The sequence below is a fragment of the Bradyrhizobium sp. BRP20 genome, from assembly GCF_020194215.1.
Lineage (GTDB): Bacteria > Pseudomonadota > Alphaproteobacteria > Rhizobiales > Xanthobacteraceae > Bradyrhizobium > Bradyrhizobium yuanmingense.
This window is the reverse complement of sequence record NZ_JADYVY010000008.1, coordinates 169300-348252: the sequence shown is the minus strand read 5'-3', so window position 1 is coordinate 348252 and position 178953 is coordinate 169300. Positions and strand designations below refer to the sequence as shown.

Here is a 178953-nt window from a genome sequence, read left to right as displayed (position 1 = left end):
TGGACACGCTCATCTGGTCGAGCGGAATCCCTGCAAACAGCGTGCGCATGTCGTAGATGGAATCGATGGCAACGCCGGCCATGCCGACATCGCCGCCGACGCGCGGATGATCCGAGTCATAGCCGCGATGGGTGGCAAGATCGAACGCGACCGAGAGGCCCTTTTGCCCCGCCGCGAGATTGCGGCGATAGAACGCGTTGGAATCCTCCGCCGTGGAGAAGCCGGCATATTGCCTGACCGTCCAGGGCTGGTTGACATACATGGTCGGGTAGGGGCCGCGCAGATACGGCGCGATGCCCGGATAGGTCTCGAGGAAATCGAGCCCGGTCAGATCAGCCTCGCCATAAGCGGGCTTCACCAGGATGCCCTCCGGTGTCAGCCACGGCTCGGCGCTGCCAGTGGGCGCGGCGGTTGCGGTCCGCTCGAAGGCGACGTCGGCGAAATTCGGAATGCGGCTCATGGCTTCAACCATTTCATAAGCGCTCAATCATGATCCGGATGCTGATGGCTGACGATGGTCGCCATCTTCTCCGGTCCGTAATTCTGCTGTGTGGTCTGGCTCGGCAAATTGGCGATGCCGACGACCCAGCCGAGGCGGGATTCGATGCCGAACTGACGCGTCGGCACGACCCGGTCAGGGCGATCGAAGGTACCGGTCATGATCTCGATGCGATCGCCGTCGATGCGGCCGAAGCTCAGCGGCGTGCCGCAGGCGGCGCAATAGCCGCGATCGGCGATCGAGGAGGAGCGGAAGAACGACGGCTTGCCCTTGGTCCAGGCGAAATCGGTCTTGTTGATGTCGGCCAAAGAGGCGAACGGCGCGCCGCTCGCCTTCTGGCACATCCGGCAGTGGCAGATCGAAATCCTGGTCGGCGCCGTCATGACCGCAAATCGCACGGCGCCGCATTGGCAGCCGCCGGTGAGAACGGGTTTGCTGGTGTCAGTCATCGCTGTTCCATCCGTCGGTAGGCGTCCTGCAGTGCCGCAAGCGCATCGCCTCCGGCGAAGACAAAGCCCGTGACGCCGGCGGCTCGCAGCGCCGCCTCGGCCTCGGCCGGCCGGCCCGCTAGGTAGATATGTCGCCCGCCGGCCAATTGCAGGGCCTTTGCCGCGGCTTCGGCGTGTTCCGCATAGACCTTGTCGCTGGAACACAGACAGGCCAGCTCGGCGCCGGAGGCCTTGAAGGCCGCAGCCAGCTTGGCCGGATCGGCAAAGCCCTCGCTGCCTGTGGCCTCAATGCCGCCCGCCTCGAAGAAGCTCTTCGCGAACGTCGCGCGCGCGGTGAAATCGGCGGGCGTGCCGAGATTGGCCAGGAACACCTTTGGCCGTGCGCCCCGAGCCTTCAAACTCGCGTCGGATTTGTCGCGCAGAGCCTCGAACGGTTCCGCGAGACGGATCGGAGGCAGCGCCTCGAACTTGTAGGTCTCTCCGCCGTAGGGCGGAAGCGCGATCGGCGCTGCCTTCAGGACAGTGGCTTCGCTCTCGTGCAGGTTCGGAAACTCGCTGGCGCCGGTCAGTATGTCCCGGCGCTTCGCGATATTGGCCTCGCGCGCCTTGCGCGTGGCCGCGACCTTGCTTTGGAACACACCCTGCTGAAGCGCCGCGAACGCGCCACCGGCGCTCTCGCTCTCCTGGAACAGGGCCCACGCGGCATCGCACAGCTGCGCCGTCAGCGTCTCGATGCCGCCAGCCCCCGCCGCGGGATCGCTGACCTTGGCGAGGTTGCATTCTTCCAGCAGCAGAAGCTGCGTGTTGCGCGCCACGCGCCGCGCGAACGGATCGGGCAGGCCGAGCGCCAGCGTATGCGGCAGCACGTTGATGGCGTTGGCACCGGCCAGTCCCGCGGCGAACGCCGCCATGGTCGCGCGCAGCATGTTCACATAGGGATCGCGTTGCGTCAGCATGCGCCAGGCGGTATCGGCCGCGATGAACAGCGGTTTCGGCGTCAGTCCGCAAGCGGTCTCGATGCGCGCCCATAGCAGCCGCAGGGCGCGGAACTTGGCCATGGTCAGGAATTGGTCGGCATCGGCGGCGAGCCGCGCATAGACCATGTCCTGCGCGGCTTCCAGCGGAATGCCCGCGCCTTCGATCGCGCGCAGGTAAGCGACACCGCAGGCGAGCACGAAAGCGAGCTCCTGCACCTCCGAGCCGCCGGCATCATGGACCACGCGGCCGTCGGCGGAGGCGAACGGCCCCTTGAAGCCGAGCCCGGCGAGGCCCTTGATGGCGCCCGTAATCGCGGGAGCAATTTCGTCCCAGGTATAGGGGCTGTGGCCCCACACCGCGCCCGCCGCGAGCGGATCGAGCCCGAAGCGGATTTTGCAGGCGCCGGGATCGAGGCCGTTGCTCTTCACATATTCCGCGACATGGATCGCGGCCATCCGCGATTGCGGTCCGATCTCGAGCTCGATGCCGATGCCGGCGTCGAGGTGAATGTCTTTCAGGATCTTTGCCACCGCCTCGGCCGACGGTTCCAGGCCGAAACCGCGCGCGCCATTGGCGCCGGCGAACACCAGCGCGAGCCCGGTCGCACCGTTCTCCAGATCCTGCAGTGCCTGCGCATTCGCGAGCGCCGCATCGGGATGGTCGATCCGCTGCACGACCTGCCACGGTGCGGCCGGCGGCCGGCCCATCACCGGCGCAACGCCCTTCGCGCGCCGATAGAGCGGTTCGATCTTGATGCCGTCATAGGTCTTGCCGACCAGCTTCTCGAACGGCGCGCCCTTCAGCACGCCGTCGACCAGCTTGCGCCAGTCCTCAGGCGTGGCCTTGGGAAAATCCGCCGCCAGCGGCAGGTCGTCAGTCACGGAGGTCATGCGGCGCGGGGCTCCCGAAACGTCTTGTTATTCGCAGGCGAAATTGCCACGGCGGACCGTTCCTGCAAACGGTTGTTTTTGGTTAACCGGTATCCGGAAGCCGCTCAATGCCTTGCGCCGAGACGCTGGCGAGCCCGTCACGCACACGAATGCCCGAGATCACGCGGTCAGATGCGATTTCGGCCAGCGGCACCAGCACGAAGGCGCGCTCGAACAGGCGCGGATGCGGCAGCGTCAGGTCGGGCTTCTGCAAGGAGACATCGTCATAGGCGATCATGTCGAGATCGAGCGTGCGTGGACCCCAGCGCCGCGCCTTGGTTCGCATGCGGCCGAACTTCTGCTCGACTTTCTGCAGCACGAACAATAGCGCATGCGGATCGAGGCTGGTCTCGATCTCGATGCAGGCATTGATGAAGGGATCCTGGTCCTCGTCGCCCCAGGGCGGGGTCGTATAGTCGGACGAGCGCGCGATCAGCGCCGCCTGTGCCATGCCGCAGATATGAGCGATCGCCTTCTTGAACGTCGCGCGGACATCGCCGACATTGCCGCCGAGTGCGATCAGCACGCTCGCCATGCTAGGGATGCCGCGAGCGCGTCAGCACGATGCCGACATCGTCGAAGATCGCGGCGATCGGCGCGTGCGGCTTGTGCACGGTGACCTTCACGGCGCGGATGCGCGGAAAGTGCGACAGGATGGCATCGGCCACCGCGCCGGCCGCGCGCTCCAGGAGTTTGTAATTGGTGTTCTTGAACGCCGCCGTCGTCGTCGCCACGACATCGGCGTAGGACACCGTGTCCGCGAGCCGGTCGCTGCGCGCAGGCTCGGACAGGTCGGTATAGAGCTCGAGATCGATGACGAAACGCTGGCCGACCTCGGTTTCGTGATCCATCACGCCGTGGCGGGCATGGATCGACAGGCCGGTGACGAAGATCGTGTCGGTCATTGCTTGCTCTCGATGGCCTGCGCCACCCGCAGGGCCTGCAGGGTTTCGGCGACGTCGTGGGTCCGGATGATCTTGGCGCCGCGCTGCGCGGCGATCAGATGCGCGGCGATCGAGCCGGCGAGCCGCTCCGATGGTTCCGACGGCGACACCGAGGCGATGAAGCGTTTGCGCGAGGCGCCGACCAGGATCGGCAGGCCGAACATGTCGAGCTCGCGCAAGCGCGCGAGCGCGGTCATGCTCTGCTCGGCGGTCTTGCCGAAGCCGATCCCGGGATCGAGCACGATCTTGTCGCGCGCGATGCCTGCCTTCGCGGCAATATCGAGCGAGCGCAGGAAGAATGTCTTGATATCAGCGACGATGTCGATGGCGGGATCGACGCTGTCGCGGTTGTGCATGACGATGACGGGCACGCCCCTGGCGGCGATCAGCGGCGCCATGCCGGCTTCGCGTTGCAGGCCCCAGACGTCGTTGGCGATCGCCGCGCCCTGGTCGAGTGCGAAGGCCACCACCTCCGCCTTCATGCTGTCGATCGAGACGGGTACACCGAGCGCCACGACGTCCGATAACACCGGCTTCAGCCGCGCGAGCTCTTCCGACGCCGTGACCGGCCGGGCGCCCTTGTAGGGCCGGGTGGATTCGGCGCCGATATCGATGATGTCGACGCCGGCGGCGACCATCGCCCGCGCCCGCTCCAGCGCCCGCGCCGGCGCGATGAACTCGCCGCCATCGGAGAAGGAATCCGGGGTGATGTTGAGCACGCCCATCACCGCAGGAAGCCGCCGGCCCACGAGCGTCCGCAGTGCGCCGATCCCGGCCGAGCCGGCCGGCGGGACGGAAGGGGAGGGCGAGGCATTCATGCGCGTGGCATTGCGCTGTCGGGCAGGGGGAGTCAAGACGGGATTGGGGCCAGTCGCGGCCATTCCGATGCGTGCAGACGGCCGAGAGGATGCGATGTTCTTGCTCACCCTCCGTCATTGCGAGCGCAGCGAAGCAATCCAGACTGTCACCGCGGCAAGATTCTGGATTGCTTCGCTGCGCTCGCAATGACGATCTGGGAGCAGTGGTACCCCAACCTCTCCAGCTTGGTCCGCAGCGCTAATACGTAATCTTCGGCGGCAGCTTCTTGGCCTTGGCGATGATGTCGCCGACCGACTTCTCGGAAGGCAGGACGCGGACCAGCTTCTTCTTCTCGTTGGCCTCGCGCATGCTCTGCGCCAACCTTGCCGGATTTCGATAGGCGAGCTCCCGCACCGTCGTGACGCCGGCGGCGCGGACGAGCCCGACCTTGGCCCTGCCCATGCCGGGGATGCGCATGTAGTCGGAGACGTTGGCCCATTCCAGCAATTGCTGCTCGCTGATGCCAGTCTTGGCCGAAAGCGCCTTGCGGCCCTTCACGGTGGACGCCGCCTCGAGCAGCGCGTCGGTGGTGCGGATTCCTTGCGCCTTCAACTTGTTGGCGGCAAAGGCCGGCAGGCCCTCAATCTCGGAAATCGGATATGTCATGATGCTCGATATGAAAAGCGTCGCTCAGGCGAACTGGCTGAGGCCCGGCGTCCCCGCGATGATCTTGCCCATCTGATCCGCTCCGATTTTGTCTCGCCCGTAGCGGAAAAGTTCACGGGCGACGTTTTGAATCTCGGACATGCCGAGCCCCAGGCCCATCAGGCGGGTGCCGACGGCCATCAAGCCGCCGCCCATCAGCCGCGACAGACCGCCACCGCTCTTGGAGGCTTCGATCGCAGCTTCCGCTCCGGGGATCTGGTCGATCAGGGCCTGCACACTGTCGGAAGGGCCCTCGTTGCGAAGGAAGGCCAGGATAATGCCGACGGTCTTTTCAGCGACAGCACCATCTATGCTGGCGTTTGTCGCCAGCCGTCCGATCAGCTCGTCCATAAGACCCCGCCCCTCAGCCGGTTTGCATGCCGGAATATTGCTTTCGAAAATGATCTTGAGCCGGTGTGACGTGAAATACAAGCGATGAACGCAGGCGCCGTCGCGAACGCGCGAAAAGTGTTGCCGCCGTGCAAGAGCCTAGAACGAATCGGCAAAAAATTGCCGCTATGCGAACGCCCCATTCCGACTTTCGGCCGATGTTGTCCGTCTGTTTCCGACAATGTCGCATGCGCAGGAGCCGCTGAACCGATTTAATCGGCGCACGAGATGCGTTAAACTACGGAATTGGTGCATTCGGGTTTCGCGACGCGAAACTCGGCAGAAAGATCAGAGAGAATAATGACCGCACAGGACAGCAAGCTCGGCGATACCGACGACAAGATCTTCGTCGGCAAGGGAGACGAGCAGGCTTGGCTGACGCTTGCGCTGGCCAATCGCCACGGCCTCGTCACGGGTGCAACCGGAACCGGCAAGACCGTGTCGCTGCAAGTGATGGCGGAAGGATTTGCGCGCGCCGGTGTTCCGGTCTTCGCGGCCGACATCAAGGGCGACCTCTCCGGCATCTCGGAAGTCGGCGAGGCCAAAGACTTCATCCTCAAGCGCGCCGGCGAAATGGGTCTCAAGTTTCAGCCGGACCAGTTCTCGACCGTGTTCTGGGACGTGTTCGGCGAGCAGGGACATCCGGTCCGCGCGACCGTCACCGAAATGGGGCCGCTATTGCTGGCGCGGATGCTCGACCTGAACGAGGTGCAGGAAGGGGTTCTCAACGTCGCATTCCGCGTCGCGGACGAGAACGGCCTGCCATTGTTGGATATGAAGGATCTGCGATCGCTGTTGGATGCGATCGTGCCCGCCAGCGGCAAGAAGGGACCGGATGCTGAGGAAGATCCGTTAGCCGAGATCCGGAAGGCCGCGCAGAGCTTCGGCAATGTGAGCAAGGCGACGGTTGGAACCATTCAACGCCAGCTGCTGGTGCTGGAAAACCAGGGCGGAACGAAATTCTTCGGTGAGCCTGCACTGGAGCTGAAGGATTTCATGAAGACCGATAGCGACGGTCGCGGCATCGTCAACATCCTGGTTGCCGACAAGCTGATGGAGAGCCCTAGGCTCTACGCTACCTTTCTGTTGTGGTTGCTGTCGGAGTTGTTTGAGGAATTGCCGGAAGCCGGCGACCTGCCGAAGCCAAAACTGGTGTTCTTTTTCGACGAGGCGCATCTGCTGTTCAACGATGCGCCGAAGGCGTTGATGGACAAGATCGAGCAGGTGGTTCGTCTGATCCGCTCCAAGGGCGTCGGTGTCTATTTCGTCACCCAGAATCCGATCGACGTGCCGGACAAGGTGTTGGCCCAATTGGGCGGTCGCGTGCAGCATGCGCTGCGCGCCTTCACGCCGCGCGACCAGAAGGCGGTCGCCGCTGCGGCGCAGACCTTCCGGCCCAACCCGAAGCTCGACACCGCCAAGGTGATCACGGAGCTCGGCAAGGGCGAGGCGCTGGTGTCCTTCCTCGAGGGCAACGGCACGCCTTCGATGGTGGAGCGGGTGATGATCCGGCCGCCGACGGCGCGGATCGGGCCGATCACGCCCGAGGAGCGCAAGGCGATCATGAGCAGGAGCCCGGTGAAGGGCAAATACGATACCGCGGTGGATCGTGAGTCCGCCAATGAGATGCTGCAGAAGCGCGTAGCCGGCACGGCTGCGCCTGCCGACGCACAAGATGGTGGAGCCGGCGCAGGCGGCGGCGTTCTCGGCCAGATCGGCTCGATCGTCGGCACCATCTTCGGCACCAACGTCAAGCGAGGTCGTCTGTCGACCGGCCAGGTCATTGCCCGCGACGTGACGCGATCGGTCACCAACCAGGTGATCGGCGGGATGGCCGCCAATATCGGCAAGTCGCTCGGCGGCCAGCTCGGCGGCTCGATCGGCCGTACGCTGGTCCGCGGCGCGCTCGGCGGATTGCTACGGCGTTAGGCAGAGCGCCCGGTTTGAGGCAGTCGTCGTATCCGGTGAAGCTCTAGAACGTTGACCGTCGCCTGATATCTGCTCGTCCGAGCTACCACGGCGCACAAATTCAGGTGAAGGGCTCTGCAAGCCTTCGCCGGTCTGCTAGGTCCTGTGTCGTCGCCGCTCAGGACTACATCGTGACCCCGCCCGCCCCGTTGGCCAAGCCTGACGCACCCAGACGCCCGTCGCTGGGTGCGCCGCTGGATCTGCTTTTTCTGCTCTGCTGCGTCCTCCTGATCGCCGACGTGCTCGTCCCCGAGATTTTCGGCCGCGGCAAGACCAAGGACTACTCGCTCTGGTACTGGGCCGGACAGCAGGTCCTGGAGGGTGGGCCGCTGTATCCTGCCACGGCCGTCGAGCATTTCGATTTCATCTATCCACCGCTGCCGGCAATCCTGCTGGCGATCCCGAGCTGGTTCGGCAAGATCCCGCTCTATGTCGTCCTGTCGATCTTGAACGCCGTGGCGTGGTGGTACACCGCGGCGTTCTCCCAGGTCATGACCGGCTCGGACCGCGCGCCGGGTCGTTGGCTCGAGGCGCTGCCGGTCGTCGCCACCGTGACCTTCGTGTTCGACATGTTCGACCTCGGCCAGCCGAACCTCCTCCTTCTGGCGATGATGCTCTACGGCTTCTGGAGCTTGCGGCATCAGCGATCGTGGCTGGCCGGCTTCATGTTCGCGCTCGCCGCCGCCATCAAGGTGTTCCCGATCGCCGTGCTGCCCTATCTGGCCTGGCGGCGCAAATGGGCGGCCCTGGTCAGCGCGATCGTCTTCACCGGCATTCTTCTCTATGTCGTGCCGGCACCGATCCGCGGCTTCGAGCGCAACGCGGCCGAGCTGGCGACCTGGTACCAGGGCATGGTCGGGACCAGCTCGGAAAAGGGCTTTGGCCAGCGTGACGAGCAGAACTGGTCGTGGGTCAACCAGTCCCTCATTGCCGTCACGCATCGGCTGGTCCGGCCGATCAACTACAATCAGGACGATCCCAGCAAGCCGCCGCGCACCATGAATCTGATCGAGGTCGACTACAGGACGGCGAACTGGATCGTGCTCGCGCTGTCGGCGCTGCTCGGGCTCGGCTTCGTTGCGGTCATGCCGCGGCAAGCGCGGCGGACGGCGCGCTCGGATGCCGAAGAGCTCGGCATCTTGTTCTGTCTCATGACGGTCGCCTCGCCTCTGGCCCGGCAATACTATTTCATGTGGCTGTACTTCCCGGTGACGGTGTTGATGCATCGGGCCGCCTTCGACGAGCGAGCGCATGTGCGCCTGGGAACCTGGCTTGCCCTCAGTGCGGCCGGCATCCTCATGCTGTTGTCGCTGCCGTGGTTTCCGCTCGCCTTCCAGGCTTGGGGCAACAACCTCGCTGCGACCGCCATCCTCGCAGGGTGTCTCGCCTGGCACATCCGGCATCCGCCGCTTGCGGCTAGCCCTAAGGCCGCACCGGCGCTAAAACCCGGACCTCTTGAGACTCAACAATCAGGATAGCAATCATGGCCAACGCGCAGCTCCAATCCGTGCTCGACCACATCGACAAGGATTTCGATAACAGCCTGCAGCGCCTGTTCTCGTTGTTGCGGATCAAGTCGATCTCGGCCGATCCCGCCTTCGCCGATGATTGCAAGGCCGCCGCCGAGCATCTCGCCAGGGACATCGCCAGCCTCGGTGTTGCCACCGAGGTGAGGCCGACCGCGGGTCATCCCGCCGTCGTCGGCAAGACCGGCGCGGGCGGCCGGCCGCACGTGCTGTTCTACGGCCATTACGATGTGCAGCCGGTCGACCCGCTCGATCTCTGGCACCGTCCGCCGTTCGAGCCCGTCGTCACCGATCATGCCGACGGCCGCAAGATCATCGTCGCGCGCGGCGCCGAGGACGACAAAGGGCAGGTGATGACGTTCGTCGAGGCCTGCCGCGCCTGGAAGAAGGTGACGGGCTCGCTGCCGGTCGACGTCACCTTCCTGATCGAGGGCGAGGAGGAGGTCGGCTCGAAGAACTTCGTGCCCTTCATCGAGGCCAACAAGGACGAGTTCAAGGCCGATTACGTGCTGGTGTGCGACACCAGCATGTGGGACCGCAACACGCCGGCGATCACGACCTCGCTGCGCGGCCTGCTCTATGAAGAGCTCAAGATCACCGCCGCCAATCGCGATCTGCATTCCGGCGTGTTCGGCGGCACCGCGATGAACCCGATCCGCCTGCTCACGAAGATCCTGGGTGGCCTGTTCGACGACGACAACCGCATCACCATCCCCGGCTTCTATGACGGCGTGAAGGACACGCCGCCCGATATCCTGGAGCAGTGGAAGAAGCTCGATTTCACGCCCGAGACCTTTCTCAAGCCGGTCGGGCTGTCGCTCCCGGCTGGCGAGAAGGGCAGGCTGCTGGTCGAGCAGGCCTCGACGCGCCCGACCTGCGACGTCAACGGCATCTGGGGCGGCTATATCGGCGAGGGCTCAAAGACCGTGATCCCCTCGCATGCCTCGGCCAAGGTCTCGTTCCGCCTGGTTCAGGGCCAGGACCCGCAAAAGATCCGCAAGGCCTTCCGTGATTACGTGACGGCGCGCATTCCCGGCGACTGCAAGGTCGAGTTCGGCGACCATTCCGCCGCGCCCGCAGTCGCGCTCGACTGGACCATGAAGCCGCTCGCCGCCGCCAGCAAGGCGCTCGCGGAGGAATGGGGCAAGGAGACCGTGCTGATGGGCTCGGGCGCCTCGATCCCGATCGTCGCCGACTTCAAGCGCACGCTCGGCCTCGACTCGCTGCTGGTGGGGTTTGGCCTCGACGACGACAACATCCACTCGCCGAACGAGAAATACGACCTGCAGAGCTTCCAGAAGGGCATCCGCTCCTGGGCAAGGATCCTCGCCGCGCTGGCGGAGGTGAAATAGGCGCGGTGCGGTAGGGTGGATTAGCCGAAGGCGTAATCCACCAACTCTTGCGGGCTGCACCAAGAGAAGAGGTGGATTACGCTTCGCTAATCCACCCTACGAAGTTCACGAAACAAAAACGCCGCCCGGAATTGGGCGGCGTTTCATTCCAATACGTGCAGAGGTAGTTCGACGGAAACACTACCTCAATTTCGTGAATATCTCAAGACCGGTAGCCGGGATTGACGCGGTCGAGCTTGCGCAGCAAGGGCGGCCACACGAGGTTGTTTGCGCGCAGCTCGGCGCGGTCGCGGTTGGCGAGCAGCTCGGTGTTCTTCTCGATCGCGATCTCCTCGACCGGATAGACCGGCGTGCCGAGCGCGCGCGTGCGCACCTGCATCGAGCAGGCGCGCTCGAGATGGTACATGCGCTCGAACGCGGAGGCGACCGAGCGGCCGACCGTCAGCGTGCCGTGATTGCGCAGGAGCATGTGGTTGTGGTCGCCGAGATCCTTCTGCAGCCGTGGCCGCTCCTCGTGGTCGAGCGCGATGCCTTCATAGTCGTGATAGGCGAGGTCGTGGGTGACGAGCTGGGCGGTCTGGTTCAGGGGCAAGAGCCCTTCCGCGCTGCTCGACACCGCGGTTCCGTCGAGGGTGTGGAGATGCAGCACGCAGATCGCGTCCTCGCGCACCTCGTGGATCGCCGAATGGATGGTGAAGCCGGCAGGATTGATGCTGTACTCGCTCTCGGAGAGCTGATTGCCGTGCAGGTCGACCTTGACGAGGCTGGAAGCCGTGATTTCATCGAACATCAGCCCGTAGGGATTGATCAGGAAGTGATGGTCGGGACCGGGCACGCGCGCGGAGATGTGGGTGTCGACCAGATCGTCCCAGCCGTACAGCGCGACCAGGCGATAGCATGCGGCGAGATTGACCCGTTGCTGCCACTCGGCCTCCGTCATGTTGGAGGGGACTTCCCTCAGGCGGGCTTCTGCTGGCGACATGGCTGATCTCTCCGAACCTCGTTGTTGCGGAGGAGGAGCGTAGTCGCGGGAGAGGCTTGCGGCAAGGCGCGAGGAGCGTGGCTGTCAAGCGTGGCCCGCATGGAGCGCGTAGCCCGCATGGAGCGAAGCGGAATGCGGGGCAGCTCGCACGATGCCACAGGTCCCGGATTACGCTTCGCTCCATCCGGGCTACGGATACGGAGAAATCCTACGGTGCCGGGATCGACAGCAGGCTGGAAATGCCGCGCCCCCGGATGTCGTAGACGCGGGCGAACACCACGTCGTCGCGCTTGATCTCGACCATGACCGGGGCGGTGAGGCCCTTGCAGTAGAACTCGCCGAGCGTCATGGCGAAATCGGCCGCGTTGGAATCCCAGCCGATGGTGAAGTCGGGCCCGAGCGCCACCTGGGCCGGGCGCTGCGGACCGCACACCGCCACCTTCCATTTGCGGTTGCCGGGCGGCACTTCCTGGCGCTCGACGAGCTGCTCGCGCAATCCGTCGGAGGCCTGCTTCAAGGCGAGGCCCCAATAGTCCAGCATGAAGCGGTCGTCGGCGCCGCGCACGGTGCCGGCAATGTGGTTGAAGTGCGTGTATTGATAGGGGTGCAGCCGGATCATCTCGGCGAGCGACAGCGCAAGGCCGAAGCAGAAGGTGGCGAGCACGACCGGCTGCCAGGTGCGGTGATTGGCCCGCAGGCGCTCCATGGTCCAGGCGAAGGCGACGCCGCCGAGCACCGCCATCGGCGGGATCACGAAGACGAAATGGCGGATGCCGTTGTAGAGCGCCGGGCGCTTCACCATCGCGATCGCGAGCGGCAGGGTAGCAGCCAGCGTCAGCATCAGGAGGATGGTCTTGCGGCGTGCCGGAACCTCGCGCCGCGGCAGCATGGCGAAGGTGCTGACGATCGCACCGCCCATCAGAACCAGCATCACCTCGGGCAGCTGCAGGGCGAACAGCGTCGGCAGATACGACCAGGGCATGTCGGGCACCGACACGATCGCACCGTCGAACATCTCCTTCCATGGCTTCTCGAAGAAATGCGAGAAGTAGGTCAGCGCCGCCAAGGGATTGCCGGGCTCCATGATCGACCACGGCCAGATCAGGCCCATCACGAGGTAGCCGAGCGCGAGGCCTGGCAGCAACACATAGACGACATGGGCGAAGCGGCGAACGGATTCGCGCGGACCTTCGGTGCGCAATTCCTCCAGGAACAGCGGCACGAAGCCGACCACGGCGTAGACCAGCGCGAGTCCGCCGAGAACACGGCAGCCGAGCGAAAGGCCGGCCCCCAAGCCGACGATCAGGATCGTGCGCGGCGATGGCTGCGGATATTCCTCGGCGAGCCGGACGAGGCCGAGCATCAGGACGACCATGGCGACCGCGAAGGGTGCATCCTTCGGGTTCATGAACATGTGGCCGTAAAAGGTCGGGCAGAGCGCAAGCAGGAGGAGGGAAGCCAGACCGGCAAGCGGTCCGCCGATGCGGCGGCCGAGCCGCCATGTCACGGCAAGCCCGATTACGCCGACGATGGCGCCGACCAGACGGCGGGTCTCGAACAGCTCGAGCGGAATGACCTTGTGCAGCAGGGCCGCGACCATGTCGAAGCCGCCGCCATACATGTAGAGATTGGCGAAGGAGAGCGCCGCGGTGTCCTTGAAGCCGGAACCGAACATGCGCAGCAGCAGGTCGGCATATTCGGCGTGGGTGTAGTCGTCCCAGCCGAGCCCGTAGTCGCGGAAGGTCAAGCCTGCAATGACGGCGACCGCGGCCAGCACCAGCATGGCGAGATCGTCGCAAGTCCGTTCGATCGAGCGCCGCTGAGGCGTGTCGATCGCCGAAGTCGTGATGGATGTCATGGCTATCGGTGCCCCGGAATCCCCTTTTGGCCCTGCTGGCGCGCGCGGGCCTCAACCCCGGACTCCCTATAGCGCAGTTCCATTACCAAGTAATTGGGCATTATGGCTAAATTCCTGATGCGACGCAGCAATTCCGGTTGGCACCCATTCAGATGACTTTGCGAGCAGCTTTAGCAGTAGCGAGCCCCGGCTGAAGGGAATGTGAATAAGTCCCTGATTTCCTTCCCTTTAGGAACACTGCCCAGAATTGGCCGTTGGCGTGGAACAGCGTATGACGGTATCGTGGCGTAGCGGTTCTCGCGCGTGATGCGCGGCCGGGGGTGAGTTCGATGAATTTGGCATTGCTGATCGTGGGGATTTGCGCCGTGCTGGCGGGTCTCCTCGCGGTGATTTTCGGCATGACGATCAGGGAATTCAGCCTCGGTGGGACTCTCATAGTCTCCGGCACCATTGGCGTCTGCTCCGGAATGTTACTGGTCGGCCTGCATCTGGTGCTGCTCGAGCTCAGGGGCATCGCACGCCGGCTGGCCGGTGCGGTCGCGCCATCGGAGGTTCGGGTCAGGCCCGCGCTGCCGGGCCTCGCTGTGCCTGGGGTAGTTGCGCCCGGCCCGGTGCCCGCTGCGGCGGTGAGAGCCGAGCCGGCGCCGCCGCCACCGCCCGCAAGTCCGCCGCCGTGGCAGAGCGAAGCTGCAGCGCGCGAGCGGCCGCGTGCCGAGGCACCGCAGCAGGAGCCGGAAGCCCCGACACCGCCTCCCGCTCCGGAAGCGTCGCGCCGGCGCAACCTGCTGTTCGCCTCGACCTCGCGCAAGGAGCGCGAGCGCGCGGAAGCAAAATCCACTGAAACTGCCCCTCCGTCTAAGGAGCCCAGCGAGGCCCCGAACCTTTCGCCCCCTGCGAGCTTCGACGTTGCTTGGCCGAAGCCGGACCGTGCGCGCCCGCCGGAGCCGCCGGCCGACCAACGCCGTCCGCCGCCGCCGCCGCGCTCGCCGTCGACCTTCGCGGAGACCGCTCCTGCGCCGGCGCCCGAGCTGCCGCCGCCCGTGGAGCCCCCGCCGGTGACGGTGCTCAAGTCCGGCGTCGTCGATGGCATGGCCTATTCGCTCTATTCCGATGGCTCCATCGAGGCGCAGATGCCGGAGGGCATGATGCGCTTTGCCTCGATCGACGAGCTCCGTGCCCATCTCGACCAGCGCGGTTGAAGCGGCCGCGCGCTCAAGTAGACGGGCGCTTTTCACCAGTAATCAGTGCCTCGCCGTCAGTCATCGTGTTTCAGCCGAATGTATTCTTGACAGGGAATACTTCGGTGTCGTCAATCCTGTAAGCCACAAGCGGACAAGGGAGGGCGCATGTCGGATGCGGGGGCGAAGAATTTCATCGAGCTGACCGCGAGCATCGTGTCGGCCTATCTGAGCAACAATCCGACGCCGGCGGCCGAGATTCCGAACCTGATCAGTCAGGTGCATGGCGCCTTGGTGCGGGTTTCGTCAGGCCGCACCGAGACCGCGCCGCTGGAGCCGGCCAAGCCCGCCGTCTCGCTCAAGAAGTCGATCGCGCCCGATTATCTCGTGTGCCTCGAAGACGGCAAGCGCTTCAAGTCGCTGAAGCGCCATCTGCGCACGCAGTACAACATGACGCCGGAGCAGTACCGCGAGAAGTGGGGCTTGCCGGCCGACTATCCCATGGTCGCCCCGAACTATGCGGTGGCGCGCTCGCAACTGGCCAAGCAGATGGGCCTCGGGCAGCAGCAGCGGAAGCGGAAGTAGTCGGGGTCTTGTAGGGTGGGCAAAGGCGCAAAGCGCCGTGCCCACGAGTTTTCATTATACACGGGAGGTGGGCACGCTCCGCTTGGCCCACCCTACGAGAGCATCTTACGACGCTTCCGCGAGCGCCTCTCTCGCATCGGTCTTGATGCGCTCGACCATCGAGCGCAGGCCATTGGAGCGCTGCGGCGTCAGATGATCGCGAAAGCCGAACTCGTTGAACACGGCGATCGCGTCGGTATTGAGGATCTCCCGCGGCGTGCGGCCCGAATACAGCGCGAGCACGATCGCGACCAGCCCGCGCACGATATGGGCGTCACTGTCGCCGCGATATTTCAGGACCGGCTCGCCATTGCTGCGATCGACCGTCTTCTGCAGCCAGACCTGGCTGACGCAGCCCTGCACCTTGTTCTCGGCCGAGTGTTCCGCCTCCGGCAGCGGTTCCAGAGTGCGGCCGAGCTCGATGACGTACCGGTAGCGGTCGTCCCACTCGTCCAGAAGCTCGAAATTGTCCCTGATTTCGTCAATCGTCGTCATATCGGCCCGCAGTTCCCGCCTACCGCCAATATAGAGACGCGAAGCCCTGAAATCGATAGGGCTTGGACGCTAATTCGCCGGCCCTGGTCCGCGCCATTCGAGCGCAAGGTCGTCCTGGGTCAGGGTATCGCGCGGCGCCTCGCTCGCTGCAAAATCGCCTTCGCCGGCCAGCGCGATCGAGCCGGTATGGTCGGGCGCCTTCTTGCTGTCGGTCTTGCTGCCGTCGTTCCTGCCGCCGTCGTTCTTGTCGTTGGTGATCTGCTCTTTCTTGTCGTTGATGATCTGATAGAGCTTCTTCGCGCCGTCCTGGGCGCGCTGGCCGATGATGGTCGCGGCCTGGCCGCCGACCTCGCAGGCCGCCGGCTGGCGCTTGCAGAACTGGGTCACGTCGGAAACGGCCGCGGTCGCGGCCTGCACCGCATCGGCGGCGCCGATCTGCGGCAGCTTGTCCGATTCGGGCGTCTTGTCCCGCGGCAGGAGCACCAGCACCAGCCCGAGCCAGAATGTGATGCGGAGCAGAAAGCGCATCTTATCGACCTGTCCGTTAGACTCCGCCCGCGGCGATCTCCCGCGGATGTCGGACCTAGCAATCCTCGATAAATCGCAAGTGATTGCCTTGAGCTTAATTCGCGGAAAATTGACGCAAAATTCTTCCGGAGCGACGTTCCGGTAAATTTTCGATTGACGCCACCGCCCGTGTTTCTGCCGGCCACCCCGCCTCCACCAATTCGAAACCATGCGGAGCGCGGTGAAACCCTGCGTTCACCATTCGCAGCGAAGACGTCGCCAAATCGTCTAAAAAGCTCCGCGATAACGCGGTGTCCGGCCACACGCTGTGCCGCCTTAGCACTCGTTTAAGGTCGCTCTGACACGGTGGCTCAACGACAAGGAGGCGTTCCGGCGCGTCTTCCAAGAGACGATTGAGCCGAAGCGCGAGACCCGTGACAGTTTTGAGTATCATCCGCGATTGTCTCGATGCACTGCTGCATCCCTCCGCGCGCTACGATGCGTTGATGCGCGCGCGCCATCGCGCCTTCATGGCACCGCGGCTGCTCGGCAGCCTCGCCGCCTTCGCCGCATTCCCGGTCTATCTCGCCATGCGCGGCGCGCCGAGCGCGATCGAGGTCGCGGCCTTTGCCTGGCTGATCGCGCCGATCATGTTGTCCTGGTTCCTGTCGCGCACCGGCCGTTACGAGGGCGCGCATGTGCTGTCGTCGCTGGCGCTCGCCGGGCTGATCATGGCCGTCGCGATCACGACGGGCGGCATCGAATCCTTCGCCGCGGTCTGGCTGATCGTGGTTCCGCTCGAAGCTGCGCTGTCGGCCTCGCGCCGCGTCGCGGCGTTCGCCTCGCTGCTCGCGCTGTCCTGCGCCGGAATGCTGATCCTGGTCAGCCAGCTCGGCTGGCTGCCGGTGGTTGAGCCGAGTGCCGCCGAGCGCGGCGTGCTGATGGCTTTCGGGGTCACGTCTGCCACTCTTTATGCCGCCGGCCTCGCCTTCGGCGCGGAATCGCTCGCGCGCACCAGCGTCGCGCTGTTGTCGCGCGAGGAGGAGCGTTACCGCCTGCTGGCGCGCAACATGAGCGATGTCATCTCGCGGCATCAGCGCAACGGTGCGGTGCAATTCATCTCGCCGGCGGTGGAGGCCATGCTCGGAGCGCAGGTGGCGCAACTGCTCGGCCACGGCCTGTTCGACCGTGTCCATGTCGCCGATCGGCCGGCCTATCTCACGGCACTGTCCGACGCGGCGCGCGGCGAGGTGCGCAGCGTCGAGTTCAGGCTGCGGCGCGAGCCCGCCGCCGAGCGCGGCCAGGTCGATTTCATCTGGGTCGAGATGCGCTGCCGTCCGCTCGATCAGGACAGCGCGCGTGACGTCACGTGCGAAGCCGAAGTCGTCGCGGTGATGCGCGACGTCACCGACCGCAAGCTTTTCGAGCAGGCGCTAGACCAGGCGCGCAGCGCCGCCGAGGCGGCCGATGCCGCCAAGACGCGCTTCCTTGCCACCATGAGCCACGAGCTGCGCACGCCGCTCAACGCCATCATCGGCTTCTCCGAGATGATCGCGCAGGAGCAGGCCTTGATGCTGGGTGCTGCGCAGCGCAAGGAATACGCCCAGCTGATCAACGATTCCGGCCAGCACCTGCTGTCGGTCGTCAACGGCATCCTGGACATGTCGAAGATGGAATCGGGCAATTTCGAGATCGCGTCCGAGCCGTTCGCGCCGCGCGCTTCGCTATTGCATTGCTGCAATCTGCTGGCGCTGAAGGCGCGGGAGAACGGCATCGACCTGATCACCGACGCGCCGCAGGACCTGCCCGTCATGACCGGCGATCCCAGGGCCTTCAAGCAGATCGTGCTCAACCTCGTCGCCAACGCCATCAAGTTCACAGAGCGCGGCGGTCAGGTCTGCGTATCGGCCGCGGTGTCCGGCTCGCAGCTGACGCTGCGCATCAGCGACACCGGCGTCGGCATCGCGCCCGACGATCTCAAGCGCATCGGCGCGCCGTTCTTCCAGGCCGGCACGACCTATCAGCGCCGGCACGAGGGCACCGGCCTTGGACTTTCGATCGTGAAGAGTCTCGTGGCGTTGCATCTCGGCGAATTGACGGTACAAAGCAGGTTGGGCGAGGGCACGGCGGTCACCGTCAAGCTGCCGCTCGTCTACACGCCGCCGCAAGCCAAGCCGGCCGAGCGCAAGATTGCGACGCTGACGCCTGTGCTGCGCCAAGAACTTCAAGGTCAGGATCTTCAAGACCAAGCTCACGACCAGTCTCAGGACCAACCCGCTCTGGTGAAGAAAAGTGCCTAAGAAGTCTGCCAAGGACGAAGCCGCTCCGCGCCGCCGTGGTGCCAAAGCTGCGGTTGTCGACGTCGAGACCGAGCGCAACCTCGTGATGCGCGTGCTGCTGCACAGCCCCAAGGACACGCTGGCCGGCCTCGTCGCCGTCGCCGCGATCGCCGCGATCGTTGCCAATGCGCTGTTCCTCCAGACCGGCCGGCATCCCGCGCCGATGTTCGGCACGGTGATCAATCTTCCCGCGCCGTCGTCCGTGCCGCTGTCGAATCCCATGCCGCGTCCGCGCCCCGTCGGCGCCGATACCTCGCCGCTCGAGCCGCGCGCGACCGAGTTCCGTGTCGAGCCTAAGCCTGCCGAGCCCAAGCCCGCCGAGCGTGCTGCCGAAAAGCCGGTCGAGGCGACCGCCTCGACGCGCTCGAATGATCCGATGACCAATCTGGTCAAGGCGACCACCTCGACGCCGCCCGCGGCCCTGCGTCCGCCGGCGCCGATCCCGGCGCAAAGCCCGGCCGCACGCCGCATCGCCGGCGTGCAGCGCGCGCTGTCCGAATACGGCTACGGCAATCTGAAAATCACGGGCACCATGAGCGGCGAGACCCAGGCCGCGATCCAGAAGTTCGAGCGCGAGCACAAGATGCAGGTCACCGGCCAGGTCTCGGACCGGCTGCTGCGCGAGCTCGCCGCTGCGATCGGCCGCCCGGTCGAATAGCCGCACGTCGAGTGTCGTTGACGCAGGTCAATTGCCGGCGCCGGCACGATGGACCGGATCCGATACGATTGCGATTTGAGTGGGATCAATGACGGCCGGCGGCCGCAGGAACAAGATGGCTCATCTCATCAAGGAAGAGAGGTCGTCATGTTCAAGGTCTCGATTCTCGTCTGGATCATGCTCGGCACGACGCTGGCGGGCATCAGCCTCATCGTGGTGCTGATGGTCCCGAGTTTTGCCGCCGACGCCATCAGGAACATCCCCTATGCCGTGGCGGTAGGATTTGCACTCGCTATGCCGCTGTCATACTTCATCGCAACGCAGATTCGCGGTGGTCAGGACGGCACGCGCAAGGCGTGAGACGTAAAGCTGGCGTGAGGCCTCGCACTGGCCTATCGTCGAATTCATGCGTTTGAAATCCAATATTTGGGTGGCGGCTTACTTGCGCCGGTGCCAGACCGAGGGCGTGTTCGGCGCCGTGCGGCGTCGCGGTGCCGAGGAGGCGGGCGCGGTGTTCGTGAAGGTGTCGCTGCTCGACGGCCATGCGATGCTGTATGCGCCGGCGCCGCAGACCGTCTATGACGATGGCCGGCCGGTCGATCGCTTCTTCGTCCCTGTCGCGCCGCAGCCTCTGCCGGATCACACGATCGAGGAGCGGCTGATCAAGGAAATCCGCTTCGATCCGGATGCCTGGATCGTCGAGACCGAGGATCGCGCGGGCCGGCATTTTCTGGAATTGGCCAAGGCGTAGCCTCAACCGTCATTGCTCGCAATGACGGGGTTGGAGTTCGTTGCGTGCCTCACCGCTGCCGCTCGCTGAGGCGGCGTAAGCAAATCAGCGATCCGACGGATTAGTCCCCGTCCGCACCGCCGGGCTCGAGCCGGGCTGCACGCCCGGCCGCGTCTGGCTCGCGCCGGCGCGTGCGCGCTGGCGCTCCCCGTCATGCAGCGAGGACTGATACTTCGCGCGGGTGACCGCGAGCGTCGAGCCGCGCCAGGCCGCCAGCATCACCAGCGCCGATCGCTCGGCGAGACGGTCATAGAGCCGCGACAGGCGGTACACGGCGTTCACGGACGTTCCGATCTCCGGCTTGAAGAACAAGAGAATGCGCTGGAACACCGGGCTCGGCATGTCGAGCGCGCGTGCGGCAACGGCAAGCGCCTCGCCGCCGGCATCGTCGACGATCTGGGCTGCGACGCGCGAGGGCAGGATCAGGCTGTCGCCGAGCTCGAAGGTGAAGCTTTCGATATCGCCCGCGATCGCCGCCATCTCCAGGATCTGGATCGCGCGCTTGGCGCGCACGGTCGGAATACGGGGGGCGGCTTTCAGCGGGGTCTGCGCCAGATTGTGCAGGATCAGCGCGCGCTCGGAGGCGCCGGCGCGGAAGAACATGTCGTGGATCTCGGCCGCCTCTTTCGGCTGCATCGCCAAGTTGGCGGCCATGCGTTGCTCGGCCTCGGTCGGCACGCGCGCCGGAGCAGACGCGCGCGGCGGGGCGGGGATCTCCCGGGCCAGTGGAACCCTGCGGCCTTCCTGGGTGGCGACCAGGCCGAGCTTCTGCAGGATGGGGACGGGCGTCTGCGGATAGACCGCGAGGCGGGCCTTGACGGCCGCGCGCGTCGCATCGTCGACCTGGTCGATCAGCCGCGTGGCGAGCTCGACGAATTGCCGCTGCTCGTCGTCGCTGTGGGTGCTCGTCTGGACATAGAGGTCGGTCAGCACGCGCAGCAGCGTCGGACGGACATCGACACCTTCGCGACGGGACAGGGTCATCAGCCCGTCGAATCCGGGAAACAGCGACTTGGTCATGGAGGCGTACGCAACTCGGGAAAGATACTTGGGGGCGAGCTTAGCGCAGCTTCGTTTAAAGCCTCGTTAAGGAAAACGAGGCGTGAAGCCGGCCCTGCAATTTGAGGCGTTGTCGTGCCGCAACGGGACGGCGCGGCGCGGTCCGTGCGGCTACGGTTGAAGCGGCCCGTTTACACCCCGTTAACCATGAGCTGATCTTAATGAATGCATGTTGCTGGGGCGCGTTCGGTCGCGCGGCAATTGAAGAGAGCTGACATGGGGACCATCATCGAATTTCCGGCCGGTCGCCGGGTGGGCTCGTCCGGGGATGTCGCTCCGCGCGCGGACATGGGAACGGTTCTGATCCTTCCCGTGATTCGAATCGAGCGCGAGGCGGACGAAACCAGCGGCGATCGCGGACCGGAGCAGGGCACAGCGCCGGGGCGCCGTCGTCGCCGCCGCTGACATCCGGCTTCATGCAATGCCGGACGTCATCCACCAGATCCGGCCTGTCCTATCGGCCGTCCTGCTCACGCTGCTAGGCGCGTTGCTCGCGGCGTGTAGCGGCGGCGACTTCGGCCGCACCCGCGAGAGCATGCGCAGCGACGACATGCATCGCTGGCTCGGTGCGGAGGTCACCTCCAGCGTCGGCCTGAGACCATCGCAATTCCAGCTCACCGACGAAGAGCGCCAGCTTCGCGATCTCGCCTATCCCATGATCGAGCCGCCGCTGTCGCGCCCCGCATGGAAGAGCGTGTTCGGCGACTACAAGGCGCTGCCCTCGCCGTGGCGGCAGAAGGTCGTGTTCGACCGCACCATGTACGGGCGCACGCTGATCGACGAGCCGCACCGCTCGCATTCCTCGCGCTATGCGCAGCTGATCGAGGACGTGCGCAACGACATCACCCGCTTCGAGCCGTTCTTCGCATCCGCGATCCGCGTCATCGATCTCGACAGGAAGCGCGATGCCAGCATGGCGCGTGTCTCCGCGCTGTCGCCGAGGGAGAGGGACGACGCGGTCGCGCGCATGCAGGAGAACTCGCTGATCATCCAGTGGGTGCAGCAATGCCTGGAACAGCGCATCTCGTCCTATCGCTGGGCGCTGGAGCGCCTGGTGATCCAGGCCCCCGACGGCATGGCCGCCGATGCCGATCGCCTGATCGGCGAGCTCGCCGCCCAGACCGCCAATCCGCCGGTCCAGGGGCACCCGCCCTATGGTCGCGCGGTGGTCTCGAAGGGCTAAGCACGGGTCCTCAGCCCTTTGAGCGCGGCCGCCCCGCGGCCGATCGGCCCGATTCCCCGGGCCGCCTGACCGGTTCCACCGGAGTGCGCCGCCTGCCGCCGCCCACCTGGTTGAGGTTCTCCGGGAACCGCATTGATGGCCCTTGTCCTTCCGCGCCGGCCGGATAGGATCGCATCGTTTCTTCGAATTCATTTTATCCAAAGGTCCTTCGAGATGAGCTTAAACGCCGCGCATCCGCGCAAGAGCCGTCTGGACATTTCCTCGCGCCGCCTGTTGGCAGTTGCCATTCTGCTCGGATCGACTGGCTCCGCAGCCGCGCTGACCAAGGAAGCAGCGCTCGAGAATTGCCGGATGAAAGTCGGCAAGCCGATCGTGCAGGCCTGCATGCGCGCCGGCGGCGGACCTGCCGGAGGCGCAAATCTCGAAGCCTGCCGGGCAAAAGCAACGCCGCAGGTCAGGGCCTGTGTCATGGCGGCGCTCAATGCCGCCAATGGCCGCGCCAATGTCGCCGTCGAGCTTCCCAAGGAAACGGCGCCCAAGCTCGAGGCAGGCACGGCACTGCCGAAGGATTTCGTCGCCCCGCCGCGCAGCATCTCCGACATCACGGCGATCCTCGACGGCGACAAGCCCAACGAGAAGATGATCGCGGAATTGAAGTCGGAGGCCGACGCCGTGCCCACGGGCAAGGAGTCCCGCCAGGACCTCGCGCAGCTCTATTTCGATCGCGCCAATGCACGCGCGCAGCTCGGCCGGCTCGCCGAAGCGATGGCTGACGCCGACAAGGCCGTGGAGGTCGGGCGCGGCGCAGTCGGCCCGAATTTGCTGGGGCGCATGTTGCAGCTCCAGTCCCTGCAACACTCGCTCGCGGGCGATCCGAAGCGCGCGCTCGAGATCATGCAGAGACTTTTGCGCGAATCGGCCAGCATGCCGGGCGCCAAGGGATTTCAGTTCGTGACAAACCGCGGGATCGCGGTCGTTCTCATCCAGATGGGCGACCTCGCACAGGCCGAAGCCTATCTCCGCCGCACCCAGACCGCGATCCAGGAGGCCCGCACCAGCGGCCATCCCAATTGGCGTGCGGCCTATGCGAAGTTCGGCCAGAGCTGGGAAGGCGAGCTGGAGCTCACTCGCGCCGCGATCTTCGAGGCACGCGGACAGTTCGCCGATGCCGAGGCCGCCTATCGCACCGCCGAGCTGCGCAAGCGCGCAAGCACGAAGGCCATCATGGCGTCGGACAGTGCGCCGGCCGAGACCCTTCTGCTGCAGGCGATCGATGGCACCGTGTTGAGCCAGGCGCGCATGAAGGCGAAGCAGGGCAAGCTGGCCGAGGCCGAGGTGGATGCGCGCCGCGCGCTGCTGTCGCGCCTGAAGGATACCGGCAAGTACAATCCGGTCACGCCGCGCTTCGTCATGGGGATGGCGGGCATTTTGGTCGACCAGGGCCGCTACGAAGAGGCCGAGAAGCTCGGCCGTGTCGCCCTCGACATCAACAAGACGGTGGGTGTGCCCGAGGATTCGCAGGCGACGGTGCAGTTGCTGTCGCAGCTTGCGGGCATCCTGACGCTTCGCCGCCAGAACGCCGAAGCGGGCGAAATGTTTGCGAGGATAGAAAAGGCCGTCGCCGGCTGGGACCCGCAGCGCCGCCAGGTGTTCGAGCTCAATCCCTCTCGCATCCTGTCCCTCTATGATTCCGGGCAGCTGGACGCCGGCATTGCCGCCGCGGAGCAGCTCGTGAAGAGGCAGATCGCGCGGGTGGGGGAGAATCATTTCGACGCCGCCTCGGCACGCGGCACGCTGGCGGTCGGATTGATGCGCGCCCGCCGCGATGCCGACGCGATCAGGGAGTTCAAGGCCGCCATTCCGGTGATGATGGCGAGCGCCAACGATAACGCCGACGACGAGAACACGACCGTGGTGGCCGCGCGCAGCCAGCGGCTGCAGACCATCGTCGAGAGCTATCTGCTGCTGCTCGGCAGGGTGGAAGGAGGCGGCACCAATGTCGGCGAAGAGACATTCAGCCTGGCCGATGCCGTCCGCGGCCGCTCGGTGCAGCAGGCGCTGGCTGCCTCGAGTGCGCGTGCGGCGGCAAAGGATCCCGCGCTCGCCGAGCTCGTGCGCAAGGAGCAGGATCTGAGCAAGCAGGTCAACGCCCAGCTCGGTACGCTTAACAACGTGCTCGCGCTTCCCGCAGCGGAACGCGACGAGAAAGGCGTGCAGCAGATACAGGCCTCGATCGCGGCGTTGCGCGGCCAGCGCGACAAGGCGCGCCAGGAGATCAAGCAGAAATTCCCGATCTATGCCGATCTCGTCTCGCCCAGGCCGCCGAGCGTCGCCGAGATCCGCGCGACGCTGACCGACGGCGAGGCCATGCTGTCGTTCTATTTCGGCCAGAACGGCAGCTTCGTCTGGGCCGTGCCGAAGTCGGGGCCGGTGGCATTCGCCGCCGTCCAGGCCAGGATCGGCGACATCGAGAGCAAGATCCGCAAGCTGCGCGAGGCGCTCGAGCCGCAGGCGGCGATGATCTCGGACATTCCACCGTTCGATCTCAAGCTCGGCCATGAGTTGTACGAGCTGCTGCTCAAGCCGGTCGAGAGCGGCTGGAAGCCGGCCAAGAACCTGATCGTTGTCACCAACGGTGCGCTGGGCCTGCTGCCGCTCGCCTTGTTGCCGACGGCACCGGCGGAGGTGGCCGCCGACGAAGACCCGCTCTTCGTCGGTTATCGCAACGTGCCGTGGCTGGCGCGAACCCATGCCGTGTCGACGGTGCCGTCGGCGGCGGCGCTGCGCACGCTGCGGCAGTTGCCGCCCGGCAAGCCCGGCCGCGGCGACCTCGTAGCGTTCGGCGATCCCTATTTCAACAGCGATCAGCACGCCGAGGCGGAAGGCACGGGTGAGAAGATTCAGCTGGCCGATGCCGGCGGCAACATCACGCGCGGCGGGCCGCTGAAGCGGCGCAACAGTCCCAAGCTCGACGGCGTCGATAGCGCCGAACTCGGTCTGTTGCCCCGTTTGCCCGACACCGCGGACGAGTTGAAGTCGATCGCGCTGGCCTTGCAGGCGGATCCCTCGAAGGTGCTGTTCCTCGGCAAGAGCGCGACCGAGAGCGCGGTGAAGACGATGAATCTCTCCGGCTTCAGGATCCTGGCCTTTGCGACCCACGGTCTAGTCCCGGGCGAACTCAACGGGCTGACGCAGCCGGCGCTCGCTCTGTCGTCGCCGGTGGTGACGGGCGAGGGCGGCGACGGACTGCTGACGATGGAAGAGATTCTCGGTCTCAAGCTCGATGCGGACTGGGTCGTCCTGTCGGCCTGCAATACCGGCGCCGGCGCAGGCGCAGGGGCCGAGGCGGCCTCCGGGTTGGGCCGCGCGTTCTTCTACGCCGGCACGCGCGCCCTGCTGGTGACGAACTGGTCGGTGCACTCCCAGTCGGCGCGGCAATTGGTGACGGACCTGTTCAAGCGGCAGGCCGACGATCCCAAGCTGTCGCGCAGCGAAGCGCTGCGCCAGGCGACGATGGCTCTTGTCGATGGTCCCGGCTATCTCAACAGCGAGGGCAAGACCGAGTTTGCCTATGCGCATCCGCTGTTCTGGGCGCCTTACACGATCATCGGCGATGGCGGCTTTCGTTGACGAATGGGAAAGGGGGCAAGGAAAATGAAGCGGAATGCTCTACTGGCTCTGGTGGTTGCGGGTCTGTTGGCCGCGGGATCCTCGCTCGCCGCGCCATTGATCACGGAAGAGGAGGCCAAGCTGCCGCCTCCCAAAGGCGCGGTCGCCGTCGATCAGCGCGGCATCATGCGCGGCCCGAAAATCGAGTTCGTCTCGCCGGGCGCTCCCGCGAATTCTCCTCTGCGGCTGGTGTTGAAATTCCAGTCCTATGGCGGGGCCAAGATCGATCCGGAATCGGTCAAGGTGATCTTCCTCCGAACGCCGAACGTCGACCTGACGCCTCGGGTCAAGCCCTTCGTGCAGCCAGATGGCATCAACATGCAAGATGCGGAGTTGCCGCCGGGCGAGTACACGATGCGTGTCGACATCAAGGACAGCGATGGCCGGCCGGGCACGACCGTCTTCACCCTGAAGGTTGCGCCCAAGTGAGCTCGCAGGTGAACTCGCAAGTGACGTGCCCCTACTGTCGGTCCGAAGGTGCCGAGGGTGCGCTGGTCTGCGCCTCGTGCGGGCGCGACATCGCCGTTCCCGCCACGTTGCTTGCCGAGCGCGACGATCTCTTGCGCAAGCGCGAGGATCTGCGCGATGAACTGAAGCGGGCCAGAGGCGAGATCGAAGCCATTATGAGGCGAGGGAAGTCGCGCTAGCGATGGAATGTCCGTTCTGCGCCGAGACGATCAAGGACGAAGCCATCGCGTGCAAGCATTGTTCGCGCGACTTGCGCGTCGTGCGACCGACGCTCCTCGAGATCGACGAGATCGTTGCCGAGCTGCACAAGCTCAGGCGGGATCTCGATCGCGTCAACGTCCGTCTCGAGCGCTACAACAATCCGCTGCGCTATTACGGAACGCATGCGGTGCTCTATGTGGTCATTCCAGCCCTGCTGCTGGTGATCGCGCACGTGCTCGTGACCATCACCTTCAACGTGTCCCCGATCCCGCTCCGGATTGCATCGATCGCCATACCGCTGCTGTTCGGCTTCGTGGCTTATCCGTTGCACCGGGTATCCGCCCTGACGGCGTTCCTGCTGGCGTTCCTGGCAGCGGCCGTCAGCGTCCTGTCAATGCTGACGGTTACGGGGATCCATGACCATGTTCCGATCCTTCCGACGATCTGGATCGAATGGCGTGAAGTGTTCGAATATGGCGCGAGCATCCTGCTCGCCTTCGTCTCCGGCAACATTCTCAGCGTCGTGATCTTCCAGATCCTGCCGCGTGTGCTGACGCAGGGAGGCAAGCCGAACGCTTTCGCATTCAGGGTGGCGCGGCTGCTCGGGCAGCATGTCGGCGAGGAACAGCTGCGCCGTCGTGCCCGCTTGATACAGGACCTCATGCAGACCGCGGGGCCGCTCGCCGGCGTTGCCGCGACCGGCGTCGGCTCGATCTATGCGGGATTGAAGGGCTTGCTGGGCTAGCTCGACTGCATCTGTCTCACGGCGCGCCTTCAGGCCTAGCGCGCTTCCACCACCTCGCCGTCCTCTTTCACGAACCGGCCAACCGGATTGTCCAGGAGATCGACCACGGCTTCCGACGGCCGGCACAAGCGCGTGCCCTTTGGCGTCACCACGATCGGCCGGTTGATGAGGATAGGGTGGGCGATCATGACATCGAGGAGCTGCTCATCGCTCCATTTGGGGTCGTCCAGGCCGAGCTCCTTGTAAGGCGTTCCCTTCTCGCGCAGCAGCGCGCGGACCGGAATGCCCATGCTCGCGATCAGTTCCTTGAGCTTGTCCCGCGAGGGTGGAGTCTTCAGATATTCGATGACATCAGGCTCGACGCCGCTCTGCCGGATCATCGCCAGCGTGTTGCGCGAGGTGCCACAGGCGGGATTGTGATAGATCGTGACGGTCATCGAACTGTCTCCGTGATTGCGACCGAGGCGGACGCGCGTGAGCGGCCGAGCAACCAGTTCATCAGCAGCATGCCCGCGAAGGCGCCGCAGAGTTCCGCGAGGATGAATCCGGGCAGGTCAGCGGGGCGAATGCCGGCGAACGTGTTCGTCAGCGACCTTGCGATGGCCACCGCAGGGTTGGCAAACGACGTGGAAGCCGTGAACCAATAGGCGGCCGTGATGTAAAGGCCGACCAGCCAGGGGATGGCCGTCCGCTGAAACCGGATGCCGGCCAGGATCGTCGCGACCAGCCCGAACGCAGCGACCGCTTCGGCGAACCATTGCGGCCCTCCGGTTCGGACCTTCGTCGAGAGGTCGAGCAGCGGCAGGCCGAACATCAGATGCGCCGCCAGCGTTCCCGCGATGCCGCCAGCGATCTGCGCGATCACGTAAAGCGCGGCCTCGTTGACCGGCAGCTCGCGCTTGCCTGTGAAGACGAGCGTCACTGCGGGATTGAAATGTGCGCCGGAGATCGGACCGAGCACCGTGATCAGGACAACCAGGATGGCCCCGGTCGGCAAGGTGTTGCAGAGCAGCGCAAGGGCGACGTCCTTGGTCAGCGTTTCCGCCATGATGCCGGAGCCGACCACGGTGGCGACGAGAATACCCGTGCCGAGCGCTTCAGCCGCGAGGCGCCGCGGGAGATCGAAACTGTCCATCAGCCGGCCTTCGGCGCCAAACCGGTTGCACCTTCGGAGCGGCCGATTTCGCGCAGCTTGATGCCGAGCGAAAGCTTGTCGATGCTCCTCAGCGGGAGGTTCACGAATGTAGCGATGCGGTTTCTCAGATAGCGAAACGCGGTGACGAATGCCGCCTGTTTCTCCAGTTCTGAACCCTCTGCCGCGGCAGGATCCTCGATGCCCCAATGTGCCGTCATCGGCTGGCCCGGCCAGATCGGACAGGACTCGCCCGCTGCGTTGTCGCAGACGGTGAAGACGAAATCCATCACCGGTGCATCCGGAGCGGCAAACTCCAGCCAGCTTTTCGAGCGCATTCCGTCGGTGGGATAGCCCGTCTGTTCCAGCGTGCGCAACGCCAGCGGATGAACTGCGCCTTTCGGGGCGCTGCCGGCGGAGAAGGACTGAAAGCGGCCGCCGCCGTCCTTGCGCAGGATCGACTCAGCCAAGATCGATCGCGCCGAGTTGCCGGTGCATAGGAACAAGACGTTAAACCTGTGATCAGACACGGCTTCGCTCCTTTCGTTTTGGCGAGCAGCACGATTGCAAGGTCTCGACGACGGGCTCGCAAACCTCCGGCCGTCCGCCGCAGCAATCGCGCAGCAGGAAGAGCGCGACGTCGCGGAATTCGTCGAGATTGGCGCGGTAGACGATCGAGCGACTGTGCCGCTCGGAGGACACGAGGCGGGCGCGGCTCAGAATCGACAGATGCGCCGACAGCGTGTTTTGCGGGACTTCCAACAGGCGGGCGAGATCGCCGGCCGCAAGACCCTCAGGCTCGTGCCTGACCAGCGTCCGGAACGCCTCCAGACGGGTCGGTTGAGACAGCGCGGCGAGCGCCAGGACGGCTTGCTCTGTTTCCATATATCCAGATTTATGGAATTATAGGGGGCAAGTCAATCTGGAAACCTCCGGTCCATGGAGTGAGCGGTAATTTCCAATATTCTAGAAATATGGTTTGACGATTGATGCGCACGGGCGCATCATGTCGCGCATGAAGATCGACGACGCAGCAGCACGCCTGGAAGCCTTGGGGAATCGGACCCGCCTGCAGATTTATCGCGCGCTGGTCCGGGCCGGGCACGCGGGCATGCCGGTCGGCCGCTTGCAGGACAAGCTGAAGATCCCGGCCTCGACGTTGTCGCACCACATCAAGACGCTGGTCTCGGTCGGATTAGTCAGTCAGATCAGGGAATCGACCACCCTGATCTGCCGCGCCAATTTCGACGCCATGCGCGGGCTGGTCGATTTCCTGGCCGCGGAGTGCTGTGCGGAAGAAGCGGGATGCAAGGCTGCGCAGACCGCAGCCTGACTCATTTGATCAGTTATTCCATAATTCTAGAAGGATGGAGAGTTCGGAATGGACAAGACGGTAGCCATCATCGGGGCGGGGCCGGTCGGCCTCGCGGCCGCCGCTCATGTGCTCGAACGCGGCATGTCCCCTGTCGTGCTCGAAGCCGGACCCGAGGCCGGGCATGCGGTACGGCAATGGCAGCACGTCCAGCTCTTCTCGCCGTGGGAATACAACGTCGACAAGGCCGCGGCGCGCCTGCTTGCGCCGACGGGATGGAATTCGCCGGATCCAAGCTCCTATCCGACCGGCGGCGAACTGATCGAGCGCTATCTCGCGCCGCTGGCAACGCGAACGCCGCTGCGCGAGACGATCCGGACCTCGAGCCGCGTCACGGCGATCAGCCGCGCCGGCTTCGACAAGGCGAAGACGAAGGGGCGGGACCAGGCGCCGTTCGAAATCCGCTACCAGAACGGCAAAGGCGACGAAGTGCTGCGCGCCGATACCGTCATCGACGTCTCCGGCACGTGGTTCTCGCCCAATCCCGCCGGCAGCAACGGTCTGCCGGCGCTCGGCGAACGCGAATGCGCCGGCCGCATCGCCTATGGCATGCCGGCCGTGCGCGGCTCCGCTCGCGACAGATATGCGGGCAAGACCGTAGCCGTGCTCGGTGCCGGCCATTCCGCGCTGGGCACGCTGATCGATCTCGCGCGGCTCGCCGAGGAGGCGCCCGGCACCAGGCCCGTTTGGCTGCTGCGCGGCGACGATCCGGCAAAGGCCTTTGGCGGCGGCCGCAACGACAAGCTTGCCGCGCGCGGCGAGCTGGGCGCAGCCTTCGCCGCGCTCGTGACTGCCGGAAAGATCGCGGTCGAGACCGGCTTCGCTGTCACTCGCATTTCGGAGCTCGAGGGCCGCCTCAGGATTTCGACAGGCGCCGGCGCGGCTGCGCGGAGTGTCGTTGCCGATGAGCTGGTGGTGTCGACCGGCTTCCGGCCCGATCTCTCGTTTCTGTCCGAGCTGCGGCTGCGGCTCGATCCGGCGATCGAGGCGCCCCTCGCGCTCGCGCCGCTCATCGACCCCAACGAGCATAGCTGCGGAACGGTGCGGCCTCACGGCGCGCGCGAGCTGGCGCATGATGAGCCGGGCTTTTATCTCGCCGGCATGAAATCCTACGGACGTGCGCCGACCTTCCTGATGATGACGGGATACGAGCAGGTCCGATCGATCGCCGCCGACATCGCCGGCGACAAGAAGGCCGCGGCACGGGTCGAGCTCGTGCTGCCGGAGACCGGCGTCTGCACCCGCGGCAGCGTGGCGTCCGCCGCCGCGGCGGGATGCTGCGGCGGTCCGGCCAAGGCCGAACCTTCGGCCTGCTGTGCCGCCGATGAATCCGTCAAGAAGGCGGGCGGTGCGGGGTGCGGCTGCTCATGAGTCGAGGCACTGCAGGCCCGCTCACCGTCGTCATCGCCCTCGGCACCGCGCAGACCATCGCGTGGGCGTCGAGCTACTATCTTCCTGCCATCCTGGCCGCGCCGATCGCGGGCGATCTCGGTCTTGCGCCGACTTACGTGTTCGGCGCGCTATCGGGAGCGCTCGTCATCTCCGGCCTGATTGGTCCGAGGGTTGGGCATGCCATCGATACGTTCGGTGGGCGCAGCATGCTTGCCGTCTCGAACCTCGTTTTCGCGGCTGGCTTGCTGCTGCTGTCCGCGGCCTATGGCATAGCGGTGCTGATCGCAGCCTGGATCCTGCTCGGCATCGGCATGGGCATGGGCCTCTATGAAGCCGCGTTCGCGACGCTTGCGCGCATTTACGGCGCCAATGCGCGACGAACGATCACCGGCATCACCCTGATCGCCGGTTTCGCCAGCACGCTCGGCTGGCCGCTCACGACTTGGCTCGCCACGGAGTACGGCTGGCGCGCGGCCTGCCAGCTTTGGGCGGTGATCCACATCAGCCTTGCCTTGCCGCTCAACCTTGCGCTGCCCCGTGCCGCTCCGTTGCATCAGGAGGCTGGACCGAGCACGGGCGCAAGCCAGCAATCCGGCGGACAGAGCGAAACCTTCGCAATGATATTGCTGGCGTACATGTTTGCGGCCGCAAGTTTTGTCAGCTCCGGAGTCTCGGCCATCCTGCCAACCATGCTGGTTGCGTTCGGCGCCACGCCGGCACAGGCGTTGCTGGCGGGAGCACTGGTCGGACCGGCGCAGGTCGGCGCCCGCCTTCTGGAAGCAGGATGGCTTGGCCGGTTTCATCCGCTGCTGTCGGCGCGGCTCGCCATGCTCATGAATCCGATCGGGGTGCTTGCGCTGGTCGCGGGCGGCCCTTTGCTCGCACCGCTCTTCACGGTGCTGTATGGCGCGGGCAACGGCATCATCACCATTGCCCGTGGTACGCTGCCGTTGGCGCTGTTTGGGCCGGTCGGGTTCGGTAGACGGGTCGGGATGATTTCGCTGCCTTCGAGGGCAACGGGCGCCTTCGCGCCGCTTGCGCTGGGACTGATGGTGGAGCATCTCGGCAGCAGCGCGCTCTGGATCGGCGCGCTGGCCTCGGTCTCTGCATTCTTCGCGCTTCTGCTGCTTCGTGGGGATCAGACGACATGAGTCGCTGTCCGATGGGAGGAGAACATTCGTAGCTTGCGCGGCTGGCCGCTGATTGCGGTGATGTGTATCGGCCAGCTCGGCAATCTGCTGCCGCACGTGACGTTGTCCGCGAATTTGGCCCAGCATCTGATGCCGGTGTGGGGATTGTCCGCCGCCGAAGGCGGGATGATGGCGAGCGGCTACGCGTTTGGCTACATGCTGGCGGTGCCCGTGCTGACGACACTGACCGATCGCATCGACGCACGGCTCGTGCTCCTCGGCGGCTCTGTCGTCAGCGGACTTGCGACCGTCGCGTTTGGCATCTTCGCGCAAGGCTTCTGGTCGGGGACCATCATCTGGTCGCTCGCCGGCCTTGGTTTTGCCGGTGCCTACATGCCGGGGCTCAAGGCACTGACGGACCGGCTGCCCGCCGGCGACACCTCGCGGGCGGTCACGCTCTACACGTCGAGCTTCTCGGTGGGCGTCGGCCTGTCGTTCCTGATCGCCCAAGTCCTCGCCGACGGCTGGGGATGGCGGACCGCGTTCTACGTGACCGGCATCGGTCCCATCGCGATGGTGGTCGCGTGTCTCTTGATCGAGAGCCGCAGTCCCGCTCCAAGATCAGGACGCCTTTTGAACTTTGCGCCCGTCTTGGCCAACCGCAAGGCGCTCGGTTACATCTTCGGCTACGGCGCGCACTGCTTCGAGCTCTACGGCATTCGCACCTGGCTGGTCGGGTTCTGGACCTACGTCGTCGCGCATCAGGGTGCGCCCTCATGGCTGAGCCCGGTCCTGATGAGCTTCTGCTTTGCAGTGATCTCCATGCCGGCCAGCATCCTCGGCAACGAGGCCGCACTGAAATTCGGGCGACATCGGGCGATCACGGTGGTGATGATCGCCTCGGCTTGCGTTGCCCTCGTCATCGGCCTGAATGCGACGGCTCCAGCATGGGTGCTGGCGCTGCTGCTGATGATCTATGGCCTGACAGTGACAGCGGATTCCGGTGCATTGACAGCCGGGATGTCGGCCGCGGCTGTCTCGGAGCATCGCGGGGCGACTCTCGCCCTGCATTCGACCGTCGGGTTCGGCCTATCGGCGATCGGAGCCTGGGGAACCGGGGTTGCTCTCGATGCCGCTGGCGGCCCCCAGAGTGCAGAGGGCTGGTTGCTGGCCTTCATCGTGCTCGCGGCCGGGATCGCGCTCGGCCCGCTCGCCTTGCTATGGTCGCGGACGGCTCGGTCCGACGAGCTGGTATCGAAGTCGCGATAGGCGAGGCAGGATGCGGGCGGTCGGCCTGACAGGCCTCGGAGCCTGTCACGAATGCTTGACTTTGATCAAAGAATGCATTCGGCCGCAGACTATGCTACTGAGGCTGCGTTGCGGTTCCAAAAGGTATCCAAAAGGTTAAAAGCACGTTTCATGCGGATCGTTCGGACCATCCTGGCATTCGCCATCGCCATCTCCCTGGCGATGCTGCCGGCTGGCGCGTCCGCTTCCGGCGTCGCGATGTCGTCGGGTGACATGAAGGCGGCCATGCAGGTCGGCGGCGACGACGATATGTCGGTGCACGATTGTTGTCCCGACATGAAGGGAACGGGCTCCGACACCGGCTACCAATGCGGGATGGGCTTCTGCTGTGTCGGCGGCACCGTCGCACTGGCAGACATTCGTCCCCTGGCGTTCGAATTCCTTGCCGTCGCGGCAGCGGAAACCGCTATTCCTGCCGATCAGGTCGTCGACTCGCGCGGCGGCAGTCCTCCCTTCCGGCCTCCTCGAATCTGATCTCTCAAGACGCGCGCGGGCACGCCCCGCGCGGCGATGACTGATGTGCGCATTCATGCGTCGCGGTCGAGATCAATTCATGAGGACAGGACAATGCTTTCCAAGTTCAGCACCGCGGCTGTTGCCGCCACCCTTTCGCTCGCCGCTTCAGTCGCCTTGGCGGGTGCCGGCGATTACGCTTTCGAGCCGGTCAATCCCGAGATGAAGAAGGGCGACGACGTCACGCTCGCCGTTCGCCTGACCAACAAGCAGACCGGCAAGCCGGTGCCCGACGCCGTCATCTTCAAGACGCGCGTCGACATGGCTCCGGACGGCATGGCCGAGATGGAATCGGCGGTCGCGCCACTGCCCTCCAAGGAGCCGGGCGTCTACGCCTTCAGGACGGACCTGCCGATGGCCGGCCGCTATCAGGTCACGCTCTCGGCGAAGGTGCAGGGCGAGCCTGAGACGGTCACCGGCAAGGTCATCGTCAAGGCGACCAAGTGAGCTTTCGGGCGTCGTCGGACGGCGCCCGAACTTCTCTTTCCCATTCACATGGACGCGCGCTCCGAGCGCGCGAAACAACCATGAAGACGTTGCGTCTCTTGACGACTCTCGCTCTCGGCAGTGGTCTCGCCCTTGGCGCGTACTGGTTCTCGAACGAGGGGCGCTGGTCGGTCCATGCCGAGGTGACCCCGGCTGCGGCGCCAGCGGACCGGACTCCGCTCTACTATCGCGATCCGACCGGCGCGCCGCTTTGGTCCGCCGGGCCAAAGAAGGACGACCGCGGGCGGGACTATCTGCCGGTCTACGATGACGACAAGGCCGCCCAGGCAGAGCCGAAGCCACCGCAGGCGGCTTCATCGCGAAAAATCCTCTACTACCGCAATCCGATGGGGTTGCCCGACACCTCGCCGGTGCCGAAGAAGGACCCGATGGGGATGAACTATATCCCCGTCTACGAAGGCGACGACGCCGATGACGGCACGGTGAAACTGTCGCCCGGCAAGATCCAGCGCAGCGGCGTGAAGTCCGAGCCGGTGGCGCGGCGATCGGTCCAGGTCCTGGTCAAGGCGCCCGGTACGATCCAACTAGACGAGCGCCGCGTCTCGGTGATCGCGATGCGGGCCGAGAGCTTCGTGCAGAAGATCGCGGACGTCACCACCGGCTCCCGCGTCAAGGCGGGCCAGCCGCTGATGGAGATCTACAGCTCGGCGGTCGCCTCCGCGGCGGCCGACTATCTTGCGACCATCACCTCCAAGACCGTCGGCGGGGTCGAGATCTACGGCCGCGGCTCGCGGCAACGGCTGATCAATCTCGACGTCCCCGAGCGGGTGATCGCCGAGATGGAGAGAACGCGTGTCGCGCCCGTCACCATCCATTGGTCGGCGCCGCGCGACGGGATCGTGCTCGAGCGCAACGCGATCGAAGGCATGCGCGCCAATCCCGGCGACGTGCTGTTCCGCATCGCCGACACCTCGCTGGTCTGGGCGCTGGTCGACGTCGCCGAGCGCGATCTCGGCAACATCGCGGTCGGGCAGTCCGTCGCGGTGCGCGCGCGCAGCTTCCCCGGCCGAAGCTTCACCGGCAAGATCGCGGTGATCTATCCGCAGGTGAACCGCGAAACCCGGACGGTTCGCGTCCGCATCGAGCTCGCCAATCCCGAAGCGTTGCTGCTGCCGGACATGTATGTCGATGCCGACGTCGACACGGCCGATAGCGCGCTTGTCCTGACGATCCAGGACAGCGCGGTGCTCGACACCGGCACGCGGCAGGCCGTCCTCGTCGACAAGGGGGACGGGCGCTTCGAGCCGCGGGAAGTGAAGCTCGGCCGGCGCGGCGGCGGCTTTATCGAGGTGCGCGACGGCCTTGCCGAAGGCGAAGCGGTGGTCACATCCGCCAACTTCCTGATCGATGCGGAAAGCAATCTGAAGGCCGCGCTCAAAGGCTTTGCCGAGGCTGCGCCTCAAGCCTCCGACGCCGGCCATGCGACGGGAGAGCACAAATGATCGCCCGCATCATCGCCTGGTCGGCGCGCAACCTGCTGCTGGTGCTGTTCGGCACCGGCTTTGCGGCGGCCGCCGGCTTCTACGCGCTGCTTCATCTCCCGCTGGATGCGATCCCCGACCTCTCGGACACCCAGGTCATCGTCTACACCGAATATCCCGGCCAGGCGCCGCAGGTGATCGAGGACCAGGTCACCTATCCCTTGACGACGGCGATGCTGACCGTGCCGAAATCGAAGGTGGTGCGCGGCTTCTCCTTCTTCGGCGTGTCGTTCGTCTACGTGATCTTCGAGGACGGCACCGACATCTATTGGGCGCGCTCGCGCGTGATGGAGTTCCTGAACGGCGCCACGTCTCGGCTTCCCGTCGGCGTCACCCCGACCATCGGGCCCGATGCGACCGGCGTCGGCTGGGTCTATCAATACGCCGTGATGTCGAAAGAATTGAACCTCGCCGACACGCGCACGATCCAGGACTGGAATCTGAAATTCGCGCTCGCCAAGGCCGAAGGCGTGGCCGAGGTCGCCAGCATCGGCGGCTTCGTCAAGCAGTACAACGTGGTGCTCGACCCGCAGCGCATGCGCGACCGCGGCATCAGCATGCAGAAGATCCGGGAGGCGATCCGTGCCAGCAATGCCGACGTCGGCGGCCGCACGGTCGAGCTGTCGGAGTTCGAATACGTCATTCGCGGCAAGGGCTACATCAAGAGCATCAACGATCTCGGCAACATCGTCCTGAAGACCAGCAACGGCACGCCGGTGCTGCTGCGGGACGTCGCCAATGTCGAGCTCGGACCCGACGAGCGGCGCGGCATTGCGGAGCTGAACGGCGAGGGCGAGGTCGCAAGCGGCATCGTGCTGCAGCGCTTCGGCGTCAACGCGCTCGACGTCATCGAAAACGTCAGGAAGCGTTTCAAGGAGATTGCGAGCAGCCTGCCGAAATCGGTCGAGATCGTCCCGGTCTACGACCGCTCGGGCCTGATCTATTCGGCGATCGACACGCTCAAGCACACGCTGTTCGAGGAGAGTATCGTCGTCGCGCTCGTCTGCATCGTGTTCCTGCTCCATGTCCGCAGCGCGCTGGTCGCGATCTTGATGCTGCCGGTCGGCGTGCTGATGGCGTTCGGCGCCATGAAGCTGCTGGGCCTGGGATCCAACATCATGAGCCTCGGCGGCATCGCGATCGCGATCGGCGCCATGGTGGATGCCGCGATCGTCATGATCGAGAACGCGCACAAGCACCTTGAGCGCGCCGAGCCCGGTCAGTCGCGCGTCCAGATCCTGATCGACGCGGCATCCGAGGTCGGGCCGGCACTGTTCTTCAGCCTGCTCATCATCACTGTCTCGTTCATGCCGATCTTCACGCTGGAATCGCAGGAGGGGCGGCTGTTCAGCCCGCTGGCGTTCACGAAGACCTTCGCGATGGCGGCCGCGGCCCTGTTGTCCGTCACGCTGGTGCCGGCGCTGATGGTGATCTTCGTCCGCGGCAGGATCGTGCCGGAGAGGAAAAACGTCATCAACCGCTTCCTGATCTTTATCTACCGCCCGGTCATCAAGGGCGTGCTGCGCGCCAAGACGCCGGTGATCCTGGCTTCGCTGGTCGTGCTCGCCGTTACGATCTGGCCGGCGCGGCAGCTCGGCACCGAGTTCATGCCGACGCTGAACGAGGGCACGCTGCTCTACATGCCGACGACGCTGCCCGGCATCTCCGTCACCAAGGCGGCCGAGCTGATGCAGACGCAGGACCGCATCATCAAGTCTTTTCCGGAGGTCGAATCGGTCTACGGCAAGGCGGGACGGGCGGCGACCGCGACCGATCCGGCCCCGACCGAGATGTTCGAGACGGTGGTCAGCCTGAAGCCAAAGGAGCTTTGGCGGGAAGGCGTCACCATCGACGGCCTGATCGCGGAAATGGACAAGGCGCTGCAGTTTCCGGGCGTCTCCAACGCCTGGACTATGCCGATCAAGGCGCGCATCGACATGCTGTCCACCGGCATCCGCACCCCCGTTGGCGTCAAGGTGATGGGCACCGACCTCGTCGAGATCGACCGGCTGGCGAAGCAGGTCGAACGGGTGATCAAGACGGTGCCGGGCACCTCATCGGCCTATGCCGAGCGCGGCATCGGCGGCTACTATCTCGAGATCGTCCCGGATCGCGAGGCGCTCGCCCGCTATGGCATCCTGATCCAGGATGTTCAGGACACCATCGCGGCGGCGCTCGGCGGCCAGACCGTCACGACGACGGTGGAGGGGCGGCAGCGGTTCACGGTGAACATGCGCTATCCGCGCGACCTGCGCGACAATCCCAAGGCGATCGCCAGCGATATCCTGGTGCCGATGCCCGCAGGCGGCGCGGTGCCGCTCGGCGAGGTCGCGAAGGTCGAGCCGGCGCGGGGGCCGACCTCGATCCGGACCGAGAACGGCCAGCTCGCGACCTACGTCTACGTCGACATCCGCGATCGCGACATCGGCAGCTACGTCGCCGATGCGCAACGCGCCGTGACTGACAGCATCCAGTTCCCATCAGGATATTACGTGGTCTGGAGCGGTCAGTACGAATATCTCCAGCGCGCCGCGGCGCGCCTGAAGATCGTGGTGCCGGTGACGCTGACGATCATTTTCCTGCTGCTGTACCTGAATTTCAGGGCCATGACCGAAACCCTGATCGTGATGCTGTCGCTGCCCTTCGCGCTGGTCGGCGGCATCTGGATGATGTGGTGGCTCGGCTTCAACATGTCGGTCGCCGTCGCCGTCGGCTTCATCGCGCTTGCCGGCGTCGCCGCCGAGACCGGCGTCGTGATGCTGATCTATCTCGAGCATGCCCTGGCCGAGATCAAGGCGACGTGCAGCGCCGAGGGCAGGGGCCTCACCCGGCAGGATCTCCACGAGGCGATCATGGTGGGCGCGGTCGAGCGCGTCCGTCCCAAGATGATGACGGTCGTCGCCATCATGGCGGGCCTGCTGCCGATCATGTGGAGCACCGGAACCGGGTCGGAGATCATGCAACGAATCGCGGTGCCGATGATTGGCGGCATGATATCGTCGACGCTGCTGACGCTGATCGTGATCCCGGCGATCTTCGGGTTGGTGAAGGGTGTCCGCCTGCCGCCCAAGCGCGAGGACAGAGGACAACCGGCTGAGATGCCCAAGCCGATCGGCGCCAGATTGCGCGTCGTGGAGCCGGCCGGATGAGGCGAGCCGTGACGCACGATCATATGTCAGGGCGACGGAGTGACAGAAGAGGAAGCCGAAGATGAAGCTGAAGATGAAGCAACGCGCATACCTGATGACCCGCCGGTCCCTTGTCGGGCTGATGGCCGCGGCAGCTTTTGCAAGGCCCGCCGCGGCGGCGCCCGACGCAGCCACGCTCACGGTGCACCGGGATCCGAGCTGCGGCTGCTGCGCCGGCTGGGTGCAGCATCTGCGGGACGCAGGATTTACCGCCCAGGTGGAGGAGACTCCCGACCTCGAGCCGATCCGGGCGCGTCTCGGCGTCCCCTCGAACCTGGTCGCGTGTCACACGGCAGAGGTCGCCGGTTATGTCGTCGAGGGGCACGTGCCGGCCGCGGCCGTGCGACGCCTCCTCGCGGAGCGTCCGAGCGCGAAGGGACTAGCCGTGCCGGGCATGCCGGTCGGATCGCCGGGCATGGAAGGCGGCAAGCCGCAGCGTTACGAGGTCGTGCTGTTCGGTGCCGACGGTCAGAAGCCGTTCATGCGCTTCATCGGCGCGCAGGAAATTGATTGAGAGTGCTGCGCGAGGCTAGAGTGCGATGACATGAGCCCTGATCGCGCAACGACGGAGGTGCGCTCCCTCTCCCGCTCGCGGGAGAGGGTTGGGGAGAGGGTGCTTCCGCAATGGGACAATCCCCAAGAGGAGAAAGCCCTCACCCGGCGCTTCGCGCCGACCTCTCCCGCAAGCGGGAGAGGTTGCACCGAGCCCGTGGCAATCGATTCAACCTAAGGTCATTCCGCCTAGCCACCACTACGGCTGCGGCGGATAGCGCTCGAAGGCCGGCAGTTCGTGCGCATGCTCCATCCAGCGCAGGCGCTCGGCGACCTGGATCTGCATCGTGGCAGGCACGGCCTCGGGATCGTCGTAGGTCGCGCTCTGGATGTCGATGACCCCCGGCAGCATGTTGGCATTGACGTAGAACAGCCCGGTTCCGCACGCGCTGCAAAAGTGCCGCCGCCCGTGTTCCGAGGAGCGGTAAACCTTCGGCTCGCCCTTGGTCACCTTGACCGCGCCCTCGGGGTACATCGTCCAGCCGACGAGCGGAGCCCCGGCGTGAAGCCGGCAATCGCGGCAGTGGCAAAGCGCGTGCACGATCGCCTCGCCCTCGACCTCGTAGCGGATTGCACCGCAGTGACAGCCGCCCGTGATTTTGCTCATGCGTTCCTCCGATCGAAGATGACTTCAGATCGATAGCTCTCGAGCCTTTTGGCTTCAACAACGCAACCAATTCGAGATTGCGTCCTACTGTCGCCTGACAGCTGCTGCCATTTCCGACGAGCGCGACCAGGCTAAGTTCGCGCCCGTGTGCGCTCGATCCTCATCAGCCGTTGCTTCACCGTCCACGCGATCGCAGCCGGCGCCTCCTCGGGGATCGCAAAGCACGAGCTCGCGTTGATCTCGCAGAGCACGTAGGTGTCTGCGCCGGCCGCATCTTTCGGCCCGTACAGGAAGTCCGCATCCCAGATCACCGGCAATGACGACTCATCGATGCCGAGCGTTGCCATCATCTGCGGCGTCCATTCGTCCTCCATCGCTCCTCGCAGCGCCTGGAATGGCGGAGCATCAGGCCCGTGCATGATCCGCGGCCCGGGCTGCGCCTCAGGCGCCTCCGGTCCCTCCGGCGGCGGCGGGATCAGCGCCTTGATCTTCTGGTGTCCGAAGCCTGCGACTTTGGCGCCGCTCATGTAGCAGCGGATCATGCCGTCGGGCAGGCGCGGTTGAAACGCCTGGTCGATGATGCAGCCGCCCCAACCGAAATAGGGCTCGCACCGTGCGAGCAGCGCATCGATCGGCATGTCCTCCGGCGTGCTGCCGCGCTGCGCATGCAGCACGCGAACCATGCCTTCGGTATCGGGCAGGGCCTCAACCTTCCAGACCCCCTGGCCGCCATTGCCGCGGTTCTGCTTCAGCACGCGCGGGCCGCTGGCACGAAGGCGCGCCGGAAACTGGCTGCGGAAGCTTATGGCGGTGTCATAGCGGTGCGTGTCGGCGCCCCAGCCCAGATGCCGTGTCCGGTAGAGCACCTCCTTGACGCCCATCTTCAGAATGATGTCCGGATGCGCGCTCACCCATGGCCCTCGCGCTGCGACGTCACGCAGCAGGGCGTCGAGCTCGGCGCGGGTCTTGCCCTGGTGGATCGGATCGACCCAGACCAGCACGCCGTCGGCTGCAAGCAATTGGTCGCGGATCGCGCCGGCAAAGCTCTCGTCGTAGATCACTGGGAAGGCGTCGATGCCCGCGGCGGCGAGCGCCTCGAAGACGCGGACGAAGCGGCTGTTCTGCGCCGTCGCCTCGCGCCGCGCGACAATGTCGCCGCGCGAGAGGATGGCGATGGTTCGGAGGGGAGAGGGGTGACGGTCGGTGTCCATGCGCAAGCTCCACGGAATTGCGTGCTGCGCAGAGCTTGGACCTGGGTCTCACGGGGAGTCTGCATCGTCCCCACGCGGACCATTTTACGTGAGATGGCCTTCAAGTTTCAAGAGTGGTCCCGCATAGTCACCCTGAGGCAGCCTACTCATGCCGCCAGATTCTCACCGCCGAAATGACCAGGATCACGGCCAATCCCGGCAGAAGAATCGAATTCGGGACGACGCCGAGAAGCAGGCCGCCTATGAATGTCCCGACGACCGACCCGATGGCCATTGCAAGCATGAACTGCCAATTCGCGCGGAGCACCGAAAAGCTCTGGTCGCGACTATAGCGCGCAAATCCCACCAGCATGGTCGGCAGGCTCACCGCGAGTGAGAGACTGCCTGCCAGCTTCACGTCCGCGCCGAACAACAGGATGAGGGTGGGGATCAGGAATTCCCCTCCGGCAACGCCGAGCAACGATGCCACGATCCCGATCGCAAAGCCCGCTGCTATGCCCGCGACGATCAGGCTCACGCCTGTCAGCGCCGGTGGGGTTGCCGCCTCGTTGCCATGTGCGAACAGAAGCATGCCGGCGATCAGGAGCAGCAGGACGGCAATGATCCTGTAGAGCGTCCCGGACTCCAGACGCGTCGCCCAGGATGCCCCCGCATAGGCGCCGACGAGGCTGCCCGCCAGCAGGTTCAGGATGACCGGCCAATGGGCATGTATCTCCGCGAACGGAACGGCGCGTGCGCGAAACGGCAGTGCGCTCGCCACCACGATCAGGCTCGTCGCCTTGTTCAGAATCACGGCCTCGAGGCCGCGAAATCCGAACAGGCTGATGAGCAGGGGCAGCCGAAATTCTGCACCGCCGAGACCGATCAAGCCGCCCAGAGTGCCGATGATTGTGCCCGAGCCGAACGCGGCAGGATTGTTTCGCATGGACACGGAAAGATGCGCCAAAGACAACACCCGCGACGGACGGCTCCGTGCGGGTGTGATCAACTCTCGATGATGCCAGTATGCCCCTGTTTTGCCCGACGAGTCAAAGGTACGCACGCGTCCCCGGCGGTATCGTTGCGGTCGGCGGAAGAGCGTAATGATTTCAACGCCCCGCTACTGTGCATGGGGTTGTTTTCGCACTTTTTGTTGGCGGCCGCGCTCACCGCCGGCTGCGCGGTGCCTCGGCCTTGGCCGGCGGCTCGGTCTGCGGGGCGCAGGTCGCAGCCTGGAGCGAGCCTTGCGCCTGCTGCATCAAGCCGGGCTCGGGCGCGAGCGCCTTCATCAGGATCAGGCCGGTCGTGGTCGGGGAATCGATGATCAGGCGGTCGGCCGCGGTGACCTCTTCGTCCTCCGGCAGCTCGCTATGCTGCGCTTCCGTCATCAGGTCGAGCTCGATCACCTTGCGGCCCGCGGAGCGGTCGTTGATGGCGTAATAGGCGATCTCGTTGCGGGTGTAGAACGACACCGAGGTGTAGGCCTGGCTCACCGGCACGGTGAGCTTGATCGGCCCGCCAGACAGATCATAACGACAGATCGCCAGCGCGAAGGCCGGATCCATGAACGGCATCGGCGAATTGTTGGGATCGGCGAGGGGAAGCTGGGTGACGGCGTTCACCCTGGTCATCGGCGTCAGCCGCGAATAGGCATCCTGTGTGGCAATCCGCGGCAGCGCCAGCACGCTGACGAGATGGACCACGAGGCCCAGCACCACGCCGGCGACGACGGTGAAGACGAGCCGGATCATGAGCAGCCCACCGTGGTGATGCTCGGCATCGGCGCATCGCGCTGGGTGCGCGTTCCAACGCCGACCGGCGTGTCGTAGAGACGCAGCATCAAGGCGTAGCGCTCGATGCCGCCGGTCGGCAGCCAATTGCCGGCGCGCGAGCGCGAGGCGATCCGGATCTCGAACGAGCCGTCGGAGGAGCGCACGATCTCCTGGCTGGTGAAGCCGTAGCGCTGCAGCGAATTGGCGACGAGATGGCCCTTGCGGTCGTAGAGCGTCAGCGTCCAGAACCGCGCCGGCGGCATCACGCCGGAGACGACCACGTCGCAGCGGCCGTCGAGCGCCTTCTTCCTGTCGTCGGTGGTGGCGGTGAAGGCGACACCGTCGCCGGTGCCGATCGGCAGCTCGCCGTTGCGGACGATGGTGGCGCGCGAATAGGGATCGACGTCGGCGGTGCCGGTGCGCGGCCGTGCCGTCCAGGGGCCGATGGTCAGCGCGCCGATCTCGGTGCCGCGCGTCGTGGTCATCCACGTCGCGCCGACGCCGACGACCGTCGCGAGAAGAAGCGCCGTCAATGTGGTCAGGATCAGCCGCACTTGCTTTCGATCAGTTCTTGCGCGGGGCAGAGGTGTTGGCGTTGTCTTCCGCATAGTTCTGCGGGAAGGCGAGCGCGCTCGTCGACGAGGACGGCCTGGCCGGCTTGCTGTCATTCGCCGTCGATTTGTTCGCGGCCTTGGCCGCATCATCCAGCAGCTTCTCGACCCGCACCAGGATGTCCGCGCCGCGCTTGGTCAGCACCGGCGGCGGACCGGGCTTGGTCTCCAGCACCTTCGGCGCCGCGTTGGCCTGCGCGTTGCTCACATGCTGCGGCGGCAGCTTCTGGCCCATGCCGATGCCGGGAATCTCCCGGACCTCCACGCCCTGATGCGCCACGAGCATGATGTCGTGCCAGGTCTGCGCCGGCAGCGAGCCGCCGGTCATGCGGTTGGTCGGCGAGTAATCGTCGTTGCCGTACCACACCGCGCAGGTGAAATTGCCGGTGAAGCCGACGAACCAGGCGTCGCGATAGGCATTGGTCGTGCCGGTCTTGCCCGCGGTCGGAATGCCGTCCAGCGCGGCGCGCCGTGCGGTGCCTTCGCTGACGACGTGGCTCATCATGCCGGACATGTCGGCGGCGACGGAAGCCGGGATCGCCTGCCGCGGCTTCGGGCCGTCGCGGTCCCAGCGCCAGACCAGGTCGCCCGCGCCGGTGCGCACTTCCAGCACCGCATGCGGCGTCACCGCCTTGCCGCGATTGGGGAAGGTCGCGTATGCGACAGCGTGCTCGAGCACGTTGACCTCGTCCGAGCCGATCGGCAGCGACGGCGTGTCGGGCAGCGGCGCCTTGATGCCGAAGCGGCGCGCGACCTCGACGATCTTGGCGCGGCCGACCTTGGCGGGGTTCTGCGTCTTGGGCTCGTTCTTCCGGCCGATCTCGATCGACAGCTTCACCGGCACGACGTTGATCGAACGCGTGATCGCCTGCGTCAGCGTCACCGAGCCGGAATAGGAATGGCCATAATTCTGCGGGCACCAATTGCCGATGCAGACCGGGCCGTCGACCACGATCGAGTTGGGCGTGTAGCCGTTCAGCAGCGCGGTGGTGTAGACGTAGGGCTTGAACGAGGAGCCGGGCTGGCGATAGGCGTCGGTGGCGCGGTTGAACTGGCTGGCGCCGTAGTCGCGGCCGCCGACCATCGCGCGGATGCCGCCGTCGAGATCGGCGACGACGGTCGCGGCCTGCGTCGCGTGATAGTCGCGGCCGAACTGGCGCAGCTGGTTCTCGACAGCGTCTTCGGCCGCCTTCTGCACGTTGGCATCGATCGCGGTGCGCACCACGAAGACGCGCTCGGTGTAGGACTTCGGGAAGGTATCGACCAGCTTGCGCATCTCGTCGAAGGCGTAGTCGAGATAATAGTTCGGCGAGGCCTCGTCGCGGCGGTCGACCGCGAAGGCGGGGTTGCGGCGGGCGCCGAACACCTGGCCCTCGGTCATGAAGCCGGCATCGACGAGGTTGTCCAGCACGACGTTGGCGCGCGCGCGGGCGGCGGGCAGGTTGATGTGCGGGGCGTACTTGGTCGGCGCCTTGAACAGGCCGGCGAGCATCGCCGCTTCCGCCAGCGTCACGTCGCGCGCGGACTTGTTGAAGTAGAAATGCGCCGCGCCGTCGACGCCGAAGGTGCCGCCGCCCATATAGGCGCGGTCGAGATAGAGCTTGAGGATCTCGTTCTTGGTCAGGCGCCATTCCAGCCAGATCGCGAGGAAGGCCTCGTTGACCTTGCGCTCGATGGTGCGCTCGTTGCTCAGGAACAGGTTCTTGGCGAGCTGCTGGGTGATCGAGGAGCCGCCCTGGCGCACGCCGCCGGCTTGCGCGTTGGTGACGAGCGCGCGCGCAGTGCCGGCGATGTCGATGCCGAAATGCTCGTAGAAGCGGCGGTCCTCGGTCGCCAGCGTCGCCTTGATCAGCACGTCCGGAAAGTCTTCCAGCGGAATGGAGTCGTTGTGCTTGATGCCGCGGCTGCCGATCGGGTTGCCGTAGCGGTCGAGGAAGCTCACCGCGAGATCGGACTTCTTCAGCCAATCCTCGTCCGCGGTCTCGCGGAAGGCCGGGATGGCGAGGGCGAGCATCACGACGAGGCCGCCGAGCCCGAGGGTTGCGGCCTCCGAGAACGGCTCGATGAACACCCAGCGCTTCCACCGCCCGACATAGAAGCGGTCCATGAAGGTCGAGTAGCGCTCGTAGAGCTCGCGGATGCCCTTGGCCGAGGAGAACAGCGAGGAGTCGATGCGCGCATCGAGATCCAGGAAGAAATTCCGGATCCTCTGCTTCCAATGCGGTGGTATGATCTGGCGCACCTAGAACCCTTGCGGCTTGCTTCGAAAGCGTTCAAGCACCCGGCCGGGGCGGCATCGAGACGTCTTGCGGGTATGTTGCGGCAAACCCAAGGCGCCCGGCCAGCATCCGAGGGACTTGCTGTTCCTTCTAGCCGAGCGGGGCTCATAAACCAATGGCCACGCTCGCTATTTTGAACAACAGGCCTAATTGACCCCCGGTTCATTACGGGCCTCAAAGGGGCCTCGCTTGCACCATTGCCGCCGCGCGCCCTAGATGGCGTTGCCGTAGCTCTTTCGAACTGTTGTTGAGGCGCATGACCGCAGCTCCCAAACGATCTCAAGGCCAGGAAGGATTCTTCTGGAAAACCAAGACGTTGGAACAGATGTCGGGGCGCGAGTGGGAAAGCCTGTGCGACGGCTGCGGCCGCTGCTGTCTGAACAAGCTCGAAGACGAGGATACCGGGCAGATCTACTTCACCCATATCGGCTGCAAGCTGCTCGACGGGACGAGCTGCGCCTGCAAGGACTATCCGAATCGTTCCGACAAGGTTCCGGACTGCGTCCGCCTGACCCCGGCCAATGTCCGCACCCTGAACTGGCTGCCGCCGAGCTGCGGCTACAAGCTCGTCGCCGAAGGGCGCGACCTCTATTGGTGGCATCCGCTGGTTTCGGGTGACCCCAACACCGTGCACGAAGCCGGCGTCTCCGTGCGCGGCCGCGTGGAGGGCAACGAGGAGGAGGTCCCGGACGAGGAGCTCGAGGACCACATCGTGCAATGGCCGGCGACCTTGCCGAAGCGGGCGCGCCTGAAGAAGCGACCTTGAACAGCTGTGCGCAGCGGTCGCATGCAGATGCGCTTCACATTCAGGGGTTGAGGTGCTAAGCTGGTTGTAGATTCTGCTATGGCTATATTCAGGTTGTTTTGAATTGCTGAAGGTACCCTAGGATTTTTGGGGGCCCCATGATTTCCGATCCGGTTCACCCGATACCGACCGACGACGAGAACAAGCCGCTGGAACCAGCCACTGCGCTCTGCCTTTCCGGCGGAGGATATCGCGCGATGGTGTTTCATGTCGGCGTCCTGTGGCGCCTATATGAAACAGGACTGCTGAAGAACGTCAGGCGCATATCGAGCGTTTCCGGCGGGTCGATCACTGCCGGCATGTTGGCGCTGGCGTGGCCGGGCCTCAGCTTCACACCCGACAGCGTCGACAGCGATTTCATTCCGAAATTCGTCGCGCCGTTGCGCGCCTTCGCCGGCATCACAATCGATGCCGAGTCGGTCATCCTGGGCGCGCTGTTACCAGGCAGCATCGGCGACCGGATTGCCGAGGCGTATGACGATCACCTGTTTCGCGGCAAGACTCTGCAGGATATGCCTGACGAGCCGCGCTTCGTGATCAATGCGACGAACGTGCAGTCAGGCGCGCTCTGGCGCTTCATGAAGCCCTATATGCGCGACTACCGCGTCGGCGAGGTGAAGAATCCAGAAATTCTGCTGGCGCAAGCCGTGGCGGCGTCCTCCGCTTTTCCTCCGGTCCTCTCTCCCTTCGAATTGCGCCTCAAGGACAGCGATTTCGTGCCCGGTACCGGGCTCGACCTGCAGCGGCCTCCATTTACAACGCGCGTCGTTCTCAGCGATGGCGGCGCCTACGACAATCTCGGCCTTGAGACCGCATGGAAGCGCCACCAGACCGTTCTGGTCAGCGACGCCGGCGGCAAGATCGAGGCTGAGGAGGAGCCGGAGACGGACTGGCCGCGGCATTCCTACCGGATCCTCAATCTGATCGACAATCAGGTGCGTTCGCTGCGCAAGCGCCAGGTCATCGACTCCTTCAAATCGGGAACGCGCAAGGGCGCCTATTGGGGCATCCGCACCGACATCGCGAATTACGGGCTGGCCGATGCTCTGCCGTGTCCTTTCGAGCGTACATTGCAACTTGCGGAAGTGCCGACACGTCTGAAGCGGTTGGACGCGACGACGCAGGAAAGACTGATCAACTGGGGCTACGCCGTGTGTGATGCAGCCCTGCGCAAGCATCTCGCGGCGGTCGGGCCGCCGCCCGCCTTTCCCTATCCGCAGTCTGGTGTCTGAGGAAGACGACAATGGCGGACGACAAGGGGCGTAAGCGGCGTGCAAAACCGCAAAGCGGCACACCCAAGAGCCGCGGGCCGACTTGGCCGGTCTCGGCCGACGGAAGACCCAAGCAGTTCTCCGTTCCGCCCGAAGTGGTCGAACATATCCTCCTGGGTCCCCGCGACGACAGGCGCGTGCTGCAGGACTCGCCGCTGCTCGGCGATGTCTGGGCGGCTTACGCTCTCGATCCGGGCATCGCCCAGGACGTTCTGATCACGCCGCACAAGAATGCGACCGCGGTGAGCGTGGCCCGTACCATCGCAGGCGCGCTGAAAGTGCCGGTCGAATCTGCGCCGCCTGGCCGGCCTCCAACAAAGGCCAAGGTCGCCTATTTGCAGGGGCTCGTCGGTGCGCGGCTCTATTTCGACCAAGTGCTGCGCATCCTGGTGCCGCGGACACAATGGTGGCGCGAGCCGAAGGTGGCCGAAAGGATCGAAGGCGTGGATGCCGGCGATAATCAGGGGACGATCAAAAAGTTGCTCCAGCAAGGGCCGAAGAGATCCAACGCGCTGCGCGAACGCACATTGGACAATGCCACGTCGCTCCAAAGGTATATCGCGCTCGCCGGATTGATTTACTGGATTTGCAAGCTGGAACGTCCCGTCGGTTGGGACGAACCACTGGAGCCACTGACCTTTGAGCAGGCATTGGAACGATACCGGGACTATGCTGACGAGATTCTCTCCGGCATGTTCGCACTTTATGAAGTAGTCAAAGCGGGCGAGAATGCTCGGCAGCAGAACGACGGCGTCGATACCAGGAGCGAGCCGGCGGAAGAGAGACCAACTTGTATTTTCCAGGTATCGCTCAACCGATCGGCCGTTCCCGCGCTCGATCGGTCGGTACCAGCGGTCAAGGCCGACGCTGCGAGGTCGCTGTTCAACGTCCAGTGCAAGAACATCGTTTGGGCAGTTCTTGATTCCGGTATTCAGAACAATCACGACGCGTTCATGACGTCCGGCGAGAAGCCGACGTCGCGTGTCAGGAAAATCTTCGACTTCACGAATATTCGCGAGATCGTTAGCAGTGAGACGGGTGACGTCGATGCTCAAACCCGCGAAAAGCTGATCCGAACGTCCGGGCTCGCTGAAGCCGAGGTGGACGTCAATCTAGAGAAGATTGCCGAAGACTTCGAGAAGGAGCGCCCCATCAACTGGGCGACCGTCGAAAGGCTAATCACGGTCAAGAGGCCGGATCCAAACGACAAGTCTGAAAAGCTGCCCAGTTCGCACGGGACCCACGTTGCCGGAATCATCGGAGCGGACCAGAAGGACGGCAAATACGCTGGCGGCATGTGCCCGGACATCGGACTCTACGATTTCCGCGTGCTGGGTGCGAGCCTGGAGGAGACCGAGTTCGCCGTTATCGCTGCCATGCAGTACATCCGTTACGTCAACGAGCGGCACAACTACATCATGATTCACGGCGCGAATCTCAGCCTCTCAATTCCCCATAACGTGCGCAATTTTGCATGTGGGCGGACGCCGATTTGCAACGAATGCGAGCGTTTGGTCGAAAGCGGAGTGGTGGTCGTGGCCGCAGCGGGCAATCGCGGCTTTCAGAAATTCGAAACGAAGGACGGTCCGTTCGAAAATTACGCCGCCTTCAGTATCACCGATCCAGGAAACGCCGAGGGCGTCATCACGGTTGGATCGACCCACGGGAATTGGCCGCATACATACGGAATCAGCTTCTTCTCGAGCCGCGGTCCAACCGGCGACGGCCGCGCGAAGCCGGATCTCGTCGCGCCCGGTGAGCGAATTCTATCGACCGTTCCGAATGATGATTGGGCTCCGGAATCGGGCACCAGCATGGCGGCTCCCATGGTCAGTGGAGCCGCGGCGATGCTGCTCGCCCGATACGAAGAGCTGATCGGGCAGCCGCGTCGGGTCAAACGCATCCTGTGCGAGAGCGCGACGGATCTTGGCCGCGAGCGCAGCTTTCAGGGGCACGGCATGCTCGACGTGTTGCGGGCTCTTCAATCGATCTGAGGAGGAATGCGATGCATTTTAGCCTTGACGTCTTGCGTGCCCGCAAGGGCGATTGCCTGATCCTTCATTTCGGAACAGCTGACGATCCGCATCTGATGCTGATCGATGGAGGACCTGCCAAGGTCTATAAGCCACATCTGGCGCCGAGAATCGCGCAGATTCACCGTTCGCGCGAATTGGAGCCGAATGATCCCTTGCCGATAGACGTTGTGATGATCAGTCATATCGACGACGATCACATCAGGGGCATTCTCGAACTAACGGCGGATCAGCTGGGCAACAGTCCCGATCTCCGTCTGAAGGTCGCCAGCCTGTGGCACAACAGCTTTGACGATCTGCTTACGACTGCGCCTGAAGAACTGTTGTCCGGATTTGGGCCGGCGTCATTCGAGGCAGGCACTGCGCGCAGGCCGGATTTTGACGCAATCGAGCCCGACGAAGAATCCGACGAGGAAGAGGTGCATCAGACGGTGGATGTTCTCGCCGGCATTTCGCAAGGCCGTCAATTGCGTGATGATCGGGAAGTCTTGCAACGTCGGTCGCCGGCACGTCGGCAATGGAAACTGAACCACAAATTCGACGGCGAGCTGATCGTCGCAACCGAGGATACGGAAGCGGTGACGTTGGATGGCGGCCTCAAGATGACCGTGGCCGGACCGATGCAGCCGGAATTGATGGCCCTTCAGGAGGCCCACGATAAATGGCTGCGGGAGCAAAAGCAGGGGAAGAAAAGCCCGGAAGCAATGCTGGCGGCATTCGTCGACAAGTCGGTGCCCAATCTCTCCAGCATCGTCGTTTTGGCTGAAATGGGCGGCAAGAGCATGCTGCTGACCGGCGACGCGCGTGGCGACAAGGTCTTGGAGGGACTTGAGCTAGCCAGGTTGCTCGCCCCCGGAAAGACGCGCCACGTCAATCTTCTCAAGGTGCCGCACCACGGCAGCGACAACAATATGGAGACGATCTTCTTCGAACGTCTGCCTGCCGATCACTACGTCTTCTCAGGCGATGGCGAGCACGGTAACCCCGAACGAGCGACCCTGGAAATGCTGCTGAAAGCACGGGGCGTCGACGCCGAATACACAATCCACCTGACCTATCCGATTGACGAGATCGATATCGAGCGCCAAGCCGACTGGGAAAAGGAGCAGGCGAAGGAAAAGGCGCGCAAGAAGAAGAATCCGGCAACCAAGAAGCCGGTTCGAGAAAATTGGTCGCCGGAAAAGCACAGCCTCGGCGCTCTGTTCCGGAGCAATCCCAAGTTCGGCAAGAAAGTGGTCATCGTTGATCCCGGCAAACCGCATCTGATCAACTTGCTGGACCCGATCGAGCTTTAGTGGGCTGGGGGCACTCAGGCTCCAAGTAGTACCTCAATACGGCGTCGCTCCGCCTGTCGATCACGGAGCCGCGAGGATGCGTCGGTGGGATGCACCCATGCGCCGCGGTGCCTGCCCGGGAAGAAATTTCCCCTCTATGTTGGGCTGCATAGAACGAATCCTTGGCGGTGTTGCACCGCGTCACGACGTCCGATCGAGATGAACAAGTTCGACCGGCAGAGCAATTCTGCCGATACCCAGACATTGCCTGACGATATTGCCGAAGAGCTGTCCCGCCTGCCGAGCGAGGTCATCAGCGTCGACGATGCGCCCTCGATCGCCCCGCCGGCACCGCTGAGCTCGGATGAGGTCCGCACCATCGTCATCAGCCTGATGGTGACGATGTTCCTGGCCGCGCTCGACCAGACCATCGTGGCGACGGCGCTGCCGACCATCGGACGCCAGTTCCAGGACGTCTCCAATCTGTCCTGGGTGATCACCGCCTATCTGCTCGCCTCGACTGCGGTTGCGCCGGTGTTCGGCACGCTCAGCGACATCTACGGCCGCCGCGTCATGATCATCATCTCGCTCAGCCTGTTCGTCGCGGGCTCGGTGCTGTGCGCGATCGCGCCGAACATGCCGATGCTGATCCTGGCACGCGGGCTTCAGGGCCTCGGCGGCGGCGGCATCATGCCGGTGGTGCAGACCGTGATCTCCGACGTGGTGAGCCCGCGCGAGCGCGGGCAGTACCAGGCCTATTTCTCGAGCGTCTGGATGGTCGGCGGCATCCTCGGCCCGGTCATCGGCGGCGTGTTCGCGGAGCATCTGCACTGGTCGATGATCTTCTGGATCAACCTGCCGCTTGCGGCCGCAGCACTCGCATTGCTGCTGCCGAAGATGAAGAAGATCCCGGTGTTCCACCGCAAGCGCAAGGTCGACTGGCTCGGCGGCCTCTTGCTGATGGCGTCCGCCGTGGTCTTCATGCTGGTGCTGACCTGGGGCGGGACGCGCTATGCTTGGCTTTCGCCGACGGTGCTGGCGATGGTGGGCGGTGCCGTCGCGCTCGCGGTGACCTTCGTGTGGCACGCCCGGCGGGCCGACGAGCCGTTCTTGCCGCTGCCCTTGTTGACGGGATCGGTGGCGCCGTTCGCGCTGACCGCGGGCGGCTGCGGCCTCGGGGCGATCACCGGCCTGACCGTGCAGCTGCCGCTCTATTACGAGCAGGTCTATCATCTCACCGCCAGCGAGGCGGGGCTTGCGCTGATCCCGCTCGCGGCGGTCTCGACCGTCGGCGCGGCCGTCGCCGGCCGCACCATGGCTCGGGCCAAGCACTACAAGCGCGTCGCCATCGTCGGCACGTCATGGGCCGCGCTGTGCGGTCTCGTTCTCACGGTCACCACCTTGCCGCTCTGGGGCCTGCTGCTGCTGATGGCCGCATTCGCGCTGGGACTCGGCACGACTTTTCCGGTGTGCGTGGTCTCGCTGCAGAATTCGGTGGCGCGTCCGCAAGTCGGCACCATCACCGGCGCGATGAACTTCTTCCGCTCGCTGATGTCCTCGTTCACGGTGGCGGCCTTCGCCGCGATCCTGCTCATCGCGCTCGGCACCGACGTCCCGCTCGCCGGCGAGCATCACGCCGCGGGCGCCGTCGCGATACCCGCCGACGACATGCGGCACGCCTTCCGCTACGTGTTCGGCGCCGCCACCGCGCTGATGACGATCGCTGCGCTGTGCCTGATCGCGATGGAGGAGCGGCCGCTGGCCGGACCGTCGGCCAAGCAGCCCGTGGAGATGGCCGAGTAGGCTAGCCGCCTCGATCGGCGTAAGGCTCGTTTGCGACATTGCCCTCGGCGGCCTTTCGCGCCGCCGCTGCAAGATGGGTCTTGAGCTGCGCCAGCGCGTCGGGGGACCAATCATGGACATCGGTGACGGCGACCCAGGCATCGACGTAATGTTCGGGCGCATAGACATGGCCAAAGCCCATCGGCGTATTGGTCGCGACCGCCATGTCGAGGGCGAGCTGCAGCATCGTCACGACTGGATACCATCGCAGCTCCGGTGACACATCCGGCCCGCGCGGCGCCGTCATCCAGTCAGGGGCCCGATAGGCGTCGTGATAGGCGAAGAAGGTGATCGCGTCGCTCGCATATTGCAGATAGACGACGCGCATCGGACCCCAGGGCGCATCTGCCGGCACCGTCGGTCCATTCTGGTTCATGAAGCGCACGAAGCGGCCGTCGCGGAATTCCGGCAGCCAGGCCGGCGTGCCCGGATTGCGGTTTGCCGTGATCGAGCGCCAGATGCGACTTTCGAACGGCGCGCCGCTCAAAAGTGCGCCCGCAATCGGATCGCCGATCATCTCAAACAGCTCTGCGGATTTTTCCGAGTTCATCGCGCCGAGGCTCAGTCCGTGCAGGTACAGCTTCGGCCGCCGGTTCTTCGGCAGCGTCGCCCAGTAGCCGTAGATTTCCGAAAACAGGGCGCGCGCCGCCTCTGCACCGGATTCGGGCTGAAACAGCAGCGTCAGCGGACTGTTGAGATAGGAATACTGCATCGCGACACTGGCGACGTCGCCATGGTGGAGATATTCGACGGTGTCCATCGCGGCAGGGTCGATCCAGCCGGTTCCGGTCGGCGTAACGACGATGAGTGTGTCGCGTTCAAACCCGTGCTGCCGCTTGAGCTCGTCGAGCGCAAGCCGGGCGCGCGCTTGCGCCGTCTCGGCGCCGCCAAGGCCGACATAGACCCGCACGGGCTCCAGCGCGGGCCTTCCTGTAATGGCGCTGATCTCCGTTGCGGTCGGCCCCGAGGCAATAAATCTGCGCCCCATGCGTCCAAGCTGCGTCCACTTCACCAGCGAGGCGGCACTTCCCGTTCGTTCGGGCGCGGTCGGCTGCGGCCGCTCGGGCTCGAGCAAGGCGTCGACTTCGCGAAAGGACACATCGAGCGCGTTGAACGCCGTGCGGATCAGGACATTGCTGGCGATTGACCAAAACAACAGGCCCGCGGCGAGCACGCCGATGACGTTCGCGATCCTCCGCGGAATGACGCGCCTCGCACGCGCGGCGATGAGGCGCACGGCAAGCGCGAACAGCCGCGCCAGCACCAGCAGCACGACGAACGTCATCACGGCGATGGCGCAGACCTTGAGCGGATGGGCGGTCTCGACTGGCGCCATCTTCATCACGGTGCGGATCGAGTTCTGCCATCCGGCCGCCCGCCACAGAAAAACAATGACGACGAGCAGGCAGGCGGCCGCCACCAGCGCGTTTGCGGTCGATCTCAGGCGCGCCGGCGGCTCGGGCAATTCCAGATAGTGCCACAGCCAGCGCCAGACGTTGCCGGCGAGATAGCCGATCCCGAAGCAGGCGCCGGCGATGGCGCCCTGCGTGAGATAGCTCCGCGGGATCAGCGTCGGCGTCAGCGCGGCTGCGAAGAACAGGGCACCGAGCATGAGGCCGACGCCGGAGAACGACAGCAATTGCCGCTGAATGAGCCACGCCAGTTTGCCGAAAGCACCCACCGCGCGATTCAACCTCAGCTATTGCCTGACAGACCACTCTTGCGCGGCAGCACGATCGTGAATTCAGTAAACTTGCCCGGCTCGGTCGCGACGTCGATCGTGCCGCCGTGCTGCTTCACGACGATGTCGTGGGTCATCGACAGCCCGAGGCCGGTGCCTTCGCCGGCTGGCTTGGTGGTGAAGAACGGATTGAACATTTTCTCCTTCACATCGTCGGCAATGCCGGTGCCGTTGTCGCGGATCGTGATCTCGACGTCATCGCCGCGATCGCGCGTCGCGGCGGTCACAATCGGCTCGTAACCGGCGGCACCGTCGGCCTTGCGCCTGATGACCGCGTGGAAGCCGTTCGAGATCAGGTTCAGGAGCACGCGGGTGATTTCCTGCGGAAACACTTCGGCCTGTCCGGCCGCTGGATCGAGCGCGCGCTTCAGCGTCACGTGGAATCCGGGCTTCTCGGCGCGTGCGCCGTGATAGGCGAGATTCAGGCTCTCCTCGACCAATGCATTGATGTCGCTCAGCCCATGCTCGCCGCCGCCTTCGCGCGAATGCAGCAGCATGTTCTTGACGATGGAATCGGCGCGGCGGCCGTGCTGCACGATCTTGCCGAGGTTGTCCTGCAGAAGCCCCGTCAGCTCGTCGACCTCGCCGCGGACGTTCTCGGGGAGCGGGACTGGCGCGAGCACCCCGTTCAGCTCCTCGGTCAGCTCGGCAGACAGCGAGGCGAAATTGTTGACGAAGTTGAGCGGGTTCTTGATCTCGTGCGCGATGCCGGCCGTGAGCTGGCCCAGTGACGCCAGCTTCTCGGTCTGGATCAGGCGGTCCTGCGCGGCGCGGAGATCATCGAGCGATCTGGCGAGCTCGCTGGTGCGGTCCTGAACCTCGTTGAACAGGCGCGTGTTCTCGACCGCGATCACGGCCTGGTCGGCAAAGGTCTTGAGCAGGTTGATGGCTTTGTCCGGAAAATAACCGGGCTCCCGCCGCGTGACGGCGATGGTGCCGATCGCAAGGCCATCGCGCAGCATCGGCACCACGAGGATGCTGCGATAACCGCGTGTTCGCGCCAGCTCCTTCATGGCCTCGGTAAGATCAGGCTCGTTCTGCATGTCGCTGCGGAAGGCATACTCGCCGCTGCTCGCCACCCGGCTGTGAATGCCCGATGAGGACAGCGGCGTCGGAAATGAGTTCAGCAGATCCGCATTGCCGGCCTCATTGTCGGTCGTGAAGGCGGCCAGATGCAGCATGCCGTCGACGACGCGGGTGACGGTGGAGGAGTGCGCTCCGATCAGCGCCTTGGCGCTGTCGGAAATGGCCTGGAACACCGGCGTGACATCGGACGGTGAAGCCGCGATCACCTTGAGAATGTCGGCAGTCGCAGTCTGACGTTCCAGTGCTTCCTTGGTCGCGTTGAACAGGCTGACATTCTTGATCGCGATCACGGCCTGGTCGGCGAAGGTCTGCAGCAGGCGCACATGATGCTCGGCGAAGTTGCCGGTCGCGCGTCGCGTCGCGGTGATGATGCCGATGGCTTCGCCTTCGCTCATCAGAGGCGCGAACAGCATGCTGCGATAGCCGCGGGCCCGCGCGATGTCGCGCGCGGCCGGCTCGACCTCGGTGTCGGGCAATTGCGCCGCGGTACCATTGGCCACGAGCTGATAGGGCGGGAATTGTGCGAACGGCACCGGGAACGAGGCCTGGAGCACGCGGTCGCCCGCGGGATCCGTCGGGGTGAATGCCGCAAGGTGCACGGCGCCGTCGACATAACGCAGCACCGCGGTGGAGAAGCCGCCGATCAGCCGGTTGGCGTTGGTGGCGATGGCCTCGAATACCGGCTGCACGTCGGACGGGGAGGCCGCCATCACCTTCAGGATATCGGCCGTCGCGGTCTGGCGTTCCAGCGCCTCCTTCGTCTCGTTGAACAGGCGCGCGTTCTCAATCGCGATCACGGCCTGGTCGGCGAAGGTCTGCAGCAGCTGGACGAGGTCGGGCGCGAATGATCCTGGCTCGGCGCGGGTGACGCTGATCATGCCGACCGGCGCGCCCCGGTTCATCAGCGGCATGAATAGCACACTGCGGAAGCCGCGCAGCCGCGCCAGCTCCCGGTTCAGTTCAGGGACGTCGGCCGCCTCGCTGTCGGGAAACTGGATCGTCTGGCCCTCCCGCACGAGGCCAAAAGTCGGGAAGTCCGCGATCTTGCGCGGGAACGACGCCTTGAGCCCCGCGTCCGCCTCCGGATTGGTCGGCGTGAACGCCACGAGGTGAAGCTCGTCGCCGATGAACTGAAGCACGGTGGCGGAGAAGCCGCCGAGCAGGCGCTTTGCGCTGGCGGCGACCGCCGTAAAGACCGGCCGCGCATCGGACGGCGAGGCCGCGATGGTACGCAGGATCTCGGCGCTGGCGCTCTGGCGATCCCGAGCCGTCGCAAGCTCGGCCCGCAGCTGCGCAATCTCGGCGGTGGCCGACCGCAATCGGCGCTCGAGTTCCTCGATTTCCTGCAAAACGGTCGTCATTCCCGGTCCAGCTTGATGCCGCGGCGTGCGCGGCACCGGGCCGGATTATCACAACTTCTGCGGCCGGAGCCAGCGGCTCGCAGCCGTGCCCGCACCGGCTCCGCTCACGTGCCGGGCCGCGACACCTCGGTCTCCTTGGCTGTGATGAACTCCAGCAGCACCGGCACGCCTTCCCTCGTCTTCGCGATGCCGCGCTTGATCGCGGGCACGATGTCCTCCGGCCGCGTCACCCGCTCTCCGTAGCCGCCGAAGGCGCGGGCCATCGCGGCGTAGTCGCCGGAAATGTCGGTCGAGCGATATTTTTCGGTCGAGATCGGCATCACCTTCAGCTCGATCGCCATCGAGAAATTGTTGAGCAGGATCGACATGATCGGGATGCGCTCGCGCACCGCGGTCTCGAAATCCATGCCGGTGAAGCCGATCGCAGCATCGCCCCAGACGTTGATGCAGAGCTTGTCGGGCTTTGCCAGCTTGGCGCCCATCGCAAGACCGAGGCCGTAACCAAGCTGCGTGGTTTTGCCCCAGCCGAGATAGGTGAGGGGCTCGACCGATCGCCAGAACGGCGAGAGCTGGTCGCGCGGGCTGCCGGCATCGTGGGTGATGATCGTATTCGCGATGTCCACGGTGTGCTGGAGATCCCACAGCACGCGATAGGGGCTGAGCGGCGCGTCATTGCTGGTCAGCTTCGGCATCCATTTCGCCAGCCATTCCTTGTGCGAGGCTGCGATCTCGGCCGCGGCGGCGGATGCATCGCGATCCGCGGTGACGGTCTTGCCGATCTCCTCCAGCAGCGCGTCGAGCACGAGGCCGGCATCGCCGACCAGGCCGATCTTCGCTTCGACGTCCTTGTTGAGATGATTGGGATCGAGCGTCGAATGAATGATGGTCTTTCCCTTCGGCATCGCGATGCCGAAATTGGTCTCGGTGAAGGAGCAGCCGATGCCGAAAATGACGTCGGCCTCGGCCAGAAATTTCGGCACCGCGCGCGGCACTGCAAGGCCGCCGGAGCCGAGCGACAGCGGATGCGTCTCCGGAAACGATGATTTGCCACCCAAGCTGGTGGTGACGGGGATCGCCAATCGCTCGGCGAGCCGTTTCAGCTGCGGCCAGGCCTGCGCGTAATGCACGCCCTGGCCGGCATAGATCACCGGCCGTTTTGCGTTCACCAGCAGGCTGGCGGCTTCCTTGACGTGAACGGGGTCGGCGCCGTAGCGGGTGCGCAACACCGGCGTATAGTTCAGTGGCTCCGACACCTCCTCGTTCCACATGTCCGAGGGGATCTCGACGATGACGGGCCCGCCGCGGCCGTTCTTCAGCTTGGTGAAGGCGCGGCGGAAGATGTTGACGACTTCGCTCGCGAGGATAATCGGCTCGGACGATTTCGCGAACGGCTTCATCGTCTCGCTGGAATTGAAGTTCGGCTCGATATGCGCCAGCCTGCGCTGATAGCCCATCGGCAGCACCAGCACGGGAACGGATTCGCCGAAGCACTGCGCCACGCCGCCCATCGCATTCTCCGCGCCCGGCCCGTGCTGCATGCAGAAGGCGCCGATGCTGCGCCCCGACGTCACCCGCGAGATGGCGTCCGCCATGTGGATGCCGACGCGCTCCTGCCGCACCATCACGGGGCGGATCTCGGCCTTGGCTGCGTGCTCGATGAGATGGTTGACCGGATAGCCGCAAAGGATCTCGATCCCCTCGCGCCTCATGATTTCCGCAATGGCGGTGCCGAGCTTCATGGCGTCTCTCTCCCTGGCAAGGCCGGTTGATCCGGCTTGTTGGCAAGAGAGGATCAGGAATTTCCGGAAGCGTAAAGCGCGTGCGGCAGGCGCGGCGGTAGGCCAGCTATGCGTCGCGAGCGTGCACCGGCTCCATCCCGTGATGGTCGCTGCAGCCGCTCGCGGTCGGCTGCAGCAGGCGCTGGGCCGCAAGCAGATCCGGTGTCCCGAACCCCTCGGTGAACTCGTGATAGATCGGCGAGAGCAGCCGGACAGCCTTGGATCTGCGGTCGGTGGCGATCCAATGTGCCGCGAGATCGGTCGCGATCCGCAATTGGAACGTCAGCGCGCCTATCCTGCGCGCTTCCGCGAGCGCTTGCTGAAACCGCTTTTCGGCGCGCAGCGGCTCGCCGGTGTGGAGAAGGATCGCGGCGTCAACTCTCTGGAGCTCCGGACGGCACCAGCGCTCGCCTTGGCGTTCCTGATGCTCGATCGCCCGCGTGATGGCTTCTTGCGCCTCCGCGATCCGCCCTTGCTTCAGATAGGCGCGGGCGAGGACCGCGAGATAGCTGCCGATCCGCATCAAGAACCGGCATTCTGTCAGTTCGTCGATCGCGGCTCGAATATCCTCCACCGCGCGTGGATCGCCCCGCAGGTCGCGAAGGCATGCGGAGAAATAGCGCTCGACCGGAACCCAGCGTGAGATGCGCTCGCGTTCAAGGTTGCGACGCAATCGCTCAGTGTAGCTCGCGAGCGCGTCAAGATTGCCGGTTTCGAGCGCAACGGGAAGGGCGGCGAGCCCAAATGCGTTCGACTGTGACACCCAATGGCCGCTGCGGTCCGCGGCATCGATGGCGTCCTTGGCGAGCCTCGCCGCGTAGTCCGCTTGCCCTTGCATCCACGCGACGAAGGGCAGATTGAAGCGGACGGTGATGAACCGATAGACTTCGTTCGCGTCCTTGCGCGAACGCCCTTCGGCCAGCGAGTAGGTCGCTGCAAGACGGTCGAGAACAGGGCGGCTCCTGCTCAATTCGCCGGCAAAAGCGCGAGCCCAGGCCAGCGCGCGATCGGCTTCGGACGTCGCCGTCAGATCGCGATCGCGGTCGGCGAGCTCAGTGGCCTCTTCAAGATAAGATATGGCGCGCTCGACCTGGCCGATCTGCAGCAGGTAGAAGCCGAACCCGACCAGCGCCCGCTGCTGATATTCGATGTTGCCGGCCCGCTTTGCAAAGAGGATGGCATCGAGCCAGGCAATCTCGTTCTCATTCGACATCTTGCGGGCGTAGAAGAGGCTCCACCCAAGGGCGCAGGCGAGTTTTGTCTTCGACAGATCGTCGCACGGGACGGTCTTGGCCAATGCGAGCGCGTCCGCATACCGCGCCTGCGCTTCCGACAGGATCGACGTCTCCGACCACAAGGTGATCGCCGCAACCGTGAGCCTGATCCCGAGTACGGCATCGCCGTGCTCGCCGAACGCCCATGAAAGAGCGGCGCGCAAGTCGGCGATGCGGCCAAGGTAACGCTGGGTCCAATCGGCCGGCTCGCGCCAGTTCCACTCCTCCTCGGACTGCTCGAACAGCGTGAGGACACGTTGCGCATGACGGCGCAGCGCCTGGTCGCAGGCAGGATCGGCCCGGCGCCGCTCGCTCGCATAGCGGCATGTGCTGTCGAGCAGGCGATAGCGCAGGCTCGCGCCATGTGCCTGCGCGCTCAGGAGCGATTTGGCAACGAGACTGCCGAGGCCGGTGACGACGTCGACCGGCGTGAGCCCTGCCGCTTCGGCGACGAAGACCGCGTCCTCGACCTCGAATGCGTCGCTGAACACCGAGAGCAGGCCGAACAGTCTGGCTTCCCGCTGCGACAGCAGTCTGAAGCTCCAGTCGATCGTCGCCATCAGCGTTTCATGACGCGGCGGCGCGCCATCGGCGGCGGGGGCACGAAAACCCAAATTCTGGTCGAGCAACTCCACCAATTGGTGAGGATTGAACCTGCCGATCTGGGCTGCCGCCAATTCGATCGCCAGCGGGAGGCCGTCGAGCGAGTGGCAGATTGCGGCAACGGCCTCGCAATCATCATCGACGAATTGGTAGTCCGCCCATTCGGCGGCGCGGCTGACGAACAATTGCACTGCCGGAAACCTGACGGCTTGATCTGGGGTCAGGGCGTGGCCGGGTTTGGGTGAGACCAGGGAGCCGAGCCGGACGACGTGCTCGGTGGCGGTGCCGAGCGGTTCGCGGCTCGTCGCAAGCAGCTTGGACGGCGATGCCTCCGCCATGAACCTGCCGGCGAAGATCGTTGCGGCTGGCAGGACGTGCTCGCAATTGTCCAGAATGACCAGCATCTGCCGCGGTTTCAGATAGTCGATGGCCGCAGCCAGGCTGTTGTCCGGATTGCCCCGGATGCCCAATGCCGTCACCAGTGCGGCGCCGAACAGCGTCGGGTCGGAGATCGTTGCGAGATCGACGAAGCACACGCTGTCGCGGCACTGTGACGCAAACGCCTGGGCGACGGCCAAGGCAACCGTCGTCTTGCCGATTCCTCCCGCGCCAGCCAGCGTCACGTGCCTGTTGCCGGTCAACAGACCGGTGATATCGTCGATTTCCGCTTCACGACCAACGATGCCGCGCAGCAATGGCGGACTGGACGAGGGGAGCGGTTCGGCGAGCGCAAGATCGTCCTCGACCTCGCCGGTGCTGATCTGCACGTGCGCGATGAACTTGTATCCGCGGCGCGCCACGGTCGCGATGTATACGGGCTCGATCTGGGTATCTCCCAGCGAACGCCGCAAGCTCCACATGTTGACCTTGAGATTGCTGTCGTGGACGAACGTGCCCGGCCACGCGGCCGCCATCAGCTCAGTCTTGCTGACCAGCTCGCCGCAGCGCTGCACCAGCAGCTGCAAAAGCTCGAATGCACGTCCACCCAGCTTGACGGGGCGCCCTTTGAGAAGGAGCAACTGGCGGCTGGGGATCAGTCGAAATGGGCCGAAGCAGTAGGTGAGCTCCCGCCGGCCGGTGCCCCGTTGTCGTGTCTCCGTGGCAGCCCGCATTGATCATTGCCAATCGATCGAATAGATCGACTGGTATTATCATGCACTGCAATATTTTTGAAGGGAACCCTTCCGGGTCGTACGATTTGCCGCAGGACAATTGACACACGCGCGCGCCGGACGGCTCGGCTATTTTTTGGGCTTGCCAAGAACGGCCATGCGCATGACTTCGACGCCGCCGTCGGCAAGTTCCGGAAGCTTGGCGAACCAATCCTTCACATAAGGCATCGCGTTGTGTGCGTCGAAATCGGCCTGGCTGGCGAACACTTCGTAGAAGATGAAGTGGCCCGGCTTGGCGCGGTCTTCCTGAAGGAAATAGATCAGGTTCTTGGGATCGCCGCGGACCAAGTCGATCAGCGGCAAGGTGACGGCACGCAGCATGTCTTCCTTTCCAGGCTTGGCGCGCACCTGGGCCACCACGGAATATGCCCCCTCCGGGATCTCCCCATAGTGCATGCGCGGCGCCTCCTGAGCCATGGCCGGAAGCGTCGCCGGCGCCACGGAGGCGATCAGCAGGGCGGCAAGCGAGTTGCGGACGAGAGTTTGCATGGTGAAGTCCTCGACATGTGATTGGATCGCAGAGTGACCAGCCAGGACACCTGACAGCCGCCCCGCACGAGAATCTAGCGCAGGATCTTCTGTTGCCGTTTTGCCAAGGCCTCGCTGAAGCGCTTCTTGACCGGACCGAGCGCCTTGACGAATTCGAGCTGCTCGCCTTCGGGTCCTTTGCAATAGATCAACTCCCAGCCGTTCGAGGGTTCGGCGGTCACCCGGTTCGTGTTGGTGCTGCGGGGCGCGGCCTTGCGATCCGCTTCCGTCATGACGCGGATGGTGCGGTTCGCCCTCACCTGCGTCATGCCGCGGCGCGCCGATTCCGCTTCGAGATCCGCAATGAACTTGTTGAAGTCGACATCGTCGCGAACATAGAAACAGATGTGCATCATGCGCGGAAAGGCCGGGCTCATGTGCTCCAGCGGTTCGGCGAAACTCTTGGCGCTGCCCATGGGCTGATCAGCCTCGCGATATTGCAGCAGCTCCAGCACCATGTTGTCGAACTGGATGAACCGGACATCGAGCCGCTGTGCCCCGCTTCGCAAGTCGGGCACGCCAATTGTTCGCGGATTGATCCCGCGTGCGTTCGCCTCGATCTCCTGGTCGGCCAGCAGCGTATTCTGCACCCCGTCCCCCTGGAAGTCGCCGTGCCGGAACACCTCGGTGCCGCCAAGCACCTCCGTGTAGAACTGGTACGCCCGCTCCATGTTCTGGACCGTCAGCCCGAAATGCTGGACGCCCTGGAGCCGCGCGCCGAGCGGTGCCTCGTCGCGCTCCGCATCCTGTGTCGCGGCCCGTGCGTCGATTGCCGTGCCGGCTATGATGCCGGTGACGACGGCGGCGCCGGCGGTTTGAAGCAGGGCGCGGCGACCCATCTCGGTGGTGTTGTCGGTTTCATCTGTCATGTTGCTCTCCTTGGTCGTTCGGTGGATTGGTTAATCAGCGGCGGGAAGCGGAGCTGCGGGGCTGACCAGCCCCTCGGAGCGCAGCTCGCGCCAGAACTCCGCCGGGATGGCTTCCTCGAGCGCCGCGCGATCCTCGGCGATGCGGCTTGGGCGGCTCGCACCGGGAATGACGGCGGCAACCACGGGATTGGCGAGCGCGAACTGCAGGCCGGCCGCCTTCATGCTGATCCGATAGCGGTCTGCGATCGCCTTGATCCGCGCCACCTTCTTGAGGATTTCGGGAGGCGCCGGCGCATACTCGAAGTTCGGGCCGCCGACGAGCGCGCCGGAACTGTAGGGGCCGCCGATCACGATCGCGAGCTCGTGCTCGGCGGCCATCGGCATCACCCGCTGCAGCGCCCTTGCATGGTCGAGCAGCGTGTATCGGCCCGCGAGCAGGAAGCCGTCGGGGCGCGGCTCTTCGAGCGCGAGCAGCAGCTCGATCGGCTCGACCCGGTTGACACCTAGTCCCCACGCCTTGACCACGCCTTCGTCGCGCAGCCGGTCGAGCGCCCTGAAGGCGCCCTTGCGGGCGCTTTCGAACACCGAGAGCCACTCGTCGCCGTAGAAATCCTGCGCAACGTCGTGCACGAAAGCGACGTCGATGTGGGAAGTCGCGAGCCGCTTCAGGCTGTCCTCGATCGAGCGCAACGTTCCGTCCCGGGAATAATCGTTCACGATCCGGTTCGGGCGGCCGTACCTGAATACGCCGCCCTTCTCACCGAGGTCGCGGGCATCGACGTCCTCGATCTCGTCCAGGATCAGGCGGCCCACCTTGGTGCTGAGCACGTAGTCGCTCCGCGGCCGGCCGGCGAGTGCGGCGCCGATGCGGATCTCCGCAAGCCCCGCGCCGTAGAACGGCGCGGTGTCGAAATAGCGAATGCCGTCGTCCCAGGCTGCGTTCACCGTCGCGAGCGCTTCCCGCTCCGGGATGTCGCGGAACATGTTGCCGAGCGGCGCCGCGCCGAACCCTAGTCGTCCCGGCAGAATATCCTTGAGGGCCATGTTGCTAGTCCTTGTCTGCGAGGGCCAAGTCCGCCCGTGTGCGGCACAGCCGATCTCAGTCGGTCGCTGACGTGTCTGCGCTTCTGATGAACGCCGCGACCTCGCGCGGATGCGACAGCATGACGGCGTGGCTGCTCTTCATCTCCGTCACCTTCGCGCCGGAACGCTTGGCCATGGTGCGCTGTGCCGTCGGCGGGATCATGTGATCCTCGCTCGTCACCATGTAATAGGTCGGCTTCGTCTTCCACGCCACGCGATCGACCTTGGTCTGCACCGCCTGCAATCCCCAGGGCAGCTGCGCGGCGCCCATGAAGCGGGTCGTAGCCGGGTCGACATCGGCCGCGAAAGAGGTGGGGAATTTTGCGCGGTCGACGAGCAGATAATTGCCCTCGGTGACCAGCGGAGCTTTGTGCTCGCCGGCGGGCACCGGTGCTTCCGCCAGCGTGCTGACGGACTCTCCGGCGTCAGGAGCAAAGGCGGCGAGATAGACCAGGCTGCGAACCTTGGGATTGTCGCCGGCTTCCGTGATGACCATCCCACCATAGGAATGCCCGACCAGAATGACGGGATGCCGCGCCTTGGCGATCACGCGCTCGGTCTCGGCGACATCGTCGCGAAGCGTGATCGTCGGCTGCTGAACGACGAGCACCTCATAGCCCGCCTCCGAGAGGATGCCGTAGGTGTCCTTCCAGCCCGAGCCATCGACGAAGGCGCCGTGCACGAGAACAATCGAAACATTCCTGTCGGCCGCGGCCGCGGGGGCGGCGGTTGCGATCGACAACGCGGCAAGCGCGGAGGTAAGCGGCTTCATGTCAGGCTCCTGTCATCTATACGGCGACATTGCCGTTGGTGCGCCATCTATAGGGCGCGCCCGCTTTGCGGTATTTCCGATTCCTGCGCGATGACGCACGCATCTTGCTGAGGTGCGAGGAGATTGGCCTTGAAAGCCGAACGCGCGCCGCTCCAAGCCTTTGCGCTGCCTGGCTTTTACCTCTTTTAACCGTGCCGCCTCTGGACTTCGCTGGCGCAGCTTGTGAGTAATTCGCGATCGGCGTGGCAGTGACCGGGCTGCAACTCACCACCGGATGGAATGATCGCTCGCGCGATACGGGGCCGGGAATCGCCGCAACGAAGCGGAGGTCGTAATGGCGCTCGTGACGCATGGAGATCACAAGTACAAGAACAGCGAGAAGCTCGCGGCGGTCAATGATTGGCCGGGGCTGAGCATCGAGCATCGCAAGTTCGAGGCGGGCTGTCAGGCAACGCCCGTTCCCATCTGCACCGAGCTCGTCATGCTGCTGTCGGGCGGAGGGATGGTGTCCCGCGCCGGCAACGGCGAAATCCAGAAAAGCCTCGCGCGTCCGGGCATGAGTTATCTCGTGCCTGTGGGCACGCAGGAGAGCCACCTCGAGCTTTCCGACCGGATGGAATGTCTTCATCTCTATCTGCCGCCCGCGCTGCTCGACCACAGTGCACTTGCGGATTTCGACATCGATCCGGCCAAAATCGAGATCGCCTATGCGCACGGTCTGGCGGACCAGGTGCTCTTCCACATCTGTTCGCCGCTTCGCGATCTGCTCCATCGCCCGCGCCAGCCGACCGACGCGCTGTTCGTGGAGGGGATCCAGGTCGCGCTTGCTGCGCATCTTTTGGGCAATTACACCATCGACCGTTGGCGCGCACCCGACAAATCGCCGGCGCTCGACCCAAGGCGCCTCCAGCGCGTGCTGGACTATATCGAGGCGTCTCTCGGCAGCGATGTCAGGCTCGAGGATCTGGCGGCCCAGGCCTGCCTCAGCCCCTATCATTTTTCCCGGCTGTTTCGCGAAGCGACCGGATTGTCACCGCACCGTTACGTCACCGATCGCCGCGTCCACGCCGCGCGACAGGAGCTCGCGCGCGACCACCTGTCGCTGGTCGAGATTGCCCTGGAGTTCGGCTTCGGCTCGCAGGCCAATTTCACGCGCGTATTCCGCAAGGCCGCAAATCTCACCCCGGGGCAGTATCGCGAATTGTGCTGTGGCCAGGCCGAGGTGAAAGCCGATTGGCTCGAAAGCCATTCCGCAGGGATTGCGCATGATCCAGCAGGATTCGGAAATACGGCGCAATGGGCGTCGAGCATTGCTGTTGCAGCGACCAGGTAGGCGAGAGGACATATCGGCATGATCGAGCTCAAGGTGAACGGGATCAAGCGCCAGGTCGACGTCGTGCCCGAGATGCCCCTGTTGTGGGTGCTGCGTGACGAACTGGGCATCACCAGCGCCAAATACGGCTGCGGGGTCGCGCAATGCGGGGCCTGCACCGTTCACATCGACGGCAAGGCGGTGCGGTCCTGCCAGGCCCATATCGGCGAGGTCGCGGGCAAATCGGTCGTCACGCTCGAAGGCCTGCACAACAAGGACCAAAATCCGGTCTTGCAGGCCTGGATCGCGCATCAGGTGCCGCAATGCGGCTACTGCCAGACCGGTCAGATCATGCAGGCCATCTCGCTTCTTGCATCGATCCCAAAACCGACTGACGAGCAGATCAACCAGGTGATGTCCGGCAATCTCTGCCGCTGCGGCACCTATCCGCGCATTCGTGCGGCGATCCATGCGGCCGCCGCAAACAAGATGGCGGAGAAGTGAGATGGGCGACATGCAAACCCTTTCGCGTCGGGCTTTCGTGTTCGGCTCTGCCGCGGTCGCCGGTGGCATCGTTTTCGGTGCCTATGGTCCGGCCGAAGCGGCCGCGCCGAGTGCCGATGGCAATCCGCTGGCCGCCGGCCTCGGCCCGAATTCCGTCACCTTCAATCCATGGGTCGAGATCAGCCCCGACAAGATCACGCTGATCGCGCAACACGCCGACATCGGTCAGGGTGTCGGCTCGGTGCAGCCGATCATGATCGCCGAGGAGATGGACCTCGACCCCGGCCAGTTCGAAGTCCGCTTCGCCGGCCCGAGTCCCGCTTACTTCAACACCGGATTCAAGGAGGAGCTGGCGCCGTTCCTGGCCGCGGACCAGAGCCCTGCGGCCGAAGCAGCACGTGCTGCGGCGCTGGAAAGTCTTCGCAAATCCGGCCTGCAGATGACGGGCGGCTCGAGCACGATCCCGGACACCTATGAGAAGCTGCGCGTGGCAGGGGCAGTTGCGCGCGAGACGTTGAAGGCAGCTGCGGCCAAACGTTCGGGCGTCGCAATCGCCGACATCCGCACGCAATCCGGCCACGTGATCCTGCCCGACGGAAGCAAAATTCCGTACGTCTCACTGGCGGCCGAGGCCGCAAGAATTCCGCCGGTGCTCGATGCGCAGCCGCGCGATCCCTCGACCTGGCGCATGCTGGGCAAGCCGATGACGCGCCTCGACGTGCGCGCCAAAGTTATGGGCGAATTGCAATTCGGCATCGATCAGAAGATGGAGGGCATGCTCTACGCCTCAGTCAAGCTGAACCCCGGCAAGGGCCAGCCGCTGAAATCCTACGACGCCAGCAAGGCGCGCGCGATGCCGGGCGTGAAGAAGATCCTCGAGATCAAGAACGGCGTTGCGGTGATCGCCACCAACAGCTGGTACGCGATGAAAGCCGTCGACGCCATCGCTTGCGAGTGGGCGCCTTCGGCCTATCCCGCCGAGCAGGCCGATCATTGGAAAGTGCTGGAATCATCGTTCAAGCCCGAATTCCTCGGCAAGGAGTGGCGGACGATCGGCGACGTCGGAGCCGGCCTGAAGACGGGCAAGCTCGTCGAAGCCGAATATCGCGCCCCTTACGTGGCGCATCAGCCGCTCGAGCCGCTGAACGGGATCGGTCTCGTCACCGACAAGGGCATGGAAATCTGGGTTGGCCATCAGAGCCCGCAGGCGGTGCAAGCCATCGCGGCGAACGCTATCGGCGTCAAGCCGGAGCAGGTCACCTTCCACAATCAATGGACCGGCGGAAGCTTCGGCCATCGTCTCGAATTCGAGAACGTCCGCGTGCTCGCCGAGATCGCCAATCAGATGCGCGGGACGCCGATCAAGCTCGTCTTCTCGCGCGAGGAGGATTTCCTTCAGGATATTCCGCGGCAGATTGCGATCGCGCGTCACAGGGGAAGCGTCGCCAACGGCAAGATCGTTGCGACCGACCTGCAATTGGCATCGACGGCGCCGTTCAAGGGACTGCTCGAGCGCATGGGTGCACCCTCGAAGGATCCCGATCCTCAATTGGCCGCCGGCACGTGGAACGTCTATTACGACATCCCCAACTTCCGCGCCATCAGCTACGAGGCGCAAGGGCTGTCGCCGTGCACCACCTGGCGCTCCGTGGGAGCGTCCACGGCCGGCTTCTTCACCGAAAGCTTCATTGACGAATTGATCCACGCAGCCGGCCTCGATCCCATGAAGGCGCGCATCGCGATGTGCAATGTGCCGCATTATCGCAAGCTGCTGGAGACGGTCGCGGAGATGTCGACCTGGAAGGGGCCGCTCGGCAACGGCAGGGGCCGCGGCGTCGCCTTCGTCGAGTCGTTCGGGACACCGGTTGCCGAGGTCGTCGAGGTGACGGCGACGGACCGTGGCATCCGGATCGACAAGGTCTGGGTCGCGGTCGACGTCGGCAAGGTGATCGATCCCGTCAATTTCGAGAACCAGGTCCAGGGCGGCGTCGTCTGGGGCCTAGGCCACGCGATCAATTGCGAAATCACCTACTCAAAAGGCGCGGCGCAGCAGACCAATTACAATCACCATGAGGCGATGCGGATCCACCAATGCCCGGTCATCGAAGTTCGCGGGCTCGAGAACGATCCGAAGGTGAGGGGCCTCGGAGAGCCGCCGGTGCCACCCGCCGCGCCTGCGCTTGCCAATGCGATCTTCGCGGCGACCGGAAAGCGCATCCGCGAAATGCCCTTCAACAAGTTCATCGATTTCGTGTGAGACACGCCATGCAGAGATCTCTGATCGCGTTGGTCTTGGCAGCGTCGGCCGTCGCCGCCCTGACCGGGATCGTCGTCGCGAAGGACGAGGCCGCCAAGGACCTGCTGCCGCCCGGTAGCGTCAGCCGCGCCGAGGGGCTGGAGGCGTGGAAGCGGATCGAAGCCGTCGTGACCCATCCACGGTGTGCCAACTGCCATGTCGATGCCAAGGCGATACCGATCTGGACGCCGGCCGGCGAAACCAAGCCTCGCCCGCATGGCATGAACATCCATGGCGGCGAGAGCCGCATCGGAGCGGAAGCGATCCCGTGCTCGACCTGCCACATGACCTCGACCCAGGCGAACGAGCCGGCGCCCTCGCCGCCGCGCGCCGGCATCGATTGGCAGCTCGCCCCGGGGGCTTTCATCTGGTTCGGCAAGAGCGGCGCCGAGATCTGTGCCCAGATGAAAGATCCCAAGCGCAACGGCGGTCGCGACGCCGCTGGTCTCGTCGGGCATTTGCGGCACGATGCCTCGCTGAGCGGCTTCATCCCGCGCGGCTGGGCGCCCGGAGCCGGCCGCTCAACGCCGCCCGGCACCTTCGAGGATCACGTCAAGGACATGGCGATGTGGGGCGCGGCCGGACAGCCCTGTCCGAATTGAGGCGGTCTCCGCACCGCGGCAAGGCGATCCCAGATAGCATTATCGAAAGGAGAAAACCATGACCCAACACGTCCTCTTCATTGTCACCAACGCAGCCGTGATCGGACCGCATAGTCGCAAGACCGGCTTCTTTTTCGCCGAGGTTGCCCATCCTTTCGAGGTGCTCGACAAGGCTGGGATCGCGGTGGAGTTCGCGTCGCCGGCCGGGGGGTGGACGCCTTACGATGCATATGACGAGAAAGATCCTGCTCAGAAGGATTTCCTCGCCAGCAAAGCCTTTCGCCGCCTGAATCACAGCCGTAAATTATCCGAGGTGGATGCCGCCGACTACGACGCCATCCTGATACCCGGCGGTCTTGGTCCCATGGTGGACATCCAGCGCAATGCGGCGGTCCAAAGTGCCGTTGTGCGAGCCTGGAGCACCGGCAAGCTCGTCGCCGCTGTCTGTCACGGGCCGTGCGCGCTGCTTGGCGTCGACCTCGGCGATGGCGTCCCGTTCGTGCGCGGCAAGAAGCTGACATCCTTTTCGAAGAAGGAAGAGTACGACTATGCGCGCGATGACGTACCTTACGAGCTCGAGGATGCGTTGAGGGCAGAGGGTGCCGAGTACTCGTCCGCGGCCAATTGGCAACCTCACGTCGTCGTCGATGGCCGGCTCATCACGGGCCAGAACCCCGCCTCTGCCGGAGCGCTCGGAAAAGAGTTGCTGGCCGCCCTCAAGGATAGGAGCGGCGGCGCGAAAACCTGAAGATTCGCAAGGACGAATTCGAGCGGGATGGGCGCGGCATCTGAAGCTGTGCTTACATCCCTCTTTGCAGCAGGGCTATCGCATTTGGGAGTTTCCCCGGCGGCCATCCTTCGAGACGCCCGCTATGGGCGGGCTCCTCAGGATGAGGGCGGAGTGCGCGGCAGCCATTTCAACGAGCACTGATGCTGACTAGCCTCATCCTGAGGAGGCGCGTCAGCGCCGTCTCGAAGGACGAGGCGTGCGCACAGGCCGCCGCCACAAGTCATATCCGATTGCTCTGCTATTTGCAGCTCTGGCAGATCATCAGCTTTCGCTTCAACGCCTCATCTTCTTGATCGAGACCATCCGGATTGGACCTGGCGTCCCTTGCTGCGCGTGAACGCGCAGGCGGCGTCACGCGGCTCGGCGTGCCAACGTCATCGACGGTGCCGACGCTGAAGCCATCGTAATCGGCGGCTGGATTCGGTTGAGGCCGGCCAATCACGGAAGGCTCTCTGCTGGACGTCGCTGCTGGAGTTCCGTTCGTCGTTACCCGGGCGGGCTTGGTGGCACCCGGGCGTGGCGGCGCTGCATCGGGCCGAGCAAGCGAAACCGGCGGCGGGACCGAAGTCTGGCCTCTGGCGCTGTCGTGCGACCAGGCGACGACAGACATGAGGCCGATCGTCAGGAGCATCACGCGTCTCATCCGCATTCTCTCGGCAGCGCTGGTTGAGCGATTGACAGCATGGCTCGTCGAGCCCGTTCCGCCGGAGAATATCAGCACCCAGAGGGCCGTCAAAGCGCCGTAGCCTGGATGAAGCGAGGCGCAATCCGGATTATTGTTTCCGCCGGCGCTACGCCGTTTCCTGCAGCGCCCGCCGCAGCCTTCGGATGATGACGCCGCGGGCGCGGTCGTCGGCGGCGGCTGCGACGCGATCGTTGATGTCGAGCATCAGCTCGGACATCTCGTTGTGCCAGTCGAGACGCGTCACGGCCTCCGGCGACAGTCGCCGGCGATGATCGGCGTCGAGCACGCGCGGTTCGGGTGCCGCGAGCTCGAAAGTGTCGTCCAGCATCGGCTGGTAGATCCTGGCCGCGGGAATGATGCGCTCGGCGACGCGCTCGGCCAGGCCCGCAACCGCCGCTTCCTCGCCGTGGACCAGGAACAGCCCGCGCGCGATGGGACGACGCGCCGCGATCCAGCTGGCCATGCCGGCTCCGTCGGCATGGCCCGAATATTCGTCGATCATGCGGATGCGGGCAGCGACCTTGATCTCGTCACCCTGGATGCGGACGGCCTTGGCCCCGTTCTGAAGGAAGCGGCCGAGCGTGCCGTTGGCCTGGAAGCCGGCCAGAAGCACGGTCGCGCGCTCGTTCCACAGCCAGCGCTTCAGATGATGGCGGATCCGGCCCGCATCGCACATGCCGCTCGCGGCGATGATGATGTGAAATCCGGACAGACGCATGATCGCCTTGCTCTCGTCCGCGGTCTCGGTGAATTTCAGATGCGGCGAGTTGAGCAGGCGCGTGGCGTCGACCGACGGATCGAGGCTCTCGGAATGGCGGCGGAACACTTCGGTCGCGCGGATCGCGAGCGGTGAATCAAGGAAAATCGGCGCCGTCGGAATCTCGCGGTGCTCCATCAGGTCGACGAGATCGACGATCAGCTCCTGGGTGCGCTCGACCGCGAAGGCGGGCAGCAGCAGCGCGCCGCCGGCCGCCGCGGCATCGCGCACCTCGGCCGCGAGGTGCTTGCGGCGAAGCGCAGGTGTCGTGGCCTCGCGCACGCGGTCGCCATAGGTCGATTCCGAGATGACGTAGTCGAAATCGCTCGGCGCTTCGGGATCGGGCTGGAGCAGCTTGGCCTCCGGCCCGACGTCGCCGGAGACGAGCACGCGCAGCGGCCGCGCCGCGCCTTGCTCGGCGATTTCCAGCTCGATCGAGGCGGAGCCGAGCAAATGGCCGGCGTTCCAGTAGCGTGCGCGGACGCCGGGGATCACGTCGGTCCAGCGTTCGTAGTCGACGGCGCGGAACGATCGCAGCGATGCGATCGCATCGGCCTGCGTGTAGATCGGCTCGACCTCCTTGCGCCCGCGCGAAGCATTGCGCCGGTTGAGCTGCTTGACCTCCGATTCCTGGATGTTGCCGGCATCGGGCAGCATGTAGGAGCAGAGGTCGATCGTGCCGCGCGTCGCTAGGATCGGCCCCTCGAAGCCCGCGCGCACGAGCTTCGGCAACAGACCGCTATGGTCGATGTGAGCGTGCGTGAGCAGCACCGCATCGATGTCGGCGGGGCGAAACGGAAAGGCGCGATAATTGAGCTCCTTCAGCGTCTTCTGGCCCTGGAACAATCCGCAATCGACCAGGAAACAGCCGCTTGCGGTCTGGAACAGATAGCTCGAGCCGGTCACGGTGCGGGTGGCACCGCAGAATCGAACGGTGATGCTCATCTGTCATTCTCCGAGGGGCTTGCCGTTGATCGCATAGCCGTCGTCGGCCGCAGTCGCGCTGGCCGCCAAATCCTGCTCCGACCGGCCGAACGTGTAGACGCGATAGAGTGGCTCGCCCTGCTCGACGCGGTCGCCGATCTTCTTGAACAGGCGGATGCCTGCGCCCTTGTCGAGCGGCGCGCCGGCGGTGCGGGCGAGGCGGTTCAGACGCAGGCAGTCGATTGCGGACACGATGCCGTCATGCCTCGCCTCGACGTCGAAGCTGAGCGGTCCGAGCTCGTTGCTGCATGTCGAGGGGCCCTGTGCGTCGATGATCTTCTGCATTTGCTGCAGTGCCGCGCCGCTATCCAGCAGTTCGCGCGCCCGGGCATAGCCGGCCCCGCCGCGCAGCTTGGGATCGTATTCCAAGAGATGGGCGGCGAGCCGGAGCGACTTCTCGCGCAGATCGCGCGGCGCATCCTTGTCGTTGCCGAGCACCGCCATGACGTCGTTGGCCTCCAGCACCGGCCCGATGCCGTTGCCGATCGGCTGGCTGCCGTCGGTCGTGATCACCTCGACCGTCCGGCCGAAGCGGTCGCCGACGAATTCGAACAGCTTTCGCAGCCGCATGGCCTCGACGCCGCCGGTGACCTTCGCGGTCGGCCCGACCGGAATGTCGATCAGCAGATGGGTCGAGCCTGCCGCGATCTTCTTGGACATGATGGACGCGACCATCTGCTCGCGAGTATCCAGGCTCAGCGGGCGCTCGACCGAGATCAGGACGTCGTCGGCCGGCGACAGGTTCACGTGCCCGCCCCAGATCAGGCAGCCGTTGCAGGAGGAGACGATCGCCTTCATCTCCTCGACGGAGATATTCACCCGCGCCAGCACCTCCATCGTGTCGGCGGTGCCGGCCGGCGAGGTGATCGCGCGCGAGGAGGTCTTCGGGATCGGCAGGCCATGCGCGGCGACGATCGGCACCACCACCATCGAGGTGCGGTTGCCGGGGATGCCGCCGATGCAATGCTTGTCGACGACGACAGGGGTCGGCCAGACCAATTGCGTGCCGGCCTGCGCCATGGCCCCCGTGAGGGCGAGCAGCTCGTCGCTGGTGATGAAGCTCGCCGACCCGATCAGGAAGGCGGCGATCTCCATGTCGGAGTAGCGATAATGGGCAAGGTCGCTGATGATCGCGCCGATCTCGGCCTGGCTCAGAGTTCGTCCGCGGATCTTCGCACGCACCGCTTCCAGGCTCTCCGGAGGCGAGGCGGGCCTGACCGTGACCTCCGATCCGACCGCTTCGGCGAAGCGCCGGAACGCAGGCTCGGAGAGGCCGATCTCGTCGGGAGCCGCGAGCGTATCGTCGTCCGTGATCAGCAGGGTCGCCAGCAGAACCTTGCCGCCCTGACGAAGCTCGACGCGGCTGAAACCGCGGAAGATCTCCGCGCGCAGCGCCTTGGAGCGCCTCGAGACGACGACGACGTTCTCACGGCCGGTGTCGAGGCGGACGCGGCGGATCTTCAGTTGGGAATGCGGAAGGTCTGGACGCATGGACGGGCCGGCAGCAGGGAGTCGGACCTCCATGCTTAGACGTCGCCGTCCCGATGCTGTTGACCCAGATCATGGCCCGCCGCTCCGGCGGGCAGCCGCTGCGCAGGCCGTTGGCCGGCGGTTACTTCATCGCCGTGCTGACCGAGTTGAACTTGTTGTTGAGCAGCGCAGCGCCCGTGCTGTTGACGATGGTCACGATTGCCAGAGCGATCCCTGCGGCGATCAGGCCGTACTCGATTGCGGTTGCGCCATTCTCATCGGCAAGGAAGGACCTAAGCAGACGCATTGCCAACTCCTGTTCATCCGATCCGATGGATGGTCGCGTCGTTATCGGACTTGCAAATCGATCGAATAAATCTTCGAGCGCGCCAAAACACGGCGATCGCACCTTACCTCGTACGACGGCATTCATTAAATTAGGGTTCCGTCGATCCGTTCAAATGAAGTCAAACCGACAGCCTGTTGCATTGCCCCCATTGGCTTGGCCGCTTAACCGATTGTTGAGCCTGTTCGTCAACGAATAGGCAAGGATGTCTCGATCGCGCTCATCCGCGCCGGCCGTCCGCATTCAGCGCCCGCAACATCGCGATGCGGGCGAACATCACCCAGCCGCCGCCGGTCTCGGCCGCATTGATCAAGGTCTCGATCGCCGTCTGCCAATGCGCCTCGTGCTGGGCGTCCTCGGGCAGCTCCATGATGTAGTCGGCGGCTTCTTGAAGCGTGAGCAGCTTGCGCTTGTTGCTCACGCGGACGGGATCGTCGAACGTCGTCGACCAGGGCATGTCAGGCCGGCCGATCGGCGAGGAGAGACATCACGGCGTGATCGCGGGGCGTGGTGCTGTCAGCCGGCCTTCTTTGCCCGCGCCGGCGCGCGCACCGGCTTGTCGGCGGCCTTCTTCGGCGTGGTTGCAGCCTTCGCCGCAGCGTCCTTGCCGCCCTTGCCTGATATCGGCAGCAGCATCTCGCGCTGGCCCTCGACGCGCTTCTTCGGCTTCTTGGCCTTGGCTGTGTCCTTGGCGGTGTCCTTGGCCGTCTCCCTGGCGACCTTCGCCGCGGGCGCCGCGTCCTTCTCGTTCGCGATGCTCTTCTTCAGCGCGTCCATCAAGCTGATGACGTTGCCGCCGGTCTTCGGTGCGGCCTTGGCGGTGATGGGCATGCCGCTGCGCTTCTTGTTGATGAGATCGATCAGAGCGGTCTCGTAATGATCCTCGAACAGCTCGGGCTCGAACGCGCTGGACTTCTTCTCGACGATGTGCTTGGCGAGGTCGAGCATGTCCCTCGTCAGCTTCACGTCCTGGATGTCGTCGAAATATTCCTTCTCGCTGCGGACCTCGTAGGGGTAGCGCAGCAGCGTGCCCATCAGCCCGTTCTCGAGCGGCTCCAGCGCGATGATGTGCTCGCGGTTGGTCAGCACCACGCGGCCGATCGCGACCTTGTCCATGCTGCGGATGGTCTCGCGGATCACCGCATAGGCGTCGTGGCCGACCTTGCCGTCCGGCACGAGGTAGTAGGGGCGGATCAGATAGCGGTTGTCGATGTCGGCCTTGGGCACGAACTCGTCGATCTCGATCGTGTGGGTGGAATCGAGCGCGATGTCGTCCAGCTCGTCCTTGGTGACCTCGATATAAGTGTCGGTGTCGACCTTGTAGCCCTTGACGATGTCCTCGGACGTCACCTCGTCGCCGGTCTCGGCATCGACCTTGAGATACTTGATGCGGTGGCCGGTCTTGCGGTTGATCTGGTTGAACGAAACCTTCTCCGTATCCGAAGTGGCCGGATAGAGCGCGACCGGGCAGGTCACGAGCGACAGACGCAGAAAACCCTTCCAATTGGCGCGGGGGGCCATGGGCTACTCCAGACGCAACAGCGGACAAGCTTTGAGGATACCATCGCCCAGTTGCGAATCATAGCAACCGCCGGCGCGGAATCTTGCAACGGCGTTAATCGCCGCCTGCGCCGTGTTTGCTGGACCGGAACATCGCCCGAGATGACGCGTTGCCCCGGCAATTCATCGCCGAGGAGGTCGCGGCCATCCGACGCGACAGCCACAGATCGAGGTCACCATGGCAACCAGGCGAGAGCAGAACCGGATCGTCGAAACTCCGACCGAGGCACGCCAGGGCGAGCCCGGACCATCGGTGGCGGCGCTGCTCGCCATCTCGACCGGGCTTGCGATCCTGATCCTCGCCGTCGTCTGGTTCGTGTTCTTCCGGACCTGACGGCCGGATCAGCACGCCGGCACCTTCCGGCTCGCCGCGCGATGCGGCACGTTGCGCCCACCATGCCGCCGGCTCCTCCGGCGGCATGGTGGGCGCAGTCGCATTTGCGCGCGCCGGGTCGTATATGACCAAAAAGTAACGTAGCCCGGTTCCCTGCGTTCATATTCAGTTCACGCCGGAATTGCTCATCTGTGGCGGTGTTCATGTCGCCTGTTCTTGCAGCCTATCCTTGGAGAGAAGCGTGCGCCTGCTCGTTGTTGAGGACGACCCCGATCTCAATCGCCAGCTCACCAAGGCGCTGACCGACGCCGGCTATGTCGTCGATCGGGCTTTCGACGGGGAGGAGGGGCACTATCTCGGCGACAACGAGCCGTATGACGCCGTGGTGCTCGATATCGGCCTGCCGAAGAAGGACGGCATCTCGGTGCTGGAAGCCTGGCGCCGCAACGGCCGCACCATGCCGGTCCTGATCCTCACTGCACGCGACCGCTGGAGCGACAAGGTGCAGGGCTTCGATGCCGGCGCCGACGACTACGTCGCAAAGCCGTTCCACCTCGAGGAGGTGCTGGCGCGCATCCGCGCCCTGCTGCGCCGCTCCACCGGCCATGCCCAGAGCGAATTGACCTGCGGCCCGGTTACGCTCGACACCCGAACCGGCCGGGTCAGCGTGTCGGGCAATCCCATCAAGATGACCTCGCACGAATATCGGCTTCTGGCCTACTTGATGCATCATTCGGGGCGGGTGGTCTCGCGCACCGAGCTGGTCGAGCATCTCTACGACCAGGATTTCGACCGCGACTCCAACACCATCGAGGTCTTCGTCGGCCGCATCCGCAAGAAGCTCGACGTCGACATCATCCAGACCGTCCGCGGCCTGGGCTATCTCCTGACCCCGCCGCCGGCCCCGGGCGCCTGAGGCGTTCCGGCCTTTGCAGTATCTTGGCTTGACGGGAGGCCGAACAGGGCCCTTGGTCCGGTCATGACGTCCGACCACCTGCCATCCTGCGCCGCCCGGGATCATTCCGATGGCCGCTAGCTCGCTTGCGAACCGACTGTTCCTGTCGGCGACCGCCTGGCTCGTGGTGATCCTGGCCATCACAGGCGTGGTGCTGTCGTCGGTCTACAAGAACGCCACCGAGCGCGCCTTCGACCGCCGGCTCAATCTCTATCTGCGCACCCTCATCGCCGAGGTCGCAACGCCCGACGAGCCGCCGGACCGCCAGTTCCAGTCGCTTGGCGAGCCCCTGTTCGACCTGCCGCTGTCCGGCTGGTACTGGCAGATCACGCGGACCGACACCGAAAAGCCGGAAGTGCGCTCCTCGCGCTCGCTTTGGGACAAGAAGCTACCGAAGCTCGAAGAGCAGGGTGCCGAGCTCACCGCCGCCGGCATCCGCCTCGCCTATGTCGACGGGCCGGAAGGGCAGAATCTGCGCATGGTGGAACGGCCGGTCGATCTCGGTGCCGACGGCAAATTTCTGGTCAGCGTCGCCGGGGACGATACCGAGATTTTCGACGAGACACGCAGCTTCGACTACTATCTCGGCGGCACCTTCACGGCGCTCGGCATCGTGCTGCTGCTGACGACCGTGTTCCAGGTCCGTTTCGGCCTTGCACCGCTCAAGCGCATCTCGGACGCGATCGCCGACATCCGCTCCGGGCGGGCCGAACGGCTCGAGGGCGAATTCCCGGTCGAGATCGCGCCGCTGGCGCGCGAGACCAACGCGCTGATCGACGCCAATCGCGAGATCGTCGAGCGGGCGCGCACCCATGTCGGCAATCTCGCTCATGCGATCAAGACGCCGCTTTCGGTCATCGTCAACGAAGCCAGCGCGCATGCCGCCGATCCGTTCGCGGAGAAGGTGATGGAGCAGGCGGATGTGATGCGCGATCAGGTCGCCCATCATCTGGAGCGCGCCCGCATCGCGGCACGGGTCTCAGTGGTCGCGACCGTGACGGAGGTGGCGCCTGCCATCGAGGGACTGCGGCGGACCATGGAGAAGATCCATCGCGACCGCGGCATCGTGGTCGAGGCCAAGGCCGATCCATCCGCCAAGTTCCGGGGCGAGCGGCAGGATCTTGAGGAGATGGTCGGCAATCTCGTCGACAATGCCTGCAAATGGGCGGCCTCCCGCGTCCTCATTGAGGTCCTGGTCGAGCCGCAACAGCGGGCCGGCGCCGGCCCGCGTTTGCGGGTGATCGTCGACGACGACGGCCGTGGTCTGTCGGAAGCCGAGCGCGCCCAGGTCGCCCGGCGCGGCAAGCGCCTCGACGAGTCCAAGCCCGGGTCGGGACTGGGGCTGTCGATCGTGACCGACCTCGCGGCCCTCTATGGCGGCAGCCTTTCGCTCGGCAGCGCTCCGACTGGGGGTCTGCGCGCCGAGCTGGTTCTTCCCGGACTATAATCCCTTGTTTCGACGACAATTTCCGGCGCGGCCGAGGCTCCTCCAGCGAAGCATGGGAGGCATTCGAGGCAGCTGAAACGGCTTCTTAAGTGGGGACCCCCTATGATCGCGCCGGACCCATCCCATGTCCGCCATTTTACCGTGCATTACCCGGGCGCATGAGCCAGACATCGATCGAGCGGCTGAGGGAATATCTCGCGCAGCTCCCGCCGCAGTCGCAGGCACTGCTGATGCGGGAGTTCGAGCGTGCGCTGGAGCGCGGCCAGGACACGGCGGTGGCCACCCTCGTGCTCGAGCAGCTGCGCAAGATCGTCCGCAAGAGCGAGGCCGACGAGGCTTTGCCGCCGCGCACGGACGATCTGTCGCGGCTCCTATTCCAGGTGTTGGAACCGTTCCTCGTCGAAGCGGGCACTCCTGTCAGGGCCGGCCAGATTCGCCGCTCCTCGCTGCAGCCGATCTGGCAGTGGCTTGGCCGTGACGGCGCACCGGACAAGGTGAACGAATTCGAGGCGGCGCTGGCGCGCATGCCGGCGGACAGTGCTGGGCAGGTCGAAGCCCTGGCGCAGAAGCTTCAGGCGGTGGCCGCGGACGCCATCTTCGAGCTGACGGGGCCGGGCGGCGGCGACAAGTCGCGGGCGCTGGCCCGGGTCGGACCGCCCAACGTGATCGAGGATCTCTATTCGATCGGTGCGGTGCTCCAGGTCCGGGACGCCATTGCGACATTGAACGAGAAATTACCGCGCACCTTGCGGGCCTTCGGGGATTCCCAGATCGCCTCGGTGACGTCGGCGCTCAACATTCCGGCGCTTCAGACGCCGCAGATGCTGCCTTTCGCCTTGTCGATCGTCGTGCAGCGGATGACCGCGCCCTGGCAGATCATCCGCCTTGCGGTCAAGATAGCGGCGTCCGATGACGAGATCCGCGTCGCGGCGACGCCCTACGGTATGGCCGTCACGATGGCCCTGCACGATTTGTCCTGCGTCGCCGCGGTCCTGCGCATGGACATCAAGCGCGGCCATTTCGACAATGTCGCCGGCAACCTCAAGACGCTGCACGACGGCGTGCGCGGACTGCGCACCGAGCTCGACCTGCGCAACGATTCGACCTGGGGCAAGCAACTGACGTCGATCCGGGCCGACATCTCCAATGCGCTGCAGTCCGAGATCGACAGCGTTCCCGGCCGCGTCCGCCGCATCCTGCGCCAGCGCCCCGAAAAGGACATTCCGCCGGGCGCGCGGATCGACAGCACCGAAGTCGAGGAAACGGTGGCACTGATCGACTTCGTCGCGACGTGCCGCAACTATGCGAGCGAGCTTGCGATCAACGAGGTGACGCTGCGTACCTTCTCCGATCTCCAGCAATATGTGGAACGGTCGACCGAGCAGCTGGTGCAGTCGCTGCGTGCCGCCGATCACAAGGTCCGCACCTATCGGCAGCAGCAGGTGCAGGCCGCGATCCGCTTCTGCCAGGTGCTGTTCGGCGACGATTACGCCTCATTGATGAGCCGGGCCGCCGAAAATGCACTCACGGGCGAGCGCAAATCGTCGCGCGCAGGCTGATCGGCGCGCATTTTTCCTGATCACAATTTGAAGTTGACGACACTGATGGCGCACCGTACTTTCGCGGGTGCAAGTCTGGAAATTTCCATCTGTAGGCGCATGAAACCGGTCATCAGCTCGATTGAAATTGAGAACCGCGTCATCGTTGCCAAGTATCAACGGCTGATGGTTGGAGCCAAGGTGGTGCTGGTCGAGAAGGCCAGCGATCGGCAGCTGCCCGAGACCGCCACCAGGGTTGCATCTCGGGTTCCGGTCGGAGCGCTGCGCATCAGATTGCCGGATGCAATCAAGCCCGGAACATACTTCCTGAAGGCCTTCGACGGGCACGGCGAGCAGGCCGCGCAAAGTATCGACTTCGAGATCGGCTAAGCCGTTGGATTTTCACCTTTTCGGCACTACATGCGGTTGCGCCGCCTTGACAATTGTCAATTGCCGCATCGTCCGGCCGTGGTGTAAAGGCACCTACAGGCGCGGTTCGGGCGCCGCCGGAAGCTTGCCAGATGACGCTATGGTTCGTGTTCGCGCTGATGACGGTCGCGGCGATTTTCGCCGTGCTCTTGCCGCTTGGCCGCACCAGCCGCGCACAAGATCAGGGCAGCGAGGTCGCGGTCTACAAGGACCAGCTCGCCGAAATTGAGCGTGATCTCGCCGCAGGGTTGATCTTGGCGCCGGAGGCGGAGGCTGCGCGCGTCGAGGTTAGCCGCAGGCTGCTCGCGGCGGCGGCCAGCGAGCCGGCAACGGCGCCGAAGTCGAACCTCAAATGGCGACGTGCGGCGGCCGTGCTGGCGCTTGCCGGACTGCCGCTCATCGCGGCCGGCGTCTACATGCCACTCGGCTCGCCCCGGCTGCAGGATTTTCCCCTTGCGCAGCGGGAGCGCGGGGGTGGCATGGCGCAGTCGCTCGAGAACCTCGTCGTGCAGGTCGAGCAGCATCTTGAGAAGAATCCGACGGACGGGCGCGGCTGGAACGTGCTCGCGCCGGTTCTGGAGCGGCTCGGCCGCTTCGACGACGCGGTGCGCGCCTATCGCAACTCGCTCACCTACAATGGCGAAAGCGCGGAGCGCAGGTCCGATCTCGGCGAAGCGATCTCGGCTGCCGCCGGCGGCGTGGTGACCGCCGAGGCCAAGGCCGAATTCGAGCGCGCACACGCCTTGAACGCCGACGATCCCAAGGCGAATTACTTTCTGGGCCTTGCCGCCGAGCAGGACGGCCGCAAGGACGACGCGGCCAATATCTGGCGCGCGCTGCTTGCGAAAGCGCCTGCGGATGCGCCGTGGCGTGCCCTGGTGCAGTCCTCGCTGGCGCGGGTCGGTGGCGGCGGCACGCTGCCGGCGCTGTCCGACGAGACGATTGCTGCCTCCAAGGACATGGCCGAAACCGATCGCAACGCCATGGTGCGCGGCATGGTCGATCGTCTCGCGACGCGGCTGAAACAGAACGGCGACGATGTCGAGGGCTGGCTGCGTCTGGTGCGCGCCTATCTGGTGATGGGCGAGCGGGACAAGGCAATGGGCGCTTCGGCCGATGCCCGGCAGGCGGTTGCCAGCAACGCCGAGCGGCTGCGCCAGCTCAACGAAGGCCTGAAGACTCTCGGGATCGGCGGATGATTTCGGGACGACAGATGCGGAGAACGGATACGCCATGACGCGCAAGCAGCGACGTATGACCATCATCGGCGGATCGCTCGCCGTGCTCGCGCTCGCGGCCGCGCTGGTGCTCAACGCGCTGCGCGACTCCATCGTGTTCTTCTCGACCCCGACCATGGTCGCCGAGAAGCATGTCGAGCCCGGCAAGCGGTTTCGCCTCGGCGGCCTGGTGCAGCCCGGCTCGCTCCAGCGCGGCGACAATCTTGCGGTGACGTTCGAGGTCGCCGACGGCAACGCCAAGCTGCCGGTCGCCTTCAAAGGCATTCTGCCCGATCTGTTCCGCGAAGGGCAGGGCGTCGTCGCGGAAGGCGCACTCGATGCCAACGGCGTGTTCAAGGCCGATACCGTCCTTGCCAAGCACGACGAGACCTACATGCCCAAGGACGTCGCCGATGCCCTGAAGAAGCAGGGGCACTGGAAGGACGATTACGGTACCCAAGGTTCCGGCACCCAAGCTTCTGGCGCTGCCACCCCCGCGGCGACGACCGCGCAGGACAATCCGCAGGGAGCGGTGCGGTGATCGCGGAATCAGGACATTACGCGCTGGTGCTGGCGCTCGCCCTCGCACTGATCCAGTCCGTCGTGCCGCTGATCGGCGCGCGCCTTGGCGACGCCGCCCTGATGAACGTGGCGCGCTCGACCGCACTGGCTCAGCTGCTGTTCGTCGGCGCCTCGTTCACGGCGCTGGTGATGCTGCACGTGAACTCGGATTTCTCCGTCGCCAACGTCTACGAGAATTCCCACTCGATGAAGCCGCTGCTCTACAAGATTACCGGCGTGTGGGGAAACCATGAAGGCTCGATGCTGCTGTGGGTGTTGATCCTCGCGCTGTTCGGCGGCTTGGTCGCCAGCTTCGGCAACAATCTGCCGCTCTCGCTGCGCGCGCATGTGCTGGCTGTGCAGGCCTGGGTCGCCAGCGCGTTCTACCTCTTCATCCTGATGACATCGAACCCTTTCCTGCGCATCGCCAGCCCGCCGATCGAAGGACGCGATCTCAATCCCGTGCTTCAGGACATCGGTCTCGCCGTGCATCCCCCGATGCTCTATCTCGGCTATGTCGGCTTCTCGATCTCGTTCTCCTTCGCGATCGCGGCGCTGATGGAGGGACGGATCGATGCGGCCTGGGCGCGCTGGGTGCGGCCCTGGACGCTGGTCGCCTGGATCTTCCTGACCCTCGGCATCGCCATGGGCTCGTATTGGGCCTATTACGAGCTCGGCTGGGGCGGCTGGTGGTTCTGGGATCCGGTGGAGAACGCTTCGCTGATGCCGTGGCTCGCCGGCACCGCGCTCTTGCATTCGGCGCTGGTGATGGAGAAGCGCAACGCGCTGAAGGTCTGGACCATCCTGCTCTCGATCCTGACCTTCTCGCTGTCGCTGCTCGGCACCTTCCTGGTGCGCTCGGGCGTCATCACCTCGGTGCACGCCTTCGCCACCGATCCGACCCGCGGCGTGTTCATTTTGCTGATCCTCTGCCTGTTCATCGGCGGCAGCCTCTCGCTGTTCGCGGGCCGCGCCACCTCGCTGAAGCAGGGCGGCCTGTTCGCACCGATCTCGCGCGAGGGCGCGCTGGTGCTGAACAATCTGCTGCTCACGGTGGCTTGCGCCGTGGTGCTGTTCGGCACGCTTTATCCGCTCGCGATGGAGATGCTCGCCGATTTCAAGATGTCGGTCGGCGCACCCTTCTACAATCTCAGCTTCGCGCCGCTGTTCGCGCTGCTGCTGCTCGCGGTGCCGTTCGGGCCGATGCTGGCGTGGAAGCGCGGCGACCTGCTCGGCGTGATGCAGCGCCTGCTCGCGGCCGGCGTTGCCGGGCTGGTCGTGGTCGCCATCGTCTGGGCCTGGGTGCGGGGCGGCAGCGCGCTGGCACCGCTCGCGATCGGGCTCGGCGTCTTCGTCATCGCCGGCGCGGTCACCGACCTCGTCGAACGGACGGGCCTGGTGCGCCTGCCGTTCGCAACGGTGCTGCACCGGGCGCGCGGCCTGCCGCGCTCGGCCTGGGGCACCGCGTTCGCGCATGCCGGCCTCGGCGTTGCGCTGATCGGGATCGTCTGCGAGACCACCTGGAACAGCGAATACATCGCGACCATGAAGCCGAACGAGGTTGCCCATGTCGCCGGCTACGATCTGAAGCTCGACGGGCTGTTTCAACGCCAGGGCCCGAACTACCGCGAGATGATCGCAGAGTTCAAGATCAGCCGCGATGGCGAGGCGGTCACGGTGATGACGCCGTCCAAGCGCAGCTTCACCACGCGCGGCTCGTCGACCACCGAAGCGGCGCTGCTGACGCGCGGGGCGAGCCAGCTCTACGTCTCGCTCGGCGACGCCACCGCCGAAGGCGCCATCGCCGTGCGCATCTATCACAAGCCGCTGGTTCTCCTGATCTGGTGGGGGCCGGTGCTGATGGCGTTCGGCGGCGTGCTCTCGCTCTCCGACCGCCGCCTGCGGGTCGGCGCGCCGAAGCCGGCGCGGGCCAAGCAGCGCCTCCAGCCCGCGGAATGACCCGATGCGCCGGATGATGGCCGCGTTCATCGCGTTGGTGTTGCTGGCTTTGCCGGCGGCCCACGCCGTGCAGCCCGACGAGATCATGCCGGATCCGGTGAAGGAATCGCGCGCGCGCGAATTGTCGCGCGAGCTTCGCTGCATGGTTTGCCAGAATCAGTCGATCGACGATTCCGATGCGCCGCTGGCACGCGATCTCAGACTGCTGGTGCGCGAGCGCATCGCGGCCGGCGACAGCAATTCGCAGGTGCTTGATTTCCTGGTGGCGCGGTACGGCGAGTTCGTGCTGCTCAAGCCGCGCTTCGAGCTGCAGACCCTGCTGCTGTGGCTGCTCGGGCCGGTGCTGCTGATCGGCGGCGGCCTGGCGCTGTGGCTGCAAATCCGCCGCCGCTCGCGAACTGGTGTGGACGTACCGGCACCGCCGCTCACGCCCGACGAGAAGGCACGGCTCGCGGCCTTGATGTCGGACGAACCCAAATCGCCCTGAAGCCGTCTACGTCGTGCCACGCAGTGCGCGGCAACGGCTGCGTGGTTCATGCTAAATTGACCTTTGTCTGGAAGCTTGTCGCGAGATTTGATTCCAGCTCCTGAGTCCCCCGATGTTCGCGAACAGCAATCTGACGATCCGCTTCCTGGTCGGCGCCGTCGTCGCTGCGTTATTGTTCCTGCTTGGCATCGGCGGCGGCACCGGCTTCATCGCGGTCCTCTATCTCAACAACGAGATCACCAGCCTGTCCTCGAACTTCGCCGCGCTGAGCGGCCCGGCGCGCGACCATGCCATGCAGATCTACCAGCAGGCGCAGACCGCGTTTTCTTATTTCCTGGTCGCCTGCGGCGTGATCGCCGTCGTCGCTTTCGCGATCTGCTTCACCACCTGGTTCGCCGTGCGCAACGGCATCCTCAATCCCCTCGCGGCCATCGTGCATGCCATGCGCGAGGTTGCCGACCAGAAGTTCGAGACATCAGTTCCGGGGCTCGGCCGCACCAACGAGATCGGCCTGCTCGCCGGTGCGCTGGAGGTGTTCAAGACCAACGGCATCGAGCGGCGCCGCCTCTCCGAGCAGCAGCTGCATGAAGCGCAGCATCAGGCCGAGCGGTCGAAATTCCTCGATAACAGGATCAAGCGCTTCAACGATCTCGTCGCCAGTGTCGTCGCCAGCGTGGCGTCATCGGCCGTGCATCTGAAGACCAACGCGGAGACGCTGTCGCGGACCGCCAACGACACCAGCACCAAGGCCAATGCGGTCGCGAGCGCGGCGAGCCAGGCCAGCGCCAGCGTGCAGACGGTTGCAGGGTCCGCCGAGGCGATGACGAACTCGATCGGCACGATCAGCCGCCGCGTCACGGACGCGACCCAGCGCGCCGAAGGCGCTGCAAGCCAGGCGGAGAAGAGCCGCGATACCATTCACACGCTGTCGGATGCCGCCGAAAAGATCGGCGAGGTCGTCCAGCTCGTCCAGGCGATCGCATCGCAGACCAATCTCCTGGCGCTCAACGCCACCATCGAGGCGGCACGGGCCGGCGAAGCGGGCAAGGGGTTTGCGGTGGTCGCCTCGGAAGTGAAGAACCTGGCGCATCAGACCAGCAAGGCGACGGAGGAGATCACCTCGCAGGTCGCCAGCATTCAGGGCATCACCGCGGAGACCCGCGGCGCGATCGACGGCATTTCCAGGACGCTGTCGGAGATCTCGTCGATCATGTCGGGCATCGAGGTCGACACCGCCCAGCAGCGCAACGCCACACAGGAGATCACGCGCAGCGCCCAGGACGCCGCGCGCGGAACCCTCGACGTCTCCAACCATATCGTCCAGATCACCTCCACCTCGGCCGAGACCGGCCGCATGGCGGCCGAAGCCAGGGATTCGGCCGTCGATCTGTCGCGGCAGGCCGAGACCTTGAAGCGCGAAGTCGACGAGTTCATCGTCAGTGTCAGGGCGAGCTGAGGGGCCAGAATTCGCGCCTGCCGCTTTGTCGGGGAACTCGATTAAGTTCCTGTAAGGCCACGATTTTTGGCCTGTGCTAAACTGCCGCATCCGCCTCGACACATCATTACGAAAGTTTAACCCCGCCGCCAGCGCGCGGTAAGGCGGGAGTCCCCATGTTCAGGTCCGCAAGGTGCCGGCATCCGGCACCAACAGGAATTCAGGGCTCTGGAGATTTCCGCATGAACGATCGTATCGACCTTTCGAACCTCCCGTCCTACCGGCAGCCGCGCCGGTCGGTGTTTTCCGCGCGCAAGCTCGCGTTGATGGCTTCCGTCGTCGCCGGTCTCGGCGCGGCCGTCTATGGCTTCAGCCCGTCGACCTCGCCGGCCGACCTGTTCTCCAGCCCGGCGCATGCGCAGGTCAACAACGAGGTCCGCAAGGTCGAGCGTCCGGTCGGATTCGCCGACGTCGTCGAGCGCGTGAAGCCTTCGGTGATCTCGGTCAAGGTCAACATGAAGGAGAAGACCGCCAGCAATGACGACGGCGACGATTCCTCCTCGCCGTTCCAGCCGGGCTCGCCGATGGAGCGCTTCTTCCGCCGCTTCGGTGGTCCGGATGGTTTGCCCCCCGGCCTGAAGGGCGGCCGTGGCCGCGTCGTGCAGGGGCAGGGCTCCGGCTTCTTCATCTCGGCTGACGGCTATGCCGTGACCAACAACCACGTGGTCGATGGCGCCGACAAGGTCGAGGTTACCACCGACGACGGCAAGACCTACACCGCCAAGGTGATCGGCACCGACCAGCGCACCGACCTCGCGCTGATCAAGGTCGAAGGCAGCACGAACTTCCCGTTCGCCAAGCTCGCCGACAGCAAACCGCGGATCGGCGACTGGGTGCTCGCGGTCGGCAATCCCTTCGGTCTCGGCGGCACCGTGACCGCGGGCATCGTCTCGGCGAGCGGCCGCGACATCGGCAACGGCCCGTATGACGATTTCATCCAGATCGACGCGCCCGTGAACAAGGGTAATTCCGGCGGTCCGGCCTTCGACACCAACGGCGAGGTGATGGGCGTCAACACCGCGATCTACTCGCCCTCCGGCGGCAGCGTCGGCATCGCGTTCTCGATCCCGGCCAACACCGTCAAGAGCGTGGTTGCGCAGCTCAAGGACAAGGGCTCGGTCAGCCGCGGCTGGATCGGCGTCCAGATCCAGCCCGTCACCTCCGACATCGCCGACAGCCTCGGCATGAAGAAGGCCGAAGGTGCGCTGGTGGCGGAACCGCAGGCCAACGGTCCGGCGGCAAAGGCCGGTATCGAGTCCGGCGACGTGATCACCGCGGTCAACGGCGACCCCGTCAAGGATGCCCGCGAGCTCGCCCGCACGATCGGCGGCATGGCGCCCGGCGCGTCCGTGAAGCTCAACGTGCTGCACAAGGGCCAGGACAAGATCGTCAATCTCACCCTCGGCCAGTTGCCGAATACGGTCGAGGCCAAGGCCGATACCGACAAGGACAGCGGCAAGGGCGCCAGCAAGGGCACCGACGTGCCGAAGCTCGGCATGACCGTTGCGCCGGCCAATTCCGTGGCCGGTGCCGGCAAGGAAGGCGTCGTGGTCACCGAGGTCGATCCGAAGAGCGCGGCGGCCGAACGCGGCTTCAAGGAAGGCGACGTGATCCTCGAGGTCGGCGGCAAGAGCGTGGCGACCGCCGGCGAAGTCCGCGACGCCATCAATGCGGCGCGGACCGACAACAAGAACAGCGTCCTGATGCGCGTGAAGAGCGGCGGCCAGTCGCGCTTCGTCGCGGTGCCCATCGCCAAGGGCTGAGGCCTTCAGGAGGCCCACGAGATGAAGGGTACCGCCGGCATCAGTCGCCCCCGCCGCCGGTGCCCTTCGGGGAAGCAGCGCAACGCTGGCTTCCCTCATCTACCTTCCGGTGGAATTACGCCCCCCTCCGTCGGAAGGCCTAGGGCGGTGAGGTCCCCCCAGCTTCACCGCCCGCCTTTTTCCCCGCTTCGAGCCTCTCCTGCTCGGCTTGCATGCGGTCGCCGCTCGCGCCATGTTTAGAGAAGGTTGACCTCCTTGACCGCCGCCGAACGCACGATGCGCCTCCTCATCATCGAAGACGACCGTGAATCCGCCGATTACCTCGCCAAGGCGTTTCGCGAAGTCGGACACATCGCCGACCACGCCGCCGACGGCGAGGAAGGCCTCGCCATGGCAGAGAACGGCGAATACGACGTGCTGGTGGTCGACCGCATGCTGCCGAAGCGCGACGGGCTGTCGCTGATCGGCGCATTGCGCGACAAGGGCAATACGACGCCGGTGCTGATTCTCTCCGCGCTCGGGCAGGTCGATGACCGCATCAAGGGTCTGCGCGCCGGCGGCGACGATTATCTGCCGAAACCCTATTCCTTCGCCGAGCTGCTGGCCCGCGTCGAAGTGCTGTCGCGCCGCCGCGGCGGTCCCGCCGAGGAGACGCTTTATCGCGTCGGCGATCTCGAGCTCGACCGGCTCTCGCATCGCGTCGCCCGCGGCAAGGACGAGCTGACGCTGCAGCCGCGCGAATTTCGCTTGCTCGAATACCTCATGAAGCACGCCGGCCAGGTGGTGACGCGGACCATGCTGCTGGAGAATGTCTGGGACTATCATTTCGATCCGCAGACCAACGTCATCGACGTGCACATCTCGCGGCTGCGCTCCAAGATCGACAAGGGCTTCGAGCGCCCGCTGCTGCACACGATCCGCGGCGCCGGATACATGATCCGTGACGGCATGAGATAGGGCGTTCGGCGTCGATCTACGGCGCGCCTGCAATCATCGGCTGCGTCTTCATTTGCACCGCCGTCCGAGGGTTGCGGGCGATACTGGCCTAACGCCTCGTCCGATGGCAAGAATATCCGACGTGTGGTAGTGGACGTTTCACCGGGGTGAATCCGTCCACGATCAGGAAGGATATTCAAGCTTGCAAGTCGCCGCCTTCCCGTCCGACCGAGCTGAAGAGATCCTCGTATCGGCTTCCAAGCTGTTTGCCCGCCATAGCTATGCGAATGTGACGATGGAGCAGGTCGCAGCATCGGTTCGATCGGTGCCGGGAGCGCTGTACCACTACTTCCGCGACAAGGAAGACCTGATCTTTCACTGCTACCTGCGCGGTCTTGCGATCTACAGGCACGAAATCGAGACGGCGGCCGAACCCGGGATAGACGGGCTCGAAATCGTCAGGCGCTTCATAAGAGCCCGGCTGCGGCCTGAAGGCCAGCGCATGATCCTGTTCTCCGACATCGATGCACTGGCTGCGTCTTACAGCAAAGACGTGCATGCCAGGCGCTGGCAGAATGCCGCGCTGCTCGCCGACTTTCTGAAGCGTGGCATTGCCGACGGCTCGATTGCCTGCGAGGAGCCGCTCCTTACGGCCGTCGCCCTCATCTCCATCCTGGATTGGGTTCCGTTCTGGTTCTCCGAGCGCGACTATTATTCGCGCCAGCAGGCGATTGATGCCATTGACGACATCATCACGCATGGGGTGTATCGGCGTGAGATTGCCTTACCGGACATGCCTGAAGCGCCGAGCCTGGCACCATTTCTCCAGTCCCGCTCGAAATTGAACAAGCGCGCCGCGAAGCTGGACAGGATGCTCTCGATTGCTTCGGACAGTTTCAATCGAAGGGGCGCGTCCGGTACGTCGCTCGAGAGCATCGCGGCGGAGGCAGGCATGACCCGCGCCGGCATCTATTATCATTTCAGCGAGAAGGAGCGCCTCTTGCTGGCTTGCCTGCGAAGAGGTCTGGCCGGTGAGATCGGGATTCGAGAATATTTGCAGGACCTGAGGCTCGGGGCGTTCGATTACGTCGTCCAGAGAGTCCGCCTGTTGTTGATGCTGCACGATACCCCTTGCGGCCCGAAGGCGACCTACCACAACATCAACTATCTCAACGACGTTGACCGCAAGCACTATGTCAGGCAGGTGCTCGCAACGATCCAGCAGGACCAGAGAAACCACCAGTGTTGGATCGACGAGGGATACTTCCGCAGCGTCGACACTTACTTCGCCGAACGCGTTCTGACTGGAATGGGCCACTGGTACCCGATCTGGTTCAGGGACGAGCGGAGCTGGTCTCCGATGCAGATTGCCGATTATTTTTCGCGGCTGTTCCTTTTGGGGCTCAAGCCCCGTCGGGGAGTGGTATAAAGCAACCAATCTGAGACCCTGATCGCGCTCTTCATCCTTTCCCGTTCGGACTTGATGTCAGCCGCAGATTGAGCGCGGCTTTGATCCCAAAAGTTGCCTGTGAATTCAATATTCCGGACGGCGCGCGGCAATCTTCACGTTGAGGCCGCAATTATTTCTTGCACCAAAACTTTACACAGTATTCAATATTGGAGTAGCGAAGAGTGGGCGCGACCGACGTTGTGAGTCAGCTTCGATCGCCAAGGACAAGAACATACAAAAGGGAGAAGGCCAGGATGCACAAGCTCGCAATTGCTGCGGCGGCAGCGCTGACGATGCTCGGAGGAGCGGCATTCGCGCAGGAAACAATCAAGTTCGGCTACATCGATCCGCTGTCCGGCGGTGGCGCCAGCATCGGTGAAGGCGGCTTGAAGACGTTCCAGTATCTGGCTGACGAGATCAACGCCAAGGGCGGCATATTGGGCCGCAAGATCGAGATTCTGCCTCTCGACAACAAGACCAACCCGCAGGAAAGCCTGGTGCAGGCGCAGAAGGCCATCGATGCCGGCGCCCGCTTCATCACGCAAGGCAACGGCTCGTCGGTCGCCGCAGCGCTGTCCGACTTCGTTACCAAGAACAACACGCGCAATCCCGGCAAGGAAGTGCTCTACTTCAACTATGCCGCCGTAGATCCGAGCCTGACCAACGAAAAGTGCAGCTACTGGCATTTTCGCTGGGATGCGAGCTCCGACATCAAGATGGAAGCGCTCACCAGCTACATGAAGGATGTCCCCGCGATCAAGAAGGTGTACCTGATCAACCAGGACTACTCCTTCGGCCAGTCGGTGCGTGCGGATGCGCGCAAGATGCTGGGCGCCAAGCGGCCCGACATCCAAATCGTCGGTGACGAACTGCATCCGCTGTTGAAGATCACCGACTTCTCGCCTTATATCGCCAAGATCAAGGCTTCGGGCGCCGATAGCGTCGTGACCGGCAACTGGGGCCAGGACATCGCACTGCTGCTCAAAGCCGCGGCGGACGCCGGCCTGAAGGTCAATTGGTACACCTACTATGCCGGCGGCGCTGGTGGTCCGACCGCAATCAAGCAGACCGGTCTCGACCATCAGGTCTTCCAGATCACCGAGGGCTTTGCCAATTCCGGCCACCAGCCGGCGATGGACTTCGAAAAGACCTTCCGTGCCAAGGTCAACATGTCGCTTTGGTATCCGCGCGCCGTCAACGAGATGCGCATGTTCAAGGCCGCGGCCGAGAAGGCCAACTCGCTCGACCCGGTGAAGGTCGCGGCTGCCCTCGAGGATCTCAAGTTCGAGGTGCTGGATGGCGGTGAGGGCGTCATGCGCAAGGACGATCACCAGTTCTTCCAGCCGATCTACATCTCCTCCTTCGGCAAGCTCGCTGCAGACGAGCCGTTCGACGAGGAAGGCACCGGCTGGGGATGGCATCTGGTTTCTAAGATCGACACATCCAAGACGATGGTTCCCACAACCTGCAAGATGACCCGGCCGTAAGCCTGGAATAGCTTTGCCTTCCCGCAGCCGACAGCGGCTCGCGGGAAGGTTGCTGCTCGCATCCGGACCGACTTCGCCGGGGCCGTTTCTGTCCCGGCCAGAGGTGTGATTACTGTGCTTGAACTGATCGTTATATCGACGCTGAACGGTCTGCTGTTCGGCATGCTGCTGTTCCTGCTGTCGAGCGGCCTGACCGTCATCTTCAGCATGATGGGCGTGCTCAACTTCGCCCATGCCAGCTTTTACATGCTCGGCGCCTTCTTCGGTTTCCAGCTCACCAAATGGATTGGCTTCTGGCCGGCCCTGCTGCTGGCTCCGCTGCTGGTCGGCGCGATCGGCATGGCGGTCGAGCGCTACGGCCTGCGCAATACGCACAAGCACGGCCATGTGGCGGAGTTGCTCCTGACCTTCGGTCTTGCGTTCGCGATCGAAGAAATCGTGGCGATGATGTGGGGCAGGAGCCCCGTCGATTACCGCGTGCCGGCGCTGCTCGACTTTCCGGCCTTCACGATCTTCTCGACGAATTATCCCGCCTACAAGATTTTCATGCTGGCTGTGTCGATCCTGATATTCATCGTGTTGCTGATGGTGCTCAAGCGCACCAGGGTGGGCCTGATCGTTCAGGCCGCGCTGACGCATCCCCATATGGTGGGGCATCTCGGTCACAATGTCGGACGCATATTCATGCTGGTGTTCGGCGTCGGCAGCGCGCTGGCGGGAATTGCCGGCGTGATCGCCGGTCCGGCGCTGGTGACGCAGTCCGACATGGCCGCGGCGCTGGGACCGATCCTGTTCGTCGTCATCGTGTTTGGCGGCCTCGGCTCCTTGCCGGGCGCCTTCATCGCCTCGCTGGTGATCGGCCTGATACAGACCTTCGCGGTGGCGCTGAACGGTTCGTTGGCGAGCGCCTTCGGTCCGCTCGATCCGTCGGCAGGGCCGTCCGTGCTCACCGACATCTGGAACGTCACCATTGCCCAGGTGGCGCCGATCGTACCCTACCTGCTGCTGGTGATCATTCTGATCGTACGCCCCATGGGCCTGATGGGGACGCGCGAGACATGAACGCCAAAACGACATCGACGCCGACATCGACAATCGCAGGGAAGCCGGCCGGCGACGGCCTGCGCTTCTACGGCATATGGCTTGCCGGCATCGCCGTGCTGATCGTGCTGCCGCTGATCTTCTCCTCCGGCGGCTCGCTGACGTCCTTCAGCCTGATCGGCATCGCGATCGTGTTCGCGCTGTCCTACAACATCCTGCTCGGCCAGACCGGCCTCTTGTCGTTCGGCCATGCGGTGCATTACGGCCTCGGCGGCTTCGCAGCGTGCCACATGATGAATGCAGTGGTCTCGCACGGCTGGCCAATCCCGCTGCCGTTCATACCGCTGTTCGGTGGACTCGGCGGCCTCGTTTTCGCGATCATCATCGGCTGGCTGATGACCAAGCGGGCTGGTACCGTGTTCTCGATGATCTCGCTCGGCATTGCCGAACTGGTGGCGTCGTCCTCGCTGATCCTGCGTTCGGTGTTCGGCGGCGAGTCCGGAATATCGACCGACCGCACGGCTTTGCCGAAGATCTTCGGCTTGAGTTTCGGCCCGCAGCTTCAGGTCTATTACCTCATCGCGTTCTGGCTGGTGATCTCGGCCGTCGCGATGTATGCGCTGACGCGGACCCCGCTGGGGCGAATCAGCAATGCGGTGCGGGACAACCCCGAGCGCGTCCAGTTCATCGGTTATGATCCGCACGTGGTGCGCTACATCGCCTTCTGTTTTGCCGGCTTCTTCGCTGGCGTGGCAGGGGGCCTGGCCGCGATCAACTTCGAGATCGCCAACGCCGCCTATCTCGGCGCGATCCAATCCGGCCTCGTGCTGTTCTCGACCTTCATTGGCGGCGTCGCGTACTTCTTCGGACCCATCCTGGGTGCAATCCTCGTGACCTATCTTCAGCTCGGGCTGACCAGCGTCACCGGCGTGTGGCAGCTCTATTTCGGCATTATCTTCATCGGCATCGTGATGCTGTCCCCCGGCGGCATCGCCGGGCTGGTCATGATGCACCGGCCGCTGGTTCGCGCCGGAACTCTGCCGACGGTGATCCCTTCCTATCTGATCGCGGCGGTGCCGACCTTGGCACTGGCTTGCGGTGTGATCCTGACGATCGAATCGATCTCGCGCACGCATAGCGGTCAGGGCAATCCGATCAACCTGTTCGGCGTTGCCTTCAGTCCGGCGTCGCCGCTGACGTGGGCGAGCGCGGCGGTCCTCCTCATCGGCGGCTTCTTCGTCGCGCGCCTGAGCTGGCGGCGCGTCGCCGAGGCATGGGACCGCGCGGCGACGGTCGCGCGCGATCGGGGGTACTTGGCATGACGGCAGCGATCGAAGTCCGCGCCGTTGAGAAGCGCTTTGGCAATGTCGGCATCATCCGCGATCTCAATCTCAGCGTCGCGCAAGGTGAGCGTCACGCCATCATCGGTCCGAACGGTGCCGGGAAATCGACGACGTTCAATCTCATCAGTGGCCACATCAAGCCGACCTCGGGCGAGGTGAGACTGAACGGCGATGTGATCTCCGGCCTCAGGCCGTTCGAGATCAACCGGCGCGGCCTGTCGCGGTCGTTCCAGGTCACCAACGTATTCGCGCGCATGTCGGTCTGGGAGAACGTCCGCTGTGCCGTGCTGTGGGCGACGGGGCACCGTTACGCCTTCTGGAAGAACGTCGATAGCCTGCCGGAGGTGCGCGAGCGCACGGCGCAAATCCTCGACGACATCCATCTGACGCATCGGCGCGATGTTCCGGCCGGCTTGTTGACCTACGCGGAGCAGCGCGAACTCGAGATCGGCATCACCATCGCCAGCGGCGCGACCGTCGTGCTGCTGGACGAACCGACGGCGGGCATGAGCCACGCCGAGACCGACCGCGCGGTGTCGCTGATCCGGCGCCTGACCGAGGGCAAGACCCTGGTCATCGTCGAACACGACATGAGCGTTGTGTTCGGCCTGGCCGACCGCATTTCCGTGCTGGTCTACGGCCACATCATTGCTTCCGGCACGCCGGAGGAGATCAGGCGGGACCCGAAAGTTAAGGAAGCCTATCTCGGCGAGGAGGCGCACTGATGCTGGAGGTCAGGGACCTGCACGCCTATTACGGCAAGAGCCACATTCTCCAGGGCGTCGATCTCGACGTTGCGGCAGGCGAGGTCGTCAGCCTGCTCGGCCGCAACGGCGTCGGACGTTCGACCACTGTCAAGGCGATCATGGGCGAGGTTGCGCCGCAAGGCACGATCCGCTTCAAAGGCAAGGACATCGCGGGGCTGCCGAGCTACAGGATCGCGCGCCTCGGTCTCGGCTATGTGCCGGAGCATCGGGACATCTTTCCGGGGCTGACGGTCCGCCAGAATCTGCTCCTCGGCATCAAGGATACGCGGCGTCCCGGCAAATGGCAGCTTCAGGACATGCTCGACATGTTTCCGAATCTTGCCGCGCGGGCAGATACGCCTGCGGGGGTGCTGTCAGGCGGCGAGAAGCAGATGCTCACGACGTGCCGGACCCTGATGGGCGACCCCGATCTCATCATGATCGACGAGCCGACCGAAGGTCTTGCGCCCTTGATCGTGCAGCAGGTCGGCGATCTCATCGCCCGCATTGCGCAGGCCGGCGTCGCAATTTTGCTCGTCGAGCAGAAGCTGTCGATTGCGATGAAGATCTCTAACCGCGTCTACGTCATGGGGCACGGTCGTGTGGTCTTCGAAGGTACGCCCGAGCAACTGAAATCAAACAGCGACGTTCGCGCGCAATGGCTGGAAGTGTGAGGGAGGCCGGCGGGTTTGACCGCAATGGCGCGATGCCCTCGACAAGGACGTCCGCCCGTAACGGCTGATGTTCCTCAGCGTGGTCGGAAGGGGAGGCCCACAGCGGATCACTGCTCCCGCAGGCTCCGTCCAGTGTCCGCATGGCCCGAGCTTGCGGGGATTTAACTTGGTTCCGATCGAGTGCCCCTTTAACGTTCCGCGTGCGCCTATCACGTGTGGTCACGAATGCCTTTCGCGTTGCTCGTTCCACAAGGGACCTAGGCGCAGGTGCGACAATCTATAGGCTATGTCATTGTAAACAAAGCGAAATACGTGAGTGTCGATGCTCGTGATGCAGGCGCGTGGTTGAAACTGGGTACATGATCCGTGACGGCATTCGGTAAACTCGTCCGCACCACGGCGTTCCGGCTGACGCTGGTCTATCTGCTGCTGTTCGCGATGTTCGCGGCCTCGCTGCTGGCCTATTTCGCCTGGAATACGCGGCGGCTGATCACCGAGGAGATCACGCAGACCGTCAATGCCGAGACCTCGGAGATCAACGAGATCTACGACCGCCGCGGCCTAGTCGGTCTCGTGCGCACGATCGAGTATCGGGCGCTGCGGCCAGGCGCCAATCTCTATCTCGTGACCACGCCGACGGGCCAGGCGATCGCCGGCAATGTCGGCTCGCTGGCGCCGGGCGTTATGGCGACGCGCGGCTGGTCGGAGACGGCCTACCGGCGGATCGAGGACAGCGATGACCGCGATCATCGCGCGCTGGTTCGTGTCACCGAATTGGAGAACGGCTTCCGGCTTCTGATCGGCCGCGACCTCGCCGAGCGGCGGCGCCTGTTCGGCATCGTCGCCAAGGCGGCGCAATTTTCGGTCCTGATCGTCGTCGTGCTCGGCCTCGGCGGCGGCATCTTCGTCGCGCGGCGGGTGCTGAGGCGCATCGACGCGATGACCGGCACGGCGCAGCGGATCATGACCGGCGATCTCAGCGAGCGCCTGCCGGTGGGGCGCAGCGGCGACGAGATCGATCGCCTCGCCGAGAACCTCAACGCCATGCTGGAGCGGATCGAGGCGCTGATGGCGGGACTGAAGGAGGTTTCCGACAACATCGCCCACGACCTCAAGACGCCGCTGACACGGCTGCGCAATCGCGCCGAGGAGGCGCTGGCGAGATCGGGCTGCGAGGCGGATTATCGCGCCGCGCTGGAGCGGACCATCGAGGAGTCCGACGGGCTGATCCGGACCTTCAACGCGCTGCTGATGATCGCGCGCGCGGAATCCGGACAGGCGCGCGGCAACATGGACGACTTCGACGCCGCAGAGGTCGCGGAGGGCATCCACGAGCTCTACGAGCCGCTCGCCGAGGACGACGGCATGACCCTGAAGGTCAAGTGCGAGCCGACGCCGGTTCATGCCAATCGCGAGCTGATCAGCCAGGCGCTCGCCAATCTTGTCGAGAACGCGATCAAATACGGCCAGCCCGCGGCACAGCCGGCGGGAACCGTGGTCAGCATGGACGCGAGGCAAATCACGATCGAGGCGAGGCGCGAGGGCGACCAGGTGCTGCTCAGCGTCACCGATCGCGGCCCCGGCATCCCCGAAGCCGACCGCAAGCACGTCATCGAGCGATTCGTGCGGCTGGAGGCCAGCCGCACGCTGCCGGGCTCGGGCCTCGGCCTCAGCCTCGCCTCGGCGGTGGCGACGTTGCACGGCGGCGAATTGCGCTTGGGCGATGCCCATCCCGGCCTCGTCGCCACGCTCGTGCTGCCGGCGCGCGCGGGCGCCGGCGACAGGGTTGCTCCGCCAACACCGGATGTGCCACAGAAGGTGGCATGAACCACTCCGCGCCGGGAAACGCGGACAAGCATGGTGAGAGGCTGGCCGCACGCTTCGCGGAGGCTCCCCATATTGCCGCTTCCGCAACCGATGAACCCCGTTTCGAAAGCTGGCTGGCCGAGCTCGAGCCGGCACAATCGGCCCGTCTCGAAACGCATCTCGGCCATCCCTTCGCCCGCGAGATCCTGACCGGGATTGCGGAATTCTCGCCCTATCTGTTCGAACTGGTGCGCGCCGATGCCTTGCGCCTGATCCGGCTGCTCGAATGCGATCCGGATGCGCATCTGACGGCGCTGATCGCGGAGGCGCGCAGCGCGGTGCTCGCGGCTTCGGAGGAGGCCGAGGTGATGCGGCTGCTCCGCCGCATGAAGGCTGAGGCTGCGCTCCTGATCGCGCTGTGCGATATCGGCGGTGTCTGGCCGGTGATGCGGGTGACGGCGGCGCTGACCGATGTCGCGGTGTCCTCGGTGCAGGCGGCGCTGCAATATCTGCTGCGGCAGGAAGCCGCACGCGGCAAGCTCTCACCGCCCAATCCCGAGACACCCGAAGAGGGCTGCGGGCTGATCGTGCTCGCGATGGGCAAGATGGGTGCGGGCGAGCTGAACTATTCCAGCGATATCGATCTCATCGTGTTCTTCGATCCCGATGCGACGACCCTCGCGCCCGATATCGAGCCGCAGCCGTTCTTCGTCCGCGTGACGCAAGGAATGGCGCGCATCCTGCAGCAGCGCACCTATGATGGTTACGTCTTCCGCGTCGATTTGCGGCTGCGGCCCGACCCGTCCTCGACGCAGGTGGCGATCTCGCGGGACGCCGCGCTGAACTATTACGAGCGGGAAGGGCGCACCTGGGAGCGCGCCGCGATGATCAAGGCGCGGACCTGTGCCGGCGATTCAAAAGCGGGTGAGGCATTGCTCGCCGAGATCGGGCCGTTCGTCTGGCGCAAGCATCTCGACTTTGCCGCACTTGCCGACGTACACGACATGAAGCGGCAGATGCAGACCTATCGCGGCCAGAGCGAGGTTGCGGTCGAGGGCCACAACGTCAAGGTCGGACGCGGCGGCATTCGCGAGATCGAATTCTTCGCGCAGACCCAGCAATTGATTGCCGGCGGCCGCCATCCGGAATTGCGGGTGCGGCCGACACTGCGGGCGCTTGACGTGCTCGCCGCCAGCAACTGGATCACTGTGGCGGCGCGTGACGAGCTGGCGACCGCCTACGAATTCCTGCGCCGTGTCGAGCATCGCCTGCAGATGATCGCCGACGAGCAAACCCACACGCTGCCGGAGGACAAGCAAGCGGTCGAGCGCTTTGCGTGGTTCTTCGGCTATCGGACTCGGGAGGCCTTTGCGCGCGACCTCTTGCGCCAGCTCCAGATCGTCCAGGGCCATTACGAAAAACTGTTCGAGGGCGATGACCCCACCGGCACGGCGAGGCTGCCGGCGCTCGACTACGGTGCGGGCCCCGATGATCCGCGCCTGCTGCAGCACCTCGCGACGCTCGGCTTCAAGAAGCCCGCCGCGGTCGCGCAGACGGTGCGCGACTGGATCACCGGCGACTATCGCGTCTTCCGCGTTGAGGCGACGCGAAGCGCCTTCGTCGAGTTCGTGCCGGCCTTGATCGACGGCCTTGCCCATGCCGAAGAGTCGGATCGCGCCGTCGTTTCGTTCGATCATTTCCTCGGCGCGCTGCAGCGCGGCGGCCGGCTGATCACGCTGCTCGGCCAGAACCGCGATCTCGTCGCGCTGGTGGCGCTGGTGCTGGGAGCCGCGCCGCGGCTCGGCGACATGCTGGCGCGGCAGCCTCAGCTGATGGACGGCCTGATCGATCCGCGCTTCTTCGGCGCCATGCCCGACAGGCAGGAATTGTCGGGGCGGCTCGCGACCACCGTGCAGGACGCCGGCTCATACGAGGAGTTCCTCGATCGCCTGCGCCTGTTCGGGCAGGAGAGCCTGTTCCTGATCGGCACACGCATCCTCTCCGGCACCGTCTCGGCGCAGCAGGCGAGCACGGCCTTCGCCGACGTCGCGGAGGGAATCGTCCACACCGTGCACGGTCTCGTCGCCGATCGCTTCGCCGCCCAGCACGGCCGCATCAAGGGTCAGGAGACCGCGATCGTCGCGATGGGCCGGCTCGGCAGCCGCGAGATGACGGCCTCGTCCGATCTCGACCTGATCCTGCTCTATGATTTCGACGGCGACCATCCGGACTCCGACGGGGTGAAATCGCTTCACGGCGCACACTATTTCGCCCGTTTCACCCAGCGCCTGATCAGCGCCTTCACGACCCGCACCAATTACGGCGTGCTCTACGAGATCGACATGCGGCTGCGGCCCTCGGGACGCGCAGGTCCGGTGGCTTCGAGCCTCGTCTCGTTCGCGGACTACCAGGCGAACGAAGCCTGGACCTGGGAGCACATGGCATTGACGCGTGCGCGCGTGGTCTCGGCTTCGCCCGAATTCCGGGAACGGATCGAGCGCGTCATCCGCGATGTCCTGACCCGCCGCCGCGATCCTGCCATCACCGCCAACGACGTCGCCGACATGCGGCGCGCGATCGCGCAGGAGAAGGGCGAGGCGGATTGCTGGGATCTCAAGCATGCCGCCGGCGGCATGGTCGATATCGACTTCATCGCGCAGTATCTCCAGCTCGTGCACGCGCACGACAAGCCCGAGATTCTCGACGTCAGCACCATGCAGGTGCTGGAGAATGCCTGCAGGATCGGCGTGCTCGCGCAATCCGAGACGGAGATTTTGCGGGCCGCGGCGCGGCTCTATCACGACCTCACGCAGATCCTGCGTCTCTGCGTCAGCGAGCGCTTCAAGCCTGATACCGCCGGCACCGACCTGCAGCGCGTCATGGCGCGCGCCGGCGACGCGCCGGACTTCTCCTCACTGGAGGCGCGGGTGAAGGAGACCCAGAGCGAGGTGCGGCGCGTGTTCAGGGCGCTGCTGGAAGGGTCATAGCCTGCTTCAGCGCGGTGACCGAGCTCATCGCTCAGAAGCTGCGATTGCGGATTCGGACCGATTTGCAACCGCAATCGATCGATACGGATTGGTCATGAAAGTTGGGTCGGCTGCGGGTTTTTGCGTGTTGGTGCAGGCCCGGCGTGCTAGCTTGCGTGCCACGATGGAATCCGAGGGGACGGCCGGTTGATCGACAAGCTTGAACTATTGCTGGCGCTGGCGAAGGAGCGGCATTTCGGACGCGCGGCCGAGGCCTGCGGCGTGACGCAACCGACGATGTCGACCGGGCTCAAGCAGCTCGAGGAAATTCTCGGCGTGATGCTGGTCCAACGCGGCTCGCGCTTTCAGGGATTTACGCCGGAAGGCGAGCGGGCGCTCGACTGGGCGCGGCGGATCGTGGGCGATGCCCGCGCCATGCGCGACGAGATCAACGGGCTGAAGCATCAGCTCTCCGGCGAGATCCGCATCGCGGCGGTCCCGACCGTGCTCGGCATGGTCGCCGCGCTGACGACGCCATTTCGTGCCAAGCATCCGGAGGTGCGCTTCCGCATCCAGTCCACCACCTCGTCCGAGGTGCTGGGGCTCTTGGAAAATCTCGAGGTCGATGCGGGGCTGACCTATATCGAGAACGAGCCGATCGGCAAGGTGCGCACCATCCCGCTCTACAACGAGAGCTATCGCCTGCTCACCGCGCCGGACGCGATGTTCGGCGATCGCGAGACGGTGACCTGGACCGAGGTCGGGCAGGTGCCGCTGTGCCTCTTGACGCCAGACATGCAGAACCGCCGCATCATCGACCGCGCATTGCGATCGGTCGGCGCGGAGGCGACACCGACGCTGACGTCGAATTCGCTGCTGGTGCTGTTCACACACGTCAAGACCGGGCGCTGGGCGAGTGTGATGCCGGCCAAGCTCGCCGAGACACTCGGCCTGTCCGACACCGTGCGGTCGATCCCGATCGTCGACCCCGAAGTCACTTACAGCATCGGCCTGGTGATCCCGCAGCGCGATCCCATGACGCCACTGATTGCAGCTCTGGTCAACGTCGCGCGCGAAGTCGCGCCGACGCTGCAATCGTAAGCGGAAGGTCTTTTGGCTGAGCCGAGTGAACCGAGAGCTCTTCTTCCCCTCTCCCCTTGTGGGAGAGGGTGGCTCGCCGCGTAGCGGCGAGACGGGTGAGGGGTATCTCTCCTCCCGAAAGTATTGCGCGTGGATAGACACCCCTCATCCGGCGCTTCGCGCCACCATCTCCGACAAGGGGAGAAGGGCATCCCAGATCGAAACTGACTCGATCGTTGCTCGCGGTTTTAAGCCGCAGCCGATATCCCCGATCCCGCCTTCACCGCATCCCGCGGCAGGGTCACGCGCACGACGGTGCCGACGTCGATCTTCGAGCGCAGGCGCATCGAGCCGCCGTGGAGCTGCGCCAGTGAGCGGGCGATGGCAAGGCCGAGGCCCGAGCCGTGATAGGTCTTGGTGAGCTGGCTCTCGACCTGCTCGAACGGGCGCCCGAGCCGCGCCAGCGAATGCGGTGCGATGCCGATGCCGGTGTCGGCGATCATCAGCACGATCCTGTCGTCGAGCTGCCGGCTGCGCACCACGACGCGTCCGCCGTCGGGCGTGAACTTCACCGCGTTGGAAAGCAGGTTGACGATGATCTGCTTGGTGGCGCGGCGGTCGGCGACGACCGAGATGGATTTCGCGATGTCGGCATCGAGCGTCAGGTGCTTGTCCTGCGCACGGCCGGTGACGACCCGCAAGGATTCGGCGAGCGTCTGCGCGAGGTCGAGCTCTTCCATGTCGAGCTTCATGCGGCCGGCCTCGATCTTGGACATGTCGAGGATGTCGTTGATGACCTCGAGCAGATAATGGCCGCTGGTCAGGATGTCCTGGCAGTATTCCTGGTACTTCTCGCTGCCGAGTTCGCCGAACATGCCCGACCCCATGATCTCGGAGAAGCCGATGATGGCATTGAGCGGCGTGCGCAGCTCGTGGCTCATATTGGCGAGGAATTTCGACTTGGTCTGGTTGGCTTCCTCGGCGCGGGTCTTCTCGCGCTGGTACTTTTCGGCGAGGTCGGCGAGCTCGACCGCCTGGCGCTCCAGCGCGGCCTGCGAGCGCTTGAGGTCGATGACGGTGGCGCGCAGGCGCAGATCGTTGTCGACCAGCTTCTGCTCGTGCTCTTTGATACGGGTGATGTCGGTGCCGACCGAGACGTAGCCGCCGTCCTTGGTGCGGCGCTCGCTGATGTGCAGCCAGCTGCCGTCGTCGAGCTGCGCCTCGAAGGTGCGCGCCCCCGGGCCTTGGGCCGCGGTCTCGTTGTGGCGGGTGCGCACCTCCGGCATGCGGCCGACCTCGAGCACGGTCTCGTAGGAGGTGCCGGGGATGACGGCGCTGTCGGGCAGCTTGTGCAGGCGCTGGAAGTGCGAGTTGCAGAGCACCAGGCGGTCGCTCGCATCCCACAGCACGAAGGCCTCCGGAATGGTCTCGATCGCGTCGCGCAGGCGGAGGTCGGCTTCCACGGTCTTTTCGGCGAGGCTCTTCTGCTCGGTGATGTCGACGGCGATTCCGATCAGGTGCACGCTGGAATCGGTCGCGCCGCGCGTCTTCTCGCAGCGGACGCGGAGCCAGATCCAGTGGCCGTCGACATGCTGCATGCGGAAGGTCTGGTCGATATGGTCGATCTTCTCGGAGATGAGCTGGTCGGCGATCGCGAACAGGTCGATGTCATCGGACTTCACCAGCGCATTGACCTCTCCGAAGGTGAGGAGTTCGTGACGGCCGTCGAGACCGAGGATCGAGAACATCGACTGCGACCAGAAGATCCGGCCGCGCGACAGGTCCCAGTCCCACAGCCCGCAGCGGCCGCGGTTGAGCGCCGTGTCGATGCGGCCGCGCACCGCGTCGTTGATGAGGTCGCCTTCGCGGGCGCGGGTCGACTGCCAGTGGAAGGCGAAGCCCAGGATCAGGACGACGAAGCCCGTGGTCGCCGACAGCGTCACTGAAAGCGCGGCGTCCGAGCCCCAGATCGGCTCGTTGCGCTCCTGGATCACGGTGACGAAGCCGGGCAGTGACTTGATCTGCCGCGAGGTCGCCATCGCCGCGTTGCCGCTCGGCAGCGTCAGGTCGGAGACGTTGGCGTCGCGTGGCGGCGCCGCGACCAGCTGCGCGGTCGTGATCGCATCGAGCAGGCGGTCGTTGCCGATCGGGTCGCTGTCGACCGGGATGCGGGCGAGGATGCGGCGGTCGATGCCGGCGGAGGTAACGATGACGTGGCGGCCCGAGGCCGTGGCCCAGGACGGAATGAGATCGGGCAGCAGCGTCGGCAGGCTCTCGATGTTCTTGAGCCGCTCCTGGCGAACCGAGGTGAGGCGATCGATGCGCTCGGCGAGCAGGTCGGCAAGCGCCGAAATGTCGTGTCGGATCACCAGCCGCTTCTGGCGCGTCTGATCGACCACCTGCACGAAGGCACCGAGGCAGATCGTGATCAGGAAGGCGATGATGAGCGTCGGCACGGCGCGACGCAGCGCCGGCTCCGCGATCAACAGCCGATGATAGGCAGGTTTCGCGATCGATTGCGCCAATCCCTTGATCGAATCGGATTGGACGCACGCGTTCGCGGCGTCTGCACGCGACATGCCTTCGGCCCCCTGAAAAACGAGTTCCGGAAGCAGCCCCACGTCACTTCCGAATCACACCGATTTGAATCCAGTTTTCGCGGGCTGTCGAGAGTCAACGAATCGTTAACGCGAAATTATTCTTATCCAACACGCAGTTTGTGCGTCGCGCGTCCGCAAAGGCACGGGTGGAACGAGTCCGAAACGAGAACGTGTGACTCGTCGCGCATTCTTCATCACGCCCGCGGCGGCTCGGCGTGGCTGATGACGCGCTTCACGCTCGGGAACGCGCGCCGCAACGCACGCTCGATCGCGTCGACATGCTCGTGCACCTTGATCACGCTCATCGACGGCGTTGCGCGGCAGTGGAAGTTGACGATCTCGCCGGCGTCGGTGTTACGGACCCGCACATTGTGGATGTCGTGGATCTCGCTGCCGGCGGCATATTCCGTCAGCGCGGCGGCGATGGTCCGCACCCGGTCCGGCGTGGCATCGACCCCGAACGGAAGTTCCGGTTCCAGCGGCTCGATGTGAACGTCGACCTCGACGTCCTCGCCGAACTCCTCCTGGATGTTGCGCTCCAGCGTGTTGGCGATGTCGTGCGCGGCCTCGAGCTGCATGTTGGCATCGACCTCGAGGTCGATGCTGACGATCAGCTTGACGCCGAGATCGTGCACCGTGACGTGGTGGACGGCGAGGGCGGAATTGCGCGCGATCACCATGATGCGGTCGCGCACGGTCTCGTTGTCGCGCGCGACGGGCACTGCGGCGAAGGTAAGGTCGGCATCGCCGAAAGCCTTGGCGACGGCGGCCTGCGCGTTGCGCTTGATGTCCTCGACCCGGTCGATCGGATAGGTCCGCGGCACCTTCGCGATAGTGTCGATGAACGTGGTCGCTCCGACCATGCGCACGCGCAAGCGTTCGACGTCGATCACGCCGGGCACGCTGCGGATCGCCGCTTTGGCCTTCTCCTGCGCGCCTTCGGGAGCGCGATCGACCAGCGTCTGCACGGTCGAGCCGGCCATTCGCAGGCCGAGCGCTGCGATCATCACGGCAACCGCTGCGGCCGCCGCGGTGTCACCCCACCAGAAGCCGAGCCCGGCCAGGATCAGGCCCACGATCACGGCGCAGGAGCCCATCACGTCCGAGGCGAAATGCAGCGCGTCGGCCGCCAAGGCCTGGCTTCTGGTCTCCCGCGCGGCACGGTGCAGGGCGCGGGCGCGCCAGAGATTGACGGCGATATCGATCACCAGCACCACGAACGGCACGGCAGAGATGGTCGGCGGCGGGGTTCCCTCGCGCAGCCGGCTATAGGCCTCAACCAGGATGCCCCCGGCCAGCACGTAGAGCAGGGCCGTGACGCCGAGCGCGGAGATGCTTTCCAGCTTGCCGTGGCCGTAATGGTGCTCCTCGTCGGCGGGCTTGTCGGACACCCGCACCACCGCCCAGGTGATGATGGTCGCAACCAGGTCGATCAGGGAATGCAGGGCTTCCGAGATCAGCGCCAGCGAGCCGATCGCGATCCCGACCGCGAACTTGGCCGCCGCCATGCCGCCGCTGGCGAAGATCGAGATGGCCGCGACCGAGGTTTTGTCGTGCTGGAAGGTCATGGGCGGGGATTTAGCAGCCCCGTGTGGGACATCAAGCGATGATCCACAGGATGTAGTCGCTAGTGAGTTGCAGGAGCGGTCTACGCCTTGCTCCGGCCCCGTAGGAAGGGCAAAGGCGCGTTAGCGCCGTGCCCACCATTCGTCCGCGATGGATGCAGATCGTGGGCACGCTTCGCTTTGCCCACCCTACCGGGCCGCTGCCGGCGCCCTACGGCACCGTCACCACGATCTTCCCCAGATGCTTGTTCGCTTCCATGTGCTCGAACGCCTTGTCGATGTCGTCGAACGCGAACACCTTGTCGATCGGCAGTTGCAGCTTGCGCGATTCCACCGCGCCCCAGATGTCCCTGCGGACCTCGGCAAAGATCTCGCGGACCTCCTCGATGGTACGGGTACGGAAGGTGACGCCGACATAGTCGATGCGGCGGGCCGCGTGCAGGTCGAAATTGAAGTCGGCATGGGTGCCGCCGAGGCGGCCGACATTGACGATGCGGCCCTTGATCTTCGTCGCGGCGAGGTTCTGGTTGGCGACCTTGCCCGAGACCTGGTCGACGACGAGGTCGACGCCTTCGCCGTTCGTCGCCTTCAGCGCCTCGTCGACCCATTTCGGATCGGAGCTGTCGACGGCGAGGTCGGCGCCATACTCCTTCAGCCGGCCGCGGCGATACGCGTCGGTGGACGAGCCGATCACCAGCTTCGCGCCCTTGAGCCGGGCGATCTGCATTGCCATCAGCCCGACGCCGGAGCTCGCACCCTGGACCAGCACGCTCTGGCCAGCCTGCACCCCGCCGATCGTGACGACGGCGTTGTGCATGGTCGCGAGCGCGACGGGGAGGGTGGCGGCCTCCTCGAAATTCATGTTCGAGGGCGTGTGGAGCAGCCGGCCGTGATCGGCCAGCGTATACTCGGCGAACGCCGCGCCGCCCGATCCCATGATGCGGTCGCCGATCTTCACGCCCTTCGCATCGGGCCCGAGCTCGGCGACCTCGCCGGCCCATTCCATGCCCAGCACGGTGCCGACGCCGCCGGCCGCGCCATGGGCGTGGCCCTTGCGCATGCCGGTGTCGGCGCGGTTGAGGCCGCAGGCGCGAACGCGGACGAGCACCTGCGTGCCTTTGGGCTTTGGTTGAGCGACGTCGGAAATCCTCGCGCCTTCAGGGCCGTAGACGTAGGCTTTCATGCAATACTCTCACGTCTTGCAGTGATTATTCCGCCGCTTCGCGTTGTGACTGAACGATCATCCCCTCGAGCCGGCTGCGAATGATCGCCTCCGCCTCGCGCACGATGCGGGAGACGAGCTCGGCACAGCTCGGGATGTCCTGGATCAGGCCCTGCACCTGGCCGGCCGACCAGATGCCTTCGTCGGAATTGCCGGTGGCATAGACCATCTTGCCGCGGGCACCGGCGACGAGCTCGCGGATGTCCTCGAACTTGGCGCCTTCCTTCTCCATCGCGACGACCTTGGTCGAGACCGCGTTCTTGGCCACGCGCGAGGTGTTGCGCATGGTGCGGAAGATCAGCTCGGTCTCGCGCTCGTCATTGGCGACGATCTTCTCCTTGATGAGCTGATGGATCGGGCTCTCCTTGGTGGCCATGAAACGGGTGCCCATGTTGATGCCCTCGGCTCCCAGCGCCAGCGCCGCGACCAGGCCGCGGCCATCGGCAAAGCCGCCCGAGGCGATCATCGGAATCTTGATCTTGTCGGCGGCGGCCGGGATCAGGATCAGGCCGGGCGTGTCGTCCTCGCCGGGATGGCCGGCGCATTCGAAGCCGTCGATCGAGATGGCGTCGACGCCCATCCGCTCGGCCGAGAGCGCGTGACGGACGCTGGTGCATTTGTGCACGACCTTGACGCCGTGCTTTTTGAACTCGTCGACATGCTCCTGCGGCTTGTTGCCGGCGGTCTCGACCACCTTGATGCCGCTCTCGATAATCGCGGCGCGGTATTCGGCATAGGGCGGCGGCTTGATCGCCGGCAGGATGGTGAGGTTGACGCCGAACGGCTTGTCCGTGAGGTCGCGGCAGCGCGCGATCTCCTTGGTCAGGTCCTCCGGCGTCGGCTGGGTCAGCGCGGTGATGAAGCCGAGCGCGCCGGCATTGGCGACGGCTGCGACCAGCTCGGCGCGTCCGACCCATTGCATGCCGCCCTGAACGATCGGGTGCTGGACGCCGACGAGCTTGGTGAACCGTGTCTGCAACATGATCTGTTTCCCCCGCGCCCCGCGTGGCGCTTTGTTCTCGGTTGATGGCGGCAGGATGCCGCTGGGGGTGGGAAAAGTCTATTGCGCCGCCCGGCGGGGCGACCATGCGGAAGGCGAGGAGATTCCGCGGGGCGGATAATTGGGGTGCGCTGCTGCCTGATGAGGGCAAGCTCTTTCCTCAAACTCCGCCGTCATACCCCGCGAAGGCGGGGTATCCAGTACGCCGCGACCTCTCGGCTCTACCCTCGCAGTCTCTGGAATACTGGATTGCCCGCCTCCGCGGGCAATGACACCGAGTATGGGGCGAAGAGCTACTTCGCCGACAGCCGCACCATCTGCCGCCCGCCGTTCATTTCCTTGAGGCTGTTGACGAAATTTTCCGGGCGCTGCCAGCGATGTGGGACCTTCAATCCCATGAACTCCGCGATGTCGCCGATGAAGCCGGTACAGTTTATGGTCTCGGCATTCCAGACCGGAGAGCTGGCCTGCAACTCCTTGATGTAGGCGAACACGCGCTTGGCGTCGGCTTCGTTGAGATAGACCCGATAGCTCGCGGTCAGATATTCCGGATCGAGATCGCCATAGCTGGCGCCGGTCTCGGATGGCACAAAGGTAATGTGACCGAGCACGTAAGCGAGCGTATCGCCGGCCGGTGTCAGGCCCGCAACCTCGACGGCCTTCTCACTGGTCTTGCCGTACCAGACGAACGCATGGCCCCAGCTCGCAGCCGTGCGGGCGCGGAAGTCGACGTAATAGGGGCCTTTCTCCGCACGCGCGACGGAGCGCCGCGTCGATTGCGGCTGTGGCCGCGAGGCAGTGTCGGTCGTAGCAAGCGCGTTCGCATCGGCAACGCGCCTGTCGGTCTGCTTGTCGGTCTCATGGGCCGAGGCCGAGGGCGTCGTGCATGAGAGCATAGCTGCAAGTGCGAAGCCCGCGAGGATGCAGGATCCCGATCGACCAGCTTTGTTCGTCACGCTATTCCCCCTCGGCCATCGAGCGCAAATGTCTGACGCGTATTTCGCTGCGCGTCAGTAGCGCGCGGCGACCGGGCCCGGCGCCTTGCCGATCGGGGCCTTTCCAATCGGGCTCTTGCCGATCGGCATCTTGCCGATTGGCGCCTGCTCGCCCGGATAGGCTGGCACCGGCTGCCGGCGCGGCAGATCTGCAGCGTTTGCAGCCGTCGCAAAAGCAAGCGTGGCACCCAGAGCAAATACAATCTTCTTCACAGCGATACCCCTAGAAGGTTTGGTCCAAACACGGTCATGCCGTGCCCCCAGACACGCCTCCCAAAAGGGCGGCCGAATGCGTCCAAGTTGCGGCGCGCACGGGACATGTTGGCGGCATTGCTCGGGCGCGCGAAGATGTGATGTGTCTGGATGTTTCGGAGCGCGACCGACCCTTGGTGCCGACAGGGCCCGCTGGGCTTGCCGGGAGCGCGCAGCACCGGGATTCCGTCAACGCCAGGCGCTGCGGGAAGATGCGAGGTGGCGCCCACGTTCCTGTGCCGGCCCGCTTGCACCAGGCCAGCCGCCAGCGCTAGGACGAAGCAACGTGCCCTGGGGCTATCGCTTCCCGAGCAAGTTCGACCGAATCCTATCGGCGAACCAGACCACGAAGATCGCGGCGAACGAGAGAGCGAAGTACAGCACGGTCCACAGCAGTGCGTTGCCGGCATTCGACATGTGCGTCCTCCCTTGCATCAGAAATCAATCTTTTGCCGGGGAGGGTAGCCTTGGCCGCGACGGCGGGTTTGCGCCAGATCAATTTTGCTGCTCTGCGGCGGCGAAAAAGTCTACAGCCGAAATTCGTTGGTGAGCTCGCCGATGCCGTCGATCGCGACGGTCACCGTGTTGACGGGCTCCTTCATCACGCCGACGCCGATCGAGGTGCCGACCGCGATGAGGTCGCCGGGCGAGAGGGTCATGTCGTGGGAGATCCTGCTCACCAGCTCCTGCGCGCTGAAGATCATGTCCGAGATCGGGTAGTTCTGCCGCTCCGCGCCGTTGAGGATGGTGCGAACCGTGAGTTTTGCCGGATCGAGACCGGTCGCGATCACGGGACCGAACGGGCCGTAATCGTCGATGCCCTTGGCGCGGGCCCATTGGGCGAAGGTGGGGTCGCGCGTCAGGATGTCGTTGGCGGTAATGTCGTTGACGCAGGTGTAGCCGAAGATGAAGCCGTCGGCCTCATCTGGCGAGACACGGGCGCAGGTCCTGCCGATGACAATGCCGAGCTCGCCCTCATAGGTGGTCTTGCCGTCGTAATAAGAGGGGCGGCGGATCACGGCGCCGGGTGCGGCGATGCTGGTGGTGGCCTTGAGCAGGTACAGCGGCTCCGGCGGTTCAGGCTGGTTCAGCTTGGCCGCGAGCGCGTGGAAATTATTCCAGAGCGCGACGATCTTGCTGGGCACGCAGGGCGCAAGCAGCTCGACCTCCGAGAGCGCCAAAATCTTGCCCGTTGCGGCGTTGCGACCGAACATGTCGCCCTCGTGCACGGTGATGCCGGAGGACGTCAGCGTGCCGAAGCCCGTCGTCCCGGCATGGCGGAAGCGCAGCCATTTGGTCACGCTCGTCATCACGCCACCGCCAGTGCGCGCGAATCAGCCGGTGTCGAGACGCCGTCATAGAGGCCGGCGATGCGGGCGCGCTGCGTCACCATGGCCAGCACCGAATCCAGCGCGGGCGTCGGAATACCGGTGAGCCGGCCCATCTCCTGCACCACGGTGACGAGCGGATCGATCTCCATCGGGCGGCCGCGCTCGAGATCCTGCAGCATCGAGGTCTTGTGCGCGCCCACCTTGCGCGCCCCCTCGATGCGGCGCTCGACGTCGACGCGGAACTTGACGCCGAAGGTCTCGGCGATGGCTTGCGTCTCCACCATGATCGCGCGCGACAGCGCGCGCGTGGCGGGATCGGTGCAGATCACGTCCAGCGTGGCGTGGGTCAGCGCGCTGATCGGGTTGAAGCAGACATTGCCCCAAAGCTTCAACCAGATCTCGTCGCGGATGCGGTCGAGCACGGGAGCCTTCAGGCCGGCGGCGGCGAAGAGATCGGCGAGGCGCTGCACGTCGGAGGTGATCTCGCCCGAGGGCTCGCCGAGCGGAAAGTTGTTGCCGTAGACGTGGCGGATCACGCCGGGCGCCTCGATCTCGGTGGCGGGATAGACGATGCAGCCGATGGCGCGCTCGGCCCCCAGCTCACCCCACTGCCGGCCGCCGGGATCGATGCTCTCCAGCGTCGAGTTCTCGTATTGGCCGCCGTGCTTGTAGAAGTACCAATAGGGAATGCCGTTGACGGCGGTGACGATGCGGGTGTGAGGCCCGAGCAGCGGCTGCATCTTTTCGATTACGCCGGTGATCGAATGGGCCTTCAGCGTGATGATGATGAAGTCCTGCACGCCGAGCTCGGTGGGGTCATCGGTGCAGCGCGGATGAACGGTGTGCTTTTCCTCGCCCGCGAGCAGCGTCAGGCCGCGCTCGCGCATGGCGGCAAGGTGCGCGCCGCGTGCGATCAGGCTGACGTCGGCGCCCGCGCGCGCGAGCTGAACCCCGAGATATCCGCCGATCGCGCCGGCGCCGTAGATGCAGATCTTCATGAAATCCTCGCGAGCAGAGACGGATTTTGGGACGAAAGATCCGGTCCGGCTCGGAAGGATCCGAGCCGGGGCCGGCAGTCGCAGGGGGAAGTTTTGCCGCTCTAAAGCGCGATGCGCTTTAGTCTATTGTTTGAGCATGATCTTGTCGGAAAACCGCTGCGCGCTTTTCCGGATCATGCTTTAAGCCGCCGCTTGCGGCGTGCCGTTGAGCGCCTCGTCCATCGCCGCGGCGATGTCGCGCATGCTGATGACGGAGACGAGGCTGTAATCGTCGATCACGGGCAGATGGCGGATGTGATGACGGTTCATCAGATGCCGGACGTGCTCGATCGTGTCGGTGGAGGTGCAGGACACCAGCTGCTGCACCGAGACCAGCTGGGAGACCTTGACGTTGACGGCGCCCGCGCCGTGCTCCGCGACGGCGCGCACTACGTCGCGCTCGGTGAACATGCCGACCGTGGTGTTGCCCTCGGAGCGGACCACATCCTTGACCACCAGCGCGCTGATATTGTTGGCGCGCATCAGCTTGGCCGCGATCCCCACCGTTTCGTTCATACGTACCGTGACAACGCGCGGCGTCTTCTTGCGCAGAATGTCTCCGACCAGCATTGCAACCTCCCTGGGTGAGTGGTGAGGAAGTGTGGTATACATAATGCCAATCGTCAAGCGCTGGATTTGGCGGATCCGAAAAATCTTGCGACAGGCGTACTGACATTATCGCCGTGCCCCAAAAAGAAAGGGGCGCATCGCTGCGCCCCTTCGCAAGCCGGCAAGGTTCAGCCGCTCACGCCGTCTCGGTCTTGGCAGTGCCGGTCGCTTTGTCCGTGCGCTCGGCTTCCTGGCCGTGGATGAAGGCGCGGCGCAGCGGCTTGATCACGAGCAGCGCCATCAGCGCCGCCATGGCATTCAGTGCCACCGCCAGCACGAACACGGCCTTCCAGCCATAGGCGGTCGAGATCACGCTCGCGAGCGGGACGAGCAGGGAAGCCGTGCCCTTCGCAGTGTAGAGCATGCCGTTGTTGGTGGTTGCGAACTTCGCACCGAAGGTGTCGCCGCAGGTCGCGGGGAACAGCGAATAGATCTCGCCGAACACGCCGAAATACACCGCGGTCGCCAGCACGAAGACGACAGGCACCCGGCCATAGGCCGAGAGCGTCAGCAGCATCAAGGCGGCGGTGCCGAAGGCGATGAACATGGTGGGCTCGCGGCCGATCGTGTCGGAGACCCAGCCGAAGAAGGGTCGCCCGAATCCGTCGAAGATGCGGTCGAGCGAGATCGCGAAGGTCAGCGCCGCCATCTGGAAGCCGGCGAGCGTCACCGGCGTGTTGGCAATCCCGAAGTCGTGTGCGATCGGGGCGATCTGCGCCGCAGTGATCAGCCCGCCGGAAGCGACCATGACGAAGACGAGATACATCGCCCAGAAAACAGGGCTGCGCAGCACTTGCGGCGGGGTGAAATCGATCCTGGTCTGCGGCAGGTTGATCTGCTTCTTCTTCGGCGGAATGGAGAGGCGCGGCGGCTGGATGAAGAAGGCGAGCACGAACACGACGAGGCCCTGGGCGATGCCGAAGCTGAGGAAGGCGTGCTGATAGCCGCTCGAGGCGATCATGCTCGCGATCGGCACGATGGTGATCGCGGCCCCTGCGCCGAAGCCGGCAGCGGTCGCGCCCGCCGCGAGGCCGCGGCGGTCGGGAAACCATTTCAGCGCGTTGCCGACGCAGGTGCCGTACACGGCACCCGCGCCCATGCCGCCGACGATCGCCGCCGCATAGAGCAGGGTAAGGCTGTCAGCGGAGGCGTTGAGGATCCAGGACAGTGCGATCATCACGCCGCCGAACATGATGACGATGCGTGGGCCGTATTTGTCGACGAACCAGGCCTCGACTGGCACCAGCCAGGTCTCGGTGACGACGAAGATGGTGAAGGCGAGCTGGATCGCGGTGCGCCCCCAGTGGTGGGCGGCATCGATTGGATCGACGAACAGCGTCCAGCCATACTGCAGATTGGCGATCATCGCCATGCAGACGATGCCCATGCCGAGCTGGAGCCAGCGGAAACCGGTGCGAAGCGGCGCGGCGGTGACGGCGCCGTCCGGGCTGGAAATCATCGAGAACCTCCCAGCGCCTGATTGTCCGTGACACAGGATCGCAAGACGACCTGGTGTCGCGAGTATTGTGGCTTATCGTCGCAGGCGCGACGCGGAGTTTGGTATACGATATTCCAGATTGCAAGCCCTAACTTGTCACTTCTTGGTGGCCCCGCCCGCGCCCCGGCGAGGCGATGCGACGATCGCCAAAGAAAAACGCCCGGCCGTGAGGCCGGGCGTCGTGCTTGCTGAATTGTATCGCCGGTCAGATCGTCGATTTCGCGACCACGACCTTGCGCCAGGGCTTGAGCACCGCGATCGCCAGCACCGAAGCCAGGATGTTGGCGCCGGCCGCGATGATGAACACGCTGTCCCAGGTCCCCGACGATTGCTGCATGTAGTTGGCGATCGGCACCAGCAGCGCGGCGGTGCCCTTCGCGGTGTAGAGCAGGCCGGCATTGGTGGTTGCGAACTTGGTGCCGAACGTGTCGGTGCAGGTCGAGGGGAATAGCGAGTAAATCTCACCCCAGGCGAAGAACACGAAGCCCGAGAGCAGCACGAACCAGACCGGATCGTGACCCCAGAGGTAGAGCATCCAGATGCCGAACCCTTCCATGCCGAAGGCGATGAACATCGTGTTCTCGCGGCCGATCATGTCGGAGATCCAGCCGAAGAACGGACGCGTCAGGCCGTTGAGCACGCGGTCGATCGTGGCCGCGAAGGTCACCGCCGTCATCGTCACCGCCATTAGCGTGACCGGGACGCTGTCGACCTTCCAGTCAACCGCGATCGGCTTCAGGTTCGCGGTGACCATCAGTCCACCCGCGCCGACGATCACGAACATGAAGTACATCAGCCAGAAGATCGGCTGGCGCAGCACTTCGGTCGGCTGATAGTTGCGCCGGGTCTGGATGATATTGGCATTCGCCACCACGTGCGGCACCTGGCCCGCTTTCGGCGCGAGCAGGAAGAAGGCGAGGAGGCAGATGATGATGCCTTGCCCGAGGCCGAAATAGAGGAAGGTGGTCTGGAATCCGCTGTCCTTGATCATGGCCTGGATCGGCGCCACGGTCAGCGCGGAGCCTGCCCCGAAGCCGGCCGCCGTGATGCCGGCCGCAAGACCGCGCTTGTCCGGAAACCATTTCAGCGCGTTGCCGACGCAGGTGCCGTAGACGCCGCCGGCGCCGATGCCTGCGATGATCATGCCGAGATAGTAGCCGTTCAGCGAGGTCGCCTGCGCGTTGATCGCCCAGCCGATAGCGCAGAGCACGCCGCCGACCAGCACCACGATGCGCGGGCCGTATTTGTCGACGAACCATCCTTCAACCGGCACCAGCCAGGTCTCGAACAACACGAAGAGCGTGAAGGCCCATTGGATCGAGGCACGATCCCAGCCGAACGTCTTCTGGATGTCGGGGACGAAGAACGTCCAGCCATATTGGTAGTTGGCGATCATCACCATCGCCGCCACACCGATCGCCAATTGCGCCCAGCGATAGGCATCGCTTACGCGCGCGGCACTCGGGGCCGCTGCTGCCGACTGCACCATGTCCGTCATCAAAAACCCTCCCAAACGCGCCCATCATTTTTATGCATGCGCTGGCGCGCACTCTGGTATGCAATATGCCAAGATTCAAGCGAGGACGGAAGGGTGCGGCGAAATAGCGCGGGCTTGTTCACATGCGCTATGAGCGCGGAAATGTAAAGCCCGATCGCGTCGGCGTGATGGCGGCGATTGCAGTTGATTAAAGCTAAGAGGCTGTTTTTACAGCGCTTTATCTCGGATCGGCGACGTCGCGGGGCGTTGTTGAAAGCCTATGCACTTGGCGTTCTTGCAGGCCTGCATTGGTCGCGTGCGCCGAGGCGCCGTCGGCGGGGACGGCGCAATCTCTGGAATTCTATATTCCAGAAGTCTGGAGTGCGGCAATTTGGCGTCGGTACCGATGCGGATTGCGCAGATCCCGCCTCACGCCATCGACGTGCGCAGCCGGCTGTAGCCTTCCTGGATCGCGGACCAGAACAGGGCGACCAAGCCGAGCGCCATGATGGTGCTGACGAGGCCGTTGGAGAAGAGCACCCCGAGCGATCCTTGCGAGCCCAGCAGCGATTGTCGGAAGGCTTCCTCGGCCTTGTCGCCGAGCACGATGGCGAGCACCAGCGGCGCGAGCGGGTAATTGCACTTCTTCAGGAGATAGCCGATCACGCCGAACACCAACATCAGCATCACGTCGAAGGTGCTGTTGTGCACCGAATAGGCGCCGATCGCGCAGAGCACCAGGATCAACGGCGCGATGATGCCGAAGGGTACGCGCAGGATCGCGGCGAAGATCGGCACGCAGGTGAGTACGACGATGAGCCCGACGAGATTGCCGAGATACATCGAGGCGATCAGGCCCCAGACGAATTCCTTCTGCTCGACGAACAGCATCGGGCCAGGCTGCAGGCCCCAGATCAAGAGGCCGCCGAGCAGCACGGCGGCGGTCGGCGAGCCCGGCACGCCGAGCGACAGCATCGGCAGCAGCGCCGCGGTGCCGGCGGCGTGTGCGGCCGTCTCCGGCGCGATCACGCCCTCGACCTCGCCCTTGCCGAAATTGTTGCCGCGTCGCGCCAGCCGCTTGGCGATGCCGTAGCTCATGAAGGAAGCAGGCGTCGCGCCGGCCGGGGTGACGCCCATCCAACAGCCGATCAGGCAGGACCGCAGCGATGTCATCCAATAGGCGGGCAACTCGCGCCAGGTCTGGAGCACGACACGAAGGTTGATGCTGGCTTTGCCGCCGCGGAAGGCGAGCCCTTCCTCCATGGTCAGCAGGATCTCGCCGATGCCGAACAGGCCGATCACGGCGATCAGGAAGTCGAAGCCGTTGAGCAGTTCGGTGATGCCGAAGGTCAGCCGCAATTGTCCGGTGATCGAGTCCAGCCCGACCGCCGCGAGCGCAAAGCCGATCATCATTGCGGCGATGGTCTTGAACGGCGGCTCCTTGCTGAGGCCGACGAAGGAGCAGAAGGCGAGGAAATACACCGCGAACTTCTCCGCCGGCCCAAATCGAAGCGCAAAGCCCGCGACGAGCGGCGCAACCAGCGTGATCATGACGACGGCAAACAGCGCGCCGACGAAGGAGGAGGTAAAGGCCGCCGTCAGGGCCTCGCCGGGCTTGCCCTGCTGGGCCATCGGATAGCCGTCGAAGGTGGTCGCCACCGACCATGGCTCGCCAGGGATGTTGAACAGGATCGAGGTGATGGCTCCCCCGAACAATGCGCCCCAATAGATGCAGGACAGCATGATGATGGCCGATGTCGGCGGCATGCTGAAGGTCAGCGGAAGCAGGATCGCGACGCCGTTGGCGCCCCCGAGCCCCGGCAGCACGCCGATGAGGACGCCGAGCGTGATGCCGATCACCATCAGCATGATGTTGTAGGGCTGCAGGGCGACCGCGAAGCCGTGAAACAGATTGGCCAACTCTTCCATGTCAAAACGTCCTGCAGCAGCAATTGAATGGGTGGATGGGTCTCACAGGCCGAGCCATTCCTCGAGCGGCCCCTTGGGCAGAGGGACGAGGAACCAGCGCTCGAAAACGAGGTAAGTCACGACCGGCATGCCGACCGCCACCGCTGCGACGGTCAGCCAGCGATAGCCGCCGAGCCAGCGCATGAACCAGGCGATGAAGAGCATTGAGCCGACGTAAAGGCCGATGAACGGCATTGTGCCGACGTAGATGGCGGTCGGCACCACGACGCTCATGACCTGGCGCAGCTGCCCCCATTCGGCGAACAACCGTCCGTCGTCGTCGCGCTGCGCGTTCCAGACGTTGATCGCACTCGCCGCGACGATGGCCGCGCCGATATAGAACGGGAAAAATCCGGCGCGCGGCCCCTCCGGGCCCCAATTGATGCCGGCCTTGAGGCTGCCGAAGATCACGATGAGGCCGAACACGCCGATCAGCAGCCCCATGCCGATTTCCAGCGTCTTGTGGGCGGGGCCGGATTCGGCTCGGGATCGTTCAGTCATGAGGCCTCCAGGCGGAAATGCAGTCTTTCGCAGTCGCTGCCGGCGCGAGGACGCACAGCATCCTCGGCCGTCATCGATGCCAGGCTCAATTCGATGCGAGGAAGCCGGCTTCCTTCATCAGGCTTTCGTGCCGCTTCTCCTCCGCCTCGATCCACTTGGCGTAATCGGCGCCGGTCAGGAAGGTCGTGTTGAAGGCGCCGCTCTTCATGAACTCCTGCCACTCCGGCGTGGCGCGGACCTTCTTGAACAGCTCGACGTAATATTCGACCTGGTCCTTCGTGGCCTTGGGCGACATGAAGATACCGCGCAGCATGAGATATTCCATCGCAAGGCCCTGCGACTTGCAGGTCGGAATGTCCTTCCAGGCCTTGCCGTCGGCGATCGGCTCGTCATAGGCCATCGGCTGGGCGTCGAACACGCAGAGCGGACGGAGCTTGCCGCCGCGCCATTGCGCGACCGCCTCGATCGGGTTGTTGACGGTCGAATCGACGTGGTTGCCGACCAGCTGCACCGCGACTTCGCCGCCGCCCTTGTAGGGAATGTAGGTGAACTTGGCGTCGATGGCCTTCTCGATCCCGACCGTGATGATCTGGTCTTCCTGCTTGGATCCAGTGCCGCCCATCTTGAACGTGCCGCTTGGTGCCTTCTTCGCGGCCTCGACATAGTCTTTCACGGAGCTGTACGGCTTCTCGGCATTCACCCAAAGCACGAACTCGTCGAGCGCGAGCATCGCAACCGGAGTCAAATCCTTCCAGTTGAAGGGGATGCCCGTCGCCAGCGGCGTCGTGAACAGGTTCGACAGCGTGATGATGATCTTGTGCGGATTGTTCGCCGACGTCTTCACATCGAGGAAGCCTTCACCGCCTGCGCCACCGGCCTTGTTGATGACGACCAGCGGCTGCTTCATCAGATTGTGCTTGGTGACGATGCCCTGGATGGTGCGCGCCATCTGGTCGGCGCCGCCGCCTGTGCCCGCGGGCACGATGAACTCGACCGGACGGACCGGCTCCCAGGCGGCACGGCTAGCGGTGCTGCTCGCGCACGACATCACCATTGCCGCCAACGCGACATTCAGAACGAATGGCTTCATCTTGTTCACTCCCTGTCGAACCCTCAACGCAGCCGCTCTTTGTCGGCTTGCGTTAGCCCATCCCGAGTCACATGCCCCGGGATTACCCTTGCGGTCTAGCACCCATGGCAGTCCCGATAGAAACTGTATGAGCAGGGATAACGCGCGGCATCCGCATCTTTCGGCTAAGGCTTCGCCAAGGGCGCGGCAAAACTTGCCACTCGGCCTTCCGTCCTGCGTTACGCTTCCCCGTCCTTACACTTTTGAATCGTGCAACCATTCTTGTTTGAATGGATGGTATGCGAAATGCCAGTAGACAAACAACCGGAATCGTCGGTTGGCCTCGGCGGACCAATCGTCGCAGTTCCGCTCGCCTGCGAGGGAGGGCGCTGCCAAACAGAAATGGCCCCGACAGGCGGGGCCATTTGGTCAAATACCGTGTTTTTGGCTTCTGTGCCGTCGCCCGTTCGGTGAGGCAGCGAAGGCCTTCTTACAGGCCGAAACGCGGCAAGTCCCCGTTGCGATTGGAGATTTCGGCGCTCGCCAGCAGCAAGCCGTCGATCGCGGCCATCAGGCGGGCGAACAGCGAGGAGGAGGGCGCAAGAGCGACGGAAGCGGTCTTGGACATCGGAAATCCCTTTCTTGAGAACAGTCAGTCTTGCTGTCTCATTTCTGGGAACAATCTATGTATGCCAGATGCCAGCGTCCATGCTCTTGTTTGCATAGCAGCATTCTTTCTTCCGCATTGCGGCATCGGCGGTGAACCGAGCGCCTTGACAGGGTCAGGTCGTATAGCGAATGTAATGTTATAACATTACATAGTGAGATGCCGTGTCTCGTCGTCCTCGGCCCATCCCCCTCAAGAGGCTGTTCGATCTCCATGCCCAAACTCCCCGTTACCGTCTTGTCCGGCTTCCTCGGGGCTGGAAAGACCACTTTGCTGAATCACGTCCTGAACAATCGGCACGGCTTGAAAGTGGCGGTAATCGTGAACGACATGAGCGAGGTGAACATCGATGCGGACCTGGTCCGCGATGGTGGTGCCAACCTCTCGCGGACTGATGAGAAACTGGTGGAGATGACCAACGGTTGCATCTGCTGCACCCTGCGCGACGATCTCCTGAGGGAAGTACGTGCGCTCGCCGAAAGCGGGCGCTTCGATTATCTGCTGATCGAATCGACGGGCATTTCGGAGCCGCTCCCGGTCGCAGCGACGTTCGATTTCCGCTCGGAAGAGGGCGAAAGCCTCTCCGATATCGCCCACCTGGACACGATGGTGACGGTGGTCGACGCCGCCAACCTGCTGAAGGACTATTCCTCGACCGAGTTCCTCGGCGAGCGCGGCGAGGCGCTGGACGGCGACAAGCGGACGCTGGTCGATCTCCTCGTGGAGCAGATCGAGTTCGCCGACGTGATCGTCCTCAACAAGGTGGACGATGCCTCGCCGCAACAGCGCGAGGCGGCACGGCAGATCATCCGCTCGTTGAATCCCGAAGCCGACATCATCGAGGCCAATCATAGCCGCGTGCCGTTCGACCGCGTGCTCAACACCGGCCGGTTCGACTTCGAGAAGGCCCAGCAGCATCCGCTCTGGTACAAGGAGCTCTATGGTTTCGCCGACCACGTGCCTGAAACGCAGGAACATGGCGTGAAGAACTTCGTCTACCGCGCCCGCCGGCCGTTCGATCCGGCGAAGTTCGACAAGTTCGTCAAGGCATCCTGGCCAGGCGTGATCCGGGCGAAGGGTCATTTCTGGCTGGCGACGAGGCCGCAATGGCTCGGCGAGATCAGCCAGGCGGGAGCGATCGTGAGGACCGAAGCGCTGGGGTTCTGGTGGGCGAGCGTTCCAAAGGAGCGGTGGCCGAACGATGAGGCCTGGCGCAAGCGGCTCGACCAGTATTGGGACAAGCTGTACGGCGATCGTCGCCAGGAGATCGTTTTCATCGGCACCGGCATGGACGAGGCCGAGATCCGTGGCAGGCTGGACGCATGCCTTGTCCCTGATACGTCCACCATGGACATCGCCGCATGGTCCGCTCTCGCCGATCCGTTTCCGGCCTGGCGTCGAGGCGATCAGTCCAACTGATCGACGTGCCTGCCAGCCACGCGACGTGAGGTCCGGGCTCGACCATCTCGGACCAGGTCTTGCAAGGGGACGGCAAAGCCGTTAGTGCTCTGCCCCCTTTCCAAGCATCATTCAGAGTGGTTCATGTCGAGCGCCTCGCCCGCCGTCTCGATCGGCATCGATTTTGGCACGAGCAACACGGTTGTTGCGCTGGCGGCGGACGACCGCCGGGTCGAAGCCATTCGCTTCGACCATGGCGGGCAGCGCCACAGCGTCTACGTGTCGGCCCTGTGCTTCTGGGAGGACCGGCCGGGCGCCGGTGCCCAGGCCGAGGGCGGGCCATGGGCGATCGAGCAGTTTCTCGAAGGACGCCACGTCTACCGCTTCCTGCAATCGTTCAAGACCTTCGCAGCGAGCTCGAGCTTCAACACCACGCAAGTCTTCCGGCAGCGCTACAAATTCGAGGACATCCTGGCGGCGTTCCTGCGCACGCTGGCGCGCCATGGCGGGGACAAGTTCGGCTTCGAGGCGGCGAACATCACGGTCGGCCGCCCTGTGCGCTTTGCCGGCGGCAATCCCGACGAGGCGCTGGCGATGCAGCGCTACCGCGCCGCGTTCGAGCGCTTGGGCGCCGGCCACGCGCGCTATGTCTACGAGCCCGTGGGCGCGGCATTCTCGTTTGCCCGCAGGCTGGAGCGCGATGCCACCGTGCTGGTGGCCGATTTCGGCGGCGGCACCAGCGACTTTTCCGTGATGCGTTTCTCGCGTACGGGCGGCGTTCTTCGCGCCGAGCCGCTCGGCCATGCCGGCATCGGCGTTGCCGGCGACACCTTCGACTATCGCATCGTCGACCACATCGTGTCGCCGCGGCTCGGCAAGGGCTCCAGCTTCCGCTCGTTCGACAAGGTGCTGCCGGTCCCGACCGGGCACTACACGAACCTGGCGCGCTGGCATCAGCTCGCGATGATGAAGAGCAACGGCGATCTGCGCGAGCTCCGCGAGCTCGCGCGCACCGCGCTGAAGCCCGAGCTGCTCGAGGACTTCATCACTATCGTCGATCTCGACCTCGGCTTTGCGCTTTACCGCGCGGTGTCCGACGCCAAGGTGGCGCTCTCGGCGCAGGACGAGGTGGACTTCCGCTTTAGGGGCGGCGGCGTCGACATCGGCGCGGCCATCACGCGGAAGAAATTCGAAGCCTGGATTGCCGACGACATCGCCCGGCTGGGTGCCACCGTCGACAAGGTGCTGGCCGAGGCCCGCATCGCCTCGCGCGAGGTGGAGAAGGTGTTTCTGACCGGCGGCACCTCGTTTGTGCCTGCGGTCCGAAAATTGTTCGCTGACCGCTTCGGCAACGAGCGCCTGATGTCCGGCGACCAGTTCGAGTCGATCGCCTATGGCCTGGCGCTGATCGGGCACAGTCCGGATCCCGAGCGCTGGACGGCAGGCGGAGGGCCTGCCGCGAAGGCATAGCAGGCGGCGTTCGGTGTCTGTGCGGCGACGCTGTTCGATCGCTATTTCTGCTGAATTCGGTTCAGGTAGTCGATCACCGCGAGAATGCGAGTCCGCACGACGACCTCCGGGTTCTGCTGCGGCCCTGCCTTTTGCCAATAATAGGAATCGACGGCGTGAGGCAGGTTGACGATGGGGTTGAACCGCTCGCCCCAGATCGGCATTTCACGGGTGCCGTGCGCCGGGACCGATTTCGATCCGTATATGGTTTCGTAAACGGCGTTGGTGGGAAACACCCCGTTGTTGTTCCTGGTCAACATGGTCAAGTCGGAAGGCCGGGTCTTGAGCTGGCTGCTGACGGGTCCGCTGCCCCTCGCATCGGCGCCATGACAGCTCGCGCAGGAAGACTGAAATTCCGCCTTGCCGATATCGACGTCTTCGCCCTTGGCCGCGGTGACGAAACCGGCGGCAACACCGGCAATGATCAACCATTCGACAGCAGATCGCATCATTTCGCCTCCGACGCGCGCAGGGAAGACTTCTGCTCCTAGCCGCTTCGCCGTCTTGACGGCTTGATGCATATCAAGACCGCACACCAGTGCCGCCGCGTGGGCAAAGGCGCGCTCCGCCGTGCGCGCCATCTGGCAAGTGCCGTTGGGTGGGCAAAGACGCGCTCTTCGCGCGCCGTGCCCACCATCTTTGCGAGGTTGAGAGACCGTTGGTGGGCACGCTTCCGCCTTCGCTCGTCGAGCTACGGCGGACAAGTCGCTTTGCCCACCCTAAGATACTGACCCTATTCATTGATCTCCGGCTCGACGAGCCTGGCCAGATTACGCAGCGATTCCTGCCAGCCGAGATAGCACGCCTCCGGTGGAATGACGTCGGGGATACCGGCCTGCGTGATGTCGATCTCGGTGCCGACCGAGACTTTCTTCAGGATCACGGTCACCTGGATTTCGCCGGGCAGGTTGGGATCGTCAAATCTGTCGGTGTAGCGGAGACGTTCGCCCGGCACGAGCTCGAGATATTCGCCGCCGAACGAATGGCTGTTGCCCGTCGTGAAGTTCCGGAACGACATCTTGAACGTGCCGCCGACCTTGGGCTCGAAATGATGCACGGTGCAGGTAAAGCCGTTCGGCGGAAGCCATTTCGCCATCGCGTCGGCTTCCAGGAAGGCGCGATAGACTTTCTCCGGGCTGGTGGCGAGAACGCGGTGCAGGCGGACGGTATTGGGCATGGTTGTTATCCTCAGTGTTGATGGGCCCGAGCTGGCCTCTATGGCCCATTCATGTCACGAGGACGACCGGGACGTCGCTGATCCGACAGGACTTTGCGGATTTTTTGTCGCGGGTGCCGGGACCGCGAACCCTCATATGCGAGAACCCTGCCTGCGCAGGGACCGCAGAGCGCAGAAGCTCTCTCCTGGTTTAACCGCGCACGTGAGGAACACGGAGCGTATCGGCTTGTTGTTGGCAGTCAGAACAGGAGACAGTCAGATGATCAAGAAGCTCATGCTGGGCGCAGTGATCGCCTCGATGATGGGATCCACCGCAATGGCGCAACCCAGTCAGCAACAGGGAGGCGCGCAATCCGGGGTGGGCGGAACAAGCGACACCACGAAGAACAATGACAAAACCAAAGGCGGCATGACGACCGGGACCTCGTCGACCGGCACCACGGACGGCTCGGGCAGCAGCACCCCTGGCGGACAATCCTCCAAGAAGAGCTCGACGCCCAAATGAGTTCAGGAGGCGCTCATTGTCGGTCTACGACCAAACGATGGGCGCAAACTTCAAGCCGCGGCAAGGAAGTTCTTTGCGGAGCAGCGGCGCTCTCTTTGATCGGCTCGGCCTAGGCCCCAACGTCATTCGGTGTCATTGTGAACGCCAATCTGTAACGACCTGGCGTCGGACCATCCTGCGCGCCCGCTCTTTGAAGCGATGGCGGCGAGAGCTGTCCGGCGATGACAGCGTCAACCGCATCGATATCGTAACCTGACACCAGAATGATCCAGTCGGCGGCACCGTCATTGCCGCGGATTTGCTGTTCAGTGGTGGGCGAACTCGTCTTGGGCGTATCGGTCAGGAGGAGGTGGGCGCCCGTCAGCCCCGGCTTGGAGGCGAGAGCGCCAAGCGTATCGAGAAGGCGCGCCTGCAGCTCGGCGGCCCGTCCGTTGAGCGGCGACAGCCTGATGGTGGCGAGCGCGCCTGCGATGCCGCCGCCAAAGCTCGCGGCGATCCGGCACTGGCTGCGCACCATGCCGAGATGATGTGGCATCATCTTCGTCGACCACGGCGTCGGCGCATTGAGCCGGTCGAGATATCCCTTCGACGTAAGGACGTCGTAGTGCTCGAGCTCGTAGAGCACGAAGAAGCCCTCGGCATCCGTCGCGCTGGTCCAGCGCGAACCCCGGCGAAAGCCGGGAATGCTCATCCGCTCGGGAAAGTGCTCGTGCGAATGCCAGTCACCGAACTCGCTGCGCTGCTCCGGGCGGACACTCCACCACATCGCGACGGCGGCCTTGCCGAGCAGTGACATGCTGACCTCCCTGCCTTGCGCGGGGCTACCGCATTTGAAAGCTTCTCCTTGCTGCCATCCTTCGAGACGCCCGCTTTAGGCGGGCTCTCAGGATGAGGGCGGAGTGCGCGCAGGCCGCCACTAGTCATATGCGATAGCCCTGACTTTCTTGCGGACATTTTGCCTCAACACCAACAGGGGCGGCAAGGTGTCTCCGCCTGGCAAGCCGCAGCCACGACGCGATCGGAGGCTATCATGGTGCGTGGTGGACGCGAGCCCAGCGGAGCGCCGGACTGCGCGTCCGATCACATCGGCTCGCCGACATCGCGCCGATAATGCCTCGGCGAAGTTCCGAAGCGGCGGCGGAAACAGCGGTTGAAGTAGGACACCTCGTTGAATCCGCAGGCATAGGCGATATCGCTGATCTTCGATCGGTTGTAGCGGGAATCGAGCAGCATCTTCCGTGCCTTCTGCAACCGCAGCTCGGTGACACGTTCGGTAAAGCTCGATCCGGTCTCCTGCAGCAGTTCCTGGACGTAACGCGGCGAAAGCCCTAACTTGCGTGCAAGTTCGCTCGGCGAAAACGACGGATCAGCGAAACGCCCCCTGATATCTGCGATCACGTCCTGCAGCCGCGCGGCACGCAACCCGCGCCGCGTCGCAAGCTCGGCTGAATCGCCGCGGGCGCCGAGGGCCAGCGCGACCAGATCGATGAGATGCGTGCCGATGTTCTCCTTCAGCACGAGGTCGGCATCGATGTCGGAGTCGATGACGATGGCGAGATAGCGCTCCAGGTGACGCAAGGCGGGCGATGCAGCCAACGGCGTCAAGGCAAGGTCCTCGAAATTCGGCAGCCGCTCGGCCAGCAGCGCGCGCGGCACGGTGATGCCGCGAAAGGCGATCGGCCCATCAAGTTGCGACGCGATCGGCGCGGCGTTGGTATAGAGCATCGCCTCCCCCGCGCCGCGAATGGCTTCGCGGCCTTCCTGCCTGATCAGCGTACTCACACCGTTGAACGTGGTGCCGATGATGTAGTCGCCGCGGGTATCGGCTTCGACGTGACGCTGGGTACGAACTGCCGTCTGAATATTAGCCTCAAGCTGGGTGACCGCGATATCGCCGAGTTTCAGGAATTCGGACCGCGAGTAAAACGGCGCATCGGGAAAGAACGAAATGTCCGCCGCGCACAAATGGTCGGTGAACAGGTCGAGCCACAGCCGCTGGCGCGCACCTTCGTCAAGATGCGCGGGAAGCTGATCCGAAGCGAATACGACCTTGGACATCGTTGCACGGCAAAGTTCAGGTGTAACTTGATACCGCCGCAGAGTTTATCGCGGCGCAAGCGCTACGTGTGCGGTAAAGCGCCGCATTCTCTGCGAGAACCAATTGGCTGCGCGCGCCAGTCTAAGTCGAGCGCGCCGCTGTCAAACTTCGTCATGCTTTGAACGGGCGAATGTATCCACCGAGCAACATGGATTCCGAAAAGGGCAGGCGATGCGGAATCGTTCAACTCGGGTGCAGGCCAGGACAAGAAGCCGATGGCCATGACGTGTCAGTAACTTAGCCATCAAACGACGGCGGCAAGGGCGTGGTGCGCTACGCCTTTTGACGGGGCGCGTTCCTGTGGTTTTGGAGCGCCTGCTTTGGAATTGGGGGGTGGAGTGAAAAAGCTGACATCACTGACGGGCGCTTCATTGGCTGGCGCCTCGATCATGGTTTCTGCAGGAGCTCTGGCCGCCGACCTCTCTGTGAAGGCGCCACCCCGACCCGCTTGGGTGGATAGCTGGGCGGGGCCTTATATCGGCGCCTATTTCGGCGCGGGTGCCGGACGTGTGACGGAATCCTCGACGGGCCGTTTCGGTAACAGTTCTGTCTCGACAAACGCCGGCGTTGTGACGTCGAGCTCGACCTTGGTCGGAACGACCGCGAGCAATCTTGCGGGCGATGTGACCGGTTCGATGGTCGATCTGTTCGCGGGGTATAATTGGCAGGCCGGGAGTATCGTGGCGGGCGGGCAGGTCGAAGGCACGGTCTTTTCCGATGTCGCGTTGAAGCCGTTCGGCAACGAGACACTCAACAGCGTCAGCACCAACGTGCTGCTCGGGGCGGTGACCTCGACGGGTGCCCGCACCGCGATCGTGCAGAGCAACCAGCAGCTGCGCTCGCGGGTCGGGCTGATCGGCCGGGTCGGTTTTCTCGCGCGTCCGGATCTGCTGCTGTATGGCCTCGGCGGCCTCGAGCTCGGTCACTTTACCTTTGCCGACGGCGCCGATCCTTTCGGCGGTGACAACAACAAATGGGTTGCCGGCTACACGGTCGGCGCCGGCGGCGAGCTGAAGCTGACCGGCAATTGGTCGCTGCGCGGCGAGTATCGGTATCTGAACTTTGGCTTCAACCGGAGCGCAGCCGCCAGCTCAACGGCCAGCTCGGCGACGGGCGCAACCACGTCCGTCTCGACTAGCAGTCAATCCTTTTCGTCACGCATAAATGCTGATTTCCACCTGGCCAAGATCGGTCTGGTCTACCAATTCGGTGATTCCGGGCCGCTGTCCGCAATGGCGGCGATACCTTCGGCAGCACGCGGGTCTTCATTCGCAGGCGCCTGGGGTGACAGCTGGGCCGGCCCCTATATCGGTGCTTACGTCAGCGCCGGCGCCGGGCGGGCAAGGCAGACCTCCACGAGAATCGACGACGAAGGCAATGCCAGCAGTCTCGGCGGGTCGTCGGCGTTCACGCGATCAGGATTCGGCAATCTCGCCGGCGACATGACCGGTTCGATGGTCGATCTGTTCGCGGGCTACAATTGGCGAACCGGCAATGTCGTGGTCGGCGGGCAGATCGAAGGCACCCTGTTCAGCGACGTCACCACAAGGATGGTCGGCAACGAGGCATACAGCTCGGTGTCGAGCGACAACGGCGTCGTCACCTCGACAGAATCGGGGACGAACAGCATCGAGGACCGGCAGCAATTGCGCTCGAACGTCGGCGTGATCGGCCGGGCCGGTTATCTGGTGACACCGAATGTGCTGCTGTACGGCCTCGGAGGCCTGGCGCTGGGGCACCTGACCTATCCCGACAATTATCCCGACCCGGAAGCGCAGGTCAGCGACAAGAACGGCAAATGGGTGGCCGGTTATGTCGCGGGCGCGGGCGGCGAGGTCAAGCTGACGGACAGCTGGTCGCTGCGCGGCGAATACCGCTACATGCATTTCGGATATGACCGTAACGAGCCGTCAGGCAACTCGTCGACGTCCGTATCGGGCGGCGGCACCAACACGTCCACCAACAGCACCGTCCACCGGCGGCATATCGATGCCGATTTCCACGTCGGCAAGGTTGGACTGGTTTACCAATTCGGCGCGTCAGGCGCGCGGTCGGCGATGGCGGCACCGCCGGGCCCGGCCTGGAGCGACGGCTGGGCGGGACCCTATATCGGTGCCTATTTTGGTGCCGGTGCCGGACGTGCGGCGGAAACCATCGCAACGAACAACAGCAGGACCAGCACGACCACCAGCGTCGGGACCACGACCTCCACCAGCACTGAATCGGCGCGCGGCCGTCCCGTCGGGGACGTGACGGGCTCGATGGTCGATCTTTTCGCGGGCTACAATTGGCGCGCCGGCAATGTCGTGGCCGGCGGGCAGATCGAAGGCTCGGTGTTCTCCGACGTTACGTTCAACACCATCGGTCCTCAGACATTCACCTCAGTCGACACCTCGAACGGAGCTGTCACCTCGCGGTTCTCGGGCTCGCAAACCGCTGCGAGCCAGGCTCAGCAGCAGCTGCGTTCGAATGTCGGCGTGATCGGCCAGGCCGGTTATCTGTTGACACCGAACGTGCTGCTCTACGGCCTCGGGGGTCTGGCGCTGGGGCATTTCACTAACGCAGACGGGGACTTCAGCCGCGGCGATTCCAGCGGCAAGTGGGTGGCCGGCTACACATTGGGCGCCGGCGGCGAAGTGAAGCTGACAGGCCATTGGTCGCTGCGTGGCGAGTATCGCTATGCGCATTACGGCTTCGACCGCGACGAATCCAGCAAATTCGCATCGAACTCGCAATCGACCGGATCCTCCAGGACCTCTGTGTCCACCGACAGCACCCATCGTCAGATCAATGCCGATTTCCACACCGGGAAGATCGGCATGGTCTACCGGTTCGGTGAAGGCGGACCGCGTTCGGCCATGGCCGCGATGCCTGGCGCGCCCAGCGACCACTGGGCGGGCCCCTATCTCGGCGCCTATTTCGCTGCCGGCGCAGGCCGCGCCCGACAGAACCTCGCCGCGACGGCCGACTCCGCGCAGCAGAATTTCAATGGCGCCGTGCTAACAACGAATGGCGTCGTCAGCACGACGACCCGCGGCAATGCCGTCGGCGACACGATGGGCTCGATGGTCGACCTGTTCGCAGGCTACAATTGGCGAGCCGGCAATGTCGTGGCCGGCGGTCAGATCGAAGGCACGCTGTTCTCCGATGTCGCGTTCAAGACGGTCGGCGAGCAAACGAGGAATACCCGGCAAGTTTCCAACGGTGTCGTGACGACAGGTGTCAATCAGGTGGCGATGCAGGCCAGCGAGCAATTGCGCTCGAACGTCGGCGTGATCGGCCGGGCCGGCTATCTCGTGACCCCGAACTTGATGCTTTACGGTCTCGGCGGCCTGGCGCTGGGCCATTTCACTTTTCCCGATCCCGGCAATTTCGAAGGGCCCAACGGCAAGTGGGTGGCGGGTTATACGGCCGGCGCGGGCGGCGAGTTCAAGCTGACGCAGCGATGGTCATTGCGCGGCGAATATCGCTACATGCACTTCGACATCGACCGCAACGAGACACGGACCAGCTCGAGCACGCAGACCCTGGGCACCACGACCATTTTCAGGTCGAACGCAGACACCTCGTCGCGAAAGACCAGTGCGGATATTCACATTGCGAAGATCGGTGCCGTCTATGGCTTCTGCTATTGCGACTAGGTGCACGGTGGCAAACGCGCATGCAGATGGTGGTTGCGATCACCTCTGTGAAATAGGCAGGCGAAAAGCCGCTACTGAATCGTTCCATGGGTGCGCCGCCTCTCGGCGCAATTTGAGGGAAGTCATGAAATCCATTGTCTCTGGTACTCTCCTGCTCTCGGCTCTCTGTCTCTCCCACGCCGCCTTCGCGGCCGATCTTGCCAGGGCCTACACCAAGGCGCCGCCCGCGCCGGTCGCATTCAGCTGGACCGGTTTTTACGCCGGCGTGCATGGCGGTTATGGCTGGAGCGATCCGACCGCGACCTTCGATCCCGGCGCGCTCGCAACCGGGACGGTGCCCGGCTATGTCGTCACGGGCGGGACTGGGCCGTTCACCCTGGATGTGAGCCCCAAGGGCGGATTCGGCGGCGGCCAAATCGGCTATAACTGGCAGTCCGGCACGTTCGTGTACGGCCTGGAAGCGGATGTCAGCGGCGCTGCCATCAGAGAGACGGCGAGCCGCCCCTTCAGCGTCACCGGAACGATCGGCGGCGACAATGGCGCCTTCACCGGCGTATTCAATCTCAAGCAGGAAATCGACGTCTTCGGCACGATCCGCGGACGTCTCGGATACGCGGCGAACAATGTGCTGATCTACGGTACCGGTGGCTTCGCCTGGGGCCACGTCAAGAACAGCATCTTCACCTCCAACCTCGCCACGCCGAATATCGCCAATTTCAACGGCTTCTTCCCGGCCCTGACGCGAAGCGCGTCCTCGTCCGACGTCCAGGTCGGCTTCTCCGCGGGTGGCGGCATTGAATGGGCTTTCGACCCGCGCTGGACGTTCAAGGCCGAGTACATCTACATCAATCTCGGAAAGTCGAACGGCAATGCTCTTGCATTCCCCGGCGCGTCCTTCACGGACACCGAGGTTCAGCTTCATACGGCCAAGGGCGGCATCAACTATCGGTTTTGACTGAATGGATTTTGTGGTGCTTAGTGGTGGTAACGCAGGCGCGGCCAGTAGCGAACCACGGGTGGGGCAGAGCAAGTCTGCTCTGCCCCGAACTCGGACGTCAACTTGTTCGGCTATCGCGAGGGCGTCATCGACCCCGATGTCGAAATAATCGAACGGTACTCTCGGTCTTCCGAGACTAGCCGCTGAGCAAAAGAGGAGTCCGAGTCAATCGGTGGTGCCGGATGAACGAGTTATCAAGCACTTTCGACGGCCTCTTCAAAAGTGAATTCTCGATCAATCAAATGGTTGGCCGGAGCGTCACGTATGTGCGCCGGGGCAAGTTGCTGGGCGGCAATTCAGGGTTTGCTCATATCGGGAATTACCATGTCGAGGGGGACTCAATCCGTGTCGATGTGACCAGCCGACGACACAATTTTGGCGCCGATCATCAGTCTTTGCTCGGTTCCGACGTCTCGTCAATTTCCGTCGTCGGAAGAGCCGTTGGCAAGGCGTTTCACTTCGAGGGCAGTTCCCCGCAGGTGCCCGGTGCCGTCTTTCGATCCATCATGACCCCGCTGGATGAAAGCGACCTCCCGGCGCCCGGGATGATTGGTGAAGGTGGCATTTCCAACGGATTGTACTCCATCCATCTGAAAATCCTGGACGGCGTCCCCGGCGGCCTGACTGGGGTGATGCTATTGAACAACGGCCGCATCTTGGGTGGCGATGCCTTCTTCTACTATCTGGGGTCATATTCCTCCTCCAACGGTCGATGGAGAGGGCAGATGGTCAATCAAGAGCATACGCCAGCGCGAGGGGAAGACCCGGTATTCGGCGGACACGAGATTGGAATTGGTTTTTCCGGGACGTGCGATGCCGAGGGCGGTTTCCTCGAGGGCACGGCGCTAGCCGGCAAGCGCAGCATCAGGTTCGAAGCTGATCTGAAATTGATCTGCGCTGCTTAGGGAGCGCGAAAGCCGAGGGCGCAGCTGCCGCGCGACGCCGCGCCGCACACCCCATCATTTTTCCAAGCTCAAGTAGTCGAAATAGAGCCACCGAACCGCGGCGTAGCTCGCGAACCGGCCTGTCCTAGTCGCTTTGAGCACTTAAAAGTGTGGAGGAGGAGATGAAACGGCTGCTATTCGTTGGGCTTGTCGCGCTTCAATCGATCGGTATCGGATTGGCTCATGCCCAATCCGACGACTTAGCCAGACGCATCGAGCTGGGCATGAGGCTTATTAAAGTAGGATGCCCTACCGGCTCGGCAACGCAGAAAACAGAAGTGAAGGGAAATGCGACCGGTCGCATTACACTGTTGAGACCTGCTGACGCATCCGCCGACGCCAGTGTCAACTTCACGAAGGAGGAAGCCCACGGGCTGGTGGCTGCACTGCAAAAAGAAGTAACTGACAGCGGAGTCAAACTCTCTGAGCGACAGCTCGATTGCCTAAAGCCCTATATCGACCGAATCTTCGAAGAGCTTTTCCCGAACAAGAAATCAGGTACACGCGATGAAAAGCGTTTAGCTCTTGCAGACCTTCATACTGCATTCAGAAAGATTGCGAGGCACGCGTATGGAGAGCAGATTGGTCCCCTTTGACGTACGGGGTTAGCATCAATGACGACAAAATTGAGATATTCAACAGATCTTCGGCTTATTGGGCTCGCGTCGGCGATCTCAAACCAGAACCGGAATTTGTAACGCACGCTCCGGGGCTTCCACATCTCAGATTATATTGCCTGCTAAGCGACTGCGTGTCTCAGGTCTACAAAGATGGAAATTCCGAAAAAAGAAGCTACGCCCCAGTCTATGTAAAAATCGGAGCAGACCCGAAGCCGCTTGAGAATGCATTTGCTCGCGTGATCCGCCTATATTGAATCTAGCAGTTGTTGTGTCGCTTTTTTCCGCTCTCTGAGAGTTCCTGAGGGAGTGGACGGGTTTGAGCCTGAATCGGGCTAGCGGTCTTTTGGCGCAACCCCCGATTCACTTATCTTAATGAGCTGCGCACTTCCTCTTCTCTACTCTTAGACCGTTCAAGTCTTGTGGCGAGGGCGTCGATGCAGAACCACCGCACGATTGTGTTTGTCGAACGGCTGAACGAACTCTCTTCCCAACTTGCAGAACTAGAAGAACTCCGCCTCAAGGTCGAAGAGGCGGAGCGACTCGCCTGCGCTGTGCATACGTCGCGTTCGCCCGGACCTCTGACCACCCGCTGGAAACACAAATGCGCGCCAGACGCCGCGACATAGATTGGCACTTCGCCACTGTTGTCGTGACGCTGCTCTGGCTAGCGTGCTTTCTGCGACGCTGTTCGTGGTCCTTTTGCGTGGGCACCCCTGAGAGGAGTGACAGTCAGTGAAAGTCGCGTATTGGCTTGTCGCTGACGTCCTTGCGCCTCGCGAGCCTGCGATGCCGCCGCCAAAGCTCGCGGCGATCCGGCACTGGCTGCGCAGCATGCAGAGATGATGCGGCATCATCTTTGTCGACCAGGGTGTCGGCGCATTGAGCCGGTCGAGATAGCCAACGAGCACGGACGCCGATGAACCTCATCCTGAGGAGGCGCGTGAGCGCCGTCTCGAAGGACGAGGCGTGCGCGCAGGCCGCCACCAGTCATATGCGAAGGACGGGGCGGTGATCGATCCTGCGAGGGTCGGCTTCGTCGGTTCTCGCTCGGCGGGGCGACCGGCCTCGTTCTGATGGGGATCGAGCCGGATTTCGCCAGGGTCGCCAGCCTCTGCAAGGAGACGACCGGCATGTGCGCACAGCTTCACAACGGCGAGACGCCGCCCGAGCCGATACAGGACGCGCGCATTCGCGCCGCCGTCATCGTTGATCCCGCACCGGCGACCCTGACGCGAGACACCGCGGACGGTGTAATGCTAAGGGACACGACGAGCGACCATGGTGCGAGCTACGATCTGATTGCAATTAAGCCGGACCGCGCCCCAGTTGACCTCGCCTCCGTGCTGCCGCCGGCCCGTTTATTTGTGCGTGCCACCTGGGGAATACCTGATTAGTTCGGCTGTACTTCTTCCGCTTCTGGCCCTTGGCAGACCTATTGCGGCTTCGTGTTCGACAGCAGCTTTTGACCCGAAGCAGTCATTGCACCCGGTCTCACGAAAAAAGTGCTAAGCTGATCTTCCCACAGGCGTGATCCCTAGAGGGAGCGACGCATGCGACGGCGGGAATTCATAGCCTTCAGCGGTGCCGTAGCAATCCTCCCATATACTGCGGGGGCTCAGGCCCAAGTCCGCCGCGTGGGTGCGCTCCTAGCTAGCCCTCTAAGCAGGCCAATTCTCGAAAGAGTATTGAAGGAGAAAGGATGGCTGTTGGGTCAGAACCTGCTCATAGACTATTGCATAAGCGATGGCGATACTGAGGAGAGCCGCAAGTGCGCGCGCGAATTGATCTCGTTGAAGCCTGATGTCTTGTTCGCGGTTACCAACCCGTCGATGGCGTCACTGCAAGCTGAGGGGTCTAACATCCCGACCGTATTCGCGATGGTCAGCGATCCGATTGGAATGCGCTATGTCGAGACTTTCGCGCGGCCCGGTCGTAATGTTACCGGCTTCACTGCCTTTGTACCATCTCTCGGGGGTAAGTGGGTCTCCCTGCTGAAGGAAATCGCGCCGCAGATTGAGCGGATCGGCGCGATCTACAACCCGGAACCAGGGAATAACTCTGCTGCGTTTCTCGCTTCGATAAAGGCCGCCGCGCAAACCTCCGGAGTGGTTTCGGTGGAGACGCCCCACGGCGATAGCTCCAGCATCGAACGGCTAATCGTATCTCTCCAAGACACGCGGAACGCTGGTCTTGTTTTTCTACCTGACGCACTGACTGCCGCACGACGGAAGGAAATGACCGCGCTTGTTGCTAAGTGCAGGTTGCCCGCGATCTACTTCCTACGACTATTCTGCGATGTAGGGGGTCTTGTTTCGTATGGAGTAAACCTCAATAAAATATATGCAGGCGCGGCATCCTACGTTGATCGAATTTTGCGCGGCGCCAATCCGGCAGACCTGCCAGTGCAAGCTCCGACCGAATTCGAATTCATCATCAACCGCAAGACCGCGAGGGTGCTCGGCTTGGAATTACCCGAAAGCCTCCTAGCCCGCGCCGATGAAGTTATCGAATAGAGAGCCGACTTCCGTTTGTGGCCCATCGCAGACGTCCCGAGCGGCCACACAAGCCAATGTGCGGTGAATCGTTCTTAGCGTGTAACCCCGACGCTTCCATCTTAATCCATCGACCTAAAATTTAATGCCGGAAGAAAGTGACGAATTCTGACCGGCGGCATGCTCCCAACGGATTATCCTGTTGCCTCACCAGAGGAGGTGACCATGGTACAATTTATTCCGACTTCCATCACACGACGAAGCATGGTCGCAGGAATGGCGCTGACCGCCGCCCCGACGACTGCATTGCAGGGAGCGAGTAAGGCATACGCGCAGGCCCAGCAAACCTCGCCTGAGAAAAGTCTGTATGAGCGGCTGGGCGGCGTTTTTGCTATTGCGGCCGTGGTGGATCACTTCAGCGACGCTGTCGTGAAGAATCCCGTCGTGGGCCAGAAGTCCAAGAATCCGCAACTACGAGAATGGCACACCAAGAACCTGACAAGGTTGCCGGGCCTCAAGTTCATGCGGACGCTGTGGGTCTGCGACGTTTCGGGCGGGCCCCTTAAGTTCGCGGCCACCAAGCCTGGCGCGACGCCGCTCGGACTTGAGGAAGCGCACCGCAATCTCAGAATATCTCCGGCAGAGTTCGATGAGGTCGCGGCGGAACTCGGGCGGAGCCTCGACTTTGCCAAGGTCCCTAAGCGCGAGAAAGCCGAGGTGCTGGCTGCGTTTGCCGCGCACAAGGACGAGGTTACCGCCGGGTCTGCGACGGTCGGCAAGCGCGGCTGAAGGGTGATCTTCCCGGTCTTCGCTAGCACCGACTGGCTCCGGCTGGGCGGGCACGTTGGATCGCGCCGCGATCCGTCCAGTTGTGGCCCATGCTGACGTCCCCCGGGCTGACGTCCGATAAGCGCCCTTGGACTCCAGATCTCTGCAGCCCCTTCCGCGAACAGCGTGTGGTCGGGATCCGCTCCGATGTGCAGCAGCCAGCGCCTGATGTGCGCTCCCGGCATGATAGCCACGATGGCATAATACCCCTGTTTTGCCCGACGGGTCAGAAGTTTTTCGTCGAATCAGAAATATCGTTGCGTGCCAACGGGATGGCTACTGTGCATGGGGTTGTTTTCCAGTTTTGATTTTGAGCCTGCGATTGCACGCCTTCACAAGCAAAAGGGGCCGCCCCTTCGGACGGCCCCTTTGGTCTCGTGAAATGTGGTCCGCTTACTCCGCGGCCTGCTTCTGCGGCGGGTCGAGCGCGCCGGACTTGTGGATCTCGGCGACCTGGTGATCGCTGAAGCCGAGCACCGAGCGCAGGATCTCGTCGGTGTGCTCGCCGAGCAGCGGCGATCGCGTCACGTCTGCCGGGCTATCCGACAGCTTGATCGGGTTGCCGACCGAGACGTACTTGCCGCGGGTGGGGTGGTCGACCTCGACCACCGTGCCGGTGGCGCGCAGCGACTGGTCTTCCGCGATCTCCTTCATCGACAGGATCGGGCCGCAGGGGATGTCGTCCTTGTTGAGGATCTCCATCGCCTCGAACTTTGTCTTCGTCATCGTCCACTGCTCGATGCGGGCGAAGATCTCATTCAGGCGCGGCAGGCGCGCGGCCGGCTTGGCGTAGTTCGGATCGGTCTTCCAGCTGGGCTCGCCGATCACATCGCAGATCTTCTCCCAGACCGGGGCCTGGGTGATGAAGTAGATGTAGGCGTTGGGATCGGTCTCCCAGCCCTTGCACTTCAGGATGCGGCCGGGCTGGCCGCCGCCGGAATCGTTGCCGGCGCGCGGCACGGCGTCGCCGAACGGCACGCCTTCGCCGAACTGGCTGTATTCCTTCAGCGGGCCGTGGGCGAGGCGCTGCTGGTCGCGCAGCTTGACGCGGCAGAGGTTGAGCACGCCGTCCTGCATCGCGGCAGTGACGCGCTGGCCCTTGCCGCTGTGGGTGCGCTGGTAGAGCGCGGTGACGATGCCGAGCGCGAGGTGCAGGCCGGTGCCGCTATCGCCGATCTGCGCGCCGGTGACGAGCGGGACGCCGTCGCGGAAGCCGGTGGTGGAGGCGGCGCCGCCGGTGCACTGGGCGACGTTCTCATAGACCTTGCAGTCTTCATACGGTCCGGGGCCAAAACCCTTGATCGAGGCGACGATCATCTTCGGGTTGATCGCCTGGATCTTCTCCCAAGGAAAGCCCATGCGGTCGAGCACGCCGGGGCCGAAATTCTCCACCAGCACGTCGCACTTCTTGATCAACTCGGTGAGGACTTCCTTGCCCTTGGGGTTTTTGGTGTCGAGCGTGATCGAGCGCTTGTTGTGGTTGAGCATGGTGAAATACAGGCTGTCCACGTTCGGGATGTCCTGCAGCTGGCCGCGGGTGATGTCACCCACGCCCGGGCGTTCCACCTTGATCACGTCGGCGCCGAACCAGGCCAGCAGCTGCGTGCAGGTCGGTCCTGACTGGACGTGGGTGAAGTCGAGAATGCGAACGCCCTCGAGCGCTTTGGTCATCGTATTGCTCCGTACTCTGTCTGCCCCTGCACCCGGCAGGGAATAAGGGTTGAGGGGTGGACTTACTTCTTCTTCTGCAGAACGCTCTGTGGATTGAGGTTGCCGATGCGGCCGCTCTCCGAGCCGGCGGCCGGATCGATTACCGCGTTGATGAGCGTCGGCTTGCCGGACTTCATGGCGTCGTTGACGGCGCGCTTGAGCTCGTCGGGCGAGGTCGCGTTCACGCCGACGCCGCCAAAGGCTTCCATCATCTTGTCGTAGCGCGCGCCCTTGACGAACACGGTCGTCGCCGGATCGGAGTTGGCGCCGTTGACGTCGGTGCCGCGATAGATGCCGTCATTGTTGAAGATGACGACGCAGATCGGAAGGTTGTAGCGGCAGATGGTCTCGACCTCCATGCCGGAGAAGCCGAACGCCGAGTCGCCTTCCACCGCCAGCACGGGGTGGCCGGTCTCGAGCGTAGCCGCGATCGCCTGGCCCATGCCGATGCCCATCACGCCCCAGGTGCCGACGTCGAGACGCTTGCGGGGCTTGTACATGTCGATGACGCCGCGGGCGAGGTCGAGTGTGTTGGCGCCTTCGTTGACGAGGATCGCCTCGGGATAGTCCTTGATGACGTTCTTCAGCACACCGAGCGCGCCGTGATAATCCATCGGCGATTTGTTGTTCATGAGCTTCGGCGCCATCTTGGCGACGTTCTCTTCGCGCTTGGTCGAAACGGCGTTGGTCCATTCGGCCGGCGGGGCGGTCCAGGATGATCCCATCGCCTGGTTGAAGGCGGAGACCACCGAGCCTATGTCGCCGACGACGGGCGCGACGATCTCGACGTTGGAATCCATCTCCTTCGGCTCGATGTCGACCTGGATGAACTTCTTCGGCGCCTCGCCCCAGCTCTTGCCCTTGCCGTGCGACAGCAGCCAGTTCAGCCGCGCGCCGATCAGCATGACGACATCGGAGTCCTTCAGCACCGTCGAGCGGGCGGCGCCGGCGCATTGCGGATGGGTGTCGGGCAGCAGGCCCTTGGCCATGCTCATGGGCAGGAACGGAACGCCGCTCTTCTCGACGAAGCTCTTGATCTCCTCATCGGCCTGCGCGTAGGCCGCGCCCTTGCCGAGGATGATGAGGGGGCGCTTGGCGCTCTTGAGCACGTCGAGTGCGCGCTTCACGGATGCGGGCGAGGGGATCTGCGCGGGCGCCGCGTCTATCACCTTGACCAGCGACTTCTGGCCGGCCTCGGCGTTCATGACTTGGCCGAACAGTTTTGCCGGCAGGTCGAGATAGACGCCGCCCGGACGGCCTGAGACCGCAGCGCGGATGGCGCGGGCGAAGCCGATGCCGATGTCCTGGGCGTGCAGTACGCGATAGGCCGCCTTGCACAGCGGCTTTGCGATCGCAAGCTGGTCCATCTCCTCGTAGTCGCCCTGCTGGAGGTCGACGATCTCGCGCTCGGAAGAGCCGGAGACCAGGATCATCGGATAGCAATTGGTGGTGGCGTGGGCGAGGGCGGTGAGACCATTGAGGAAGCCGGGCGCCGACACCGTGAGGCAGACGCCGGGCTTCTTGGTGAGATAGCCGGCGATGCCGGCGGCGTAGCCGGCGTTCTGCTCGTGACGGAACGAGATCACGCGAATACCCGCGGCCTGCGCCATGCGGCCCAAATCCGTGATCGGGATGCCCGGCACATTATAGATGGTGTTGATGCCGTTCAGCTTGAGCGCGTCGATGACGAGATGGAAGCCATCCGTCAGTTCCTGCTCGGTGCCCGGTGCTTCGGACTTGGTCGCGGTATTCAGCATGGGCCTTGTCTCCCTGGTCTCAAGGTCGTTGGGGCGAGTTGTTCGCCCTTCTGGTGAACGTTGCTTAAGTGAACAGTTACGTAAACAGTTCTTGGCCGTGCGCTTCGACGTAAGCGGCAAGGCCGAGGGTGTGATCGCGGGCGCGCTTCTCGGCAAGCTCGGTGTCGCGCGCTTCCAGCGCCTCGATGATGCCGAGATGCTCGGGCAGTGACGTCGCGGTGCGGTCCTTGCGTCCGATGGTCAGCTGGCGATAGCCGCGCACGTGCAAGAGCAGGTCGTTGGTGAGATCGACCAGCACCGGCGATTCCGACAGCGAGATCAGCGCCTGGTGGAAGGCGATGTTGGCGCGCGAATATTCCTCGACGTGATCCTCGGGCAGTCGGTCCTTGCCGAAATCCTTGAAATAGTCGCGCAGCGCCGTGATGTCCTTCTTGCGCGCGGTGGTGGTGATGAGGCGGGCGGCCATGCTCTCCAGCGCCGCCCAGGCGCGGATCATGTCGACGATCTCGCTCTTGGTCCTGCGCACCACCATGATGCCGCGGCGGGGCACGGTCTTCACGAAACCGTCCTGCTCCAGCATCGCGATGGCCTCGCGGATCGGCGTGCGGCTGACGCCAAGCCTCTCAGACAATGCGCGCTCGTCGAGCATCACCGGCTCGGGCGTCGAGTAGATGTCCATCTTGAGGATGGCTTCCTTCAAGGCGTCATACGCCTTGTTCTTGAAGCTGCTCTCCGGGGCAATACGAACGATTGCGATGTCTGCCTCGGCCATGTTCGGCAACGCCTTGGTTGGTTTCCGTAGTGACACGACGAATCTCCTCCAGTGGGGAGTCGTCTTTTACAGGAATATTAACTGGAAAGTTTTTGGCATACCACATGCCAGAATGTCAAGCTGCCTATTTTTTGCGGCCTTCTAGGCCATGCACCAGCTTGACAAGTTGGCTTCTGGCATACCAAATGCCATCGCCAGCCATTTTTGATCCATGCCGGCGGAGTAGTCTTGAGGCTTATGCCACTCCGTACCGCCGCACGGAACAGAGCGCGGCGAATGGCAAGCATCATGGGCAGCCGCAAACACGCGCGCGCTTTGAAAAGAACGAACTGAGGTCAAGGGAGAAGCCACATGTCCAATTCCAAAGATGCCGTCCGCAAGGTGCTTGACCAGGTCAAGGCGGACAATCGCACCAGCCTGACGGCCCCGGAAGGCAAGCTGGTCTGCGACGCCTACGGCATTCCGGTGCCGAAGGAGGGCGTGGCCAAGTCGGCGGGCGAGGCCGGCAAGATGGCTTCGTCCATGGGCTTCCCCGTCGTGATGAAGATCGTCTCGCCGGACATTCTCCACAAAACCGAAGCCGGCGGCGTCATCGTCGGCCTCAAGACGACCGAGGAGGCCGAGAAGGCCTACGAGACCATCCTCGGCAACGCAAAGAAATATAAGTCCGATGCCAAGATCGAAGGTGTGCAGGTGCAGCAGATGTTGGCCGGCGGAACCGAGGTCATCGTCGGCTCGATCACCGACGGCTCGTTCGGCAAGCTGGTCGCCTTCGGCCTCGGCGGCGTGCTCGTCGAGGTGCTCAAGGACATCACCTTCCGCCTCGCGCCGGCGACCAAGGAAGACGCGCTCTCGATGCTCGACGGCATCCAGGCGCACGAGATCCTGAAAGGCGTGCGCGGCGGCGAGCCGGTGAACCGCAACGCGCTCGCCGACGTCATCGTCAAGGTCTCGCAGCTCGTCACCGATTTCCCTGAGATCGTCGAGCTCGACCTCAACCCGGTGTTCGCGACGCCGAAGGATGCCACGGCCGCAGACGTCCGCATCGTGGTCGACTTCGCCTACAAGCCCAAGCCGAAGCCGCGTCCGACCGATGAGATCGTCGCGGCGATGAACCGCATCATGCAGCCGAAGGCGGTCGCCGTGGTCGGCGCCTCCGCGGAGGACGGCAAGATCGGCAATTCCGTGATGAAGAACCTCATCAACGGCGGCTACAAGGGTGAGATCTATCCGATCCATCCCAAGGCCGCCGAGATCCTCGGCTACAAGGCCTACAAGAGCGTCAAGGACGTGCCTGGTGTGATCGACGTCGCGGTGTTCGCAATCCCCGCGAAATTCGTCGCGGCCGCGCTGACCGAATGCGGAGAGAAGAATATCCCGGGCGCGGTGCTGATCCCGTCGGGCTTCGCTGAAGCCGGTGCGCCGGAGCTGCAGGCCGAGATCGTCGAGGTCGGCAAGAAGTACGACATCCGTCTGATGGGGCCGAACATCTACGGCTTCTATTATACGCCCGCCAATCTCTGCGCGACCTTCTGCACCGCCTATGACGTCAAGGGCCATGCGGCGCTGTCGTCGCAGTCGGGCGGCATCGGCATGGCCATCATCGGCTTCTCGCGCTCGGCCAAGATGGGCGTGTCCGCGATCGTCGGCCTCGGCAACAAGTCCGATATCGACGAGGACGATCTGCTCGCCTTCTTCGAGCAGGACCCGAACACCAATCTGATCGCCCAGCACTGCGAAGACCTCAAGGACGGCCGCGCCTTCGCGGAAGCCGCAAAGCGCGTGTCCAAGAAGAAGCCGGTGGTGGTGCTCAAGGCCGGCCGGACCTCGGCCGGCGCGAAGGCGGCGTCGTCCCACACCGGCGCGCTCGCCGGCAACGATCGCATCTATGAGGACGTGTTCAAGCAGTCCGGCGTGATCCGTGCCCGCTCACTTCGCCAGTTGCTTGAATTCGCCCGCGGTGTACCGGTGCTGCCGACGCCGAAGGGCGAGAACGTTCTCATCATCACCGGTGCCGGCGGCTCGGGCGTGCTGCTGTCGGACTCCTGCGTCGATAACGGCCTGTCGCTGATGTCGATGCCGCCGGATCTCGATGCGGCCTTCCGCAAGTTCATCCCGCCGTTTGGAGCGGCCGGCAATCCCGTGGATATCACCGGCGGCGAGCCGCCGATCACCTACGTCAACACCGTGAAGCTCGGCCTGTCGGATGAGCGCATCCACGCGCTGATCCTCGGCTATTGGCACACCATCGTCACGCCGCCGATGGTGTTCGCTCGCAACATGGTCGAGGTGAAGAAGGAGATGGAGGCCAAGGGTTTTGTGAAGCCGATGGTTGCCTCGCTCGCTGGCGACGTCGAGGTCGAGGAGGCCGCCGAATATCTCTATCAGAACGGCATCCCGGCTTACGCCTATTCGACCGAGCTACCGGTCGAGGTGCTTGGCGCCAAGTACAAGTGGGCGCGCGGGGCAGGGCTGCTCTGAGCTTGCGTTCACCTCTCCCCGCTTGCGGGGAGAGGCCGGAATTTGCACAGCAAATTCCGGGCGAGGGGGAGCTTCCGCGAGTCCAATTGCCACTGTCCTTGCGGAAGCTCCCCCTCACCCTGACCCTTTCAGAGCGAGCGTTGCTCGTCTCGGCCCCGCAAGCGGGAGAGGGGAAGAGAAGAAATGCAGGTCGCGATGAGCAAGAACGTGATCCGGCGCAAATCGCTCGAGCCCAAATCGGCCTCGGAGGCCGATCACGAGAGCCGCGACGGTGGCGTGCAATCGGTCGACCGCGCGCTGTCGATCATCGAGACGCTGGCCGAGGACGACGAAGGCTATCGTCTGAGCGATCTCGCGATCCGCACCGGCCTGTCGGCGTCCACCGTGCACCGGCTGCTCGCAACGCTCGAAAGCCGCCGCTTCGTGCAGTTCGACCGTGGCGAATCCAAATGGCATGTCGGGGTGCGCAGCTTCACGGTTGGCGCCAGCTTTGCGCGGCGACGCAATTTCTCCGCACAGGCGATTCCATATTTGCGCAAGCTGCGCGATCTCACCCGCGAGACGGCCAATCTCGCCGTGGTCGACGATGAGTTCATCGTCGTGCTGACCCGTATGGAAAGCCGCGAGATCATGCGCTCGCTGACCAAGGTCGGCGGCCGCGTCCCCATGGTGACCTCCGGCGTCGGCAAAGCGGTGCTCGCAACCTATTCAGACGAGGATGTCGGCGCCGTCATCCGTCATCACGGCATGCCCCGCCTGACCGAGAAGTCGATCGTGCGCCCGAGCGACCTGTTCAGGGAGCTCGAGAAAATCCGCAAACAGGGCTTTGCCGTCGACGATGAGGAGGCGCAGATCGGCCTGCGCTGCGTCGCCGCGGTGGTATACAACGCGCTGGCCGAACCGCTTGCGGCGATCTCTGTTTCCGGCCTGACGAGCCGCGTCACCGACGAACGGTTGCCGGAGATCGGCCAGATCGTCCGGGACGTCGCGGCGGAACTGACTGCCGCGCTCGGCGGGGTGATCCCGGCGCCCCGCTGACCAAAAACCCTGAGGCATGTCACTGGACAGCATCGGCCGTTTTGGTTGATATGCGACCAAACGACACAATGCGGCAAACGTCCGCATGAGCCTGGAGATGCCCTCATGTTCCGATTTCCCGTGCGCCTTGTCGGCGCAGCCGTCGCGTTGACTCTGGCGGCAGCCAATCCGGGTTTTGCCCAGCAGCTCGAGCTCAAGTTGATGGCGCCGGCGGCTCCGGGCGGAGGCTGGGACCAGACCGCGCGCTCGATGCAGCAGGCGCTGGTGGCTGCGGGCGTCGCCCGCAGCGTGCAGGTCACCAATGTTCCCGGTGCAGGTGGCAGCGTCGGCATCGCGCAGTTCGTCAACGGCGCCAAGGGCGACGGCAACCAGATGATGGTCAACGGCTTCGTCATGGTCGGCGCGCTCGCCATGAACAAGTCGCCGGTGACGCTGGAGCAGGTGACGCCGATCGCGCGCCTGACCGAGGAAATCCAGGTGATCGTGGTTCCCGCGAACTCACCGATCAAGACTGCGCAGGATCTGGCCGCCGCGGTGAAGGCCGATATCGCCAAGGTCACCTTTGCCGGCGGTTCGGCCGGCGGCGTCGACCATGTGATGGCGGCCTTGTTCGCCGGCGCCGTCGGTGCCGACGCCAAGAAGATCAATTACATCCCGTTCTCCGGCGGCGGCGAGTCGCTGGCGGCGATCCTCGGCGGCAAGGTCACCGCGGGCATTTCGGGGCTCAGCGAATATGAAGGGCAGATCAAGTCCGGCAAGCTGCGCGCGATCGGCGTGACCTCGGAGAAGCGCATCGCAGGCAGCGACATCCCCACGTTCAAGGAGCAGGGCATCGACCTCGTGATCGCCAATTGGCGTTCGGTGGTCGCGCCTCCCGGCATCACGCCGGAGCAGCGCAAGACCTTGAGCGATGCGGTCGAGAAGATGGTGAAGTCTGACGCCTGGAAGGAGATCCTCAAGCAAAAAGGCTGGGAGGACGCCTATCTGGGCGGCGACGCTTTTGCCGACTTCCTGAAGAAGGAAACGGCCCGGGTCACCGACGTGCTGAAATCGGTCGGCTTGGTCAAGTCATGACCTCGGGCGATCCCGTCCAGCCGCCGCGGCGCGTCGACCGCGCCGGCCTCGTCATCGCGGCATCGCTTGCGGTGCTCGCCGCCGTGCTGGTCTGGGACGCGCGCGGCCTGCAATCCGCCGCGATGTACGGGATGGGGCCGGAGGCGATGCCGGTCGTGGTCGCCTGCGGCCTTGCGCTGCTTGCGATCGGCAATTTCGTCGATGCACTGCGCGGCAACCTGCCGGCACGCGAAAGCGCCGATCCCGTGCCTGTGGTTCTGATCCTCGTCGGTCTGGCGCTGCTGATCGCCATCATCGGCTTTGGCGGCGGCTTCATCCTGGCGACCTCGGCCCTGTTCGTGACGACCTCGGCGGCCTTCGGACGCCGTGCCATCCTCATCGACGCCATCATCGCTCTCGTGATGTCGACCCTCATCTATCTCGCGTTCGACCGGTTGTTGACGCTGAGCCTGCCTGCCGGCCCGCTGGAGCGACTGCTGTGATGGATACCTTTGCCGCGCTGGCTCACGGCATGGCGGTCGCCGTCCAGCCGATGAACCTGCTTTACGCGCTGATCGGCGTGTTCCTCGGCACGGCCGTGGGCGTTCTGCCCGGCATCGGCCCGGCATTGACGGTCGCGCTGCTGCTGCCAGTGACCTACAAGCTCGACCCCGGCGGTTCGCTGATCATGTTCGCCGGCATCTATTATGGCGGCATGTACGGCGGATCGACCACAGCGATCCTCATCAACACGCCGGGTGAAAGCGCCTCGATGGCGACCGCGCTCGAAGGCAACAAGATGGCCAAGGCCGGCCGCGGCGGGCCGGCGCTTGCGACCTCCGCAATCGGTTCCTTCGTCGCCGGCACCATCGCCACCATTGGCTTGGCTTTCCTTGCGCCATGGCTGGTCGATGTCGCCGTGCGCTTCGGTCCGGAGGATTATTTCGCGCTGATGTGCGTTGCCTTCGTCACGGTGTCGGCGACCTTCGGCGATTCCCCAATCCGCGGCCTGACCAGCCTGTTCATCGGTCTGACGCTCGGTCTCGTCGGCATCGACAAGTTGACCGGTCAGGCGCGGCTTGCGTTCGGCGTTCCTGAATTGCTCGACGGCGTTGAAGTCACAACGCTCGCGGTCGGCCTGTTCGCGGTGGGCGAGGCACTCTACGTCGCATCGCGCCGCCACCACACCGAGGAGAAGCTGGAGCCGGTGCGCGGCTCGCTGTGGATGACCAAGGAGGACTGGAAGCGGTCTTGGAAGCCATGGCTGCGCGGGACCATGTTCGGTTTCCCGATCGGTGCGCTCCCGGCCGGCGGCGCGGAGATCCCGACCTTCCTGTCCTATTCGACCGAGAAGCGGCTGACGAAGCATCCCGAAGAATTCGGCAAGGGCGCGATCGAAGGGGTCGCCGGCCCCGAAGCTGCCAACAACGCCTCCGCTGCCGGCACGCTGGTGCCGCTCTTGACGCTGGGCCTGCCGACCTCGGCGACCGCCGCGATGATGCTGGCGGGCTTCCAGCAATATGGTCTCAATCCGGGCCCGCTGCTGTTCGCCGAGCGGCCCGACCTCGTGTGGGGCCTGATCGCCAGCCTGTTCATCGCCAACATGATGCTATTGGTGCTCAATCTGCCGCTGGTCGGCCTGTGGGTGCGGCTGCTCGCGATCCCGCAGCCCTGGCTCTATGCCGGCATCCTCGTGTTCGCGACCATGGGCACCATCGCGGCAAAGCCGTCGGTGGTGGAATTGTCGATGCTCGCCGGTTTCGGCGTGCTCGGCTTCCTGATGCGCCGGTTCGATTTCCCGATCGCGCCCGTCGTGGTCGGCCTGATCCTGGGCCCGATTGCCGAAAGCCAGCTGCGCCGCGCGCTCGCGATCAGCCTCGGCGATCCCATGACGCTGCTGCAGAGCCCGATCTCGGCAACGCTCCTCGGCGTCGCGCTGATCGCGCTGGTGGCGCCCTTCGTCTTGAAGGGGCTCGGGCGGTTCAAGGCGAATGAGGACTAGCGGAACTCATCAACGGCCAGTTTGCCCAATGCGTAAGCAAAGGTGCCGTTTTATTTGAGTTGCCCCTGCCGCCGTCGGGGGCAACCATCGCTGGGCTGTCCAATATCCGTGAGAGCCCCGATGACCAAACTCACCCGCTTCACCGTTGCTCCCCTGCACAGCATGACGCGGCGCTTGGCCGATGTTGCGTCGGCCCGCGTCGCGCCGGATCTCGTCGTCACGGGGGCGCGGGTGCTCTCGACCTATTCGGAGCGCATTCATCAGGGGCGGGAAGTCTGGATCACAGGCGGCCGCATCGCGGCGGTGAAACCGGCAGGCACAGCCAAGAAAGCCTGGAGCGATGTTCCGCTGTATGACGCCGCCGGTGGCATCATCGCGCCCGGCCTCGTCGATCCGCACATCCACATCGAATCCTCGATGGTGACGGCCTGCGCCTATGCCGAGGCTGCGTTGCTGAACGGCACCACCACGATCTTCTGCGACAGCCACGAGATCGGCAACGTCATGGACGCCGCCGGTGTGGAGGCGATGCTGGAAGATGCGCGCGAGGCGCCGCTGTCGATCTTCTTGACCGTGCCGAGCACGGTTCCCGCGACCTCGGCTGAACTGGAGACGGCGGGCGGCGACCTCACGCCGGACAAGATCGCCGGTCTGTTCGATCGCTGGCCCGAAGCGGTGGCGCTTGGCGAGAAGATGGATTTCGTGCCTGTCACGATGGGCGACGAGCGCAGCCATGCCATCCTCTCCGCAGCCTTAAAGCGGGGGCGTCCCGTTTCCGGGCATGTCTACGGCCGCGAATTCGTTGCGGCCTATGCGGCATCCGGCGTCACCGACACCCATGAGGCGATCGACCGCGACATCGCCGATGACCTGCTCGATGCCGGCGTTTGGGTGTTTTTGCGCGGGGGACCGCCGACTACGCCCTGGCACTCGCTGCCGCAAGCGATCCGAACAATCACCGAGCTCGGGGCCTCGCACAAGCGCACCGCCGTGTGCACGGACGATCGTGACGCCGATGATCTCCTGCTGTTCGGTCTCGACTGGGTCGTGCGGGAAGCCGTGAAGGCGGGGATGTCGCCCGAGCAGGCCTGGTCAATGGGCTCTCTGCATGGCGCGACCCGCTTCGGGATGGAAGGCGATATCGGCGGGCTTGGCGGCGGCCGCCGCGCCGATCTCGTGCTGATGGACGATCAGCTCGAGCCACAATGCACCTGGTATGGTGGCGAGCTCGTGGTCGAGCACGGCAAGATCACCCCGCGTCTCGATCAGGCGCTGTCGCATCGCTACCAATATCCCAAGGGAGCCTATGCGACCGTCAAGCTGCCGCAGACGATGAAGCTGACGCCCGAATTGCCCGCGAAGGCCTGCACCGTCAACGCCATCAAGACCGCGCTGCCTGGCATCACGCTGATCCACGAGAAAGTGGAGATCGAACCCGCAAAAGACTGGCCGTCGCTGTTCGCGCGCTACGGTCTCTGCTTCGTCGCCGTGGTCGAGCGTCATGGCAAATCCGCCGGGAACGTTGCCCATGGGCTCCTGAAGGATTTCGGCCTGAAGCGCGGCGCGGTCGCCTCCAGCGTCGGACACGACAGCCACAATCTCATCGTCGCTGGCACCAACGAGGGCGACATGCAGGTCGCCATCGCCGCCATCAAGGAGCGGCAGGGCGGCGTCTGCGTCGTCGCCGACGGCGAGGTGAGGGCGCTGGTTCCGCTGCCGATCGCAGGACTCCTGTCCGACAAGCGTGTCACCGAAGTGGCGGAAGAGGTGAAGGTGCTGAAGAAGGAATGGGCCGAGGCCGGCTGCACCATCCCGTACATGGGTTTCAATTTGATTCCGCTATCGGTCATTCCGGAAATTCGCATCACCGATAAGGGACTCGTGCTGGTGCCGCAGATGCAGCTGGCGCCGCTGTTCGAGTGAGCTGCTTTCACGCATCTGTTGATCTAACCGATTGACACGTCCACGATTTTCTCGTGGTTGCCGCATCGTGGAAAATAAAATCGGTCTCGTTGAGATCGGCTTCTGCGTATCTGATGATCTCGCTCGCTGACGCAATTTGAGCGAGGTCCGATATGGCGAAGATGCGAGCTGTCGATGCGGCCGTACGTATCCTGGAGAAGGAAGGTATATCGACGGCCTTCGGTGTTCCCGGCGCTGCAATCAATCCGCTTTACTCGGCGCTGAAGAAGCGCGGCTCGATCCGCCACATCCTGGCGCGCCATGTCGAGGGCGCTTCGCACATGGCCGAAGGCTATACGCGCGCCAAGGCCGGCAATATCGGGGTCTGTATCGGCACCTCCGGGCCGGCTGGCACCGACATGATCACCGGTCTTTACTCCGCGATCGCCGATTCCATCCCGATCCTCTGCATCACCGGGCAGGCGCCGCGCGCGCGGCTCTACAAGGAGGATTTCCAGGCGGTCGACATCGAGTCGATTGCAAAGCCTGTCACGAAGTGGGCACTGACGGTACGTGAGCCGGCGCTGGTGCCGCGTGTGTTCAGCCAAGCCTTTCACGTGATGCGCTCAGGCAGGCCGGGGCCGGTGCTGATCGACATGCCCCTCGACGTACAGCTCGCCGAGATCGAATTCGATGACGAGACCTACGAGCCGCTGCCGGTCTATAAGCCCGCCGCGACGCGCAAGCAGGTCGAGAAGGCGCTGGAGATGCTCAACGCCGCCGAACGGCCGCTGATCGTCGCGGGCGGCGGCATCATCAACGCCGACGCCTCGGACCTGCTGGTCGAGTTCGCCGAAATCGCCAACATACCCGTCGTGCCGACGCTGATGGGATGGGGCGCGATCCCCGATGATCACGTGCTGATGGCCGGCATGGTGGGTCTCCAGACCAGCCACCGCTATGGTAATGCCACGCTGCTGGAGTCCGACTTCGTGCTCGGCATCGGCAATCGCTGGGCCAACCGCCACACCGGCTCGGTCGAGACCTACACCAAGGGTCGCAAATTCGTTCACGTGGACATCGAGCCGACGCAGATCGGGCGCGTGTTCAATCCCGATCTCGGCATCGTCTCGGACGCAAAGGCCGCGCTCGAACTGTTCGTCGCCGTCGCCAGGGAGTGGCGGCGGTCAGGCAGGCTCCGCGAGCGCCAGGCGTGGCCTGCGGCCTGCCGCGACCGCAAGAAGACGATGCTGCGCAAGAGCCATTTCGACAACGTCCCGATCAAGCCGCAGCGCGTCTACGAGGAAATGAACAAGGCGTTCGGCCGCGACACCACCTATGTCACCGTGATCGGCCTGTCGCAGATCGCCGGCGCGCAGTTCCTCGGCGTCTACAAGCCCCGCAACTGGATCAATGCCGGGCAGGCGGGGCCGCTCGGCTGGACGCTGCCGGCCGCGCTCGGCGTGCGCGCGGCGTGCCCGGAGCGCGAGATCGTCGCGCTCTCCGGCGACTACGATTTCCAGTTCCTGATCGAGGAGCTCGCGGTCGGCGCGCAGTTCAATCTGCCCTACATCCACGTCGTCGTGAACAATTCCTATCTCGGCCTGATCCGACAGGCCCAGCGCGGCTTCGACATGGACTATCATGTCCAGCTCTCCTTCGAGAACATCAACGCGCCCGAGATCGGCGTCTACGGCGTCGACCATGTCGCGGTCGCCGAAGGCCTCGGCTGCAAGGCCATCCGCGTCACCGACCCGAAGGACACGCAGGCAGCGTTTGCGACCGCCCGCGAATTGATGGCCAAGCACCGCGTGCCTGTGGTGGTCGAGTTCATCCTCGAACGGGTCACCAACATCGCGATGGGCACGGAGATCGACAACATCGTCGAGTTCGAGGAGGTGCTGGACCTTCCGCTCGACGAAGTCGAGACCACGCGCGTGCTGCAGCCGGCGGAATAGGGGAAGAAGCACCATGCCGAAATTTGCCGCCAATCTCACCATGCTCTTCAACGAGATGCCGTTCCTCGACCGCTTTGCGGCGGCGAAGGCGGCGGGCTTTGCCGGGGTCGAATATCTCTTCCCCTATGATTTCGACAAGGCGCAGCTGCGCGAGCAACTCGAGGCGCATGGCTTGACGCAGGTGCTGCACAATCTCCCCGCCGGCAACTGGGCGGGGGGCGAGCGCGGCATTGCGATTCTGCCCGACCGCATCGCCGAATTCCGCGACGGCGTGTTCCGCGCGATCGATTATGCCAGGGCGCTCGATTGCGAGCAGCTCAACTGCCTCGTCGGCATCGCCCCTGTCGACGCCGATCCGCACGAGCTTCGGGAGACGCTGGTCGGGAATCTGCGTTTTGCAGCTTCGACGCTGGCGCGAGAGAACATCAAGCTATTGGTCGAGCCCATCAACACGCTCGACATTCCCGGCTTCTTCCTCAACGGCACCGAGCAGGCGGTGCAGCTGATCTCCGAGGTGAGATCGAACAACCTCTTCATCCAGTACGACATCTACCACATGCAGATCATGGAGGGCGATCTCGCCCGCACCATGCAGGAATATCTGCCTCAGATCGCCCACGTCCAGCTTGCCGACAATCCCGGCCGTCACGAGCCCGGCACCGGCGAGATCAACTATCCCTTCCTCTTCCGCCACCTCGACGCGATCGGCTATCGCGGCTGGATCGGCTGCGAATACAAGCCGCGCACCACGACGCTGGAGGGCCTGTCGTGGCATGCGGCACAGACGTTTGAGACCTGAGAATATTGCCATGTCGGCGGTGCGCTCCCTCTCCCGCTAGCGGGAGAGGTGCACCGAGTGCGCGGATGAGTTTTGCTACTCCAACTGTGAGAAATCAGACATGACCAACATCGGCTTCATCGGACTTGGCACCATGGGACGGCCGATGGCCGGCCATCTGCTGGCTGCGGGCCATCGGGTGCTTCTGCGTGACGTTGCTCCGATCGCGCCGGAGCTGATGTCCGCGGGCGGCATCGCCTGCACATCGGCCAGGGAGGTCGCGGAGCAGGCGGACGCGGTCATCATCATGGTGCCGGATACGCCGCATGTGGAGGCCGTGCTGTTCGGCAAGGAGGGTGTCGCTAGCGGCATCTCCAAGGGCAAGATCGTCGTCGACATGAGCTCGATCTCGCCGCTGGCGACGAAGGAGTTTGCAAAAAAGATCGAGGCGCTCGGCGCCGATTATCTCGATGCGCCGGTGTCGGGCGGGGAGGTCGGCGCCAAGGCGGCGAGCCTCACCATCATGGTCGGCGGGCCCGAGCGGGCTTTTGGCACCATGAAGCCAATCTTCGACAAGATGGGCAAGAACGTCACGCATGTCGGCGCCAACGGCGACGGGCAGACGACAAAGGTTGCCAACCAGATCATCGTCGCGCTCACCATCGAAGCCGTGAGCGAGGCCCTGTTGTTCGCATCCAAGGCCGGTGCGAATCCCGCGCTGGTGCGCAAGGCGCTGATGGGCGGCTTCGCGTCCTCGCGAATTCTGGAGGTGCATGGCGAGCGCATGGTGAAGCGCAATTTCGATCCTGGCTTCCGCATCGAGCTGCACCAGAAAGATCTCAATCTCGCGCTCGAAGGTGCGCGTGCACTCGGCCTGTCGCTGCCGAGCACGGCGGTGGCGCAGCAATTGTTCTCGTCCTGCACTGCACATGGCGGCAAGGCCTGGGATCACTCCGCCATGGTGCGGGCGCTGGAACTGATGGCGGGGCATGAGATCGCCAGGGCCTGAACTGTTACGCGGTAACACTGTCCAGTGATGCATCTTTCGTCGCAGGGGAACCGGAACAATGCTCCGGCCCCGCGGGTTGAAGGCGCAGGACAATCACTGGAGACAAAACACCATGAAAACCCGTCTTGCGATTACGTTGGCTGCAGCGTCGCTGCTGGCGTCGAGCGCAGCCTTTGCTCAGTCGACGACCGAACAGGGCGCCAGGGACGGCGCGCGTGCAGGTGGCGACATCGGCGGCCCGATCGGTGCAATGGTTGGCGGCACCGTGGGTGCAGCCGTCGGCGCCGGTCTCGAAATTCCGAATGCGGTCCTCGGCGGAATTCCTCGCAGCGACTCCGTCGTGGTCCAGGAGCGCGTCGTGGTCGGCGAGCCGCTGCCTCCGACCGTGGTGCTGCGGCCCGTGCCGAACTACACCGAATATCGCTATGCGGTCGTGAACGATCGCCGGGTGATCGTCGAGCCGCGCACACGCCGCGTGGTCAAGATCATCGACTGATCGACGCAATTCTTTGTGCTGAGCAGGGCCCTGCGGAGCATCACTCCGCGGGGCCTTCGCTTGTCATGGCGGAGCTGGTGCGAAAGCGCGAGAGTAGCCGGTCTACGGCGGCGGCGAGTGCAAAGCCGAGGCACGCGGTGGCAGCATCGACCAAAAAATCCACCAGCCGCGCGTGACGGCCGGGTGCCCAAAACTGCATCAGCTCGAGAACGCCGATCAGGACGACCGCGGCCGCTGCGCTCAGTAGGCGCCGGCGTGGATAGGCGAGGCCGAAGGCCAATCCCACCATGACGAAGGCAAGCGCATGTTCGCCGTCCTGACCGAGGTCGGAATGGGGGCGAAGGCCGGGAGGACCGAGGGTGGCGAACGTAACGGCAGCGGCGAGCAGCCAAGCAAAGGTACGAATGAACATCCGGGTCGCTTAGCACGAATTTGGTCGGGTTGTCGCGAGGCTCGTATCAGATCGCCGTGTAGTTAATGACAAAAATGTTAAAGCGGATCGCGCACGCCGAGGCCATGCATGAAGCGTTCCCGGATCTGCACGGGGTCGCGCCGGGTGGTGCCCACGCCGGGCTTGTCGTCGATCCTGACCGCGATCAGGATCGGCTCGGAAGCGGCCATGGCGTCGTCGACCAGCCGCTCGAAATCTTCCTCGTCCGCGGCCCAGGCGCTGCTCGCAAGACCAGAGCCAATGGCAATGGCGACGATGTCAGCAACGTTCGCTGCCGGCGTCGCCTGCGCCCCGGTGATTTGGTAGATGCCGTTGTCCATCACGATCATCGTGAGGTTCTTCGGCTTCAAGGCTGCAATCGTCGAGAGCGCACCGAGCTGCATCAGGAGCGAGCCGTCGCCTTCGAGCGCGAAGACGCGGCGGTCGGGCTGCGCCAGCGCCACGCCGAGCGCGATCGGAAAGGCGAGTCCCATGCTGCCCAGCATGTAGAAGTTCTGCGGGCGGTGGCCGGCGGCCCACAGATCGAAATTGGTGTTGCCGATGCCGCCGATCACGGCTTCCTCGTGCTTCAGCTTCGCGATCAGCCGCGAGGTGACGTCGAAGCGGTTCATCACCTTGGTGTTGCCAGTGTTCATCGTCGGCCTCACTTGTCGAAGACCTTGCCGCCCGTCAGCAGCGGGTTGAGGATCAACGCCACCGGCGCCTGCGTGGTGACGGCCTGCTTGATCGAGCGGTCGGCGATGAATTCGAGCTCGTCGAGCCGGGTGATGGTGTGATGCTCCAGCGCCAGCGAATCCAGCACCGGTCGCATGGTGCGGCAGACCAGGGACTGGCCGTAGTTGAATTCGCCGAGCGTGCCGCGCTCAGAGACAAGCATGATCAGCGGAATCTGGTAGGGCACTGCGAGCGAGGCCAGCACGTTTGCGAGCGTCGCAAAGCCGGAGGTCTGCATCAGCACCGCGCCGCGCCGACCGCCCATCCAGGCGCCGGCGAGGATGCCGACGGCCTCTTCCTCACGGGCGGTCGCGAAAGTGGTGAAGAAGGGATCGGCGTGCAGGTTCTTGATCAGCGGCGTCAGCACGCGGTCCGGCACGTAAGGGATCAGGTTGATCTCGTTCCGCTTCAAGGTTTGCAGGACGATGCCGTGCCAGCTTCCGTCGCTGCTCCCCTGCGGCTGCTGTTCCGCAATCGCCATCGCGCTCTCCCTGGGGCCGCGCATGCTTCTTGGTTCTGGCCGTCGCGGCGGTCTGCCGAACTTGACGCGGGCAGCGGGATTGTCAACATGTCCGGGCCGTCACCGTGATCTGCGCCAGCAGGCCTGCCGTGGCCGGCACCGCCATGGCATAAGCGGCGACAACCAGAACACGGGAGGGGCATAGGAGGGCGCGCATCGCGCTGACCTTGCGAATCTCCCGCGAACGAGCCGGAAGGGTCCTGATGTCCGTCAACAACAAGCGCGTCGTCTACTCCAATTATTTGGCCAATCCGATCTATATCGATATCCTGAAGGCCCGGCCCGACGTCCGGCTCGATCGCATCGAAAATGGAAGCCCCGAGGATGTTTATGGTCCGCTCCTCGGCGCTGCCCACGTCTACCAGGTCGGCGCCGCCCGCGATGAGCTCGCCCCGCATTTCCATGTCGATGCCGCCTTCCTGAAGCGGACGCCGAATTTGCTGCTGGTCTCCAGCAATGGTGCCGGCTTCGATCCCGTCGACGTCGAGGCCTGCACGGAGGCAGGCGTCGTAGTCGTCAACCAGTCCGGCGGCAACGCCCATTCGGTCGCCGAGCACGCGCTGGCGATGATGCTGACGCTGTCCAAGCGCATCATCCAGTCGGATCGCCGGCTGCGCCGCGAGCGCGACGTGAACCGCAACGATCTCGTCGGCAACGAGGTCGAGGGCAAGACCGTCGGCATCATCGGCCTCGGTAATGTCGGCCGGCGCATCGCCGCCTTGTGCAAGGGCCTGCTCGGCATGACGGTGCTTGCCTACGATCCGTATTTGTCGGCCGAGGTGATGGCCGAGCGGGGCGGGGAGAAGGTCGAGCTCGACGAGCTGTTGCGCCGCGCCGATTTCGTCTCGATCTCATGCCCGCTCAACAAGGGCAGCCGCAACTTGATCAGCACACGCGAATTCGCGCTGATGCAGCCGCATGCCTATTTCATCACCACCGCACGCGGCTTCATCCACGACGAGGACGCGCTGCTGCAGGCGCTGCGCGACAAGCGCATCGCCGGTGCCGGCCTCGACGTCTGGTCCAAGGAGCCGCCGCCGCCGGAGCATCCGCTGCTCCAGTTCGACAACGTGCTGGCGAGCCCGCACACGGCAGGCGTCACCATCGAGGCGCGCCAGAACATGGGCCGGATCGCCGCCGAGCAAGTGCTGGATGTGCTCGACGGCAAGCGCCCGCCGCGCATCATCAATCCCGAAGCCTGGCCGCGCTATGCCGAGCGCTTCAAGCAGGCTTTTGGCGTGACGCCGGGGTAGGGCGCGCGAAGCCCAGTCGCGCGCCGATCCTTGGTTATCAGGATGAAAACGGAGAGCGGTGGATTTTACTGATGGCGTGAATGAACGCGTATGACCTCTCCTGTAGATCAGGGAGCATGAGCATACTTTCGATTGCGACATCCGGACTTTCTGCGGCGAGTTTGCGCGTGAACGTGGCGGCGAGCAATATCGCCAACATCAGGACGACCGGCCCACTACCCGCGTCAGGCGGGTCGAGCGCATCGGCCGGTGCGGGCATTGCTCCAACGTTTCCTGCAGCCTACGTGCCCTTGCGGGTCGATCAGGTCTCCCAGTCGAGCGGTTCGACGCCGGGCGGTACGGTTGCGACCGTATCGACGGTATCGCCGAGCTATACCGCGCAATCCGACCCGAGCGCTCCCTTCGCAAACCAGGACGGCCTGGTGGCAGCGCCGAATGTCGATCTTGCTAGCGAATTCGCTCAGCTGGTGACCGCAAAATACAGCTTCGTTGCCAATGCGAAGGTCATTCAGGCCTACGCCGAGACGCAAGACACGCTCCTCGACATCAAGGCGTGAGGGCTGACGTCGGCCGTGTCTCGCCAGCCTGGGCCACTACCCCAGCTTTGCGCCGAGCTGCTGGAACACGGCCTCGCAGGTCATGAGGTCGAGATGGCCGCCGCCCGCGTTCTTGAAGAACGTGATGTCGGACGGTGACGTTCGCCCCTGCACAAGGCCGCCGACGAGGTCGTAGAGGTCGCCGAGGACGTCTGCCTCGCTGATCGCGCCGCTCGCGATCGGCTGCAGGATGTCGCCGACGCCGTGGAAGGCGGATTCCCGCCGGTCCACGAAGACGCGGGAGCGCTTGGCCGCCTCGTCATCAGCCTCCCGGGTTTGCGGTGTGTAGCCGCCGACGAGGTCCAGATGCGTGCCCGGCCGCAGATTGAGGCCCTTGATCAGCGGCTGATGCGCGCGGGTGCAGGTGGTAATGACATCGGCCTCGCGCGTCGCGGCGTCGAGATCCGTGATTGCTTCCGCCTTGATGCCGGCCTTCGCCAAGCGCTGAGCGAGATCCACGCCCCGGTCCGGGCTGCGATTCCAGATCAGCACGCGCTCCAGTGACGGCCGCACGGTGCGATGACCCCGGATCAGCCATTCGGACATCTCGCCGGCCCCGACGCAGAGCAGCGTCTCGGGATTGGGCGGGGCGAGCAGTTTCGTGGCCAACGCGGAGTCGGCTGCGGTGCGCCAATGCGTGATCTCGGTCCCGTCCATCGCCGCCAGCGGCCGGCCGTTGGTGCCGTCGAACAGCACGCACACGGCCTGCACCGCCGGCATCCTGCCTTCGGCCAGATTGGCTGGAAAGCTGGTGAACATCTTGCTGGCCATGTATCGGCCGGGATCGACGGCGCTGCGGATGACGTATTGCCCCCTCTCGTCTCCAAGGAAGGCGTCCAGCACCTCCATCTTCGGCCGGCGATGCGCTTCTTCGAGGGCCTCAATCAGGATCGGAAAGGTCAGAGCCTTCGTGACTTCGGTATCGGAGACAAAGTGCAAGGCAAGTTCCTCATTGGCGACCGGCATTTGCCCATAAACCCGCGCGGCAGGTTCCGCAACGAATCTTCCGCCGGGACTGGACAAGCCTTGATCCGCGTCAAAATCTCCTTTCCCCGTCCGGCCTAAATGGGACTAGAGTGCCGGCGGGCAGGCAGGGAGGTCCCATGTCAACTTATGTCGTCAGGTTCATGAAGGACGTGCTCGGCGAATACGGCCGGCAATGCGAGGTCTGCCAGGGCACGCTCGAGATCGACGCCGCCGACGAGGACGAGGCCAGGGAACGGGCGAAAGCGAGGTTCTGCAAGGACCAGGCGTTGCATCACTGGTCACTGCATGCCGACCGCATCCATGTCAGACCCGCCGACTTCCCGTCGTAGCGACTAGCGCCCGGGTGCCGTGACGGGCGGGGGCGTCGTCGTCCCCGCGCCGAGCGAGCGTTGCACCATGACGGTGTCGGACCAGCGGCCGTGGCGGTAGGCAACGCCGCTGAGCAGGCCGGCGCGCGCGAAGCCGAACCGCTCGTGCAGCTTCAGCGAGGGCGCGTTATCGGCATCGATATAGCCGATCATCTGGCGGAAGCCGGCCGCCGCGCAGGCGTCGATCAATTCCTGCAGCAACAGCCGTCCGACCCCGCGGCCGAGATGGGCGTGATGGACGTAGATCGAGTGCTTGGCGGTGTATCGATAGGCCGGCCTTTTGCGGAACAGCACGGCATAGGCATAGCCGACGACCTCGCCGCGCCAGGTCGCAACCAGATGCGGCAGGCGGGTCTGCTTCAGGTTCTTGCGCCGGTCGCGCAGATCGTCCGGCTCCGGCGCACCGGTTCCTTCGACATCGCGCGGCACGCCGCTGCGGACGTGATGGCGGTAGATCGCCAGCATCGCCTCGATGTCGCTTTCGCGTGATGGCCGAACCAGGACGGGTTCATCGCTCGCGCGCGCAGCTGCTTCGTTCATCGGCACCTACTCGGTCACGACATAAGTGTAGAGCCCGATGCGCCCATTCGCATCGACCTCCTTGTAGACGCCCTGGATCTCGACGTCGAAGCCCGGAAATGTGTTGAAGCAGGTCTCGAACATCTTGAGATAATCGATCATGGGCTTGGCTCGTTCCGTCAGCCGCTCGCCGGGCACGATGGTGGCGATGCCGGGCGGGTAGACCACGAACGGCGTGGTCGCGATTCGGCCCGCGATCGCCTCGATCGGGAGGTAGTCGACGTCGTTCTTGAACAGATAGCGCGCGGCATCGCGGGGCGACATCGCGATCTCGGGCATATGCTCGGGCATGAACTGCCGCGCCTGGAGCGCGCTGACATCGGCGGTGCGGAAGAAACGGTGCATCTCGCCGCAGAGGTCACGCAGCCGTGCACCGGCGTAGCGCGCCTGCCGCCTCTGATAGAATTCGGGGATGACGTCGGCGAGCAGCGCATTGTCGTCGTGCAGTCGCTTGAACGCGACGAGGCCGGAGATCAGCGTGCCCGCCTTGCTCGCCTCGACGCCGGGCGTGAGCAGGAAGAGCAGGGAATTGAGGTCGTTCTTCTCGGGGACGATGCGGTTCTCGCGCAGATATTGCGCGACGACCGGCGCGGGAATGCCGTGCTCGGCATAAGCTCCCGTCGCACGATCGAACCCGGGCGTGAGCAGCGTCAGCTTGTTCGGATCGGTCATGGCAAAGCCTTCCGCGAGATCGGGAAAGCCGTGCCAGTTGGTATCCGGGGAGAGCTGCCACAGCGCGGGGTTGGTGGCGAGCTCGTCGGTCGAGAGAGTCTCCCAGGCGACGTTATGCGCCGCGCCGGGACGGCTGACATCGGCAATGGCGACGCGATCGGGAACGAAGGGCTCGAAGAACCAGCGGCGATCCGGGTTCTGCTCCTTCTCCTCGAACTCCTGGCGCATCGCGCGGATCTTCTTGCGCAGCTCGATGCCGAGCCGGATCGTGTCGTCCCACAGCACTTCGCCGGAGCGGCCCTTCATCATCTGTGCGCGACGTCGAGCGAGGCGAACAGCGGGTAGAACGGCGAGGTCGAGGCGTGCTGCATGAAGCTCTCGTTGAAGCGGCGGTGCTCGACGCGACGCTTCTGGCCGCGGATATGGCGGTCCTTGATGTGGATCTGCGAGGCCTGCGAGAAGCTTGCCAGCTGCTTGTGGGTCGACTGCGTCGCGATGATGCCGGGGGCGTCGGGCGAGAGATTTACCAGCCCCATGGCGAAGCGGCCGGCATAAAGGGGGTGGAATTTCATGAAGCCGGCCCAAGCCTCGTCGAACAGGATGTAGTCGCAGAGATGGCCGATACGCTTGATGATCATCTCGGCGCTGTGGATCGAGCCGTCATATGTGCACTGCTCGACCACGGCGACACGGAACGGCCGCTCCTTGCGCCAAGCGTCGCGATCGTTCACCAGGGGATGGTTGCGGATCGCCTCGCGCAAGCTCTTCTCTTCGAGCCGGTCCCAGCGCATCGGGCCGATCAGTCCCCAGGCGTTGCGAACGGTCGGCACATAGACCGGGATGCCGCCATTGATCATCAGCGCGCCGTGATGGGCGGCCTTGTGGTTGTTGCGGTCGAACAGCACGAGATCGCCGTCGGTGACGAGGGCGCCCAGCGCGACCTTGTTCGAGGTCGAGGTGCCGTTGAGCACGAAATAGGTCTTTTCCGCACCGAAGATCGCCGCCGCTTCCTTCTGCGCCCTCAGCGCCGGGCCCTCATGGGTGAGGAGGTCGCCGAGGTCGAGCACGGAATTGTCAAGGTCGTCGCGGAACACGGATTCGCCGAGATGCTCGACGAACACGCGCCCGATCGGGCTGCGGTTGTAGAACACGCCGCCATTGTGGCCCGGGCAGGTCCAGAGCTGGTTGCCTTCCTCGGCATAGTCGACCAGCGCGCCGAAGAACGGCGTCTTCAGCGTCTCAGCATATTGCTTCAGCCGGCTGATCAGGTTCTTGGCGATGAAGGTTGGCGTCTCCTCGGACAGGAAGACATAGCCGTCGATGAAATCGAGCACCTCGACCGGCAAATCCTCGAACCGCTTGCGACGGATCAGCAGGATGATCGGGAAGTCGAGGCCTCGGCGGCGCATCAGATTGATCAGCGCCGAGGTCTTGCCTTCCAGGCCCTTCTTGCCCCAGTCCACCACCATGCAGCCGATCGCGGCATCGGTCTGCACCGCCATCTCGGCATCCTCCAGCTTGCGGGCCCGGACCACCTCGAAGCCGGAGCGCTGGATCTCCTCGATGATCTGGTTGAAGCGGACGCCTTCGAGATCGTCGGCATCGAACACAGGGGCGGCGAACAGGAAGTTGAAGCGCTTGAAATAGTCCATGGCAGGTCCCGAATGTGCAGGAAGATACAGCTCTCTGCACATTCGATGACATCTGGATGACATGCCCGAGTGCTGCGGCAAGGTTAGCCTGACGCTTCACTCCAGCAGCTTGTCCAGTGTGATCGGGAAGCGCCGGATGCGCTTGCCGGTGGCATGGTAGACGGCGTTCGCAATTGCGGCCGGGACGCCGACGATGCCGATCTCGCCGAGCCCCTTGATTCCCAACCGGTTGATGCGGTCGTCGGGCTCGTCGACGAAAATGACGTCAATGTCGTGGACGTCGGCGTTCACGGGAATGTGGTATTCGGCAATGTTCGCGTTCATGATGCGGCCGAAGCGGTGATCCATCACCGTTTCCTCGTGCAGCGCCATTCCAATACCCCAGACCACCCCGCCCATGATCTGGCTGCGGCCGGTCTTGGTGTTCAGGATGCGCCCGGCCGCGACCGCATTCACGATCCGGGTGACACGGATAATTCCCAGCTCCTCGTCGATCTTCACCTCCGCGAAGACCGCCGAATGTGTGTTGCGGGCATGCGATTTATCCTCCGCGAATTGGTTGAGCTTCTCCTTTTCGATCCGCTCGAGCTTGCTGTGGCGCATGACATCCGCAATCGAGACAGCGGCCCCGCGACCGTCGCTGCTGGCGATCATGCCGTCAGTCAGGGTGACGTCGGCGGCGTCGAGGTCAGCGAGCGGTGTGCCCGGCATGGCCTTGGCAAGACGTGCGAGTTCCCAGCGAATTTCTTCGGCCGCTCCCAAGACCGCATGCGCGCTTGATGCCGCCATCCAGGAGCCGCCCTCGACGGGGGCTTGCGGCAAGCTCGAATCGGCGAGCCGGACGCTGATATTCTCGATCGGCAGCCCGAGAGCATCGGCCGCGACCTGCGCCACGATGGTGTAGGTGCCGGTGCCGATATCGGACGCGGCGCAGGAGACCTCGGCATGGCCGTTGGCCGTCAGCACGATGCGGACGGCGACCGGCATCTGCAGCGCTTCCCACACCCCAGTCGCCATGCCCCAGCCGACGAGCTCCTTGCCGTCTCGCATGGAACGCGGCGCCGGATTACGCCGGCTCCAGCCGAACGCTTCGGCGCCGCGGGCGTAGCACTCGCGCAGCTGCTTGCTGGTGTAAGGCAGGCCTTGGCTCTGGTCGCGATCCGAGTAGCACCTCAGGCGCAGCTCGACCGGATCGAGCTTCAGCGCGACGGCCAATTCGTCCATGGCGCATTCGAGCGCGCAGACGCCCGTTGCCGCACCCGGCGCGCGCATGTCGCAGGGTGTCGAAACGTCGAGGTCCACCAGCTTATGGGAAAAGTTGCTGTTGGGACTCTTGTAAAGCTGCTCGGCCCAGCCCGTATCGTTGCGCGAAAAATCCTCATAACGTGAGGTCACGGCAACGGCTTCGTGGGTGATCGCATCGAGCGTGCCGTCCGGCTTTGCACCGAGCGCAACGCGCTCGATGGTCATGGGACGGTAGCCCAGGCCATACATCTGCTGCCGCGTCAGCACGACGCGGACGGAGCGCTTCAGTGCGAGCGCGGCGAGGGTTGCCAGCACCACCTGGTGCTGCGGTCGCAGGCCCGAGCCGAAGGCGCCGCCGACATAGGGCGAGATCACGCGGATGTCGTCCGGCTTCTTGCCGAATACGCTGCAGAGAAACTTCTGGACGTTCTGGACGCCCTGCGTCTTGTCGTAGACCGTGAGCCCGCCACTGCCGTTCCAGACGGCCGTCGTCGCGAAGAGCTCCATGGGGTTGTGGTGCTCGGTCGGAATGACGTAATCCGCCTCGTGGCGCACGGCCGCGCGCGTCAGGGCTGCTGCGGCATCACCACGCGGCTTGTGCGGTTGATCCACTTTCTCGGCCTTGCCGCGTTCGGATTCAAGATCGGTCGAAAACGCCTCCTGCTCATATTCGACGCGAACGCGGGTTGCGGCGAACTTGGCGATCTCCCAGTCCTCCGCGACGACCAGCGCGATCGGCTGGCCGTTGAACTTGACCCTCTCATCATAGAGCGGCCGGAACGGCGAGCCCTTCTCCGGCGCCACCTCATCCTTCCAGGCTTCGTCCTTGTCGGCGAGGGGCGGCCGATGTTCATGCGTGAGCACGTCGACCACGCCCTTCACCTTCAGCGCCTCGCTGGTATCGAGACGAGCGACGCGCCCACGCGCGATGCTGGCCTCGACGACGAAGCCGTGAAGGAGACCGTCTGCTGCGAATTCGCCGGCATATTTGGCGGCCCCGGTGACCTTGGCGCGGCGGTCGACGCGCGACGTTGGTGTTCCGACATAGGCGTTCATCGGGTCCTCATGCGATCTTCTTGTGAGCTTGTGATTGCGGCGTGGCGCTTGCGGCCTGCATCAGCGCACGCACGACGGCTCGGCGCGCCAGGTCGATCTTGAACCCGTTGTGGGAGCGTGCCGTCGCTCCCTGCAGCAGCAGGTCGGCGGCGCGCCCGAAATGATCCGGTGTTGCCGCCTGACCGCGCAATGCGGCTTCGGCCTCGAGGCTTCGCCAGGGCTTGTGGGCCACGCCACCGAGCGCAAGGCGCGCTTCGCTGATCGCGTTGCCCTCCAGGTCGACCGCGGCCGCGACCGAGACCAGAGCAAAGGCGTAGGACAGCCGGTCGCGGATCTTCAGATAGCTGTAAGTCCGGGCAAAGCCGTTCGGCGGCAGCTCGATGGCGATAATGATCTCGCCGCTGCCGAGATTGGTATCGAGATGAGGCTTGTCCTCAGGAAGCCGATGGAAATCCGTCAGCGCGATGGTGCGCTGCCCCGAGGGGCGTGCGATATGTACGAGCGCGCCGAGCGCGGCCAGCGCCACGCTCATGTCGGATGGATTGGTCGCGATGCAGGAGCTGCTGGTGCCGAGGATGGCATGGTTGCGGTTGAGGCCATCGAGGGCCGAGCAGCCCGTGCCGGGGCTTCGCTTGTTGCAGGGTGTCGTGGTGTCATAGAAGTAGGGGCAGCGCGTACGTTGCATCAGATTGCCGCCGACCGAGGCCATGTTGCGCAGTTGCGCGGAGGCGCCGGCCAGGATGGCGCTGGCAAGGAGGGGATAGCGCTGCTCGATCAACGGGTGGTAGGCGAGGTCCGAATTCGGCACCAAGGCGCCGATGCGCAGACCGCCGTCCGCCGTCTCCTCGACGTCGCGGAGCGGCAGGCGGGAGATGTCGATCAGCCGGGAGGGCCGTTCGACGTTCTCCTTCATCAGATCGATCAGGTTGGTGCCGCCGGCGATCAACTTCGCACCGGGATCGGCGGCGAGCAGGCGGATGGCGTCGGCAACATCGCTTGCGCGCGAATATTGGAAGTTGTTCATGACCGGCTCATTGCCTGCTCGATCGCAGCCACGATGTTGGGGTAGGCACCGCAGCGACATAGGTTTCCGCTCATCAGCTCCCGGATCTCATCCGCGTCGCGCGCACGGCCTTCCGCCAACAGGCCCGCGGCAGAGCAAATCTGTCCCGGCGTGCAATAGCCGCATTGAAAGGCATCGTGGTCGATGAAGGCCTGTTGCAGGGGATGCAGCGTGCCGTCCTTTGCCAAGCCTTCGATAGTCGTGATCTCGGCGCCATCCTTCATGACGGCCAGGGTCAGGCAGGAATTGACCCGTCTTCCGTCGATCAGCACGGTACAGGCACCGCATTGGCCGTGATCGCAGCCTTTCTTGGTGCCGGTCAGCTGCAGACGGTCACGCAGCGCATCCAGAAGCGTGGTCCATGGCACGACCTCGAGCGCGCGGCTTTCGCCATTGACGACGAGGTTGATCGGAATGCGTTCGGGGATCGTAAGGTCGGCCATGGTGTATTTCCCTGCGGAAAGGCCGAGCCGGGCAAATTGTGCAAATGACGCGAGACTGCGTTGCCGCCGCTGGCCGATAGCGCCCAACGGATGACGAGTTGCTTGGTTCCCAATCGGTTCTCCCGATTGGATTTACGAGATCAGCGCTTGGTCTCGCCGAACACCACGGTCGGCACCGCGCGGTTGACGATCTCGCGCAGCGCGAAGCTCGATTGCACCCGCGCGACGCGGGGCAGGCGGGACAGCTCGGTGCGATGGATGCGCTCGAAATCCTGGATGTCGCGGGCGAGCACGATCACGATGTAGTCGTCCGTCCCCGACATCAGGAAGCAGCGCACGACAGAGGGGCATTTCGTCACCTCTGCCTCGAACGCCTTCAGTGCCTCGTCGCTCTGGCTCTCCAGCGCGATGCGAACCAGCACCGTGGTGGTGAGGCCGAACTGGGCCAGGTCGAGCGCGGCCTGGTAGGCCTGGATGTAGCCGTCATCCTCCAGCGCCTTCTGCCGCCGCGCCAGCGCCGTGCTCGACAAGCCGATCTTGTTGGCAAGCTCGGTGTGGCTGGCTCGCGCATTGGTCGTGAGTTCCGCGAGGATGGCGAGGTCTTTCCGGTCGAGGGCCAAGGTTTCGTTTCCAGCGTCAAAGGACCATTTCGCGCCGGAAACCGGCGCGGGCGCTGCCAAGGTAGCGGATATTTGCACGAAACCAAACCGACCCTCTCGCTACGATCAACAATGGAATCAAAGCATTGGCGAGGGAGATCAAGATGCGCGTCGGAGTCCCGAAGGAGATCAAGGTGCAGGAATATCGGGTCGGGCTCACCCCAGGTGCGGTCCGCGAATACGTTGCCGCCGGGCACCAGGTGACGGTCGAGAGCGGCGCCGGCAGCGGCATCGGTGCGTCCGACGAGGTGTACCGGCGGGCAGGGGCGTCCATTGCCGAGACCGCTCGCGAGATCTTTGCAAAGTCCGACATGATCGTGAAGGTGAAGGAGCCGCAGAAGAGCGAATGGGCTCAGCTTCGCGAAGGCCAGATCCTTTTTACTTACCTTCATCTTGCGCCGGATCCCGACCAGGCCAAGGGCCTGCTTGCTTCCGGCTGCACCGCAATCGCCTATGAAACCGTCACGGACGCGAGCGGTCACCTCCCGCTGCTCGCCCCGATGAGCGAAGTCGCCGGCCGCCTCGCCATCGAGGCCGCCGGCGCCGCGCTCAAGCGTTCCAGCGGCGGCCGCGGCCTGCTGCTCGGCGGCGTGCCCGGCGTGCAGCCGGCACGCGTCGTCGTGCTCGGCGGCGGCGTGGTCGGAACGCAGGCGGCACGCATGGCCGCCGGCTTAGGTGCCGAAGTCACCGTGATCGACCGCTCGATCCCGCGCCTGCGCGAACTAGACGATCTGTTTGTTGGACGCGTACGCACCCGTTTCTCCACCATCGAGGCGGTCGAGGACGAGGTGTTCGCCGCCGACGTCGTGATCGGTGCAGTGCTGGTGCCCGGCGCCAGCGCGCCGAAGCTCGTCACCCGTGCGATGCTGAAATCGATGCGGCCGGGAGCCGTGCTGGTCGACGTCGCGATCGACCAGGGCGGTTGCTTTGAGACCTCGCACCCGACCACGCACGCGGAGCCGACCTACGAGGTCGACGGCGTCGTTCACTATTGCGTCGCCAACATGCCGGGAGCCGTGCCGGTGACCTCGAGCCAAGCCCTGAACAACGCCACGCTGCCGTTCGGCCTGATGCTCGCCAACAAGGGATTTGCGGCCATCTTGGAGAATCCGCATCTGCGCAACGGGCTCAACGTGCATCGCGGCCGGGTGACGAACAAGGCGGTGGCGGAGAGTCTGGGGCTGGAGTTTGCGCCAGTAGAGAGCGGACTGGCGGCGTAGCGAGATGGGCCATCGTCGGTGCGGCGCCATCAACCGACTGGAAGATGGCGCTGCCGCCGTGCTCCCGAGCCCTCGGGGAATCCCGACGCGGTGAAGGCGTTGTGACCGGAGCGGCGGTGTCCAAATAGGCGGAAAGAAGAAAACTATTGCCGCGGTCCTGTCAGGAGGAAGGAGTTTCCCCTTCCGAGCGCAAAAACGCCAATCGCTTCCATTGCTGTTTGCAGCCGAAACGACGACATTTCCGCCAGAAATTGGTGGATCGGCAGCCATGGAACGCACTGGATTTGAGCCCTTCGGCGAGCAACTGGTGTCCGCAACGGACACACAGCCGAAGTCGCGCGCCTCGAAGCTCCTGCTGCGGGCCGGCACCACCCTGTTCTGGTCGCTGGTCGCGGGCATCGTGCTGGCCCGTGCAGCCTTCTTCGAGCCCGGCATCTATGACGGTTTCAGCCGCGTCGCCTCGCTGGCCAAGAACCTGATCTTCTGAGGCCGTTTATTCCGGTCCGAGGACAGAACTTCTCTCGGCCCTGATATGTCGAAAACATATTTCCCAATCGGGTCGTGGTGCGTATAAATCTTTCTCCTTCGGGAGAGATTTGTGTCGCAGAATCAAGCATCCAGCCCGGCCGATTCCAAGCCGGTCACCGCCGCGGGCCGTATTGCGGCGCTGATTCCGGGCATCCTCCTCTGCGTTCTCGTGGCCGGTGTGTCGGCCCTGCTCGAGCGGGCCGAACTGGGCATGTTCGAGCACCCCTATGTCGAGGCGCTGGTCATGGCGATCCTGCTCGGCATGGCGGTGCGCAGCTTCTGGAAGCCGGCCCCGCGGTGGCAGGCCGGCATCGCCTTCAGCGCCAAGCAACTGCTGGAAGTCGCGGTGATGCTGCTCGGGGCCTCCATCAGCTTTGCCGCAATCGCAGCTTCCGGTATTGCGCTGCTGGCATCGATCGCGGCGGTCGTCGTGATTGCCCTCGGTGTTTCTTTCGGCCTGAGCCGTATGCTCGGCTTGTCGACACGTCTGTCGATCCTGATCGCCTGCGGCAACTCGATCTGCGGCAATTCCGCCATCGCCGCAGTGGCGCCCATCATCGGCGCCAGCAACGACGAGATTGCATCCTCGATCTCCTTTACGGCGATCCTTGGCGTGATGATGGTGCTGGGCCTGCCGCTGCTGATCCCGCTGCTGCAATTGTCCGCAACGCAGTACGGCATTCTCGCCGGGCTCACCGTTTACGCAGTGCCGCAGGTGCTCGCCGCGACGGTGCCGGCAGGTCTCGTCTCAACCCAGATCGGCACGCTGGTGAAGCTGATGCGTGTCCTGATGCTCGGCCCGGTCGTCGTCGGCCTGTCGCTGGTCGCTTCGCGCTGGCAGAGCGATGCCAAGAAAACCAGCGTCGGCTTCTTCCGCCTGGTCCCCTGGTTCATCCTCGGCTTCCTTGCGCTTGCGACCCTGCGCTCGCTGGAGATCGTGCCGGCGACGGTGGTTGGCCCCGTGACGACGATCACGAGCTTTCTCACGGTGGTCTCGATGGCCGCCCTCGGCCTTGGCGTCGACGTGCGCGTGCTCGCCAATGTCGGCGGCCGGGTGACGGCGGCCGTGACGCTGTCGCTGCTGCTGCTGCTGGGGATCAGCATCGCGCTGGTGCACTGGTTCAAGTGATCAGGGCAAAGCTGCAGTAGGGTGGGCAAAGGGGCGCAAGCGCCGTGCCGACCGTTCTTAAGAGACGGAGAACCGTGGGCACGCTTTCGCTTTGCCCACCCTACGAGACCGTCATTGCTGCGAGCGGTAAGCTAAATCACGTCCGCGAGCGAGTGGCCGTGCAGCTCGATGTTCAGTCCCTGCATGCCCAAGTCGTTGATCTCGCCGCCCATCGCCTTCAGGCTCTCTTCGCGGATCAGCGACATCAGCCCGCGGCGGAGCGCCAAAAATTCCGACGACATCATCATCGATTGCTGCCGCGGCCGCTCCAGCGGGATCGGGATCTCCGCCTTGATCGAGCCCGGCCGCGCGGTCATGCAATAGACGCGGTCGGACAGAAAGATGGCTTCGTCAATGTCGTGGGTGACGAACAGCACCGAGATCTTCAGCCGCTGCCACATATTGGTGAGGATCTGCTGCATGATGACGCGCGTCTGTGCGTCGAGCGCGCCGAAGGGCTCGTCCAGCAACAGCACTTTCGGTCCCGTCGCGAGCGCGCGGACGATGCCGACGCGCTGCTTCATGCCGCCGGAGAGCTTTTCCGGATAATGCTTTTCGAACGCTTCGAGTCCCGCAAGCCCCAGCAGCGTGCGCGCGGCGCGTTCGCGCTGCGAGCGTGGCATGCCGCGCATCTTCAGCCCGAACTCGACGTTCTCCCGCACGGTTTTCCACGGAAACAGAGAATATTGCTGAAACACCATGCCGCGTTCGGCGCTCGGACCCTTTACCCGCTCGCCGTCGACGGTAACTACGCCGGTCGTCGGCTTGAGGAAGCCTGCGACCGCATTGAGCAGCGTCGATTTTCCGCAGCCGGAGGGCCCGACGATAGAGACGAACTCGCCGGGCCGCACATGGATCTGCGTGTCGGTGACGGCCTGCACCGCGCCCTCGATGGTCTCGTAGGCGAGGGAGAAGTTCGTGACTTCGATGTGGCCTTTTGGGCTGTTCGCTAGCACCTCGCTCATGTGGATCTCCACGGCATCACCAATTGCCCCGCGCCCCGGATTAGCAGGCTCGATCCGAGGCCGAGCACGCCGATCGCGATCATGCCGAGCGCGATGTCGGCATATTGGACCAGCGAATAAGCTTCCCAGGTGAAGTAACCGATGCCGTACTGACCGGAGATCATCTCGGCCGCGATCAGCGACACCCAGGCGACGCCCATGCCGACGGTGAGGCCGGTGAAGATGTGCGGCAGCGAGGCTGGGAAATAGACCTCCCGGAAGATCGAGCGTTCGCGCGCGCCGAGACATTGCGCGGCGCGTACCAGCACGGGGTCGACCAGCGACATGCCGTGCAGGGTGTTGACGAGAATCGGGAAGAACGAACCGAGGAAGGTGATGTAGACGATGCTCTGCTCGTTGGTCGGCCACAGCATGATCGCCATCGGCACCCAGGCGATTGCCGGGATCGGCCGCAGCACTTCGGCGACCGGGAAGATCACCTCATGCACCAGCTTGAAGCGCCCCATGATCAGGCCGAGCGGCACGCCGACGATCGCCGCGAGCGAGAATCCGATGAAGATGCGCCGGCAACTGAGCAGGATGTGCATCAGGAATTTAGGATCGTGAATCGCCTTTATGAAGCTGTCATAGACCGCGAGCGGCGAGGGTACGTTGGTGAAGCGCACGAAGAACACGACCCGATAGGTCGTGAGCAGATGCCAGACCAGCAGGAACGCGAGCAGCGAGATGATGCCGATCGCGGTCGCCCGCAGACCTGCCCGATTGAGCCGGTACCAGCGCAAGGCGAGTGTGCCGAAGGAAGGCGGCGTCGTAGGCGGGGTGATGGCGGCGGGCGAGGGGCCCGCCTCTGCAAGTGCTGTTGCCGGCATGCTGTCCTCGGGCTGTCTGACGAGGGCGGGGCTGCTCACGTCTTGCCTCCGCCGACGGCGGCCTTCATCGCATCATCGAAGCCGAGCACCTTGCCACTGATCTTGGCGGCGTAGGCTTCGGCGTCCTTCTTCAGCAGGAACGGGGCGACCTCGCTATTGCCGACCGCGAAGAAGGCCTGATCGGCGAACAGCTTGATGCCGCGCGTGGTGTCGAAGACGTAGGCGACGTTGATCTTCTTGCCCTTGGCCTTGTAGTCGGCATAGGCGCCGAGCGTGCAGCTGGCGGACGAGAAGGGCATGATGCCGGCACCGTCGACCCAAACTTCGCCCGCCTTGCGCGGATCGGTGATGGGCTTCTTGCAGAAGCTGTCCTCGCCCGAGATCTCATAGTTGTTGGTGCTCGCGAGCTGGGCGTCGTAGTCGAGCTTCATTTCAGCATAGGCCTTGCGGATGTATTTGTCGTCGACCCATTTTTTCGGATCGAACTCCTTCATGCGGCCGAGATTCTGCAGCACCTTGACGTCGGTCGTGGCCGCATCGATCAGCGCCGGCTTGATAGTCGGATCGGTCGTCATATTGCCGCTGGGCCCTAAGAAGATGTAGACGACCTCCTTGTTGATGCCGGTCCATTCCTGGATCTTCTCGGCGGCCAGCTTGGGATCCGCGCGCAGCCACTGATTGGCGGCGATTAGCGCCTTGAAATAGGCGACGACGACCTCGGGATATTTTTCGGCGAAGTCGGTGCGAACCACGATGCCGTGGAAGGTCGGCAAGTTCGTTTCGACGCCGTCGAAGATCTTCCGCGCGAAGCCGCGGAACGGCAACAGCTCGGCGAAGGGGACGAAATCGGCGTGCCCGTCGATCTTCTTCTCCTGCAGATTGGTCGAGCCGACCTCCGGGCTCTGGCTGACGAGCTGGAAGAAATCGGACGCATAGCCGCGATCCTGCATCGCTTTCAGCACCATGCCGTGCGCGGCGGAGCCGAAAGGCACGCTGACGAGCTTACCCTTGAGATCGGCGAGGTCGTAATAGGGTGAGTCCTTGTGGACGACGAGGCCGTTGCCCGAGCCGGACAGGCTGTAGGCGGCGATGCCGACGAGGCGGCTCTTGCTCTCCGGATTGCTCTCGAAGGTGAATCCGTTCACGATGAGCGGATAGTCGCCCATCATCCCGATCTGCAGCTTGTTCGCCATCATCGCGTTGGTGACGGGCGGACCGGAGGTGAAGTTCTGCCATTCGAGCTCGAACTTGATGTTGGCGTATTTGCCGTCCTTCGGCAGGTACTTCTCAAGCAGTTGCAATTGGCGGATGACGACGCCTGCGGTGACCGTGTTGGTCGTGGTATCCTGCGTTCCGATGCCGAGCTTGACGGTTTCCGCAGAAGCCGGCTGCGCGACGAGCAGCGCCAGCGACGTCACCGACATCGCGATCGAGAGCGTGGGAAGATGGCGGGCCATTCTCATCCTCATTCGGTTGGATGTGCTGTGGGTGCCATGATTGGGGGAGGGCGCAGGCAGGGCAAATCCGGAGTGGCCGCCGCAGTCGATTAGTTGCCGGGAAAAGCTGATTGCATACTCCTTGGGCAGTCCTGCACTATAAAGCCGCTTGCCTGTGCACCGGCCATGGTCGCGGGCCCCCTTCAATCCGCCGCCTGGCCGCGCATCTCCTCCAGAATGTCGGTCCGGCAGACCACGATCTGCGACCGTTTGGTCAGCACGATTCCCTTCTCCTGCATCCGCTTCAGGCTGATCGTGACCCATTGTCTGGTGGCGCCGACCATGTGGGCGATGTCGGCGTGGGTGAAGGCCGCAGCGATCACGGTGCCGTCGGCATCCGCGACGCCGTAAAGCTCGACGAGATGCAGCAAGAGATGGGCGAGACGCTGCGTGATCGAGCGCGTCCCAAGCATCTGGGCCAGCGCCGAATAGCATTTGCCTTTGAACGTCAGGCCTTCGATCAGGCCAATCGCGAGGTTCGGGATCTCTGCGGCAAGGGACCGCAGTTCCTTTCCGGGCAGGTGCACGACGCTGCAATTACTGGAGGCAACGCCGGACCATTGATGCACGGTGCCTTCGAACACTTCGGGACCGCCGACGAAATTGCCAACATGCCAATAGGCCAGCGTGATCTCGCGTCCGAGTGGCGAGGTGTAGAAGACACGGATGCGGCCGCTCTCGATCAGCCAGATGCCGTCATGCTTGCCGCCCTGGCTGAACAGCGTTTGGCCGCGATTGAGCACCTTGCGGCGGCCCTGCTTCAGCACCAACTCCCGCTCGCGCGGTGAGAGCTTGTCCATCAACGGGGGTGGACCGCCGATCCATTGCTGGTTCTCGGTGAGCAGCAGCGAGGAACTGCTGGCAGGCCTGACTGCTGGGGGAACAGCCCCGCGAACCGCATTCGCTGCCTGCAACATCGCCTGCCTCCCGAACGTTTCAAATCGTTCTAAAGAGGAGCAATGTCCGTGCCAGATGGGGGCAGACGCCTCGCGCGGGGAAACGACACCGAAGACCGGGTCACTGCCCCGCCAAGTTCAGCAGATACGACTTCGGATATATCCCCCGGTTGTGCCCATCCGAAAACGAGATGTTCAGCCCATAGCCGAGATCGCCGATGTCGGTGATCGCAATCCCCGGAAACGCTTTGGGGAAGCGGCCGTCGAAGCGGGCGCGGGTGCAATGGGCGCATTTGCAGGAGAGGCGGAGTGTTTCGGCAGAAACGCTGAGCGCGTCGTCCTGCGCCGTGCGGACCAGGAGCGAAGCGAGATCGGCGCTGGCTTCGTAGCCGGCTACGGTCGGTGCCACCAATGTCATTATCATGACGAACCTCTGACTTCATTCTACGTCGAGACGGGAACGCACGAATAGCAACTAATTGCCGGTGCGGGCGGGATCGCGAGCCTGTTCTTCGAGCAACCCACGCGAAATGTGAAACTAATCCACCGGGAATTTCACTTCAGAATTGCCGGACTCTCCTCTCTCCGAAACCTTGCGCGTCATCGATGACCAAGGAGAGACGATGAGTGCATTTCAGAAGGAAACGGTTCTGTCGGTCAGGCACTGGACCGATTCCCTGTTCAGCTTCACCGCGACGCGCGATCCCGGCTTCCGCTTCCAGAACGGCAGTTCGCAATGATTGGTCTGGAGGTCGGGGGCAAGCCGTTGATGCGGGCCTACAGCATGGCCAGCGCCAATCACGAGGAGGCGCTCGAATTCTTCTCGATCAAGGTGCAGGACGGCCCGCTCACCTCTCGCCTTCAGAAGATAAGGGAAGGCGACATCATCCTGGTCGGTCGCAAGGCGACGGGCACGCTGATCACCGGCAACCTCATTCCGGGAAAACGCCTGCTGCTGCTTTCAACCGGAACGGGCCTGGCGCCCTTCGCCAGCCTGATCAAGGACCCCGACGTCTATGAGAATTACGAGACCATCGTGCTCGCCCATGGCTGCCGCCAGGTCTCGGAACTCGCCTATGGCGAGCACCTCGTCGAGGACCTGCGCAATCACGAATTCTTCGGCCCCTTGATCCGCGACAAGCTCGTCTACTACCCGACCGTCACCCGCGAGCCGTTCCGGAATCGCGGCCGCATCACCGACCTGATCGCCTCGAACCAGCTCTTCGAGGATATCAGACAAGCGAGCCTCGACATCGAAACTGACCGCATCATGCTGTGCGGCAGCCCGGCGATGCTCGAGGAACTCCACGCGATGTTCGCGGCGCGCGGCTTTGTCGAGGGCAACCATAGCCAGCCCGGCCATTTCGTCATCGAAAAAGCCTTCGTCGAGCGCTGAGCTACAAATCGCGTCCCAGCGACAACTAATTGCTATCGCGGCGACGCCCCCTGAACAAATCTGACGCAAAGGCGCCGGGATCGGCGAACCAGGAGCAAGCGATGGCACTAGATCAGATCGTCGACGGACTTTCGGAAGTTTCCTGCGATGTGCTGGTGATCGGCGGCGGCACAGCCGGCCCGATGGCGGCACTGAAGGCGAAGCTGAAGAACCCGAAGGCCAATGTCGTCCTGCTCGAGAAGGCGAACGTCAAGCGCTCCGGCGCGATCTCGATGGGTATGGATGGGCTCAACAACGCCGTCATCCCCGGTTACGCGACGCCGGAGCAGTACACCAAGGAAATCACCATCGCCAATGACGGCATCGTCGACCAGAAGGCGGTCTATAAATACGCGCAGAACTGCTACAGCATCATCGAGGAGCTCGACAGTTTCGGCATCCGCTTCCTGAAGAACGAGAACGGCGACTATGCCGTCAAGAAGGTGCACCACATCGGCACTTACGTTCTGCCCATGCCGAACGGCGAGACCGTGAAGAAGGCGCTGTATCGCCAGCTCCGCCGCGCCCGCATCCTCATTTCCAACCGCTACATGGCGACGCGCCTGGTCAAATCGGGCGACGGCCGCATTGCCGGCGCCATCAGCGTCAATACGCGTACCGCCGAGATGCTGGTGATCAAGGCCAAGGCCGTGATCCTCTGCATGGGCGCCGCCGGTCGCCTCGGTCTGCCGACGTCCGGCTACATGTTCGGCACCTACGAGAACGCCGCCAATTCCGGCGACGGTTACGCCATGGCCTATCACGCCGGCGCAGCGCTCGCGAACCTCGAATGCTTCCAGATCAACCCGCTGATCAAGGACTATAACGGCCCGGCCTGCGCCTATGTCGCCGGCCCGTTCGGCGCATATACGGCAAACAACGAAGGCTCGCGCTTCATCGAATGCGACTACTGGTCCGGCCAGATGATGCTGGAGTTCTACAACGAGCTCCTCTCCGGCAAGGGTCCGGTGTTCCTCCAGCTCAAGCATCTCCACCCCGACACCATTTCCGAAATCGAATCCACGCTGCACAAGGTCGAGCGTCCGACGCGCGGCCTGTTCCAGCAGGGGCGCGGGGTCGACTACCGCAGTGAGTCCATCGAGATGCATATCTCCGAGATCGGCTTCTGCTCCGGCCACAGCGCGTCAGGCGTGTTCGTCGACGACAATGCCCGCACCACCGTACCCGGCCTCTATGCCGCCGGCGACATGGCGAGCGTCCCGCACAATTACATGCTCGGCGCCTTCACCAACGGCTCGGTCGCAGGCATCGACGCGATGGAGTTCGCCGACAACCATGATTTCGCGGAATTCGACGCGGCCGACGTCGCCATGGAACGCGAGCGCGTGATGGCGCCGACCAAGCGCGAGGACGGCATTCCGCCGAACCAGATCGAGTACAAGACCCGCCGTCTGGTCAACGACTATCTCCAGCCGCCGAAGGTCACGCGCAAATATGAGCTCGGCATGCGGCGGCTCGCCGAGGGGCGTGAGGATATGCAGGAGCGCATGATCGCGCGCAACGCGCACGAATTGCTGCGCGCGCTCGAAGTGCAGTCGATCATGGACTGTGCCGACATGGCCGCACACGCTTCGCTCTACCGCGAAGAGAGCCGCTGGGGTCTCTATCACTGGCGGACGGATTTCCCGGAGAAGGACAACGAGAACTGGTTCTGCCACACGCTGCTGTCCAAGCAGGACGGCAGGATGACCAGCGAGAAGCGCGCAGTCGAGCCCTATGTCGTGCCGATCGCGGACGACGAGAAGGACCTCTACGACAAGCAGCGCATTCGCGCCTCGGCCTGATCCACCAGAACATAGCAACAGGAGACATCACATGCCTCTCGCGTCCTATCAGACATCGGTCCCGGTGGTGGTCGACGATGCCAAATGCATCGCCGACAAGGGCTGCACCGTCTGCGTCGATGTCTGCCCGCTCGACGTGCTGCGCATCAGCGACATGACCAACAAGGCCTACATGGCCTATGACGAGTGCTGGTATTGCATGCCCTGCGAAGCGGATTGTCCGACCGGCGCCGTCACCGTCAACATTCCCTATCTGTTGAGGTGATCATGTCGAGCCCGTTCGAATCCTATGACGATCTCGAAGACGCCGACGAGCGGCTGCAGGCGGCCGATCCCGCCGAACGCCGCGTCGCCATCATTGCACTCGGTCATTCCGGCGATCCCGCCGCGGTCGCACATCTCGCCAAAATGGTCACCGATCCCGATGCCGGTGTGCGCCAGCAGGTCGCGATGGCGCTCGGCGAGTTCGACGGACCGGAGGCAGCAAGCGCGCTGGTGAAGCTGCTCGTCGATCCCGAGAGGATCGTCGCGGCGGCTGCGGCCGACAGCATGGCTGAATTCAAGGATCCCGCCTGCGCCGACGCGATCCTGCCGCTGGTCAGGCATACCCACGCTTTCGTCCGCATGGGCGCTCTGCGCGCGCTGAAGGAACTGCGCCGCAGGGATACACTCAAGCCCGCGCTGGAAGCGCTCCAGGACCCTGACGCCGCCGTCCGTGTGCAGGCGATCGGCGTGATCGGCTTTCTCAAGCTGGAAGAATCCATTCCGGCGCTAACCGCGCTGATCAACGATCCCGATGCCCATGTGCGCCGCGCCGCCGTGAGCGCATTGGCCTTTTCGCAGATGAAGCCGGCGGCGGAGACCATCACCCGCGCGCTGAAGGATGCCGACTGGATGGTCCGCGAGATGGCAGCGGAGACGCTGGGTCTCAACGTGAATGGTGCAATCGCGGCTGATCAGCTCGTCGGCTGCCTCGCGGACGAGTTCTGGCAGGTGCGGCTGAAGGCGATCCGCAGCCTTGGCAAGATGAAGATCGAACGCGCGGTGCGGCCGATCGGCAATTGCGTCAATCACGACCAGGCGAATTTGCGCAAAGAGGCCGCCGCCGCGCTAGGTGAGATCGGCCACCCTGACGGCGAGGCATTCCTGGCCGTGATCGCCGACGATCCTGATCCTGATGTCCGCAAGAATGCGCGCTGGGCACTGCACCAGATTGCAGCGCGAAAGGCGCGGGCAGGGGCATAATTGCACGGCGCGTCGCCGCTCTGGACTTCCAGCGCCAGACGTTTATTGGTCTTCGCTCACGGGAACGGCCGCTGCGAATGCGGCCATTCCTTAGAACAGCGAGGACGCGGCCATGACGACATTGACTGTAAAGGACCTTCTCCCCGAGGACGGCACGAAGGGGACGCTGGTCGGCCGCGTCTGGCTGCCGCAGGTCAACGGTCCGGCCGTCGCCGCCATGCGCGGTGACGGTTTGTATGACGTCACAGCAAAATTTCCGACCATCAGTGCGCTCTGCGAGACGGACGATCCCGCCAAGGCGCTTGCCGCCACCAAGGGCGAGCGCATCGGTGATCTCGAGGCGATCGTCGCCAACACCCCGCCGGACGGGCGCGATCCCCAAAAGCCCTGGCTGCTCGCGCCCGTCGATCTCCAGACGCTGAAGGCCGCCGGCGTCACGTTCGCGATCTCGATGCTGGAACGCGTTATCGAAGAGCGCGCCAAGGGCAATCCGGCCTCGGCCGAAGCGATCCGGAAAGAAGTGACGCGCCTGATCGGCGACGATCTGTCAAAGCTCAAGCCGGGCTCGGATCAGGCGATGCACCTGAAGCAAGTGCTGATCGATCAGAATGCCTGGAGCCAATATCTTGAGGTCGGCATCGGTCCGGATGCCGAGGTTTTCACCAAGGCGCCCACCTTGTCGTCGGTCGGCACCGGCATGGATGCCGGCCTGCACCCGAAATCGACCTGGAACAATCCCGAGCCCGAGCTCGTGCTGTTCGTGTCGAGCCGCGGCAAGATCGTCGGGGGCGCGCTCGGCAACGACGTGAACCTGCGCGACTTCGAGGGCCGCTCGGCGCTGCTGTTGTCGAAGGCCAAGGACAACAACGCGTCCTGTTCGATTGGTCCGCTGCTGCGCCTGTTCGACGACACCTTCACGCTCGACGACGCGCGCAGGCTGGACATCAGCCTGAACGTCATGGGGACGGACGGCTTCGTTCTCGACGGCCATTCCTCGATCAGCAAGATCAGCCGCGATCCGACCGATCTCGTCGCGCAGACCATCGGCAAGGTGCATCAATATCCTGACGGCTTCGTGCTGTTCCTCGGCACCATGTTCGCACCCGTGAAGGATCGCGATGCGCCGGGGCAGGGATTCACCCACAAGCGCGACGACATTGTCACTATCGCAGCGCCTCAGCTCGGCAAGCTCGTCAACCGCATGCGCACCAGCGACGAGTGCGAGCCCTGGACGTTCGGCATCGGCGCACTAATGAAGAACCTGGCGCAGCG

158 protein-coding genes and 1 pseudogene (1 of these 159 only partly in view) are annotated in these 178953 nt (G+C 64.3%); 86 read left to right on the top strand and 73 right to left on the bottom strand.

What is annotated here, in order from left to right:
* The 8 genes from I6F33_RS21260 to I6F33_RS21225 all read right to left on the bottom strand — a co-directional run.
* On the bottom strand, positions 1-460 hold a 460-nt coding region (locus I6F33_RS21260), incomplete at its 3' end, for a methylmalonyl-CoA mutase family protein (protein WP_225144059.1).
* 23 nt (positions 461-483) lie between these two features.
* Positions 484-948, bottom strand: a complete 465-nt coding sequence (locus I6F33_RS21255; RefSeq protein ID WP_057027174.1) for a GFA family protein — start codon at positions 946-948, stop codon at positions 484-486.
* Positions 945-2816, bottom strand: coding sequence for a methylmalonyl-CoA mutase family protein (locus tag I6F33_RS21250; RefSeq protein ID WP_225144058.1), 1872 nt, complete (start codon positions 2814-2816; stop codon positions 945-947). The genes I6F33_RS21255 and I6F33_RS21250 overlap by 4 nt, the downstream gene beginning before the upstream one ends.
* A gap of 82 nt (positions 2817-2898) precedes the next feature.
* On the bottom strand, positions 2899-3390 hold the full coding sequence (gene folK / locus I6F33_RS21245; RefSeq protein ID WP_225127232.1) for a 2-amino-4-hydroxy-6-hydroxymethyldihydropteridine diphosphokinase: 492 nt from the start codon (positions 3388-3390) through the stop codon (positions 2899-2901).
* A gap of 1 nt (position 3391) precedes the next feature.
* Positions 3392-3760 (bottom strand): dihydroneopterin aldolase, encoded by a 369-nt coding sequence (gene folB, locus I6F33_RS21240; protein ID WP_036005989.1) that lies wholly within the window; start codon positions 3758-3760, stop codon positions 3392-3394.
* Positions 3757-4617, bottom strand: a complete 861-nt coding sequence (gene folP, locus I6F33_RS21235; protein WP_225144057.1) for a dihydropteroate synthase — start codon at positions 4615-4617, stop codon at positions 3757-3759. Before folP ends, folB begins: the two co-directional genes overlap by 4 nt.
* Before the next feature lie 238 nt (positions 4618-4855).
* Positions 4856-5263: a DUF4332 domain-containing protein gene (locus I6F33_RS21230; RefSeq protein WP_036005985.1), complete on the bottom strand. Its 408-nt coding sequence runs from the start codon at positions 5261-5263 to the stop codon at positions 4856-4858.
* A gap of 24 nt (positions 5264-5287) precedes the next feature.
* Positions 5288-5653 (bottom strand): hypothetical protein, encoded by a 366-nt coding sequence (locus I6F33_RS21225; RefSeq protein WP_057027235.1) that lies wholly within the window; start codon positions 5651-5653, stop codon positions 5288-5290.
* A gap of 339 nt (positions 5654-5992) precedes the next feature.
* Between I6F33_RS21225 and I6F33_RS21220 the strand changes: the two genes are divergently transcribed.
* The 3 genes from I6F33_RS21220 to I6F33_RS21210 all read left to right on the top strand — a co-directional run bounded on the left by I6F33_RS21220 (position 5993) and on the right by I6F33_RS21210 (position 10538).
* Complete coding sequence (locus I6F33_RS21220) at positions 5993-7621, top strand: helicase HerA-like domain-containing protein (RefSeq protein ID WP_074447487.1); 1629 nt, start codon at positions 5993-5995, stop codon at positions 7619-7621.
* A gap of 170 nt (positions 7622-7791) precedes the next feature.
* Positions 7792-9138 (top strand): glycosyltransferase family 87 protein, encoded by a 1347-nt coding sequence (locus I6F33_RS21215; protein WP_225144056.1) that lies wholly within the window; start codon positions 7792-7794, stop codon positions 9136-9138.
* 5 nt (positions 9139-9143) lie between these two features.
* Complete coding sequence (locus I6F33_RS21210) at positions 9144-10538, top strand: M20/M25/M40 family metallo-hydrolase (protein WP_157281489.1); 1395 nt, start codon at positions 9144-9146, stop codon at positions 10536-10538.
* Between the two features lie 202 nt (positions 10539-10740).
* Here the strand turns inward: I6F33_RS21210 and I6F33_RS21205 are convergent, their stop codons facing one another.
* Positions 10741-11520: a class II aldolase/adducin family protein gene (locus I6F33_RS21205; RefSeq protein WP_225144055.1), complete on the bottom strand. Its 780-nt coding sequence runs from the start codon at positions 11518-11520 to the stop codon at positions 10741-10743.
* Positions 11521-11728: 208 nt separating this feature from the next.
* Positions 11729-13378 (bottom strand): glycosyltransferase family 39 protein, encoded by a 1650-nt coding sequence (locus I6F33_RS21200; RefSeq protein ID WP_225144054.1) that lies wholly within the window; start codon positions 13376-13378, stop codon positions 11729-11731.
* A gap of 329 nt (positions 13379-13707) precedes the next feature.
* On the opposite strand from I6F33_RS21200, the gene I6F33_RS21195 reads away from it, so the two are divergent.
* Together I6F33_RS21195 and I6F33_RS21190 are read left to right on the top strand one after the other, a co-directional pair.
* Positions 13708-14577 (top strand): DUF308 domain-containing protein, encoded by an 870-nt coding sequence (locus I6F33_RS21195; protein WP_225144053.1) that lies wholly within the window; start codon positions 13708-13710, stop codon positions 14575-14577.
* 147 nt (positions 14578-14724) lie between these two features.
* Positions 14725-15141, top strand: coding sequence for a MucR family transcriptional regulator (locus I6F33_RS21190; protein WP_036005917.1), 417 nt, complete (start codon positions 14725-14727; stop codon positions 15139-15141).
* A gap of 105 nt (positions 15142-15246) precedes the next feature.
* On the opposite strand, the gene I6F33_RS21185 is transcribed toward I6F33_RS21190, so the two are convergent.
* Positions 15247-15675 (bottom strand): SufE family protein, encoded by a 429-nt coding sequence (locus tag I6F33_RS21185; RefSeq protein ID WP_225144052.1) that lies wholly within the window; start codon positions 15673-15675, stop codon positions 15247-15249.
* A gap of 69 nt (positions 15676-15744) precedes the next feature.
* On the bottom strand, positions 15745-16203 hold the full coding sequence (locus I6F33_RS21180; protein ID WP_036023185.1) for a DUF5330 domain-containing protein: 459 nt from the start codon (positions 16201-16203) through the stop codon (positions 15745-15747).
* Positions 16204-16616: 413 nt separating this feature from the next.
* On the opposite strand from I6F33_RS21180, the gene I6F33_RS21175 reads away from it, so the two are divergent.
* The 4 genes from I6F33_RS21175 to I6F33_RS21160 all read left to right on the top strand — a co-directional run bounded on the left by I6F33_RS21175 (position 16617) and on the right by I6F33_RS21160 (position 19930).
* Positions 16617-18482 (top strand): HAMP domain-containing sensor histidine kinase, encoded by a 1866-nt coding sequence (locus tag I6F33_RS21175; protein WP_057027184.1) that lies wholly within the window; start codon positions 16617-16619, stop codon positions 18480-18482.
* Positions 18475-19179 (top strand): peptidoglycan-binding domain-containing protein, encoded by a 705-nt coding sequence (locus tag I6F33_RS21170; RefSeq protein ID WP_036005910.1) that lies wholly within the window; start codon positions 18475-18477, stop codon positions 19177-19179. The genes I6F33_RS21175 and I6F33_RS21170 overlap by 8 nt, the downstream gene beginning before the upstream one ends.
* A gap of 147 nt (positions 19180-19326) precedes the next feature.
* Positions 19327-19539 (top strand): hypothetical protein, encoded by a 213-nt coding sequence (locus I6F33_RS21165; RefSeq protein ID WP_024339804.1) that lies wholly within the window; start codon positions 19327-19329, stop codon positions 19537-19539.
* Positions 19540-19585: 46 nt separating this feature from the next.
* On the top strand, positions 19586-19930 hold the full coding sequence (locus tag I6F33_RS21160; RefSeq protein WP_225144051.1) for a DUF1491 family protein: 345 nt from the start codon (positions 19586-19588) through the stop codon (positions 19928-19930).
* A gap of 84 nt (positions 19931-20014) precedes the next feature.
* Here I6F33_RS21160 and I6F33_RS21155 read toward each other — a convergent pair whose 3' ends face one another.
* Positions 20015-20989 carry a DUF2336 domain-containing protein gene (locus I6F33_RS21155; protein ID WP_036005905.1) on the bottom strand — a complete coding sequence of 325 codons (975 nt, stop codon included), beginning with the start codon at positions 20987-20989 and terminating at the stop codon, positions 20015-20017.
* Between the two features lie 255 nt (positions 20990-21244).
* On the opposite strand from I6F33_RS21155, the gene I6F33_RS21150 reads away from it, so the two are divergent.
* The 6 genes from I6F33_RS21150 to I6F33_RS21125 all read left to right on the top strand — a co-directional run bounded on the left by I6F33_RS21150 (position 21245) and on the right by I6F33_RS21125 (position 27294).
* Complete coding sequence (locus I6F33_RS21150) at positions 21245-21433, top strand: hypothetical protein (protein WP_036005903.1); 189 nt, start codon at positions 21245-21247, stop codon at positions 21431-21433.
* A 16-nt stretch (positions 21434-21449) separates the two neighbouring features.
* The gene (locus I6F33_RS21145) at positions 21450-22211 is read left to right on the top strand and encodes a hypothetical protein (protein ID WP_225144050.1); all 762 of its coding nucleotides are present in this window, start codon (positions 21450-21452) and stop codon (positions 22209-22211) included.
* Between the two features lie 213 nt (positions 22212-22424).
* A complete protein-coding gene (locus I6F33_RS21140; protein WP_225144049.1) occupies positions 22425-25841 on the top strand; it encodes a CHAT domain-containing protein in 3417 nt (1138 codons plus the stop codon).
* A gap of 24 nt (positions 25842-25865) precedes the next feature.
* Positions 25866-26309: a hypothetical protein gene (locus I6F33_RS21135; protein ID WP_225111717.1), complete on the top strand. Its 444-nt coding sequence runs from the start codon at positions 25866-25868 to the stop codon at positions 26307-26309.
* 8 nt (positions 26310-26317) lie between these two features.
* Complete coding sequence (locus I6F33_RS21130; protein WP_157282439.1) at positions 26318-26527, top strand: hypothetical protein; 210 nt, start codon at positions 26318-26320, stop codon at positions 26525-26527.
* 2 nt (positions 26528-26529) lie between these two features.
* On the top strand, positions 26530-27294 hold the full coding sequence (locus I6F33_RS21125) for a hypothetical protein (protein WP_225144048.1): 765 nt from the start codon (positions 26530-26532) through the stop codon (positions 27292-27294).
* A gap of 35 nt (positions 27295-27329) precedes the next feature.
* Here the strand turns inward: I6F33_RS21125 and arsC are convergent, their stop codons facing one another.
* The 4 genes from arsC to I6F33_RS21105 are packed head-to-tail and all read right to left on the bottom strand — an operon-like array spanning position 27330 to position 29311.
* Positions 27330-27731: an arsenate reductase (glutaredoxin) gene (arsC, locus tag I6F33_RS21120; RefSeq protein WP_036005892.1), complete on the bottom strand. Its 402-nt coding sequence runs from the start codon at positions 27729-27731 to the stop codon at positions 27330-27332.
* Positions 27728-28429 (bottom strand): MIP/aquaporin family protein, encoded by a 702-nt coding sequence (locus I6F33_RS21115; protein ID WP_036005890.1) that lies wholly within the window; start codon positions 28427-28429, stop codon positions 27728-27730. The genes arsC and I6F33_RS21115 overlap by 4 nt, the downstream gene beginning before the upstream one ends.
* Positions 28429-28956: an arsenate reductase ArsC gene (locus I6F33_RS21110; protein ID WP_225144047.1), complete on the bottom strand. Its 528-nt coding sequence runs from the start codon at positions 28954-28956 to the stop codon at positions 28429-28431. Before I6F33_RS21110 ends, I6F33_RS21115 begins: the two co-directional genes overlap by 1 nt.
* Entirely contained in the window at positions 28949-29311 is a 363-nt protein-coding gene (locus tag I6F33_RS21105; protein WP_225144046.1) for a helix-turn-helix transcriptional regulator, read from the bottom strand. Before I6F33_RS21105 ends, I6F33_RS21110 begins: the two co-directional genes overlap by 8 nt.
* 130 nt (positions 29312-29441) lie before the next feature.
* Between I6F33_RS21105 and I6F33_RS21100 the strand changes: the two genes are divergently transcribed.
* The 9 genes from I6F33_RS21100 (at position 29442) to I6F33_RS21060 (ending at position 39831) form a co-directional block, all read left to right on the top strand.
* Positions 29442-29759, top strand: a complete 318-nt coding sequence (locus I6F33_RS21100) for a helix-turn-helix transcriptional regulator (protein ID WP_036005951.1) — start codon at positions 29442-29444, stop codon at positions 29757-29759.
* Between the two features lie 48 nt (positions 29760-29807).
* Positions 29808-31169, top strand: coding sequence for an NAD(P)-binding domain-containing protein (locus I6F33_RS21095; protein ID WP_225144045.1), 1362 nt, complete (start codon positions 29808-29810; stop codon positions 31167-31169).
* Positions 31154-32341 carry an MFS transporter gene (locus tag I6F33_RS21090; RefSeq protein ID WP_225144044.1) on the top strand — a complete coding sequence of 396 codons (1188 nt, stop codon included), beginning with the start codon at positions 31154-31156 and terminating at the stop codon, positions 32339-32341. Before I6F33_RS21095 ends, I6F33_RS21090 begins: the two co-directional genes overlap by 16 nt.
* Positions 32342-32401: 60 nt before the next feature.
* Complete coding sequence (locus tag I6F33_RS21085; protein ID WP_225144069.1) at positions 32402-33589, top strand: MFS transporter; 1188 nt, start codon at positions 32402-32404, stop codon at positions 33587-33589.
* Positions 33590-33640: 51 nt separating this feature from the next.
* A complete protein-coding gene (locus tag I6F33_RS21080; protein ID WP_346657210.1) occupies positions 33641-34102 on the top strand; it encodes a hypothetical protein in 462 nt (153 codons plus the stop codon).
* A gap of 93 nt (positions 34103-34195) precedes the next feature.
* On the top strand, positions 34196-34588 hold the full coding sequence (locus I6F33_RS21075) for a FixH family protein (RefSeq protein ID WP_036023200.1): 393 nt from the start codon (positions 34196-34198) through the stop codon (positions 34586-34588).
* 80 nt (positions 34589-34668) lie between these two features.
* Positions 34669-36090 (top strand): efflux RND transporter periplasmic adaptor subunit, encoded by a 1422-nt coding sequence (locus I6F33_RS21070; RefSeq protein ID WP_225144043.1) that lies wholly within the window; start codon positions 34669-34671, stop codon positions 36088-36090.
* A complete protein-coding gene (locus I6F33_RS21065) occupies positions 36087-39278 on the top strand; it encodes an efflux RND transporter permease subunit (protein WP_225144042.1) in 3192 nt (1063 codons plus the stop codon). The genes I6F33_RS21070 and I6F33_RS21065 overlap by 4 nt, the downstream gene beginning before the upstream one ends.
* 61 nt (positions 39279-39339) lie before the next feature.
* A complete protein-coding gene (locus tag I6F33_RS21060; RefSeq protein WP_225144041.1) occupies positions 39340-39831 on the top strand; it encodes a DUF411 domain-containing protein in 492 nt (163 codons plus the stop codon).
* A 237-nt stretch (positions 39832-40068) separates the two neighbouring features.
* Here the strand turns inward: I6F33_RS21060 and I6F33_RS21055 are convergent, their stop codons facing one another.
* From I6F33_RS21055 to I6F33_RS21030, 6 genes are all read right to left on the bottom strand, one after another.
* Complete coding sequence (locus tag I6F33_RS21055; protein WP_225144040.1) at positions 40069-40476, bottom strand: GFA family protein; 408 nt, start codon at positions 40474-40476, stop codon at positions 40069-40071.
* A gap of 131 nt (positions 40477-40607) precedes the next feature.
* Positions 40608-41687, bottom strand: coding sequence for a Cj0069 family protein (locus I6F33_RS21050; protein ID WP_225144039.1), 1080 nt, complete (start codon positions 41685-41687; stop codon positions 40608-40610).
* Between the two features lie 142 nt (positions 41688-41829).
* On the bottom strand, positions 41830-42612 hold the full coding sequence (locus I6F33_RS21045) for a sulfite exporter TauE/SafE family protein (protein ID WP_225144068.1): 783 nt from the start codon (positions 42610-42612) through the stop codon (positions 41830-41832).
* A 220-nt stretch (positions 42613-42832) separates the two neighbouring features.
* A complete protein-coding gene (locus I6F33_RS21040; RefSeq protein WP_036005846.1) occupies positions 42833-43417 on the bottom strand; it encodes a DUF1254 domain-containing protein in 585 nt (194 codons plus the stop codon).
* The gene (locus I6F33_RS21035; RefSeq protein WP_225144038.1) at positions 43414-43992 is read right to left on the bottom strand and encodes a DUF1214 domain-containing protein; all 579 of its coding nucleotides are present in this window, start codon (positions 43990-43992) and stop codon (positions 43414-43416) included. The genes I6F33_RS21040 and I6F33_RS21035 overlap by 4 nt, the downstream gene beginning before the upstream one ends.
* A gap of 10 nt (positions 43993-44002) precedes the next feature.
* The gene (locus tag I6F33_RS21030; RefSeq protein WP_036005842.1) at positions 44003-46291 is read right to left on the bottom strand and encodes a transglycosylase domain-containing protein; all 2289 of its coding nucleotides are present in this window, start codon (positions 46289-46291) and stop codon (positions 44003-44005) included.
* 293 nt (positions 46292-46584) lie between these two features.
* Between I6F33_RS21030 and I6F33_RS21025 the strand changes: the two genes are divergently transcribed.
* The 5 genes from I6F33_RS21025 to I6F33_RS21005 all read left to right on the top strand — a co-directional run bounded on the left by I6F33_RS21025 (position 46585) and on the right by I6F33_RS21005 (position 53514).
* Positions 46585-47094 (top strand): YcgN family cysteine cluster protein, encoded by a 510-nt coding sequence (locus I6F33_RS21025; RefSeq protein ID WP_225144037.1) that lies wholly within the window; start codon positions 46585-46587, stop codon positions 47092-47094.
* Positions 47095-47231: 137 nt separating this feature from the next.
* Entirely contained in the window at positions 47232-48365 is a 1134-nt protein-coding gene (locus tag I6F33_RS21020) for a patatin-like phospholipase family protein (RefSeq protein ID WP_225144036.1), read from the top strand.
* Between the two features lie 11 nt (positions 48366-48376).
* Positions 48377-50398, top strand: a complete 2022-nt coding sequence (locus tag I6F33_RS21015; RefSeq protein ID WP_225144035.1) for a S8 family peptidase — start codon at positions 48377-48379, stop codon at positions 50396-50398.
* A gap of 11 nt (positions 50399-50409) precedes the next feature.
* Positions 50410-51732 (top strand): hypothetical protein, encoded by a 1323-nt coding sequence (locus I6F33_RS21010; protein ID WP_109144371.1) that lies wholly within the window; start codon positions 50410-50412, stop codon positions 51730-51732.
* 198 nt (positions 51733-51930) lie between these two features.
* On the top strand, positions 51931-53514 hold the full coding sequence (locus I6F33_RS21005; RefSeq protein WP_225144034.1) for an MDR family MFS transporter: 1584 nt from the start codon (positions 51931-51933) through the stop codon (positions 53512-53514).
* A gap of 1 nt (position 53515) precedes the next feature.
* Here I6F33_RS21005 and I6F33_RS21000 read toward each other — a convergent pair whose 3' ends face one another.
* The 8 genes from I6F33_RS21000 to I6F33_RS20965 form a co-directional block, all read right to left on the bottom strand.
* Positions 53516-55165 (bottom strand): alpha/beta-hydrolase family protein, encoded by a 1650-nt coding sequence (locus I6F33_RS21000; RefSeq protein WP_050995889.1) that lies wholly within the window; start codon positions 55163-55165, stop codon positions 53516-53518.
* Positions 55166-55248: 83 nt separating this feature from the next.
* Positions 55249-57741: a GAF domain-containing protein gene (locus tag I6F33_RS20995; RefSeq protein ID WP_225144033.1), complete on the bottom strand. Its 2493-nt coding sequence runs from the start codon at positions 57739-57741 to the stop codon at positions 55249-55251.
* A 104-nt stretch (positions 57742-57845) separates the two neighbouring features.
* Entirely contained in the window at positions 57846-59534 is a 1689-nt protein-coding gene (locus I6F33_RS20990; RefSeq protein WP_225144067.1) for a thiamine pyrophosphate-requiring protein, read from the bottom strand.
* A 52-nt stretch (positions 59535-59586) separates the two neighbouring features.
* The gene (locus tag I6F33_RS20985; protein WP_225144032.1) at positions 59587-62415 is read right to left on the bottom strand and encodes a winged helix-turn-helix domain-containing protein; all 2829 of its coding nucleotides are present in this window, start codon (positions 62413-62415) and stop codon (positions 59587-59589) included.
* Positions 62416-62637: 222 nt separating this feature from the next.
* Positions 62638-63057, bottom strand: a complete 420-nt coding sequence (locus tag I6F33_RS20980) for a putative quinol monooxygenase (RefSeq protein ID WP_036005829.1) — start codon at positions 63055-63057, stop codon at positions 62638-62640.
* Between the two features lie 74 nt (positions 63058-63131).
* Positions 63132-63965: a VOC family protein gene (locus I6F33_RS20975; RefSeq protein ID WP_036005827.1), complete on the bottom strand. Its 834-nt coding sequence runs from the start codon at positions 63963-63965 to the stop codon at positions 63132-63134.
* Positions 63966-63995: 30 nt separating this feature from the next.
* Positions 63996-65009, bottom strand: a complete 1014-nt coding sequence (locus tag I6F33_RS20970) for an aldo/keto reductase (RefSeq protein WP_225127196.1) — start codon at positions 65007-65009, stop codon at positions 63996-63998.
* A 55-nt stretch (positions 65010-65064) separates the two neighbouring features.
* Entirely contained in the window at positions 65065-65820 is a 756-nt protein-coding gene (locus I6F33_RS20965) for an alpha/beta hydrolase (protein WP_225127195.1), read from the bottom strand.
* 334 nt (positions 65821-66154) lie between these two features.
* Here I6F33_RS20965 and I6F33_RS20960 point away from each other — a divergent pair, with 334 nt between their 5' ends.
* Genes I6F33_RS20960 through I6F33_RS20940 form a run of 5 tightly spaced genes read left to right on the top strand, consistent with a single transcriptional unit; the run spans position 66155 to position 71282 of the window.
* Positions 66155-67153: an AraC family transcriptional regulator gene (locus I6F33_RS20960; RefSeq protein ID WP_225144031.1), complete on the top strand. Its 999-nt coding sequence runs from the start codon at positions 66155-66157 to the stop codon at positions 67151-67153.
* Between the two features lie 18 nt (positions 67154-67171).
* Entirely contained in the window at positions 67172-67636 is a 465-nt protein-coding gene (locus I6F33_RS20955; protein WP_036023261.1) for a (2Fe-2S)-binding protein, read from the top strand.
* A 1-nt stretch (position 67637) separates the two neighbouring features.
* A complete protein-coding gene (locus tag I6F33_RS20950) occupies positions 67638-69893 on the top strand; it encodes a xanthine dehydrogenase family protein molybdopterin-binding subunit (RefSeq protein WP_225144030.1) in 2256 nt (751 codons plus the stop codon).
* Between the two features lie 8 nt (positions 69894-69901).
* Positions 69902-70534 (top strand): hypothetical protein, encoded by a 633-nt coding sequence (locus tag I6F33_RS20945; RefSeq protein WP_225144029.1) that lies wholly within the window; start codon positions 69902-69904, stop codon positions 70532-70534.
* A gap of 58 nt (positions 70535-70592) precedes the next feature.
* Complete coding sequence (locus I6F33_RS20940) at positions 70593-71282, top strand: type 1 glutamine amidotransferase domain-containing protein (RefSeq protein ID WP_036023266.1); 690 nt, start codon at positions 70593-70595, stop codon at positions 71280-71282.
* A gap of 833 nt (positions 71283-72115) precedes the next feature.
* On the opposite strand, the gene I6F33_RS20930 is transcribed toward I6F33_RS20940, so the two are convergent.
* The 5 genes from I6F33_RS20930 to I6F33_RS20910 all read right to left on the bottom strand — a co-directional run bounded on the left by I6F33_RS20930 (position 72116) and on the right by I6F33_RS20910 (position 77087).
* Entirely contained in the window at positions 72116-73711 is a 1596-nt protein-coding gene (locus tag I6F33_RS20930) for an MBL fold metallo-hydrolase (protein WP_036005813.1), read from the bottom strand.
* A 3-nt stretch (positions 73712-73714) separates the two neighbouring features.
* A complete protein-coding gene (locus tag I6F33_RS20925) occupies positions 73715-75241 on the bottom strand; it encodes a thymidine phosphorylase family protein (RefSeq protein WP_225144027.1) in 1527 nt (508 codons plus the stop codon).
* Positions 75242-75362: 121 nt separating this feature from the next.
* Positions 75363-75527, bottom strand: coding sequence for a Flp family type IVb pilin (locus tag I6F33_RS20920; RefSeq protein WP_036005811.1), 165 nt, complete (start codon positions 75525-75527; stop codon positions 75363-75365).
* Positions 75528-75786: 259 nt separating this feature from the next.
* On the bottom strand, positions 75787-76023 hold the full coding sequence (locus I6F33_RS20915; protein ID WP_128262589.1) for a hypothetical protein: 237 nt from the start codon (positions 76021-76023) through the stop codon (positions 75787-75789).
* A gap of 59 nt (positions 76024-76082) precedes the next feature.
* Positions 76083-77087: a Ku protein gene (locus I6F33_RS20910; RefSeq protein WP_225144026.1), complete on the bottom strand. Its 1005-nt coding sequence runs from the start codon at positions 77085-77087 to the stop codon at positions 76083-76085.
* A 217-nt stretch (positions 77088-77304) separates the two neighbouring features.
* Between I6F33_RS20910 and I6F33_RS20905 the strand changes: the two genes are divergently transcribed.
* The 21 genes from I6F33_RS20905 (at position 77305) to I6F33_RS20805 (ending at position 102861) form a co-directional block, all read left to right on the top strand.
* Positions 77305-77460: a hypothetical protein gene (locus I6F33_RS20905; RefSeq protein ID WP_167361642.1), complete on the top strand. Its 156-nt coding sequence runs from the start codon at positions 77305-77307 to the stop codon at positions 77458-77460.
* A gap of 241 nt (positions 77461-77701) precedes the next feature.
* Positions 77702-78376 (top strand): response regulator transcription factor, encoded by a 675-nt coding sequence (locus I6F33_RS20900; protein ID WP_036005801.1) that lies wholly within the window; start codon positions 77702-77704, stop codon positions 78374-78376.
* Positions 78377-78485: 109 nt separating this feature from the next.
* Complete coding sequence (locus I6F33_RS20895; RefSeq protein ID WP_109144361.1) at positions 78486-79862, top strand: sensor histidine kinase; 1377 nt, start codon at positions 78486-78488, stop codon at positions 79860-79862.
* Between the two features lie 158 nt (positions 79863-80020).
* Positions 80021-81421, top strand: a complete 1401-nt coding sequence (locus tag I6F33_RS20890) for a hypothetical protein (protein WP_036023270.1) — start codon at positions 80021-80023, stop codon at positions 81419-81421.
* Positions 81422-81520: 99 nt separating this feature from the next.
* A complete protein-coding gene (locus I6F33_RS20885) occupies positions 81521-81790 on the top strand; it encodes a hypothetical protein (protein WP_036005792.1) in 270 nt (89 codons plus the stop codon).
* A 131-nt stretch (positions 81791-81921) separates the two neighbouring features.
* Positions 81922-83028, top strand: coding sequence for a c-type cytochrome biogenesis protein CcmI (gene ccmI, locus I6F33_RS20880; RefSeq protein ID WP_036005789.1), 1107 nt, complete (start codon positions 81922-81924; stop codon positions 83026-83028).
* Positions 83029-83062: 34 nt separating this feature from the next.
* Positions 83063-83587, top strand: coding sequence for a cytochrome c maturation protein CcmE (gene ccmE, locus I6F33_RS20875; RefSeq protein WP_225144025.1), 525 nt, complete (start codon positions 83063-83065; stop codon positions 83585-83587).
* Entirely contained in the window at positions 83584-85566 is a 1983-nt protein-coding gene (locus tag I6F33_RS20870; protein WP_225133486.1) for a heme lyase CcmF/NrfE family subunit, read from the top strand. The genes ccmE and I6F33_RS20870 overlap by 4 nt, the downstream gene beginning before the upstream one ends.
* Before the next feature lie 4 nt (positions 85567-85570).
* The gene (locus tag I6F33_RS20865; protein ID WP_036005780.1) at positions 85571-86053 is read left to right on the top strand and encodes a cytochrome c-type biogenesis protein; all 483 of its coding nucleotides are present in this window, start codon (positions 85571-85573) and stop codon (positions 86051-86053) included.
* A gap of 112 nt (positions 86054-86165) precedes the next feature.
* The gene (locus I6F33_RS20860) at positions 86166-87509 is read left to right on the top strand and encodes a methyl-accepting chemotaxis protein (RefSeq protein WP_036005777.1); all 1344 of its coding nucleotides are present in this window, start codon (positions 86166-86168) and stop codon (positions 87507-87509) included.
* A 221-nt stretch (positions 87510-87730) separates the two neighbouring features.
* Entirely contained in the window at positions 87731-89311 is a 1581-nt protein-coding gene (locus I6F33_RS20855; RefSeq protein ID WP_036035199.1) for a Do family serine endopeptidase, read from the top strand.
* 276 nt (positions 89312-89587) lie between these two features.
* Entirely contained in the window at positions 89588-90268 is a 681-nt protein-coding gene (locus tag I6F33_RS20850) for a response regulator transcription factor (RefSeq protein ID WP_036023302.1), read from the top strand.
* Positions 90269-90449: 181 nt separating this feature from the next.
* Positions 90450-91676, top strand: a complete 1227-nt coding sequence (locus I6F33_RS20845; RefSeq protein ID WP_082641338.1) for a TetR family transcriptional regulator — start codon at positions 90450-90452, stop codon at positions 91674-91676.
* A gap of 275 nt (positions 91677-91951) precedes the next feature.
* On the top strand, positions 91952-93184 hold the full coding sequence (locus I6F33_RS20840) for a branched-chain amino acid ABC transporter substrate-binding protein (protein WP_036005770.1): 1233 nt from the start codon (positions 91952-91954) through the stop codon (positions 93182-93184).
* A 114-nt stretch (positions 93185-93298) separates the two neighbouring features.
* Positions 93299-94246: a branched-chain amino acid ABC transporter permease gene (locus I6F33_RS20835; RefSeq protein ID WP_036005767.1), complete on the top strand. Its 948-nt coding sequence runs from the start codon at positions 93299-93301 to the stop codon at positions 94244-94246.
* The gene (locus tag I6F33_RS20830; protein ID WP_036023278.1) at positions 94243-95547 is read left to right on the top strand and encodes a branched-chain amino acid ABC transporter permease; all 1305 of its coding nucleotides are present in this window, start codon (positions 94243-94245) and stop codon (positions 95545-95547) included. Before I6F33_RS20835 ends, I6F33_RS20830 begins: the two co-directional genes overlap by 4 nt.
* On the top strand, positions 95544-96293 hold the full coding sequence (locus I6F33_RS20825) for an ABC transporter ATP-binding protein (RefSeq protein ID WP_036005761.1): 750 nt from the start codon (positions 95544-95546) through the stop codon (positions 96291-96293). The genes I6F33_RS20830 and I6F33_RS20825 overlap by 4 nt, the downstream gene beginning before the upstream one ends.
* Complete coding sequence (locus I6F33_RS20820; RefSeq protein ID WP_036005758.1) at positions 96293-96988, top strand: ABC transporter ATP-binding protein; 696 nt, start codon at positions 96293-96295, stop codon at positions 96986-96988. The genes I6F33_RS20825 and I6F33_RS20820 overlap by 1 nt, the downstream gene beginning before the upstream one ends.
* Positions 96989-97354: 366 nt before the next feature.
* A complete protein-coding gene (locus I6F33_RS20815; protein WP_036023279.1) occupies positions 97355-98815 on the top strand; it encodes an ATP-binding protein in 1461 nt (486 codons plus the stop codon).
* Positions 98812-101781, top strand: a complete 2970-nt coding sequence (locus I6F33_RS20810) for a bifunctional [glutamine synthetase] adenylyltransferase/[glutamine synthetase]-adenylyl-L-tyrosine phosphorylase (RefSeq protein WP_225144024.1) — start codon at positions 98812-98814, stop codon at positions 101779-101781. Before I6F33_RS20815 ends, I6F33_RS20810 begins: the two co-directional genes overlap by 4 nt.
* Positions 101782-101967: 186 nt before the next feature.
* Positions 101968-102861 carry a LysR family transcriptional regulator gene (locus tag I6F33_RS20805; RefSeq protein WP_057027218.1) on the top strand — a complete coding sequence of 298 codons (894 nt, stop codon included), beginning with the start codon at positions 101968-101970 and terminating at the stop codon, positions 102859-102861.
* 227 nt (positions 102862-103088) lie between these two features.
* Here I6F33_RS20805 and I6F33_RS20800 read toward each other — a convergent pair whose 3' ends face one another.
* The 15 genes from I6F33_RS20800 to I6F33_RS20730 form a co-directional block, all read right to left on the bottom strand.
* Positions 103089-105419: a PAS domain-containing sensor histidine kinase gene (locus tag I6F33_RS20800; RefSeq protein ID WP_225144023.1), complete on the bottom strand. Its 2331-nt coding sequence runs from the start codon at positions 105417-105419 to the stop codon at positions 103089-103091.
* Positions 105420-105634: 215 nt separating this feature from the next.
* Complete coding sequence (locus I6F33_RS20795) at positions 105635-107008, bottom strand: cation-efflux pump (protein WP_225144022.1); 1374 nt, start codon at positions 107006-107008, stop codon at positions 105635-105637.
* A gap of 208 nt (positions 107009-107216) precedes the next feature.
* On the bottom strand, positions 107217-108188 hold the full coding sequence (locus I6F33_RS20790; protein ID WP_225144021.1) for a zinc-binding dehydrogenase: 972 nt from the start codon (positions 108186-108188) through the stop codon (positions 107217-107219).
* Positions 108189-108213: 25 nt separating this feature from the next.
* Positions 108214-109209 carry a nitronate monooxygenase family protein gene (locus I6F33_RS20785; RefSeq protein ID WP_225111760.1) on the bottom strand — a complete coding sequence of 332 codons (996 nt, stop codon included), beginning with the start codon at positions 109207-109209 and terminating at the stop codon, positions 108214-108216.
* A 311-nt stretch (positions 109210-109520) separates the two neighbouring features.
* A complete protein-coding gene (locus I6F33_RS20780; RefSeq protein ID WP_225144020.1) occupies positions 109521-110183 on the bottom strand; it encodes a hypothetical protein in 663 nt (220 codons plus the stop codon).
* A gap of 54 nt (positions 110184-110237) precedes the next feature.
* Positions 110238-110441 carry a hypothetical protein gene (locus tag I6F33_RS20775; RefSeq protein ID WP_036005927.1) on the bottom strand — a complete coding sequence of 68 codons (204 nt, stop codon included), beginning with the start codon at positions 110439-110441 and terminating at the stop codon, positions 110238-110240.
* A 560-nt stretch (positions 110442-111001) separates the two neighbouring features.
* The gene (locus tag I6F33_RS20770) at positions 111002-111784 is read right to left on the bottom strand and encodes a fumarylacetoacetate hydrolase family protein (protein ID WP_225144019.1); all 783 of its coding nucleotides are present in this window, start codon (positions 111782-111784) and stop codon (positions 111002-111004) included.
* Positions 111784-112803 (bottom strand): 2-dehydropantoate 2-reductase, encoded by a 1020-nt coding sequence (locus I6F33_RS20765; RefSeq protein WP_225144018.1) that lies wholly within the window; start codon positions 112801-112803, stop codon positions 111784-111786. Before I6F33_RS20765 ends, I6F33_RS20770 begins: the two co-directional genes overlap by 1 nt.
* Positions 112804-112983: 180 nt before the next feature.
* Entirely contained in the window at positions 112984-113412 is a 429-nt protein-coding gene (locus I6F33_RS20760; protein WP_225144017.1) for a CBS domain-containing protein, read from the bottom strand.
* A gap of 175 nt (positions 113413-113587) precedes the next feature.
* On the bottom strand, positions 113588-114910 hold the full coding sequence (oxlT, locus tag I6F33_RS20755) for an oxalate/formate MFS antiporter (protein WP_225144016.1): 1323 nt from the start codon (positions 114908-114910) through the stop codon (positions 113588-113590).
* Positions 114911-115154: 244 nt separating this feature from the next.
* Positions 115155-116447, bottom strand: a complete 1293-nt coding sequence (gene oxlT / locus I6F33_RS20750; protein ID WP_225144015.1) for an oxalate/formate MFS antiporter — start codon at positions 116445-116447, stop codon at positions 115155-115157.
* A 408-nt stretch (positions 116448-116855) separates the two neighbouring features.
* Positions 116856-118355 carry a tripartite tricarboxylate transporter permease gene (locus I6F33_RS20745; protein ID WP_225144014.1) on the bottom strand — a complete coding sequence of 500 codons (1500 nt, stop codon included), beginning with the start codon at positions 118353-118355 and terminating at the stop codon, positions 116856-116858.
* 42 nt (positions 118356-118397) lie between these two features.
* The gene (locus I6F33_RS20740; RefSeq protein ID WP_036005718.1) at positions 118398-118895 is read right to left on the bottom strand and encodes a tripartite tricarboxylate transporter TctB family protein; all 498 of its coding nucleotides are present in this window, start codon (positions 118893-118895) and stop codon (positions 118398-118400) included.
* A gap of 85 nt (positions 118896-118980) precedes the next feature.
* Positions 118981-119985 carry a tripartite tricarboxylate transporter substrate binding protein gene (locus I6F33_RS20735; RefSeq protein WP_036023325.1) on the bottom strand — a complete coding sequence of 335 codons (1005 nt, stop codon included), beginning with the start codon at positions 119983-119985 and terminating at the stop codon, positions 118981-118983.
* 469 nt (positions 119986-120454) lie between these two features.
* Positions 120455-120592 carry a hypothetical protein gene (locus I6F33_RS20730; RefSeq protein ID WP_167361641.1) on the bottom strand — a complete coding sequence of 46 codons (138 nt, stop codon included), beginning with the start codon at positions 120590-120592 and terminating at the stop codon, positions 120455-120457.
* A 252-nt stretch (positions 120593-120844) separates the two neighbouring features.
* Here I6F33_RS20730 and zigA point away from each other — a divergent pair, with 252 nt between their 5' ends.
* The gene (zigA, locus tag I6F33_RS20725; RefSeq protein ID WP_225144013.1) at positions 120845-122050 is read left to right on the top strand and encodes a zinc metallochaperone GTPase ZigA; all 1206 of its coding nucleotides are present in this window, start codon (positions 120845-120847) and stop codon (positions 122048-122050) included.
* Positions 122051-122173: 123 nt separating this feature from the next.
* Positions 122174-123499: an Hsp70 family protein gene (locus I6F33_RS20720; RefSeq protein WP_036023319.1), complete on the top strand. Its 1326-nt coding sequence runs from the start codon at positions 122174-122176 to the stop codon at positions 123497-123499.
* A gap of 41 nt (positions 123500-123540) precedes the next feature.
* Here the strand turns inward: I6F33_RS20720 and I6F33_RS20715 are convergent, their stop codons facing one another.
* Entirely contained in the window at positions 123541-124119 is a 579-nt protein-coding gene (locus tag I6F33_RS20715; protein ID WP_225144012.1) for a cytochrome c, read from the bottom strand.
* A gap of 152 nt (positions 124120-124271) precedes the next feature.
* Positions 124272-124715 (bottom strand): SRPBCC family protein, encoded by a 444-nt coding sequence (locus I6F33_RS20710; RefSeq protein ID WP_036023321.1) that lies wholly within the window; start codon positions 124713-124715, stop codon positions 124272-124274.
* Between the two features lie 259 nt (positions 124716-124974).
* Here I6F33_RS20710 and I6F33_RS20705 point away from each other — a divergent pair, with 259 nt between their 5' ends.
* Complete coding sequence (locus tag I6F33_RS20705; protein WP_036005707.1) at positions 124975-125220, top strand: hypothetical protein; 246 nt, start codon at positions 124975-124977, stop codon at positions 125218-125220.
* A 109-nt stretch (positions 125221-125329) separates the two neighbouring features.
* Here the strand turns inward: I6F33_RS20705 and I6F33_RS20700 are convergent, their stop codons facing one another.
* Positions 125330-126016 carry a hypothetical protein gene (locus I6F33_RS20700; protein WP_225144011.1) on the bottom strand — a complete coding sequence of 229 codons (687 nt, stop codon included), beginning with the start codon at positions 126014-126016 and terminating at the stop codon, positions 125330-125332.
* Positions 126017-126300: 284 nt separating this feature from the next.
* Positions 126301-127278: an AraC family transcriptional regulator gene (locus tag I6F33_RS20695; protein WP_109144350.1), complete on the bottom strand. Its 978-nt coding sequence runs from the start codon at positions 127276-127278 to the stop codon at positions 126301-126303.
* 378 nt (positions 127279-127656) lie between these two features.
* On the opposite strand from I6F33_RS20695, the gene I6F33_RS20690 reads away from it, so the two are divergent.
* The 7 genes from I6F33_RS20690 (at position 127657) to I6F33_RS20660 (ending at position 136801) form a co-directional block, all read left to right on the top strand.
* On the top strand, positions 127657-130959 hold the full coding sequence (locus tag I6F33_RS20690) for an outer membrane beta-barrel protein (protein WP_225144010.1): 3303 nt from the start codon (positions 127657-127659) through the stop codon (positions 130957-130959).
* Positions 130960-131083: 124 nt separating this feature from the next.
* The gene (locus I6F33_RS20685) at positions 131084-131914 is read left to right on the top strand and encodes an outer membrane protein (protein WP_225144009.1); all 831 of its coding nucleotides are present in this window, start codon (positions 131084-131086) and stop codon (positions 131912-131914) included.
* 224 nt (positions 131915-132138) lie between these two features.
* Positions 132139-132861, top strand: coding sequence for a GrlR family regulatory protein (locus tag I6F33_RS20680; protein ID WP_225144008.1), 723 nt, complete (start codon positions 132139-132141; stop codon positions 132859-132861).
* A gap of 161 nt (positions 132862-133022) precedes the next feature.
* Positions 133023-133496, top strand: coding sequence for a hypothetical protein (locus tag I6F33_RS20675; protein ID WP_225144007.1), 474 nt, complete (start codon positions 133023-133025; stop codon positions 133494-133496).
* A gap of 1097 nt (positions 133497-134593) precedes the next feature.
* The gene (locus tag I6F33_RS20670; protein WP_225144006.1) at positions 134594-134914 is read left to right on the top strand and encodes a hypothetical protein; all 321 of its coding nucleotides are present in this window, start codon (positions 134594-134596) and stop codon (positions 134912-134914) included.
* Between the two features lie 291 nt (positions 134915-135205).
* The gene (locus I6F33_RS20665; protein ID WP_249786321.1) at positions 135206-136033 is read left to right on the top strand and encodes an ABC transporter substrate-binding protein; all 828 of its coding nucleotides are present in this window, start codon (positions 135206-135208) and stop codon (positions 136031-136033) included.
* A gap of 204 nt (positions 136034-136237) precedes the next feature.
* Positions 136238-136801, top strand: coding sequence for a group 1 truncated hemoglobin (locus I6F33_RS20660; RefSeq protein ID WP_036023379.1), 564 nt, complete (start codon positions 136238-136240; stop codon positions 136799-136801).
* 432 nt (positions 136802-137233) lie between these two features.
* On the opposite strand, the gene frc is transcribed toward I6F33_RS20660, so the two are convergent.
* From frc to I6F33_RS20645, 3 genes are all read right to left on the bottom strand, one after another.
* The gene (frc, locus tag I6F33_RS20655; protein ID WP_225144004.1) at positions 137234-138511 is read right to left on the bottom strand and encodes a formyl-CoA transferase; all 1278 of its coding nucleotides are present in this window, start codon (positions 138509-138511) and stop codon (positions 137234-137236) included.
* A 62-nt stretch (positions 138512-138573) separates the two neighbouring features.
* Entirely contained in the window at positions 138574-140307 is a 1734-nt protein-coding gene (gene oxc, locus I6F33_RS20650) for an oxalyl-CoA decarboxylase (protein WP_225144003.1), read from the bottom strand.
* Positions 140308-140383: 76 nt separating this feature from the next.
* Entirely contained in the window at positions 140384-141079 is a 696-nt protein-coding gene (locus I6F33_RS20645; protein ID WP_157282741.1) for a GntR family transcriptional regulator, read from the bottom strand.
* A gap of 351 nt (positions 141080-141430) precedes the next feature.
* On the opposite strand from I6F33_RS20645, the gene I6F33_RS20640 reads away from it, so the two are divergent.
* The 10 genes from I6F33_RS20640 to I6F33_RS20595 all read left to right on the top strand — a co-directional run bounded on the left by I6F33_RS20640 (position 141431) and on the right by I6F33_RS20595 (position 153796).
* On the top strand, positions 141431-143560 hold the full coding sequence (locus I6F33_RS20640; RefSeq protein WP_225144002.1) for an acetate--CoA ligase family protein: 2130 nt from the start codon (positions 141431-141433) through the stop codon (positions 143558-143560).
* A 195-nt stretch (positions 143561-143755) separates the two neighbouring features.
* A complete protein-coding gene (locus I6F33_RS20635) occupies positions 143756-144598 on the top strand; it encodes an IclR family transcriptional regulator (RefSeq protein WP_225144066.1) in 843 nt (280 codons plus the stop codon).
* Between the two features lie 105 nt (positions 144599-144703).
* The gene (locus I6F33_RS20630; RefSeq protein WP_036023339.1) at positions 144704-145672 is read left to right on the top strand and encodes a tripartite tricarboxylate transporter substrate binding protein; all 969 of its coding nucleotides are present in this window, start codon (positions 144704-144706) and stop codon (positions 145670-145672) included.
* A complete protein-coding gene (locus tag I6F33_RS20625; RefSeq protein ID WP_225144001.1) occupies positions 145669-146154 on the top strand; it encodes a tripartite tricarboxylate transporter TctB family protein in 486 nt (161 codons plus the stop codon). The genes I6F33_RS20630 and I6F33_RS20625 overlap by 4 nt, the downstream gene beginning before the upstream one ends.
* On the top strand, positions 146154-147653 hold the full coding sequence (locus tag I6F33_RS20620) for a tripartite tricarboxylate transporter permease (RefSeq protein ID WP_036023341.1): 1500 nt from the start codon (positions 146154-146156) through the stop codon (positions 147651-147653). Before I6F33_RS20625 ends, I6F33_RS20620 begins: the two co-directional genes overlap by 1 nt.
* A gap of 120 nt (positions 147654-147773) precedes the next feature.
* Positions 147774-149576: an adenine deaminase C-terminal domain-containing protein gene (locus I6F33_RS20615; protein WP_225144000.1), complete on the top strand. Its 1803-nt coding sequence runs from the start codon at positions 147774-147776 to the stop codon at positions 149574-149576.
* Positions 149577-149728: 152 nt separating this feature from the next.
* The gene (gene gcl / locus I6F33_RS20610) at positions 149729-151513 is read left to right on the top strand and encodes a glyoxylate carboligase (RefSeq protein WP_036023343.1); all 1785 of its coding nucleotides are present in this window, start codon (positions 149729-149731) and stop codon (positions 151511-151513) included.
* A 13-nt stretch (positions 151514-151526) separates the two neighbouring features.
* Positions 151527-152312 (top strand): hydroxypyruvate isomerase, encoded by a 786-nt coding sequence (gene hyi / locus I6F33_RS20605; RefSeq protein ID WP_057030057.1) that lies wholly within the window; start codon positions 151527-151529, stop codon positions 152310-152312.
* A gap of 100 nt (positions 152313-152412) precedes the next feature.
* The gene (locus I6F33_RS20600) at positions 152413-153300 is read left to right on the top strand and encodes a 2-hydroxy-3-oxopropionate reductase (protein WP_036005625.1); all 888 of its coding nucleotides are present in this window, start codon (positions 152413-152415) and stop codon (positions 153298-153300) included.
* A gap of 112 nt (positions 153301-153412) precedes the next feature.
* The gene (locus I6F33_RS20595; protein WP_036005622.1) at positions 153413-153796 is read left to right on the top strand and encodes a DUF1236 domain-containing protein; all 384 of its coding nucleotides are present in this window, start codon (positions 153413-153415) and stop codon (positions 153794-153796) included.
* A 40-nt stretch (positions 153797-153836) separates the two neighbouring features.
* On the opposite strand, the gene I6F33_RS20590 is transcribed toward I6F33_RS20595, so the two are convergent.
* The 3 genes from I6F33_RS20590 to I6F33_RS20580 all read right to left on the bottom strand — a co-directional run bounded on the left by I6F33_RS20590 (position 153837) and on the right by I6F33_RS20580 (position 155442).
* On the bottom strand, positions 153837-154208 hold the full coding sequence (locus I6F33_RS20590; RefSeq protein WP_225143999.1) for a VanZ family protein: 372 nt from the start codon (positions 154206-154208) through the stop codon (positions 153837-153839).
* 77 nt (positions 154209-154285) lie between these two features.
* Positions 154286-154882 carry a thiamine pyrophosphate-dependent enzyme gene (locus I6F33_RS20585; RefSeq protein ID WP_225143998.1) on the bottom strand — a complete coding sequence of 199 codons (597 nt, stop codon included), beginning with the start codon at positions 154880-154882 and terminating at the stop codon, positions 154286-154288.
* An 8-nt stretch (positions 154883-154890) separates the two neighbouring features.
* Positions 154891-155442, bottom strand: a complete 552-nt coding sequence (locus tag I6F33_RS20580; protein WP_225143997.1) for a thiamine pyrophosphate-binding protein — start codon at positions 155440-155442, stop codon at positions 154891-154893.
* Between the two features lie 242 nt (positions 155443-155684).
* Between I6F33_RS20580 and I6F33_RS20575 the strand changes: the two genes are divergently transcribed.
* Both I6F33_RS20575 and I6F33_RS20570 read left to right on the top strand, forming a co-directional pair.
* Positions 155685-156734, top strand: a complete 1050-nt coding sequence (locus tag I6F33_RS20575; RefSeq protein ID WP_036035094.1) for a hydroxyacid dehydrogenase — start codon at positions 155685-155687, stop codon at positions 156732-156734.
* A 116-nt stretch (positions 156735-156850) separates the two neighbouring features.
* On the top strand, positions 156851-157291 hold the full coding sequence (locus I6F33_RS20570) for a flagellar basal body rod protein FlgC (RefSeq protein ID WP_109144333.1): 441 nt from the start codon (positions 156851-156853) through the stop codon (positions 157289-157291).
* A gap of 36 nt (positions 157292-157327) precedes the next feature.
* On the opposite strand, the gene I6F33_RS20565 is transcribed toward I6F33_RS20570, so the two are convergent.
* A complete protein-coding gene (locus tag I6F33_RS20565) occupies positions 157328-158269 on the bottom strand; it encodes an ornithine cyclodeaminase family protein (protein WP_225143996.1) in 942 nt (313 codons plus the stop codon).
* Positions 158270-158433: 164 nt separating this feature from the next.
* Between I6F33_RS20565 and I6F33_RS20560 the strand changes: the two genes are divergently transcribed.
* Positions 158434-158646, top strand: coding sequence for a hypothetical protein (locus I6F33_RS20560; RefSeq protein WP_036005605.1), 213 nt, complete (start codon positions 158434-158436; stop codon positions 158644-158646).
* Between the two features lie 3 nt (positions 158647-158649).
* Here I6F33_RS20560 and I6F33_RS20555 read toward each other — a convergent pair whose 3' ends face one another.
* The 6 genes and pseudogenes from I6F33_RS20555 to I6F33_RS20530 form a co-directional block, all read right to left on the bottom strand.
* Positions 158650-159225, bottom strand: coding sequence for a GNAT family N-acetyltransferase (locus I6F33_RS20555; RefSeq protein WP_225143995.1), 576 nt, complete (start codon positions 159223-159225; stop codon positions 158650-158652).
* Between the two features lie 6 nt (positions 159226-159231).
* Positions 159232-161588, bottom strand: a pseudogene (locus I6F33_RS20550) (Orn/Lys/Arg decarboxylase N-terminal domain-containing protein).
* A 96-nt stretch (positions 161589-161684) separates the two neighbouring features.
* Positions 161685-163889, bottom strand: coding sequence for a xanthine dehydrogenase family protein molybdopterin-binding subunit (locus I6F33_RS20545; RefSeq protein ID WP_225143993.1), 2205 nt, complete (start codon positions 163887-163889; stop codon positions 161685-161687).
* Positions 163890-163896: 7 nt separating this feature from the next.
* Positions 163897-164913 (bottom strand): xanthine dehydrogenase family protein subunit M, encoded by a 1017-nt coding sequence (locus I6F33_RS20540; RefSeq protein WP_225143991.1) that lies wholly within the window; start codon positions 164911-164913, stop codon positions 163897-163899.
* Positions 164910-165395: a (2Fe-2S)-binding protein gene (locus I6F33_RS20535; protein WP_225144065.1), complete on the bottom strand. Its 486-nt coding sequence runs from the start codon at positions 165393-165395 to the stop codon at positions 164910-164912. Before I6F33_RS20535 ends, I6F33_RS20540 begins: the two co-directional genes overlap by 4 nt.
* Positions 165396-165535: 140 nt before the next feature.
* Positions 165536-166015: an Lrp/AsnC family transcriptional regulator gene (locus I6F33_RS20530; protein ID WP_225143989.1), complete on the bottom strand. Its 480-nt coding sequence runs from the start codon at positions 166013-166015 to the stop codon at positions 165536-165538.
* 143 nt (positions 166016-166158) lie between these two features.
* Between I6F33_RS20530 and ald the strand changes: the two genes are divergently transcribed.
* The 3 genes from ald (at position 166159) to I6F33_RS20515 (ending at position 168931) form a co-directional block, all read left to right on the top strand.
* A complete protein-coding gene (ald, locus tag I6F33_RS20525; RefSeq protein ID WP_036005590.1) occupies positions 166159-167274 on the top strand; it encodes an alanine dehydrogenase in 1116 nt (371 codons plus the stop codon).
* 268 nt (positions 167275-167542) lie between these two features.
* Complete coding sequence (locus tag I6F33_RS20520) at positions 167543-167761, top strand: hypothetical protein (RefSeq protein WP_027546306.1); 219 nt, start codon at positions 167543-167545, stop codon at positions 167759-167761.
* Between the two features lie 111 nt (positions 167762-167872).
* A complete protein-coding gene (locus I6F33_RS20515; protein ID WP_225143987.1) occupies positions 167873-168931 on the top strand; it encodes a putative sulfate exporter family transporter in 1059 nt (352 codons plus the stop codon).
* A gap of 131 nt (positions 168932-169062) precedes the next feature.
* Here the strand turns inward: I6F33_RS20515 and I6F33_RS20510 are convergent, their stop codons facing one another.
* The 5 genes from I6F33_RS20510 to I6F33_RS20490 form a co-directional block, all read right to left on the bottom strand.
* Entirely contained in the window at positions 169063-169935 is an 873-nt protein-coding gene (locus I6F33_RS20510) for an ABC transporter ATP-binding protein (protein ID WP_225143985.1), read from the bottom strand.
* On the bottom strand, positions 169932-170843 hold the full coding sequence (locus tag I6F33_RS20505) for an ABC transporter permease (RefSeq protein WP_225143983.1): 912 nt from the start codon (positions 170841-170843) through the stop codon (positions 169932-169934). Before I6F33_RS20505 ends, I6F33_RS20510 begins: the two co-directional genes overlap by 4 nt.
* The gene (locus tag I6F33_RS20500; RefSeq protein WP_225143982.1) at positions 170840-172261 is read right to left on the bottom strand and encodes an ABC transporter substrate-binding protein; all 1422 of its coding nucleotides are present in this window, start codon (positions 172259-172261) and stop codon (positions 170840-170842) included. Before I6F33_RS20500 ends, I6F33_RS20505 begins: the two co-directional genes overlap by 4 nt.
* A gap of 182 nt (positions 172262-172443) precedes the next feature.
* Entirely contained in the window at positions 172444-173217 is a 774-nt protein-coding gene (locus I6F33_RS20495; protein WP_057030048.1) for a Crp/Fnr family transcriptional regulator, read from the bottom strand.
* A gap of 100 nt (positions 173218-173317) precedes the next feature.
* The gene (locus I6F33_RS20490; protein WP_036035079.1) at positions 173318-173614 is read right to left on the bottom strand and encodes a gamma-butyrobetaine hydroxylase-like domain-containing protein; all 297 of its coding nucleotides are present in this window, start codon (positions 173612-173614) and stop codon (positions 173318-173320) included.
* Positions 173615-173827: 213 nt separating this feature from the next.
* On the opposite strand from I6F33_RS20490, the gene I6F33_RS20485 reads away from it, so the two are divergent.
* The 5 genes from I6F33_RS20485 to I6F33_RS20465 form a co-directional block, all read left to right on the top strand.
* Entirely contained in the window at positions 173828-174592 is a 765-nt protein-coding gene (locus I6F33_RS20485; protein ID WP_225144064.1) for a ferredoxin--NADP reductase, read from the top strand.
* A gap of 101 nt (positions 174593-174693) precedes the next feature.
* A complete protein-coding gene (locus I6F33_RS20480; RefSeq protein WP_225143981.1) occupies positions 174694-176436 on the top strand; it encodes a fumarate reductase/succinate dehydrogenase flavoprotein subunit in 1743 nt (580 codons plus the stop codon).
* A gap of 31 nt (positions 176437-176467) precedes the next feature.
* Positions 176468-176701, top strand: coding sequence for a ferredoxin family protein (locus I6F33_RS20475; RefSeq protein ID WP_007593252.1), 234 nt, complete (start codon positions 176468-176470; stop codon positions 176699-176701).
* Between the two features lie 2 nt (positions 176702-176703).
* Positions 176704-177681 (top strand): HEAT repeat domain-containing protein, encoded by a 978-nt coding sequence (locus I6F33_RS20470; protein ID WP_036023369.1) that lies wholly within the window; start codon positions 176704-176706, stop codon positions 177679-177681.
* A gap of 112 nt (positions 177682-177793) precedes the next feature.
* On the top strand, positions 177794-178953 hold the 5' portion of the coding sequence (locus I6F33_RS20465; protein ID WP_225143980.1) for a fumarylacetoacetate hydrolase family protein. Its footprint extends 13 nt past the window's final position; only the first 1160 of its 1173 coding nucleotides appear in the window; it begins with the start codon at positions 177794-177796; the stop codon falls past the right edge of the window.

Coding starts and splice junctions, on each gene's coding strand:
- I6F33_RS20695 (WP_109144350.1), bottom strand. CDS start 127,278: ATGTCCAAGGTCGTATTCGCTTCGGATCAGCTTCCCGCGCATCTTGAC.
- I6F33_RS20930 (WP_036005813.1), bottom strand. CDS start 73,711: ATGAGCATCACCGTTCGATTCTGCGGTGCCACCCGCACCGTGACCGGC.
- I6F33_RS20770 (WP_225144019.1), bottom strand. CDS start 111,784: ATGACGAGCGTGACCAAATGGCTGCGCTTCCGCCATGCCGGGACGACG.
- I6F33_RS20790 (WP_225144021.1), bottom strand. CDS start 108,188: ATGAAAGCCTACGTCTACGGCCCTGAAGGCGCGAGGATTTCCGACGTC.
- oxlT (WP_225144015.1), bottom strand. CDS start 116,447: ATGACGGACATGGTGCAGTCGGCAGCAGCGGCCCCGAGTGCCGCGCGC.
- I6F33_RS20910 (WP_225144026.1), bottom strand. CDS start 77,087: ATGGCCCCCCGCGCCAATTGGAAGGGTTTTCTGCGTCTGTCGCTCGTG.
- I6F33_RS21080 (WP_346657210.1), top strand. CDS start 33,641: ATGCTTGACTTTGATCAAAGAATGCATTCGGCCGCAGACTATGCTACT.
- I6F33_RS21005 (WP_225144034.1), top strand. CDS start 51,931: ATGAACAAGTTCGACCGGCAGAGCAATTCTGCCGATACCCAGACATTG.
- I6F33_RS21060 (WP_225144041.1), top strand. CDS start 39,340: ATGAAGCTGAAGATGAAGCAACGCGCATACCTGATGACCCGCCGGTCC.
- I6F33_RS20830 (WP_036023278.1), top strand. CDS start 94,243: ATGAACGCCAAAACGACATCGACGCCGACATCGACAATCGCAGGGAAG.
- arsC (WP_036005892.1), bottom strand. CDS start 27,731: ATGACCGTCACGATCTATCACAATCCCGCCTGTGGCACCTCGCGCAAC.
- I6F33_RS20915 (WP_128262589.1), bottom strand. CDS start 76,023: ATGCCCTGGTCGACGACGTTCGACGATCCCGTCCGCGTGAGCAACAAG.
- I6F33_RS20595 (WP_036005622.1), top strand. CDS start 153,413: ATGAAAACCCGTCTTGCGATTACGTTGGCTGCAGCGTCGCTGCTGGCG.
- ccmE (WP_225144025.1), top strand. CDS start 83,063: ATGACGCGCAAGCAGCGACGTATGACCATCATCGGCGGATCGCTCGCC.
- I6F33_RS20955 (WP_036023261.1), top strand. CDS start 67,172: ATGATCGAGCTCAAGGTGAACGGGATCAAGCGCCAGGTCGACGTCGTG.
- I6F33_RS21050 (WP_225144039.1), bottom strand. CDS start 41,687: ATGGACACCGACCGTCACCCCTCTCCCCTCCGAACCATCGCCATCCTC.
- I6F33_RS20680 (WP_225144008.1), top strand. CDS start 132,139: ATGAACGAGTTATCAAGCACTTTCGACGGCCTCTTCAAAAGTGAATTC.
- I6F33_RS20745 (WP_225144014.1), bottom strand. CDS start 118,355: ATGGAAGAGTTGGCCAATCTGTTTCACGGCTTCGCGGTCGCCCTGCAG.
- I6F33_RS20905 (WP_167361642.1), top strand. CDS start 77,305: ATGGCAACCAGGCGAGAGCAGAACCGGATCGTCGAAACTCCGACCGAG.
- folP (WP_225144057.1), bottom strand. CDS start 4,617: ATGAATGCCTCGCCCTCCCCTTCCGTCCCGCCGGCCGGCTCGGCCGGG.
- I6F33_RS21155 (WP_036005905.1), bottom strand. CDS start 20,989: ATGACCAAGTCGCTGTTTCCCGGATTCGACGGGCTGATGACCCTGTCC.
- I6F33_RS20625 (WP_225144001.1), top strand. CDS start 145,669: ATGACCTCGGGCGATCCCGTCCAGCCGCCGCGGCGCGTCGACCGCGCC.
- I6F33_RS20970 (WP_225127196.1), bottom strand. CDS start 65,009: ATGGCCCTCAAGGATATTCTGCCGGGACGACTAGGGTTCGGCGCGGCG.
- I6F33_RS20890 (WP_036023270.1), top strand. CDS start 80,021: ATGAGCCAGACATCGATCGAGCGGCTGAGGGAATATCTCGCGCAGCTC.
- I6F33_RS20810 (WP_225144024.1), top strand. CDS start 98,812: ATGAACCACTCCGCGCCGGGAAACGCGGACAAGCATGGTGAGAGGCTG.
- zigA (WP_225144013.1), top strand. CDS start 120,845: ATGCCCAAACTCCCCGTTACCGTCTTGTCCGGCTTCCTCGGGGCTGGA.
- I6F33_RS21040 (WP_036005846.1), bottom strand. CDS start 43,417: ATGATCCGGCTCGTCTTCACCGTCGTCGCCGGCGTGGTGCTGGGCCTC.
- I6F33_RS20860 (WP_036005777.1), top strand. CDS start 86,166: ATGTTCGCGAACAGCAATCTGACGATCCGCTTCCTGGTCGGCGCCGTC.
- I6F33_RS20670 (WP_225144006.1), top strand. CDS start 134,594: ATGGGGATCGAGCCGGATTTCGCCAGGGTCGCCAGCCTCTGCAAGGAG.
- I6F33_RS20645 (WP_157282741.1), bottom strand. CDS start 141,079: ATGGCCGAGGCAGACATCGCAATCGTTCGTATTGCCCCGGAGAGCAGC.
- I6F33_RS21205 (WP_225144055.1), bottom strand. CDS start 11,520: ATGTCGCCAGCAGAAGCCCGCCTGAGGGAAGTCCCCTCCAACATGACG.
- I6F33_RS20975 (WP_036005827.1), bottom strand. CDS start 63,965: ATGACAGATGAAACCGACAACACCACCGAGATGGGTCGCCGCGCCCTG.
- I6F33_RS20545 (WP_225143993.1), bottom strand. CDS start 163,889: ATGAACGCCTATGTCGGAACACCAACGTCGCGCGTCGACCGCCGCGCC.
- frc (WP_225144004.1), bottom strand. CDS start 138,511: ATGACCAAAGCGCTCGAGGGCGTTCGCATTCTCGACTTCACCCACGTC.
- I6F33_RS21070 (WP_225144043.1), top strand. CDS start 34,669: ATGAAGACGTTGCGTCTCTTGACGACTCTCGCTCTCGGCAGTGGTCTC.
- oxlT (WP_225144016.1), bottom strand. CDS start 114,910: ATGATTTCCAGCCCGGACGGCGCCGTCACCGCCGCGCCGCTTCGCACC.
- I6F33_RS20630 (WP_036023339.1), top strand. CDS start 144,704: ATGTTCCGATTTCCCGTGCGCCTTGTCGGCGCAGCCGTCGCGTTGACT.
- I6F33_RS20855 (WP_036035199.1), top strand. CDS start 87,731: ATGAACGATCGTATCGACCTTTCGAACCTCCCGTCCTACCGGCAGCCG.
- I6F33_RS20865 (WP_036005780.1), top strand. CDS start 85,571: ATGCGCCGGATGATGGCCGCGTTCATCGCGTTGGTGTTGCTGGCTTTG.
- I6F33_RS20730 (WP_167361641.1), bottom strand. CDS start 120,592: ATGTCCAAGACCGCTTCCGTCGCTCTTGCGCCCTCCTCCTCGCTGTTC.
- I6F33_RS20470 (WP_036023369.1), top strand. CDS start 176,704: ATGTCGAGCCCGTTCGAATCCTATGACGATCTCGAAGACGCCGACGAG.
- I6F33_RS20980 (WP_036005829.1), bottom strand. CDS start 63,057: ATGCAAACTCTCGTCCGCAACTCGCTTGCCGCCCTGCTGATCGCCTCC.
- I6F33_RS20600 (WP_036005625.1), top strand. CDS start 152,413: ATGACCAACATCGGCTTCATCGGACTTGGCACCATGGGACGGCCGATG.
- I6F33_RS20995 (WP_225144033.1), bottom strand. CDS start 57,741: ATGACGACCGTTTTGCAGGAAATCGAGGAACTCGAGCGCCGATTGCGG.
- I6F33_RS21055 (WP_225144040.1), bottom strand. CDS start 40,476: ATGAGCAAAATCACGGGCGGCTGTCACTGCGGTGCAATCCGCTACGAG.
- I6F33_RS20895 (WP_109144361.1), top strand. CDS start 78,486: ATGGCCGCTAGCTCGCTTGCGAACCGACTGTTCCTGTCGGCGACCGCC.
- I6F33_RS20765 (WP_225144018.1), bottom strand. CDS start 112,803: ATGAAGATCTGCATCTACGGCGCCGGCGCGATCGGCGGATATCTCGGG.
- I6F33_RS20585 (WP_225143998.1), bottom strand. CDS start 154,882: ATGAACACTGGCAACACCAAGGTGATGAACCGCTTCGACGTCACCTCG.
- I6F33_RS21025 (WP_225144037.1), top strand. CDS start 46,585: ATGACCGCAGCTCCCAAACGATCTCAAGGCCAGGAAGGATTCTTCTGG.
- I6F33_RS21065 (WP_225144042.1), top strand. CDS start 36,087: ATGATCGCCCGCATCATCGCCTGGTCGGCGCGCAACCTGCTGCTGGTG.
- I6F33_RS21190 (WP_036005917.1), top strand. CDS start 14,725: ATGTCGGATGCGGGGGCGAAGAATTTCATCGAGCTGACCGCGAGCATC.
- I6F33_RS20520 (WP_027546306.1), top strand. CDS start 167,543: ATGGAACGCACTGGATTTGAGCCCTTCGGCGAGCAACTGGTGTCCGCA.
- hyi (WP_057030057.1), top strand. CDS start 151,527: ATGCCGAAATTTGCCGCCAATCTCACCATGCTCTTCAACGAGATGCCG.
- I6F33_RS21115 (WP_036005890.1), bottom strand. CDS start 28,429: ATGGACAGTTTCGATCTCCCGCGGCGCCTCGCGGCTGAAGCGCTCGGC.
- I6F33_RS21250 (WP_225144058.1), bottom strand. CDS start 2,816: ATGACCTCCGTGACTGACGACCTGCCGCTGGCGGCGGATTTTCCCAAG.
- I6F33_RS21100 (WP_036005951.1), top strand. CDS start 29,442: ATGAAGATCGACGACGCAGCAGCACGCCTGGAAGCCTTGGGGAATCGG.
- I6F33_RS21015 (WP_225144035.1), top strand. CDS start 48,377: ATGGCGGACGACAAGGGGCGTAAGCGGCGTGCAAAACCGCAAAGCGGC.
- I6F33_RS20580 (WP_225143997.1), bottom strand. CDS start 155,442: ATGGCGATTGCGGAACAGCAGCCGCAGGGGAGCAGCGACGGAAGCTGG.
- I6F33_RS21165 (WP_024339804.1), top strand. CDS start 19,327: ATGTTCAAGGTCTCGATTCTCGTCTGGATCATGCTCGGCACGACGCTG.
- I6F33_RS21075 (WP_036023200.1), top strand. CDS start 34,196: ATGCTTTCCAAGTTCAGCACCGCGGCTGTTGCCGCCACCCTTTCGCTC.
- I6F33_RS20705 (WP_036005707.1), top strand. CDS start 124,975: ATGATCAAGAAGCTCATGCTGGGCGCAGTGATCGCCTCGATGATGGGA.
- I6F33_RS20715 (WP_225144012.1), bottom strand. CDS start 124,119: ATGGCGCGCACGGCGGAGCGCGCCTTTGCCCACGCGGCGGCACTGGTG.
- I6F33_RS21220 (WP_074447487.1), top strand. CDS start 5,993: ATGACCGCACAGGACAGCAAGCTCGGCGATACCGACGACAAGATCTTC.
- I6F33_RS20475 (WP_007593252.1), top strand. CDS start 176,468: ATGCCTCTCGCGTCCTATCAGACATCGGTCCCGGTGGTGGTCGACGAT.
- I6F33_RS20820 (WP_036005758.1), top strand. CDS start 96,293: ATGCTGGAGGTCAGGGACCTGCACGCCTATTACGGCAAGAGCCACATT.
- folB (WP_036005989.1), bottom strand. CDS start 3,760: ATGACCGACACGATCTTCGTCACCGGCCTGTCGATCCATGCCCGCCAC.
- ccmI (WP_036005789.1), top strand. CDS start 81,922: ATGACGCTATGGTTCGTGTTCGCGCTGATGACGGTCGCGGCGATTTTC.
- I6F33_RS20535 (WP_225144065.1), bottom strand. CDS start 165,395: ATGGCCGACCTTACGATCCCCGAACGCATTCCGATCAACCTCGTCGTC.
- I6F33_RS20675 (WP_225144007.1), top strand. CDS start 133,023: ATGAAACGGCTGCTATTCGTTGGGCTTGTCGCGCTTCAATCGATCGGT.
- I6F33_RS21160 (WP_225144051.1), top strand. CDS start 19,586: ATGCGTTTGAAATCCAATATTTGGGTGGCGGCTTACTTGCGCCGGTGC.
- I6F33_RS21150 (WP_036005903.1), top strand. CDS start 21,245: ATGGGGACCATCATCGAATTTCCGGCCGGTCGCCGGGTGGGCTCGTCC.
- I6F33_RS21020 (WP_225144036.1), top strand. CDS start 47,232: ATGATTTCCGATCCGGTTCACCCGATACCGACCGACGACGAGAACAAG.
- I6F33_RS21045 (WP_225144068.1), bottom strand. CDS start 42,612: ATGCGAAACAATCCTGCCGCGTTCGGCTCGGGCACAATCATCGGCACT.
- I6F33_RS21135 (WP_225111717.1), top strand. CDS start 25,866: ATGAAGCGGAATGCTCTACTGGCTCTGGTGGTTGCGGGTCTGTTGGCC.
- I6F33_RS21085 (WP_225144069.1), top strand. CDS start 32,402: ATGTGTATCGGCCAGCTCGGCAATCTGCTGCCGCACGTGACGTTGTCC.
- I6F33_RS20945 (WP_225144029.1), top strand. CDS start 69,902: ATGCAGAGATCTCTGATCGCGTTGGTCTTGGCAGCGTCGGCCGTCGCC.
- I6F33_RS20480 (WP_225143981.1), top strand. CDS start 174,694: ATGGCACTAGATCAGATCGTCGACGGACTTTCGGAAGTTTCCTGCGAT.
- I6F33_RS20590 (WP_225143999.1), bottom strand. CDS start 154,208: ATGTTCATTCGTACCTTTGCTTGGCTGCTCGCCGCTGCCGTTACGTTC.
- I6F33_RS20785 (WP_225111760.1), bottom strand. CDS start 109,209: ATGTTGCAGACACGGTTCACCAAGCTCGTCGGCGTCCAGCACCCGATC.
- I6F33_RS20920 (WP_036005811.1), bottom strand. CDS start 75,527: ATGCGTCTGCTTAGGTCCTTCCTTGCCGATGAGAATGGCGCAACCGCA.
- I6F33_RS20575 (WP_036035094.1), top strand. CDS start 155,685: ATGTCCGTCAACAACAAGCGCGTCGTCTACTCCAATTATTTGGCCAAT.
- I6F33_RS20800 (WP_225144023.1), bottom strand. CDS start 105,419: ATGTCGCGTGCAGACGCCGCGAACGCGTGCGTCCAATCCGATTCGATC.
- I6F33_RS20700 (WP_225144011.1), bottom strand. CDS start 126,016: ATGTCACTGCTCGGCAAGGCCGCCGTCGCGATGTGGTGGAGTGTCCGC.
- I6F33_RS21185 (WP_225144052.1), bottom strand. CDS start 15,675: ATGACGACGATTGACGAAATCAGGGACAATTTCGAGCTTCTGGACGAG.
- I6F33_RS21210 (WP_157281489.1), top strand. CDS start 9,144: ATGGCCAACGCGCAGCTCCAATCCGTGCTCGACCACATCGACAAGGAT.
- gcl (WP_036023343.1), top strand. CDS start 149,729: ATGGCGAAGATGCGAGCTGTCGATGCGGCCGTACGTATCCTGGAGAAG.
- I6F33_RS21125 (WP_225144048.1), top strand. CDS start 26,530: ATGGAATGTCCGTTCTGCGCCGAGACGATCAAGGACGAAGCCATCGCG.
- I6F33_RS21095 (WP_225144045.1), top strand. CDS start 29,808: ATGGACAAGACGGTAGCCATCATCGGGGCGGGGCCGGTCGGCCTCGCG.
- I6F33_RS20490 (WP_036035079.1), bottom strand. CDS start 173,614: ATGACATTGGTGGCACCGACCGTAGCCGGCTACGAAGCCAGCGCCGAT.
- I6F33_RS21010 (WP_109144371.1), top strand. CDS start 50,410: ATGCATTTTAGCCTTGACGTCTTGCGTGCCCGCAAGGGCGATTGCCTG.
- I6F33_RS20795 (WP_225144022.1), bottom strand. CDS start 107,008: ATGACCTTCCAGCACGACAAAACCTCGGTCGCGGCCATCTCGATCTTC.
- I6F33_RS20495 (WP_057030048.1), bottom strand. CDS start 173,217: ATGTTGCAGGCAGCGAATGCGGTTCGCGGGGCTGTTCCCCCAGCAGTC.
- I6F33_RS20940 (WP_036023266.1), top strand. CDS start 70,593: ATGACCCAACACGTCCTCTTCATTGTCACCAACGCAGCCGTGATCGGA.
- I6F33_RS20640 (WP_225144002.1), top strand. CDS start 141,431: ATGTCCAATTCCAAAGATGCCGTCCGCAAGGTGCTTGACCAGGTCAAG.
- I6F33_RS20555 (WP_225143995.1), bottom strand. CDS start 159,225: ATGAACGAAGCAGCTGCGCGCGCGAGCGATGAACCCGTCCTGGTTCGG.
- I6F33_RS20660 (WP_036023379.1), top strand. CDS start 136,238: ATGGTACAATTTATTCCGACTTCCATCACACGACGAAGCATGGTCGCA.
- ald (WP_036005590.1), top strand. CDS start 166,159: ATGCGCGTCGGAGTCCCGAAGGAGATCAAGGTGCAGGAATATCGGGTC.
- oxc (WP_225144003.1), bottom strand. CDS start 140,307: ATGCTGAATACCGCGACCAAGTCCGAAGCACCGGGCACCGAGCAGGAA.
- I6F33_RS21195 (WP_225144053.1), top strand. CDS start 13,708: ATGAATTTGGCATTGCTGATCGTGGGGATTTGCGCCGTGCTGGCGGGT.
- I6F33_RS20735 (WP_036023325.1), bottom strand. CDS start 119,985: ATGAAGCCATTCGTTCTGAATGTCGCGTTGGCGGCAATGGTGATGTCG.
- I6F33_RS20540 (WP_225143991.1), bottom strand. CDS start 164,913: ATGAACAACTTCCAATATTCGCGCGCAAGCGATGTTGCCGACGCCATC.
- I6F33_RS21180 (WP_036023185.1), bottom strand. CDS start 16,203: ATGCGCTTTCTGCTCCGCATCACATTCTGGCTCGGGCTGGTGCTGGTG.
- I6F33_RS20740 (WP_036005718.1), bottom strand. CDS start 118,895: ATGACTGAACGATCCCGAGCCGAATCCGGCCCCGCCCACAAGACGCTG.
- I6F33_RS20570 (WP_109144333.1), top strand. CDS start 156,851: ATGAGCATACTTTCGATTGCGACATCCGGACTTTCTGCGGCGAGTTTG.
- I6F33_RS20615 (WP_225144000.1), top strand. CDS start 147,774: ATGACCAAACTCACCCGCTTCACCGTTGCTCCCCTGCACAGCATGACG.
- I6F33_RS21000 (WP_050995889.1), bottom strand. CDS start 55,165: ATGCTCGGTGCCCTGTTCTTCGCAGCCGCGCTGACGCCGACGCTGATC.
- I6F33_RS21230 (WP_036005985.1), bottom strand. CDS start 5,263: ATGACATATCCGATTTCCGAGATTGAGGGCCTGCCGGCCTTTGCCGCC.
- I6F33_RS21225 (WP_057027235.1), bottom strand. CDS start 5,653: ATGGACGAGCTGATCGGACGGCTGGCGACAAACGCCAGCATAGATGGT.
- I6F33_RS21105 (WP_225144046.1), bottom strand. CDS start 29,311: ATGGAAACAGAGCAAGCCGTCCTGGCGCTCGCCGCGCTGTCTCAACCG.
- I6F33_RS20620 (WP_036023341.1), top strand. CDS start 146,154: ATGGATACCTTTGCCGCGCTGGCTCACGGCATGGCGGTCGCCGTCCAG.
- I6F33_RS20960 (WP_225144031.1), top strand. CDS start 66,155: ATGGCGCTCGTGACGCATGGAGATCACAAGTACAAGAACAGCGAGAAG.
- I6F33_RS20685 (WP_225144009.1), top strand. CDS start 131,084: ATGAAATCCATTGTCTCTGGTACTCTCCTGCTCTCGGCTCTCTGTCTC.
- I6F33_RS20635 (WP_225144066.1), top strand. CDS start 143,756: ATGAGCAAGAACGTGATCCGGCGCAAATCGCTCGAGCCCAAATCGGCC.
- I6F33_RS20965 (WP_225127195.1), bottom strand. CDS start 65,820: ATGAAGCCGCTTACCTCCGCGCTTGCCGCGTTGTCGATCGCAACCGCC.
- I6F33_RS20840 (WP_036005770.1), top strand. CDS start 91,952: ATGCACAAGCTCGCAATTGCTGCGGCGGCAGCGCTGACGATGCTCGGA.
- I6F33_RS20950 (WP_225144030.1), top strand. CDS start 67,638: ATGGGCGACATGCAAACCCTTTCGCGTCGGGCTTTCGTGTTCGGCTCT.
- I6F33_RS20560 (WP_036005605.1), top strand. CDS start 158,434: ATGTCAACTTATGTCGTCAGGTTCATGAAGGACGTGCTCGGCGAATAC.
- I6F33_RS21255 (WP_057027174.1), bottom strand. CDS start 948: ATGACTGACACCAGCAAACCCGTTCTCACCGGCGGCTGCCAATGCGGC.
- I6F33_RS20720 (WP_036023319.1), top strand. CDS start 122,174: ATGTCGAGCGCCTCGCCCGCCGTCTCGATCGGCATCGATTTTGGCACG.
- I6F33_RS20500 (WP_225143982.1), bottom strand. CDS start 172,261: ATGGCCCGCCATCTTCCCACGCTCTCGATCGCGATGTCGGTGACGTCG.
- I6F33_RS20850 (WP_036023302.1), top strand. CDS start 89,588: ATGCGCCTCCTCATCATCGAAGACGACCGTGAATCCGCCGATTACCTC.
- I6F33_RS20510 (WP_225143985.1), bottom strand. CDS start 169,935: ATGAGCGAGGTGCTAGCGAACAGCCCAAAAGGCCACATCGAAGTCACG.
- I6F33_RS20885 (WP_036005792.1), top strand. CDS start 81,521: ATGAAACCGGTCATCAGCTCGATTGAAATTGAGAACCGCGTCATCGTT.
- I6F33_RS21145 (WP_225144050.1), top strand. CDS start 21,450: ATGCCGGACGTCATCCACCAGATCCGGCCTGTCCTATCGGCCGTCCTG.
- I6F33_RS20825 (WP_036005761.1), top strand. CDS start 95,544: ATGACGGCAGCGATCGAAGTCCGCGCCGTTGAGAAGCGCTTTGGCAAT.
- folK (WP_225127232.1), bottom strand. CDS start 3,390: ATGGCGAGCGTGCTGATCGCACTCGGCGGCAATGTCGGCGATGTCCGC.
- I6F33_RS21200 (WP_225144054.1), bottom strand. CDS start 13,378: ATGACATCCATCACGACTTCGGCGATCGACACGCCTCAGCGGCGCTCG.
- I6F33_RS20760 (WP_225144017.1), bottom strand. CDS start 113,412: ATGCTGGTCGGAGACATTCTGCGCAAGAAGACGCCGCGCGTTGTCACG.
- I6F33_RS20925 (WP_225144027.1), bottom strand. CDS start 75,241: ATGCGTCCAGACCTTCCGCATTCCCAACTGAAGATCCGCCGCGTCCGC.
- I6F33_RS21140 (WP_225144049.1), top strand. CDS start 22,425: ATGAGCTTAAACGCCGCGCATCCGCGCAAGAGCCGTCTGGACATTTCC.
- I6F33_RS20710 (WP_036023321.1), bottom strand. CDS start 124,715: ATGCCCAATACCGTCCGCCTGCACCGCGTTCTCGCCACCAGCCCGGAG.